Here is a 229,322-nt window from a genome sequence, read left to right on the forward strand (position 1 = left end):
CGGGAGGAGCAAGGGGTGTCAATCAGCAGCTTTTTCCCGGGGTTTAGGGTCCATAAAACGAACAGTGTCAGCCAACACTTCTGTTACATACACGTTAACGCCTTCCGCGTTTTCATAGCTTCTTGTCTGAATCCGTCCGCTTACGCCGACGAGAGAACCTTTTTGGCAATACAACGCCGTGTTTTCAGCTGTTTTTCTCCAAAGTGTGCAATTGACGTAATCAGCTTCGATTTCACCTGAAGCATTCTTGAAGCTGCGGTTCACCGCGAGCGTAACATGTGCAACTGCCGCACCGGCGGAAGTGTAGCGAAGATCAGGATCTTTTGTAAGACGTCCGACAAGCATGACCTGATTGAACATGCGATTCCTCCTCTCCTTGCGGTTGTATGTATTGTAAATGATGCAACAAGAAAAGAAAAACGCTTAAAAATGGCTTTCAGCCTCTGTTTTTATCTTTCGTTTTCATTTTTCCTTCAGCTAAAAACATCTTTTGCTTTTTTCCTTTGAAGAAATATGTACTTTTTAAAAAACGGAAAAAGATTTGCTTTGTCAGCCAGTTTTGCGTATTCATGCGCACATAGGAAGAGCCATCCCACGCAAACCACTGAAAGCTCAATTTTTTTTCCGGCATTGACAGCTTGATTTTATACTGCTCCATGCCATCTTGTGTTTCGTATAAAAAACTTATTCTTCCTTTTTTGTTCAGATGAACCTCAAACACTTCTTTACGGCTTAACATATATGTTACTTCCTTTTGAATCAAATGGCTTTCAGAAGGAGCGCCGTCAATATAAATTTCTTTTAAACGAAATTGATTCATACCACATCTCTCCGTAATCCATAGTCAGTTACAGTATAATGAAAAAATAGAAATTATTAAATGTTTCGCTCATACAAAATTCTTTAGCCCCAGCATTGCAGGATTTTTTCCTCGAAAACGTTTATGTTATAATGGAAGGCAAGAAAACTTTGGAAGTAATCGGGGTGAGAAGAAATGAAAACCTTTAAACTGGTTGACCTGAATGTGGAACGAGTGGACAAGGAAGAACAATCAATCGAACAGTTTCCCCTTATTGACGGACTGATTATAAATAAAGAAGACGGTGAAAATCACTGGCTGATTGAGGCGCTTGTACAGAAAGAACATCTGTCTTTTTTTGAACAGCTTCAAAACAGCCAATCTGAAGCCAAAGTATTTGTAACGATCACGAAAAAAAGCAATCGCCCCGCCCAGCTGACAGCAGCAGTGAAAAATATCGTCAAGCTGGAAGAAAGCATCCAGGTTTTACTCTATGGACAAATGGTCACAAGAAAACAGCAGGGCACTGAAACCATTCTCGAGTCCCTTGTAAAAGAGGGCTATACAGGAACAAAACTCATTGAAGCATTTAAGCAAAAGTTATAAATATGAGGGGGCATGTTCCCCAAAACAGACACAGAACCGAAGAGCATCACAATAGACATTTAGAATAGATATGTTCTGCATGAGAAAAGCTGCCGTTTTGAACGGCAGCTTTTCTCTTCGTGCTTTCACTCTTGCATATTTAATTTGTATGGCCAAAAGAATCAACCAATTTCCCTTTCACAACAAGGCGCCCTTCAGTTTTGACAGCCTTGTCACATGTGATTAACGTAATCTCTTTTTTGTTTGTCTCTTCAACTACATCTGCATCCATTTCCGATATGATGTCTTTAGATGTTACAGAATAGATATAATCCTTTTTAAAATCCGTGATGACAATTTGGGCACCTGTTTTTATGTTTTCCAGAGGTCCGAACAGAAGATTCTTTTGCTTCAAATGATGGCCCGCCAACGGATAATTTCCCTCACCCATTTTTTGATCCGGGCGCATTGTTGCCGCCCCTATCAAAAGATTTTCATTGGTTGTGCCTTTTACGATCGGAAGCTCCAGATCGACACTTTTAATTGTTATCCGCCGCCTTGATTGTGAAGTAAAAATAAGTATATTTCACATGCTTTCGACGTTCTCCACTTGATTGGAATGCTTTAATGGCGATCCCGGCATCTGTAGCTTCAGGCTTTCCTTCAGAGGAATCAGAAATCTCAAACTCTATTTTCTCAGTGTTCAGCACCTAACCGGCTGGCGCTTTCGTTTCAACAAAAGCGTATTGTCCCGGTGCAAGACCTGAAGCTGTGACTTGATGATGCCGGATATGACTGGTTTCGAAGTCTGTATGAAAATTCGCGAACGATTCAGCATGGTTGATCTTCCGGTTCTGATCATTACAGCTGCCATTATCGGCCATGACAAATACAAGGCTTTTCATGCCGGAGCGAATGACATTTTGCAAAAACCTTATCATTACTCTGAATTTATGGCGCGTATTCAAAACCTGATCATGATGAAACATACAGCAAATCAAGCCACAAGAATGGAAATGGCGTTTCTCCAGTCGCAAATCAAGCCTCATTTTCTTTATAATGTATTAAACACGATTATTTCTCTCACTCATTTGGATATTGAAAAGGCCCGGGAGGTAACAGAGGAATTTACCAACTATTTAAGAATGAGTTTTGACTTTCAAAATACATCAGCCATCAGTTCCTTCAGACATGAGCTTTCAATTATCAATTCCTATCTTTCTATAGAAAAGACGCGATTCGGTAATCGGCTTGAGGTTCTTTTCGATATAGATGAAGACATTGACTTTATCCTTCCGCCTTTAATGATTCAGCCCTTGGTGGAAAATGCCGTTCTTCATGGTGTCAGCAAGAAAAGAGGCGGAGGATGGATCAAACTGACAGCTAAAAAACAAAGCAAAAATGAGTATCACATCAAAGTAGAGGATAACGGTCCCGGGATAACTCCGGAAAAACAAATAGATCTCTTATCAACGGATTTTGATCGCAGCGTCGGATTGAAAAATATCAATCAGCGGCTGAAACATTTTTGCGGAAGCGAGTTGATGATCAGCAGCACTCCGGATGCAGGCACCTCTGTCTCAATGCTCATTCATCTCGCTGAAACAACAGAAAGCCCCGCGGGACTGAAGGACACAGAACGAACCTAAACGAAAATTGAGATAAAAAAAGACGCCGTTTCTAACGGCATCTTTTTTATTCCGGCGACTTTGCTTGCTGCTTCAGCAGGTCTCTGATTTCTTTCAGCAGCTCCTCCTGCGCATCCACCGCTTCCTCCGCAGCCTCTTCTTCTGCTGCTTCTTTTTTGCGCCTTAACCCATTCAAAGTCCGAATGACGATAAAAATGGAGAACGATATAATTAAGAAGTTCACAATCGTCTGTATAAAGCTGCCATACTTCACTACAGCATCGCCAAACGTAAACGACAGGCCTGAAAAGTCAAGCCCTCCCAGCAGCAAACCGACCAAAGGCATAATGATATCATTTACTAGAGATGTGACGATCTTTCCGAAAGCGCCGCCTATCACAACACCAATCGCAAGGTCTACGATATTCCCCCGCATGGCAAAGGCTTTAAATTCATTCCACATACAATCACCTGCTTTTCTATATTTGTAAAGAAAAAAAGACAAATGTGCCGCTGGCCATCTGCCTTTTTTCAATTATTCTCCGAGGGCAAAAGTCAGTTCTACTTCGCAAACGACTTCGCCATCAACTGTGGCAACGCCTTTTCCGCGCCCGATTGTGCCGCGGGCACGAATGATTTCAACCTCAAGGTGAAGCTGGTCACCAGGCTTGACTTGTTTTTTAAAGCGGCAGTTATCAATGCCTGCAAAAAAAGCCAGTCTGCCGCGGTTTTCTTCTTTAATCAACATCGCAACAGCTCCGACTTGAGCGAGTGCTTCTACGATTAATACGCCGGGCATAACTGGGTACTGAGGAAAATGTCCGTTAAAGAACTCTTCATTAGCGGTTACATTTTTATAGCCTTTTGCCCGTTTGCCCTCTTCAACTTCCGTAATCCGATCCACAAGCAAAAACGGATAACGGTGAGGAATAATTTCTTTAATTTGCTGAGTATCAAGCATTGTCTTGACATCTCCTTCATCTGCATTAGTATGTATAGCAATCATCAAAGATCCAATCTGTACATTTGAAAAGTATATTATGAATTAATCTCTTTTTCAACCGCGCTAAAATGTAACCAACTGTCAATGAGAGCCGTCAAAAGTTATGATATGATAATTATAGATTTTACCAATAGCAAAGAGGTAGGAAAATGATTTCGAAGTTTATTGAAAAAAGAATGCTAAACATGTTAGACGAGTGGTATTCCGCAATGAGCAAACGCAAAATGAATCACGTTTGCACACTGAAAGAGAAAATTGACCAGCACCTTCCGAAGATCAAAAAGAACACAAAACTTTGGATGCGTTATCAATTGTTTCAGGCCCGCCATCAGCTGCTTTTTGAAAACCAGAACGGACTCGATTCATTGTTCGATGACCTATATGGCCTGGAAGACAAAATGGATGATGAATTGAAATATTATCTGTATTTTTTCTCTGGGTTATATGAGATGGTAAAAACAGCTCCGAAACATGCAGTACATCATTTTAAAAAAGCTGAACAGTACCTGGCCGCCATTCACAATACGTTTGAAGCCGCTGATTTATATTATCAAACCGCCGGCGCCTATTACTTGATGAAATCACCGCCGCTTTCCATCCAATACGTCAAAAAAGCATTACACATCTATTTACACCAATTCGGCTATATCAAAAAGGTAATCACCTGTAAACTTTTGCTCGCCGTGAATTATATTGATCAAGAACGCTATGAAAAAGCTGAACAGCTTTTCAAAGAAATCATTAAAAAAACCCAGCAACTACATGACGAAAACCTGCTATGCCATGCTTATTATAACCTTGGCTTTTTAAAAGCGACCGAGAAAAAAGACCAGGAAGCGCTTCTTTACTTTAGAAAAGTATTAAAGAATCAAGAATTTGAAATGAATTCACCAGTCTCATATCTTCATTGTGTGTACGAGTCTGTCAGAGCGCTTTTTAAAACAGGGAACATCACAGAAGCTAAAGCCGTCCTTCAAAAAGGAAAAGAATTATCTGAAAAGGTAGACATTCAAACCATTTATTTAAAATTAAAAACGCTTGAAGCCCTCTACACATCAGCCGAAGACCCTTATGAGCAGCTGCTCGAATATGTGCTTGAATTAGAAAAAATCGAGGCGTGGGTGGATTTAGAAGTGCTGTTAGAAGATATTACGGAATACTACAAAAAAAAGGACGATTTCGAAAAAGCCGCTTTTTTTATCATGCGCGGCTGATTGAAAAACGCCCATTTTCTTATTATCTGACTGAATTGATTAAACCGAGCATTTGATCTCCCATTGTGATCGTTCTGCTGTTCAGCTGATATGAACGCTGGGACGTGATCAAATCTGTCATTTGTTCTGAAATATCGACATTGGACATCTCAAGTGAGCCCTGCTGCATGCCGATGTTTTGTCTATTAGCGCCGTTTAGCTCTTCAAAAGCTGCCGCATTATCAATAGAGAAAAGGTTATTCCCTTCGGATTTCAGCTCTTGAGGGTTATTCACTTGGACAACGCCAAGATTAAACCGCTGAACCGCGTTTCCGTCAGATGCGGTTAAGGTGCCGTTCTTATTGATGGTGATATTCTTCATTGAGCTGTCGATGTTCACTGTATTGCCGTTCTCATCAAGTACGGGATACCCATTTCCAGTGACGAGCTGCAGCTGGTTGGCATTCGCAGCAGACGGCGTTACATACAGCGCCCCGTCCCTCGTATACTGGCGGTTTCCATTTACATTTACCTGAAGATACTGGTATGGAGACGTAAATGCGATATCCAGATCGCGATCGGTCTTCTGAATGCTTCCTTGATCAGAGACCAGGCGTGAATTCATCATCGCTCCGACGCCAAGGCGTAAGCCGGGCGGCGTTTTTCGGGCTTTTGCCACTTCCTCGTTTTTTTCATCAACCTGATCGAATTGCTGTCTGACAAGCTCAGAAAAATTCGTATCTTTTGCCTTATAGCCGGTTGTGTTGCTGTTTGAAAGGTTGCTGCTGATTGTGTCAATCTGCTGCTGCAGCTGGTTTAAGGTTGTTGATGCCGTTAGCATTGACCTGAGCATAGTTGATGTCCCCCGTTTTTTCTTCCGTTATCTTAAATTTTTCCAATTTCATTTGCTGCTTTATCCATACTTTTATCGTAAGCCTGAATAACCTTCTGATTCGCCTCAAACGATCTGTACGCTTCAGTCATTTCTGTATAGGCGCTTGTCACATCCACGTTTGAAAGCTCTGAGACGCCTTGTTTTAATGAATAGGATACCTGATTGTTTCCGGCTGCGCTTGGCAGATCATTACCGTCCGCCGTGCTGTACAAATCATTTCCGTCCCGTTTGAGATTGCGGACATCTTCCGCCATTCTGACATCAATCTGGCCGGCTGTGCGTCCGTTCGTTGTCACAGTACCGTTTTCAGACACAGTGAAATTCTCATTATCAACAGTGATTGGCTGGCGATCCGTCGATAAAATAGGGCGTCCGTTGATCGTCAGCTGATTGTTCTCATTTAGTGAAAATGTGCTGCTTTTTGAATAACGGATTCCATCCGCTGTTTGAACCGGATAAAACAGAGCAGCTTTTTCATTGGTTTCCGCATTCATCGGAACTTGATTTTCGATCAATGCAATGTCTGTAGGCTGGTCTGTGGACTTCAGGCTTCCCTGTGTAAAGAGAGGCTTGAGCTCCTGCATATATACTCCGGTATTCACGGAACCGATTTCCGTCCTTGATGTCCCGGCCGGAGATTTTGATTCTATTCTGCTGAGCAGCATCTCAGGGAACGCGCGCATAGAGCCTTGATCAGCTTTATATCCTGATGTATTTGCGTTAGCAATATTATTTGAAAGCATTTCCGTTCTTCGCTGCTGGGCAATCATTGCGGATGTTGCTGTATATAATCCTTTTAACAAATTTCCCACCTCTAAAAATGGCATTTTTTCCAGTTGTCATATAGGAACGTTCGTTCTATAATAAAAACTCAGTATTTTATCCTATTATCGTCATTTAACATCTTTTCGTGAAGGCTTTTTCATAAAAAAACCTCATTCTTTTTCAGAATGAGGTTTGTGAAATCAGCTTAGTTTGCGTTTAGGAAGCTTGTCCATATTATCAAGCATGACACCTGTGCCGATGGCTACGCAATCCATAGGATTTTCAGCAACAAGGACCGGTACCTTCAGCTCTTCAGCAAGCAGCTGGTCAAGGCCGTTTAAGAGCGCGCCTCCGCCGGTAATAATAACGCCGCGGTCAATAATATCAGCAGAAAGTTCAGGCGGTGTTCTTTCGAGTACTTGTTTCGCAGCCTGAACAATAACAGCGACAGATTCACGAAGGGCTTCTTCAACTTCTTTACTGTTTACTGTAATTGTTCTTGGAAGACCGGAAACCATGTCCCGTCCGCGAATGGAAATTTCCTCGTGACGTGCGTCTGGGAAAACAGTTGCGACTTTAATCTTAATATCCTCCGCAGTACGTTCACCGATCAGCAGCTTGTACTCGCGTTTGATATAATTTAAGATTTCCATGTCAAACTTGTCCCCAGCCATTTTAATAGAAGAGGAGGTGACAATATCGCCCATTGAAATAACCGCGATATCCGTCGTCCCGCCTCCGATGTCTACAACCATGTTACCGCTTGGCTGGAATATTTCCATACCCGCGCCGATAGCGGCAACTTTAGGTTCTTCTTCAAGGTACACATGTTTCCCGCCGCTTTTTTCTGCAGCTTCTTTAATTGCTTTTTGCTCAACGGATGTAATATTCGTCGGGCAGCAAATGAGCATGCGCGGCTTTGAGAACAGGCCTTTTACATTCAGCTTGTTAATAAAATGTTTCAGCATGGCTTCTGTTACTTCAAAGTCAGCAATAACTCCGTCTTTCAGCGGGCGAATCGCAACAATATTCCCAGGTGTACGTCCAACCATTCGTCTTGCCTCTTCGCCAACCGCCAGCACTTTGCCGCTGTTTTTATCAAGTGCAACAACGGAAGGTTCATTCAGAACAATTCCTTTACCTTTAACATGGATCAGTACATTTGCAGTACCGAGGTCAATACCAATATCCCTTGCAAACATCTATTTATATCCTCCTTGAAAATCTGTTTCACAGTAAATATCCACATTGTGCCCTAATTATATATATTATCATAAAATATAGAAAAAAAGTTGGAAGCACAATAAGTTCTTTACAAATTTTTGCGGATGTTTTATGAACGATTTCAAGAAGGCAATGCCAGGTGATTACGATTGCTGAACAGGCTCTCCTTCGAGAATTTCATCTTTTTTATATTTGAGCTTTGTCGCTTCTCCTCCTCTTAAATGCCTGATGGATTTATGATAATCGAGTATTTCTTTCACTTCGTTTGCCAAGTCGGGGTTAATTTCAGGCAGACGCTCTGTTAAATCCTTGTGTACTGTACTTTTGGAAACACCAAATTCCTTCGCAATGACACGAACGGTTTTCTTTGTCTCCACGATGTACTTCCCTATCTTGATTGTTCGCTCTTTGATGTAATCGTGCACACCACTCGACCTCCCTAAAATGGATGTGAGAAGTGTGAAATGAGATCCGTATTCTGTAAAGAGTCGTTCATTATGCCGCTTCTTCGTTGTATGGTTTTAAAAGTAAGTTTGTGAAATATGCCCACGATCCCTCACCTCAAACACTCTCTTTGTTAGGTTTGTAACAGTGTATTAGCATTCTTTTGGGAATATGCTAAAAACTCAATAAGGACAAGGGGTGAAACAAACTTTTTCAGATTCAGCAAACTATTTCGCGTCACTAAATTTTCATCTTTACAACTATTGATCGCTCCTGTAAAATGAAATAAGCAATTAGTTACTTAGGTAAGTTTTTTAGAAGGAGACCGACATGTCCTACGTCAACAGACACCTCATTCATCAAATCAACCAAAGCGCCCGCCTGATTGCCAAGAAAGCCAATGAACAGCTAGAGCCATTCGGCCTTTATTCATCTCAATGGTCAGTTTTATATTGTTTGCGTACGATCGGACCAATGACTCAAAAAGAGATTTGGTCCTATTTAAATGTGGAAGCGCCGACTGTGACTCGGACGATCAAACGCCTGGAGGAGAACGGCTGGGTTCAGAGACGGCAAGGTGAAGACAAACGGGAAAAACTTGTTGTCCTCACAAAAGAAGCCGAGAAAAAATACGAAGAAATCAATGTGAAAATGCTGAAATTCGAGGAAGAGCTGCTTGCTGATTTCCGGGATGAAGATAAAGAAGCTTTTTCTCATTTATTCCGCATGTTTTTACAACAATGAAAATAAGGAAGTGACATACATTTGAAAAAAGCGGATGCGATATGGACCAAGGATTTTATTATGGTCCTGCTTGTCAATTTATTTGTGTTTGTGTTCTTTTATACATTTTTAACTGTATTGCCGATCTATACGCTGCAAGAGCTTGGCGGCACAGAATCACAAGGCGGGCTTTTAATCAGCCTGTTCCTTCTGTCTGCGATCATTACACGGCCTTTCTCCGGAGCCATCGTTGAGCGTTTCGGGAAGAAAAGAATGGCGATTGTATCAATGGCGCTCTTCGCCCTATCATCTTTTCTGTATATGCCGATTCATAACTTTTCCCTGCTGCTCGGATTGCGGTTCTTCCAAGGAATTTGGTTCAGCATTTTAACGACTGTTACAGGTGCAATTGCCGCTGATATTATTCCAGCCAAACGGCGCGGTGAAGGGCTTGGATACTTTGCCATGTCTATGAACCTCGCTATGGCGATCGGACCTTTCCTTGGTCTGAATTTGATGAGAGTGGTAAGCTTTCCTGTATTCTTTACAGCCTTTGCGCTGTTTATGGTTGCGGGCTTACTTGTTTCGTTCTTGATAAAAGTGCCGCAAAGTAAGGACAGCGGTACGACTGTATTCCGTTTTGCGTTCTCGGATATGTTTGAAAAGGGCGCACTCAAAATTGCGACGGTCGGTTTGTTTATTTCTTTCTGTTATTCAACAGTCACATCATATCTGTCTGTATTCGCCAAATCAGTTGACCTTTCGGATATCAGCGGATATTTCTTTGTTTGTTTTGCGGTGACAATGATGATTGCACGCCCGTTCACAGGGAAATTGTTCGACAAAGTCGGACCGGGCATTGTCATTTATCCATCAATCCTGATTTTCTCTGTTGGACTCTGCATGCTGTCCTTCACACATAGCGGCTTAATGCTTCTGCTTTCAGGGGCGGTTATCGGTCTTGGCTACGGATCAATCGTTCCTTGCATGCAAACATTGGCGATTCAGAAATCTCCGGCTCACCGCTCCGGTTTTGCAACGGCAACGTTCTTTACCTTCTTTGACAGCGGAATTGCTGTAGGATCGTATGTATTCGGATTGTTTGTAGCATCTGCCGGCTTCTCTGCCATTTATTTAACAGCGGGGCTGTTCGTTTTAATTGCTCTGCTTCTCTATACGTGGAGCCAGAAAAAACCTGCAGAGGCTGAAGGAAAAGTGTCTATTGCAGAATAAATTTCAGGCTGCCGGGAAATCCCGGCAGTCTTTTTTGCATATAAAAAACGGCGTCCCTCTCGGTTGAACGAGAGAACGCCGCTTATAGCAATTATTCAATGACAGGCCGCGCAGGTGAATCAGGATCTAACGAAAAATCATAGGACGCTTCATCACGAAACATCGGATCGGCATAAATGGATTGCTGATCGTTTTTTGTTGCTTTTCGATACGAAGAGAATGAATCATATTCTTTCTTTTTCCACATCCATATGCCGTCTTGATCCGCTTCCTTGTGGTACACGTTATGATTGACCGTATTTCCTTCATTTTCTGTAAAATCGTTTCCGATAAATAATCTGGAATCACCGGCGGTCAATATATTCTTTTCAATTGTGTTGTTTTTCGTATCGTACTGCAGCAGCAGCTGTCCGCCGTACAGTCCCTTTGTGTCATTCCGGTACATAATATTGCGGGCAATCAGAGAATTGCTGGTGCCGCCCCGCTTTTTGTCATATCCTCCGATTGAAATACCGGTGTACGCATTGTTGTACACTTTGTTGTCTGTGATCTGAATGGCATTTGCATACTTTCCTTTGTGTTCAGACGTTGCTTCAATCCCAATATCGTTATCGTAAACTGTGTTGTTCTTAATGTCGATATCGTGTCCTCCATCGACATAAATCCCGCCCGCTGAGTATTCATCTCCATAAGCAGGATTGCCGTAAGTCGAGTTTTGATAAACTGTATTGTTTTCTACGACTCCGTTTCGCACGTAATCGTTTTTATCCGCGGTTCCCTCATAACCAATTAGATCAATCCCGATGTTATTATTGTTGCGGACCACATTGCCTGCAACTGTGAAGCCGTCGATATTACCGTTCAGCACAACTGCTTCACTCGCTCCAAGCGTCAGTTTCTCAACTGTATTGTCCTCGATTCGGATGTCTTTCATGCTGCCAGTCCCATAAACTGCGATTCCGTGAGCATTTCCTTCATCCGCTGTTGTCTTAATCCCCCGGATGTGATTATCCTTAATGGCGATATGACTGCTGGACCCTGATACATAAATCCCTATAGCAGTTGCTTCCTCAGATGAAACAGAAAGATCTTGAATTGTTAAACCGCTGATGGCAATGTCATGTTTATCGTGAATACGAATAAGCGGTGTTTCATATTCAGCGTCCGCAACGGATTCACCGCTAATCACGACGTTTTCATTTTCATAGTTTCGGAATGTGATAGGCTTTCCGTCCGTACCGCTGTGCTTTACATCAAGGGTCTCATGATACGTGCCCTCCCGAATCATGACAGTTGTGCCGGCAGCAGCCTTCTCAGATGCGTGTGCCAATGTACGAAACGGCTTTTCTTTTGTTCCTTCATTTTGATCACTGCCATTTGGCGAAACATACAGATAATCCCCAGATCCTTCCTCATTCGCTTTTGTCTTATCATAAACGAAAGCGAGGATGACAGACGTTAAAACACCCGCCAAAAGAATAAAATACCATTTTCTCATTTTCGATTCCCATTTCGTTTTAGAATAGATTTCTAAAACCATTATAAATGTTCTATTTATGGAAAACCATTTCAAAAATATGAAAATATACCGTCTAAATAGATCTTATTCAGCCTGGCGGACCTGCGCATGTTCAACTGTTTCAATTGCCAATGATGCAGGCGGGTGAACACGCATCAGAACAATGTAGAAAAGAAAGGAAATCAGCACACCTACAAACCAAGAAATATCGTATAAGCTCTTCAATACAGGAACATACATGCCAATCAGCGAAATCAGCGCTCCTAACATTGTGGCTGCAAACGCACGGTAATTGTAGCCCTTCCAATACACATACCGTCCTGTTTCGGAATACAGGTCATCTACCGAGAGCTCACGTTTGCGAATGATAAAATAGTCGGCCATCATCACGCCTGCCACCGGTCCAAGCATGCCGCCTATTAATCCAAGAAACGCATACACGCTTGTCGCGCTCTCCATCAGCTTCCATGGAACCGTAAATAAAGCGAGCAACGCTGTGATAAAGCTGCCACGTTTGAAATTGATATATTTCGGCAGGGCATTCGCTATATCATAAGCGGGCGATACGATGTTCGCCGCAACATTTACAGAGATCGTGGCGATGCAGAGCGTGATCACGGACAAGACGATGACATAAGGGTTATCAAACCGCGCCAAAATATCGACAACATCCCAAATCGGCTCTCCGAACGCGACCTGCGAGCCGGAGGTCACCGTAATACTAGCGAATGCGAACAGCGCAAATGTTCCCGGCAAACCGTAAAATTGTCCTTTGATTTGCTCTTTTTGTGTTTCAGCAAACCGTGTAAAATCAGGTATATTTAAGATCAATGTCGCCCAGATGCCGATGATGCCAGTAACTCCGGCAGCAAACGGCCAGAATGTTTCTGAAAACGTATGAAACTTTCCTGGTTGAGAGTATATCGGGCCCAATCCTCCGGCAATATCAACGGCCCACCATACCATGCCGCCAAATACCAGATACACTAAAGGCCCTGCCCACACCTCAAAACGTTTAATCGACTCCATGCCGTGATGCAATACGAGTAAATGAATGGCCCAAAAGAATACAAAGGAAAGCAAACCGGACAAGTGAATGCCGAGAATGTTCCACTCGCCGCCAATTTCTCCCCAGCCTGGCCACATATTCAAAAGCAAAATGTTCAGTGCCGTGCTGCCCGCAAAGGTCTGGATGCCAAGCCACATGATAGCTGTAAACGCCCTTAGAAGCGCGGGGATATTCGCGCCGTATATCCCGTAAGAAGCCCGAATGATCACGGGAAACGGCAGCCCGTATTTTGTCCCCGCATGGCCGTTTAAGGCAAGAGCGCCAAATAGGATAAGTGATGCCGTAATAATGATCGCCAGCACCTGCCAAGGCGAAAGGCCGATCGCAATTAATCCCCCCACCGTCGCGTAGGTCGGTATGTTATGTATACATCCCATCCAAATGGAGGCAAAGTTCATTGCTTTCCACGTCCGTTTTTCCTGTCCCAAAGGCACCAGATCTTCATTGCTCAGCCTGTTGGATTGCTGCTGACTCTCTTTTAATTTCATAGCCGGCTCCCCTTTCCATATTGTCTATATGTCATCACGTTATGTTTTTTGACATCAGATGTCACTTAATATAACTGAAGAGTCAGACAATAACACTGGCTATGATATACAATTTTCCCATTTGTATTTGAACAGCTTAAACAAGAAAAAGAGACAGACCTCAGAGCCCGTCTCTTTCTTAAGATGCAGTTTTCATTAATGCAGCAAATCTCACAGCCATTAACAGGCTCGCTCCGCCCGCTATGGTCATAATGATTCCCATCATATCAAAATGGGCTGCCGTGATTTCTTTACCAAAAAGAATGCCAAGGATCACCGAAGACAAAATCGATCCTAGGTAACGGCAGGTTTGAAACAGGCCTGAAGTCGTTCCTACCATGTTGGAAGGACTCGTTTTCAGCATCGCTGCCTGAAGCGCGACATTGCCCAGTCCGTAGCCTATACCCAGGAGCGACAGAATGAGCCCTTTACCGATGGTCTGGACATTGATAAAAAAGATGGTTAAGAGCACGGCTCCAGCCGTCATCAAAAGCGCTCCCGCAAAGATCGGCTTGACGACACCAGATCGGTCGATCCATTTGCCAGTTAGAGGTGACACAACGATGCTCATTCCAGACATAAACAGCATAAACAGGCCGCTCGTTTGAACAGAAAGATGCATTTCATCCTGAAAGTAACTTGGCAGACCAAAAAATAAACAATAGAAGAAAACATTCAATAAAATAAACTGAACATACACGGCTGACAGGTTTCGCTGTGTTTTAAACAGACGGACATCAATAAACGGCTTATCCGTTTTCAGCTCGCGCCAGACAAACGCACAGAGCAGAAGCAAGCCAAGCACACCTTCAACCGCATGCGGCGACGTGCTGAACGACAGCAAAAAGGATAGAAGGAAAATGATTCCCCCGGCAAATAAAACAATTCCAAGAATGTCGAGCTGCTGAATAATGGTTTTGATTCCCGCCCCTTTTTTCTGATCTTTCGGGAACATATACAGGCCCAATAAGAAGCTGGGGATTATAAACGGCAAATTAACGATAAAGATCGCCGGCCAGCCTCCCCATACAATCAAAAACCCGCCGACTGTCGGCCCCAGCGCCGTCATGGCGGACGCAAAAATAGAGAGTACAGCCAAGGCTGAAGCTTGGCGCTCATGAATATGATTCCGAATCAAGCCGACACCTGACGGATAAATCGCACTGCTCCCCACCGATTGAAACAGCCGCATGACCAATAATGTCATAAACGTCGGCGCAAACGGCGCCCCGATGGCAGAAACCGCAACAAGAATAAGCCCGAATAAAAACAAGCGTTTCCGCCCAATCAAATCACCGAGCTTCCCCGTTACGGGCTGTGCCACGGCACTCGCCAAGTAAAACGAGGAAATCAGCCAGGAAACCGTTGTAAACGAGAGGTGAAACTCATGCTGGATGCTATGGAGCGCAAGAGAGATCATAGACGAGTTCAGCGGATTCAGCATTGTTCCCGAAGCCACCGCTGTTAAAAAAACAGCCCGGCTTTTTTTCGATAACATCATTTCACTTGTTCCAGAAACTCTTCCGTTGTCCGCGATTTACCGATTCTCGGGAAAATAAAGCGCAGTGTGGCTTCATGCTCTTCATCGCTAAATGTGGACATGGCATCTGTAATAAAAATCTGCTGATAGCCAAGCTGAAATGCCTCCCGTGCTGTGCTTTCCACCCCGATATTCGTTGCGATGCCGCACAATACAATCGTATCAATGCCGCGGCGTCTGAGCTGCAAGTCTAAATCTGTGCCAAAAAAAGCACCCCATTGCCGTTTTGTCACAGTATAATCGCCATCCTGCACACCGATTTCCGGAACAAATTCGGCCCAGTCCGCCGGCATTTTCCCTGAACCTCCCTGCGCAGGCTCATCCGTTTGCGGCTTCAGGGCGTCCGCTCCATCATGAAAGGCTACATTTACAAAGCTGATGAACCCGTTATGTTTCCGAAATTCATCTACGAGCTTTTTCGCGTTCGGGACAACCTGGCCGCTTTGATCAATCGGCACAATCCCCTTTTGTAAATCAATGATAACCAATGCTGTTTTCTGAAAATCAATGTTGAGTGTATTCATCATACGTCTCCTCCTGATACTGTTAGTGTTTCTCACATTGCATATTTTACTCTTCACACTGCCTAAGTTCTTTTATGATGCTTGTGAAATTCTCAGAAGGAACGTTGTCTCATGATTTTTCTTTTATGTAGTAGTAACAGGTTGTGCATACGAACAAACCGGCAAGCACTGTAATCATAAGGGGCGTCATCGCTTCATCACCTGCCTGCTGTCTATCGGTTCCTGCCTGAAAATGCCTGTGAATTTGCGGCGGTCCATCCAAAGCAGGATGAGACACATAACCATTAATATCGTGCTAAGATCCTGCACGCCAATATCAAAACAATAGTTAATCAAGACGATGTTCACAATAATGGGCATAAAAATAACCGCCCCTAATGCAGCCGTTCGCGGAATTACTAATAAAACAGCTGCCAGGATTTCACCAAAACCTATAAACAGTTCATAGATATGAGAATAACCGAAAAATGTCCACGCGATCGTAAACCCCTTCCCGGCAGCCGCCTCGATTTCAGGCGTCACCTCGCCAAACTGGCCAATTACCACTTTCGCCAGACCGTACACGAAAAAATTAAAGGCTAAAAACAATCGGAACGTCGCGGGAATCGACTTGCGTACCGCTTTCCTCAGTCTGCCGCCTTTCTTCATCATACATCCCCCTCGGTGTATTATTTGATATAGTACAATTAATACAGTATATAGTATTCTAATTAATGTAAATTCCCTTTTCAGCTCATATGAATAGCTTCTTTTATAGATACAAAGTCTTATATCGTAAAAAATGTCGTTCTCCTTTCTTTCCGTCCCTCGATAACATTTCTTAAAAACCATGTTAGGAAATCTTACATGAAAATGTTTTATCATTCTTTTTTCTCTATAATGAAGAAATATAATAATTGCTTTTTATTCTGAAAGATACGGAGGAATGAGACATGCAAATGGGCGATACAGTTTTTATGTTCTTTTGCGCTTTACTCGTGTGGCTGATGACCCCGGGATTAGCGTTATTTTATGGAGGAATGGTAAAGAGCAAAAATGTGCTGAGCACTGCCATGCACAGTTTCTCTTCCATTGCCATCGTTTCCATCGTTTGGGTGCTGTTCGGATATACACTTGCCTTCGCACCAGGCAATTCAATCATCGGCGGGCTGGAGTGGGCCGGCCTCAAAGGGGTCGGATTTGATCCGGGAGATTACAGCGATACCATCCCCCACTCGTTATTTATGATGTTCCAAATGACGTTTGCCGTTCTGACTACAGCGATTATTTCCGGGGCCTTCGCAGAGCGGATGCGATTCGGCGCTTTTCTTTTATTCTCGGTTTTATGGGCCTCTTTGGTTTACACACCCGTAGCGCACTGGGTATGGGGCGGCGGCTGGATCGGCCAGCTTGGAGCGCTCGATTTTGCTGGCGGCAATGTTGTTCATATTTCCTCCGGTGTGGCAGGACTTGTTCTTGCCATTGTGCTCGGCAAACGGAAAGACGGTACAGCGTCTTCTCCGCATAACCTCATTTACACCTTCTTAGGAGGAGCTTTGATTTGGTTCGGCTGGTTCGGCTTTAACGTCGGCAGCGCTTTGACTTTAGATGGTGTAGCCATGTACGCGTTCATCAACACAAACACCGCGGCTGCAGCCGGGATCGCCGGCTGGATCTTAGTAGAATGGATCATTAACAAAAAACCGACAATGCTCGGAGCGGTATCTGGCGCAATCGCCGGGCTTGTCGCCATTACGCCGGCTGCCGGATTTGTCACACCGTTCGCTTCCATTATTATCGGCATCATCGGCGGAGCTGTTTGTTTCTGGGGAGTATTCTCGCTTAAAAAGAAATTCGGATACGACGACGCGCTTGACGCCTTTGGCCTGCACGGGATCGGCGGCACATGGGGCGGAATCGCAACAGGATTATTCGCAACAACCTCTGTTAACTCAGCGGGCGCAGATGGGTTATTTTACGGTGATGCAAGCTTAATCTGGAAACAAATCGTCGCCATCGCCGCCACTTATGTTTTTGTATTTATTGTCACTTTCGTTATTATTAAATTGGTAAGCCTCTTCCTTCCCCTTCGCGCAACTGAAGAAGAAGAGTCACTTGGGCTTGACTTAACGATGCACGGGGAAAAAGCATATCAAGATTCTATGTGAGGAGTGACGCTATGAGCGGTCAAATGTTCAAGGTAGAAATTGTAACGCGTCCGGCAAATTTTGAAAAGCTGAAGCAGGAACTCGGAAAAATCGGAGTGACCTCTCTGACTTTCTCCAATGTACACGGCTGCGGCCTTCAAAAAGCACATACGGAGCTCTATCGAGGGGTAAAAATAGAAAGCAATGTATACGAGCGTTTAAAAATAGAAATTGTGGTCAGCAAGGTTCCTGTTGATCAAGTGACTGAGACCGCTAAAAGGGTGCTGAAAACGGGATCACCGGGTGACGGTAAAATATTTGTCTATGAAATCAGCAATACGATCAACATCCGCACAGGCGAAGAAGGACCTGAAGCACTTTAATATCGGTACGAGATTCGGACACTCCGGATCTCTTTTTTTGTGCACAGAATCCCCCCCAGAAACCGCGATTCCTCTTCGAATTCTCTTCAAGCGCCGTTATTTCAGACAATCTCTATTTTTATTTGAAACTTTTCATGAGTAAGATTAGTCTACTAAATATAAAAATGTAAAAGGTGATTATTTGAACTACGAAATTTTTAAAGCAATCCATGGACTATCTCATCACAATTCAGTTCTCGATTCCATTATGGTCTTCATCACGGAATATGCCATTGTCGCCTATGCCCTTATCCTATTGGCAATCTGGCTGTTTGGGAACACACAAAGCAGAAAACATGTGCTATACGCAGGCATCACAGGAATTGCAGGCCTTGTGATCAACTATTTGATTACGCTTGTTTATTTCGAACCGCGCCCGTTCGTTGCGCATACAGTGCATACACTGATTCCGCATGCTGCGGATGCTTCATTTCCAAGTGACCACACGACAGGTGCATTAGCGATTTCTATTGCGATGCTTTTCAGAAACCGCAAAATCGGCTGGCCGCTTGTCATTTTTGGGCTTTTGACAGGCTTTTCGAGAATTTGGGTGGGACATCACTATCCGGTAGATGTATTGGGCAGCCTCGTTGTCGCCATCATTATCGGGTTCCTTTTCTTTAGATTTTCAGATCTGCTTCGCCCGTTCGTCGATTTGGTCGTGAGGATTTATGAAACCATTATCAATAAACTGACGAAAAAACCAACCGATCAAAATTTCTAAGAAAGACAAAAGCCGGCGTCTTTAACCAAGACAGCCGGCTTTAATATTTCTCATACATCTCTTGTTTTCTTCGCTTCGCCAACACATATAAACCATAAAACAATCCAATACCAACAGCATCGATAAGCACATCCCGGATACAACCGTTCCTGCTGAAGAAGAGCTGAAGAACTTCTGTAAAAAAAGCAAACGCAAATGAGCCGGCTGAAGCTGATCTTATGCTGCCCCGCTGTTTCCACAGCAAATATGTCAGCACAAAGAAGGAAAACGCATGTCCGATTTTTTGAATAAACGCTTCAGGTATAGCAAGCTCTGTAAAATCCATGTCTAAAAAACGAGACATATCAGGGTGCGGCTGAAAATGAAAAGCCACCGTTTGTGACACGACCATGCCGCTGAAGCTTTCCGTACAGACAGAGAGCAGAATAAACAGGGTCCATCCCGCAAGCAATAGACGATTCACAGCATAACCTCCTTTATAGCAAACGTGCCTATGTGTAACTACATAGACGATGACATTATGCAAAAAGTAACAGAAAAAAAACGTCCATCACAAGGATAGACGCTGTCTTCATTAAGACTGCTCAGTGTCTTCTGTTGTGCTGCTTTCTTTAGAACCAGATTTGTCAGTCGAATCATCCTTTTTCTCACCGGATTTTTCTTCTGTTCCTTTTTCAGTTGATCCGTCCTTTTTCTCGGAAGATTGCTGAATGGATTCTTCTGTTTCTTGGGTGGCAGCTTTTTCTTCAGCAGCTGCTGCTTTTTCAATAGAAGAAACTGGTTTGTCCATAAAGTTTAACGGATTCATTGCGACCCCATCTTTACGGATTTCAAAGTGCACGTGGTTTCCGCTGTCTTCACTGTAAAGGTTCTTGCCAGATTTTCCGATCACTTGATTTTGTTTTACTTTGTCACCTTGCTCAACGCTTACTTCGGAAAGAGATTGATACACAGTCGATAAACCGTCGGCATGTTCTACTTCCACAACATATCCCAGCACTGGATCTTTTTCAGCTTTAACAACCGTACCGCTCAGAGAAGCAGAGACATCGAAATCTTTTCCGTCTTTCTCAGCTAAGTCAATTCCTTTGCTTAGGCTGTACGTGTTATTATAGGTAACGAGTGCTGCTTCTTTCTCTTCTTTTGCGGCATCGGTTTCATAGAACTTTTTCACAACAGAAACGTTTTCAGAATCAACAACCGGCATTGCGACATTTTCCATTGACTTTCCTACTTCAACTGCATCGTCGTTGTTGTCATATGCGGAGTTTCCGCCGTTATCAGCCAACTGATCCTTTACCTCATCATTTGATACTGATTGATACCAAAGGACAGCTGTTAAAATGACGGCCGCACTGACTAAGTAAATTGCAGGGAACACCCAGCGTTTACGAAAAAACTGCTGAAGTTTTTTGACTTGAGAAGTTTTCTTTTCTTCCTCTCTCATTGTTTCATCACCTCAGCAACATTCTGAACACTTTTCTGAAAATATATACAACCTATCCAAAAAAACTTTTTTAGATGTAGTTTGCACAGACTGAACGAAAATATGTATTTTTTTGAGAGGAGTGCCAAAAACGTATGAACATGACATTGCGCCTTGCTGAAAATAAAGATCTGGAGGCTGTTGTTGCGATTTATAATTCAACGATTGCTTCTCGAATGGTAACAGCCGATACCGAACCGGTAACTCCTGAAGACCGGATGGAATGGTTTTCGGGACATACAGAGGCACGTCCGCTCTATGTGGCCGAGGATGAAAACGGAAACGTCGCTGCCTGGATCAGCTTTGAAACATTTTATGGAAGGCCAGCCTATAATAAAACAGCGGAAGTCAGCATATACATTGACGAAGCATGCCGCGGCAAAGGTGTTGGATCATATTTGCTTCAAGAAGCGCTCCGCATTGCCCCGAATCTTGGCATCCGCTCACTTATGGCCTTCATTTTCGGGCATAATAAACCAAGCCTGAAGCTGTTTGAAAAGCACGGGTTTGCAGAATGGGGACTATTCCCCGGCATCGCCGAAATGGACGGGAAAAGATACGATTTAAAAATTTTAGGGAGAGAGCTTTCATGATTAGTCTGGATAAAGATGAAAACGAAATTGAAAATCATAATGAAGAAAATAGCCTTGTTAAACAGGAGACTGCACCTGTTGAGCAGGAGACCCGCCAGCTGAGTGCCTCTGCTGTCAAGTCGCTATCCGACATTGCCAAGTGGGGCAAAATTTCTGGCATCTTGTTAATCATTATGGGATCGCTTGTCACTCTTTCTGTTTTGATGACAGTGATTGGCGCCATTCCGGGCGTACTGCTCATTATTTCAGGCGTATTTTTGATGCGCTCAGCAAAAGCAGCCGCGGAAGCCGAAGGAAATCTAACCGGCAGCGCTGGCGAAAGCATGCTTGAAAATTACGGGACATTTATAAAAATGCAGCTGTTTTATGCAGCATCCAGTATCGTTACTGTCCTGATCGGGATCATTGTAGCCATTTTCGTGCTGGTGGTAATCGGCATTGCTGCTTTTGAGAACACGCCTTCGTATGATGATCCGGATTCTTATTATTATGAGGATGATCCGGTGTTTGAATAATGATGAGACAGGACAGGGCATGAGTTCCATATAAACGGAACCATGCCTATTTTATTTGACTATTCAAAGCAGGCCGGCGTAAACACCAAATCCTGAAGCAAGCATACAATAGACATCTCTAGTAGAGGAAATCAACAAAGCAACGCTGTTACCCAGAAATGAATATCAAAAAAACGGATGAAGTCGGAATCAATCCGAAACCGCACTTTTTATTTCGGGTGTCTGCATGCAAAAAAACACACCCGGATCGTCTGGAAAATCTCAACAATCCGGGTGCAGATCTTCTTTAATACATTTTTTTGCGTCTGTCTTCCTCAGTCAAAAATTCAACAAAACTCCGCATCGCAAAAGGCTCTTCCTTTATTTGTCGTGCGTAGGAGCTTTTCCGCTCTTCTGAAAGGATTTCGCTCTTTTTGATCCTGTTCAGCATATAGATGTGAACCGTTTTTTGGATTTGTTTATGCTGATAGCCTGCCTCTTTAAAAAATGCGAGCCCGAGCGCCGCCAAAAGGGCGAATATGCCTGCGCTGATCAGGGACTCCCTGTCAGCTGAAGCATGAAATAGAAAAGCAGCTAAATTAAAGAGAGAGAATGCAGCAAGCGGAATAGCAAGAAAACGGTAAATGACGGTTTTTTTCATGAAAGGCTGTACGGCCTTTTGAATTTTTTGCATTTCTGTTTTGATGAACCCCGGCATTTGTTCGACTCTGTAAAAGTTCATGTAATCCTCCCCCTTTATTTGGTGTTTCAAGCTTCACGAACGTTATCATATGTGTTTATTTTAACGCAGGTGCAAGCTGGTTTTAAAGAAATCTGCCCGTATTTTTCACGAAGAATCTGGATCGCCGCTCTTTATTCTTTTAAAATGTGAGTGTTATAATTTGTAATGGGAATCAGATCACTGTTATTCATGGAATACTAATGGCAATCTTCTTGATAAATATGAATGAGCGGGGTTACAAAGTGAGTATTTCTTCCATCCTTTTATCACTTTTTTTCATTTTAAATATTCTTTTGGCCATCATTGTCATCTTCAAAGAACGGCGCGATGCCAGTGCATCTTGGGCGTGGCTGCTTGTTCTTTTCTTTATTCCCGTTTTAGGCTTTATTTTATACTTATTATTCGGCCATAATCTCAGACGCAAGCATTTGTTTCAATGGGAAGACCGGAAAAAGATTGGAATTGAAAGGCTGCTGAAGCATCAGCTTGAAGATTTAGAAACCAAGCAATTTCAGTTTAACAACCGGGCAACCTTTGATAACAAAGATTTAATTTATATGCTGATTATGAATAACCATGCTGTGTTTACAGAGGATAATTCAGTTGAAGTCATTACAGATGGACGGGATAAATTTCAGCGGCTGCTGAGTGACATTTCAAAGGCTAAGGATCATATCCATTTACAGTATTATATTTATAAAGGCGATGAATTAGGCAAAAAATTGCGGGACGCTCTCATCCAAAAGGCGAAGGAAGGTGTTCAGGTCAGAGTGCTTTATGATGAACTCGGGTCCAGAACGCTGAGAAAAAAGTTTTTTAAAGAGCTTCGCGAGGCTGGCGGGCATGTGGAGGTCTTTTTCCCGTCAAAGCTCAGGCCGATTAACCTGCGGCTGAATTACCGAAACCATCGAAAGCTTGTGATCATAGACGGAATGACCGGTTATGTCGGAGGCTTTAACGTCGGAGATGAGTATCTAGGGCTTAATCCGAAATTCGGTTATTGGCGGGATACGCATATCCGGCTGCAAGGAACGGCCGTGCACGCCATCCAAACACGGTTCATCCTTGACTGGAACCAAGCTTCTCATCACCATACGCTGACATATATTCCAAATCACTTTCCTGATTACGGCCCAAAAGGCAACGTCGGGATGCAGATTGTCACAAGCGGCCCTGATTCGGAATGGGAACAAATTAAAAATGGCTACATCAAAATGATTTCGAACGCCAAGCGTTCCATTTTGATACAAACACCTTATTTTATCCCAGATGCAAGCCTGCTGGATGCTTTAAGGATCGCTTGCCTTTCGGGCATTGACGTTAACATTATGATTCCGAACAAGCCCGATCACGCCTTTGTATACTGGGCGACACTTTCGTATATCGGCGATCTGCTGAAAGCCGGAGCCACTGTCTATATTTACGATAACGGCTTTATTCACGCGAAAACCATCGTGGTGGATGACGAAATCGCTTCAGTCGGCACAGCGAACATTGATGTCCGAAGCTTCAGGCTGAATTTTGAGGTTAATGCATTTATTTACGATATCACCATTGCTAAAAAACTGGTTTCAACTTTTAAAGAAGATTTGCTAGTATCCAGAAAATTCACCTATGAGGAGTATCTGCAGCGCCCGTTGTGGATTCGAATAAAAGAATCCGTCTCCCGGCTGTTGTCGCCGATCTTATAAGATGCGAAAACCCCCAGCCTTTACGGCCGGGGGTTTTCCTGATGGTCACAGTAAATGATGATCGCCTCCCGCAAAAAAGCGGCAAGACCTTCTCCATATTGATTGATTGAATCGGTAAATCGCTCGTCAGTGATATACACTTCCCCGAGTCCTCTGAAAATGTCGAGTGTGCAATCGTAATGATATTGGCAAATATGATCGCGAAATGCCCCCACTGCGGCCTGAACCTCTGCATCATCGGGCCCATGCTTCATTCGCGCCGCAATTCGTCTGTAAATCGAATCAAATTCAGCCATGATTGTGCGCCAATCATCTGCCGAGTATGCAGATGTCCTTTTCTCTGTTTCTTCTGCGATTTCCTTACCATACAGCTTTCTGACTTCATCAGCGTATGTCTGCTGATGCTCTTCAATGTCTTTCATGCTTAATCCGGCAAATAAATCCCTCTTATTCATCGTTTCCCCTCCATCAACGGACAAAAGCGTCCTGTCAATTGTTTGAATCATCTCATCCATTCTTTGTTTTTTCTTCATCAATATCTCCTTTTGCGACTGAAGTGCCGCTTTCCGGTCAAAATTCGGATGATCCAGCATCTCTTTAATCTCATCCAGACGAAACCCGATTTCCTTGAAAAATAAAATCTGCTGCAGTCTTTCCAGGTCTGCGTCACTGTACAAACGATACCCAGCATCAGTAAGCGCTGAAGGATTCAGAAGCTCAATATTGTCATAGTGATGAAGCGTCCGAATGCTAACACCTGATATCTCCGCCACTTGTTTAACTTGATATTTCATACATAACACCTCCTCTTTTTTATCGTAAACAATCACGCAACGTTAGGGTCAATCCCCAAAATGTTATTTTCTATACAAAACTTCTCACAAATAGTGTATAAAAGAAAAGTGAGTATTTTTTTGTAAAGGGGAGCCAGTATACATGAATCCTGAAACAATGAACAAAACCCTCATCAGCATTTCGAAATGGGGAAAAGCTACAGGCATTTTATTTATTATTATGGGCGCAATCACCGCGCTTTCAGGCGCGTTCATTTTTCTAATCGGTGCCGTGCCAGGCGTACTGCAAATTATTTCCGGTATCTTTTTGATGAGGTCAGCTAGGGAAGCAGGCCAAATGGCTGAACACAATAGCGGACAGTCTGGAGACTTAATGCTGGAGAATTACGCGAAATTCGTAAAGATGCAAGGGATTTATTTGATCGTAAGCATTGCTGTATCCATTCTTGCGATTATCGCCTTCTTCATCTTTTTAATGCTTGGGATTGCTGACGGCCTTTTCAGCGATACGTACAGCACTTATTAATGAGAAAAACCCGGAGCTGGCTCCGGGTTTTTTATTATTCCGCTTCGCTTACCACTGTGAAGCGTTCATTTTTGTGTTCGGGATGTTCAAGCTCGTCCAGTACAGCAATGGCATAATCTGCATAGCTGATATAGCTGTCGCCTTTTGCATTTACGATGACATTGTCTTTTCCTTTTTGGTAAGACCCAGTCCGTTTTCCTGCCGGATCAAAAAATGCCGCAGGACTGAGGAACGTCCAGGAAATGGAGTCTGTCTGCTGCAAATCTTTCAGGTTCTCGCCTTGATTTGATGCAGTTGGCAAATATTCTTTCGGAAATTCCGGCGTATCCATTAAACGGGTTGTTTTGGCTTCATCAACAAACAGGCTTCCCGCTCCGCCAACAACAAGCAATCTTGTGTGCTTCGCGTCCTTTAAGATGTTGATGAGTGCTCTTCCTGCTTCAACATGAAGATGTTCTTGGCCGGGTGCTGCTCCAAAAGCGTTTACGACTGCGTCGAAAGGCTTGATGTCTTCCGCAGTCAGTTCAAACACATCTTTTTCCAAAACCGCTACGTCCTGCCCCTGCACTTTTGAAGCGTTTCTGACGATGGCTGTCACTTCATGGCCTCTTGTTTTCGCTTCTTTCAAAATCTCGTTTCCCGCTTTCCCGCTTGCGCCTATAATACCAATTTTCATTTTTCATTTCCTCCTTATTTGTAACAATTTCAGTTACATGTTAGCGGTGAGAAGTCATCCCTTTTGATTAAAAGAGATGATTCATAACATCTTTTAATGACTTGCTCGCCAGTTCATTTTCCATCGCTCTTTGCACACTTTCAAACGTTTCATCCAGAGCGTTCTGAATTTTTTTCCCTACCGGACATTTCGGATTCGGGTTTTCATGAACCGCAAAGAGTTCTTCTTGCTTTTGGACAGCCCGGTACACTTCTAAAAGAGAAATATCAGCAGGATCTTTTTTGAGGCTTGCACCCGGCACCCCGGCGCGTGATGTGAGAATATCAGCTTTTTTCAGCAGGCTGATCATTCTTCGCACGACTACTGGATTCGTGTTGACACTGTCAGCAATGATTTCTGAAGATGTTTTTTCATCCATCGAGATGAGGGATAAAATATGAATGGCAACAGCAAGACGGCTGTTAATCATGTTTTTTCACCACCGTTGTAACTATAATAGTTACATTTGATTCGTTTGTCAACATCTAATATACACTAAATACACGGGTTTTGTGCACCGTTTTTAGTCAATAGAACGGCCGGATGCACTCCGGCCGCTTCTTATCAGAATAAGAAATATCTTTGTCCAAGGGGGACATAATCGACAGGCTGGCAAGACAATTCCTCCCCGTCAGCAAAGACCTGATAGGTTTTTGGATCAATCTCAATCTTCGGCAAAGCCGAATTCAGCTTCATATCCAGCTTGCTCAGCTTTCTGATATTTTTGACTGGAGAAATCCTTTTTTCCAGCCCTAAGCTTTCCGCCACACCACGCTCTATGCTTGCCTGAGACATAAATGTAATCGAGGTTGAGCGGTTGGCTTTTCCGTAAGACGCATACATTTGGCGCATGAAAACCGGTTCAGGAGTCGGGATGGACGCGTTCGGATCTCCCATTTGCGCACGTGCAATCATGCCGCCCTTTAAGACCAGTTCCGGTTTTACGCCGAAAAATACCGGGTCCCACAGAACGAGATCAGCAAGCTTCCCTTTTTCCACCGAGCCGACTTCATGGCTGAGCCCGTGCGTAATTGCCGGATTAATCGTGTATTTGGCAATGTACCGTTTTGCGCGCACATTGTCATTACCGTTTTCACCGGCAAGAGCGCCGCGTTGTTTTTTCATTTTATCGGCTACCTGCCATGTTCGGATGATCACTTCACCGACCCGCCCCATCGCTTGGGAATCCGATGATGTCATGCTGATCGCACCGATATCATGGAGAATATCCTCCGCGGCAATTGTCGCAGCCCTGATTCTGGAATGGCTGAACGCCACATCTTCAGGCACTTTCGCATCTAAATGGTGGCAGACCATCATCATGTCAAGATGCTCATCCATCGTATTAACGGTATAAGGAATGGTTGGCGTTGTAGATGACGGCAGAATGTTCGCGTAAGAGGCGAGCTTCATAATATCCGGAGCGTGGCCGCCGCCTGCTCCTTCAATGTGATAAGTATGAATGACCCGGTCCCCGATCGCGTCGAGCGTGTTTTCCAAAAAGCCCGCTTCGTTAATCGTATCGGTATGGATGGCAACTTGAATATCAGCCTCGTCCACGACTTCCATACACGTTTTAATGGCGCTTGGCGTCGTGCCCCAGTCTTCATGAAGCTTAAGGCCGATGGCGCCTGCTTCCACCTGCTCGATCAGCGGCGCTTTATCGGATGCATTCCCTTTTCCTAAGAAGCCGACATTGATCGGAAACTCCTCGGCCGCTTCCAGCATCCTCGCCATATACCACGCCCCGGACGTACATGTTGTCGCTTTGCTTCCTGTAGCGGGTCCTGTTCCGCCTCCCAAAAGGGTCGTCACACCTGAAGAAAGCGCAACTTCCATCTGCTGAGGACAAATAAAATGAATGTGCGTGTCCACTCCCCCGGCTGTTAAAATTTTGCCTTCACCGGAAATCACCTCTGTCCCCGCTCCGATGACCATGTGCGGATCGACTCCATCCATGATATCAGGATTTCCGCTTTTTCCGACACCGACAATCCGGCCGTCTTTCACACCGACATCCGCTTTGACAATGCCTGTGTAATCCAATAGCACGACGTTGGTGATAACCAAATCCAAAGCGCCATCCTTCCCTGTGATTCTGCCGTTTTGGCCCATGCCGTCGCGGATTGTTTTTCCGCCGCCAAAGATCATTTCTTCACCATATACTGTGAAATCCTTTTCGACTTCGATCCATAAATCCGTGTCGCCCAATCTGATTTTATCGCCCGTTGTCGGGCCAAACAGTTCCGCATATTCCTCCCGTGACATTTTCATCGGATTACACCCTCCATCCAGCCGGCTTGTTTTAAGTTGGCCAACGTTTTTTCTTTGCCGCGTTCATCGATAAACGTGTCGGCCATTCCGTTCAGCCCTTTAATTGTCTTGCGTCCTCTGATTTCCACTAGTGAGACCGTTTTCTGCTCTCCCGGCTCAAAACGGACCGACGTGCCTGATGGAACATCAAGACGCATGCCGATCGCCAGCTCACGGTCAAATAATAAAGCCCCGTTGGCCTCCGCAAAATGAAAATGCGAACCGACTTGAATGGAGCGTGATCCGGTGTTTTTTACCGTTACCTCCCGTATCTCACGGCCTTCATTAATCGTAATGGTTCCCTCAGCAATTTGAAATGCTCCCGGCTTCATGACTTCACCTCCGCAGAAATTGGCTGATGTACCGTAACAAGCTTTACTCCATCCGGAAATGTGGCCTCCACCTGAATGCTGTCAAGCATCTCAGGCACTCCTTCCATCACATCTTTTTCCGTTAATACATGGCGGCCGGCTTCCATCAGCTCTGCTACTCCCTTCCCATCACGTGCGCCTTCCATAATAAAGCAGGTGATATAAGCAGCAGCCTCAGGATAGTTCAGCAGAACGCCCCGCGCCTTTCGCTGTTTGGCTAATTCCCCCGCTGCAAAAATGAGCAATTTCTCTTGTTCAACCGGTGTCAGTTTCATCTGTAGTCCTCCTTCTTTTGTCATATAAAGCAGATGCGGCTACTACGAATTTGCGGAACAGTCAGGCGGGACATCACCTCCCTTTCTTCGAGAATGGGGGTCATACGGTAAGATGCCTTTCAAAGCGGCATGCCGTTTCTTCATCAGCCTTGCCATGGTCAACAACCGTTCCCCTGTCGATCACAGAAAGATAGTCAGCACAGATTAACGCGTTTTCCAGACTGCGCTCGACTAAGATAACAAATGTCTTTTTTTTTGGAAATTTCTATAATAACTTGTCTGACTAGTTCGACAATTAAAATCTGAATTCCTTCCAATTGTTTATTAAGTAAAATATTTTTCAGATTTACCATCAGCGCTCTGACGATTGCAAGCTGTTGCTGTTGACGCCTTTTCGTTTTGAACAAACGTTTGATTAAAACAAATAGCCCCCTCTGTTTAGCCGGAGTCGGCCTAATACAGCGACAATCTGCCCCGGGCGAAGCTAAGGCTGTGCAAAACCATCGATTGATCATAACCAGACGTTACATTCCTGATGGCAGCCCGTTGTTTTGCTCCGCAACCGGAAGCATGGCATGCAGGCCAGTCTGAGGCGCCGCCCTCCACGATACCGAGAACCCGACTATTGCCATTAACTCCGCATCATGGACGGTCACTTCGCTGATCGCCACCGTTCCTCTTAACGAGTGAAGAATTCCGGCCTTCACTGAATCCCCGCTTGTGTCGATATCAACTGTTTTTTCGCACTCCCGTGGCTTCCGACACTTTCTTCGGTGCAGTACATTCCGTCATCAAAACCCCTTTGTTTGATTTCTCAAATGATGTAATAAAAGTTTACAACTTATGTCATTATTATATAGAAGAGGTCTATTAATTCAAAGAATATTTAAAAAATTTAGTTACCTTGACCAAATCAGCTTCTTTTTTTGTTATATTTATTTACATCAGAAAAATCGAACAAAAAAAGACAAGAAACATTTCGTTTCCTGCCTCTTCCGTACGATTAATCTTTATCTGAAAATTTATCCTTGGCTTTCCCGATATCCTTTTGGATTTCGCCTTTCGCCTTATCTTTTTTGCCTTCAGCCTGCATGTCCGTTCTGTCAGCCATATCTCCGACTTTATCCTTCACTTCTCCTTTGGCTTTATTAAAGCCGCCCTTCATTTTGTCTTTTACACTATCGTTACCCATGTTAATTCTCCCCTCTCAATTATGTGTGTACTTGTTATCTTCCCGATCTGAGAGACAATAAACATTCTAATGTTATTTATCGATTTCGTAGCGCTCTCCGTAACGGAGCACCTTGTATATTGCCAGCCCGTCTGATGACTTTTTCTCCGAATACCGGACCGGCAGCAGGGCAAAAAACACATAATACGTAGAAAAATAGACAAACTGATAGAAAAACACATTCGGCTTTAATACACTGTGTATAATCAGCAGATTGATTGCAAAAATCGTGATGAGGTTAAACAAGCAGCCCCCTGCATACACGAGTGCATTTGAGAATCGATTGTCAATTTTCAACTCCCCGTACCGGCAAAAAGAATCGATAAAATAAATCGTTCTGAACCGTATGGGTCCAATTTTAAGCAGCGTTTTTCCCATGCCTATATCCAACGATCCTTTTCCGCCAAAAATAAAAGCCATAAAACTGTGCCCAGAAACATGTATAATCTGTACAAGCGGCAGAACAATGAGGAAAGACCACAGAAACTTCACCATATCATTAAAACCAAACATTGAATTCCCCCTCACATGCATATCTGCATCCCAAAACGGCTTTTGTTCAAAAAACAGTGCTGTAGCGATTTTTCCTGTTCTCCCCGGAAATAAACGTTCCGATGCTCCCCTTTTTTTGCATAAAAAAAAACCATCTGCCAGCAGATGGTTTTGTCTCATACTTCATATAAACAATCGTTCCTTTGAATCATCTCTCTCATGCTGACCGCTTTTTCATAAAAATACACCGCTTCTTTATATTGTTCGCGATGACTGAAATAAGAGGCAGCATCTAAAGCAAATTCTTCAATATATACATACAGGCCCTTTTCTTCCATATAATCAAATACTTCTTGAATCATATTCAAATTGACAGATTCCACATATAATGCCTGCAGAAATTTATATTTTGCCAGACTGAAGAAGTCGTTTCGTTTTTGGGCAATGGCAATCCCTTTTTCATAGTACCGTATCGCGGCTTCGCTATCTTGTTTTTTGAAAAGAACGCGAGTCAGGCTGAAGAGCGCTTTTGGAAGCTGTTCCAGCTGATAATCCTCGAAGACAGGAAGCGCTTTTTCAAAGTATTCGGCGGCCTGATCCAGCTCCCCCTTGTCATCATAGCAATTACCAATATTATAAAGGGCTGATCCGATCAAACGGGGCTGTCCTTCCAATAAAGCAAGGCGATACGCGTCATCTAAATGTTCAAGCGCTTTTTCATAATTTCTGTAGTCAATGTAGTTTCCTGATATGACGAAATGGCATTGAATTCTTCTGACTCTGTAAAAATCGTGAGCCTTATACGTCTCCAGCGCCTGTACGGCATGGTTCATGGAAAAGTGCGTCTGCTTCATAATATAAAAGACTTCCGCCACTTTAAAATGAAATTCCGCTCTTTCAATTTCATCTTCTACAAACGCAAGCATCTTCTCAGCTTTCCGATAAAAGGATATAGCCGAGATGTAATTGTTCTGTTCAAATTCGTACATTCCTCTAAACAAGTGAAAATAATACTCAGATAATCCGGAGATGCTGTCCTGATTGCTTTCCAGCGTTTTGATCAATTCACGATATTGAAGCTGAGATTCCTCGTGCAGGTCAGGCTTTACATAATCCAGCATAATTTGGTGCCGGTAGCTGATCAGCTGATAATACAGGAGAAGCAGCTGATCCTCTTCCATCTGTTCGATATCTAGATCAATTTCTTCTTTCAGTTTTACGGCATCAGCCACTTGAAATGCTAAAATGTGCTTATACCACTTATTGATTTTCACTCCTACTTGAGATGACGGGATCTCGTACGCGGCCATGCCCCTCCAACCCTTTCTATTTTCTAATTGGTTATATTTTATCATAATGTATGGCTTTGGAATTAAATTTTCTTACAATGATTCCTTCTTTATGCCTATCCTTATATATTTCGGTTTTTCTACGTATTTTTTGCACTCGGATTCTAATAAAAAAGCTTACCGGACAGTGCCGATAAGCTTTTGACTTCAAATTAACCGCCAATATAAGACATTTCCACTTTCTTTTTGCCAGATGCTTTTGATAGCGTACGATCGACTGAATACTGATCGATCCGATTTTTCCATACTGTCCCGATCATTTCTGATAGTTCGTCATCACTTAATTCCTGGCGAACCGGAGCTCTGAGGTCAAATCCGCTTGAAGCGAATAAGCAGGTAAACAGCTCTCCTCTCGCAGAAAGACGGGCTCTGTTGCAAGATCCGCAGAATGCATCAGATACAGATGATATGACGCCAATTTCTCCGGAGCCGTCCAAGTAGCGGAATCTGGAAGCCACTTCGCCTATATAATTAGGCGCTATCGGCTCAACCGGCATGTGTTTATTGATCAAATCTATGATTTCCGCCTTTGTCATGACGTCTTTCTTTTCCCATTGGTTGGTGTTGCCTACGTCCATAAATTCAATGAATCTCAGGATATGCCCTTTTTCTTTAAAATAACGGGCCATAGGCAGTATATCTTTTTCATTGACGCCCTTTTGAACGACCATATTGATTTTAACACCGAGCCCCGCTTGCTTCGCCGCTTCAATGCCTTCCAGCACCTTGCTGACAGAAACACCGCGCCCGTTTATCTTCTTAAAACGCTCGTCTTCTAAAGAATCAAGGCTGATCGTAACCCTTTTCAGCCCAGCCTCCTTGAGCCTCTTAGCATAAACAGGCAGCAGTGATCCGTTTGTCGTCATCGCGATGTCACGAATACCCGGTATGCGGGCCAGTTTTTTGATTAATTCCGGCATATCCTTTCTCATGAGGGGCTCTCCGCCGGTCAAGCGGATTTTTTCAACGCCAAATCTTGTGACAAACAATGTCGCAAGCCGTTCCAGCTCCTCAAATGAAAGCAGCTCCTCTTTCTTTAAAAAAGGATAATCCGGGCCGAATAATTCGGCGGGCATACAGTACGTGCATCGGAAGTTGCAGCGGTCTGTAACAGAAATGCGAAGGTCTCTCAGCGGTCTGTTTCTTTTATCCAACATCTGACGCGACTCTGTAATCATAGCTACAGCCCCTTCCTACTCCCTGATTCTCTCAGGGTGTGTATATACATTAAATGATCCGTTTCTGACAAATCCAATCGCTGTGATATTCAATTCTTCAGCCATTTGAATCGCAAGCTCCGTCGGGGCCGATTTGGAAATGACAATCGACACGCCGATTTTGGCCGCTTTTAACAGGACCTCTGATGAGATTCTGCCGCTGAACACAATCAGTTTGTCGCGTACGGACATCCCGTTTAGAAGGCAGTGTCCGTATAGTTTATCAAGTGCGTTGTGCCGACCGATATCTGTGCGCATCAACAGAAGCTTCTCTGTGTCGCAAAGCGCCGCATTATGGACGCCTCCCGTATCCTGAAACGTCCCGCTCCCTTGCTGCATGTCTTTCATAAGCGCCAGACATGTCTCAGGCGATATCTTGATTTGGCTGACAGCCGTCTTGGCTGTTTTGACATCCTGCTGAAAATAAAAATGACGGCCCTTTCCGCAGCATGAGCCGATCACCCGTTTCGTATAATCCTTTTGATCCAATGTCTCAGGGTGAACGAGGTCGACATATACAAAACCGAGACTTTCATCTATTGTAAACCTTTTAATTTCTTTTTGAAATCGTATAACACCCTCTGATGCGAGAAATCCGATGACAAGCTCTTCGATATGCTCAGGCGTACAAACGAGCGTCACAAATTCACTGCCATTCAGTATCACTGTCAAAGGGAATTCCGTCACCATCCGGTCCTCTACTTTGCTTATTTCCCCTTGTTCATAGCGCCATACATCCCTGACCGCAGTTACTTTATCGTTCAATGTCTCTTCCCCTCCGCAATGTTCCTGCCTTTATATTTTTTCACACTCCTCGGATTTTGTCGAATTCTGAGACACAAAAAGAGCCCTCTATATAAAGGGCTTTCACAGGATGTGATGACGGCGGTGTTTAGGCAGGACGCCTAAGCATTTAGCCGCCGTTCCTTTTACCAATGTGCATTGACAACGAACGCGGGGTTTGTTGACACGCTGAGACACCTCTGTATAAAGGACTCTATGTTTGATTATGCTGATTCTTTTTCAGAACTGTAAACAGCACAATAGCTGCGATCAAGGTGAGAATGCTGACAAAAAAGAAGGCTGCCAGTTTTAGAAGAACACCAAGCAATATGAATGCAACGGTGGCTATAAGAAAAATCATTCCGAATAATTTCATATGTTCAACCCCTTTTTAGGGTATCATTCCCGCCCAAATTGTTTTTAAACCAATAAAATAAGGCGCCTTGGGGAGCGCCTGATCTTTAGGTTCCTTACTCAGTAAATTTTTGTGCTTCTTTTTCCCAAGCCTGTTCGAACTCATCCGCACTGTTCGCTGAAATATATTCTCCGCCGCCAGCGACAGCTGCTTGTTTCATCTCTTCATTACCCTTGACATCAAAGTTGAAGCCAATGATGTTTACAATCGTATCCACATTTGATGCACGGAGCTTTTCGATTTCTGCCGCAGGGTCTCCGCCGCACGTTTCTTCACCGTCAGTGATTAAATACACCACGTTTTTCCCGTCTGCGTCAAATGCTTCAAATTCTTTTCTTGTGTCTGCAAGTGCTTTGGCAATCGGTGTCCATCCAGTCGGCTTGAGCTCACTCAATGAATTGTCAAACAGGGATCCTTCATATGGATGAAGGCCGTAAATAGTTTCCGTCGTACTGCACGAAAGGGCTTTACCGGACAGTTTATTATTCCCTGCATGCCCGAAAACGCGAAGCATAAGATTTGTATCCTTCGGAAGAAGTTCGGCAAAAGATTTTACTGATTTTTTGGCAATGTCTATTTTGCGCTCTCCTCCTGTTTTTTGAACCATACTTCCGCTTCCGTCAAACAAAACAGCTACATTTGTATCAGCCTGTTTCTCAGCGGCAAAAGACGGGGAGGCAATGGAAACAGTCAACAATCCAATGATACCGGCAGCCAGCAATTTTTTCATATGATTACTTCCTTTCTTTTTCATATTTTCCAACTATATGTTGGATTCTTCTTTATGCTAGAATACGAAAATGCAAAAAGATATAGGACATGCTGCCTTTTGTGCTGCTTTCACGATCTGTCCAAAATCGCTTGAAATGCCGTTCATTTTTAGCCATTTCCGCCCAGAAAGCATAAACAGCTTGTGTGATCATTCATTCTTTTTTCGCCTTGATTATGACAGAAAAACGGAAATCTGCTACTATGCTACAGGCAGACAGCTAATTAGTTTTGAAGTTTTTGTTACATACAAAAAGAGGCTGACCATCACCAGCCTCTTTTTTCTTATTTAGATAACATTAGTGATTGCTGAGTGAAAATTTTCTCAACATCTTTTTGGGTATAAGCCGGGAAGTATTCACCGCCGCCTACTTTCGCAATTGCGTTCAGCTGGCCTTTGTATCCCTCTTTATAATCAAAGCCGATCACATTAACAGTGATATTGTCTTTTTGCAGTTCCTTTGCTGTTTTAATCGGGTTTCCTCCGCACGTTTCCTCACCGTCTGTCAACAGATACACCACTTTTTCCCCTTTTGCATCAAGCTGGTCAAAAGAAGATTTCGCCTCGTTCAGCGCTTTGGCAATTGGCGTCCAGCCAGTCGGCCCAATTGTATTGAGAGAATTGAGGAAGCTTTGCTCGTTAAAGCTTTGGAAGCCGTATACGTTGCGAATGGCTTCACATGACTGAACTTTTCCGGAATTTTTATTGTTTCCTTCAGAGCCAAACACGCTCATTTTCACCTGAGTTCCTTCTGGCAGTGAGCTCGCAAACTTTGAAATTTCTTTTTTGGCTGAATTAAATTTAGATACACCGTCTATTCTTTTCGCCATACTTCCGCTGGCATCAAGCAAGACCGCCACGTTCGCAGGAGCTTTAGCCTCCGTTTCTTTCTTTTCAGCTGCAAAAGCAGGTGAAGTTAATCCAAAAAGCAATCCTGTCATCATGATCAGTGAAAATCTTTTCTTCATGTTCGTACCCCTTTACCAATTTGTTTCTGCGTGCAGATGTTCAACGCTGAACATAATCTATCGTAATCAACAAAAACCGAGAAATAAATAGGGCGGGCTTCCCCATTGCTGTTGTTTACTTTTGCATAGAAACCTATGTTTTTATTAGTGATTTCCACCTAACGCCCCTATGAAAAGAGAAGATTGTCCGCCTTTCGGCTTTCGTTATATGAGTCTGTCGAAGTCTGTCGACAAATGTGGATGACTTTACCACAATCTCAAAGCCTGAAATCAGGAAAAAAGGACTGATCCTTAAAGACGGTCAGAAGCTCCTCTAAACCGTTTCAGCTGCTCTTAGATAAAAGACATTCAGGAACAGAAAAAGACGCCCAATGGGCGTCTTTTTCTACTTTTTCGCCATATATTTATTCAAAAACGCATCTGCCTCAGAAATTTGTGTACCTTGGTAATAGTACTTTACAATGTCATCAACCGTTTTGCCTTCTTTGGCCATAAAATTCGCTCCGTATTGGCTCATCCCCACACCGTGGCCAAATCCTCTCGTCGTGACTGTAATTGTGTCTCCATTTCGCTTCCATTCAAAATCGGCGGAGTTGAGACCCAACTTTTCACGTATGTCTCTTCCTTTCAGCGTCTTGCCGTTAATGACGGCAGTTGCGACCTGGTGGCCCGGTGTCTCGCCGGTAATCTTCCCTACTGCGCTAGATCCATCCAGCTTGACGCCAAGCTTTTGCTGAAATTCTGCCGCTGTAAAGGTTTTCGTTGCCTTATATTTCGGAGACCTTTTATCCCATGGGCTTTTGACGCTTTTTAAATATGGGATAGCACTTGTCCAATAAGCTTCTGCATTCTCTGTGTAGCCGTTGCTTGTGGAGAAAAAGGAGGCTTCAATCGGCTGGTTGTTGTACGTTAAGATTTTGCCTTGTGTACTGGCTACCGCAGCTGTGATTTTCTTCAGTTTTGTCTCATAGCTTGTGCCCCACTGTTTTTTCAGCTCCGCTTTGTTTTTATACACCTGGAACATCTGTGTATCATCCACCAGTGAGCCTTTAGGAGCCTCAACAGCTGAATTTGACACCATCAGTCTGACAATAAATGTTCTGGCGGCGAGGGCCTGGGCTTTCAGTGCTTCAGATTCAAAGGTTGCCGGCATTTCGGAGGCGACGACTCCAATCACATACTCTTCAAGCGGAATGTCTTCTACGGATTGATTTGCGGTTCGATAGACGGGAATAGAAACAGGTGATGCTTTCAATGTTTCTGCTCCTTTCGATGCTGGTTTCGTGCTGACTGCTGTCTTTTCTGATTCTACGCTGGCCCCCGCTTCCTTATTATGCTGGAATGGTATAACCAAGAGTGTGGGAACCAAGAGAATCAATGCACATAGTACGGATAGTGTGATTGCGAATTGTTTCATATTCAGCTGCCTCCTGCTCGGGATTCGACTCTAGTCTAGTCTATGGGCAGGGACAAGCTAATATGACTCTCGTTTTGGACAGAAACTTTATTTGTCATTTACGTATTCTTTTTTGCTATTTTGCGCATAATGATGATAATACACAAAAAATAAAAAACCAGTATGCCAGAGTGACATACTGATTTTCAAGTAAGTTTATGCATTTAAGTCAGAAACGACTTCTTTATTCTCTTGCTCAGAAGCAGACTCATCATTTACACGTTCGATGTCTGCGCCCAGAGCGGCAAGCTTCTGATGGAAATCAACGTAACCGCGGTCTAAGTGCTTCAATTCAGTAACACGTGTGTGACCTTCAGCCACTAACCCCGCAAGAATCAGCGCTGCACCTGCACGCAAATCAGTCGCTGCAACTTCAGCTCCCTGAAGCTGTACAGGACCGTTAATGATGACAGAACGTCCTTCAATCTTGATATCACCATTCATACGGCGGAATTCTTCCGCATGCATAAAACGGTTTTCAAAAACGGTTTCTGTAATCATGCTTGTGCCGCTTGCACGAAGCAGAAGCGCCATCATTTGTGACTGCATATCAGTCGGGAAGCCCGGGTGAGGCATTGTTTTGATGTCAATCGGTTTAAGTTCTTTCGGGCCGATGACACGCAGACCTTCACCTTCATCCTTAATTGTTACACCCATCTCTTCCATTTTTGCAATTAAAGAGGTGAGGTGCTCAGGAACCGCTCCTTTTACTAATACGTTTCCTTCAGTGATTGCAGCAGCAACCATAAATGTGCCCGCTTCAATACGGTCAGGAATAATATGGTGTTTTACGCCGTGAAGCTTTTCGACTCCTTCAATTTTGATGGTGCCGGTGCCAGCTCCGCGGATTTTTCCGCCCATGCCGTTGATATAGTTTGCTAAATCAACGATTTCGGGTTCTTTTGCCACGTTTTCCAGCGTTGTTGTTCCTTCAGCTAGAGCGGCTGCCATAATCAGGTTCTCTGTAGCTCCTACACTTGGGAAGTCCAGATAAATTTTTGCGCCTTGCAGTCGGCCTTTTACTTCAGCTTCAATGAAGCCATTACCGACTTTGATTTTTGCGCCCATTGCTTCAAAACCTTTTAAATGCTGATCAATCGGTCTGGAACCAATTGCGCATCCGCCCGGAAGTGCAACTCTTGCATGACCTGTACGCGCAAGAAGCGGCCCCATGACAAGCACAGACGCACGCATTTTACGAACATATTCAAAAGGTGCTTCAGTTTGCAAAGCGTATGAAGCATTTACAGTCACTTCATTATTTTCAAAATGCACATCTGCTCCTAAATGACGCAACACTTCGTTAATTGTATATACATCGGAGAGCGTAGGTACATCACAAATTACGCTTTTTTCTTCACTTGCTAATAAAGATGCAGCGATAACAGGTAAAACGGCATTTTTAGCGCCTTCAACTTTGACTGTGCCGTTTAACTTCTGACCGCCGCGGACGATGATTTTTTCCAAGGTATTCCCCTCCGCGTCCCTAAATTCTCTATATTAATATTCAGTCGTAACGATTGGTGTGCCAACCGTAACGGTATGTTTTCCGCCCATTCCTGCACTTCTAAGTGCAATTTGCAAATTCATTTTATGTTTCGAGGTCATAATGTACTCTTCCCACTCATCTGTAAACGCAGAAATAGAAACGAAATTTGGCTCAACTACATGTTCTACTGATCTTGCTTGAAATTCATTTAATAACTGATTTGCTTTTTTTTGCAAAACAATATTCATATTATCATCTAAGTGACCATTTAGACAAGTAAAAATAACTACTTTTTCTTGGAATATCCCAAGTGTCTCCCGTTCAAACTGTTCATATGTATCATTCCAGCTATCCGGTGTCTCTAGACTCATTTGCTCATATAATAAATACGAAGTTGGATTGTGTTTTTTGAGGGTTGTGACAAGCTGCAGTCTAAAAGAAGTACGATTTTTTTTGTCAGTATATGTGCCAATTGCCTTTATCATTTTATCTTCCCGTGCAATCACCCAATCATATTGACGATACTCTGATTTTAAACGTTGCACTTTTTGATAAAATTCTTTTTCGGTCAGTGACATGTTTTGTTTTGCATGCAATGTCCACTTATCTATTGACACATCTTGGCGTTCCATCCCCTCTGCCATTTTTGCTAGCGGCGTTAATTCACTCGCATGAATGGTATGGAAAACAGCAATGACGAAGCTTAACATGACGGAAATGATAATAGCGTGGCTTACTTGTTTTTTCTTCATGTTCATCTCTCCCCCTTATCCCCAGTTTTACCGGAGGCAAGAGGCGCCATACGTAAAAATCTTCGTCAAAACTCGAGCTATTCGCCTCAACCCGCTTCTCCCAACCATTTAATAATGTTCAAAACCTATTAAAATAGATAGGGAAGCTGCTGTGAATAATTGAGGTAATCTAAAAAGAAATTGGCAACGGCCGTTCCAATGGCGATTGTCAGCAAAATCATCAGGAGTCTTGCCTGCACGACTTTGCCTTTTTTGATTAACGGATCTATATTGACGGCTTGCAACGCCCACCAAGTCACTGCTATAAAAATCAGGTGAACGACAATGCCGATTGCAGCCTGCTGTCCCAATACACTCATCTATTACACTCCTTTCTCTGCGTTCATACCCTTTCTTATTATATAAGAAGCACAGATAAAGATGATACATTTTATACAGAACGGAATAATCAGCCAAATCTAGGGCTAATCCCCGCTTAAAGTGCGATTCTTTTACATGGTATACTTTATTGGAAAGGAGCTGGCAAATGTGAATCATTCTTTTTTTCAGCCTGAAAAGCAATATGGTGAGGACCTGCCAATTTTTGATCAGGAATGGGAAGCAATTGCATTCTATTATGATTATAGACAGTCACAGATTGAAGAACTGAATGAATTGTGTCAGTTTTTTAACATTTCTCTTACCTATACGAGAGAAAGCCTTGAAGAGCTTGAAAACCTCTATTTTCAAAGTATACAAGAACTTTTGCTTGCTGATTGGAATCTTCCTATTGAAGAATTCGAGAAAATGATCAGTGTTTATCTTATAGATTGCGTGATTGCCCGCCATGAAGATGCTGAATGGGTTGTAAAACCTTATCCCTATAAAGACGGCGCTTATACACTTGGCTTTAGAAGACATCGTAAATCGTGGCATACAATGAATGCCTGTGATGGTTTATACCTGCGTCCAAAAGAGGATCGCCCGCTGCTGTCGCTGTTTGATTCTCTTGTGCGTTCATAAAAAAATCCTTCTCTTTATGAGAAGGATTTTTTCTTATTTCCCTGCTACATCCAATCTGTTCAAAGCCCGCTGTAACGCAAGCTCAGCCCGACGAATGTCAGTATCATCTGATTGAGAATTCAAACGCTCCTGCGCCCGCTGGCGTGCAGCTTCAGCGCGCTCTTTATCGATGCCTTCTGCTGTCTCGGCAGCCTGGGCAAGGATGGTGACCTGATCAGGACGGACTTCGACAAATCCGCCGCTGACGGCAACCATTTCAGTCTGCCCGTCTTTTTTCAGACGGACAGCGCCGATTTTAAGAGGAGCCACGGTTGGAATATGGCCTGGCAAAATACCGAGATCGCCGCTTTCGGCTCTCACACTCACCATTTCGATATCCGCATCGTATACTGGGCCGTCGGGAGTAACGATATTGACTTTAACGGTCTTCATGCTTTTACCCTCCTAGGACCAGATTAAACTTCTACACCCATTTCTTTTGCTTTCTCAACAACTTCTTCGATACGGCCTACAAGACGGAACGCATCTTCTGGAAGATGGTCGTATTTACCGGCTAAGATTTCTTTGAAGCCTTGTACCGTCTCTTTTACAGGCACGTAAGAACCTTTTTGTCCAGTGAACTGTTCAGCCACGTGGAAGTTCTGAGAAAGGAAGAACTGGATACGGCGTGCGCGGTGAACGACAAGTTTGTCTTCCTCGCCTAGTTCATCCATACCGAGAATCGCAATGATATCTTGAAGCTCTTTGTAACGCTGAAGCGTTGACTGTACTTCACGCGCAACTGCATAATGCTCTTCTCCGACAATTTCAGGAGCAAGGGCGCGTGATGTAGATGCCAACGGATCAACCGCAGGGTAAATACCCATTTCAGTTAATTTACGCTCAAGGTTTGTTGTCGCATCCAAGTGAGCGAACGTTGTCGCCGGCGCCGGATCAGTGTAGTCATCGGCAGGCACGTAGATCGCCTGGATAGATGTAACTGATCCAACGTTCGTAGACGTGATACGCTCTTGGAGCTGACCCATCTCAGTTGCAAGCGTCGGCTGATAACCAACCGCTGAAGGCATACGGCCAAGAAGGGCTGAAACCTCTGAACCCGCTTGTGTGAAACGGAAAATGTTATCGATGAAGAACAGTACGTCCTGTCCTTGTACATCACGGAAGTGCTCAGCCATTGTAAGGCCTGTCAAAGCAACACGCATACGTGCGCCCGGCGGCTCGTTCATTTGTCCGAATACCATGGCTGTTTTGTTGATTACGCCAGAGTCACTCATTTCGTAGAAAAGGTCGTTCCCTTCACGAGTACGCTCTCCTACGCCGGCGAATACAGAGATACCGCCGTGCTCTTGCGCGATGTTGTTGATTAATTCCTGGATTAATACGGTTTTACCTACACCGGCACCACCGAACAATCCGATTTTACCGCCCTTAATGTAAGGAGCAAGCAAATCAACAACTTTAATACCTGTTTCAAGAATTTCAACTTCTGTTGAAAGCTGATCGAATGAAGGCGCCTGTCTGTGAATCGGATCCTTTTTCGCATCCGCAGGAACCGGCTCATTCAAATCAATATTTTCTCCGAGAACGTTAAATACACGTCCAAGTGTTACATCACCAACCGGTACTGAGATTGGCGCTCCTGTATCTACAGCTTCCATACCGCGCTGAACACCATCCGTAGATGCCATTGCGATTGTACGGACTGTATCATCACCTAAATGAAGAGCGACCTCAAGCGTTAAATCAATACCTACTTCGTTTTCACTTGCAGCTGGCTGTGAAATTTTAATCGCATTATAAATTTCAGGCAAGTGACCGTCTTCAAAACGCACGTCGACGACCGGTCCTAATACCTGGCTAACGCGTCCTTTCTTCATCGCTATCCCTCCTGACAAAATCTTTCTATTCTAAAGCGGCTGCTCCGCCGACAATTTCCGTAATTTCTTGTGTGATGGCTGCTTGGCGAGCGCGGTTGTAAGAAAGCGAAAGTGAATCGATAAGTTCCTTCGCGTTGTCTGTCGCGTTTTTCATCGCCGTCATTCTTGCAGCGTGCTCACTTGCTTTACTGTCAAGAAGCGCACCGAAGATTAAGCTTTCTGCATATTGAGGAAGCAAAACCTCCAGAACCTCCTCTTCAGATGGTTCAAATTCATAAGACGCCGTTCTTTTTCCGCCGCCGCTGCCCAAATCAGATAACGGCAGAAGTTTTTTCTCCGTTACTTCTTGAGTAATGGCGCTGACAAAATGGTTATAAACAAGGTGCAATTCATCAAACGCACCGTCTATAAACATTTGGATCGTTTGACGGGCAAGATCTTTAATTTCTGTAAACGTTACTTCATCCCCAAGTCCTGTTAACTCGGAAATGATCGGAATCTCCCGTTTCTTAAAGAAATCACGGCCCACTCTTCCGATGGCAATCACCGCATACTCATCCTTAGACTGATGACGTTCTTGCATGGCCTGATAAGCACTCCGTAAAACCGAACTGTTAAAAGCGCCGGCAAGACCGCGGTCAGACGTAATGACAAGGTATGCCGTTTTTTTCACTTCTCTGCTGAGAAGCATCGGGTGCTTCACGTTGCCGGAAACTCTTCCGACGTTTGACACAACCTCTTGGATTTTATCCATATATGGCACAAATGATTTTGCATTGTTTTCAGCACGATTCAGCTTAGCCGCAGATACCATCTGCATGGCTTTTGTAATCTGACTTGTTTTTTTCGTTGACGTGATCCTTGACTTAATATCGCGTAATGAGGCCAAAGATTTCACCACCTTTTCTCTTCATCTGCGTAAAAAGAGAGAAAAAGAGAACCTTTTTCTCTCATCAGCATTCGAGTTAGTTGCTTGGTGCAAATGTGCGTTTGAAGCCTTCGATTGCAGCTTTGAAGTCTTCATCAGCAGGAAGGTTTCCTGTTTTCGCAATTCCGTCAAGCAGGTCTTTATGGTTTTGGTCAAGGTACATGTAGTACTCTTCTTCAAAACGTCTGATATCCGCCACAGGAATATCATCGAGATATCCTTTTGTCAGCGCATAAAGAATGGCTACTTGCTTTTCAACCGGAAGCGGCTTGTTCAGATCCTGCTTCAGCACTTCAACTGTACGCGCACCGCGGTTCAGTTTTGCCTGAGTCGCTTGGTCGAGGTCAGAACCGAATTGAGCGAATGCTTCCAGCTCACGGTATGACGCAAGGTCAAGACGCAAAGTACCTGATACTTTTTTCATCGCTTTGATTTGCGCTGAGCCGCCGACACGGGATACAGACAATCCGGCATTGATCGCTGGACGTACGCCTGAGAAGAACAAATCAGATTGCAGGAAGATCTGTCCGTCGGTGATGGAAATGACGTTCGTCGGAATATAAGCAGAGATATCTCCGGCTTGTGTTTCTACGAACGGCAGAGCTGTAATTGATCCTGCGCCTTTCGCGTCGCTAAGCTTTGCTGCACGCTCAAGCAGACGGGAATGAAGATAGAATACATCCCCAGGGAACGCTTCACGGCCTGGCGGACGGCGAAGAAGCAAGGACAGCTCACGGTAAGCGGCCGCTTGTTTAGAAAGATCATCGTATACAACAAGAACGTGCTTGCCGTTGTACATAAATTCTTCTGCCATTGTAACCCCAGCATACGGTGCCAGGTACAGAAGCGGTGCCGGCTGTGAGGCAGACGCCGTTACAACAATTGTATAATCAAGCGCGCCGTGTTTACGCAATGTTTCTACTACGCCGCGGACTGTTGATTCTTTTTGGCCGATCGCAACATATACGCAGATCATGTCTTGGTCTTTTTGGTTCAGGATCGCATCGATCGCAACAGATGTTTTACCTGTTTGACGGTCACCGATGATCAGCTCACGCTGGCCGCGGCCGATTGGAATCAGTGCATCGATCGCTTTGATACCGGTTTGAAGCGGTTCATGAACGGATTTACGGTCCATAACGCCTGGTGCAGGGCTCTCAATCGGACGAGTTTTGCTTGTCAGGATCGGACCAAGTCCGTCTACCGGCTGGCCTAACGGATTTACAATACGGCCGATTAACTCTTCACCAACAGGAACCTCCATGATGCGGCCTGTTCTTTTTACTTCGTCTCCCTCACGGATCTCACTGAAAGGTCCTAAGATGACGATACCTACGTTTGATTCTTCAAGGTTTTGAGCCATACCCAAAACACCGTTTGAAAATTCGACAAGTTCACCGGCCATACAGTTGTCAAGGCCGTGCACACGAGCAATACCGTCACCGACTTGGATGACTGTACCTACGTCTTGAACTTCAATATCAGATTGATAATTTTGTATTTGCTGTTTTATCAGCGTGCTAATCTCTTCAGCTTTGATGCTCACTTAGGTTTCACCCCTTCTATCGATTTTCCCCGGCTAATTGACGTTCAATGCGCTGAAGCTTCCCGCTTACGCTGCCGTCATAAATCCGGTTTCCAATGCGGACTTTAATGCCGCCTATTAAATCCGTCTGCACTTCATTTCTGATTCTCAGTGAAGCGACTCCGGCTTTTTTTGCAAACACTTGTGATAATGGTAAAATTTCAGCATCCGTCATCGGTTTCACTGAATATACGATTGCGTCTTCTGTTTGACGGGCCTCATTTGCGAGTTTGATAAACTCATCTGTGAGCTCAGGCACAATCGCGGCACGATGGCGGTCAATCAAAAGAAAAATCGTATTAAGCACGGACTGTGACAAAGAGCCAAATGCATTTTGGATCAGCTCTTTTTTCTTCGCAGCCGGCACCTTCGGATGGTTCAACACATCATTAAGCGCTTTTTCATTTTGAAATACTTGTTTTACAACAGTTAGCTCTTCTTCTACTTGATTCAGCTGAGCGGACTCATTGGCTATATCAAAAAGAGCTGATGCATATCGTTTAGAGACAGCTGATCCACTCATCGGCTTTCTCCTACCTCTTTAAGATAGTCCTGGATCAATTTCTCTTGCGCTTGTTCATCCAGTTCTTTTTCGATCACTTTCGACGCAATCATGACAGAAAGAGACGCTACTTGCTCACGGAGAGCAGAAACCGCCTGTTCTTTTTCCTTCACGATTTCAGTTCTTGCTGCTTCTTTCAGACGTTCAGATTCTGCACGTGCAGCCTGAATAATCTCTTCTTTTTGCTTCTCTCCCAGTTTCTTTGCGTTTTCGATAAGAGTTTGGGATTCCTGTCTTGCTTCTTTTAAAAGAACGCGCTGCTCTTCAATCAGCTGCTGCGCTTCTTTATTTTTTTCTTCAGCAGACGTAATTTCTCCAGCGATGTGGTCTTCACGCTGTTTCATTATGTTTAATAGCGGCCCTAAAGCGTATTTCTTCAGAAGCGCTAATAAGATTAACATAGCTAACAGTTGGAACAGGATATCTCCGCCGTTAAACGACAATCCTAGTTCAAGTGGTAATTGAGACATCTACTACGGCAACTCCCTTCTGCAGGTTTTTCTTTGCTGATCCAGCAGCCGCACTTGTCTCTTTTCAGCCGGCAAGGCGGGATGCTTATCAGACATAAAGCAATGGCGAAGGTTCTCTTGGAATGATCTTCGCCATTTTTAGTTCATATAAGGCTTTTATGCTTAGCCAAAGAACGCTAAGAATGCGATAACGACAGCGATAATAGGAAGGGCTTCAACTAATGCGATACCCATGAACATAAGAGTTCTCAGTTCTTTACCTGCTTCCGGCTGACGGGCAATCCCCTCTACCGTACGTGAAACAATCAAACCGTTACCAATACCTGCACCAAGTGCGCCTAAACCAATTGCAATCGCAGCTGCTATTAAATTCATGAAAAAGTTCCTCCTTTAAAATGTTATCCGTTTGGATATAATGTTTTAATGATCATGACTGATTTTATGAGACATGTACACCATCGTCAGCATTGTAAAGATAAATGCCTGGATAGCACCAATAAATAAACTGAATGCTTGCCATGCCAGCATCGGCAGAATGGCACCGATTGTACCGACAAGACCGAGAGCCACGCTTTGCGAATAATGGCTTGTTGCTAATCCCGCAAGCAGGCCGAGAAGAATCTCACCGGCGAAGATGTTACCATACAGCCGCAAACCTAGAGTCAGCGTATTCGCAAACTCTTCGATGATTTTCATCGGGAGCATGAATGGAACAGGTCTTAAATAGTCTTTGGAATATTCCTTGAGCCCTTTCATCTTCACACCATAGTAGTGGGTTAAAGCAACAACCATCACGGCTAGCGTTAATGTAATGGCAGGATCGGCTGTCGGAGACTTCCACCAGAGCTCATGTCCGATTGTAATAGAGAACGGCAGCCCCAGCATATTCGACACAAATATGTACATCAGCAATGTGACACCAAGTGCCAAGAAGTTAGCCCCTGTTTTTAAATCCATTGTACTGCCAATAATATTGCGGACGAAATCAACAATCCATTCCATAAAGTTCTGGGCTTTTCCGGGACGGATCGAAAGCGTTCTTGTCGTCAATATAGCAATCAATAAAACAATCACACTCGCCACAGTAATCATCAGAATGTTTGTCAGATTAAAAGTAAGACCTAGAAATTCTATAGTTCTGTAACCATGATTCAAAGGGTTTTCACCTCTCTTCCATTGATGAACGTTTAAGCTGGATAAAGGAATCTATCATAATGACAGGGTATATTGTCATTAATCCAATAACTGTACTTGCCATATGAAAGTATTCGGGATTTTTATAGGCAACAGCCACAGCAAGAATCGCATTGCACCACCGCGCTGCGCTCCCGAGAGATCGTATGGACTTTCCTTTCTCAACAGCTCTGTCAAAAGCATTCATTCTTCTGACGAGCAGTAAAAAATTAAACAAACTGAAAACAGTTCCCAGAATAAGGCCTAAAAAAACGGTTTTATACGCTGTTAAACCATAACCCAGTACATACACTGCCAAAATGAACAATAAATATTTGCGTTGTCTGCTAAATGTAAGCTTGGGATCGTCCATCAATTATCTGTCTCCTGATGAAAAAATAATGTATAGCTTGGATACGGCAAAAATCAGCGGTTAACCCTTAGTAGAAGACCTTTTTTGACCGGCAAAACGGGCCTGTTCGAAAAAATCATTCATCCGCAAGCCTTGCAGGGATGCTGTTTCATTCGCTTAAATAAATCCTCATAATACGGGTTTGCTGAGAGGATTTACATTGAGGATGAGGACTATAATGAAAGCTATGAAAACCTTCTCATAATACCCTCGTTTAGCATACAATAGCCCCTAACATGTGTCAATCTGTTTAAAGTTAAAAAACTTTTTATACTTTACGTCTCCACAGAATGTTCACATTTTCACCTATAATTGTATACAGATTCACCGAATAGCAAAAAACTGGATAAAAAAAATGAAACCCCCTTTTGGGGATTTCATTTTTTATTTTGTTCCAAACATGCGGTCACCCGCATCTCCGAGACCTGGAACAATATAACCTTTTTCATTTAATTTTTCATCTAGCGCCGCAATGTAAATATCAACGTCCGAATGATGCTTCTGCAATTCTTCCACACCCTCCGGCGCTGCTACAAGACACATGAAACGGATATTTTTCGCACCGCGTTTTTTAAGGCTGTGAATGGCTTCAACTGCGGAACCGCCTGTAGCGAGCATCGGGTCAACCACGATGAATTCACGTTCTTCCACATCAGAAGGAAGCTTGACATAGTATTCCACGGGTTTTAAGGTTTCTGGATCACGGTAAAGGCCGACATGTCCCACTTTTGCCGCAGGAATCAGCTTTAAAATGCCGTCAACCATTCCCAATCCTGCTCTGAGGATAGGAACCACTCCGAGTTTTTTCCCTGAGATGACTTTCGATTTCGCAGCCTGAACCGGTGTATTGATATCCACTTCTTCCAGAGGAAGATCGCGGGTAATTTCAAATGCCATGAGTGTAGCCACTTCATCTACTAACTCTCTAAAATCCTTCGTACCTGTATTTTCATTCCGTATATATGTCAGCTTGTGCTGAATTAAAGGATGATCAAATACATAAACCTTTCCCATACTGTGTTTCAGCTCCTTTTTTATTGTCCCATCAACAATTACACACTTCTATTGATTCTACAAAAAAAGACATTGAGTTTCAAGAACATCGTCAAAAAACCCGCCGGGCATAAGCCCAAGCGGGTTTTAGGATCTTAATAATCTAATTCTTTATATAAAGGAAATTTATCAGTCAGAGCAGCTACACGCTGTCTTGCTTCTTCAAGTTTTCCTTCGTCTTCGTGGTTTTTCAATGCAAGCGCAATGATAGCACCGACTTCTTCTAATGCGTCTCCGTCAAAACCGCGGCTGGTTACAGCAGCTGTACCAAGACGGATGCCGCTTGTTACGAAAGGTTTTTCAGGATCATATGGAATCGCGTTTTTGTTAGACGTAATACCGATTTCATCAAGTACATGCTCCGCAACCTTACCAGTCAGTCCGAGCGAACGAAGGTCAACAAGGATAAGGTGGTTGTCAGTTCCGCCTGAAACGAGCTGGACGCCCTCTTTCGTTAAGGCTTCAGCCAGACGTTTCGCGTTTGAAATGACGTTTTGTGCATATGTTTTGAAATCGTCCTGCAATACTTCACCGAATGAAACAGCTTTTGCGGCAATAACGTGCATCAGCGGGCCGCCTTGAATTCCAGGGAAGATCGATTTATCAATTTTCTTGCCAAACTCTTCACGGCAAAGGATCATACCGCCTCGAGGACCGCGAAGTGTTTTATGTGTTGTTGTTGTAACGAAATCAGCGTAAGGAACCGGGTTTGGATGAAGGCCTGCCGCAACAAGTCCTGCGATATGTGCCATATCCACCATGAAGTAAGCGCCGACTTCATCAGCAATTTCACGGAATTTCTTAAAGTCGATTGTACGAGGATACGCACTTGCTCCTGCTACGATAAGCTTCGGTTTATGAGCGAGGGCTTTTTCACGCACGTCATCGTAATCAATATATTGAGTTTCTTTATCTACGCCGTACTCAACAAAGTTATATTGAACACCGCTGAAGTTGACTGGGCTTCCGTGTGTTAAATGGCCGCCGTGGGAGAGGTTCATCCCAAGTACAGTATCGCCTTGCTCCAAAATCGTGAAGTACACTGCCATGTTTGCTTGTGCGCCTGAATGAGGCTGAACGTTTACATGCTCCGCTCCAAAGATTTCCTTCGCGCGGTCACGGGCGATATCTTCAACGACATCGACGTGCTCGCATCCGCCGTAGTAGCGTTTGCCCGGATATCCTTCTGCGTACTTATTTGTCAAAACAGATCCTTGTGCTTCCATAACTGCTTCACTTACAAAGTTCTCAGAAGCAATCAATTCGATCTTAGTCTGTTGGCGTTCACGCTCATTTTTAATGGCGTTAAACACTTGTTCGTCTTGCGCAGGTAAATGTTTCATCAGCGAGATCCTCTCCTATCCGTATCCTGTTCTTTGTTTTTACCATCACTATTGTACATGGTTTTTAAGGCCGATGTAAAAGATTATTTTTAAAAAATCTAAATTTTTATCGGTAAAAACGAATATTAATAACTTAAATTTAATTTAAAGTTCGGAATTTATTTCACTGTCTTAAAATAAAAGAAAAGACTGGCTATGCAGTCCTTTCATTCGCACTCATAAACCGCCCGCACTCCGCCGATTAGTTTCGGCCGTGTACGCGCCAATGTCACATGAGCTGAACCGAGGCTGTTTTGAGAGACACGCATAGGGACAGCCACCGGCTTCAGATGCATGCCGATAAACGTATCGCCTATATCAATTCCGGCGTCAGCCTGAATGGTTTCAACAAGAACAGGAGACTTCATCTGCTTAAACGCATAAGACGCCATCGCTCCGCCCGCTTTTGGAACGGGCACGGCAGAAACGGTTGGAAGCCTGAACAGCTTGGCTGTTTCTGCTTCGACGACAAGCGCTCTGTTTAAATGCTCGCAGCATTGAAACGCCAGATGGATTCCCGTTTTTTCCCGGAGCTCAGCAAGTCCGCTGTAGATGCTTTCAGCGATATCTACACTGCCCGATGTGCCGATCCGGCTGCCGGCCACTTCGCTCGTGCTGCATCCAAGGACGAAGAGCTGATCTTGTTTCAATTCCGCTTGGTCCTGAAACTCAGAAAGCATCGTCTTCCACGTTTGTTTCAACTCATTCATTAAACAGCACCCCTACAGGTTTTTCTCTTCATAATCTGAGATTTTTCCAATACGCGTTTGGTGTCTTCCCCCGGTAAACTCAGTAGTCAGCCAGATTTTTGCGATTTCCCGAGCCAAACCAGGTCCGATCACCCGTTCACCCATCGCAAGGATGTTTGTGTCATTATGCTCCCTCGTCGCCTTCGCGCTGAAGGTATCGTGCGCCAGCGCGCAGCGAATCCCTTTTACTTTATTAGCGGAAATGCTCATGCCGATGCCTGTCCCGCAAATTAAAATGCCTCTGTCAACTTCGCCGCTAACCACTTTTTCGGCCACCGGAAAAGCATAATCCGGATAATCGACAGAGCCGCTGCCGCAGTCACAGCCCATATCAATATATTCAATTTGCAATTCGTCCATTAACTCTTTGATTTCATTTCGAATGTGAACGCCGCCATGATCCGATGCAATGGCTACTTTCATCTGCTTTTCCTCCCAGCGTGTGTGATGCGGCCCGCCCGCTTTATTGACCGCGCAGCCTGTCCGCTCTTTGATTCACACCATATGATGTGCTTTTCACTATATTCTACTCCTTCACGCAGGATTTGCAAATGACCTGTTTACAGATTTTCTGACAACTTATCTGCGGTCTTTTTTCAGCTGTTTTGCCAGCTGCCGAAGAAGCTCTTCAAGCTCATCTCGCGTTTGTTTATAGATGTCAATTGAGCCGCCGAACGGATCGATGACATCACCATGGCTGCCTGTGACATATTCTTTTAAAGTAAACACTTTATCACGATAACGTCCAAATTGGCTGGCAATGATCTGTTTGTGCTGATGGGTCATAGCCAGAACCAAATCAGCCGATTCCATAAGTTCTTCCGTTAATGGAGAAGACACATGATTAAGGGCAATGTGTTTTTCAAACAGCGCTTCGACTGCATGAGGCGTCGCTTTCCCATTAGGTGAAGCAAACACGCCTGCCGAGCGGACATTGACATTCAGCCCTTCCATTTCTGCAATTGATTTAAAAAGCGCCTCAGCCATTGGGCTGCGGCACGTATTTCCAGTACAGACAAAAATAATATCCATGTCAGTCACCCCTTATTTTTCTCTATTATATATGAAGAAAAAAGAAACGGCGACTTCGTTTCTTTTATTGGTATATTAAATTGGCAAAAGCAGCTTTAATCCAAACACGATTAATATGATGCCCCCGAGCGCTTCGCTGTATGTGCCAAGCCATGACTGCACTTGTTTTCCGACCAGCAGGCCCAGCCATGTCAACATCATGCTGAACAGCCCGAACAGGGTAATTGTGAGGAGCGGATGCGAGCCGTATATCCCCAAGCTCAAGCCGACGGAAAAGCTGTCAAGGCTGACGCCGATGGCAAACAGCAATAAGCCCGGCCCTGCCGGTGACATGAATCGTTCTTCTGACTGTTTAAAAGAGGCCATAAGCATTTGAACCCCAAGAACAAAAAGCAGCGCCCCACCGATATAAACCGCTAACACGCCGAGGAGCCCTGACAGCATGTTACCGGCCGCCATCCCTGCGAGAGGCATGATGACGTGAAAGAGGCCGATGATGAAACCAATATAGAATATCTGCTTCTTTCTAAGTTTGACCATGCCCATTCCAAGGCCGACAGAAAAAGCATCCATCCCTAAAGCAAACGCCATGATGCTTAATGTAATCAGTTCGCCTATAAACAAATCCGACATACATAAATAACCCCCTTGGACACGCCCCGCTTTTTTAGCCTATGCGTGTCCAAAAAGGGTTAGAACATCTGACTGCTTTCAGCGAATCACTCTTCCTCCGGCGGCTTTCATCAGCCTGTTCATAATAGCAAGACCGACACCTGTGTCCGGAAAGGATTCCGCTATAATGAAATCCACCTTATTCTCATCAAAGCTGCGCAAAGCATCATACAGCCCTGCCGCAACAGTCTCAAGCTGAGCCCGTCTTCCGCAGCTCTTCACATAATCAGCGGAATAAACGCCCGCGTTTTCTTCTGTCGTCAGGACACCGACCCGTCTTCCGCCCTGTTGATATTCTTGAATGAGGTGCTGAATGCGCTCTGGGCTGCCTTCGCAAATGGCAAGAGGCGCTGTCGGCGCATAATGTGTATATTTCATCCCTGGAGAAATCGGCTTCTCGTTTTGGTCGCTGAGCCCTTTATCCACATGAATCGGCCCGATCACCGCTTCAATTTGTTCCTTCGTAATGCCGCCCGGACGCAGGAGAACAGGGATGTCGTCCGCACATGAAAGCACGGTTGATTCGACCCCGATTCCGGTAGGGCCTCCATCCATAATACCGGCTATGCGGCCATCCAAGTCGTGTGCCACATGCTCCGCTTTTGTGGGACTTGGCTTGCCTGATAGATTGGCGCTCGGTGCTGCAATCGGCAGTCCCGATTCGCGAATCAATGCAAGGGCAAGCGGATGATCCGGCATTCTAATGGCAACCGTTTCAAGACCTGCCGTTACACGAGGTGAAAGCGCATCAGGTTTGCAAGGCAGAATGAGCGTAAGTGCTCCCGGCCAAAACCGTTTCATCAATGTTTTCGCCTTTTCCGGCGCCGGGCCCGTTAAATCCTCAAGCTGGCTGATATCCGCAATGTGGACAATCAGGGGATTATCGCTCGGCCGCCCTTTCGCCTCATATATTTTTTTGACGGCATCCGTATTTTTTGCGTTTGCGCCTAGGCCATATACTGTTTCTGTCGGAAAGGCAACGACCTCATTTTCTCGGAACAAAGCGGCTGCTTGTGCAATTTGTGGATCATTTGTGGATAACTCGTCAGTTACATCCACAAACCATCTTTTCGTTTTCATTTCTGACCAAACTCCTTATTCACAACAATAAAACAATTGTTTTACGCGTGTAATCCTTTTGAAAGTATAAAAGATGTCCTGTAATAAAACAAGCGTTATCCACAAATTGTGGACAACGCTAATAAAGAAGTGGATAAGTATGTGTATAAACTGCACTTATCCAGACGCTTTTTTCATCAAAACGGCTCCTTCTGTTTGCCGCGATTCACAGAAGTGATCAGAAGAAAACAGCTCCTCCGGTACACTCTCAGCTCTTTCAAAACCCATGGCCGTCAGAAAGTCCGCAGAGGAATGCTGATTTGCTACTAGGTACACGGTTTTGATCTGATGCTTTTCGCACAGCACCTCCATGCTTTGAAAAAGCGTGACAATGTGGCCTTGGTGAAGCTTGTCCGATATGACAAGTGATCGCAGCAGCCCCTGGTCACAGCTTATTTTTTCAATACCGAGGCATCCGGCAATGTTTTTCTCACTGTCCTCCAGCATAAGAAATTGAGTGAAGCCTTCTTTCACGCCTTCATAGTTGGTTTTTGCCTGTTTTAAAAATGCCTCGAGCACATCTCCGTCTTTTTCCCTTGCCACCCGCAGTTGATAAAACATCCGTTCACCCCGTTTTTGCGTTCTTTCTTCCAATCTATGAGGCAAATCTATTTTTAGACCAGATGATTAGGAAAAAAGGTCGGAAATCCATTCGACTAAAAAGAATTTCACTTCTGTGCCGTCTTCTTTTTCTTCGTTCTCTTCTTTTTTGGCTTTTTCCGCTTTAGCGGTTACGTCCTCAAGCACTTTTTCAGTCTGCTTTTTTGAGGCTTCTTTATCTTCTTGTTCTTTGACGGCTTCCCCGTTAGAAAAATCGAGAAAGCAGAGGGGCGGGAACAGCACACACCACCAGTTGGCGCCGTCTCCGTTTCCAAGCGTAATCAAAATCGCTTCATACTCACCGGCAGGATATACCATGTTGCCGTAAAGCTTTGTCGGAAACGAGATTTTGTCAAAATCAACGGATATCGACTGATTCGCTCCTTCTTTCTCCATTGTTTCCTTTGCAATTGCTTTGATTTCAGGCAGCTTTGAACGAATCACGCGACGCGCTTCTTCAATAGAAGTAATATCCTTTACCCAAGTTGTGATTTCTTTATTCACCGCGTCTCTTATATGACGTTTTAATTGCTGGTCTTGATCACTATCGCTGTTTGCCAATATTCTCAAACGAATCGCCTGATCCGGTATGACCACCGGCTGATTTTCCGATTTCTGTGCCGTCTCTTCTTTTGCCAGCCCTACGAGCGCTCCAGATAATAAAAGAAAGATATATATACAAATGATTACTGTTTTTTTCATCGGTCCCCACCGTTCCTCTCCGTGCTTTGTTTCTAGCCCTATTATGGACAAGGAGAGCCGGGGGTAAACGTGCAGGGTGAAAAAAATCTAGCAAGCTGTTAATCTTATTTATGGTACGATAGTGTTTTAGGAGGTTTAAGATGAAATACAATTATACAGTGCTGTTATCAGCATTCACGATGTCCGTTCTTTATTCAGTAATTTATATTCATTCATTTATCATTGCCGCTCTCATCACAATGGCATTTTATTTTCTGTTTCCTTATTTGATCTTCGCACTGCCGCTTCAAATCATGATGAATAAAAAGCCGAAACGGTTCAGCCCTTTGTATCTGCTGTATTACCTTGCCGCTGCTTTTATTGCCAACGCGATCATTTTCGGCGTGCTTCAGCCTTCGGGACAATCTTTGTTTCAAAATACAGCCTTCTATCTTTTCGCTGTATTAACAGCTCTTATCTATTGGATATGGGATTCTGTTTTACTGCAAAAAAAGGAAGCCTAAGAGGCTTCCTTTTTTATTAAAACAAAATCGTCAGCAAATAACATAGAATGGAAGGTATCGCCGCAACAAAGAAAGCGGCCGCCATTTTCATGCGAGATGTACGGCCTTCTTTGGTTTCTGAATGGTAGTTTGCCCGCTGATCGCTTCCGCTTACAGCCAAACCCGATGTAATGATCGCGAGCCCCACTAAAGCGAGAGACGCAACGCCAAAAATCGCTTCATATGAAAGAGCCTGCGGAAAAATAGTGCCAATCATGCTCTCAATCGCAATGAGCAGGATTCCTGCTGTCAGGGCCTTTTTCATGTTTACATCCCCTTTGCTGGTGTTAAACAGCTTGATCCATTCACTCGCCAGCAAGCTGCTTATTTATTTTTATGAATCAGAGCGCATATGGTTCTGTCTTTTCCATTAATATCTTTCAGCACTTCCACTTCCGCTCCCTTAAACGCCTTGAGGATCAGGTCTTTGACCGCCGCTCCCTGGTTCCATCCGATTTCAAAAACGACAAATACTTTATCCTTCATGACAAGCGGAATGTCTTCCATAAACCGCTTATAAAATTTCAGCCCGTCTCCGCCATCGGTGAGAGCGTGCAGCGGCTCATGAAAACGGACAATTTCCGATAGATCAGCCATTTCTTCCTCTGAAATATATGGCGGGTTTGAGACAATGATATCCGCTTTTTTTCCCGCCTTAATAAAAGGCTCAAGCAGATCGCCCTGATAAAAGCGCACATTTGCTCCGAGTTTTTCTGCATTGGCAGAGGCGACTTGCAGCGCCTCTTTCGAAATATCGACCGCCGACACAGAAAAGTTTTGGTTTTCAAGCGCAAGCGTGACGGCTATTGCGCCGCTCCCTGTACCAACGTCAACAACTTCGAGCTTGCCGTCTTCAGAAAAGACACTCCGATATTTTTCAAGCAAATGAAAGACAACTTCTTCAGTTTCCGGCCGCGGGATCAGCACATCATCATTCACCATAAATTCCCGTCCATAAAAAAACTCTTTTCCTATAATGTATTGAACCGGCACGCCCTCTTTATGCATCTCAACGTGACGCTTAAAGCGATACAGCTCGTCTTCACCAATCGGTTCCTGTAAGCTTGCGAGCAGTTTGCTTCTCTCCATTCCGGTATCATAAAGCAATAGGAGCTCGGCAGCATTTTCTTCTCTTCCCGCTTCGGTTAAATAAGAAGAAGCCCATTTCAGGGCTTCGAATATCGTCTTCATCTTAACCTTCCGACTGCTGAAGCTTGCTTGCCTGATCTTCAACAATCAGCGCTTCAACCACTTCGTCAAGTTTTCCTTCAAGAATCTGATCAAGCTTTTGAATCGTCAAACCGATTCTGTGATCCGTCACACGGTTTTGCGGGAAGTTGTATGTGCGGATACGTTCAGAGCGGTCACCAGATCCGACTGCTGATTTCCGTGTTTGATCATATTCAGCCTGGGCTTCCTGCTGAAATTTATCATAGATTCTGGCACGGAGAACCTTCATTGCTTTTTCTTTGTTCTTAATTTGAGATTTTTCGTCTTGGCATGATACAACAACACCTGTCGGCAAATGAGTCAGACGAACCGCAGACATTGTTGTGTTAACGCTTTGTCCGCCCGGTCCGCTTGAAGCAAACGTATCGACACGGATATCCTTCTCATGAATGTCAACCTCTACCTCTTCTGCCTCAGGAAGACATGCTACTGTTGCAGTGGATGTATGGATACGGCCGCCGGATTCTGTTTCCGGAACACGCTGCACGCGGTGGGCGCCGTTTTCATATTTGAGTTTAGAATACGCGCCGCTTCCTGTAATCATAAAGATGATCTCTTTGTAGCCGCCCGTTCCGGTTACATTCGCTTCCATGACCTCTGTTTTCCAGCCTTGAAGCTCAGCATAACGGGAATACATTCTGTACAGGTTGCCCGCGAATAAAGCGGCTTCCTCGCCTCCCGCAGCCCCGCGGATCTCCATAATAACGTTTTTGTCGTCATTAGGATCTTTCGGGATCAGGAGCACCTTCAGGCGTTCGGACAGTGTTTCCGTTTCCTTCTGAAGTTCAGAAATCTCTTCCTTCACCATGTCGCGCATCTCAGCATCCAGCTTCTCTTCAAGCATCGCTTTTGCATCAGCCAGCTGTTCTGACGCATCTCTGTATTGTCTATATACGTCAACTGTTTCTTGTATATCAGATTGCTCTTTTGAATATTCTCTTAGCTTTTTCGGATCGTTGACTACTTCTGGATCGCTCAAAAGCTCATTTAATTTCTCGTATCGTTCTTCAATTGATTTTAAACGGTCTAACACGGTCTTCACCTCTGTTTTCCTGTGCGTAACATTCTCATTATAGTATAGTGATTAACCCCAGTCAAAAGCATTTCAATCCCATCTGGAAAAGCTCCCTCTGCTATACTGGAATTCGAGGAGGGATGATGTTGCTGAAATCCATACATCATATTGCAATCATATGTTCAGATTACGAAAAGTCGAAAGCTTTCTACGTACATAAGCTTGGTTTTCAGGTGATTCAAGAAACGTACCGCGAAGAGCGCGGCTCCTATAAGCTTGATTTGTCGCTTAACGGCTCGTATGTCATTGAGCTGTTCTCGTTTCCCGATCCGCCCGAACGACAAACCCGGCCTGAAGCCGCAGGCCTGCGTCACCTCGCCTTTACAGTCGTCAGCTTGGATAAGGCGGTTCAGGAGCTTCATGAAAAAGGAATCGAAACAGAGCCAATCAGAACAGATCCGCTGACCGGCAAGCGTTTCACCTTCTTTTTTGATCCTGACCAGCTTCCATTAGAACTGTATGAACAATAACAGTTTTTGAAGAAAAAAAGGAGATACCCACTTTCTTTGCCGAATCTTTTCTTGTTTTGTCTAACGGGAAGGGAACCGCATTCTATGGTCGAATACCTAGCTTAAAAGGAGGTATGGGATCATGAATACAAATATGGTAGCAAGTGAACTCGGCGTCTCCGCAAAAACGGTGCAGCGGTGGGTGAAGCAGCTGAATCTTCCGGCCGAACGCAATGAGCTCGGACACTATTCGTTCACGGCAGAAGACGTGAAGGTTCTAAAATCCGTTCAAAAACAAATCTCTGAAGGCACGGCGATTCAGGATATTCATCTGCCGAAAAGCGCTAAAAAGCGCACAGGCTTCCTTGTCCAAAAAACAAGTAGCGACACAGAACGAAGAATCGAGCAGCTTGAACAAAAGCTGGACACCCTTTTACAGCAAAGGCAGGACGAAAGCGAATTGATGGCAAGGATGTCGGAACTGGAACGCCAGCTGAAACAAAAAGCCGATGAAGGTGTATCTTACCAGCTGCTTCAGCACCGCAGAGAAATCGATGATATTCTTGCAGATCTGCAATCACTGACCTCACAAATGAAAGAATTCACCGCTCAGCCGATCCCCGAGACTGCTGCTGCTTCTGAAAAAACCAAAACGAGAAAAAAACCGCTGCTGTCACTGTTCAAATTTCAAACCTAAAGCAAAAAGCTCCCCGTAAAGGGAGCTTTTTTTGTTACGCAGTAAGCGCGATAATGATTGGAAGTGAAATCAATGACAGAATCGCACTGACCACAAACGCAGTTGCAGTTTCTTCTTCTTGTTTCTCGAAACGAGTCGCAATCATGGCTGCAACGGCAGAACCAGGGAATGCAACAAGAAGGATTGCTTTTGTTGTTTGGTCAGCCGGAAGTCCGATAGCAAGAGCAATTAAGAACATTAAAGCAGGCTGAACCGCAACTTTTAGTAACGCAATACCGATAGCCGGCATACTGAGTTTAATTTTACGAATACCAACGGTAACACCGACAGCAAAGAGAGCAACACCAGATGTTGTGCTTCCAAGCTGATCAAGCATTTTAACACCCAGCTCAGGAAGAGTGAAATTGAAAACCAGCACCAAGATCATACTGATTAACGGAGCAGCTGCAAGCGGCTCACAAAGACCATGCAGGATTGATTTTCCTGTCATCTTCCAGAAGCTGTCGCCACTCTCTTCGTTTTTCTTAGAAGACTCACCAACAGTAGCGATAATGATCGCGAGCGGATCAAGAATCGCGTTAACCACGATACCTGTGACCGCGATCGGAATCGCAACTTCATTCGCTCCGAATAAGCTTCCCAATACCGGGATACCCATAAATGCGAATGTCGGCTGTGCAGAGTTCAAAGAAAATACAGATGAGTTCGTTAAATCATACTTGAAAATAAATCTGCAAACCAAAAGAATGATGATATAGAAACCAACAATCCCAATAATTAAAGAAATCATTAAAGGTACTTGTGATAAAAATTCACTTCTGGAAGTTGTCAAAATACCAGCGATAAAGTGAGCTGGAAGTGCGTATTTCGTTACTAACGTACTTACCCCTTTTGCCGACTTGGCATCATAACTTCCAAAATGTCCTGCAAACCAACCCAGCACGATAACAAAGAAGATCGGCGCCAGGAGGATTAAGATATCTAAGATGCTCAAAATATTCTCCTCCAAATCCTATGTCCGTATACTTTAGCTTTACAAAAAGCTTTCCCTCGGACAGAAAAATTTACTCGCTAATTATTTCGCGATGACTTTTTTGTATTCAGGTGTCCACATTGCATCAAGTACCGCTTGTTTCACATCTTCAGGCTGACGATTTGCCACGCCGTCTTTAATTGCTGCTTCAGCAACGGCAATCGCAACTTGGATAGAAACCTCTTGAAGCTTATCAATGCTTGGAAGCAATCCTGCTCCAGGTGTTTCAAGATCAACCATTTCAGCAATCGCATCAGCAGTTGCAGCAAACATAGCAGGTGTAATGATACGCGCTTCAGCTACAATTGAACCAAGTCCAAGACCAGGGAACGCGAATGCGTTGTTAGATTGTCCGATTTCATAAGAAACACCGTTGTATTCTACATTGTCAAATGGGCTTCCTGTTGCAATAAGCACTTTTCCGTCAGTCCATTTGAACAGATCTTCAGGAACAGCTTCAGCAAGGTGAGTCGGGTTAGACATCGGCATGATAACCGGACGGTCTACGTGAGATGCCATTTCTTTTACAATTTCCTCTGTGAATGCACCTGAAACCCCAGAAGTACCAATCAAGATCGTTGGTTTCGCTTGACGAACCACTTCATCGAATGGAATTTGACCTTTTTCATCGCGCTTCCAGTCTTTCACTTCATCCGCATTGCGAAGGTAAGGTTTTTGGAAATCAAGGATGCCTTCGATGTCTTCAGTCAGCAAGCCTCTGTAATCAAGTGTGTAGAAACGTTTGTTAGCTTCTTCTTCAGATAATCCGGCAAGCACCATTGTGTCACGGATTTGGTCAGCAATACCGATACCAGCAGAACCAGCACCGAAGATAACAACACGCTGATCTTTAATAGAAGCGCCGGTTTTCTTCATAGCGGCAAGCACACCTGCAAGTGTAATCGCGCCAGTACCTTGAATATCATCATTAAATGTCAGGATTTCATGATTGTATTTTTTCATGATGTTGCGTGCATTTTTGTTGCCAAGGTCTTCCCAGTGAAGAAGCGCTTTAGGGAAGAATTTCAATGCAGCTTTTACATAAGCGTCAATGAAAGCTTCGTAGCGTTCACCTTGAACACGTTCATGCTTGTTACCAATATATAAAGGATCGTTTAGAAGTTTTTCGTTATTCGTACCGACATCAAGCACAACCGGGATAACACGGCTAGGGTCAATACCAGCTGCAGCAGTATAAACAGCCAATTTACCGATTGCGATATTAATACCGCCTACACCCCAGTCACCGATACCGAGAATGCTTTCGGAGTCAGTAGCAACGATAAGATCAATATCGCCTGCTGTCGCATGAAGGTTTTCAAACGCTTTTTCAATACCGTCAATGTTGTCGATTGACAAGTAGATTCCTTGAGGTCTTCTATATTCATGGCTGTATTCCTGAATCGCTTCACCAACTGTTGGCGTGTACACAACAGGAAGCATTTCGCGAAGATGGTTTTTCAGCAATTTATAGAAAAGAACTTCGTTACGGTTTGCAAGATCACTTAAGTAAACATTTTGACGAAGGCGGTCAGGCTGCGCTTGGAATTGCTCGTACGCGCGTTGTGCTTGTTGATCAAGAGAAAGTACAGTTGGCGGCAGAAGCCCTTCTAAGCCGAGTTCTTGTCTTTCTTCTAGTGAAAAAGCAACGCCTTTATTTAAAGTAGGAATAGATAAAACTTCTTTTCCTCTAAGAGTTGTTTCTAAGTGGCCTTCTTTCGTTTTTTTTATGTTATTCAAGCAAATCTCCTTCTTTCTTGAAATAGTTAACCAAGTTAAGTAATAACCCATCTAAAATATGACCGATCATGATCTTTATGCGACTTTGTGACAATTATTCGAACAATGTCTCAAAACTATTTACATTACGTAAGCTATTGTATGCCTGTCAAAATCAAAATTCAAGGGAAGAAAATTACTTAATTTTTTAATATACTTATTTAAATTTTTTAATTGCATATTATCAGAATATAAAAAAAACACCGGTGTTTTTAGCCGGTGCATTCTATCTTTATACCCATGTTTTGGACTATTTTTTAGATTTACCTGGGACTTCGTGATGATGTCTGCATCTTGCTTCATATGATTCAGATGCACCAACCAAAATGACCGGATCATCGTAAGAAGCAGGTTTGCCGTCAATGAGGCGCTGTGTTCTGCTCGCCGGTGATCCGCAAACAGAACAGACAGCTTGCAGCTTTGTCACACTTTCCGCAATCGCCATGATATTCGGGACGACACCGAACGGCTCTCCCCTAAAATCCATATCAAGGCCTGCTGCTATCACACGGTAGCCTTTATCGGCAAGAGATGATAAAACCTCAACAATTTCCTGATCAAAAAACTGCACTTCATCAACCGCAATCACATCTGTACTTTCACTGATGTGATCCCAAATGTCCGCAGCAGACGAAATGGCATAGCTCGTCATCGATGTTCCATTATGGGAGACAACAGCAGCTTCGCTGTATCGGTTATCAATTACAGGCTTAAATACCCTGACTTCCTGCTTGGCATAAGTTGCTCTCTTCACTCTTCTGATCAGCTCTTCAGATTTCCCCGAGAACATGCTGCCGCAAATCAGCTCAAGCCACCCGCTTTGTTTCATTATGTACATAGGCTTCGCTCCCCTCTCTCTGCCAGCTGTGTTTTAGACAATATAAAAAACAGGCAAGACTGCTGCTTGCCTGTTGAGAAATCTATTATTACTTAAGACCGTATTTTTTGTTAAAGCGATCAACACGACCATCAGCAGAAGCGAATTTTTGACGGCCAGTGTAGAATGGGTGGCATTCAGAGCAAATCTCAACGCGTACCTCTTCTTTTACTGAGCCTGTTTCAAATTCATTTCCGCAAGCGCATTTAACTGTTGCTTTTTTGAAATTAGGATGAATTCCTGCTTTCATTGTATCCATCTCCTTCCGCCCTGAATCCCGTGTGGAAACAGAGTTATTATTTCGGAGCATTTGTCCGAAACGCATATGAGAAAATTATATCAGTGATTTACTTCTTTTGCAAATACAATTTACCTTCTTGCAGATGATAGATTTGCCTGTTTCCATTCTTGATTGAGAATATCGAAAAATTCCTGGTTTGTTTTGGTTTTTTTCATTTTTCTCATGAACTTTTCTGCGAAATCAGGTGAATCAGACATCGTTTTGCGGATAGACCATAAACGATCAAGATGCTCTTTAGGCACAAGCAGCTCTTCTTTGCGCGTTCCTGAACGGCGGATATCGATGGCAGGGAAGATGCGGCGCTCGGCAAGAGAGCGGTCAAGATGGAGTTCCATGTTGCCTGTTCCCTTGAATTCTTCATAAATGACATCATCCATACGTGAACCTGTATCAACCAGAGCCGTAGCAAGAATGGTTAAGCTGCCGCCCTCTTCGATATTTCTCGCAGCCCCAAAGAAGCGTTTCGGACGGTGGAACGCCGCTGGGTCAATCCCCCCGGAAAGCGTTCTTCCACTTGGCGGAATCACTAAATTGTAGGCGCGGGCAAGCCGTGTGATGCTGTCCATCAGGATAATGACGTCTTTTTTGTGTTCCACGAGACGCATCGCACGTTCAAGCACAAGCTCGGCCACTTTGATATGGTTTTCCGGCACTTCATCAAACGTTGAGCTGACGACATCCCCAGCTACAGAGCGCTCGATATCGGTTACTTCCTCAGGTCTTTCGTCAATTAAAAGCACGATCAGCTCTGCTTCAGGCTGGTTCGCTGTAATGCTGTTGGCAATTTCCTTCAGCAGCATCGTTTTTCCGGCTTTCGGCGGCGCAACAATCAATCCGCGCTGCCCAAATCCAACCGGCGCCATCATGTCCATAATTCTTGTAGACAAGAAGTTCGGCTTTGTTTCAAGCACCATTTGACGATCCGGATAAAGTGGCGTAAGAGCCGGGAAATGCACACGCTCTTTTGCAGATTCGGGATCATCCCCATTTACTGCTTCAACGTGCAAAAGTCCATAGTAACGCTCATTTTCTTTTGGCGGGCGAACCTTGCCAGATACTTTGTCTCCGTTCCGCAAATCGAAACGGCGGATTTGTGAAGCTGAGATGTAAATGTCTTCTGAGCTTGGAGAGTAGTTGATCGGTCTCAGGAAGCCGAAACCTTCAGACTGGATGATCTCAAGAACGCCTTCCATAAACAGCAGATCTTCCTGTTCTGCATTCGCTTTCAGAATGGCGAAAATGAGTTCTTTTTTTGTCAGTTTGCTGTAATAGGAGATTTTATAATGTCTTGCAAGTTCATAAAGCTCTTTCAATTTCATATTTTCCAAAGAGGAAATAGATACGTCTTTCATAAAAACACCACGCTTTTCATAGTCAATATCTTACTCTGAACATGTCATCTGCTGCTTTTGCACAACATCCGCCAAAGCACATTCTTTTTTTAACATAAAGGAACTTCTATCGGTAACACTTCCACCCATGATCGGCGCTTTTGTTAAAAGGATTGTCTTAATGAGTTTTGAAGGAAGCGAGGACAAAAACATGAGAAGATCAATACTTATATCGTCTGTATGCGGTAGAAATTGAAACTTTCCTAGTGCTTAAAAGAAGGTATTACGCAGTAAAATTCGCAGCACTCTTTATTTTTACCTTATTTCAAAAAATTATTCAACTGAAATAAGGTTTTGACACGGAATTGATAGAGTTGACGCTTTTCTGCAAAAGTTAAAGCGGGCTCACACCCGCTTTTTCTGTTTGTTATGGACGGATTACAAGATTTGGTTTCTTTTTCAAGCTGTGTCTGCCGTCAACGAAACGAACAGTGCCCGATTTTGCACGGATAACTAAGCTTTCAGTTGTACCGACAGAGCCTTTGAATTGAACTCCTTTTAACAGCTCGCCGTCAGTAACCCCTGTAGCTGCAAAAATCGCGTCATCACCCTTCACAAGGTCTTCCATGCGAAGGACTTTGCTTAAATCAAGGCCCATTTTGTGACAGCGAGTGATTTCTTCTTCGCTTTGCGGAAGAAGTTTACCAATGATTTCTCCGCCGAGTGCTTTTAGCGCAACAGCGGAAAGCACACCCTCAGGAGCGCCGCCTGATCCGAACAGGATATCAACGCCCGTGTGGTCGAAAGCCGTGTTGATGGCGCCTGCGACATCGCCGTCATTGATCAATTTGATTCTGGCGCCGGCCTCACGAAGCTCGGAAATGATTTTTGCGTGTCTTTCACGGTTTAAAATTGTGGCAACGACGTCCTCAACGTCCTTGTTTTTCGCTTTTGCCACCGCTTTAAGATTGTCAATGACAGGTGCTTCGATGTCAATGCAGCCCACCGCTTCCGGACCGACTGCGATTTTTTGCATATACATGTCAGGAGCATTCAGAAGCGTGCCATGGTCTGCGACCGCGATAACCGTCAGCGCATTCCAGCCGCCGCTTGCTAAGATGTTTGTGCCTTCAAGAGGGTCAACTGCGACATCCACGCGCGGGCCGTACCCGTTTCCGAGTTTTTCCCCGATATACAGCATTGGCGCTTCGTCCATTTCCCCTTCACCGATTACAACAGTCCCTTTCATCGGCACTGTATCAAAAACGTCTCTCATTGCACTTGTTGCCGCTTCATCAGCCTCATCTTTTTTTCCCCGGCCCATCCATCTTGCTGATGCCAATGCCGCAGCTTCGGTCACACGTACCAATTCCATTGATAAACTTCTTTCCATTTCAACACGATCTCCTCTCACAAGAAACCATTATGAATTTTGAAGCTGTTCTATTTCTTCGTCAGTCATTCTTTCACGCCAAATTGTCGCTCCAAGCCCCTCAAGCTTCTTCTCAAGGCTGCTGTATCCGCGGTCAATATGCTCCAGTCCCGTAATTTCCGTGACGCCATCAGCCATCAGTCCGGCTACCACCAAGCAGGCTCCGGCACGCAGATCACTCGCCTTCACTTTTGCGCCTTGAAGCTCGACAGGACCTGTGATGATGGCAGATCTGCCTTCTACTTTCATATTGGCACCCATTCGTCTCAGCTCATCAATGTGCTTGAATCTTGCCGAGTAGATGGTGTCTGTGACGACACTCGTCCCTTTCGCCCTTGTCAGTAGCGCCGTCATCGGCTGCTGTAAATCAGTCGGAAACCCCGGGTATACGAGGGTTTTAACGTCAACCGGCTTTAAGTTCTTCTGCCCGCCGACAATGAGGAGCTGGTCGTCGCTTGTTTCGATATGATAGCCCATTTCTCTCAACTTTGCCGTTAACGACTCAAGATGAGTGGGGATGACGTTATCGATAATGACTTCCTTGCCCATTGCAGCCCCTGCAATCATAAATGTCCCGGCTTCAATTCTGTCCGGAATGATCGTATGCTTGCAGCCGTGCAGTTCCTTCACGCCGTCGATTCGAATCACATTGGTGCCCGCACCTTTGATTTTGGCGCCCATGCTGGTAAGCAATGTCGCGACGTCAATGATCTCAGGCTCCTTGGCAGCGTTTTCGATGATCGTTTTCCCTTCTGCCAAAACAGCGGCGAGCATAATGTTAATCGTTGCCCCAACGCTTACGACATCTAAATAAATCCGTGCGCCTCTCAGCCTTTCAGCTCGCAAATAAATGGCGCCTTGTTCATTGGTTACTTCAGCTCCGAGTGCTTCAAAGCCTTTGATATGCTGATCAATCGGACGGGGCCCTAAGTGACAGCCGCCAGGCAATCCAATGACCGCCTGCTTGAAGCGGCCGAGCATCGCCCCCATTAAATAATATGACGCGCGAAGCTTTTTTACTTTCCCGTTAGGAAGCGGCATGCTGATCATCGACGTAGGGTCAACAACCATTTCCCCATTCTCAAAATGCACGTTGCCGCCGATTTCCTTTAACAGGTCACGCAGCGTTTCAATATCTGAAATCTCTGGAAGCCCTTCAATTGTCACCTCGGAATTTGCCAAAATGGTTGCAGGTATTAACGCAACAGCGCTGTTTTTAGCGCCGCTGATATGTACTGTACCGTTTAACGAGTCACCGCCGGCAATATTCAACTTTTCCATGATAGTCTCCTTCCATAAGAAGATAGCTGCGGAGCTAAATAAAATGTCATTTTATTCTGTCTCTGCAAATAAAGCTCATGTCCAAAATCTAGCCAATTCGAAGAGAAAGAATACAACACATTGTAAAATATCAGGAAGAAAATAGCGAAGCTTTGGGGGGTACAGGTTTCAAAAGATGCACAGAGACCCGCCGGCTCGAGAGACATCGTCGTCATCCGGCAAAAGCAGTACGCATACCCTTCATTCCGATATCAGCTTCTGCAGCCCAATGATTCCTTCTCTGTAAAGCGGCGTCAGCATCTGAAGATCCGCTGTATCAGGTCGGTGAAATACAAAGGCCGCGGCAAACAGGCATAAAGCTGTTTGCCGCCCCTTTCATTATTTGTTCCAGTCTGCCAGGAATTGTTCGATTCCTTTGTCTGTTAACGGGTGTTTAGTGAGCGCATGAATGACTTTCAGCGGCATTGTGCCGATATGAGCCCCTCTAAGAGCAGCTTCTGTCACGTGCTGCGGATGGCGGATTGACGCTGCAATGATTTGCGTGTCAAGGCCGTGAATATCAAAAATCTGTTTAACTTCTGAAATCAGGTCAAGCCCGTTGTGGCCGATGTCATCTAAACGTCCCAGGAATGGAGATACATATGTTGCCCCCGCTCTGGCAGCAAGAAGCGCCTGGTTGGCATTGAAGATCAATGTAACGTTTGTTTTGATGCCTAAGTCAGTAAGTGCTCTTACCGCTTTTAAACCGTCAGACGTCATTGGGATTTTCACCGTAATGTTCGGAGCGATTTTCGCCAGTTCTTTTCCTTCCTCGATCATTTCCTCAGCTTTCAAAGAAATAACCTCTGCGCTTACAGACCCTTTCACGACGTCTGTGATCTCGCGAAGACGGTCGTGGAATGATACGTTAGCTTCCTTTGCTACTAAACTAGGATTCGTCGTTACACCGGCGAGAATTCCTAATTCATTCGCTTCTCTAATTTCATCGATATTGGCTGTATCAACAAAGAATAACATTTTCAAAAAGCCTCCCTGATTAAGAAATTTTCTGAACTGCGAATATGATTGCGCTTTCTAAAGATAGACGGAAAACCGCCTGTCAAGCTGTCAGGCGGCTATAAAAAGTTCCAATTGAATTAAGCTTGGTTTGAAGAACCAAATTCACGCATTTTACCGATAACTGTTTCTTTGATCGCTTCACGAGCTGGTCCAAGGTATTTACGTGGATCGTACTCGTCAGGCTTAGCTGCCAATGTTTCGCGAACAGCTTTTGCAGAAGAAATTTGGTTTTCAGTATTCACGTTGATTTTAGCTGTACCAAGTGAAATTGATTTTTTGATGTCAGCAGTCGGAATTCCAGTACCGCCGTGAAGAACTAGCGGAAGACCAGTTGATTTTCCGATCTCTTCCATTTCTTTGAAGCCAAGGTTTGGCTCACCTTTGTAAGGGCCGTGAACAGAACCTAATGCAGGTGCAAGGCAGTCGATGCCAGTGCGCTCAACAAGCTCTTGGCACTCTTTAGGATCAGCGTAGATTACGCCTTCAGCGATAACGTCATCTTCTTGTCCGCCTACTGTTCCAAGCTCAGCTTCTACAGATACTCCGTGGAAATGAGCAAGCTCAACAACTTTAGCAGTTGTTGCTACGTTTTCTTCAAATGGATGGTGAGAAGCGTCGATCATTACAGATGTGAAACCTGCATGAATCGCTTTCGCACAAGATTCAAAGCTTGAACCGTGGTCTAAGTGAATCGCAACAGGAACTGTCACTTTGTACTCTTCCATAAGTGCTTTTACCATAGCAACGACTGTTTTGAAGCCGCCCATGTAGCGTCCCGCACCTTCGGAAACACCAAGGATCACTGGAGATTTTTCTTCTTCAGCTGCTTGTAAAATCGCTTGAGTAAACTCAAGGTTGTTTAAGTTAAATTGTCCTACAGCGTACCCTTTTTCTTTAGCTGTATTCAACATTTCCGTCATAGAAACTAAAGGCATGTCGAATGTCCTCCTTATGTAGCCTGATTGTCTTCTAGCGAAAAAAGCTTTCCACCCTAGCATGACCCATATATTGCTGTCATATGTAAATACTCAGATCGCTTTTTCTCCATAACTAGGATACCAACTTTTCGACAAATCGGCAACATAATGACATGATTCATTTGTTTCTTCTTTTTGTCAGTTAGACTTCAGGGGCAGATATTTTTTGACGGCGTCTCTGATTTCGTCGATGTCAAACGGCTTGGCAAAGTGCGTCAGAGCGCCCAATTCCTTCGATTCTTGGATCATGTCGAGCTCTCCGTATGCCGTCATGATAATGACCCGGATGTTTTCGTCAATGACCTTCATCCGTTTTAAGATTTCGATTCCGTCCATGCCGGGAATTTTCATGTCCAAAAGCACAAGGTCGGGCCGTTCTTTTGTCACAATGTCAAGCGCCTGCAAGCCGTTCGCAGCCTGAAACGTCTGGTAGCCTTCTTTATTGAACACTTCATTTAGCAAAATACGAATGCCGTATTGATCATCAACGATTAAAATTTTTTCATTCATCATTTTACACCCCAATATTATGATTTTCGTCAAAAGTAAGCAGTATTGTATGTATTCTGTTTGATTTTCCTATTTCCTTTAATTATAATAGTCTACTTTACGACATTTTCTGAGCATTTTCTCTTTTGTTGTATACTGATATTGTACGTTATAAAGGAGGATTCACTTATGTTGAAAATATTCACGACGCAGTTAACAGGTATTTTTTCCCGCATTCAGGATAAGGAATCTGACGCGATTGAAGATGGGGCGCGGCTGCTTGCTCAAGCGGTGATCAGCGGGCATTCCATTTATTTATACGGAGCGAATGAGCTTCAGGGCGTCTTTTTTGAGGCCACCGAAAGCAAAGAACCCTTCCCATCTGTCAAAGCCTTTCCAGAAAGCGCTGAGGAAGTGACAGAAAGCGACAGGGTGCTGATGTTTTGCTCAGGGACGGGCACAGCCGAAGAACAGGCGCTCGCAAAAGAGCTTTATGAAAAAGGTGCGGGAGTCGTATGCGTATCGCCCGCAGCCAAAGACAGTGCGGGAATAGAACAGTATTGTGATGTGCATATTGATTCTAAATTAAAAATGCCGCTTGTTCCCGATGAAGACGGCACCCGTTACGGGTTTCCCTCATTAATGACAGCACTGTATGTCTATCACGCTTTATCGTTTACACTAAAAGAAATTCTGCAAGAGTATGCATAATATCTTATTGTACATGCTGGAACTTGCCGGAAACAAATAAAAAAGACTTGCCCGCTTTTGACAAACGGCAAGTCTTTTTTATTACTTCTGATTTGCAGCTTCGACAGACGCTCCGATAAAGCCTTTGAATAGAGGCTGAGGTCTTGTCGGTCTTGACTTGAACTCTGGGTGGAACTGAGAAGCCACGAACCAAGGGTGGTCTTTCAGCTCGATGATTTCAACAAGGCGTCCATCAGGGCTTGTGCCTGAGAATACGAAGCCTTGCTCTTCCATTTGCTGTCTGAATTCATTGTTAAACTCATAGCGGTGGCGGTGGCGCTCGTACACCACTTCATCCTGATACACTTCAAAGGCTTTCGTGCCTTCTTCAAGCTTACAAGGGTAAAGGCCGAGACGAAGCGTTCCCCCAAGATCCTCAACATCCTTTTGTTCAGGAAGAAGATCAATGATCGGGTATTGAGTTGACGGATCAATTTCCGCTGAGTGAGCGCCTTTTAAGCCCAATACGTTTCGTGCGTATTCAATAGACGCCACCTGCATGCCCAAGCAAATGCCCAAGAACGGAATGTTGTTTTCGCGCGCGTATTTTGTCGCGACGATTTTTCCTTCAACACCGCGGTCTCCGAATCCGCCCGGCACAATGATGCCGTCTGTTCCGCTTGTGAGTTCTGCGATATTGTTTTCTGTCACTTCTTCCGCGTTGATCCACTTCACTTTTACATCTGTGTCAAACGCATAGCCCGCATGGCGGAGAGACTCGACAACAGAAATGTATGCGTCAGGAAGCTCAACGTATTTGCCGACAAGGCCGATTGTAATCGTTTGAGACAGGTTGCTGACTTTGTTAACAAGCTCTTTCCACTCGGACATTTCCGCTTCTTTGCATGCCAATTTCATGTGCTCGCAAACAAGCTTATCAAGCCCTTGTTTTTGAAGCTCCAGCGGAATGGAGTAAAGGTTGTCCGCATCTTCACATTCAATAACCGCTTTTGTATCGATGTCGCAGAAAAGCGCGATTTTATCTTTCATATCTTGAGAAATCGGCATTTCTGTACGAACGACGATGATGTTTGGCTGAATGCCCAAGCTGCGCAATTCTTTTACGCTGTGCTGTGTCGGTTTTGTTTTTAATTCGCCAGCAGCTTTAATGTAAGGCACGAGCGTACAGTGGATGTACATTACGTTTTCACGGCCGATGTCGCTCTTCATTTGGCGGATCGCTTCAAGGAATGGCAGTGATTCGATGTCTCCGACAGTACCGCCGATTTCTGTAATGACAACATCTGCGTTTGTCTCTTTCCCTGCGCGGTAAACACGGTCTTTCAATTCGTTTGTGATGTGCGGAATGACCTGTACGGTTCCGCCAAGGTAATCCCCGCGGCGTTCTTTTTTAAGAACTGTTGAATAGATTTTACCTGTTGTCACGTTGCTGAATTTATTCAGGTTAATGTCGATAAAACGCTCATAGTGACCAAGGTCCAAGTCTGTTTCAGCGCCGTCATCCGTTACGAATACTTCACCGTGCTGGTACGGGCTCATTGTTCCCGGGTCAACGTTGATGTATGGATCGAATTTCTGAATCGTCACGTTCAGTCCGCGGTTTTTCAGCAAACGCCCTAATGAAGCTGCTACAATACCCTTTCCAAGTGAGGATACAACTCCCCCGGTTACAAAAATATATTTCGTCATTTCGTTTGCTCCTCTCTTCGCTCTTAGCTACATTTTTAAAATGTACTATTTTATAAAAAATCATTTAGCCTTTTAAATGATTTATAAGAAAAATGAGGGGTGAAAATAAGAAAGCTCCCTTTCAATTTCTTGAAAGGGAGCATAACGTACTATGTTCTCTCTTCGTTTTTGAAGAGCCCAAAATACATACTACATAGTTCGACTATGAAAGTCAAGATCGTTTTGAAGATGAAATCTGATACTATTTAATTTCCTCTTCTTCATCATCATAGTCTTCATCATCTTCATCAACAATATCTTCTTCGATCTCAAGATCGTCGTCGTCTTCGTCAAGATCTTCATCGTCAAAATCGTCGGCTTCAAGATCGAGTTCTTCCTCAACTTCATCCAAATCAAGGTCGTCTTCGTCGATCTCTTCAAACTCGTCAAGATCAAGATCTTCTTCGACTGCTTTCTTCGCTTTTTTCTTTTTCGCCTTGACTGTCGGCTGAGTTTCTTCATCAAGCTGATCATACGGATACCAGCTGCGAAGCCCCCACGTCTGGTCAGAAAGCGCCAGGAAGCGGCCGTCAATGTTTAAATCTGTATAAAATTGAGCGATGCGGTCTCCAAGCTCTTCTTTTTTCACGCCGAGCAAAGATGCGATTTCATTTAAAAGCTCCTGAAAAGGAACTGGTTTTTTATGTTCTTCAAATAATTCGTGAGCGATTTCAACTAAAGCCATTTCCTTTAGCTCTTCCTGTGAATATTGTTTGATACCCAAGGTCGGACACTCCCTTTCTATTACTTATATGTATCTGTTTTATCAATAATGAAAGCGATTTTGTATCGTTCTTATACAAACCATACCTCTCATTATAAACAAAATAAAACAGAATATGCTACCCTTAACAGCGTTAATTTAAATAATTTTACAAGAGTGATCCGACTGAGAGATGTTTTCCGTTAATCCGCGAGCATTCTGGAGATGACCAGTCTTTGAATTTCTTGGGTGCCTTCATAGATTTGCGTGATTTTTGCATCACGCATATAGCGTTCTACCGGATAATCTTTTGTATAGCCGTAGCCGCCGAAAATCTGCACTGCTTCGGTCGTTACCTTCATCGCCGTATCTCCAGCCATCAGTTTGGACATGGCGGAAGCTTTTCCATATGGAAGACCCGATGATTCTAACCACGCAGCCTGATAGGTCAATAGCCTTGAAGCTTCTATCATTGTCGCCATATCCGCGAGTTTAAAAGCGATGCCCTGCTGCTCGCCAATCGATTTTCCGAATTGCTTTCGCTCTTTTGCATATAGAAGCGCCGCATCAAGCGCTCCTTGGGCGATGCCTACGGCTTGTGCAGCTATGCCGTTTCTGCCTCCGTCAAGCGTCTTCATCGCGATTTTGAAGCCTTCTCCTTCTTCTCCGAGACGCTTTGATGCGGGCACTACACAATCTTCGAACATGATTTCCGTTGTCGGTGAAGAACGGATGCCCAGCTTCTTTTCTTTCTTGCCTGTAAAAAATCCTTCAAAATCCTTTTCTACTATAAAAGCGGTAATGCCTTTTTTCTTTTTCTCGGGATCGGTGACGGCAAAAACAATGTAAATATCAGCAACGCCGCCGTTTGTGATAAACACTTTGGAACCATTTAACACATAGTCATCGCCGATTCGTTCAGCAGTTGTTTTCATGCTGCCGGCGTCAGAGCCAGACCCTGCTTCGGTCAAAGCGAATGCGCCGATTTTCTCTCCGAGGGCCAGCTGTGTTAAGTACTCTGTCTTCTGTTCCTCTGTCCCAAAGGCAAACAGCGGCCAGCTGCAAAGAGAGATATGGGCGGAAAGCGTCACACCGGTGGATGCGCACACTTTTGACAGCTCCTCCACCGCGATAACGTAGGCTAAATAGTCACTTCCGATTCCGCCGTAATCTTCAGGCCACGGAATTCCCGTCAGCCCCAGATTTGCCATTTCCCGAAACAACTCGCGATCGAAGCGTTCTTGTTCGTCCCGTTCTGCCGCTGTCGGGGCCACCTCATGCTTCGCAAAATCGCGCACCAATTTTCGTATCATCTCATGTTCTTCTGATAATGAAAAATTCATTGCTTCTCCCCCATTTTCAGATCAGCGCCTAAAACGGATTGAGCCAGAAGCTCGACGACATCGTACGTTTTGACTTGGTCTTCGGCTTCCTTCGCCTTTGTGCCGTCCCCAAGCATCGTGAGACAATACGGACAGCCAGAACTGATCACCGATGGGTTGACTGCGAGCGCTTGCTCTGTCCTGGCGACGTTAATCCTGTTGCCTGTTTCTTCCTCCATCCACATTAATCCCCCGCCGGCTCCGCAGCACATGCCGGTTTCCCGGTTTCTCTCCATTTCAACAAGCTGCACGCCCGGAATGGCTTTCAAAATCTCTCTCGGCGGATCATAGACTTCATTGTACCGGCCCAAATAGCACGAATCATGGAAGGTAATCGTCTCATGAAGCGGGTGTTGCGGCTTTAATTTTCCGTTTTTCACAAGCTCGGCCAGCACTTCTGTATGATGATAAACCTCGCCTTCAAATCCGAAATCCGGATATTCATTTTTAAATAAATTGTATGCATGGGGATCGATCGTAACGATTTTTTTGACATCATTTTTTTCAAATTCAGAAATATTCTTCTCAGCCAGCTCTTGGAACAAAAATTCATTTCCGAGGCGGCGCGGCGTGTCTCCTGAATTTTTTTCTTTATTGCCGAGGATCGCGAAGGACACGCCCGCGTGATTAAGCAGCTTAGCAAAGGAAATTGCGATTTTCTGGCTTCTGTTGTCGTAAGACCCCATGGAGCCTACCCAGAAAAGGTACTCAAATTCTTTTCCTTCTTTTTTCATTTCTTTTACAGTCGGAATCTCAACATCCGGCGCCTCGTCACGCCAATTTTCACGTTCCTTGCGGTTGAGTCCCCACGGATTCCCTTGCCGCTCAATACTTGTCATTGCGCGCTGGGCGTCACTGTCCATTTTTCCTTCTGTCAGTACGAGGTAGCGGCGGAGATCGATGATTTTATCCACGTGCTCATTCATGACCGGGCATTGATCCTCACAGTTTCGGCAAGTGGTGCATGCCCAAATTTCTTCCTCTGTGATGACGTCGCCGATCAAGCTTGGATTGTAATCAAGCGCCGCTGCGGCTTCCTGCGATCCGCTGCCCGCTGACGAAGCAGCCAGCTGATTGCCTCTCGTATGCCGAAATGCTGCTGCGGGCACCCATGGGGAGCGCGAGGTGACGGCAGCGCCTTTTTCCGTGAGATGGTCTCTGAGACGCAAAATCAAGTCCATCGGAGAAAGCATTTTTCCGGTGCCTGTTGCAGGACACATATTTGTACAGCGGCCGCACTCGACACACGCGTACAGATCAAGCAGCTGAGACCGTCTGAAATCCTCAATTTTTCCCGCTCCGTAGCTTTCTTTCGTTTCGTCGGTAAAATCAATTTTTTCAAGTTTTCCGGCAGATTCCATTCGATTGAAAAAGACGTTTGCCGGGCCGGCGATTAAATGGGCATGCTTCGACTGAGGCACGTACACTAAAAAGCTAAGCAAGAACAGAAGATGGATCCACCATGCGATATAGAAAATCACCGCCGCGCCTGTTTTCCCGACACCGCTAAGCATAAACGCAATACCTGAGGCAATTGGCTCGCTCCAAGAAAGCCCATGCTCATGCCAAATCAGATTCATCCCGTTCCCAAGCAGAACGGTCAGCATTAATCCTCCGATAAAAATGAGAACGAGTCCGGCTTTGAAACCGCGTTTCAGCCTCACGAGCTTTTCGATATAACGTCTGTAGAATGCCCACCCAACAGCAATTAAAATGAGAAACGTAACAATTTCCTGAAAAAAGGTGAAGGCGGGATAGACAGGGCCAAGCGGCAGATTCCGGCCGGGAGCCAGTCCTTTGATGATAAAGTCAATTGCTCCGAACTGAACCAATATAAATCCGTAGAAAAACATGACGTGAATGATTCCGCTTTTCTTGTCCTTGAGCAGTTTTTTCTGTCCGAATACATTCACCCATATGGCGTGAAGCCGTTCCTTGAACCGTTGATCAAATTGTTCTTTCTGGCCGAGCTTGATGTAGGCCAGTCTCGTTTTGACCAAGTACACAAACAAATAGACAGCGTAAGCGGTTACAATCAGAAATAATAATGCATTTGCGATGAGAAAGCCGCTCATTCCAATTCCCCCTTTTTACTGATAAAGACCGCGATCCCCTACCCCCGAATCTGTATAAGATTATCTTTATGATAAATAATGAATGAGTGTTCAGTCAATAATTAAATTCCTGCTGTTCGGGCACACTACCTTTACTACGGAAAGGAGTGCCGGTATGAAGGTATTTATCGTGATTATGATCATTGTCGTTATTTTCTTTGCCTTGATTCTGCTTGATATCTTCATGGGCCGTACCGGATACAGAAAAAAGGCGTACGAGCCTGTTTTTTCAAAAAAGAAGAGTGACATCGAATTGATCCACTGCGGCGCTGATCTCGTTGAGCGGATGATGAATGATATTCGCCAGGCCGCCTCTTCTGTTCACATGATGTTTTTTATTATGAAAAATGATGAAGTCAGCCACAATATGTATACCTTGCTGAAAACAAAAGCTCAAGCTGGCGTCTCCGTTTATTTGCTTCTGGATTGGGCGGGCTGCCGGGCAATTAAAAAAACGGCGCTGCAGACGATGAAAAATGCCGGCGTACATGTCCATGTGATGAATCGTCCCCGTTTTCCTTTTTTCTTTTTTCACATGCAAAAACGGAATCACCGGAAGATTACGGTGATAGACGGAAAAATCGGTTATATCGGCGGGTTTAATATCGCCGAAGAATATCTTGGAAAGAAAGCGAAGTTCGGCAATTGGGAGGATTATCATCTGCGCATGATCGGAGAAGGCGTACATGATCTTCAAACGCTTTTTGCTTCTGATCTAAAACGTAATACCGGAATCGTTCTGGGTTCGGATGTTTGGCCAAAGCTTCAGCAAGGGACTATTTCTCACAAGATATATGCGACCGACGGTTATTCCCTTGAAAACATATACTTGGCCAACATTGCCCAAGCGAAGAATCGCCTTACGGTTTGCACGCCTTATTACATTCCATCAAAACCGCTTCAAGAGGCCCTTATTAACGCAAGAAAAAACGGCGTATCCGTGAGAATCATTGTACCGATGAAATCAGACCATCCGCTGGTACGAGAAGCAGCTTTTACGTATTATTCGGAGCTCTTGGATGCCGGCTGCCTTATTTATCGTTATTATCAAGGGTTTTATCATGTAAAAGCCCTCATCATAGACGACCATCTCAGCATTATCGGAACAGCCAACTTCGATAAACGAAGCCTGTTCTTAAATGAAGAGGTGAATGTTGAAATTGATGACGAAGCGTTTACAAGTGAAGTCTATGCCACGATTGAGGAGGATATGAAAAAGTCGGAGCTGCTGACGATGGACGATTTCAGCAAGCGCACATTCAGGCAGCGCCCGGCGGAATGGCTCGGCAGGGCATTATCTTATTTCTTATAAAGGAGAGTTCCTATGATTTTCAGATTCGGGTTCGTTTCAAATGCGATGAGCCTTTGGGATGCGTCTCCCGCTAAAACATTGACATTCGCGCGTTATTCAAAGCTTTCAAAGACTGAAAGAAAAGAAGCGCTTCTGACTGTGACAAAAGCCAATTTGCGCAATACGATGAGAACCCTTCACTATATCATCGGCCACGGCATTCCTTTGTACCGTTTTTCCAGTTCGATTGTGCCGCTGGCTACGCATCCCGACGTGATGTGGGATTTTGTAACACCGTTTCAAAAAGAGTTTCGGGAGATTGGAGAGCTTGTTAAAACACATCAACTGCGAACAAGCTTTCATCCAAATCAATTCACTCTGTTTACGAGCCCGAAGGAATCCCTCACAAAAAATGCGGTAACCGATATGGCGTATCACTACCGCATGCTTGAGGCCATGGGCATTGCTGATCGCTCCGTTATCAACATTCATATTGGCGGCGCTTACGGAAATAAAGACACCGCCACTGCACAATTTCATCAAAATATAAAACAGCTGCCGCAGGAGATCAAAGAGCGGATGACACTTGAAAATGATGATAAAACATATACAACAGAAGAAACGCTTCAGGTCTGTGAGCAGGAGGATGTTCCGTTTGTCTTTGACTTTCATCATTTTTACGCCAATCCAGACGATCACGCCGACCTGAATGTAGCACTGCCCCGCATGATCAAAACGTGGGAGCGGATCGGCCTTCAGCCAAAGGTTCACTTGTCTTCCCCAAAATCGGAGCAAGCGATACGCAGCCATGCCGATTATGTTGACGCCAACTTTTTGCTGCCGCTGTTGGAACGCTTTAGGCAATGGGGAACGAATATTGATTTCATGATTGAAGCAAAGCAGAAAGACAAGGCGCTTCTCCGCTTGATGGATGAATTAAGCTCCATCCGCGGTGTCAAACGCATCGGGGGCGGTGCGCTGCAATGGAAGTCATAAATGTGCAAAAATAGGTTTACGACTTGTCAGCTTTGGGAACTTAGGCTATATAAGACAACAATCGATGGAGGAGAAAGATCATGAAAAATATCAAGTCTCTGAAAGTAGCCGCACAGGCCTTTACTTTAAGAAATTTGATTCATCTTTATAAAATGTGCCATTCCGGAAGCCACGAGGTTTATATTTATTCAAAGAAAACGATGTGCAAAATCAAAAGCTTAATTGAGCTTGAAACGTTCCGCATGGCTCATAATGAAAAGGAATATCTAATCGTAGTTGAAGGAACAAAAGCATCACAGCTCATTGAAAAATTCCAAAATCTCATCGAGCCTGCTGAGAGAGAAGCGCTCTAACTTACATACAAAAAAGGATAGACATCTGTCTATCCTTTTTCTTATGCTCTTACATAATGGAGCTGAACCGCTTGTCCAAATTGTTTTGTCCCATTTAACCGCAGTTTTGTTTCATTTGTTAGTTCGTGAAACAGCGGGATGCCGCTTCCTAAAACGACGGGAAAACAGTGATGATGAATTCGTCGATGGCATCTTCTTTCATAAAGGCATTCACCAGCTCTGCCCCGCCAGCTATCCAGATGTTTGGGCCTTTTTCCTGTTTCAAACGGGCAGTGAAGGCTCTGGCTCCCTCATTGATAAACGTCACATGTTCATCTTGATAACTGTCGGGCGATCCTGTAAAAACATAGCAGGTTTTATCCTGATACGGGAAAACCGGTGTTAGCACTTTAACGTGCTCATATGTGCTCCGCCCTAAAATGACTGTATCAACAGTCTGATAAAAATCACTGTAGCCGTTGTCACCTTCACCTTCAAATTCATCCAGCCAATCGATGCTTCCATCTTCTTTTGCGATCATCCCGTCCAATGAAACAGCAATGTACAGCACAGTTTTTCTTTCCATGTTCTCCTCCTATCGATGCACCATTTGCCCGAATTGCGCTTGATGCAGCCTGCTGTATAGGCCTCCGGCTTCGATCAGGTCTTGATGACGGCCTTGTTCTTCAATACCGTTGTTTGTGACGACTACAATTCTGTCCGCGTCTTTGATCGTTGCCAGCCTGTGGGCGATGACAAGCGTCGTGCGCCCCTCAGACAACTCTTGAAGCGCCTTTTGGATCGCCGCTTCCGTCTCTGTATCAAGGGCTGAGGTGGCTTCATCGAGAATCAAGATCGACGGATTTTTCAAGAACATCCTTGCAATTGACAGACGCTGTTTTTGCCCGCCGGAAAGCTTCACGCCGCGTTCGCCAATCATAGTATCCAACCCATCGGGCATGTTATGGACGAGCTCTTCCAGATGCGCCTGCTTCACAGCTTGCCAAATGTCTTCTTCTGATGCGCCTAGTCGGCCGTAGGCGATATTTTCTCTAAGCGTGCCCGAGAATAAGAAAACGTCCTGCTGCACGACCCCAATCTGCCCGCGCAACGAAGAAAGCGTCATGTCTTTTATACTGATGCCGTCAATCGTAATGTCGCCCTCCGACGCTTCATAAAAACGCGGAAGCAGACTGCAAAGCGTTGATTTCCCCGCACCTGACGGACCGACGAACGCCACCGTTTCCCCCGCTTGAATGGATAGGTTGATGTCATTGAGGACATTGTGATGGTCATCATAGCCAAACGAAACATGTTTATAGTTGATATTGCCCTTCAGGCCGGAAACATCTCTCGCATCAGGTGAATCCTGAATGTCCGGCTCTGTCTCCATGAGCTCTATATAGCTTTTGAAACCCGCGATCCCCCTCGGATACATTTCGATAATGGCATTAATTTTGTCAATAGGCCTGAACAGCACATTTGTCAGGAGCACAAACGCCACAAATTCCCCGTACGATAAGGAGCCGCGAATGACAAACCACGTCCCGCACAAAAGGACAAACAGCGTGACAAACCGGGTCAGCATATAGCTGATTGAACCGTTTTTCGCCATGATTTTGTAGGAAGAAAGCTTTGTGGCACGGAAACGCTGGTTGTTGACGGCGAAGCGTTCTTTTTCAAATGCTTCATTTCCGAACGCCTGCACAAGCCGGATGCCGCCGATGTTATTTTCTACACGCGCGCTGAAGTCTCCGATATCCTTGTTCAGCGTGGTAAATGCTTTGGTCATTTTTTTGTTGAAATAAAGCGCTAGCCAAATGACGATCGGCATAATGATAAACGTTAATAAAGCAAGCTGCCAGTTAATAAACAGCATCACTCCGAACGCCCCGAGAATGGTCATGACCGCAATGAATAAGTCTTCCGGACCGTGATGGGCGACTTCACCGATATACATTAAATCGTTCGTGAGCTTCGACATCAGCGTTCCCGTCTTGTTGTTGTCGTAAAATTTGAACGAGAGCTTTTGCAAATGGTCAAAAAGCGACTTTCTCATATCAGTCTCAATATTGATACCAAGCATGTGTCCCCAGTAGGTCACGATATACTGAAGAGCCGAGCTGAGCGCGTACACCGCAAATAACCCGATTGAGGTCGCGATGATCAGTCCCCAGTCCCTGCCCGGCAGCAAGGTATCAATAAAATAATTGACGATCAAAGGAAAACTCAGCTCCATTAAACCTCCCGCGATCGCTGAGAAAAAGTCGAGAAAGAACAACGTTTTATATGGTTTATAATATGAAAAAAATTGCCGCAGCACCCTATCTTCCCCCAATGTATAAATAACTGATAATATTTCTCAATTATACTATACACGGGCTGTTTTGAAAGATCAGATTTCTTTTTTCTTACAGAACACCTGAAAACAGGCGGGCAAACGACTCTTTTGTCCGGTCAGCCACACCTCTTTTATAAAAGCCGACAGGGCTGAGCTTTTCACTTTCCTGCATATCCTCTTCAAAATGGGCCTCAAGGGTTCGGATCGCTTCGGCATCCGTGAAGAACACATTCACTTCAAAGTTGAGCTGAAAGCTGCGCATGTCCATATTCGCGGTGCCGACGGAGGCGAGATCACCATCAATGATCATGACTTTTTGATGCATGAAGCCTTTTTGGTAGGAGTACACTTCAATGCCCTCAAGAAGCAGCTCCGGGAAATAGGACCTCGACGCGTATTGGGTCAAAAAGCTGTCGTTCTTCTCCGGCACCATAACCCTTACCTCTACCCCCTTTGTCGCCGCTGCTTTTAGCGCCGTGCGAATGGATTCATTGGGTACAAAATAGGGCGTGGCGATCCATATTGATTTCTGCGCTGAAGAAATCATTTCATAATAAAGATCGCTCATGCTTTCCTTCATGTCAGGGCCTGTCGCGACAATTTGATAAATGCCTCCTCCTTCCACGGGAACCGGGGTATTGTACTCCTCTTGATCAATTAACACTTCATTGGAGACGTATTCCCAATCCAGCATAAAGATAGCGTGGAGCGTTTGCACAATTTCCCCCTCAAGCCGCAGGTGTGTATCTCTCCAAAATCCGATGTACGGATCTCTGCTGATATATTCCTTCCCAACATTTAGTCCACCCACAAAACCGGTTTTCCCATCGATGATCACGATTTTCCGGTGATTTCTGAAATTCAGCTTCTGGTTGAAAAACCCGTATTTCAGCGGAGAAAACGGGACGATGTCCACCCCCGCTTGTTTCATTCTCATAATATCTCTTCTTGCCAGCTTTATGCTTCCTGCCGCATCGTATAAAAACCTCACCTCGACACCCTGGCGCGCTTTCTCCATCATAATGTCCATCATGCCGCGTCCGAGCATGTCTGATTTAAACATGTAGTATTCAATATGTATGTAAGATTCCGCTTTTCTCATTGCTTTGAAAATGTCCGGGAAGGTTTCTTCGCCGTTTTTCAGCACTTTGATGTTGCTTTTCGTATTGATATTCATATGGGCAGCCCTGATGGAATATGTAAAGAACCTCTCTTGATTGTCCTTCAGCCCTGTCACTTCGGGCGTTTCCTCCTTGTCAAACAGCTTCCTGAGCTTTTCCCTGTTGTACATTCGTTTTGTCTTAAACAGCTTTCCCTTTACATAAAGCTGTCCCGAAAACAGATAAAACACGTAGCCGACGATTGGAAAAAAGACAAGAATATGGATCCATAGCAGCGTGTGCTGCGAGGTGCGGTTTTCAAGAATTAATGAATAGATGCTGAACAAAATAATGCTTATATAGCAAAGCAATCCTCCGTAAAACTCAAGCCTGGAAACCGGAAAAAACCAAATGACATATGCCCCGATGAGCATCATATATAAAAAGAAAAATTCCAGTCTCCTTTTCAGCATCCTGATTCTCTCCAATCTGATTCAATTACCTCTGTATTACCTCTTTTTTCTAATCGATAAACCTTGTAAGTAAAAAACCTCTCCGCCAAAAGAGGAGAGGTTTAGAGAAAACTAACTGTCACGGAATTCATCCGCATCGTTTCTGCAGAAATAAAGCAAGACTATTGGCAACGCCGAGTGACAACATGAACGGCAGGCCGAACCCGCTCAGCACTCCGGCAAGCGCCGAAAAAGAGGCGGCGCTGTGACTGCAAATACGGTGGATAGAGTGAATTTGATACCCATTCTGATGAGAGAAAATATATAAAACGGGAAATTGATCAGAAAGATATAAGGAGTTAGTCAGGCTGAATCATAATCTGGCTGTTCCGCCGGTTTAAAATGAGTAAAATCCTTGATGTTATTTCCATATACAAACATAACAGGATTCCCGGCCGCCCAGCCATTACCTTGGCAGAAAAAACCCCCTCTTGCAAGGGGGATTTTCACGAGCGTTTCCGATATACAACGTAGCTGCGGGTCAGATACTTGAGCGGCAGACTGAACACATGAACCAATCTTGTAAACGGCCACAGGATAAAAACGACGTAGCCTATCACAATATGAAACTTAAACCATAGCGGGACACTCTCCATCAAAGAGGCGTCAGGCCTGAACAAAACGATTTCCCTGAACCACGGCCCGACTGTGGTCCGGTAATCAAATCCTTTCGAATCAATGTTGAGAAACGTGGCCGCAACGCCCGACAGCATCATGAACAGCAGCAGGAGCAGCGTAAGGATATCGGATGGCGAGCTCGTTTTGCGGATTCTTTTGTCAAACAGCCTTCTGTACGTCAGGATGACAAGTCCGGTACATGCCGCAATGCCCGCCGTCAAGCCAGCGCCAATCGCCATTTTGTGATACATATGCTCTGAAATGCCAAGGGAAGCATACACGCCTTCCGGGATCAGAATCCCCATGACATGCCCGCCGACAACGCACAGCAGTCCCCAGTGAAAAAGTGTGCTGCCCGCCGCAAGTTTTTTCTTTTCTAACATCTCGCTTGATTTCGCCGTCCAGCCAAATTGGTCATGCTGGTAGCGGTAAATATGGCCGCCGATAAAGATTGTCAATACAATGTATGGCATAATACCCCAGAGGATCTGCCCGCTCATGCCTGAACAGCCCCTTCAACGCTTTCACGTACGCCAATGTTTTCAAGCGCGGCCAGCAGCACGTGCAGCAGTTCAGCGTATATACTGTCATTTTTTTCGAGACGGGATGCCAGCTCCCTCACATTGGACAGATATTTCTCAAACACGCTTCTCGCTGCTTCAATTTCTGCAGCCGCAGCAAATTCCAGCATCAGCGGCAGATAATCAGGCAGCTCTTTCTCTGTCGGCAGAAAACCGGATTGCTCGTATGTGTTTTTTAAATGCAGCAATTCAATGCCGCGTTCCCTTTGCTCGCCCGAGTTAAAGTAGGTGACATACATATTTGTTTTTTTTCCAAAGTCGAACGTATAGACATAGTGTTCAATCAGCGCTTCCGGTGAAAAGCTGGCTGACGCCTCGAAAAAGTGCAGCAGCTTCTCTCGGATTTGCCGGTTGCCGATTTCATGGATAAGAGCCTTCCATTCGGGAATCTCGGCTCTCCACTCTTCATCCGGATAAGAGAGAAGAGAGGAAAGAGCGGAGAACGTCATTTGCCGGTCTGTGGTGTTCATCTTGTTACACCTCATTTATCAAAAGTTAGAAACAGGAGCCGGGGCCGCCTGAAAATGATAAGCCGCAGCTCCCTTGTTCAGCATATAAATCTGAAACTTCTTCTCGATGACTGCTCGGTATCACAAAGCGGTCATCATACTTGGCAATCGCAAGCAGCCGATACATATCTTCAATTTGCTGTTCTGTTAAGCCGACACTGGAGATCAGTTCCGGGTCGATTGATTTATTTGTCTGGATCGCTCTCATATACTGGCGCATGACAGACATTTTCTTTAACGTTGACCGAATATGATCCGTATCACCGGCTGTTAACAGCTGCGCCAAATAATCTATCGGGATTCTCATTTGGTCGATAGCCGGAAAAATATCTTCTGCGGATTGCCGGCTGCCTTTTCCTTCAAAGAGATTCATAATTGGGCTGAGCGGCGGAATGTACCACACCATTGGCAGCGTGCGGTACTCAGGATGAAGCGGCAGCGCAATCTTCCAGTCAATGATCATTTTATAGATCGGCGATTGCTGCGCAGCCTCTATCCATTCAGCCGGAATGCCTTGTTCTTTTGCCAGCTTGGCAACCTCAGGATCATTTGGATCAAGAAAAACGTCCAATTGGGAATGGTAGAGATCCTTTTCATTTTCAACAGATGCCGCTTCCTCCACTTTGTCCGCGTCATACAGCATGACGCCGAGGTAGCGGATTCTGCCAACACACGTCTCAGAGCAGATGGTTGGCAGTCCCGCCTCCAAACGCGGAAAGCAGAGTGTGCATTTTTCCGCTTTGTTCGTTTGCCAGTTAAAATAGACTTTTTTATAAGGACAGGATGAGACGCAATATCTCCATGAACGGCATGCGTTTTGATCCACAAGCACAATGCCGTCCTCCTCGCGTTTGTACATGGCGCCGGATGGACAGGATGAGACGCACGCCGGGTTGATGCAGTGCTCGCAAATACGGGGCAAATACATCATAAAGACCTCATCGAATTCTGTTTTGATCGATTCCTCCATCTTTTGTACGTTGGGATCTTCAAGTCCCGTTATGTGGCCGCCCGCGAGATCATCCTCCCAGTTCGGTCCCCATTCGATATTCATAAAATCCCCCGTTAAGGACGATTTCGGGCGTGCTACCGGCTGGTGTTTTTTCTGCGGGCTGTTCGTTAATGTTTCATAATCATAGTTCCAGGGCTCATAGTAATCATCAATCGACGGCTGATTCGGATTATAGAAAAGGCCTGCAAGCCGATTGGTTTTCGAGCCCGATTTCAGCTCGAGCTTTCCTTTTTTCAATGTCCAGCCGCCTTTATATTTGTCCTGGTCCTCCCATTGCTTCGGGTAGCCGATGCCCGGCTTTGTTTCTACATTATTGAAGTACATATATTCCGCACCGGAACGGTTTGTCCACGTGTTTTTGCAGGTGACGCTGCACGTGTGGCAGCCGATGCATTTATCCAAGTTCATGACCATACCGATTTGCGCTTTAATCTTCAAGCCAATCGACCTCCTTCAGCTTGCGGATGACGACGTTCAGGTCGCGCTGATTCCCCGTTGGACCGTAATAATTAAAGCCGTAGCTGAGCTGGGCGTAGCCACCGATCATCTGTGTCGGCTTGACGTGAATCCTTGTCGGGCTGTTATGGGTGCCTCCGCGGTTATTCGTCAGCTTTGTGCCGGGCACGTTGATGTGGCGGTCCTGGGCATGGTGCATAAACGCCATTCCTTTAGGAATCCGATGAGACAAAACGGCTCTCGCGACGACAACGCCGTTTCGGTTGAAGCATTCAATCCAATCGTTGTCTTTGATATCCGTGTCCTCTGCATCATCTTTATTCATCCACACGGTCGGCCCGCCGCGGAACAGCGTCAGCATCGGCAGAGAATCAAAATACATGCTGTGGACAGACCATTTATTATGCGGCGTCAAATAATTGAGGACGATTTCTTTTCCCTCTTGATCAGGCCGCTTGCTCAGAAACGGGCGATGCTGGAGGATCGGTTTGAATGTCGCCATCGTTTCACCGAATTCCATCATCAGTTCATGATCGACATAATAGGATTGTCTGCCTGTCAGCGTCCGCCACGGAATTAATTTTTCAACATTCGTTGTAAACGGCGAATACCTGCGCCCTCCTTTTTCAGAGCCGGAAAACGCCGGAGACGTGATCACCGTTTTCGGCTGGGCTGTAATTTGTTCGAACGTAAAGCATTCTTCCTCGCGTTCTTCCGCCAGGTCTTTCAGCTTCAGGTTCGTGATGTTTTCAAGTGATTCCCATGCTTTGACGGCGACCTTTCCATTCGAAGTGGATGATAGGGTTAAAATCGCTTCTGCTGCCTGCTTTGCTTCACTTATATTCGGACATCCCTTTGCGACACTGTCCGAGGTGATTTCTCCCAATCTCTGTTTGAGTGATTCATATTCATCGGCTATTGACCAGCTCATCCCTTTTGTTCCGCTCGGCTTTAAAGCAACGTTCGGACCAAGTGCAGTCATTTTATGAAAAATGTGTTTGTAATCCCGTTCAACGACTTGGATGTTCGGCATCGTTTTTCCCGGAATGGCTTCACATTCGCCTTTGCTCCAGTCATTGATTTTGCCGAATGGCTGGGCCAATTCCTGCATGGTGTCGTGGAGGAGCGGTGTCGCAACCACTTCTTTCACGGGCTCCATATCGACTTCTTCTGCCAGATCGGAAACGGCTTTTGACAGCGCCTTGAAAATATCCCAGTCTGACTTCGATTCCCACGGAGCCGAGATCGCCGGAGCAAATGGATGAATGAACGGGTGCATATCTGTGCTGCTGAGATCGTGTTTTTCATACCATGTCGCCGCCGGCAGCACGATATCGGAATACAGCGCCGTACCGGCCATTCGGAAGTCAAGATTGATTAACAAGTCGAGCTTTCCTTCCGGCGCCTGCTCCCGCCATTTGATTTCTTCAGGGCGGATGCTGTCGCTGTAGTCATTCATCAAGCCGTTCGTCGTCCCCAGCAAATGCTTGAGAAAATATTCATGCCCTTTTCCTGAGCTTGAGATCAGATTTGCCCGCCATACGAAGAGATTTCTTGGAAAATTCACTTCATTATCAGGATCTTCAATCGCGAATTTCAGTTTTTTCTCTTGGAGCTGTGAGGCCACGTACGCACCAACGTCTTCAGGTGTTGCTGCCCCTGCTTTTTCAGCTTCTTTATACAGATCGATGCCATTTTGATTGAAAGTCGGGTAAGACGGAAGCCACCCCAGCCGCGCGGCCAGCACATTGTAATCAGCGTGGTGCTTGTAGCGGGATGACGCAGCAATCGGTGATGCCAAATCACTGATCGGCTGGTCCTCATAACGCCACTGATCTGTCGCAAAGTAGAAAAATGAGGTGCCGTTTTGCAGCTTAGGCACGCCCTCCCAGTCCTTTGCAGTTGCAATCGTCTGCCACCCTTCAGCAGGTCGGAGCTTTTCCTGCCCCACGTAATGGGCCCAGCCTCCGCCGTTTACGCCTTGGGCGCCTACAAGTAAAACAAGATTTAACACCGCTCGGTAGATCGTGTCGGAGTTGAACCAGTGGTTAATGCCGGCCCCTACGATAATCATGGACCGGCCGTCTGTATCGATCGCATTTTGGGCAAACTCTCTGGCAATCTTAACGACAGCTTCTTTTTTGATTCCTGTCATTTGTTCCTGCCAGGCAGGCGTAAACGGCTCAGGATCATCATAGGAGACAGCCGATCGTTCGCCGATGCCCCGGTTCACGCCGTAGTTAGCCAGTATCAAGTCAAACACGGTCGTGATGTACGTTTCTTCACCGTTCAGGTTCATTTTTTTAATAGGAAGATCCCGCTCGAGCACTTTGTTTCCGTCATTTGAAAAATACGGGATGCGCACCGTGCCGATTTCGTCCTCTATTCCCAGCACAGAGAGACGGGGTTCAATCGGTTCCCCGGTTTCTTCATCAATCATGTGCAGGTTCCATTTCTGCTGCCCGTCCCAGCGCGAGCCCATTGTCCCTTGGGGTATGGCAAATGAACTTGTCTGTTCATCCCAAACCGCAGGCTTCCACTGATCATGCTTTGTCTGCCGCCCGATGTCCTTCGCATGCAGAAACCGTCCCGCTGTGTATACGCCATTTTCTTTTGACAGGGTGACGAGAAATGGAAAATCAGTGTATTGCTTCGCGTACTCAATAAAACGTTCAGTTTCTTGGTTCACGTAAAATTCCTGCAAAATGACGTGACCCATCGCCATCGCAAGCGCCCCGTCAGTCCCTTGGCGAATACTCAGCCAGTCATCCGCGAACTTTGAGGATTCCGCAAAATCCGGACTGATCGAAATGACCTTAGCGCCTTTATAGCGGGCCTCCGCCAAAAAATGCGCGTCAGGCGTTCTCGTTAACGGAACGTTGGAGCCCCATGTGATAATATAGCCGGAATTGTACCAATCACTGCTTTCCGGAACGTCCGTCTGGTCACCCCAAATTTGCGGGGATGCTGGAGGAAGATCCGCATACCAGTCATAAAAACTGAGCATAGGGCCTCCGATTAACGACATAAACCGGGAGCCTGATGCATGGCTGATCATGGACATGGCCGGAATCGGAGAAAAACCGACGTTTCGGTCAGGCCCGTATTTCATCACTGTATACAGCAGAGAGGCTGAAATCAGCTTCAGCACCTCCGGCCATTCAGCGCGCACAAAACCGCCTTTCCCTCTCGCCTGTTTATAGGACTTCGCTTTTTCAGGGTTTTCGACGATCGATTTCCAGGCTTCCAATGGATTTTTATGCGTCTGCAATGCCTCCCGCCACAAATTGATCAGCACACCGCGCACGTATGGATATTTCACACGGAGCGGGCTGTAGATATACCATGAAAAACTGGCCCCCCGCGGGCAGCCTCTCGGTTCAAAATCAGGCATATCCGGGCCTGTTGATGGATAATTCAAATTTTGCCCTTCCCACGTGACAATTCCGTTTTTCACATAAATATTCCAGCTGCAAGACCCTGTACAGTTGACGCCGTGGGTGGAGCGAACGACCTTGTCGTACTGCCATCTGTTTCTGTATACATTCTCCCAATCGCGATCTTCGCGGGTGGTTTGGCTATGTTTATTTGAATGGTGTTCGATAGGAGAGAAATAATTCAATCTCCTAAACAACGGACTCCTTTTCTTTTTCTTCATGAGAGTTCACTCCTTCCGAGTCAGGTGATGCTAAGTTCACTATAAACAGAGACAGCGCGTTTCCTTGTGAACTATGTCACACACTCTGCTTTTTTCACAAAACGTTCACACAAAGGAGAAGGAAGGCTGCGTTCAGGCAGGACGCTTGGGTCATTAGCCGCCTTTCATTCAAAGATCAAAAAAACCGGCTCTATTTAAGAACCGGGCTCAGCGTTTTCATCCTGTGATGTATGCAGATACCGCAAAAATAATTGATAGGAACAAAAAACATTTTGCTGAAGCATAGCCAAAAAGTTCATTTGCAGCTGCGGATGGTAAGACATCATTTTCTTAAATATGTAATATGGGATATTGAGAATCAGAATGTCTGAAGTGGCATTGACTGAGATAAAGGGCGATAAATAAAGCCCGCCTTTTTCATCAATCGGAAACACATCGCCTTTTTCCCACAGCGCAACGGTTTTCGACCCTTCAGGGAGCCTCGTGTCCATGAAACGGACACTGCCTTTTAATACAATATAAACAGATTGAGAATGAAGAAAAGATGGAGACTGATCACATGAGCCGCGGATAAACGTGCCGTTTTTCAGCAAGGTTTCGACAATGGATAGAGGCACTTCATTAAACATAGGAAGTTGTTTCAGAAATAATAAATAGTCACACTGATTCATAGGAAAACCTCCTGTGCTAAGGATAGCTTTAGTGTAGCTCGACTGAGCCTGTACAGCAGTGATGTATTTCACAGCCTGTATGATGAATGTCACTTATCAGGAGGGTGACTGCATTTATAATGAAAGAAAAAGGAGGATGTCGATGAAGGCGCTGATTCCGAAGCAGCACGGCGCGTGGGCGATGCTGCTGATCCCATTTTTACTCGGCATGGCCAAGGGAGGCCCCGTTATTTGGCATATTCCGCTCTTCCTAGGCTGGCTTTTCCTATACTTAGCGGTTTATCCCGTTACGCTTGCCTTAAAAAAGAAACAAAGCAAACCATATCAAAAGTGGATGTGTTATTACGGTTTTCCCGCCTGCTGCTTTTTGATGATCTCGGTCTTTCATAAGCCGCCTCTCATCTGGGTGGGCGTTTCTTTACTGCCGCTGTTTCTCATACATATGTATTTTGCCCGCCGAAAAAACGAACGAGCCCTATTGAATGATGTTGCAGGTGTCTTGTTCTTTTGTTCGGGCGGGTTTGCGAGCTGCTGGCTGGGGATGGGAACCCTCGACGGCTGGGCTTGGTTTATTTTCTTGCAGTCTGCTTTATTTTTTATCGGGAGTTCCTTTTATGTGAAATCGGTGATTCGTGAAAGAAAAAACAGGACATTTGCATACTGGTCATGGGGATATCACCTGCTGCTCCCCTTTTTATCCGCTCTTTTCGCAGCAGGATGGGCGTTTCTCGCTTTTATCCCGAGCAGCTTGCGGGCATGGTTTTTTCATGGAAGGGATTGGCCCGTAAAAACGATTGGCATTCTAGAAATCGTGAATGCCTGCTTCTTTCTTGCCGTCATGTGCCTGTTTATCACAAGGTAAAAAAAACAAGGACACCGCGGTCCTTGTTTTTTTCAGTCAATATTGCAAATCTCCATCGGGCAATTTTCACACTCAATCTCACATCGTAAATAGTCCCGCTTGTGTAAAATAATTTTTCCGGATTCGTCTATCGAAATAACCCCTTTTTTGCGGAGATCTCCGAGCATACGATTGACGCTTTCACGTGCAGCCGCGCAAAACTTTGCCAAATCCTGATTTGTCAGGACAATGTTAATCAGAATGCCGTCGCTTCGCTCCACTCCGTAGCTGTTTGATAAACGGATAAGGGTGGAATAGAGCGCCCCCTTTTTGCCATGAAGAAGCAGATCCCTGATTTTGGACTGAATCTTCCGGAGGTGCGTGCTCATCCATTTCATGAACTCAAATGTCAAAGCGCCGTTTTGGATTAATTCTTTTTCCAGCTTATTTTTATTAATGACGAGCACCTCGCCATCCTCTAGCACTTTTGCACTGAGCATATACCTCGGTTCTTCAGTGAAAAGTGTTAATTCTCCGACGATATCATGCTTTTGGCAGATTCTAAGCGTCAAGTCTTTTCCATCAGATGTCAGCTTGCCGATTTCAATGAGTCCTGATTGTATCAGATAAAGCTCTTCTGCATCCATTCCTTCTCGAAACAAATACGTGTGTTTTTCCATTTTTCTTTTCGTGCTGATCGATTCCAGCAATTCATGCAGATCGCTGGATATAAGATCACTATCAGATGGTCGAACAGAGAGAAAATTCATGAGCTCACCTCGAAGAAAGTCACGTTGTGTGTTTATTGTAACGTGAATTGATTTGTACCCATCGAGAAAAAACTAACAATCTTGTGAATGCCCCAGTGTTAGTTGATGCTCTGGCTGTTTCTCTCCGTGTGTGTTTTCATTCTTTCCTGCCAATACATCCATATGACAAGGACAAAACTGGCTAACGCCACCTCTGAAAGCGCCATAAACCCGATCGCGTACTGGCCTGTTGCCTGAAATACACTCGCCAATATGAGCGGAGGAAAAAAGCCGCCTAATCCGCCCATGGCAGACACAATCCCATTGGCAATCCCCGCTTGCTTCGAAAAATAGAAAGGCACCAGTTTAAAAACAGTCCCGTTTCCTACGCCTGAGCAGACAGCCACGGTTAATGATCCAAACGTATAAAGGCCAATCGTCGGCGAGAACGATAGGATAATGCCTGATAATGTAAGCCCGGCAAAAACAAACATCAAGATGCGGAGCGGACTCATTTTATCAGCCAGGAATCCGCCCGCAGGCCTGAGCAGCGTAGAAACCGCAATAAAGCCAGCCGTCCGCAAGCCGGCATCTGCAGGATTCAGCCCAAAATGCTCCACCAGAAAGTTCGGCAGATAGATAGTGAAGGCGACAAAGGCACCGAACGTAATAAAATAAAACAGGCTCAGAAACCATAGCACATGATTTCGGTAAACAGCTTTGATTTGAGTCTTAACAGAAACTTTGACCTTCTTCTCATGCCTGTCGCCAAACAATACGTGCAGTAAGACAAAGACAGCCAGCAAAATCAGATACATTTGCACGGTTGATTTCCACCCGACGGCTTGAGCGATAACCGGCGCTGCAAATGTCGTAACGGCTGTCCCGATATTTCCTGCACCGTAAATCCCATTGACGACACCGTGCTTTTCTTTCGGATAATATTTCGGGAGGGAGGTCACCCCAATGGAAAACACCGCTCCCCCGATCCCTAAGAAAAAGCCGCCTGCGATTAAATCAAACAGAGAATCCGCGATACTGATCCAAAATACAGGAAATAAAAGCAAGATGAAGCTGACCATAAACATGAGCCGCGCGCCAAACCTGTTCGTTAAATACCCTAAAGGAATGCGGAGAAGCGACCCGAGGATCACAGGAATTGCCGTCACCAAAGAAATCTCACCCTTGCTTAAATGAATATCTAATGTGATTTGGGAAATGAGTGATGAAATCAGCACCCAAACCATAAACCCTGCCACCAAGCTTAATGACTGTAACGATAATTGAATGTGTTGACGGTTGATCATTTGGCTTGCCCCTTTCAATGATTCAATAATCAGTCTTATCATACAAAAACTCGGCAAACAGGATTGTGAATTACATCACACGTTTTTCTCATAAAAAAAGGACAAAGCCCGAAGACTTTGTCCTTTTGATCGTGATTACATTTTTTCCGGAGCCGATACGCCGATCAGCTGAAGCGCATTGTTCAGCGTAATTTGCGTTGCCTTCATTAAAGCCAGGCGCGCGCGGCTCTTCTCTTCATTTTCAGGGTCGATGACTTTCTCTGCGTTGTAGAAGCTGTGCAGAGCAGAAGCCAGATCATAAATATAGTTTGTGACACGGTGCGGAATTCGTTTTTCCGCTGCTTCCGCCACTGCCTCTGGGAAGCCGCCGATCGTTTTCAGCAGATCATATTCTTTTTCTGATTGAATATGGCTGAAATCAAGATCTGCCGCCGGTTTAAGTCCCTGCTCTTCCCCTTGGCGAAGCATGCTGCAAATACGGGCATGCGCGTATTGTGCATAATACACAGGGTTTTCGTTAGATGTTGATACAGCAAGATCTAAGTCAAAATCCATATGGGTGTCTGCACTTCGCATTGCAAAGAAGTAACGCACGGCATCCAAGCCGACTTCTTCAATCAGGTCACGCATCGTTACGGCTTTACCGGTCCGTTTGCTCATTTTCATTTTCTCGCCGTTTTTGTAAAGGTGAACGAGCTGAATGATTTCTACTTCAAGCGTTCCTTTTTCATAGCCCAGCGCTTCGATTGCCGCTTTCATACGCGGGATGTAGCCGTGGTGATCGGCGCCCCAAACGTTGATCAGCTTATCAAAGCCGCGGTCAAGCTTGTCCTTATGATACGCGATATCAGGAAGAAGGTACGTGTACGTGCCGTCCTTCTTGATCAATACGCGGTCTTTATCATCGCCGAAAGTCGTGGAACGGAACCAAGTCGCGCCGTCTTCTTCATAGACATGGCCTTTTTCGCGGAGCGCTTCAAGCGCCTTGTCGATTTTTCCATTTTGGTACAGTGAAGTTTCTGAATACCACACATCAAACGGCACACGGAAGTTTTCCAAGTCCTTGCGAAGCTTTTCCAGCTCGTATTTCAGGCCGTATTCACGGAAAAACGCGAGGCGTTCACTTTCCTCTTCGTTAACGAAACGATCACCGTATTCCTCAGCGAGACGCTTTCCGATCGCAATGATATCCTCACCGCGGTAGCCATCCTCCGGCATCGGTTTTTCCAATCCGAGTGCTTCAAAGTAACGGACTTCAACAGAAAGCGCCAGATTGTTGATTTGGTTTCCCGCATCGTTAATGTAGTATTCGCGGCTTACATCGTAACCCGCTTTTGAAAGCACGTTGCACAAGGAATCGCCGACAGCCGCCCCGCGCGCATGCCCGAGGTGAAGGTCTCCCGTCGGATTCGCTGATACGAATTCTACCTGAACTCGTTCACCGTTTCCGATGTTCGTTTCCCCGTATGCTTCCCCTGCTTCCAGTACAGACGGAATCAGCTTTGTTAAATATTGATTGTTCATATAGAAATTGATAAAACCCGGGCCGGCGATATCCAGTTTTTCAATCGAAGCCTTTCCTTTATCAAAATGAGCGACAATCTCTTCAGCGATTTGACGCGGCGCTTTTTTTGCCACTCTTGCCAACTGCATCGCCATATTCGTTGAGTAGTCGCCGTGTGTTTTATCTTTCGGTGTTTCTAAAACAACATTGGGAATCTGGCTTTCTTCAGCCAGTCCCGCTTTCAGAACGGCCGCTTTGATTTCTTCTTTCAGCACGTCCTTCATTTGTTCCGCAATGTTCATGCGTGAGTTCCTCCCTCATACGTGATCGTCATATTATGTAAATGCTCCTGCTCGTCTCCGACATGCATGTCATATGCGATGCTGATACGGCCTTTTTCTTCATCGAGATCAGATTGAATCGATTTTGTGCTTGTTTTCAGCTCAAGCTCACCAAATGACATTTTATATTTAGCAATTGTGGAAGCTCCCGTTACGAAACGCTGATTCATTTTGACAGCGCCTGACCTCATGACCAGGACTTCGCCTTCGCTTACTTTCACAATCGTTTTGACTTTGCCTAAGTCGTGTTCTTCATAATAAGATAGATACACTTTATTTTGTTTTACATAGTAAAATCCGGTGGTGCGGAATTCGATGACTTCTTGGTTTCCGTCATCCTCGATCACAGACTTCACATGGAGTGTTATCGGTGTCTCTTGCTTCATTCTGACACGTCCTTTTCATCATTCCACTTTGACTTGAATAGTATAATCATTCGGTTTGTAAACTTCAACTGCTTCTATCTTACCATCATTGCTCATCAGATTTGAAGATAAACCTCATAAAAAGCATTTCCTTATATAGAAGAGAAAATCATATCACTAATTACCTTTAGGAAATGTTACATTTTTCCGAAATCTATCATTTCCTTTTCACATTTTTTTCAAAATATATGTATTGAATTAGTAATTTGATAGTTTTAAGATAAAAGTACAACATAGATCTGCTAGAAAAACAAAAAAAGGGAGGATTCAATTATGAAAAAAGCTGTCATTGTAGAAAACAAAGGTTGTGCAACATGCTCGATCGGAGCCGCTTGTCTAGTGGACGGTCCTATCCCTGATTTTGAAATTGCCGGTGCAACAGGTCTATTCGGTCTATGGGGGTAAGGATCTCCCAAAAGGGCATAGTCATTCTACTATGCCCTTTTTAAGTAAATTACAATTTTTAACTAAAATCTACCTCTTGGATATACATACACAACCGTTTTTCATTTGAATCATATGTATAGGGGATGGTATTTTGTTTATAGAGCAGATGTTTCCATTTATTAATGAAAGTGTAAGGGTTCACCAGCTTCCTGAGGGTGGCGTGTTAGAAATCGACTACTTGCGCGATAATGTCTCCATTTCTGACTTTGAGTATTTGGATCTCAACAAAACGGCTTACGAGCTCTGCATGCGCATGGATGGCCAAAAAACAGCTGAGCAGATTTTAGCTGAGCAATGTGCAGTGTATGATGAATCACCGGAAGACCATAAAGATTGGTATTACGACATGCTCAACATGCTCCAGAACAAGCAGGTGATCCAGCTTGGAAACCGGGCCAGCCGCCATACAATCACCACGAGCGGAAGCAATGAATTTCCGATGCCCCTGCACGCCACCTTTGAACTGACGCACCGCTGTAATTTGAAATGCGCCCACTGTTATTTGGAAAGCTCACCTGAAGCGCTCGGCACCGTGTCGATTGAGCAATTCAAAAAAACGGCTGATATGCTGTTTGATAACGGTGTATTGACATGCGAAATCACGGGTGGGGAAATTTTTGTCCATCCAAATGCCAATGAGATTCTTGACTATGTGTGTAAAAAGTTCAAAAAAGTCGCTGTCTTAACAAACGGAACACTCATGCGAAAAGAGAGTTTGGAGCTTTTGAAGGCTTACAAGCAAAAAATCATCGTCGGCATTTCTCTTGATAGTGTCAATTCCGAGGTCCATGACTCCTTTAGAGGGAGAAAAGGCTCTTTTGCCCAAACTTGTAAAACGATAAAATTGTTGAGTGACCACGGTATATTTGTCAGAGTCGCCATGTCTGTCTTCGAAAAAAACATGTGGGAAATCCACGATATGGCCCAAAAGGTTCGGGATCTCGGGGCGAAGGCGTTTTCTTACAATTGGGTTGATGATTTCGGAAGAGGCAGAGATATTGTCCATCCAACGAAAGACGCCGAGCAGCACCGCAAGTTTATGGAATACGAGCAAAATGTGATTGATGAGTTTAAAGATCTGATTCCGATTATTCCCTATGAGAGAAAACGCGCGGCAAATTGCGGCGCTGGCTGGAAGTCCATTGTGATCAGCCCGTTCGGCGAAGTACGTCCTTGCGCCCTCTTTCCAAAGGAATTTTCATTGGGAAATATTTTTCATGATTCCTATGTAAGCATCTTTAACTCCCCTCTCGTCCATAAACTGTGGCAAGCGCAAGCGCCGCGGTTCAGCGAACATTGCATGAAAGACAAATGCCCGTTCAGCGGCTATTGCGGAGGCTGTTACTTAAAAGGGCTGAACTCTAACAAATATCACCGGAAAAACATTTGCTCTTGGGCGAAAAATGAACAATTAGAAGACGTGGTCCAGCTTATTTAGGAGGGAAACGATTTGTCACCAGCACAAAGAAGAATTTTACTGTATATCCTTTCATTTATCTTTGTCATCGGCGCAGTCGTCTATTTTGTCAAAAGCGACTATCTGTTTACGCTGATTTTCATTGCCATTGCCATTCTGTTCGGAATGCGCGCGCGGAAGGCTGACTCGCGATGAGCATTTTGGATATACACGATGTATCCGTTTGGTATGAACGGGACAACGTCATCTTAGAACAAGTGGATTTACATTTAGAAAAAGGCGCCGTTTACGGGTTGCTTGGGGTAAACGGCGCCGGAAAAACGACACTGATTAATACGCTGACAGGCGTGAACCGCAATTTCAGCGGGCGCTTTACACTGTGCGGAATTGAAGCGGAGGCCGGCATGCCGCAGAAAACATCAGATCAGCTGAAGACTCACCGTTACTTCGCCGCCGATTATCCGCTGCTATTTACAGAAATTACGGCGAAGGACTATATGTCTTTCGTCCATTCGCTTTATCAAAAGGATTTTTCAGAGCAGCAGTTTGCCAGTTTGGCCGAGGCCTTTCATTTTTCAAAATACATCAACAGGAGAATTTCGGAGCTGTCCTTGGGGAACAGGCAAAAAGTTGTATTGATGACAGGCTTATTGCTGCGCGCTCCCCTGTTTATTTTGGATGAGCCGCTCGTCGGTTTGGATGTGGAATCGATAGAGGTTTTTTATCAGAAAATGCGCGAGTACTGTGAAGCAGGCGGGACCATTTTGTTTTCTTCTCATCTGCTCGATGTCGTGCAAAGATTTTGTGATTACGCGGCTATTCTTCACAACAAACAGATCCAAAAGGTCATTCCGATTGGAGAGGAGACCGATCTGCGGCGGGAATTTTTCGAGGTGATCGGCCATGAATAACATAATCCCCATCATGTCTTTGCTGTTCAAACAGCTTTACAGCCGGCAAGGGAAAAAGGACGCCATCCGCATTGCCGCAGGCCTTGTCATTCTGGCCGTGTTTGAAATCGGGCTGATTCGCCAGGCCGGCATTGATGAATCGGTGTTGCGCAAAACGTATATCATACTCGCGCTTCTCTTAATGAACGCATATATGGTGTTTCTTTCTGTGACATCTCAATGGAAGGAATCTTATATGAAACTGAGCTGCCTGCTGCCGATTTCTTCACGGAGCTTTTGGCTCGCCCAGAGTGTCGTTTTGTTTGTCGATACCTGTTTGAGAAGAACTTTATTCTTTTTTATTTTACCGCTGTTCTTATTTGGAAACGGAACGCTGTCAGGGGCGCAAACATTGTTTTGGCTCGGCAGGTTTTCGTTTTTTACCGTTTACTCCATTATTTTCGGAGTTGTGCTAAGCAACCACTTCGTCAAAAAGAAGAACTTGATGTTTCTGCTGCATGCGGCGATATTCGCCTGTGTATGTATCAGCGCCGCTTTGATGCCGGCCGCCACGCTTCCGCTTTGCGCGGTGCATATGCTGTGGGCGGTGATCATTGACTTTCCTGTCTTTCTGCAGGCGCCTCCGCAGCAGAGCAAGATGCATTCATTTATGCGGCGATCTGAATTTTCGTTTTACAAAAGAGAATGGAACCGATTTATCTCTTCTAAAGCGATGCTGTTAAATTACGCGGTAATGGCGGCGTTCAGCGGCTTCTTTTCGTTCCAGATGATGAATACCGGCATCTTCAATCAGCAAGTGGTTTATATCGTGATTTCCGCGCTTTTGCTCATCTGCTCGCCGATCGCCCTTTTGTATTCGATTGAAAAAAATGACCGGATGCTGCTTATCACGCTTCCGATCAAGCGGAAAACGATGTTTTGGGCGAAATATCGCTTTTATTCAGGCCTATTGGCAGGCGGATTTCTCCTTGTCGTGATGATTGTGGGTTTCATCAGCGGCCGTCCGATTTCAGTTCTCACTTTTTTGCAGTGCATTGAGTTGCTGCTGGCGGGAGCTTTTATCAGGTTAACTGCGGATGAAAAAAGGCCCTCCTTCAGCTGGCAGACGGAGCAGCAGCTATGGAGCGGTTTCTCAAAATATCGGTCTTATCTGTTTTGTCTTCCCCTATTCTTAGCCACATTAGCCGGCACCGCTGTATCCTTGGCGGTCATTCCGATAGCCGGTCTGGTCATAGTCTATTACCTGCAAAAACAGGATGGTGGTTTCTTTGATACAAGCAAAAGAGAACGGCTTGGAAGTTAACCTGCTGAAGACTCATCAATTTTCAACTATTTCAATCGCCGCGAGCTTTCTGAAACCGATCGAAAGCGCGGCGGAACCTGAGGAAGAAACGATTTATTTTTACGGCGCCGCCGCATACCTGAAGGAGCAAATTATTGACGCTTTCGGTTGTGCTGCCGGCAGCCGTTTCATGTACTCAGCGAATCTCTTTTTTGATCAGCAGCTGAAAACCTGCGGGACCCGTTTGATTCACCCATTATATAACGGGAATCTTCATGTTGACGCCCTGCTGAAAACTTTTGCAGACTTGTCTTTCCCTTCTTCTCTTTCATTCGAAGCAGTTGAAAAGGCCAGGAATGAGCTGCTGCTGAGAATCGAAAAGAAATTCACTGATCCTTTCTCCTACTCGGCGGCGCGCTTGGCTGAGGAGGTCTTCGGAAACCCGATGTACGGCACAGGCATGTTTGGCCGGAAAGACAGGATAAAGGCGATTCATCCTAAACGGTTTCTCGACGCAACGGACTTTATCGTTGATTTAGTGTCCCAGCAAAAACAGCTGAACATATTGGGACAAGTACAAGCATGTGATGTTCGGGGACATGCCCCGCAAACGTCCGCTGTAACGTCCGAAAGAATACCCGTAAACCGGCATGTGTTTGAAACAGAGACACGCAGCGCTGCAGGTCCTTCCGTCTTGACACTCGGATTTGACTGCGGAGAGATGAAAGATGCCAGCGATTATATCAAAATACAGCTAATAGACGGATTACTGGGAAAGTACGGCCATTCCGCTTTATTCAAGCACTTCAGAGAGAAGGATCTGGCAGTCTATCACGTTATCACCCGTTACGATGTCATGAACAATTTGCTGCTTGTTTCAATATGTACAGATCAGCTTCATGAGATAGACATTCCCCCGCGCGTTTTGGAAGCTGTCTCAGCTTTTCATACAGATGAGCGGGAACTAGAACAGGCAAAGCAGTTTTTACGCAATGAATTGCTGCTGCAATTCGATTCTCCCGAAGGTCTATTGGCCTATATGGGGATCCTGCGCCGCTTCTCCTGCACGAAAGAAGCCTTGCTGGATGGCATCTCAGCGGTTACATGCCGTGATGTATTGCAATTCATAGCGACCATCAATTATATCGGAGCTCATGTAGTAAGGGGATGAAGAGATGGAAAAGAAAGCCTTTTTTCAACAACTGGATGAACGAACCGATATCAGATACACAGACAGCGGACTAAAAATATTCAGATTGAAATTCCCCCGCGCCCACCTGCGGCTGTGCAATGTAAAAATTGATTTTGGAAGCCGGGATGTATGTATACGGGCAGAATCCGGTGATACACTGCTTCCGTATGGCACAGCGCATTTTTTAGAGCATCTTCTCTTCTGGCATAACGGCCGCAATCTGTACAGTGATTTTTTTGCGCATGGCGCGCTTTTAAACGCATTCACTACCTACACCGATACCAATTTCATGTTTACCTCATTACCGGATCGGCTCAGACAAACGATCCCCATCCTGCTTGATGCTTTATGGAACCACTCATTTGACAAGAAGATTGTCGCTCAGGAAAAAGCTGTGATTACAAGCGAAATTCAAACAGCACACCTTAACCATCAGCTCTCATATCATTATCAGCTGATCAGCATGCTTTCTCCCTCCTCACCAGCTGCCGTTTTCCCCGCAGGCAGAATCGAAGATATTGAGGCGCTGGACATCAGTGATTTACAAAAAGCCTATAAGGCTGCCTACCAAGCCCATCGGATGACGCTGTTTTTGATTGGGGGCTCAGAAAATACAGAAACGCTTTTGCCTCCTCACCTCCAGCTGGAAAAACGTCCGGATTATCATGCTGAAAGAAAAATCATCCCGGCATGCCCTCCAGCCCTCTCACAAAAAATGGTGCTGGGTGATGAGGAGCGGATGGAAGATACATGGACCGGATTACAGATCGGCGCACTTCCCGGGCAAAACGATCTGTTGGCGATAAAGCTTTATTGGGATATCGCGGCTCGTATTCTATTTCAATTAGATTCACCGTTTTTTCAAGAGATTCAGCAAACGTACCGCCTAGAAATCGATCGTTTGTCAGCCGAGACTTATATCTATGAGGATGGCGGTTTCTTGATCCTTCACAGTCAAGGGACCCATTCTTCAGCTTATATCGATGTGGCTTCATACTATGTCACACAGAAGAAAGAACAGGTTGCCGCCTGGCTTCAATACGGCAAGGACTCTTTGACAGACGCGATCATTTATGACAGCGATTATGTGCGTAAATGCTTCGAGTGGGCAGCCGAGTGTGACAGGTGCGATTGCTCGTTTCTTGACATGTACCACATCATTCAAGATATGGATGCGCAGGTTTTCTTGTCTCTCATTGATGCAATGGCATCTTCTAACAAAGCGATCATTCACATTTCTCAGAAAGAGGCGATCAGACAATGAAAAAAAACACTGTCTTTACCCTTTTATTGCTGCTTATAGGTATGGCGGCTTATTCCTTCGGCTGGGTTCAGGCCGTTGCCGAAGCCGCCGCCCAATATGTACAGATGATCAACAATGATGCTGTGCGGCTCGGGCTGCTGGCTTGTACCGCTGCCCTCCTGATGCTGCCTGCTTTTCTCTATCTTCATTATGTCACCCAATCCGTGAAAAACATGACAGCAGCTTTTCAGAAACTCACACAGTCTCATCAAAGCTGCTGTGACTTTCAGCAACACAACTTGTGCAGCCGATATGCAGAAGACGTCAAATCGCTGCGTGACAGCTATAAAAACGTCCGCCAAACATACGTGATGGCTGCCGTGTTGTGCCAAGTCATCATATTCGGCTGCATGTTCGAAATCGTTAAAGCCGTCCCTTTCCGCCTTCACACGCCCCCTGCCCTTTCAATGGGACTTGCGATGCTACTGATTCTGTATTTATTGTTTTGCATGCGAACGTATATGCGGCAGCTTTTCCGGCACGGCAGCCTGTTCAGAAAAGTGTTTGCGGGAGTGCTGGCAGCAGCCGGGATTTGGTGGATGCTCAGTTTCTCTATAAGTGAACTTCTGTTTCTGATTATCCTGGCTGCCATCCAACAAATCGGATCATTTATTTATAAACGATTCTCTTATCGCAGCACCGCTTCTCTTGATCTATAAAATAGCTACATCGCAATCGCAGACGGACCCGCGCCAACCGGAATCACCGTCACGGCTGTATAATCACTTGTGCGGTACACGGTCACAGCATTGTCGTTGGGCTGTGCCGCATAAATATACTGTTTGTCCGGCGTTACGGCGAGGTCAAAGGCGCCGGGGAGAGACACGTTTGCAATGATCCTCTGTCTGGCCGTATTAACTACATATAAGTTATTAATGAGAAACGGTTCACTATATGGCTCTAGAAAATAAGCTCTAGTACTATCGAGAGAAAATACAATCGTCATCAGCGTTTCAAATAAACGGCTGAAGTCCCCTCCCCTGCTTAATGGAGACAAACTAATCTCCGTTACACCTTTCGGCCACAACTCACCATTCAACACGTACGCAAAATTTCCAGCGTAAGGAGTTGCAATTAAACTGGGAAATTCAAATGAATCTATGATACTTTCTACCAACTGCCCAGTATTTACATCATATTTATCAACCGACCAACTGCTTCCATTAGCGGTATAGACATACTGTCCATTCGGATCAAGAGCAAAGTCTAAAGAGCCGGGTATCGGAATGACATCAATGACCGATTGAGAGGCCGTGTTAATCACATATATAGATCCGGCGGCCATCACGTATGCGAACTCATCTGTTGGATCAAATTCGATCTTTCTCGGCCCTCCTCCAACAGTAATGGTATTTATGATAGTTAATGTTTTATTATCAATCACTGAGACAAGGTTGGTATTTCCATGGAGGACATACGTGAATGCTTTATCGAAAGTAACGCCTAGATTAGTTGGCACGTCAGAAAAAGGGATTGTTTTTACAACAGTGTTTAAATCTGCATCAATAACCGAAACCGTGCTGTCTCCAGTATTGGCAGTAAACACATACGATTGAGGGTCTGGTGATGGCGGTAAAACAAGTGTCCCGGTCACCGTAAGCGGACTGCCGTAGAACGGTACAATGAGCAGATCTTCCACTGTTATTTGACTGAAATCAGGACAGCGGCCAGACTGTGCTGCATAATAAACAACTTGATCAATCTCTTCGGTATGAATCACAGAAACCGCCCCATTGCCTTGTCCATATTGATTTCGTACAGGCGACACACTGACAAGAAGCGTAATGGTCCCTTGTACTCTCACAGCATATCGAACACCGATATCTTCTGGTTCCGGCCCAGTCTGGATTAAGCAAGGCTCACTGATACAGGACAAATTGTCTGTACTCCATGTAACAGCCGCTGACGCTTCGGCCGTATCAACCTTGAAGCCCTCAGGGAAATCTATCGGCACTTGAAACGGCGCTTCCCGGCTAATTTCCTCATCACAAAAACAGAAACAATTTTCCTGTAAAGCAGAAAGATCATTCTTTTTCATGATTTCACGTCCTTTTAGAAATGCACAACATGCAGCGGTTAAATCGTAATGGCACCCGGTGAAACCCCAAGAGATATCACAGTTTCCTCAGAATAATCATCTGTGTTGTAAACAATGATGCTCTGCTCTATAAAACGAGTTGCATACAGAAAATCGCCATTCGGGGTAAACGCATAGTCTGTTGCTGATTGCGGAAGATTTCCAATTACACCTGCTCCATTCGGACTGACAGAATATAAATTGCCAGTGAAGCTGTCATGTAAATACACCTCTGATCCACTCGTAAACATTACATATAGCCCGTCAGGCTCCAGCTCTTGGGTATCCCTGATCGTAAACGTATTTAAATCAATAACCGTCAAATAATTGAATAAGAATTCTTGTTCTAATACATACGCATACCGCTCCGTAGAATCTGTTTCTATGGATGATACGATAAGCTCTCGTTCAATCGTTCCTAAGACTTCACCGGTAGATAAGTCCACTTTTTGCACTAACCCAAAATTAAGAACATAGGCGAACAACCCATTGGGGTCAATTGCAATATCAAAACCTTCTACAGGAATAGACCTCTCAACAGTCAACGTATCAATTCCAATCACATAAATGGCAGTACCGGTGAAAACATAAGCAAACTCATGATTAGGGATAAATCTAATCAATCGAGGCGGCTGATCCAGCAATATAGTTGCTGTCACTGTTAATGTGTCATAATCGATGACAGAAATCACATTATTGTTGGGATGTAAGACAAACACAGCGCTTTTATCTGGCGTAATTTCAATACCTGCCGGATTGTACGGAAGAGCAATCGTTGTCACAACAGTATGGGTGTTTGTATCAATCACAGAAACTGATTGATCATTTGGATTCGCTGTAAACGCGTAGACGGGTTCCGGCTCCGGTACAAGCACAATCGTCCCCGTCACCGATAAAGGACTGCCGTAAAACGGCGGAACAACAACAAGGTTCTCAATCGTGATGTCACTGATATCCGGGCAATCATCCGGTTCATCGGAATAATAGACGACTTGATCGATTTCTGCATTGTGAATGACGGAAACAGCCCCGTCCCCTTGTCCATATTGATTTCGCACAGGTGAGACACTGACGAGTAGCGTAACGGTTCCCTGCAGGCGCACTGCAAATTGAACACCGACCTCATCAGGCTCTGGCCCCGTTTGAATTAAGCAACGGTCACTGACACAAGAAAGGCTGTCTGCATTCCACGTCACGTTTGCAACAGCTTCAGCCGGATCAACGACAAACCCTTCAGGTAATTCAATCGGCGCTTGAAACATGGCTTCTCGGCTTGCTTCTCCCTCACAAAAACATAAGCATTCTTCTTGTTCTGCTCCTGCTTTTTCTTTAAAGGAAAGCTTGTTTTTTCTCATTCCTTCACTTCCTTTTCAGACATACACTGCTCACGCAGATATAACAGAATATGGAAGGTTAACGTGTTTGCTTGTACAAATTGCTGAGGGTAAACGCTTCTTTTTGAAAATATATCTCCAAACATGCGGTGTAACGAAAGAAAAAATTGCGGTTTTTTTGCGCTTCTCACAAGAATGTTGATGATAAAATATGACATATATAGAATTATGAAGGGAGGGATTTGCAAACGTGACAGGTGTCATATCTTCTTCTTCCATCGGAGAAAAGATTAACGAATGGTATATGTACATACGCCGATTCAGCATACCCGATGCAGAATATTTGCGACGAGAAATCAAGCAAGAACTGGATCAAATGGAAGAAGATCAAGACCTTCATTTGTACTATTCACTGATGGAGTTTCGGCACAACCTGATGCTTGAGTACCTTGAACCGTTAGAAAAAATGAGGATTGAGGAACAGCCGAGACTGTCTGATCTGCTGCTTGAGATTGATAAAAAACAGGCTCGTTTAACTGGTCTGCTTGAGTACTATTTTAATTTCTTCAGAGGCATGTATGAGCTGGATCAGCGGGAATATGTATTAGCCATTCAATTCTTTAAAAAAGCTGAGAGCAAGCTGGTTTTTGTGAAAGATAAAATCGATAAAGCTGAATTCTTTTTCAAAATGTCAGAAGTCTATTATTATATGAAACAAACTTATGTCTCCATGGACTATGCACGTCAAGCATTTGAAATATACAGTGAACAGACTACATATGATATCAGAATGATTCAATGCCAGTCCTTATTCGGAGCCAACTTTTTGGATTTAAAACAATACGAAAAAGCAATTGCCCATTTTCAAAAAGCCTTTACACTTGCAAAAACAGAGCAACAGCCCCAATTAATGGGAAGAACACTTTATAACATAGCACTCTGCAAGCAAAACCAAAACAGTTTTGAATCAGCGATAGAGTATGTAAAAAAATCTATTCAAGTATTTGAAGGATCTAAAATGCTCCCTTCACTGCCACAAGCTTTTTTCCTAATTACACAAATTTATTTTAAATTAGGTAAGATTGATAACGCCTGTGAATATCATAAAAAAGGAAAAGAGTATTCTGCAGCTGCGGGAGATACCGTGTATCTAACGGAGTTTGAATTTTTGGAATCTTTATACTTGTCTGGACCGGATGAGGAACGGATAGAAAAATGTTTTGTTTTTCTTGAAAGTAAAATGATGTATGCAGATATTGAGGACTTCGCACTTGATGTTGCTAAATATTATCATCAACAGGAAAATTACAAAAAAGCATCTCATTACTTTTTAAAGGTTGAAGAAGCAAGACAGCACATTCAAGGGGGGGTGAATTTATATGAAATGGAAGTATAAATTATTACTCGCTTGTTTAGCTGTGAGTGCTGTATTTATCACAGTCGAAGTATCAAATTCATCAACAGAACATTTTGATGTTGCACAACGCGCCATGATCTAAACCGCCGTCCATCGGCGGTTTTTTTGTCCCCTCTTTACCCAATCTCCCAGTTCATGCTATGATTTTTTTCAATAATCTTGAAGAGAGTGGAAATGCAGCATGTCTCTGTAAAGTGTGAGAACCCACTTTACACAGTGGAATCGAGAAAATGATGTGACGGAGTTCGAAACGTCGAGCGCGACAGTGTTGAACAGACAGCTGAGACGATCGGCGTAAGCCCGACTAGAATCGCCAAGACCCTGTCCTTCAGAGGGGAAGGAGATCAGGCGATTCTGATTGTGGCAGCCGGCGATGCCAAGATTAATAACAAAAAGTTCAGGCAAACATTTGGCTTTAAAGCAAGAATGCTCTCTCCTAATGAGGTACTGGAGCAGACAGGCCATGAAATTGGAGGTGTTTGCCCATTTGGGTTGGCTCATGATCTTGAGGTTTATCTAGATGTATCGCTGAAACGGTTTGAGACTGTTTTCTTCGCATGCGGCAGCAGAAACTCCGCTATTGAGGAGAATTATCCGAATTTTCTTTCTCAAAAGCATGGATTGATGTTTGTAAAGACTGGGAATAAAAAAACATCCAGACATCGTCTGGATGTTTACTTATTTCACAAACCCAAGCAGCATTTCACGGATGATTTTGCTGGCTGTGTTTGCCGTTTGCTCTGAGTGGTCGTATACCGGCGCGACTTCCACTAAATCAGCGCCCTTTACGTTTACCTCTGAACGCGCAATTTCATGGACGGATGCAAGCAGTTCTTTAGACGTGATGCCGCCGGCGTCAACCGTTCCTGTACCCGGTGCGTGTGCAGGGTCTAATACGTCAATGTCAATTGTGACATAAACCGGACGGCCCGCCAGCTTCGGAAGCACCTCTTTCAGCGGTTCAAGCACTTCAAATTTTGAGATGTGCATGCCGTTTTCCTTCGCCCATTCAAACTCTTCTTTCATGCCGGAACGGATTCCGAATGAATACACATTGTGCGGTCCGATCAATTCTGCCGCCTTACGGATCGGCGTGGAGTGAGAAAGCGGTTCCCCCTCATAATCAACACGAAGATCTGTATGTGCGTCAAAATGGATAATCGCAAGGTCTGGGTATTTCTTGTACATCGCTTTAATGACAGGCCATGACACGAGGTGCTCCCCGCCCATACCCATTGGGAACTTCCCTTTTTCTAAAATGCTGTCCACGTACTCTTCAATCATATCCAGGCTTCGCTGCGGATTTCCGAACGGCAGCGGAATGTCGCCGGCGTCAAAGAAGTTCAAGTCAGCCAGATCGCGGTCTAAATATGGGCTGTATTCCTCAAGGCCGATTGACACCTCACGGATTCTGCTTGGACCAAAGCGTGAGCCCGGGCGATAGCTGACTGTCCAGTCCATCGGCATGCCGTAAAGAATGGCGTCCGCCTCTTCCCACTCGGGACGGCTCGCGATAAATACTTTTCCTGAATAAGCTTCATCAAATCTCATCTATAATACCCTCGCTTTCCTGTAAAAAAGCGCAAGATTCGCTCCTGCGCCATACCTTCATTATTTAATCAGGTCACTCACAAATTTCGGCAGAACAAATGCCGCTTTATGAATATCTTTTGTGTAATATTTCGTCTCAATATCGAAGAAACGGCTGTCTTCCACTGCAAGCGGATCATATTTTTTCGAGCCAATTGTAAATGTCCACAAACCGCTCGGATATGTCGGAATGTTCGCCGTATACAGCTTCGTAATCGGGAAGATTTCCTTCACGTCGCGCTGTACATTTGTGATTAATTCCGGTGTAAACCATGGGTTGTCCGTCTGTGCGACAAAAATGCCGTCTTCTTTCAGCGCTTTAGCGATTCCTGCGTAGAATCCTTTTGTAAACAGGTTTACAGCCGGTCCGACTGGTTCAGTCGAATCTACCATGATGACGTCATATTGATTTTCAGATTTTGCAATGTGCATAAATCCGTCATCTACCTGCACGTCAACGCGCGGATCATCCAGTTTGCCTGCGATAGAAGGAAGGAACTTTTTAGAGTATTCGATCACCTTGCCGTCAATATCTACAAGTGTCGCTTTTTTCACGCTTGGGTGCTTCAGGATTTCTCTGATAACGCCGCCGTCACCGCCGCCGACTACCAGAACGTGCTCCGGATTTGGGTGCGTAAATAATGGCACATGCGCCACCATTTCGTGATAAACGAATTCGTCTTTTTCAGATGTCATCACCATGCCGTCTAAAAACAGCATGTTGCCGAACTCTTCTGTTTCCACCATTTCTAAATGCTGAAACTCCGTTTGTTCTGTATGTAACGTCTTGTTAACCTTCATCGTAATGCCAAAGTTTTTCGTCTGCTTCTCTGTGTACCAAAGTTCGCTCAATTGTCATCTCCCTTTCGAGGCTGTATTCATTTATTGTAAGCGTCTTATCAGCTTTTATTCTCGGTTGAAATCTCATTTTCACCTAAGGAAAAAGTATAGAGGATGGCGGGGAAAAAGTAAAGATGCGTCCTATTCTGCGATGTTTAAAAACGATCTTTTTTTCTCATAATAGTAGAAACATAAAAAAAGGGGGAACCCGTTGTGGATGCAATGACAAATAAACGGCTGAGACTGACGCTGAAAACCGTTCGCGCCTTTATCTTTTTAGGGGCTTTTGCGGCCTTGGCGGCAGCTGCCGTGTTTATGACTGTCATTTTGATAGCCAAATACCAGGGCGCTCCCTCGGTGCAAGTGCCGCAATCCACGATTTTGTATGCGAGTGACGGCTCAAAGCTCGGGGAAACGAACTACGGCGAAAAGCGCTATTGGGTCCCCTTAAAGGACATGAATCCGACAATCGTAAAAGCGACAGTGGCGATTGAAGACCAGAATTTCTACGATCATCACGGCTTTGATTATAAACGCATGGCCGGCGCGGCGCTTGCCGACCTGAAAGCATTTGCCAAGGTTCAGGGTGCAAGCACCATCACCCAGCAATATGCGAGAAACTTATACCTTGAACACGACAAAACGTGGAAACGGAAATGGAATGAGGCGTTCTACACGATCCGTCTGGAACAAAACTATTCTAAGGACGAGATATTAGAAGGCTATTTAAATACGATTTACTACGGCCACGGCGCCTACGGCATTGAAGCAGCTTCCCGCCTGTATTTCGGCAAGCATGCCAAAAACCTGACGGATGCGGAGGCGGCGCTTTTGGCAGGAATCCCGAAAGGCCCTTCCGGCTATTCACCGTATGTCAATGAGACGAAGGCCAAGGAACGCCAGAAAACGATTGTGCGGATGATGGAAAAGCAGCAGATGATCAGCCAGAAGAAAGCGGATGAACTGATCAAGGAACCTCTTTCCTATCAGCCTTTGAATAAACAAGTTTCCAAGAGAAAGGCTCCTTACTTCTATGACAATGCCATGAGAGAACTGGAGAAAAAGCTCGGCATGACACGGGAGCAAATTGAAACGAGCGGGTTAAACGTCTATACAACGGTAGATAAACGGATGCAGCGCATCGCCGAGGAGACCATTACCGAAACGGTTAACGCGGGATCTGACATTCAAGTCGGGTTTTCAGCCATTGATCCCCGCACCGGAAACGTTCTCGCCCTTGTCGGCGGCAGGGATTATCAAAAAAGCCCGTTTGACCGGACGACACAGGCGAAGCGCCAGCCTGCTTCGACGATCAAGCCGTTGCTGTACTATAAAGCGATTCAGAGCGGATTTACGCCAGTCACTTTGATGAAAAGCGAAGAAACCGAGTTTCAAATTGATGCAAAGGGAGAAACCTATTCTCCAAGCAACTATAACGGATACTATGCCAACAAGCCGATTACGCTTCTGCAGGCGCTGGCGCTTTCCGACAATATTTACGCTGTGAAAACGCATCTTTTTCTCGGCACGAACAAACTTGTAAAGACGGCAAAGGAATTCGGCATTACCGCCCCTCTTCAAGCACTGCCGTCTCTGGCACTCGGCACCGAACCCGTGCGTCCGATTGAGATGGTCAACGCCTATGCCATGCTCGCAAATGGCGGAAAGAAAATCGAACCGACTTTTATTTCAAGGGTAACGGACGCAGCCGGCCACGTGCTGTACGAAAACCCGAATCAGCATAAACAGGTGCTTGATGAAAAAGCCGCTTTTGTCACAGCGAGTATGATGACAGGCATGTTTGATACCGATTTAAATGGATATACGTCGGTTACGGGGCGAACGATAGCCAACCGCCTGACAAGAACGTATGCCGGAAAATCAGGAACCACCAGCGCAGACAGCTGGATGATCGGCTTCAATCCGAAGCTGGCCGCAGGTGTTTGGACTGGCTATGACAAAAACAGCACCATCGACTCGGTCGAAGAAAAAAGCTATGCTAAAACCATTTGGGCGGACTTCATGGAGGACGCGCTCAAAGGCGAACCAGAAACGGCGTTCAAGCCGCCAAAAGGCGTAACCGGTGTGTACATTGATCCAGAAACAGGCTACTCATCAGGTCCCGGCTGCGCCGCTAAGCATTACACATATTTTGTGAAAGGCACAGAACCAGCAAACGTGTGCTACGGGGCAGAACCAGCAAAACAAACAAAAGACCGGCTTCCATCCAAAGAAAAGCCCGCTTCCGAGAAAAAGTGGTGGGACAAATGGCTGGGGCGACATCATTGAAAATAACCCGGCTCCTCGGAGGCCGGGTTATTCGTATGGTTGGTCAATGACCCATGGAAGAAGCGTAACACAATCGAGCTGAATAATTGGTTTTGGAAAACCCTTAGGAATGTAAATTTGGTGTTGCGGCACTGAAAATGAAATATGCCACGAGAAATCAATCTTTTTCGGATTCCATTCTTGTTTTCCTTCAACAATACGGCCTACTATAAAATAACTCGCTATATAAAAGTGCAGATGATTTTTTACCCCATGATAATTTATATCTGTGCATTTGGACGGAATGAGGCCGAAACTTTCTAATACTTGTGCTTTTTGGACTGGCAGTTCATTCACTGCCTCGTAATAGTTAAGACAGTTACCGCATTCACACATATCCTCTATTTCTTTCTCATATTGCTTTCTCGTTTCTTCCACGTCGGCTTTTATCAACCAATCGCCGACTCGAATGGTTTCGTACATCATATCCCCCTAAAAATGAAAAACCCCGAGTCTTGTTTCGGCTCGGGATTTTCCATGTCCTATTTCTGTATCACCAGTTTACTCAATGTTTACGAAAAATATCTCAAATACTTTAAAAGTTCACAGAAAATTCACAAATTAATCATCTTCTGGAAGCAGGCTTGTTTTTAATTCATCTGAGGAACGGTCCCATAGGCCCTGATCATGCTTTTTCAGAAATTCGCCTAGTACACGCTTCGAGCTGTCGTCCATTTTATCAACGATGATTTTCCGTTTCATGGATTTATCCATCAAATTCACATGCTCAGGCAGCGACTTGTAGCCTCTTCTGATGCTTCTGTCGACCGTCATTTCACAGGCTGTCACACCAGCGTAATAAGGCCCCTCTTCTTTTCTGTCAATCGTTACCCACACAAGCCAGTATGGTTTTCCGTTCGGAACTTCTTCTTTATTCGGGAGAAATTTAATTCCTTTTTCGACGGTGCTGCGGGCATGCATGGCGCCGATGTCTACGAACGCTTCTTTTTCCTCTACATCAACGAATACGGGAGAAATGTTATCAAGGCTGAGTGCCCCTACGCCAAAACCGCCGTGTCCGTCTGTCGGATCACTTTTGATAATATTAAACCCGATTGATTTTTTCTTTTTTTCTTCCATGAAGTTCTACCTCCTACAAAAGCGGTTGAAATATCGCTGAAAACAGCTTTAAAATCGAATCTCTTCCTGCATTGAGCATCGGCCACAGCACGTAAGATCCTAGCGGTGTCACAAACAGCACCAAAAATACGATAAAGCCGTAGCTCTCCGCCTGCGTCATTTTGGCACGCACGCCCGGCGGAACGAGATCTTCTATAATTCGATAGCCATCGAGCGGAGGAAGCGGCAGCAGATTAAATAAAAACAAGACAAGATTCAGCTGTATCCAAATGGAAAAAAACTGATCCAGCCCCGTGCTGAACGCCGCAAGCATTTCCATTCCGTACGCATGCATCAACACTAACAAAAAGAAACCGATAAACGCAAGAATCAGGTTACTGACGGGCCCGGCTATAGATACGAGCACACCAGCAAGCCGGGGTTTCTTAAAGAAGCGGCGATTCACGGGAATGGGGCGCGCCCACCCGAATCCGGCCACCAAAATCAAAATGGTTCCGAACGGATCAAGGTGTTTAATGGGATTCAGCGTCAGTCTTCCTTGTTTTTTCGCCGTATCGTCACCGAATTTGTATGCGACATAAGCGTGGGCAAGCTCGTGCATCGTAAACGACACAATTAGCGTGATGACGAGGTATGGCATTAAAGATAACGGATAATATAAAAAACGGTCCAAGTGAGATATCCCTCTTTCTCAAAATGCAAGAATTTACTTTATTCAGTATACTATAAGAAGCCTCTTTTTCTAAAGAGAGGAAACGAGATAAAGGAGGATTCAGCACCCATGCCATACGTAACTGTCAAAATGCTCGAAGGCCGTACAGACGAGCAAAAACGCAATCTTGTCGAGAAAGTAACAGAAGCCGTAAAGGAAACAACCGGTGCTTCTGAAGAAAAAATTGTTGTCTTTATAGAAGAAATGAGAAAAGACCATTATGCCGTCGCAGGCAAACGCCTGAGCGATATGGAATAATCTCTATAAAGCCGGCGCTTCGCGCACCGGCTTTTATTATCCCTATTGAGCCAGCTTCGCAATAATCGCCAAGAACGTCTCTTTCTCTTCGGCTGTTAAACGTTCAAACATGCCGTCAATCAGCTGCTGGCGGTTTTCAATCATTTGTTCAGCCGCTCCCCGGCCCGATTCAGAAAGCGTAATCCATACAGTGCGGCGGTCATTATTATTTCTGGATCTCTCAATAAACCCTTCCTGCTCTAAATGATTCAGAGCTGTGGTCGTGGCAGAGGGAGACAGTGTGACCTCCTTCAAAATATCCTTTATGGTGCAGCTCCCATGTCTGTATATGATCCGCAGAATAAACCCTCTTACATTATTCACGTGTTTCGGAACGGTGGCTTCATCTAATTGCTTCGTGCTTTTCAAATATTTTGTAAGTGCGTGATCCAGCAAATTTGCTTCCAGTTTGTCATGGTCCATGTCAATTTCCCCATTTCGAGATGCATTCATAACATACGAACGATATGATTTACTTATTATTTTACTGATTCCGAATAGGGAAAGTCAAAAAAGCAAAATATGAATTCACAGCTTTTATCCTACATGCCTCGATTTTCCACCTGTTTCACAAGCTCATCTTTAAATGTCTGAAAAGGAACTTGTTCATTCTGCTGATATCCGAATTGGCGGACGTTTACCGCATCCTCCTGCTCCTCATGATCTCCAAGCACCAGCACGTACGGAATTTTTTGCACCTGCGATTCTCTGATTTTATAGCCCAGCTTCTCATTGCGCTCATCAATGCCGGCTCTTATCCCCGCCTGCTTCAGCTCCGCCTGCACCTTTCTGCAATAGTCTAAGTGAACGTGCGAAACCGGTATGATTTGAACCTGGATCGGTGCGAGCCAGACTGGAAAAGCCCCGCCGTAATGCTCGATCAAAATGCCGAAGAAACGGTCGATTGAGCCGAAAACCGCTCTGTGGATGACAACGGGACGAACCTTCTCATTGAGTTCGTTGATATATGTTAAATCAAATTTTTCCGGCATTTGAAAATCAAGCTGAATTGTCGCGCATTGGTGGCTCCGTTTCAGGGCATCTTTTATGTGGAAATCAATTTTCGGCCCGTAAAACGCCCCATCGCCTTCATTGATCTCATAAGAGAGGCCAAGCTCCTCAAGGACGCGTGCTAAGGCACGTTCCGACGCTTCCCAAAGGCTGTCATCGCCTAATGAATCCTCCGGGCGAGTCGAAAGCTCAACAGAATACTCGAAACCAAATGTCCGATATACCTCATCAATCAGCCGAATCGCTTCTTTGATCTCACTCTCAATCTGATCCTCCCGAACGAAAATATGGGCGTCATCCTGACAGAACGTCCGAACGCGAAGCATTCCGTTTAAAGCGCCGCTGTATTCATGGCGATGCACCTGTCCGAATTCCGCCATGCGAATCGGCAGATCCCGATAAGAATACAGGCTGTTTTTAAAGATGAGCATGTGGCCGGGACAATTCATCGGCTTCATTGCGAATCTTGTATCATCCACTTCTGAAAAGTACATATTGTCGCGATAATGGTCCCAATGGCCTGACTGCTCCCATAACCGCTGATTCATCATAAACGGCGTACGTACCTCATCGTAGCCGGCATTTGTTTGCAGCTCACGCGAGAAGCGCTCCAGCTCATTGCGGACAATCTGCCCTTTCGGCAAATAAAACGGCATCCCCGGCGCTTCTTCAGAAAACATAAACAGCCCTAACTGTTTGCCGAGCTTGCGATGGTCTCGTTTTGCCGCTTCTTCCAGCATATGCAGGTGCGCATCCAAATCCTTTTTCTTTTGAAACGCAACCCCGTACACCCGCTGCAGGACTTCATTTTTGCTGTCTCCGCGCCAATAAGCGCCTGATACTCTTGTCAGTTTGAACGCCTTGATCATCCCTGTAGAAGGAAGATGCGGCCCGCGGCACAGGTCAACGAATTCCCCTTGCTGGTACAGTGTGATATCCTTCCCGCGCGGAATATCCTTTAAAATCTCAAGCTTAAGCCGCTCGCCTTTTTGTGCAAACAGCTCTTCAGCCTCTTCGTAAGAAACCTCCATACGTTTGATTTCAAGGTTCTCATTTATTATGTGTTCCATTTCTTTTTCGATGGCCTCTAAGTCTCCTGATGCCAAGCTTTTCCCCAGCTTCATGTCATAGTAGAAGCCGTCTTCAATCACAGGCCCTACCCCCAATGACACTTCGCCGTACAGCCGTTTTACTGCTTGGGCCAGCACATGCGCTGATGTGTGGCGAAGCACCTGCAAGCCTTCTTGTGAATCGAGTGTAACAATCGAAAGCTCAGCATCCTCCTCCAGCTTGAAACTGAGATCAACAAGCTTGCCATTGACCTGACCTGCAGCCGCCTTCTTTTGCAGACTGGAACTGATAGAACCAGCCGCTTCTTTGATTGTGATGCCTTTCGGATATTCCTGGATCTGTCCGTCCGGAAGCTGAATGTGTACATGTTTACTCATTTTAGAACACTCCTTATTCATTGTTGTATATAAAAAAACACACCCGTCCCGCAGATAGGGACGAGTGTGTGATTAACCCGTGGTTCCACCCAAGTTCCCGACAAATACGATATTGTCAGCTCGGTGCTGTAACGCAGCATAGACGGCATTGGTTACTTCAGTTCCCCAATGCTGCTCCAAGGCGGTAAATGATATTCCTAAGCTGGGAAGCTCTCACCCTTCCTTCCCTCTCTGAAAACCGTAACTATCATTCATGTCCTTTTCATCGCATGTATTCAATTCATAAAAAAACACACCCGTCCCACAGATAGGGACGAGTGTGTGATTAACCCGTGGTTCCACCCAAGTTCCCGACAAATACTATGTTGTCGGCTCGGTGCTGTAACGCAGCATAGACGGCATTGGTTACTTCAGTTCCCCAATGCTGCTCCAAGGCGGTAAATGATATTCCTAAGCTGGGAAGCTCTCACCTTTCCTTCCCTCTCTGAAAACCGTAACTATCATTCGTGTCCTTTTCAACGCATTTATGTAGTTCATATAAAAAAACACACCCATCCCTCTAAAAGGGACGAATGTGTTGATCATCCGTGGTTCCACCCAAATTCCCGATCAATTACACATGGTGATCGGCTTAAAGATGCTGTAACGCAGCATGACGGTATCAGATACTTGTTTTCCCCGATACGGCTCAAAGGCGGTAAGCTGCTTTCCCTGCGTTAGGAAGATCTCAGCTGTCCTTCCCTCTCTGGAAACCGTAAAAAGCATCTCGTGTCCTTATCAGTGCCTGTTGTTTCAATAATTTTTTACATCTTACTATATATTCCCACAAAGTGCAATCAGTGATTTACATTTTTTCTGACGCGGCAGTCCCGTTATGGGCAGCCAGAAACAGCCATACAAGCAATGCAGCGAGGCTGTATGCCGCCCCCATCATCAAAAATGTAAACCCGGCACCGGCATACCAAGTGGCGGACAGATGAATGATCACCCCGGTTATCGCTACGCCGACCAAGGCTCCGATTTGCCGGTTTGCATTTAACGCCGCACCGGCGATATTCGCATGTCTTTGCCCGGCAGCCTGCATGATCACAGTTGTCATGGCAGGAACTGTAATACCGGTACAGAGGTTCATAACAGACATCAACACCGCCAGCTGCCAATAAGGAAAATCCGGAGAAATCAGCACAAACAACAGCAATGCAATGATACAGCTGACCGCCATTGATACAAACATAAGCTGACCGGCTTCAAACCGATTCGCCAGACGGGCAAACAGCAGATTGCCGATCACGAAGACCGCCATCATCGGCAGCAGCTCCACTCCAGCCATAAAGGAACTTGCCCCTCCTGCTTCCTGCAAAAAAAGGCTGAGCATAAACATGCCGCCAAAAAGGGCGAAATTCAGCAAAAACCCGATAAATTGGGCAGCTGAGAAGCGGCCGTTTTTGTATAAGGACGCCGGCAGGATGGGTGCTTTTGCAGAAATTTCCCGCAGCAAAAACAGCACAAATGCCAAAATCGCTGCAGTAAATGCTACAAGAATCACTGGCGAGCGCCAGCCCGCTGAAGGCCCCTGTATCAAAGCATAGGAAAGAAACCCGAGAGCCATCATGCCAAGCAGATGCCCGGTGATGTTCACGCGGCCGTTTTTTCCCGGGACGCGGCTTAGGATTCGGTAAGCTGAAATGAGCGCAGCAGCCCCTATTGGCACATTGATCAGAAAAACACTCTGCCAGCCCGCCAACTGTACCAGCACTCCCCCGATAAAGGGCCCAAGGCCTGAAGCGGCGGAAACAAGCGCGGCCCACAGTCCAAACATTCTCGCCCGCGCCCGCTCATCAGGGTAAGAGGCAGCCAAAAGGCTGAGTGAGCTTGGCATAAACAGTGCTGCCCCAATTCCCTGTATGAGACGTCCGGCAATCAGCATCTGCCCATTTATAGATGCAGCGCATAGACAGGAGGCCAGAACAAAAACGGCTAGACCCAAGATATAGATCGTCTTCGAGCCGAAACGGTCAGCCAAGGCTCCGCCCGCCAGCAGAAGCGACGCAAAAGTAAGAATGTACCCGTCCACAACCCACGTTACACCTGAAAGTGACATTGAAAGAGTGTTTTTCATATCAGCCATCGCCACATTCACAACGGTCACATCAAGAGTTGCCATGAGGAAACCAAGTGCGAGCACGATCAGCACGGATATGCCTGTTGATGATGTTGATTCTTGTATAGACCCGCTATTTTTCATTACAATTGCCCTTTCACTTGCTTGATTACCCAATCATCTATTCTTTCAAGATCATACAATTCCCCGACTCTGTCCATGACATGCTGCAAGGATTCTTCTCTCATAAGATTGGACCATTTATCCTCGATTTCCCCCATGACTGTCTCCAGCACACAGTGACTTTCACCCTCAAATACAGATTGCAGCAGGCCTTTCCCCTGATACATCGAACCTCTGCCTTCGACCGCTTGATAAACATCATAAAGCGTAATGTCAGCCAAAGGCTTCGTCAGGGTAAAACCGCCCTTCGTCCCTGGCAAGGATTCTGCCAAACCTGCTTGAACCAATGTTCTCATCAGCTTCTTCAAATAAGACGGAGACACGCGCAATCGCTGGCTTATTGCCTCTGACGTCAAAGAAGCCTGTACAGGCAGCCGTGACAGTAAAAGCAGCACAGAAACCGCCTGCTCCATTCCTGATTTCATTTTCATCCTATTCACTCCTGATTCATTATGGATAACTATTATCCATAATGAATCTCTTAGCAGCTTTTGTCAATAAAAAAAGCAAAAGAAACGATTCATTTCTTTTGCTTGGTATGGTTAACAAATCTGCTTCAGTTCCTCTATGTATTGAAGCGCTTCGTCATATTCTTCATTTGTATATTTTTGCTTGCTTTTGATGGTAAAGACTTTTTCTTTCTTTTCCTCATCCTCAAGCCCGTCAAAGTAAAGGATCGTGGAAACCAGCTCTAAAAACCGTGATGAACGGCTGTTTACACTATCGATATAGCCTTTCATATCCGGCATGTCCAGATCAGCATGGTCTAAAAATGCGGAGCCTGTCTCAGTCAGCGAATACCGGTATTGAAAGTAGCCGCCCTTTTTTTCCTTCACCTCATGCAGAAATCCAAGGTTGCACAGCTCTTCAATCTGGAGCGTCAGTTCCTCCGAATACGGTCCATAAAAGTGAAAATCATATTTCTCATAGAAAGGAAACTGCATTTTCTTGGCGATATAAATCATTTTCTGCAGCTTCTTTCGCCCGATGATTTCTCCAGAATCCGAGAACACCTTCATCAGTTTTGCATGTTCTTTCAACAAATTCCCGACATCTCCTTTTTCCTTCTTTCCAATTTCTATGTCAGTCCCAGCAGCTGCCGGATTTTCATTTTCGCTTCCGGATGTTCAGAGCCGTCACAAATCAAGTCCTTTGGATAGTACAGCTTGTGGTCCGTCCGCCGTTTACCTGAGATGGATTCCACAATAGCCGACTGCCTGGACAGCTCTTTAATTTGGCCGTTTTGCGTCAAGAGATGGATCGGCAGACGCTCCTCTTCCTCTCCCGGTCGGTAAAAATCGTATGGCAGATCTGATGAAGAATCAACGACCAAATAATAGCTCGGATCGATTCCCGCCTCTTTGAACAATGAAGTCAGCTCAAAATAAGCCGACATTTCTTCATTCGGATTGAATTCAACGTATTGGAACAGCTGGCGGTTAATGAATCTGCGGCACAAGTCGGATAAAATCGCGTCTTCTTCATCCTCCCAGGCCTGGAAGTAATACAAAATAATAGATTCATCCAGCTTTACATAATCCTCCAGTGTCAATTTCCCTTCAAAAATAGAATAGAAATGAACCGGAGCGTGAGTGAAGACATAGCCTTCATCGTGCAGCTGCTTCGCCCTGTGAAGAATCTTCGTTAAAATGACCTCTGCACTTCTGGTCACAGGATGGAAGTAGACCTGCCAGTACATTTGGTAACGGCTCATGATATAGTCTTCGACAGCGTGCATTCCGCTTTCTTTAATGACGATCTGATCCTCGCGCGGCCGCATCACCCGAAGAATCCGCTCCATATCAAAATGGCCGTAGCTGACGCCCGTATAATATGCGTCGCGCTGGAGGTAATCCATGCGGTCTGCGTCAATCTGACTCGAAATCAGGCTGACCACTTGCTTGTTTTTATATGTTTTGGCAATGACTTCAGCAACATCCTGAGGGAAACCCGGGCTCACCTTTCTGAGCACCTGATTAACCTCCGTGTCTCCCAAAATGATACCTCTTGTAAAATCCTCGTGGTCAAGGTGAAAGACCTTTTCAAATGAATGCGAGAACGGCCCGTGCCCGAGGTCATGAAGCAGCGCCGCGGCCAAACAGAGTTCGCGCTCACTGTCATCCCATTCAGGGCGGCCTTTAAAGACGTCATCAACCATTCTTCTGACAATTTCATAGACACCGAGAGAATGGTTGAACCGGCTGTGCTCAGCCCCATGGAACGTCAAATAGGTCGTGCCGAGCTGCTTAATTCTGCGGAGACGCTGAAATTCACGGGTTCCGATTAAATCCCATATCAGCTTGTCCCGAACATGAACATAGCGGTGCACCGGATCTTTAAACACTTTTTCTTCTGATAATTTTCCATTTGGATACGCCATCGTCATTCCCTCTTTTTTTTAGCCGTGTTTCTATTATATCGACTCTATTCTTTGAAAACATCCTTGAATTTGCCCGGCGATTTGTTCCATCTTCATGAAAAACACATCTTGTGAAGCAAAAAAGCCTGACCTGAGGGCCGAGGCTAAGAAAAAATATGTTTTTACTTTTTTATCTTCTTTTTTACTTTGTCAATCAGCTCATCCTCTGTCGGAGCTGACAGCGGGCGATTGTTCACAAAAGCAAATGATTTTTTCCGTCCGGGCCCGCAATAAGATTGGCATCCTACCTCAACCTTTGCGTCCGGGTCCACTTCTTTCAAACGCGGCAGCAATGTTTTGATATTAGTGGCTTGGCAATCATCACACACTCGAAATTCATTAGCCATGACGTACGCTTCCCTTCATTTCTATGTTCATCTATGTGAATAACCTAAAATCACGTTTCAAAAAAATCACATCACTCTTCATTTTACAAGGATTCGACTGTTCCTGCAAGCCGCTCCATCCTTCGTATCTCCTATTCTTTCAGCCAATTTGTATAAATATTTTCCAACCTGGACATTCTAATACCATGAAAAGAAAAATGGGAGTTGAGATAAATGACAAAACAGCGACAAGACGCTTGGTCAGAGGAAAACGATCTGCTTTTAGCCGAAACAGTGCTTCGGCATGTGAGGGAGGGCAGCACTCAGCTGAACGCCTTTGAAGAAGTCGGCGATAAATTAAACCGGACATCCGCAGCCTGCGGATTCAGATGGAACGCAGTGGTCCGCCATCAATATGAAAAAGCGCTTCAGCTTGCGAAGAAACAACGAAAACAGCGGATGAGAGCGCTCGGAAACGGGCAGCCCGCGAAAAAAAGATTATTATATCAGCCTCCTGCCGTTGATCCTGAAATCATTCAAGAAACCGCTGCAGAAGAGCCGGTTAAAACGGAAACACCTTCTGTCGAAAATGAGCAACCTTTAATGTCTGGCGAACATATGCCTTTTGTTGATGAAAGCTTTAAGGAAGAGTTAGCTAGTCTATCACACTTATTGTCTCCTCAAACACCTGCAGCTGCGCCTGAGATGACGATGAATGATGTGATCCGCTTCCTGCAGAATTACGAAGGCAATCACGAGCAATCATCAGCATTAAAAATGGAAAACGAGCGTTTAAAGAAAGAAAATCAGGAATTGCAAAACAAAACAGAGCAGCTAGAGGCAGAAGTTCAAAAGCTTGAAAAAGACCAAAAAACGATCCAAGAAGATTATGAAACCTTGGTGAAAATTATGAACAGAGCCAGAAAGCTAGTTTTATTTGAAGAAGATGAACATGCCTCTCCGTCCTTCAAAATGGACCGGAACGGCAATTTAGAAAAATTAGCGGAATGACATAGAAAAATCCCAAAACGGGCAGCTGTTTTGGGATTTTCGCCATGTACAAAATCCTCTTTTCTATTGAGAAAAGAGAATTTCCTCATTTTGCAGCCGGATCAGCTATTCTTGTAAAATGAGGCCAAGCTTATGTGAATCTATTAAGACATGTGAGCTGCCTCGGCCGTTTTTTGTTTCCGAGGCGCAGCAGAAATGACCAAAAGCCCCAGCATCATAAGCGCAATGCCCAGCCACGAGGAAGGCGAAAGCATTTCCCCTATGAAAAACACGCCAAGCAATGAAGCCGTCAGCGGTTCCGCTAAAGACAGCGTGACCGCCGCCGAGGCCGGAACCCCGGTAAGCCCTTTCGCAAACAAAAAGTATGCGGCACATGTTGCAATTAACCCGATGTAAAGGCTTGTTCCCAGTCCTCTAGGGGTCCATATCCACGAGATATCTGACTGCCGTAATAGCGGCGTCAGCAAGATGGCGCTGATCATGAATACAACGGCGGAGGTCGCTCGCGGAGGCTGGGTTTTCATCATCGCTTTACTGATGAGCGTATAGCCTGCAAAAGAAGCACCCGCTCCAAGCGCCATAAGAACACCAGCCACATCAATCCGAACATTGGAACTGTCGGAAAACAGAAGCCAGCAACCCGCTAAAGCCAGCACAGTCGCAATCCACCAAGAGTTTCGCGGGCGTTTCTTCAATACGGCCCATTCGAGGGTCCCGGCAATGATAGGCGCACTGCCGATGGCAATCACAGTTCCCACTGCAATTCCCGTTTCTTTAACCGCTGTGAAAAACAGCGGCTGGTAACACGCCATACAAACAGCGGCTAAAAATACGAGCGGCCATGCCCAATTTTTCACGTGAAGCTCCCGGCTGACCCAAACCGCAAGCAGCATGGCGCTTCCTCCTATTAATAACCTGAACGCCCCAAATGCCAGCGGTGTGGCGCTTTCTGGAGCCAATGCCTGAACGGTTCCCGTGGTCCCCCAGAAAAAAGCCGCAATCAATACAAAAAGGCTGTAAATATTCCCTTTCATCTGCCTCTCCCCTTTAATATGGATGCTGATGTCATTTTATCGTTTTTCTTTTTGCCGTGGTTATCTGTATGTAAGAAGGATTTATCTGAAAATAAGATTATTGGGGTAAAATGCCGCTTGAGATAAAAAATGCATGCCGGCATATACAGCCGGCATGCGAAGAACGTTCACCCAAATACCTTTGCATTCCGCTCAGCCATCCGGACGAGGTTTTTCTCAAATTCCATTTCCTCATCAGTGGACAGTCCAGCTGAATAAAGATGAGTGGTTAACGCTTTTAATTCCGTCAATAAAGCGAACATTAAGTCTTGTACGGAGATGTCTTTTTGCAGAAGCTCACTTAAGGACGCCATCGTTTCCGGACGTATTTCCGGATAGACGCCTTTTTTATCGTTTTGTTTGTCTTTCAGCGCCGCTTGATAGAATCGTCTGATCAAGTCGGCCCTTTCACTGCCGCTTTTATCCACACAGAGATAAATTTGAACAGCGACTCCGCCGCGAACGCGTCTCTGAGAGATGCCGGCGAACTTTTTGCCATTTATACTGAGGTCATAGCTGCCGGGACAATAAGACCCTTCAATTTCATAGGCTTCGATCTTTGCATTGTACGGTCTCAGCATTCGTCTCATCAGCTCGACCATCGCTTCATATCCTTTGTCTATATCGATGCCTTTCTTTTCGTCCTCGAATATGAGAGAGATATTTAAAACACCGTCATCCAATACGACGGCAAGACCGCCGGAATTGCGTACGATCACACGGTATCCTTCACTCTCCAGCAAGGAGATGCCATCCTGCAAAAACGGGAGGCGTGTATCCTGTATTCCAAGGACAATTGTATCGTGGTGCACCCATGAGCGCGCTGTCGCCGGCGACACGCCTTTTCCGACGGACATGCACAGCGTATCATCCATTGCGAAGGATTGCTTCGCATCAAATAAAGGGCCGAGACTGGATTGGTCAATAACTCTCCATTTCGGCTGCATCAGTAAATCAATCGGTTGGTTTGCCATCTATGTAAAACCCTTTCATGTTAGGCTTATTGAACGAAAACTATTATATCATTTCAGCAGCTGTGATTGATAATTGCTTTTCAGCATCGTAATAAAAATTTCTTTATTTTTTGTATTCTCCATGAGAGGAGAATGAATGTAAGACAGCTTGCGCTTTAACGAGAAATCTTTAATATGCAGAATTGAGATTTCGCGGTGGATCAAATCCTTATGCAGTACGCTTCTGGATAGAACCGAAAGTCCCATGCCGTTAATCACCGCTTCCTTTACACCTTGATTGCTGCTGATGGTGAACATTGATTTCGGCCGAAGTCCATTTGAACTGAGTACATGATCGAGATATTCTCTCGTCCCGGAGCCTTTCTCTCTTGTCACCCACGCTTCGTTCTGCAAATCGCTGATCGAAATCTCTTTCCGCCCGGCGAGCGGATGCTGATTTGGAGCGGCAATGCACATTTCATCCTCCATGAACGGTTCAATTTCCAGCTCATTCTCGTTTGTATGTCCTTCAATCAGCCCGATATCAGCCTGAAGCATACGCACACGCTCGCTGACCTCCTCTGTATTGCCAATCATGACATCGAGGTTCAGCTCTGGATACAGCTTTTGCAGCTGGGCCAATAGCGGCGGAAGAATATACTCACCGATTGTAAAGCTTGCAGCTATTTTCAATTCGCCCTTCACATAGTGATGATGCGCATAGATTTCAGCCTTGGCTTGTTCGTAGAGAAACACCATTTGCTTTGCTCTTTGATATAAAATGTCTCCTGTCGGCGTTGTCGTAAAGTGTTTTGGCGACCTGTTCAGAAGAGCCGTTTGAAATTCTTTCTCAAGATTTTTGATATGCAGACTGACGCTGGGCTGGGAGATCATCAGCTTTTCCGCCGCTTTTGTGAAGTTTTTTTCTTCTACCACCGCTATAAACGTTTTCAGCACGTCGTAATACAAAAACCCCACCCCTGTCATTAATGAAATATATGGTTATGATTAGTTTTCTTTATTGTACTCATATCATCCATCTTGGTAAAGAAGGCTATACGGAAGCGCAAAAAAGGCAGCCCTCGGTCGAGAGCTGCCATCGTCTTCATTTTTATTACAGTGCTTGCGCCGCTGTAATTAATGCGAGATTGTAAACATCTTCAGCGTTACATCCTCTTGAAAGGTCGTTTACAGGCATATTTAAACCTTGCAGGATTGGTCCTACAGCTTCAAAGTTGCCCAAACGCTGAGCGATTTTATAGCCGATGTTTCCTGCTTCAAGGCTTGGGAATACGAATACGTTAGCGTCCCCTTTGATCTCGGAATCCGGCGCTTTTTTCTCAGCTACAGATGGAACAAATGCAGCATCGAATTGGAATTCGCCGTCAAGTGTCAGTTCAGGCGCTTTTTCTTTCGCGATTTTCACTGCATCCGCTACTTTTTCTGTTTCATCAGATTTTGCTGAGCCTTTTGTAGAGAAGCTGAGCATTGCCACGCGAGGCTCAATGTCGAACATTTTTGCCGTATTGGCACTTTCGATCGCAATCTCGGCAAGGTCTTGGCTGTCAGGCGCAATGTTGATCGCACAATCTGCGAATACGTATTGCTCTTCTCCGCGAGCCATGATGAACACGCCTGAAGTCTTTTTCACGCCTTCTTTTGTTTTGATGATTTGAAGAGCCGGGCGGACAGTGTCAGCTGTCGAGTGAGCAGCTCCGCTTACAAGTCCGTCTGCAAGGCCTTTATACACCAGCATTGTACCGAAGTAGTTCTCGTCTAATAATGCTTTGCGAGCCTGTTCTTCTGTCGCTTTGCCTTTGCGGCGTTCTACGAATGCTTGTACAAGGTCTTCCATGCCTTCATATGTATGAGGATCATAAATCTTAACGCCGTCCAGCGTAAGGTTCAATTCTTTTGCTTTTGCTTGGATCTCATTTTCATTGCCGATCACAATCGGATTCAGCACTTTGTTTCCTGCAAGCTTGCTGACCGCTTCTAAAATACGCTCGTCTAAGCCTTCAGGAAATACAATTTTAACGTCTTTTCCAGCTACTTTTTCTTGCACTGTTGAAAATAAATCTGCCACAATAAAACCTCCTCAAAAAGTTACAAAAACGCTTTCTTTTACTAGCATACTCTTCTTCCAATCAAATTCAAACAGCCAACTTTCATTATAGCGCTTTCATAAAAAAATCTTATTTTTCTAACTAATTTAAGTGACTCAATCTTCCCTTATAGGTTCTTCTATTTTGATGGAATTATACGGAAGGGATGTTCAAGGTTTCTCCACAGTAGAATCGGATAAACTATGGTATAGTGAAGGCAATCATGAAAAGATAATGGGAGTGAAGATAAATGAGTGAACAGCAAATGACGAATGAAGCTGCAAAAACGCTTGACGGCTGGTATGCGCTTCATGATTTCCGCACAATGGATTGGACTTCCTGGAAGCTGCTGTCCAGTGATGAGCGCCAATCTATCATACATGAATTCACCGGGTTGCTTGAAAAATGGGGCGTAGCCCAAAAAGAAGGAAAAGGATCGCAAACTCTTTACAGCATCGTCGGCCAAAAAGCTGATTTTATGCTGATGATCCTTCGTCCTACAATGGAAGAATTAAATCAAATTGAGCTTGAATTCAACAAATCAAGACTTGCTGAGTTCACCATTCCGGCATACTCCTACGTATCAGTGGTAGAGCTGAGCAACTACTTGGCAAGCGGTGACGGCGATCCTTATGAAAATCCGCATGTGCGCGCTCGCCTTTACCCTGAACTGCCGGAATCAAAATATGTATGCTTCTATCCAATGGATAAAAGAAGATCCGGCAATGACAACTGGTATATGCTTTCAATGGAAGAACGCAGAAACTTGATGAGAAGCCATGGTTTAATCGGCCGCAGCTATGCGGGCAAAGTCAAACAGATCATCACCGGCTCTGTCGGCTTTGACGATTACGAGTGGGGCGTTACATTATTCAGCGATGATGTCCTTCAATTCAAGAAGCTAGTGTACGAAATGCGTTTTGACGAAGTCAGCGCTCGCTATGGCGAATTTGGTTCATTCTTTGTCGGCAATCACCTTTCGCTTGATACACTTCCTCAATTCCTATATGTATAATATCCCCTCCCGCCCTATCCGGCGGGAGTTTTTTTCAATTCTCCTTTATCAGAATTTAAATAAAATTTGCTATTTTCTTCGTTTTTTCTTACGATGTAGATAATAATCCAATTTTTTCAAAGGGGTGCAGTTATTTGTCAAAACGAACCGCATTTGTTATGGGAGCCAGTCAAGGGATCGGGAAAGCAATCGCTCTGAAATTAGCAGACCAGCATTTTTCCCTCGTCATTAATTCGCGAAATTTGGATAATATTGAATCTGTCAAAGAAGACATTTTGGCCAAGCATCCTGAGGCGAGCGTCATTGTCCTTGCGGGGGATATGTCTGACCGGCGTACGAGAGCGGGCATTTTTCAGGAAATCGAATCTCAATGCGGACGGCTTGATGTTCTGATTAATAATATCCCGGGCGGCGCGCCTGATACATTTGATAACTGCAATATAGACGATATGACGGCCACGTTCACTCAAAAGACCGTTGCCTATATTGACGCTATCAAGCGTGCTTCCTCACTGATGAAACAAAACGAGTTTGGCAGAATCATCAACATTGTCGGAAATCTGTGGAAAGAACCCGGCGCCAACATGTTCACAAACAGTATGATGAATGCCGCTTTAATTAACGCCAGTAAAAATATCTCCATCCAGCTTGCTCCTCACAACATTACTGTCAACTGTCTGAATCCTGGTTTTATCGCTACAGACCGTTATCATCAATTTGTGGAAAATGTGATGAAAAAGAACAGCATATCCAAACAGAAAGCAGAGGAACAGATTGCTTTCGGGATTCCGATGAAACGGGTCGGATCAGCAGAAGAAACCGCAGCGCTCGCCGCGTTTCTTGCCTCTGAGGAAGCCTCCTACATCACGGGACAGCAAATTTCCGCTGATGGCGGCAGCATGAAAAGCATATAAAAACATCCCGCTTTTTAGCGGGATGTTTCTTGTAATGACCCGAACGGCAGGTTCAGCTTTTGAATCCGCATGACAAATTCCCTCAGATCCTCCTGCTTCGACACCATTGAGATTCTGACATGCCTTTTTCCGTTGCTTCCAAAAATTTCGCCCGGTGTGACTACGACATGGGCATGCTCCAGCAAGTAATCGGAAAATTGGTGAGATGTCTCAAACGTATTCGGAATTTCAGCCCATACGTAAAAGGTTCCTTTTGGCTTTTCCATCTTCCAGCCCAGTTCCTTTTCACAAAGCGCCGTAAAAAAGTCAATTCGTTCCTTATAAATTCGTTTCAACGATTCCGTATGCTCCGGATCTCCAGAAAGCGCCGCACTCGCTGCCTGCTGCAGCCCGCCGAACATGCCGACAAATACATGATCCTGAAATTCATTGACGGCCTGAATGATCCTTTCGTTCCCAACCGCAAACGCCATTCTCCAGCCGGCCATGTTAAATGTTTTTGAAAATGAATAAAGCTCTGCTCCGACAATTTTGGCATCCTCTGCCTCAAGAAAGCTGGCCGGTTTTTGATCGAATTCAAACGCTCCGTATGCAAAATCATGAATCAAATGGATATGATGCTCTTTTGCAAAAGCAGCAGCTCTTGCATAAAAAGCCGCATCAGCCACAGCTCCAGTGGGGTTGTTCGGATAGTTTAAAAACATAAGCTTCGCTTTTTCCAGCACGGCTGGATCAATCTTTTCAAAATCCGGCAGATAGCCATTTTCTTCATACAGCGGCATTTCGTAAAGCTCAGCTCGCGCCATCGTAATCCCTGATAAATATTCAGGATAGCCTGGATTCGGGACTAAAGCGATGTCTCCCGGATTGAGCAGGCATTGTGTCAGCACATACAATCCGGCTTTCCCGCCTCCGAAAAGCGCGACTTCCGTTTCAGGATTGATTGTCACTCCGTATTCCCTTTTATAGAAAGCAGCGATCGCTTCCTTTAAAAAAGGATAGCCCCTGAAAGGGCCGTATCCATGAAACGAAGGATTCAGAGAAGCCTCCCGCAAAGCCTCCACAATATGCGGCGGAGTGGGAAGGTCAGGGTTCCCCTGTCCGAGATTAATGATATGGGGTCCCGTTTTTTCCATTTCCTTTACCTTTTGAAAAACGAGAGAAAACTCCTGCCTTGGAAGTGTCTTGATGACATCGGACGGTGTTATTTCCATCTAAAAGACTCCTTTTTGCTCCGTTTTGTTATCCCGTTCCAAAAACGATTTGTTGACGAGCTTCGTATGCAGAAACAAACCGCATACGATCACGACAATCAGCCCCATAATGACCGGAGCGCTTAGGATGTTAATGAACATTGAACCAATAGAAATGCATAATCCGATAGACGCTTCGGCCACTGAAAAAATGCGCCCTTGAATCTGGTTTGCCGCATTTTCCTGAACCTTCACTTTTGCAAGCACTTCCCCGTATTCCATCGCGATGAAAAAGAGGATCGCCGCGATGACAGAAACAGCGAATATCGGCGTGAATAAAAACAGCGCCAGCGAGACAAGGGATAAAACGGTAAAGTACGTCAGGCCTCTATTGTTGTTAAAGCCCCATTTGCTGACAAGCGCCGCTCCGATAAAGCCGCCGAAGCCGATGCAGAACGTGAGAATAAAGTTGCCGATTTCCCCGTCACCCAGAAAGCGGCTGACAATCGGAAAATAGCTGTACACAACTCCCCACAGCAAAGCCATTGTAATCATCGTAAACATGGCGTTTAATACAAAAGCATTGGTTTTGATTTCCTTGAGCCCTTCCTTAAAAGACTGAAAGGCCTCTTTTATGTTTTCAGATTGAATCGGCACAAATTGCAGCTTGATACGGCTGATAAAAAATGCCGAAACCAGGTATGTCACACCGTTAAAGGCAACAGCCAGCTCTACAGATCCGCCTAACAGAAAGAGCCCTCCGGCAGCCGCCCCGACGATAATGGAAATGGTTGTCGCTTTTGCAAATAACGTGTTGATGCTTTTAATATCTGATTCCAAGGACGACATGACAGCGAGACGGGCGGGATTAAAAAACACGCCGCTTCCATAAGAAATAAACAGCAGGGCCAGAAAAATCAGCGGATACTCGCCTTTTGGAAGAAATGTGAGCCCCAAAAAGATGATGCCTCTGATGATATCCGTCCACAGCATGATCTTAATTCTGTCTAACCGGTCGACCAGAACCCCCAAAAACGGCTGAAACACCATCGGAATGCTTCTGACCACGATGACCCCGGACGTCACCCAATAATCGTGATAATATGTAGACAAAATGAGCAGGGCAGGGAGAACACAATAGTCTCCCATGAACGATAGCGCCTGCCCGTAAAGCAAGTATTTAGAGTTGGGTTTCAGCTGTTTCATACTGGCAGCACATACTTTGCCGTCAGCTTCGCATGCTGCTGAATTTGTCTGATTGATTCAGCCACATCCTGTGAATTACTGCCTTTCAGTTCAAATGCTGCAATGGAATTGAAAGCTTCAAACAATGTCAAATCAACTGAAGTGCCTGGTGCTGCGGCCGAAAAAGAAACGATTTCAGTATCCCCTTTTAAAAGCCCGTCCGGAATATCGATCGCTTCAATGACCAAATCCTCAGCAGTTTCTGGAATTTGGCCATTTTGTTTGAAATGCTGCGGGTACAAATGGCAGTCGGCAACATAATAAGGCTCTTGATCCAATAATCCGTCCGGCAGATCGGCGTCTTTTCCGAAACAAAGGACATCTAATAATAATTGCGCCATATCAAGGCCAAAGACCTTTTTAATATTGGGGATCATATTCCAGCCGGCGAATCTGGCTGCCGATTCAATTAAACCCGGTTCTCTGTTTTTCATTAGCTTGATCTCTGTATGTGTTGCGCAATTTTGCAGGCCAAGCCCTTCATTTGCCTTTTTGGCAGCTTCGACAATTTTCTTTTTTGCCTCTTCATCCAGAATGGACGGCGTAATGTGGGATGTCTCTGTAAACCCGATTTGCGGCGTTTTATCATGAATGGCGATCGGGAAATACTCACCGTCAGCCATGATGCCTTCTATACTGATATAGTCGGAGTACCCTTCTGTTTGATACCAGTCTCCGTACTCACCCTGTAAAAATTCTTCAGCGATAAACGGCGCTTCAAACGTAACCGCCTTTGGCACGTTAATTGATTTCAGATAGTCATTGACTCTGTTAAATTCAGCTTCTGCCGTCTCAGTGTCCGTAATCAGCGTTACACCGATTGAACTCGCTAAGTATGTAGGCTTTAAGATAAGAGGTGTGCCGATCTCTTCAAGAGCAGCACGGAAATCTTCAAGAGTTGTGACTCGTTTGTTTTTGATCGATTTGACTCCGGCCTTATTAAAAGCGTCCCTCATTTTATTTTTATCTCTGGCATTTTCGGCTGCCTGCACGCCGGCACCTCTCAGGCCCAGACGTTCACAGGCTTTCGCCATCGGAGCAATGAATAATTCATTGTTTGTTGTGATGGCATCCGCCCCAAACATTTCGGCAACCTTGACGATTTGCTCGACGACCTCTTCCTCAGGCTTGTTATGATCCTCATGCGCCCAATAAATGGAATCAGGATGCTCAAAATCAGCTAAACTCTTAAAATAGTCTTTATCTTTTATGACCGCGACCGAGTATTTTTCAATCAATGCTGCATGGGAGGCTGTAATTGCAAAAGGTCTTGGAATAAAGCTGACCAGGTTATATTTTTCAGCAGCGCTTTTATAAAACATGTGCGGCGGGCAGCCTCCAAGATCAGCGATGACCAATACTGTTTTTCTCTCCATATGTAAAACACTCCTTCTCTATTGTGCGGTGTATCCTCCGTCTGCGGTGATGGCGCTTCCGGTCATATAGCTTGATAAATCCGAGGCTAAAAACAGCATCACGTTTGCGATTTCTTCAGGTTTCCCAAGCCTCAGCAGCGGATTTACCTTCGCCTTTTCTTTTTTGATCTCTTCAAGTGTGCCTTCATTATTTTCAAGGAATGATTTTTCATTCAGCGGTGTGTCGATGATCCCCGGGCATACGCAGTTCACGCGAATGTGATGCTTCGCATAATCAACGGCCATTGATTTAGTCAGCTGCAAAACCCCGCCTTTGCTGGCGTTATAAGCAGGAATATCAGGCCATGCCACGAGTCCGCCGACAGAGCACGTATTAATGATGTTGCCCTTGCCGGCGGCCAGCATATGCTTGAGTGCATGTTTGCTCATTAAAAACATGCCGGTCAAATTGACTTGCAGCACCTTGTTCCAATCGCTGAGCTCCATCTCGTGAATAGGCGCCACGATTTCGATGCCTGCATTATTAATCAAGACATCGAGCCCGCCAAATGTATGAACCGCCGATGCAACAGCGTGCTGGCAGGCAGCTTCGTCTGTGATGTCCGTTTGCACAAAGTGCAGCCTGTCATTATTTTCTTTTCGTACCATTGCTTCTCCCTGCGCTTCATCAATATCCGCCACAACCACATTGGCCTGCTGGCCCAAAAAAGCCTGAACCGCAGCATAACCAATGCCTGATGCGCCTCCTGTTATGAGGACGGTTTTATCGGTGAGGTTCATGATCATTCATCCGCCTTCATTTTTTTTGCTTTTGCTCTGTTGTAGCGCGGCGGGAAGAAGATATTAATCGATTTTGATTCTTTTTCAGAACGGTTGATGGCACCGTGATCTTCACGAGGCTCACAGAAATAGGCTGTGCCGAATTTCATCTCGACTGTGCAGCCTTCGACCGTCATGTCATAGCCGCCGCCGATGCAGATGCCGATTTGTTCATTCCGATGTTTATGGAAAGGCATTTCTCCGCCATTTCCAGGGATTTTGGCAAGCATAATTTCTACCCAATCCTCAACAAAGAACGTAACTTCCATGCCCGGCAGCAGGTCTCTTGTTTTGAAAATATCCAAAAAGTAGTCCTCAGGACTTGTATATGTTTCATCAGCTTTCAGCCGCTTGATATCAATAGCAATCACTTCTTGGTCTGTGTCGTTTCTTGCCCCGTGAGGCACATGCGGCGGCGCGATATAGGCAGATTCCAAGGCTGTCATTTTTCTTGTCACATCTCCGACAGTCATCATCAGCTCGCCAGAAACGACCATGCCGATTTGGACCTCCTTATGCTGATGGGGTTCAACATTGGTATGCGGCGGGACGTAAGACATTAATACTTCAGTATCCCCTCGTACGGTTGAATACTGCCTCACTCCGTTTTCCCATTCAATTAATTTCGGTGTCGGGAAATAAAGCTCCTGCATATCTTCTTTAGTTTTCATCATCAACGTCTCCTTTTCCAAATAATGACCAGCTCATTGGAATGCTTTTGAATGTTTTTACAAAGGTTAGCCCGTACTTTTGCCGTGCAAGCTCATTGGTTAAGGCAATGTCATACAAACCTTCTTTTACTTTTCTTGCGGCTTGACTGGTTGAATTGACTAGTTTGAAACGAACATCTTTGCGGGTAAAATATTTTATTAAATTAATAGGTGAAGGATGTGAAACAATAACAGATGTATCAAGCATATCGTCTCTGAATTCAAAATCAGGACGAACAGCCAGGCCGTACATCGGTGTATCGCACCTGAAGATCTGCAATAGCTGCAAATCCGGCCTCATGTAGAAATGCTTAATGCCATCGTAAGCATGTGGGACGATGGTATATTCCAGCGGGCTTTGGAGCGTCCTTTCGATGCATGATTCAAAAGTATCATGCAAGGACAATTTACTGTTCAGCCCTTGTAGAAGAGTAAAATTGGAAATGAAATGCTTTGCTGCGTACTCACTGCTTGTCCCCTCAGGGCCGAGCGTGTTGACTGTAATGAGTTTGGATAGTGAATCAGTTCTTTTTTTTGTCTGAATGCTATTATCCAATATAATCATGAGCACCAACCAATCTTTTAAAATTTTAAGTAAATTTTATCCAGCAGAAATTGAACTGTCAATGTTTTTTGAAAATATTGATAATTATTCCCATACAAACAAAAAAACCCTTTAAAAAGGGTTTTTAATTATAGGAATTTAGAAACTTTGTTTATTGAGATAAGGACTGATCGGCCTTCTGCTCAAGTTTGCCGTACTTTTTATATGCGAATACACTGAGCACAAATCCGAGGACTGTGATGGCGGCGCAAATCAATCCGACAGCTGCATAGCCGTATGCCACATATACGGGTCCCATTAAAGCAGAACCTAATGTCACGGCCAGATTCGAGGCGAGGCTGTAAAACACCATGACTTTTCCGCGATGACGTTCTGAGCAGTCACTCAAAATGGTGCTGAGCAGCGTCACCGTCAAGCTTTGCATTAATCCCCAAATAAATAGGCTGACGATTAACAGAAACATTGATACCGGCGCATATGGTAAACACGCCAGCAAAACGCTGATGACCCCTAGCGCAATCAAAAGGGAGCGCATTTTTCCGATGCGGTCGGCTATCTTTCCTGTAATCACACTCATGGAAAACCCGATTCCATAAATCATGATAAATAAGCCCGCAGCCGTGTTTCCTCCGGTAAAAACGTCCTGAAGATAGGTGCCTAAAAAGGAATACATACCGTAAAAACCAATCATATTACAGAAGGTTATCGTGATATAAACAGGTACACGAGGGACTTTCAGCGCATCCCGGAATGTTCCTGCCGGCTCTTCTATTTCTTTCTTGCCGCTGTTTTTATGTTGGGCATGGCGGCGCATTTCAAGGAGAATCAGCAGGACAACTAAAACGCCCATCAAGGCGAAAATCCAAAACGTCCATCTCCAATGCAGGACGCCGCCGATAAATGATCCGAGCGGCACTCCGAAAATCAGCGCCAGCGACCAGCTTGAAACGATCAGTCCCATCACCTTGCCCCGGTATGTATAAGGAACACGATCACCGACAACTGCGTATGCGGTCGGAACAAACGCTCCCGCAGCCAATCCCGAAAGCGCCCGGCCTAAAAAGAAGAAAAAAATATTTTGAGCCAAAGCGCATATCACCGTTCCTATGATAAAAATCATAAGCCCGGCCAATAAGCTCAGTTCTCTGGAGTATTTATCGCCTAATGGAACCAAAAGCGGCGCACCGATAAAAATCATAATGCCGTAAATACTGATAGATAATGCAAGGACACTGACATCTGAGCTGAAGGCTTTTGCTAAATCCGGCAGCAGCGGTGAGATCACAAGCTCTTCAGATCCGGCCGCAAATACCCCCATCGTTAAAGCCAGTGCCAACAATAACGGAAAATGATGTTTTGTTTTGATGTCATTGTTTTGATTGCTGTTCATTCTTTCTCAAACACCTCTTCCATAATCTTCTTATCATAAAGTTGTATTATAGTTTAGCATTGTTTTTTCCTTATTTACAATTCGAACGAAATCTTTATAACTTTTATTATTTTCATTTAAATCACAATATATATTTATATATTTCATTCTAAAAAAACACAGGGATGTAACGCGTAAAAAAGCTCTCCGGCCTCCCGGAGAGCTTTTTCTATTGCGCCTCTGTCTGCTTTTTTTCAATCGGTTCATGATTTATACGCTTTTTGATGCTTAGATGATAGTATGCATAACAGAAAATAATGATCGGCACACCGCAGTATAAGCCAATTCTTTGATCCGGAATGAAAATAAGGCTGATCAACACGCAGCCATATAAACAAAATCCGAGAATCGGGACTAGCGGATAAAGCGGCGTTCTGAACTCCAGATCATTCACATTTCCGCCTTCTGCCAGGAAACGTCTGCGAAAGAAAAATTGCGACGCACAAATGGACATCCATGCGACAACTGTGACCATGCCCGAGATTGAGATACACCATAAATACACTGTTTCTGCGGCCATGACACTTGTCAGCAGCGAACAGCCTGAAATGCCTAGCGTAATCAGCAGGGCATTCATCGGCACGCCTTTTTTTGTCAGTCTGGTGAGAAAGGATGGACCCATTTGATTTGATGAAAGTGACCACATCATACGCGACGCCGCATACAACCCCGAATTAGCAACAGATAAAATGGCTGTTAAGATGACAAAGTTCATGATATCTGCCGAAAATGGGATGCCGATTTGATCGAGTACCGCTACAAATGGGCTTTCAATCACCCCCGCCGTTTTGTACGGAAGGATGGCAACCAAGACGAACATAGCGAGCACAAAGAAAAACAGCGTGCGCCAAATGACATTTCGAATGGACTTTGGCAGTGTTTTTTCCGGGCTTTCACTTTCCCCTGCCGCAATGCCGACAAGCTCCGTTCCCTGGAACGAGAAGTTCACCATGACCAGCGTAAACATAACGGCCAGCACCCCATTAGGGAAAAGTCCTCTATCAGTCATAAAGTTAGACAAAAAGGGTGTCTCCTGTCCGCCTTTAAAGTCAATCAAGCCAAACACAGCGGCTCCGCCAATCACAATAAATAATATGATCGCCGCCACTTTGATGCTTGAAAACCAAAATTCCATTTCTGCAAAGCTTCTGACAGAGAGCGCATTAATCAAAAAGATGACGATGCCGAACACGAGGCACCATATCCAGATCGGAACGGAGGGCAGCCACCTTTGCATCAAAATGCCTGCTGACGTCAGCTCTAACCCCACTGTATTCGCCCAGCTGAACCAATACAGCCAGCCAATCATAAAGCCTGTCGACGGTCCCAGAAATTTAGTGGCGTAGGCCTGAAACGATCCGGCCACCGGCATGGCAACAGCCAATTCTCCTAAACAAAGCATGACGAGATACATTAAAAATCCGCCGATGATATACGCGGCAATGGCGCCGAGCGGTCCCGCCTGGCTAATGGTAAAGCCAGAGCCTAGAAACAGCCCAGTGCCAATCACCCCTCCCAAAGCAATCATAAACAAATGCCTGCTTTTCATGCTGCGCTGCAATTCATTTTTATGATTCTGCATCATCCTTCCCCCTTTGGTTCTTTTGCCGTGATGGTCATCCGGTAGCTTTGCAAAAGATGAACGGTGGTTTGCTGTATGAGGAGAGGCAATACATGAAATGTGTACGGTTTATAGACTCGTTCTGTCCATTTATGGCCGTCTTTTCCGTACACGCCCATATTAATGGATGGAATATTCAGCTTGCGTATGTCTTTGAACGGAATGGTCCCAATCATATTCCACCCAGGGAAGTTCCTGATAAAAGAATCAATTTCGCCATCGGTTTCGTGCAGTGATAAAAAACTGCCGTCTGCCAAGTAGGGGAAAAACTTTTTGAAGACAAATGTTTCGCCTGTCGATTCAGCGGTTTTGTCAGCCGCTTCTTTTATCACATGCTGCAAAAGCTGATCTCTTGCGCTATCTTCTTTCAAATAGTTATGCGGCAGGTAAGGAGGTGCGTAAAATAGAATGACTTTTGCGCCTTGATCGGGGTCAAGCTTTTGAAGCTCTTCGATTGCCTGAAAGCATCTCATGCGAAGTTCAAGGTGCTCGTTGGCTTTGAATGTCTGCTCGATACACTGCTCGGGATCTATCCCCCGGTTTCTCAGCTTTTCTAAGTATTGCTCCAGGCTATACACTTGAATGCCCCATGATAAATGTTTCTTTGGCAGGTTGGCTCTTTTTGCATATTCTTCATAATAATCTGATAATTTTTGTTCTGTCTCCCGGCATGCTTCCTCAGTGACTTCAATAAGCAAATCCATCATTTCTTTTGCTGTTCTTTCATAAATAAAACAATTGAAGTACAAGCTGGTGCTGACAGCCGTTTGCACATTATAGGATTCCTTGTTATCACGCTGATACAAACAGGATGGGGGCAGAACCAACTCCCCTTCAACCTTTTCTGCCAGATGGATGTTATTGTGGAGACGGCTTGTGATTTCAGATGAAATGAAATTTGGGTCAATTCCTGCCAGTGTATCGCCAACATGGACTTCACGCCCGTAAATGTAAAAGCAAGGCAGCAGTTTTCCCGCGGCTCCGGTATAGATATATCTTGTCTGATCACCATCGTAAAGCGGGGTAATAAAATCCGTATTAATAGCAGCCAAATAGTGAAGCTGTTTTTCTTTTTTTAACCGGTTCAGCTCTGAAATGCTGGCGAGAATGCCCGAATGCTGGCTCTCCTCATCGGGATTGACCATAAACAATACATTTCCCGGCAACGTCTCAAGGTTCTCCGAAAAATGCAGGAGATTGGCTAAATGCACGGCGATGCCGCTTTGCATATCAACAGATCCTCTTCCGAACATCCAATCGCCTGATTTGGCATCCCGCTGAACATCCTGATCGAACTCATAGCGGCTGAAATACTCGGCCAATTTCTCACAATCAAAAGCGATATCCTTTAAAGGGCCGAAATCTTCAATTCCAACTGTATCCAGATGGGCATGGTAAATGACTGTATTTCGGCTTTCTCCATGTCCTTTAATAAACGCAAAAATATTTTTGCGATTGTATGGGTCATTGGGAATGGCCTGTTCCCACACATGACTGGGGTTTTCCTGAAAATAAGGATAGCTCGTGATCACTTCTTTGATGAAATCTGCTTTTGTCCCTTCTCCAACGGTGCCGTTCACACTGCTGAGGCTGACCAGAGATGCTGTCAGCGCCTCCACTCTTTCAGCCGGATTCATGTGACTGATTTTTGTATACTGCATAAATTGTCCTCCTGATCAAAAAGTTGAAATCGTGCGATCCGCTAAAGAATCGCACGATTTTATTTCTCTCAAATCAAAAAGCTTCGGACGTTGTTTTGGCTTGCATATGAAGAATTAAGTAATCGGGACCGCCTGCTTTTGAGTCTGTTCCTGACATATTAAAACCGCCGAACGGCTGATAGCCGACAATTGCTCCGGTACATCCTCTGTTAAAATATAGGTTTCCGACATGGAAATCCTCGCGCGCCCGTTCAATGTGCGCACGGTTTTTCGTCAGAAGCGCACCTGTTAATCCGTATTCCGTGTTATTGGCAATCTCCAGCATATGATCGAAATCACGCGCTTTGCAAATCGCAACAACCGGGCCGAAAATTTCTTCCTGCATCAAGCGGGCGTTTTCATCAACATCTGCAAAGATCGTCGGCTGAATAAAGTAGCCTTTTGAATCATCGCCTTCTCCGCCGGCCAATAGCTTGCCTTCAGATTTGCCGATTTCAATGTATTTCATCACTTTGTTGTAGGATGCTTCATGAATCACGGGACCCATATACGTATCAGGATCTTCTGGATTGCCGACAGTCAGCGTTTTGGTCAGCGCCACAGCTTTTTCCACCACTTCATCATACACATCCTGATGAATGACCGCGCGGGAGCCCGCAGAACACTTCTGTCCTGAATATCCAAATGCTGAATACACGATAGAGGATGCAGCAAGGTCAAGATCAGCGTCCTTGTCGACAAGCACTGTGTCTTTTCCGCCCATTTCTGCAATTACCCGTTTGAGCCATTTTTGGCCCGGCTGCACTTTGGCAGCTCGCTCATAAATCCGGCAGCCGACTGCACGGGAACCTGTAAATGAGACAAACCGTGTCTTCGGATGCTCAACTAAGAAATCACCGATCTCCGCACCATCTCCCGGAATGTAATTCAGAACGCCGTTTGGCAGACCCGCTTCCTCCATGACCTCGACAAATTTTGCTGCCACTACCGGGGCTGCGTCAGCCGGTTTTAAGAGAATCGTATTTCCTGTCACAATCGCTGCCGCCGCTGTTCCCGCCATAATCGCAAGCGGGAAATTAAATGGAGAAATGACGATGCCCACGCCAAGCGCTTCGTAATGATATTGATTGAACTCGCCAGCACGGCTCTTCACCGGAGCCCCTTCCTTGAGCTTTAACATTTGGCGCGCGTAGAACTCTAAAAAGTCTATCGCTTCAGCCGTGTCCGCATCTGCTTCCTTCCACGGTTTTCCCGCTTCCTTCACAAGATAGCTTGAAAATTCATGCTTTCTTCTGCGCAAAATAGCCGCTGCCTTAAAGAGAATATTCGCGCGGTGCTCCGGTCTTTGTTTTTTCCAGGAATCAAATGCCTGCAATGCGGCTTGCATCGCTTTTTCAGCAAGCTCTTGATCCGCTGTAGACGCGTACCCAATGATCTCTTCTTTATTTGCCGGGTTAATAGAAATGATTTTGCGGTCCGTTTCAATTTTTTCTCCATTTATGACAAGCGGATAATGCTTGCCGAGCTGAGTGTTTACAAAGGCCAATGACTTCCCAAATGCAGTTTTATTCTTTGCTTCCGTAAAATCGGTAAATGGTTCGTGCGCGTATGTGACTGTCATATGTAGTCCCCCTCGTGTTATGAAATATATCTTCGCATATGAATAAAAATGCAAGAATCATGCCATTTTCTTGTCTTTTGCTGAAAAAACTTGTTGAATCGAACAGAAATTTGTCTAACAGGTGATCACCTTTCTCTTTTTCCGATCTTGAACGCAAATTTATTTTGCGATTTTTGCTCTTTACGCAAAAAACAAATGCAAAATTATTTTGCGGAGGCTTCTCAAATTATACCCATCCGCGGAATCGCGATGCTTCTGCCGATTTTCTGATGCCCGTCATGTAAGCCGCCAAACGCATATCCACTTTATGTGTTGCCGCTGTCTGATAAATTGTTTCGAACGAGCTGACCATGACGTTTCTCAGTTTTTCTGCAACCTCTTCTTCTGACCAATAATATCCTTGGTTGTTTTGCACCCATTCAAAATAAGAAACCGTGACGCCGCCGGCACTCGCCAGGATATCCGGCACAAGCAGCACGCCTCTTTCATTCAGGATCTTAGTGGCATCAATGGTTGTCGGTCCGTTCGCCGCTTCAACGACGATTGACGCCTGAATGTTATGTGCGTTTTTGGCTGTGATTTGATTGGAGATCGCGGCAGGCACTAAAATATCGCAATCCTTTTCAAGCAGCTCCTCATTTGTGATGACGTCAGTAAATAAATTGGTGACCATACCGAAGCTGTCCCGTTTATCGAGCAAATAAGGGATATCAAGGCCGTCCGGATTGTAGAGCCCGCCATTGGCATCAGAAATCCCAATCACCTTCGCGCCCGCATCGTGCATGAATTTGGCCAGGAAGCTACCCGCGTTTCCAAAGCCCTGTATGATGATGCGCGCGTTTTGCAGCTTGATCCCTTTTTTCTTCACCGCCTCTTCAATACAAATCGTGACGCCCTGTGCAGTCGCCGTTTCCCGTCCTTGCGATCCTCCCAAAACAAGCGGTTTACCTGTAATAAAGCCCGGAGAATCGAATTCCCGCAGCCGGCTGTACTCATCCATCATCCACGCCATAATCTGCGAATTGGTGTACACATCGGGAGCTGGAATATCCTTTGTCGGACCGACGATCTGGCTGATGGCACGGACATACCCCCTGCTCAGCCTTTCCAGTTCTCCAAATGACATTGTCCGCGGATCACAAATAATACCGCCCTTCCCGCCGCCGTAAGGAAGATTGGCAATCCCGCATTTGAGCGTCATCCAAATGGATAATGCCTTTACTTCCTCTTCATTAACTTCTGGATGGAAGCGAACGCCCCCCTTTGTCGGACCGACAGCATCATTGTGCTGTGACCGGTAGCCTGTGAACACTTTGACGCTCCCATTGTCCATTTTGACCGGAATGCGGACAGTGAGCATTCTCTGCGGCTCTTTCATGAGTTCATACATATCTCCCGGATAACCCAGCTTCCGAAGGGCTTCCTTAATGATTGTTTGGGTAGACAGAAATAAGTTAAGAGCTTCTTTTTCTTCATCTTTCGAGACTTGCTTTGCTGACATCTTTTTTCACCTCATTGTTTTTTTGGCCGGCTGTAATGTAAGCGCTTTAAAAAATCAGCCCGCCAATTCCTTTCTGCATTGGATTCACCCTTATCATCATGCAAGATCCGTACCAGCTTTTGAATCCACAAAAAAAGAGACTGAAAACATCTCAGTCTCTGACTACAAATCTATCGATTAACGGGGATCAATCACCAGCTGCGTTTCAGCATAAAAACTGCCGATTCCCAAACCGTTTACTACATCGCCTTTAATCGTGTAAGTGCCTGCGCGAGGAAGAGTTTTGCGCACCATGACGAGGTCAAATTCGGATGCGCCTAACAAATCAAGCGTAAGCGGGAGTCTGACTGTTTTTCCATCGTTTAAAATCTGTGTTTCTTTTAGTGTTCTTCCATTCACTGAATCTCTTGTCGTAGCATGAAACCCGTCAGGAAATTGAAATTCTACCGCTCCAAGAGAAAGCACCGCATTTGGTTTATATGTCACTTCAATATCAGAAGTGGTCCACTCTTTCGTGCTGTTAATTGTTTTTGCCTCGATTGATGCAGACTGTGCATGAGCTTGGCCCGAAGGAAGTAAGATTGATAGTAAAACAGCTGAACTGATGAATAATGAAGATACGAATGAAGTTCTTTTTAGCATGACATTTCCCCCTAAATGATTGTTGAAATTTGGCCAGAGCGTCCTCTGCAGAAAAAGCGCTTTTTCATAATTCGCGAATTACCAGTTCTTTTTCTTAAAAATTAATCTATCATCATTTTCCATGGAAGTAAATGTTTTTTAAGGAATATTAACACTTGGAATTCAATGAGAATTCCTTCCTGTTTATACAAGGTTCAAATGGACGATTTCTCTCTCTTTTTCTAGTAACATCTACCTGACATTTCCTATCTTTTATCCTATTTTAAAAAAGGGCAAAAAAAGTCGAAGATGCCTCTGCTCTTCGATTGATCACGTTCCTATTTTTATCTGAATTCAGTGTTCCAGTTAAAACCGATCGTCTCATCATTCCACGGAATTCTTTTTTCATCAGGCTGATCCGGGTTATACGACATGGTGGTAAAATAGATAATTGTCAGCGGCGTCTCTCCCAGCACTCTATATCCGTGAGCCACCCCTTTTGGGATTAATAACAGCATCGGGTTGTCTTCGCCCATATAATAGACGTCCGTTTCTCCTTTTGTCTTTGAATCCTCTCGAAGATCGTATAGGACAACCTGAGCGTGGCCGGTTGGGAAGAACCAGAGATCATCCTGCTTCTCATGATAATGAAATGCCTTAATCACACCCGGATAGCTTTTCGACCAAGAGGCCTGCCCAAAATGCTCAAGGAGATTCTCATCGTCCCGGACCAGCTCAGCAAAAAAGCCTCTGTCATCGCTATGCTTCATCAATTTTTTCACCTTGACTCCATCAATCACACGTACTGCTCCTTTCCTGCAAATACTCTCGTAACGCTTCCCGCCAGTGGCGGGGGCGGATGCCGGCTTCTTCAATAGCCCGATGGCTCAGCACAGAGTATGCCGGGCGGGGCGTTTTGTTCCCGTATTCCTCTGTCGTTACAGGCAAAATGGCTGTTTCCAGCCCGCTTTCTTCCATAATTGCCGTCGCAAACTCATACCAGCTGCATATGCCTGAATTGCTGACATGATAGATGCCCGGCGGATGGCTGAACAGCTTGATGACCGCTTCTGCTAAATCCTTCGTATAAGTCGGCGAACCAATTTGATCGCTGACAACCCGAAGCTCTTGTTTCGTTTCAGCAAGCTTCAGCATGGTTTCAACGAAATTACTGCCGCCATGTCCGTACACCCACGATGTTCTGATGATCGTGCTGTCTTTTGTCGTTAATCGTATCAGTTCTTCTCCGAGCCTTTTGCTTTTGCCATAAATGGTTTTCGGATCGAGGGGATCGTCTTCCCTATATGGCTGGGTTCCTTTCCCATTGAATACATAGTCCGTGCTGATATGAACATATTGAGCTCCGATGCGGGTTGACTCAAGCGCTGTATAATAAGCGCCGATTCCGTTAATCAAGTACGCTTTATCAAGCTCTTTCTCGCATTGATCAACCGACGTAAACGCGGCGCTATTGACCACGATATCCGGCTGATAATGGCCAAACGAATGCCGTACTGAGCGCTGGTCAGCAATGTTCATCATCTTCTTTGTTAACGCAATGACCTCATATCCGGCTTGCTTCAGCTGGCGGCATAGTTCCAAGCCAAGCTGTCCTCCCGCCCCAGTCACCAATACCTTTGTCAATCAGATCACCTTCTCATCGGTCATTGTCTGTATACCACTGAATCGTACGCGCAATGCCTTCTTCAAACGTCACTTCCTGCCGCCAGCCCAGTTCGTTTTTCAGCTTTGATGCATTGATCGCATAGCGCCGGTCATGCCCTTTTCGGTCTTCCACGTGGGCGAACAATTCCTCACAGCCCAGATGCTTCAAAATGACACTCGCCAGCTCTTTATTCGTGCGTTCATTTCCGCCGCCGATGTTATACACCTCGCCGTCGGTCCCTTTTTCTAAAATCAGCTTGATCGCGCGGCAATGATCCTCCGCAAACAGCCAGTCTCGGATCTGGAGTCCATCGCCATACAGCGGAACAGGCAGGCCCTGCTTCGCATGACGGATAATCGTCGGAATCATTTTTTCGCTGTGCTGATAAGGTCCGTAATTGTTGCTGCATCGTGTAATGATGGCCGGAAGCTTGTGGGTTTTCACATAAGACAACACGAGCAAATCTGAGCTTGCTTTGCTGGCTGAGTATGGGTTATTAGGAGAAAGCGGCGTCGTTTCTGTAAACGCGGGATCATCCGCTTTTAAATCCCCGTATACCTCATCTGTTGAAATATGAATCAGCTTCTTGGCTTTTCCTTTCAAGACCGCTTCCGCCAATCGGTATGTCCCCATGACATTTGTGGTGATAAACGGCTCCGCTTGGGAAATGCTTCTGTCCACATGCGATTCTGCTGCGAAGTGAATGACGCCATCGTAGGTCTCATCAAACGCGCGGTCGATATCCTCCTGAACGCTGATGTCCCCTTTTACAAAGCGAAAACGGCTGTTTTGCTTTAATTTTTCCATTTCCTCCGGGTGGCTGGCGTACGTCAGTTTATCTAAAACGGTAATGCGCGCATCCGTTTCCCTCAGCATGAGCTTTGTAAACGTGAGCCCGATGAAGCCGGCCCCGCCTGTAATTAAATATGATTTTGCCATCACTTTTCGTCCTGTCCTTTCCGTAAAGCCTGGTGTACAAGCTGGGAAGCGAGATAAAGCGATTCGTGAGTTCCGGCATCTACCCACCAGCCTGATAACACATCATACGTAAGCTGGCTGTTTTCGATGTATAGATTATTCACATCGGTGATTTCCAGCTCGCCGCGCTTTGATGGTGATATTTGTTCAATATACGAAAACACCTCTGCATCATACATATAAATGCCGGTAACACAAAGGTTGGTCGGTGGCTGTTCGGGCTTTTCGATGATGGAACGAATCCGCTTGTTTTTCTCATCAATCTCAGCAATCCCGAAGCGTTCCGGGTCATCAACTTCTTTCAGAAGCACTTTTGCTCCTTTCCCCTGCTGTTCAAAGCGTTCTGTATAAGGCTTTAATGAATCTTCAAATATATTATCACCTAATAATAAAATGAAAGACTCTTTTTTCGTAAAGCGCTTTGCATAAGACAGCCCATCCGAAATGCCCGATGCTGCCGGCTGTACTTGATAAGTGATAGTAACGCCAAGCTCTTCCCCGTTCCCAAGCAGTTTGTAAAATTGCGGCATATGCTCCTTTTGGCTGATGAGTAAAATGTCTTTTATTCCGGCTTCTTCCAGCTTCATAATCGACCAGTATATCATCGGATACGGGCCTACAGGAAGCAAATGCTTGTTGACGGCTTTCGTTAAGGGCATAAGGCGTGAGCCGTTTCCTCCGGCTAAAATAACACCTTTCACATTAACACTTCCTTACATGCATTTTTATATCTCTTGTTCATATAAATCTTGAAGAATAGCTGTTACCCGTATAATGCCTTTGCCATCCACGAGCGGCCTTCCTCCCTTGTGCAAAGAAAGGCGAAGAGGATAGCTGCTCATAATGCGTGACATCTGATAGATGAGTGTTTCATCCGGTACAAGCTCACCCAAACCAAGATCAAGAGCGGCGCCTTGGCCAGCAATTGTTTTTGCTGTTGCCGTTTGATGCTCAACCTGAGAAAGAACAAGGCACGGCACGCCGATGCAAATGGCTTCATATAGAGAGATGCCGCCGGCGACAATGGCTGCGTCCGCTTGTTTCATCAAACCTGCCATATCATTTGTCTGTTCGGTCATCTTGTACTGCGGCTTCTTTTCGATCCGCCTTCGGACTGCCTCTTGATGCGGTGAAGCGCTCCCCATCACAAACATTATGTTTTTGTCTTTTATGTCGGGGACTTGATCAGCGGCAGCCAGCACTTTAAAAATAAGCTGCTTCGGATCACTTCCTCCTAATGCAACAAGGATATTGCGGCAGTCTTTCTTAAGTGTGTAATCCTCTCTTGCGGCCTGAAAGGCGGGGTGAAGAATAAGATAGTCCGGGCCTTCATAGATGCGTGTGTTTCCCTGAATGTACACCCTGCCTCTGATGTCACCGTAAATTCCGTTAATGACTGCGTCACTATATTGAATCGATTTACCGTTTTTCTCTTCAAAAAGAACAATTTTCGCATCTGTCTCCGTCTTTATTTTCTTTAACAGCTCTGCAGGCGCGCCTAGAATATCAAACAAAAGCAAATCAAGCTTCTTGCTTTTTATTTCCCGGAGAATAAATTCGTGCTGCTGCAGCTCCGGCTTTACGATGACACGCCAATGCTCTTCATGAAGAAACGCTTCAGACTCCTGATTCGTGTAAAACGTAATCAAGCAGCTCTGTTTGAGTTCTTCCGCAAGTCTCTTCATCCGGACAACATGGCCCATTCCCTTTTCATAGCCGCCGTCTGCGAAGATCCCAACATGCATGGCTAGTCAGCCTCTCGTTCGATTGCCGCATCGGGATTCCGGTTCAGAAGGGTGATAAGCTCTGAGGCGGATACATCGGGGCGCTCGCCTGCTTTTTGATAGAGGGCCTTTATCGATTCATAGTCTTCCTTTGTATCAATAGTCAGCCGATATTGAGGGGCGCGAAATCGTTCCGGCGCCTCTAAAAACTGAACACGATAAAGAGCTGGATGATTCCTTATATATAACGTGACATGCTCCTGATATTGATCCTCCAAATCCTGAATACGGCTGATGTCAATTAACAGGTTGGCGTTGACCACTTCGCCGCAAATCCCTAATGGGGCATTCAGGATATACGTATAATCCGACCCTTGATCAAAATGCGCCTTAATCATTACATCGAGCAGCTCCGGATCGACAAACGGATTATCACCCGTTAACCGGATGATGACTGACGGTTTAACAGCTTCTATGACCTTCACAAACCTATCGAGGACACGTTCTTCGCTCCCGCGGAAAACACGAAAGCCTTGTTTGATACAGTGCGCCTCTAATATGTCGTCAGTTTCTTTGTCAGACGTGGCGATGACAAGATTATCCCGATCCTTTTGGTAAAACGCGCTTTTCCGGACACGGTGAACGAGAATGTCAAGTAAACGATTCGATCCGAGCGGCCGAAGCACTTTTCCCGGAAGCCTTGTTGAACCCATTCTTGCCTGAATGATAAAGAGAATATCATTCATGAAACGGGCTGTCCTTCAGTAAAATGTCATCCCAGATAATGCCTGTGTCGGCCGGAATGTCTCTTACAGCCCGAACACCGCTGGTCAGCAGTTCAAAAAATCTCGGGTGCAGCCCCTGCGGCTTTTGTCCGGGCCGAAGCACTGCGATATTGTCTTCACTAAAGGCTTCACCTTTTTGAATCGGAGCTGTTGTAAAAATGCCTCTATATGCAAAATTTCTGATTTCTCCTTCGATGGCGGTCGTTGTTTTGTATGAACTGCCAAGCAGTTTTTCAGAGACCGGCTTTGTGATCCCCTGTTTCAGCTCAGCTTCCGTTTTCCTGATACCATCGACCATTTCTTTCAATTCATCCGGATTTAATGCAAACGAGTGGTCGGCACCCGGCAGATCTTTATCGATCGTAAAATGCTTTTCTATCAGTTTTGCTCCGAGCCGAACCGCGGCACATGGCGCTTCTGTCGGATGCTCGCTATGATCGGAGAAGCCGATTACCGCCTCAGGAAAAGCGGCGGCAAGCATCGGAATGACGCTGAGGTTGCTGTACTCCGGCGGTGCTGGGTATTTCGCCACACAATGCATTATGGCAATTTGATTGTTTCCCTCTGCCCTGATGGTGCGCCAAGCTTCGTGAACATCAGAGATTTCAGCTCCGGCTGTCGAGAAAATCATCGGCCTGTTCAGCCGGGCGACATATTTGAGCAGCGGGAGATGGTTAATTTCATAGGATGCGATTTTAAAAGCGCTCGGCGAGGTAGACTGAAGCAGATCAGCTGACCCCTCGTCACATACCGTACTTAAAAAGATCACCTGCTTTTCGCGGCAGTAATCCAATAGCGGTAAAATCCACTCAGCAGGCATTTCCATAGATTGAACCAAAGAAAAAATAGAGACGTCCTTGCCCGCTGCCGTCTTGTACAAACCAGGATCTTTCTGGTACATCCTATCAGCTTGGAACATTTGAAATTTCACGGCATCCGCTCCCGCTTCCGCCGCGGCGTCTATCAGCGCAAAAGCCTGATCAAGCTTCCCGTCATGATTAATCCCCGCCTCAGCAATAATAAAAACAGGAGCGTCTTTGCCTACAGTTTTATTCGCGATCTGAAACGCTGCCATTATCTCGCCTCCTTGCCCGGCCAAATATGATAATAGTAATACGATTGTTCAGCGGTGAAGCCCATTCGTTCATAAAGGCGGATCGCCCTTACATTGTGAAGCTGCGTCCCCGCTGTTACCGTTCTATGCTTCTGGGTCTCCGGTTGTTCTATGAGATTCGCCAATAAATGAAACGCAATACGTTTCCCTTCAAATCCCGGCTTTACAGCCATCAAATCGAGAATGCACTCATCATCTCTTGATAAGCCCTGAAGATAGCCGATGACCTCGCCATTGTGTTTAGCGACAATATTGACCGCCGCCCTTCCATTCAGATTGTTTCGTGTCCACTCCTGAAATATTTTGTTTGCTGCATCGCGGCTGAGATGAGGATCCTGAAAATATCTGCTTTTTGTAAACGAGTCTCGGGCCAGCTCACATATCGCTTCTGTGTCTCCGGGCTCAGGCGGTCCCAGTTCAAAAAATGGCGGTGTTTTGTCATAAAAAGACGGAGGCATCGCCAGCTTCAGCAAACTCCCGACAAAGTAAGAGGATGGCTGCTGCTGTATCACATGCGCGGCTCCGATATCTTCAGCCGGAACACGGACAAAGATAAAATCCGTTTCATCCATTTGGCGTACAGTATAAAAAGCTTCAAACAGCCTCTTTAGCTGCCCGGTACTATTTGCCGCAAGAAGTTTGACGTTGATGACTTTCTTCTGAAGCACCTTGCTTTCCCACAAAGAATCTTCGTAAAGCAATACACCTTGGAGCCTGCTGTTTTCAAAAAGGCCGAGGGAAAATTGATACGGAACATCCAGTGTAAGCTTTCTGCTTTGGAGAAATTCCTCAATTGCCTCTTTGGAGACATTTTCTTTTACCGTATACACTTAATCAGCCCCTTTTACGATATCCCGCACAGCTTTAATGACATCATCTACATCGTCGTCAGACATTGATGGATAGAGCGGGAGAGAAAGGGTTCGTTTATAGTAATTCATGGCATTCGGAAAGTCCGCTTCCTTATATCCAAATTGCTTTTGATAATACGGATGAATGTGTACTGGAATAAAATGAACGCTAGTGCCGATATTGTATTCATCCTTTAAAGCCGTAATCATTTCGCTGCGCGTAACCCCGGCCTTTTTTTCATCTACTTGCAGAACATATAGATGCCAGGCGTGCCTGCCGTCATCATGGACAAACGGCGTGATCAGTCCCGGAATCTGCTGAAAAGCGGTTTGATAGCGGCCGGCAATCTCTTCTCTCCGTTTCTGCATATCATCCAGCCGTTTCAGCTGATGAAGTCCGAGGGCCGCCTGCAAATCAAACATATTCATCTTATAGCCGGGCGATTCGACTTCATAGTACCAGCTGCCATTTGAAGAATAACGGTTCCATGCGGCTTTACTCATGCCGTGAAGGCTTAGCACCCGGATCTTATCGGCAAGCTCCTCATCATCAGTCGTCAGCATGCCGCCTTCCCCTGTCGCGAGGTTTTTGGTGGCGTAAAAGCTGAATGCCGTTGCATCCCCGATAGAACCGATCATTCTTTGCTTATAAGTCGTATATACCGCATGTGCCGCATCCTCCAGCACGAATAAACCATGATTTTGGGCAATAGCCAATATTGCATCCATATCGCAGGACTGCCCGCCAAAGTGGACGGGCACAACTGCTTTCGTTCGCGGTGTGACGGCCGCCTCAAGCTTTACCGGGTCAATATTGAGCGTGTTTTCGTCAATATCCGCAAACACAGGCGTCGCTCCCGTATGAATAATCGTATTGGCAGTCGAGCTGAACGTAAGCGGAGAGGTAATGACCTCGTCCCCGGGCCCGATCCCTTTTGCTTTCAAAGCCAAAAATAAAGCTGCGGTACATGAATTTACCGCCACGGCGTGCTTCGCCCCGACAAACGCGGCAAACTCTTTTTCAAACTGCTGAACCTTCGGGCCTTTAGAGAGCCATCCCGATTCAAGCGTTTCTGTAACCTCCTGAATTTCTTCCTTACCGATTAACGGCAATGAGTAAGGGAGAAAATGATTTCTCTTTTGCACCATTTCTTTGCGCTCCTATCATTTTATTCAGTATCTTCCCGCCTGTAATCAACCCCTGTTTTGGCTTTCAGTTCCGCAAATAAAGCATTTGTTGATTCTGCCACCGGATAATTAGCCGCTATGAATGCCAGGCGCGCCTCTTCTGCTTTTTGATGCACGTCGGGACTTCGAAGAACCTCAACCAAGGTGTGCACCAGTTCATCCGGCTGGTCAAACATAAAATCGCCAAGAGACTCATAATACGGATACGAGCGATTTCCGGACGATTTTCCGATCAGCACAGGCTTTTGAAACAGCATGGCTTCAAGACCGACTGTCGAGGTCTGCGTCACTGCGGCATCAGCATACGGCAGCAAATCATAAAGCTCCAGCTCCTTTTTGATGACTCTGCATGCTTTATGTTTTTTCGCCGCCTCGTGATACAGATCAAGCTTGTTTTTTCCGATTTCCCACGGGTGGGGTTTGATAATGATCTGCAGCTGCTTCTGATCAGAAAGCCCCTGCAGCACACCGGAATAAAAGTCTTCTGAAAAGGGCTGAGTGGCAATGAGCACAATTTTTTTAGTCGGCTGAAAAGCAAGTTTTCGATAGAATATGGACATATCCATAGGCGTTCTGTTAAAAATCTGATCGAAGCGGGGATGTCCCGTTACGAGAATCTGCTCGGGTTTACAGCCTTTTCGTATGAACCACTCTGCTTCATACGCACCAAAAACAGCTTGATAGGTTGTAAAAACAGGAATGAAGGCTTCATCTCCCATCAATGCGCCATGCTGAAGACAAATGCTGACGGCCCCTTTTCTTTGACACATGAGAGCGAGCACCCTGCTGTAAATGTCTTCTGCCGTTCCGACAATAACAGCTGAAATCTTTTCCTGTTCAAACAGCGCATCAACTGTATCAATGGCCTCTATAAATAAAGGAATATCTTTGAAAAGCCGGTCGCGAAACGCTTGATCACCAAATGCCGGGTGATCATCATAAGGGGCGAGAAGCGAACAGGCTGTTTCGAGATACTGCTTCGAATCGCCTTTTTGGCATGAATCCGCTATCTCCCGCTTGCTAATTACAGGCAGATCACAATAATGCGGCAAACTCCATCTGGCCAAAACAGCCGTTTTTTCAGGATCAAATTGATAGTAATTTCCGTTTGAAAAACGCAGGTAATCAAAGTGCAAAATGACTTTCCCTTTAACAGGTTTGTCATTTGTTTTAACGATGTTTTGGATTCTTTCTTCAAAAAACGGCTGAATCTGTCCCTCATCGATATGCTGATCCACCGATCCGAATAATTCCGGTTCTTCTTCCATCATCACCCTCAGCTCAGGGCTGATGTATTGATAAAAATTACTGATAAGCCCAAGCGGAATCCCTTTGTAGCGAAGTTTGTCAAAAAGCTCCACGTACTTCCGGTACAGCACCCAATAATTGCTTAAATAGGCCGACAAGCTCTCACCCCATTCCAAGCTTTTTTAATGATTCACGCAGCTCTCGGCAATTTCGCTGAGGAGGAAGGTTTCTGACAAATTCATTTTTTTCTGATTCAAACAGCTGAAAGTGAATTGATTGGTCGGTAATATAATTCAGGTCCAGCTCCTCATCCAGCGGGTAAAACGGATAAAAATGATTGACTCTCCAAAAGAACCGGGCATCTCCTATACGGTAAAACGCCGGGCTTTCATCCCAATAGGAGCCAAACTTCTCCTTTACCTTCTCAAGCACCGAATACCTGTGCATCACCGAGCAATGATCAATTGCGCACGGTGCGTTCCATGTCACTTGAGCGGCAGGCCTGACAGTTTCTTTTACAATGTCGCGATTCTCGTTTAAATGATAGGTTTTGGAGGCTGAGTAAATCACAGCCTTTTCAGGATGGGTATCGAGCTCCCGCACCATTTTCAGGAGGCGGTCCGGCATATAGATGTTGTCATCCGTCGCATAGGTGATATATTCACCCTCCGCCATCTCAATCGCCTGATTGATCAGTGCCGCGTATCTCGTTTTTTCTGTTCTTTCCTTCACTCCAGATATATCGCTTTGATAAAAACGCACTCGGTTATCATTCAAAAAAGGACGGATTACATTCAGCGTCTCTTCATTGGAGTTGTCATCCATAATAAACAATTCAAAATCTGAAAACGTTTGTGAGAGTATGCTAGAAATGGACTTTGCCACATAATCGCTTTTGTTATAGCTCGTCATAATGACTGATACTTTAGGCAAATCCTACACCTCCTTCTTGGAACTTCACACCTGAAACTATCGTTATCTTATGTTGCTTATGCTCAAGTTGCGCTAGGGATACAAACCAATATGCGAAAAGTTTGTGTATGTCTCTGAAAAACAGCGGCTGCCCAGAGCGAAATCTGATCGGTCCGCTGTTCTTTTTCAGCATAATCCAAGCATCAGCCTCATAAGGTGAAAGAGATAAAAATCGCACCAGCGACTAAGATCGTTTTCCATCGGAGGTGAGTCATCGCGGAGCGTTCACCTATACATCCAGAACATGTTTTGAATGGTTTTCATAAAAAGGAGGAACGATATGAAACCGAAAAAAAATCAATATCAGCAAATGCAGGCATTTGATAATATGCAGGGGTATCAGCCTCAGTTTGGCGCCAACCCGTACCCGCAGCAAGGCCAAGGCTCACAAATGCAGCCAATGGGGATGCAGCCAATGATGCCAATGCAGCAGGGACAGCAAGGACAACAAGGACAGCAGGGATTTGGATTCCCGGGCCAGCAGCAGGGCGGCGGTTTTCAAATTCCATCGGGGCCTACACCGTCAGGACCGGGCCAAAGCGTTCCCGGCATGCTGCCTGTTGAGGAATCTTACATCGAGAATATTTTGCGCCTGAATCGGGGAAAAACGGCCACCATTTATATGACATTTGAAAACAGCAAGGAATGGGGCTCGAAGATTTTTCGCGGCGTCATCGAAGCTGCGGGCCGGGATCACATTATTATCAGCGACCCGAAATCAGGAACACGCTACCTGCTCCTGACAATCTACCTCGATTACATTACATTTGATGAAGAAATTGCTTATACGTATCCATATTCCATGGCGTCCTATTCGCCAAGATAAGAAAAAAGCCAATCACTCATATGATGAGGATTGGCTTTTTTGTTTATAGATATTTGACGGCTGCGACAACGATCATAATCCAAGAAATAATAAACGCCACACCGCCGAGCGGGGTGATCGCTCCAAGAATGGAGATTTGCGTCACACTTAGAATATATAAGCTTCCGGAAAACAGTACAATTCCCGCAAACATCAGCCATCCGGCTGTCGTGACACTGCCTATGCCGGATAATTTATCAGCCAGAAACGCGACAACGAATAACCCAAGGGCGTGATACATATGATACTGCACGCCTGTGTGCCAAACCTGAAGATATTTATCAGGTATTTTCCCTTCTAATCCGTGAGCGCCGAATGCTCCGAGTCCCACGGCAAGCAGGGCGTTAATAGCCCCTAATATGATAAAAACTTTCATCTATCTCTCCCGCCTTTTCGTTAAACTCATATCATTTATCTTATCGCACCTGCACCAAAATTCAATGTTTGTTCTCCGTTGACACGAGATTGTCGGATTTTCTCCTGCGCCAAAGCTGGAACTGGTCAGCTGCTATTGCAGCAAGCGTCCCTAATACGAGCCCGTTGCTTAATAGAGAAATAAATACCGGATGCAATCCCTTTAACGCAGTTTCAGGAACAAACATGATACCGACCCCTGTCAGCAGTGAGATGCCGATGATAGACCGCACCCTTTTTGATTCTTCTTTCTCATACGAATCAAATTCGGCAAAGGCCAGACCGCCCATTGCGGAGAACACAACAAAATTCACCGCAAATCCAACGGGTGACGGCAGGCTCGCAAACGTATTCATAAAAAACGGGATTACGCTGATCACGATAACCAAAATACTGCCGAGCATAAACGGTTTTTTAGAAGGCATTTTGGTCGTTTCAATAAAACCCGCGGCTCCCGAAATCGGAACAGGCGCAATAGCTCCCGTCAAACCGCTAAGCAGATGGCTGAATGAAGCGGCAAAACCGGCATGGCGTTCATGATGCTTTCCATCAGGCTGTTTGCTGAATTTTTTCACGGCGATGTCCACAACCTTCATGCTCGCCAGCATATTCACAATCAGCAAGATGGTAATAAAAATAGAAGTGATGATCAGGCCGCTGTTAAATAACGGTGTCCCAAAAGGAAACAGGGAAGGCAGCTGAAACAGCCGGTCCGGCATTTCAATCGGCTTTGCCGCTCCGGCAGCCGCAAACAGCACCCACCCGCCGAACAAGGCTAATAAAATAGAATATTGCTTAAAAAACATGATGTTCGAATTTGTCATTATAAAAGCGGCAGCGATCACAACAAGCGCCAGGCCAAATACAAGACCGTCCACCCCGTCCTGTCGATAACCGATTCCGAGAATACCTTTTATAATGGGCTGACTCAGCTGCATGACAAGAAGTAATAAATAGACGCCCGTTACAACCGGAGTAAACAATTTTGCAAGTCTGTCAATGACCTTGAAAACACTTAACAAAAAGAAACATACAGCGCTTACAAGAAGAGCTCCCTGCAAACCCCGCAGTGTGTCTCCATATGTCGCAAACACAGTTCCCGTCAGCCCTGCGTAGATCGTATACACTCCCCACCACAAGCCGGCTGGGCTTTCATTGATCGGCAGTCTGTGGCCTTTCAAACACTGAATGACGGCGGCAATTCCCAGTACAAAAAAAGTGCTTTGAATCAATCTTGCAGAATCTGAGTGATCCAGATGAAACGACTGGGCAACCGCCACCGGAACAACAATCGCCGCAGCAATAATAAACGCTGTCCATTGCAGCGCGCCAAGAACCAATTTCACGTAAGCTCAACCTCTCTCTTTAAAAATCAAATAAAGACTCTCCGTTTCCATCCTCTTCCTGCTTCTCTTTTTCTTGCTTTCGATATTTGTTTAATCCCGCGCTCCCCATCATTTTTTCCATCATCAGCTGGTCTGTCGATGGCGGCGCGGCGGGACTTGGCGTAACGCTCGGCTGTATGCGGGGCGCGCTCGCGTTCTCCGGCTGATCAAGCACGACATCACACAGAGAACGGACAACCGCTACACAACGCTTCAGCTCCTCATCCCGTTCAGCTGTTTTTGCTTTTTTCAGCTCCTCTTCCATCTTTTGAATTAATGCAGATATATGAATGTTCATGAAGCACCCTCCAAAAAAATAAATGTTGTCTTCCTGCATTTTATCAAATTCCTGCTGTAAACGCAGATATGAGTTTGTTATTTTTTCTGACAAACCTTGCGCGATTGACAAGCAGAAGAGATTTTTCACATAATAAATCACCATACCTTACAAAAAGGAGAAACGGAATGAACAGCATCCCCTCTATCATCAGCAAGCATAAAGCCTATTTTGCGGCGGGACATACGAGACCGCTTGAATCGAGACTGAACATTTTGCGGAAGCTGAAACAAGCCGTCAGAACTCATGAAGCCGATCTCATAGCCGCTCTCTACCAGGATCTCCATAAATCCGAGCAAGAAGCATACTCAACAGAAATCGGAATCGTCTTGGAGGAAATCAGCTTTGTCATGAAACGGCTGAGAAAATGGTCCAAGCCGAAACGAGTCAAAACGCCGTTGACTCATCTAGGCTCCAAAAGCATCATCATCCCTGAGCCGTATGGAACCGTTTTGGTGATTGCGCCTTGGAACTATCCCTTGCAGCTGGCGCTTTCTCCGTTGATTGGAGCCATTGCGGCGGGGAACACGGCCGTTCTCAAGCCATCGGAATATACGCCGGCTGTTTCTGCTATTCTTTCCAAACTCATCAGCAGCGTTTTTCCTACTGATTATGTCGCTATGGCAGAAGGCGGGCCCGATGTCAGCACAGCATTATTACAGCAGCCCTTTGACTACATTTTCTTTACAGGCAGTGTAGCTGTAGGAAAAATCGTCATGGAGGCCGCCGCCAAACAATTAATTCCCGTAACCTTGGAGCTCGGCGGCAAAAGTCCCTGCATCGTCCATAAAGATGCTGACATTCAGCTTGCCGCCAAACGCATCGTCTTCGGGAAATTTACAAATGCGGGACAAACCTGCATCGCACCGGATTATTTATTTGTCCACGAGGACATCAAAACGAAGCTGGCAGAAGAAATGAAGCGTGCGATCAGAGAATTTTACGGCCCTCAGCCGGAACGGAATCCACAGTACGGCAAAATCGTCAGTGAGCGCCACTATCAGCGGCTGCTCAGCTTTCTGAATGATGGCATCCCGCTCACAGGCGGACAATCTGATCCTGATCACCACAAAATTGCGCCGACCATTCTCGAACAAGTGAGAGATGACTCTCCAGTGATGCAGGAGGAAATTTTCGGGCCGATTCTTCCGCTCTTTACATACCGCGATATCGGGGAAGTCATTGAAAAAGTCCAATCGCGCCCTAAGCCGCTCGCCCTGTATCTCTTCACCACAAACAAAGAAACTGAGCGCGCTGTTTTAGGAAATCTGTCGTTTGGCGGGGGCTGTGTCAATGATACGTTAATGCATGTTGCGACGCCGTATTTGCCATTCGGCGGCGTCGGGGAAAGCGGCATCGGCAGCTATCACGGCTTTGACAGTTTTAACACATTCACGCACAAAAAAAGCGTCGTCAAACAAACGAACCGCTTCGACTTCGCATTTCGTTATCCTTCCTCCAAAAACGGGCTGCGAATGATTCGAAAAATACTCAAATAAAAAAGCGCAGATCACCTGCGCTTTTTACAAATCCTTAATACACCAATCAATCGGCGCCTCTCCCATTTTCTCCAAATAGGCATTCGCCCGGGAAAACGGTCTGCTCCCGAAAAATCCGTTTCTCGCAGAAAACGGGCTGGGATGCGTCGATTCAATGATAAAATGCTTGGACGTGTCGATCCGTTCTTTTTTCATTTGAGCATGCCGTCCCCACAAAATAAAGATAACCGGCCGCTCCCTTTCATTCAGCACGTCAATAATTCGGTCCGTCAGTCGCTCCCAGCCTTTCCCCTTATGGGAATTCGCCTGTCCGCGCCTTACTGTCAGCACAGTATTCAGCAAAAGAACGCCTTGCTTTGCCCAGCTCACTAGCGATCCGTGATTTGGGATGCTGCACCCGATGTCCTGCTGCAGCTCAAGAAAGATATTTTTTAACGAAGGCGGCTGCTTTACACCGGGCTTGACAGAGAAGCTTAAACCTTGAGCCTGTCCCGGCCCGTGATACGGATCTTGACCCAAAATGACGACCTTGACATCATCATATGATGTATAATGCAGCGCGTTGAAAATATCCCGGCTGTCCGGATAAATCGTTTGCTCCGCGTATTCCCTCTTCAGCATCTCTCTGAGCTCTTGATAATACGGTTTCTCAAACTCTTCCTTTAGCTGATTCCACCAGCTGTCTTGTAAAAGCTGTTTCAAGATTCAGGCCTCCTTACGAACGATGAAGTCTGGAATAGACAGGCTCGCCATCCCAAACCATTTCACTTTTTGCTTCCCGCCTCTTCATCTCAGGCTCTTCAAGCAGGACGGCAAAGTTTTTCGTCGGCAGCTCCCCGAGTCCGTGCTTTTCACTTAACCGATCCAAATATTGCTTCCGCTTGGCGCCAAGGTCCGCAGACTGATTGTCTCCCGCGTCACTGAAGGCATAAATCACACTGGCGCAAGGGACACGCTTCACCCGGTAATCCTTGGCTGCGCGCAGATAAAAATCCCAATCCCAGTAATTGTGCACATCAGCATCGAAATACCCGATTTCATCATGCAGAAAACGTCTGTACATGCTGCCCGACGGCACGTATGTAGAAAACACTCTCATATCCTCATAGTCAGCGGTATAAGCAAACAATTTCCGTGACACTGGATACCTTGTTCCGTTTTTCTCTTCAAACGAAACTATTTCCGCATCAGAATGAACGAAGTCTGCCGTTTCTATTTCCTTTGCCATTTTCTCGATATGCCCTGGCGTAAAGAAATCATCGTCATCACACAGCATAATGCAATCGCCAGACGCCTCTTTTACACCGGCATTTCTCGCAGCCACATGCCCCGAGTTCTTTTCTAAATTGATGACAGCAATCGGCAGCTCCGGATACAGTGCTTTGACCGGCACGACCGATTCACCGGCATCATTCACAATAATAATTTCATACGGCTTCAAGGTCTGGCGGGAAATCGACTCCAAAAGCTCACACAGAGCCGGAATCCGATTATAGGTCACAATTACGATAGAAATCTTCATGATGCTCTCCTTCTCATTTTCATAGTCATGTACTATTAAAACATATATTGGACGGGAGATCAGTGGGAATATCCTACTGAAACGGCATACTAGAATGATAGAAACAGCAAAGTGGCTCCGATGAGAAGCACCATGATCAGCATCAGATCTCCAAAGACATGAAAGAGATCTTTCAGGCGGACGCCATTCGGAAGGATAAGACGCCACAGCTTAGATTGATAGACCGGCAGCAGCACCAGTGCATAAGAAAGACACAAGAATGTAAAAGCCGGCGGCACAAAAGCACAGCCTGCATCGTCCCAATTCATCATGATGTCTTTCATACTAGATCCATCCAATAAAAACAAAGATATCATGAGGGCTAGCAACACAAAGGACCCCAATTGAACCTCAAACAGGCGCATTTTCTGGTTATATGCAAATCGGACCGCCCAAAACCAGACATAAGCATATGAACATAGCAGCGTAAGAATGGCACCTGCTGTAAAGACGACATCAGGCAGCCGATCAAGCAGAAAAACAAAAGGCAAGCTGGCTGCCATAGCCAAGAGCATGCAGCCACCAGTAAACAAAAATACTGCCCCATGAGCTACAAAACCATATAAACAAGAGCTAATCCTCACGACATACACCTCCTTTACATAGAAATTCTATGTATATACCTAAAAAATCAGACAAGCTGACGCCTGCCAATATAACAGCCCATTCGGCCAAATAACGGAAATAACAGCGTTGCAAAAGCACAAGTTCCAACAAACCAAGGTGTCAACAAGGATTGAAACAGCGCAGCAGGAATTACATTGAATAGAAAAACAAGCATAAAAATGACGTTTGGCACCATTGAGATCAGAATCGTATGTAGAACAAGCTTTTCTCCGCGTTTTCCAAACTCCTTCACGCCTTGATACCCAATCAGCACCCAGTAGATCATATATGCAGCTAAGATCAGCCAAACAGAAACAGAAATGCCTTTCCATACTGCTTGAACAAACGGTGATTCAAGCCATACATGCATTATTGTAATCGTAATGCCGACAGCGAATAGGGCACTGTTACAAAAAAGATGGAACATCAAAAACGCACGGAACGTTACTGGCTGTATTTTCTTAAACGAAGAAACAATGTCAGTTGGTGTTCCAAACGCCTGCAATAAAGTCTGCATAGCTTCCTCCTCACTCTTTCCTTCCTGAAAAGAGCGAAACAGATGATGTTCAATATGGCTCTCAATCTCTTCTATCATCGCCTCACCCTCAGGAAGCCCTTTAAGCCCGCTTTTGATTTCGGATACATATGTTTCTTTATCCATTTTGTCCGCTCCACTTCAGTATTCGGTCCATCATGGCTGAAAATACGCTCCATTCCTTCGTGCGTTCCGCCAGCACTTCTTTGCCCTCGTCTGTAATCCGGTAATATTTGCGGTCCGGTCCTTTCTCCTGCTTCTCCCAGTAGGAAGAAATATACCCTTGGCGTTCAAGCTTGTGAAGAGAAGGATACAAGGTCCCTTCTTTCATCTGCAGTTCATTTCCGCTGCGGCTTCCCATTTCTTTTACAAGCTCATAGCCGTACATCGGCCGCTCGTTCAGAAGCGTCAATACCAATATAACCGTGCTTCCCTTAACCAGCTCACGATTTAACATCTCAAAACCCCTACCTAGTTTTCTTATGTAGCATTTTACGAAAGCCCGTTGAGATTGTCAAATGATTCCTATAGATCTTCTATATTGTGATACAGAGAAAATCTAACTATAATGAAAGACAAAACATGATGGAGGTTCAAGACATGTCTATGCATAAAGCACTCACCATTGCCGGCTCAGATTCCAGCGGCGGTGCTGGGATTCAAGCTGATTTAAAAACATTTCAAGAAAAAAACGTATACGGGATGACCGCCTTAACGGTGATCGTTGCGATGGACCCAAACAACAGCTGGGACCATCAGGTATTCCCGATCGATACTGATACAATCCGCGCCCAGCTTGCAACAATTACGGACGGCATCGGTGTGGACGCCATGAAAACAGGAATGCTGCCAACCGTTGATACTATCGAGCTTGCGGCAAAAACGATCAAAGAAAAACAATTAAAAAATGTGGTAATTGACCCGGTTATGGTTTGCAAAGGTGCTAATGAAGTCCTTTATCCGGAGCACGCCCAAGCCCTGCGTGAGCAATTGGCTCCGCTAGCCACTGTCATTACGCCAAACTTGTTTGAAGCCGGCCAGCTCAGCGGCATGGATGAACTAAAAACAGTTGACGATATGATCGAAGCCGCGAAAAAAATTCACGCACTCGGCGCTCAATATGTCGTCATTACAGGCGGAGGCAAACTCAAACACGAGAAAGCCGTTGATGTTCTCTATGACGGAGAAACAGCGGAAGTCCTTGAAAGCGAAATGATCGATACGCCTTATACACATGGCGCAGGCTGTACATTCTCAGCAGCCGTGACAGCGGAGCTTGCCAAAGGTGCGGAAGTCAAAGAAGCCATTTACGCAGCGAAAGAATTCATCACAGCGGCCATTAAAGAATCCTTCCCGCTAAACCAGTATGTTGGTCCTACGAAGCATTCTGCACTGCGCCTGAATCAACAATCATAAACAAAAGGGGCTGCCTTACAGAGAGGCAGCCCTTTTTATCACCGAAGATTTTTCACAGAAAAAACTGCCGATCCCATCGGCAGCCCGTTTATTTGATTTTTAAATTGTTTGCAGATTTCCTCAAAAATGTTTCTATCGACTGAACAAAAAGTGCATATTCCTTCATTTGTTCATATGCCCGCGTGAGAATTTCCGCCGTTTCACTGTGCGGCGTTGTTCCGCCAAGCATTTTTTTCAGCTGAAGCAGCACATCCTTATATTCTTCCCGCTTATCTTCAACTTGGTTAGCAGCCTTTTCCAAACATTCCGGTGTTATCTTCTGTTCATGTATATTCAAGAAAACAACTCCTTTTACAGAAAAAAATAGTAGGTTATCGTTGAAGAATAGCACAGATGGCTCAGATTTCACATAAGAAAATAGAAGGATTTTCTACATAAGTGTCCAAATTCCGACATTCATTTCAGATTTCCCGGTCGAACTGGCTGTTACTTCATGATTTCCCGGGAAAGGAAAATATCTCGCACTAAAGACCTCTTCTCCGTTATTGATAAAGATTTCAACAGAGGATGCGTCGATAAACATGTGCACGGTATGCAAATCCTTGATGCGGCAATGTCTCGACTCTTTTCTTTTTCCGTCGAAGCTCGTCCGTTCCAGCGTAACAATCCCCTCGCCTTTATGGAAGGAAAACGAAGCCGTTCCGCGGATACTGATTGAAAAACCGGACTCCGTATGAATGTCTTCCAGCAAGATCTCAGCTCTTTCAGCGTTTTCCACTGGAAGTGTGCCAGATGATTCGTGCATGTGGATTTGTAATTTCTTCTCGTTTCTGCGCATGGCTTTCAGCTCAGGCAGCGGCTGCTGAATCAGCTTCTCGCCTGATATTGTCAGCTGTCTCGGCAGCGTCATGCAGTGAATCCAGTGATAGTCAATCGTCGGATGAGATCCTTCATCCTGGTCAGGCACAGCCATCCATGCAAACAAAATTCGTCTGCCCTGATCGTCTTCAAGTGTTTGCGGCGCGTAAAAATCAAAACCTTGATCAAGCTCCATAAATTCACCATGCTTCAGTTCAGGCTTGTTATAATCAAGACGGCCGACAAAATAACCTGATTGATATACGTTCTGATAACGGAAACCGTCAGCCTCAAGCCCTTGAGGCGAAACAATCAGCACATCCGATCCTTGAAGGGAAAACAAATCAGGGCATTCCCACATGTATCCAAAATCGTCCAGCCCGTTGAAGCCTGCGCCGGTTATCGGGCCAAGAAATCTCCACTCTATCAGGTTATCAGAAGCAAACAATACAGCCTGCCCTTTCAAATTCTCTGTTTGCGCACCAATCACCATATACCATGTGCCTTCATGCTCCCATACCTTCGGATCGCGAAAATGCGCCGTATATCCTTCCGGAAGGCGGGCGACGACACCCTTTTTCTCAAAGGACAGCCCGTCGTCAGAAACAGCAAGGCATTGATACGTTTCCCGATTTCCATCCTGATCCCTGACATTTCCTGTGTAAAACAGATAAAGCCGATCGTCTTTCGTGACAGCGCTGCCCGAGTAGCAGCCGTTTTTATCAAACCAATCACTCGGAGCCAGCGCAATCTCTTCCCGCTTCCAATTCACAACATCCTGTGTCGTATAATGCCCCCAAAATTTTGCGCCGTGCCCCGTCTGAAACGGCTGCCACTGAAAGAATACATGATAGCTGCCCTTCCAATAAATCACGCCATTCGGGTCATTCAGCAGCCCAACCGGCGGCATGATGTGAAAATGCTGGCGGTGCGGATCGCTGTTAGCGATGGGCTCTTTTTTCTCCACTTCTTCATAAGCCCGGCGACGAAGCTCCTGGTCATGTGCTGTCATTTTTTCCTCACCTCATCCTCATTAATCTTCATGACAAATGCTGCAATGAACGCTGACACTGCCGCAATCGCCATGCCAATCAGATAGTTGATCAAGTTGCCCATGCCAAACGGCGCAGCAATGGCGATCATCGGAATTCCCGTTAACCCGTAAGCGTTTGCAGCTACATGTGTAAAGACGACATATGCCCCACCCAATGCGCCTCCGATCATCGCGGCGATAAACGGTTTTCGGTAGCGAAGATTGACTCCGAATATGACGGGCTCAGTAATGCCGAGAAAAGCGGAAAGTGCTGCTGGAAGTGCGATTTCTTTTGTCTTTGCCTTTTTCGCCATAAAGAAGACGGCAAGACCTGCCCCGCCTTGTGCGACATTCGCCATTGACCAGATCGGCAGCAAGTAGTTTTTGCCTATATCTGCAATAAGCCCCGCCTCAATCGCATGGAAGCTATGATGAACACCTGTCAGCACGATGAGTGAATACGTGCCCCCGAAAATCAGACCCGCAACAAAACCGGCATGGTCATACACATAAGTTAAAGCAACCGTAATGCCGGAGCCAAGCGCTCTGCCCAGAGGGCCAATCGCGATAAAAGCAACAAAACCGGTGACAATTACAGTAACAAAAGGTGTAACAAGCAAGTCTACCGCATGCGGAACCACTTTTCTTGTCCATTTCTCTACCTTGCTCATTACATAAACCGCCAGCAGAACAGGGATGACAGTTCCCTGATAGCCTAGAAGCGCGATATCAAATCCGAAAAGATGCATATAATCAGGTGTGGCTTCCGCCAATCCCCATGGATTTAAAAGAGACGGATGAATCATGATTCCCCCGATGACCGCTCCCAAGTATGGATTGCTGCCAAACTCTTTTGAAGCGCTGACCCCGATTAGAATCGGCAAGAAAATGAATGCTGCACTTGAAAACATATCAAGCAGCTGCAACAGCGCAGAATCCTTGCTCATCCAATGAAACGCATTGATCATACCCAGCAATCCCATTAACAGGCCGCTGGCCACAATAGCCGGGATAATTGGGACAAAAATATTAGAAAGCGTTTTCGCAAATCTCGCAGCGGGATTCAGCTTTTCTTTTGCCGCATCCTGATGATTGACGTGTTCCTCACGCTCAATATCAGCTTCTTTAGAAAAAGCATCGAATACTTTATTCACAAGGCCTGTTCCGAAAATGATCTGGTACTGGCCAGAGCTGCTGAAAGCCCCTTTAACGCCATCAAGCTCTTCTACTTGTGCTTGATCTATCTTTGATTCATCTTTCATCACTAAACGCAGTCTTGTTGCACAATGAGCCGCGCTGATGATATTTTCTTTCCCTCCGAGAAGCTCAATGAGGCGTTTTGCAGTCTCTTTGTAATCCATCTATTTCTCCCCCTTTTATTTAAACAAAAAAGACCTAAAATTCGCCAACGAATAAAGGACACAGCGATCCTTTTTCATTTACGCAAATTTTAGGTCTTGCCTGCTTTACCAGTCACAATCCCGCTTATTCAGATTAAGAATACGCTTTCATCATAAATCATGACAGCGTTTTCGTCAACTATTTTTTTAGTTAAATAGTTTGATAAAACATGTAGACAAAACTTCGTAAAAATTAATTGTGAAATACTTCACAATATCGTGCTATACTATGCTCAATCATGAAAGAAAGCAGGAAAAGACAATGGAAACTCAAGCATTGCAAAAGGTTGAACAGTATGCTTTGAAAAAACAAAACATATTCGCTTCAAGCAAAATCCGTTATGTGCTTCGGTCCATTTTGGCCAGTATGTTTATTGGTTTTGGCATTACAGCCGCAAGCAAAACAGGAAGCTATTTCTTTATGGCTGATTCTCCGTTTGCCTTTCCGGCAGCCGCTGTCACTTTCGGGGCCGCTATTCTGCTGATTGCTTACGGAGGCGGAGATTTATTTACCGGCAACACCTTTTATTTCACCTATACCGCGCTCCGGAAAAAACTCAGCTGGCGCGACACCCTGTACTTGTGGATGTCAAGCTATGCCGGCAATTTAATCGGCGCCATTCTGTTTGCCATCCTGATCAGCGCGACGGGACTTTTTGAGGAGCCTTCTGTTCATTCTTTTTTGATTCATTTGTCAGAGCACAAAATGGAGCCGCCGGCTTCCGAATTGTTTTTCAGAGGAATGCTGTGCAATTGGCTTGTGTGCCTCGCCTTTTTCATTCCAATGTCTCTCAAAGGGGAAGGAGCAAAGCTTTTTACCATGATGCTATTCGTTTTCTGCTTCTTTATTTCCGGCTTTGAACACAGCATTGCCAATATGTGCACATTCGCCATCTCGCTTTTGATCGAGCACCCTGATACAGTGACACTGATGGGAGCAGTCAGAAACTTAATTCCCGTTACGCTCGGCAATCTGACCGCGGGAATAGTCATGATGGGCTGGATGTACTACACACTGAATCCTGATCAATAAAAAAACTTCCAGAGATCACTCCCTGCAAGTCAAATCGGTTATTCCGAGAGATCTTGAAGACGCTGGACATGCAGCGTGATATAGCCGGCCTCGGTTTCCGGCAAATGTAATTGATATTCATTTTTCAAAAACTCCGCCAGCTCCAGCGCACATTGATAGGCGAATGAATACTTTTTTTGGATGAAATAAAGCATCTCCTCGTCCATACGATGGAGCGCTTCATTTGATTCCAACCGGCTGACCGCGTATCGCAAATGCGTGACAAGGCGTTGATAGGAAATGCTGTTTTCATCCACCTTTCGATTAAAGTATTGTTCTATTTTCTCTATCATTTCTTTGATCATGGTCGTATGCTTCAGCGCCGAATACATGCTCTCCGCATCCATCTTCGCCGTATGGATGTGAAGGGCAATATAACCCGCTTCATCTTCAGGCAGAGACACGCCCAATGTCTCTTTTACATGTCCGATCGCCCACAGGCCGATCTCGTATTCTTTTTTATAGAGCGCCTTTATCTCATGCAGCAATTTATTCTGCACAAGCAGCCCATTTTGAATCCTTTCGATCGCAAAGGACAAATGGTCGGAAAGCGCAATATGAATGTGATCGCTCAGCGGCGCCGCGAGCTCTCCTTCCGCATAGCTGATGATATCCTCAGCTATTTCTATATGCTCCTCCGGCAGTGTTTGCAGGATTTGTTTGAATTTTTCATTCTCGTCGCGCACGACAAAGATTTTTTCCACTTTATTCATAGGGATGAGATCATTTTTCTTTTTTTGAAAAGCGATTCCCGGTCCCATCACGATTTTTTCCTGATCATCCTCTTTTATTAAAGCCGCATTGTTGTTTAATACTTTATAGATTTTCAAGAGGTTATCTCTCCCGCCAATTTGCTTTTGACTGGGATTTTACCTCCTTTTGACCGCCATGTAAAGATGCGGGCCCGCTCTCTCCTGCTTTGGCGATTCCTTGAAGGCTTGCAAACATCTTCTTTTATAAAGCGCGGCGGCTTTCGCTTTCTGCTTTTCTTCCTCATTCACAGCCATCCGCCACTCATAAAACGAAACGAGTCCTGCGGCCTGCACAGCCGCCTTTCTTTGGTATGTACGCTGAGCCGAATAGACCGCGGCAGCCGCAGTTTTTCTGTCCGGCGTCACCCAGTTCATCAAAAAGACCATCCACACCCGTAAAGATACAAGCAAACGTTTCATAGAAAAACATCCCTCCGCTTCTTTTTGGCAGGCAGCCTTTTTAGCAGCCCGTTTTCTCAGCCGCAGCCCGCAAGAAAAGACGGCCGATTTCTTTTCTCGCAAACTAGCAGCTCTAGCAAAACTCATGACTCTATGATAGACCGTGGAAAGAGAATTCTTTGTCACAATATGAGTGAAAAAACCAACTAGTTTTTAGAAGTTTTGTTGAAAGCTGAAAGAATTGAAATGAAAATTGGAGAACCGCTTTAAAAACTTTATACACAAGTTATCCCAAAGATAAGAACAACTTAATCACAAGAGATATCCACATGTCCACAAACTCTATCTATATTTTGTATACGAACGTATATTCCTAACTATATATATACACAGGTTTATTCACTTATACACAGGGTTCTGTGTATAACTCCTTCGTTATACACAAACGAAATCCAATAAATGGTCCAAATGACACAAGGATTTTTTTGAATTTTCAAGAAATATATACTAGATCTTTCACATTTTTTCTAAATACAAAGGGGGAAACACATTGAAAAAGGGGATCATTCGCTTTCTGCTTGTAAGTTTCGTCTTATTTTTTGCGTTATCCACAGGTATTACGGGCGTCCAGGCAGCTCCGGCTTCTTCAAAAACGTCGGCTGATCTGGAAAAAGCCGAGGTATTCGGTGATATCGATATGACGACAAGCAAAAAAACAACCGTTATAGTGGAATTAAAAGAAAAATCCTTGGCAGAAGCGAAGGAAGCGGGAGAAAGCCAATCGAAAAGCAAGCTGAAAACCGCTCGCACCAAAGCAAAAAATAAAGCAATCAAAGCGGTGAAAAACGGAAAAGTAAACCGGGAATATGAGCAGGTATTTTCAGGCTTCTCTATGAAGCTCCCAGCTAATGAGATTCCAAAACTTCTCGCGGTAAAAGACGTTAAGGCAGTGTACCCGAACGTCACATATAAAACAGACAATATGAAGGATAAAGACGTCACAATCTCCGAAGACGCCGTATCTCCGCAAATGGATGACAGTGCGCCTTATATCGGAGCAAACGATGCATGGGATTTAGGCTACACAGGAAAAGGCATTAAGGTGGCGATAATTGACACTGGGGTTGAATACAATCACCCAGATCTGAAGAAAAACTTTGGACAATATAAAGGATACGATTTTGTAGACAATGATTACGATCCAAAAGAAACACCAACAGGCGATCCAAGGGGCGGAGCGACTGACCACGGCACACACGTAGCCGGAACTGTGGCTGCAAACGGAACAATTAAAGGCGTAGCGCCTGATGCCACACTTCTTGCTTATCGTGTGTTAGGGCCTGGCGGAAGCGGCACAACGGAAAACGTCATCGCCGGTGTGGAACGTGCAGTGCAGGACGGGGCAGATGTGATGAACCTGTCTCTCGGAAACTCTTTAAACAACCCGGACTGGGCGACAAGCACAGCGCTTGACTGGGCCATGTCAGAAGGCGTTGTCGCTGTTACCTCAAACGGCAACAGCGGACCGAACGGCTGGACAGTCGGATCGCCGGGCACATCCAGAGAAGCGATTTCTGTCGGTGCGACTCAGCTGCCGCTCAATGAATACGCCGTCACTTTCGGCTCCTATTCTTCAGCAAAAGTGATGGGCTATAACAAAGAGGACGACGTCAAAGCGCTCAATAACAAAGAAGTTGAGCTTGTCGAAGCGGGAATCGGCGAAGAAAAGGATTTTGAAGGGAAAGACCTGACAGGCAAAGTCGCCGTTGTCAAACGAGGCAGCATTGCATTTGTGGATAAAGCGGATAACGCTAAAAAAGCCGGTGCCATCGGCATGGTTGTGTATAACAATCTCTCTGGAGAAATTGAAGCCAATGTGCCAGGCATGTCTGTCCCAACGATTAAGCTTTCATTAGAAGACGGCGAAAAACTCGTCAGCGCCCTGAAAGCTGGTGAGACAAAAACAACATTCAAGTTGACGGTCTCAAAAGCGCTCGGTGAACAAGTCGCTGATTTCTCATCACGCGGTCCTGTTATGGATACGTGGATGATTAAGCCTGATATTTCCGCGCCAGGGGTCAATATCGTGAGCACGATCCCAACACACGATCCTGACCATCCATACGGCTACGGATCAAAACAAGGAACAAGCATGGCATCGCCTCATATTGCCGGAGCGGTTGCCGTTATTAAACAAGCCAAACCAAAGTGGAGCGTTGAACAGATTAAAGCCATCATCATGAATACCGCTGTCACTTTAAAGGATAGCGATGGGGAAGTATATCCGCATAACGCTCAAGGCGCAGGCAGCGCAAGAATCATGAACGCAATCAAAGCCGATTCGCTCGTCTCACCTGGAAGCTATTCATACGGCACGTTCTTGAAGGAAAACGGAAACGAAACAAAAAATGAAACGTTTACGATTGAAAATCAATCTTCCATTAGAAAGTCATACACACTTGAATACTCATTTAATGGCAGCGGCATTTCCACATCCGGCACAAGCCGTGTTGTGATTCCGGCACATCAAACCGGGAAAGCCACTGCAAAAGTAAAGGTCAATACGAAGAAAACAAAAGCTGGCACCTATGAAGGAACGGTTATCGTCAGAGAAGGCGGAAAAACGGTCGCTAAGGTACCTACATTGCTGATTGTGAAAGAGCCCGATTATCCGAGAGTCACATCTGTCTCTGTCAGCGAAGGGTCTGTACAAGGTACCTATCAAATTGAAACCTACCTTCCTGCGGGAGCGGAAGAGCTGGCGTTCCTCGTCTATGACAGCAACCTTGATTTCGCCGGCCAAGCCGGCATTTATAAAAACCAAGATAAAGGTTACCAGTACTTTGACTGGGATGGCACGATTAATGGCGGAACCAAACTTCCGGCCGGAGAGTATTACTTGCTCGCATATGCCGCGAACAAAGGCAAGTCAAGCCAGGTTTTGACCGAAGAACCTTTCACTGTTGAATAAGAAAAAGCCCTGCCCAATCGGCAGGGCTTTTTAAAGATCAGTCAGCAAACGCCTCCTGCAATAATCGATACGATCGGAGCTTATCTTCAAAATGATGCGTGATGGTCACCACCATGATTTCCTCTGTTTCATACGCTTTACTCAAAGCTAACAGCCGCTCCTTAACCTGTTCTTTCGTACCAACAATCATTCGATTTCGATTATCAGCAATTCGTCTCTGTTCATAAGGAGAATACGTATTTTTCCGAACAGCTTCATACGAAGGAACTCCCTCTAAAGGAATACCCTGCTCTCCCGCCAAAAGTGTAAAATCAAGCACAGCCTCAAGCTCCTCTGCCTTCTCCTCCGTGTCAGCACAAAGAACAAAAACAGCAACTGCCGCTCGAGGCGTATCTCCTAACACAGACGGTTTGAATCGTCTCTTATACTGTCTGACAGTACCCTCTCCGCCCTCTCCATTGATAAAATGGGCAAACATATAGCCAGCGCCAGATTCAGCTGCGAGCAGCGCGCTTTCTCCAGATGAGCCGAGCAGCCACACATCCGGAGCCGTTGAAATATGCGGCGCAGCGGTCAGATTCGGAAAACGGTGTTTGTCATCCGCCAAATCATGCAAATACATGGTCAGCTCCTTAATTTGCTGCGGATACTGATCAGCATTGCGCTTACCGCCGTCATTAAGCGCCCATGATGCAATCGGCATTCCCCCCGGTGCTCTGCCAAGCCCCAGGTCAATTCTTCCTGGTGTCAGCCCCTCCAGAACACGAAAGTTTTCAGCTACTTTATAAGCACTGTAATGCGGCAGCATGACTCCTCCTGATCCAACACGGATTCGCTTTGTTTTCGCCGCTATATGACTGATTAGCACCTCAGGACTGGACCCTGCCAGCCGTTTTGAAAAGTGATGCTCAGAAACCCAAAATCTCTTATATCCAAGGTCCTCAGCAGCTTGGGCAAGCGCAACGGTTTGCTGTAAGGCCGTTTCTGCATTGCTGCCCTCTGATACTGGAGATTGATCTAATATACTTAATGAAACCATCCCTACCACCTCATCCTCATCGTATCACTGATCCCCTATTTTTTCTCCAAAGCCGCTCACACTGCTTATCAGTGTCCCCTATCATTCGCCATTTATTTGTGAAAGCATGATCCTATTTGTCGGAATATGTTACACGTGAAACATAAAAACCCCTCCAGACGGAGAGGTTTGCTTTAGTTTTTATTAAAGCCCTTTTCTTTCACGTAGTCATTTAAATACGTACGCGGCTTTTGCTTCATAAAGTTCAGTATTTGATCGGACCACGTTTCTTCCCGCTGCCCGTTTGTTCTTTCTCTATAGTAATCAGAAATGGTTTTGTCATACGTATTCATAGTATGACGGAAATCGTCTGTGTTCACATTATACGTATTCTCATGATAAACGGCCTGCTTTGGCAATCTTGGTTTTTTGCCAGAAAGGTTCGCAGGATGGCCTACTGCCAGTCCGAAAAGCGGGAGCACATGATCAGGCGTTTGCAGCACCTCTGTCACCTTGTCCAGTTCATTCCGAATGCCACCGATATAGCAAATGCCAAGCCCCATGGATTCAGCGGCAATGCTCATATTTTGCGCTGCCAGCGCCGCATCAATCAAGCTAACCATAAACATTTCTGTATTCTCGAGCAGCTCAGAAATATGTTCACCTTTTTCCTCAGCCAGTTTTTGATGGCGGTACAAATCCGCACAAAATACAAAAAAGTGTCCGTTCTTCTCAACGTAAGGCTGATTCCCAGCAAGCACGGACAGCTCACGTTTTTTCTCAGGATCAGAAACCCCGATAATCGAATATGCCTGCACATAGCTGGATGTAGACGCAGCCTGCGCACTTTTCACTAATGTATCAATTTCTTCAGCTGTCAAAAGCTGATCAGTAAAAGACCGGATTGACCGATGATTCAAAATGGTTTCGATTGTGTTATTCATCACAAAAACCTCCTTATCACTTTTTATCATATCCGAAAAAAAGTGATCTCAAAAGCGAAATGCTCTGAACAAAAAAAGACAGCCTCTGTAAAGGCTGTCTGCATATTAAGAATTAAAAAGATAACTTCTGTATTTCGTCAGCTGCACACTTGCATTATATACAATTCCAAATCCGATTAACGTGGAAAGTGTCGAGCTTCCCCCATAGCTGACAAACAGCAGCGGAATCCCGGTAACAGGCATAATGCCGATGTTCATTCCGATATTCTGGAATGTGTGGATCACAATTAACGCCGTATAGCCAACGCAAAAGAAAGAAGCGAAACGGTTAAACGGATGTATTTTGTCTATCAGAACGACAAGCCTGTAGATTAAAAAGAAGAACATGATGACAACAATTGCACAGCCTATAAAGCCAAATGACTCACCTAAAATGGCGAAGATAAAATCGGTCTGTCCTTCTGGTACATACACCTTTAAATTGTGAACTCCATTTCCCACAATGCCGCCTGAGCCGATGGCCATAACGGCCTGATCAACCTGCCAGCTGCTATTTGCGTCTTCCTGAGTTGTTCCATTTGTATCAGAAACCCAGGATGTTACCCTTTTTATTTGATATTCTTGTATCCCCACTGATTTAGCAGCATCAGGAAAATTAATCATCACTAACAAGATAAGAGAAATAAATAAGATACCTGAACCACCAATGATTGCGATCAGCTTCCAGTTTACTCCTGACATAAAGATCATGACAATCACAATAAACATACATATTCCAGCTGTACCAGCATCCTGAAGAAGGATAAGTCCAATCGGCACTACCGATACACCTGCAATCTTAAGCAAAAGATGCACATCATCTCTGAGCGTTCGGATTTTTTTAGGGCTTGCTTTTGAAATCACTGAGGCTACCATCATCATGAGCCCGATTTTCATAAATTCAGAGGGCTGTAACGTTACAGAACCAAACTGAAACCAGCTTTTTGCGCCGTTTTTCACTGGTGCAATAGACTCAGGACTGACTCTCAATATCAAGAGAAGCAAAATCCCAAATAAAAATACATATAAACTAAGTTTTTCAAGCTGCTCCAAATCAAAATACAGCAGCACCGAAATAGCGATAGCCCCCAAAGCATAATAAATAATTTGTTTCGTCCAGGCATTATCTCCATACTGCCCAAACTGACCGGCAGCATAAATCGCCAATACGCTTATAATAAAAAACACACCAAATATAAAAATCAAATCCCCCTGGTAAAAGGGGCTTTGCTGTTTCTTATATCGACTCATTCTATCCCGCCTTACATTTTCATCGGAAAATCACTAATGTTTATTATACATGAACCACGTTCAAGATGACACGTGAAGCTCGCTTCCTTTTAAGTTTTTTCCGCACTTGTGGCGCTTTTCAGCTACACGAAATATGACGTATGATAAACCGAAATGTTTCGATTGACACAAAACTTTTCAAATAAAAAAACCCCTTTTAAATAAGGGGTTAAAAGAAATCCATAAGAAATGGAGGTTTTAGTTGAAAGTCGTCATCAAGCCGTTTGATTTCCGATACCGGCCCTTTTATCATGCCTGCTTCAAAAAGGAAACGGGCACTTCTGGCGCCTAGGAAGAAAGCGGTTAAAGAAGATATGCTGCATTCTATTAGATGGTCAGATGACTCTTCTGGAACGATCTGCACCTGCTGCGAATCGACGCGGAAAGTCTGTTGATTCCACGGTGCCCATTGATCCGTTACCTTAAAGTCAAAGGGAGCTGTTACCCGAGATTTTGGATATTCCCGTAAAAAACCTTCAACGTCAACGATGCGCGTCATACTATAAGGATATATCTCTTGTTTGACCCGGGGTTCGGCAGTTAAAAAATCAAGATCTTCCTCCATCCGTACAGTCAGTTCCGCTTCATTTAGCATCGAATCATGCTGGCAAATAAAATTCCACAAGCCCCTCTGTGCCTCTCTGTTCAAATAAACAAATTCCTCAACTCTCATCGTTTTATTTTTGATGTCATACACAAGATATCCACAGGGCACCCCATCTTCAGAGATGTACATAGCTTTCATTCCATGGATCTTCTCTGTCCAATGCTCCTTTGAACGCTTCATCAGCCCATTATGCTTCGTTCTGTACTGATTATAGATGGCATTCACTGCATCTGTTTCATCCTTTTGAAGCCTCCTCACGTCCCCGGGGGCATCGCCTAGTTTTTGAAACTGTTCTTTAAGGTAAGTCAGGCGTTTTTGATAGAAACAGAGTTCCCAGCCAAATTTGCGGTAAAAGGAGATCAGGAACGGATGCAAAAAGCTGATGGTTTGGTTTCTTTTCTTCATAACCGTTAGAGCGTCTAGAATAAGTTCCTTTACTGTTCCTTTTCTTCTGTATTCAGGCCAGGTTGCTACCCCGGCAATACCTCCCATCTTCATCTCCTGCTCTTCCAGCATGACAGAAAAGGGAATGATGTGAAGCTTAGAAAGGAGCTTCTCTTGTTCTTTGATTCCGATGATGTAATGGTTCTCTAAAGCTTTTACTTTCTCTTCTCGTTCCTCAACACTAAGTTCTTTCTGAAAAGCATATTCAGACATACTGATTACTTCCCGCCAGTCTTCTTTTTCAAGCTTTATTACCTGATACATCTACATTCCCCCTGTTCTAAAAGAAAGCTCCGTACAATCTCCTATCTTATAAAGCATAAAAATAAGACAATAGGTCTAACTCATTTTAACGAAAATGTGTATCAATTTCTGGAAAACATGGTATAATAATTGTAACAGAATGTTCACAAAACAACCACAAAACAGACACAACTCAGTTCCTCTATTTCATTTTTGTAAACGTTATCACAAAATGAAAGGAGACGGGTATGATGGACATGTTTTTTGCTTACTTATTGGTTGCCAGCGCAACGCCTCTCTTTATTTGGCTTGATAACAAAAAAGTCGCACTTTCAGCTATTCCGCCAATCATCTTAATGTGGGTATTCTTCTTCTTTTACGCAACAGAAAGCCTTTCTCCACTTGGACACACTCTCATGATTATCTTGTTTGCCGTCAACGTCATTGTCGCTCATATCGCTGCATTTATCATTTACGGCCTTCCGTATCTTCGCAGAAAGCGAAGCAGCTGAAGACAGCAAAAAACCCTCTTCCAATGAAGAGGGTTTTTGTATTATTCGTTATGGCCTGAATGCTCTGAGTGTTCAGCGCCTCCAGGAGGATTTCCGTCCATATGGTCACCATGGTGATAGTGAGCCGCGAAAATCCAGATGGATCCAAGTACGATAACGATCGCGCCAAAGAATCCGAACAGCGTGTTTCCGACTTGGATCGTGCCGTTTTCGCTCTCTGTCATATGCATGAACATGAGAAGCTGCAGCGCCGCCTGAATGAAGGCGAAGCCGAAGATAATCCAAAGTTTTGCTGATGGACTCAATTCAGTATAAACTGCAACCCATAGAGCCAGCAGGGTCAAAACGATAGACAGGATAAAACCTACAATGTGTTTCCATGGAAAGTGACTGTGTTCAGCAGATTTGTTTGCCATTTTACAGACCCCCCAATCCCATGAGATAGACACCTGTAAAGATGAAAATCCATACAACATCTAAGAAGTGCCAGTACAAGCTTGAGATAAAGATTTTAGATGAAGTTTGCGGAGTTAAGCCGCGTTTCTTCAACTGAATCAGAATTCCTGTGATCCAGAAAATCCCGATTGTTACGTGAGTTCCGTGAGTTCCAAGTAAAACAAAGAATCCAGACCAGAACGCACTTGTACTGAGAGCCGCTCCTTCATGTACATAGTGAACAAACTCGTTGATCTCGCATCCGACGAAGCCGGCACCGAGAAGAAGAGTGATAATTGTCCAAATGACTACGCCTTTTAAACTTCCGCGGCGCATTTCATGAACAGCGATCCCGCAGGTAAAGCTGCTGATCAGCAGCAAGAACGTCATAATCATTACCAGATTGACTTCAAATAGTTCGTCTGGCAAGACACCTCCAGCTGTTCTGTTTTTAAGAACGAAGAAGGTTGCAAATAGTGTTGAGAACAACACAATTTCTGCCCCTAAAAAGATCCAAAACCCGAGAATATTAAGTCTGCCGGTTTCAGATTGATATTCCATAGGCGCGTTAGAATTGCCGTGTTCTGCATGTTCCATAACTCACGCCTCCTTATTCGGAAATCTTTCTTTCCGTCTCTTTTATTTCATCAACACTAATGTAGTAGCCGTTGTCGTATTCGAATGAACGCAGAACCATGCAGAGCAGGACTCCGATCAATCCGACTACGCCCATCCAGTACCATTCAAAGACAAGTCCAAAGCCTGCAAGACCGAAGGCAACAGACATAAAGAACGGTCTGCCTGAGTTGCTTGGCATATGGATTTTCTTGAATTTACTTTCAGGGTATAATTCAGTTTTTTCTTCTTTCATATGCAGGAATGCATCTTGAGATTTGACTTCAGGAAGCACCGCAAAGTTGTAATGCGGCGGAATCGCAGAAGAAGTCGCCCAATCAAGCGTACGTCCCACACCCCATGAATCTCCGCTGATTTCACGAGTAGAGTAACGGAAGCTGTAGTAGATGTTATAGCAAAGGATTAAGAATCCTACGCCCATCATGAAAGCTCCGACTGTTGAGATAAAGTTCAATGTTGTCCAGCCGTCATTCGGTCCGTATGTGTAAATACGGCGAGGCATGCCTTGAAGCCCCAAGAAATATTGCGGGAAGAAACAAATATTGAACCCGATCATAAAGATCCAGAAGAACCATTTTCCGATTCTTTCGTTCAGCTTGTGGCCGAACATTTTTGGATACCAGAAAATAAATCCGGCGAAACAAGCAAATACAGTACCTGCGATCAGCACATAGTGGAAGTGAGATACAAGGAAGTACGTATTATGGTATTGATAATCCGCTGCTGCCATCGCAAGCATAACCCCTGTAACCCCGCCGATAACGAAGTTAGGAATGAACGCAAGCGCCCACAGCATAGGTGTTGTAAAGCTGATTCGGCCTTTATACATTGTAAAGAGCCAGTTAAAGATTTTAACCCCGGTTGGGATTGAGATTGCCATTGTCGTAATTGAGAAGAATGAGTTAACGGACGCACTGTTCCCCATTGTGAAGAAGTGGTGAGTCCAAACTAAGAAACTCAATACAGAGATGGCGATAATAGAACCAACCATCGCTTTGTAACCAAACAATTGTTTTCTTGCAAAGCTTGAGATGATTTCTGAGAAAATACCAAACGCCGGAAGAATAACGATATATACTTCAGGATGTCCCCAAATCCAGAACAAGTTAGCCCAAAGCATCGGCATACCGCCTGCTTCCAATGTGAAAAAGTGAGCGCCGAACAAACGATCAAATGATAAAAGTGCTAATGCTACTGTAAGTACAGGGAAAGCAAACACGATAATAACCATTGTGATCAGTGTTGTCCATGTGAACATTGGCATACGCATTAATGTCATGCCTTTTGTTCTCATTTTTAAGATTGTTACCATAAAGTTGATCCCTGTCATCAGGGTACCGATACCGGCAATCTGAAGTCCGAGGAGGTAGTAGTTCTCACCCGGCCCAGGGCTCATGTCGTTACTTGCAAGCGGCATATAACTCGTCCAGCCTGCGTTCGGAGAACCTCCGATAACGAAAGAAATATTGAAAAGCATCGCCCCTACAAAGAACGTCCAGAAGCTCAGGTTGTTCAAGTAAGGGAACGCAACGTCGCGGGCACCGATTTGAAGAGGCACAACAACGTTAATAAGACCGATTAAGAACGGCATCGCCATGAAGATGATCATGATTGTACCGTGAGTTGTAAAAATTTCATTATAGTGGTTTGAGTCTAAAAAACTGTTATTCGGAAGCGCTAGCTGGGCACGCATCATCAGACCGTCGACACCGCCGCGGAATAACATTATTACAGCAGATATAATGTACATGATTCCGAGTTTTTTATGGTCAACAGTAGTTATCCATTCAGACCACAGCCATTTCCACTTTTTGAAGTAAGTCAGTACAAAAATAATGGCAATGGTTGAAAGCGCAATGGAAACTTGTGCGCCCAGAATTAATGGGTCACCAGTTACGAAAAATTCGTCCCATTTGAATTTCATGCAGGCTTCCTCCTTTCCTGATCAATATCATTCTTCTGTATCATCAGACTTCTTAAATTCGTTTTTCTTTACGTTTTCAAACGGATCTGTTTTAGAGTGCGGTGAAACGGCTTGATAGCCAAGGCGTTTGCGCGCCTCCATCGCGTACTCAGCGTCTTGTCCGTGATCAACGTATTTCAAGTGAGTAGAAGAGAACGTTAATTCGTCCACATTTTCAGGAAGCATCAATTCATCATACTTCTCTTTTGTCAGCTTAGGAGCCTCGTTCTGAGTCTTTTTCACCCAGCTGTTAAAGTCTTTTTCTGTGACTGCATTCACATCAAACTCTTGGTCTGCAAAATGTTCACCTGTGAAGTTCGCGTTGCGGCCTTCGTAAGTACCCACTTTGTCAGCCTGTAAGTATTGATCCATCAGCATTCCTGCCATCGCATATTTTTGCCCTCCAAGCTGAGGAATCCATAGCGAAGCCATTGAATCTGCAGATGAGATTTTGAACAAGATCGGGCGGTCGACAGGAATGTTTAAGTAGTTGACCGTTTCAATATCCTGTTCAGGGTAGCTAAATACCCATTTCCAGTCTACCGAAGTAGCATAAACAACAAGAGGCTCTTTGTCTTTTGTTGCTTCAGGAGCTTTTTCTAACGAATATATCGTCTGTACTGTTGGCACAGAAAGTGCAATGACGATTAAAATTGGGATCACTGTCCAGACTACTTCTAAAAACGTGTTACCGTGAATTTCTGGGTTATAAGATCCATTATCTTTGCCTTTACGGTCGCGGTATTTTACTAAAATAATGGTAAATAGAACAAAGACGACCCCGACGATAAACAGCATAAATCCGATAGATAACAGGATTAAATCACTTTGCTGTTCAGCTACAGGTCCTTTCGGATCTAGTACTGAAGCATTGCTGCATCCCCCAAGGACGAAAACCACAGTTAACAGCGCTAATACAAGCAACGGTTTTAATGCTCTGAACAAGAAGATCACCATCCTTCCTATTGATGTAATAAATCTGAAGTGCATACTTCCTCAAAATCTTTTCTCTACTTTGTTATGCTATCAAAAACTTCACTTATTAGCTTTATTTTTTTATAAACTTCATCCCATTTTCGCTTAAATGTCATAAAATCGACAAAAATTGCTCCAACTTTATTCACATCTATCGCTTAAGATGAAAAGTTTCTAGTTATTTCCGCATATAAAGTAAAGAAAGATGATGAAGAACTAATTCTGACAAATTAAGGTTTACCACAATAAAAAACTTAGGTCAATCAAAAATTTCATTTTGTTAAACTTTCTAGATAGGAATTATTTTTTCCTTGTCTAGCATCTTTTCACACGGTTACCATTTTAACGCATCAAATATTGAAAGAAAAGGCGCAATGAAGAGCCAATATGCTCTGAATTGTCCGTATTTTTTTATGAGAGCATCCAGTTGTTTATCTTATACAAAAAAGAGGAATGATATAAGCAAATAAATAAAAAATAGGATGTGTTGCATGATGAGTTTTCTTATTTCACTTATCGTCGCTATTATTATCGGATGGCTTGGAAGCCTGTTTGTAAAAGGAGATATGCCCGGAGGAATTATCGGGTCTATGATCGCAGGTCTTATTGGCGCCTGGATCGGACACGGGCTGCTTGGAACATGGGGGCCGCACCTAGCGGGATTTGCCATTATTCCAGCGGTAATTGGCGCAGCCATTGTTGTCTTTCTAGTAAGCCTGTTAACCAGAAAAAGAGGATAAAAGCAGCAGCACCCGAAGCGTCAGCGCTTTGGGTGTTTGTTTTGCCATAAAAATCGAAAAAGCCTCAACCCTAGCGGTTGAGGCTTTTGACTGGTTTGGCGCCCAACTGGTCGATAAACCTTCTGAAGGCTTGTTTTCCTTCTGTTGTCTGTTTAAACACACCGGCGTGTTCAAGAATGCGAGCGAATACATGTCCCAGCTCTTCTTTTATGACTAGATCTGCATTCTCTTTTGTTATGGTTCTTTTTTCCATCATCCGAATAGCCCACTCACTATGTTTTGCCGTGAGCGGATTTTGTTCTAAAGCTGTTTTCGGATCAGCAGAGCATAGCGCCGCTGCCGTTTCTTTCATTTCCTCCTGTAAGCGGCCCGGCAATATCGCCAATCCCATGACCTCAATCAGGCCGATATTTTCTTTTTTAATATGGTGAACTTCCTTATGGGGATGAAATATCCCTAATGGATGCTCCTCATCCGTCCGGTTGTTCCTCAGTACGATATCGAGTTCGTACAAGCCTCCCCTGCGCCGTGCAATCGGTGTGACCGTATTATGGGGCGTATCGCCTGTATAGGCGGCAATGCCGGCTTTTTCATCGGAATACGTCTGCCACGTGCGGAAGATATGGTCAGCAGCTTCGGCGACATGACCCGGTTCGTCTCCTTGGAGCCTGAGCACAGACATCGGCCACTTCACTAAGCCCAGCGACACGCCGGGATAATCGTTTAATTCATAAACGTCTTCCGCTTCTGCACGTGCCATTGGAAAATCATGCGCGCCGCCTTGGAAATGATCATGGCTTAGGATGCTGCCGCCGACAATCGGCAGATCCGCGTTTGAACCGATAAAATAATGCGGATATTGGCCAAGAAATGACAGCAGCCTTTCAAATGTTTTTTTGCTGATCTCCATCGGTTCATGTTCACCTTTTAAGACAATGCAGTGCTCCGGATAATAGACATATGGCGAGAATTGCAGGAACCATTGTTCGTCCTCAAGGATGACCGGAATGATTCTGTGATTTTGCCGGGCTGGATGATTCACGCTTCCCTCGAAGCCGACATTTTCTTTACACAGCAAACACATCGGATAATTTGTCTGTTCCTGCTCTTTTGCAGCCGCAATCGCTTTCGGGTCCTTTTCAGGCTTTGATAGGTTAATGGTCATTTCCAGCTCGCCATATTCGGTCGGCACCGTCCAATGAACATTTTTGGCGATTCTGTCAGTCCGTATATAATAGACATCCTCTGAATATTGATAGAATTCCTTTGTCGCCTGTTTTGGGCCGTATAATGCTTTTGTCTCTTCAAATTTGCGAATGACCTCGGACGGGGCAGGCACAAAACAGCCCATCAGCTTTGCGCTGAGCAGGTCACGGTACGTATCTGTATCCGCTTCCATTCGGCCGGTTTCGGCAGCCCATTTATAGATGGGAGCTAGCAAGTCCGGCAGGCTTTGTGACTGCTTGATGCTGGTGCTGGAGTTCGGCTCGGGATGTGTGATGCCCAGCGCTTCATAAAGACGGTTTCTCGTATATTCCCGATCCCAGATCGAAATCAATTTTCGTTCCAGGCCATACTCAAGCAGCTGTTCCAGATGTTCAATAATACTCATATGTCACTCCCCCTTTAGTTCTCTCGCTCCCTCTCCGATATCCGCGACATAAAAGTCCGCTCGGAGCCCTGTTTTTTCTTGATATCTGTCTCCAACCTTCTGAATAAAATCATCAACGAACTCATCTTTTACAATGCTGATGGTGCAGCCGCCAAAGCCTGCTCCCGTCATTCTTGATCCAATTACACCTTCGTGATCCCATGCCGCAAACACAAGCTCATCAAGTTCAGGGCATGTTACTTCATAGTCATCCTTCAATGAAAGGTGGGATTCCTTCATTAACTGCCCGATTTCATCTATATTGTTCTCTTTGAACATATGGGCCGTCTTAATAGCACGATGATTTTCGTATACAGCGTGCTTTGCCCGGCGTCTGTTCGTTTCATTTTGGATCAGGCTGGAATGCGCATCGAAATCAGAAGGCTTGATGTCGCCCAGTGCGGCAATATCGAGGCCTTTTTTCAGATCAAGCAATGCATTATTGCATTCTTGGCGTCTCGTATTATAGCTGGAGTCAGCCAATGTCCTTTTTTTGTTCGTGTTCGCGATAACCAGCGCGAGGCCTGAGACATTGAGTTTGCTATATTCATAGTCAAGCGTGTCACAGTTCAGCAGCATCGCATGATGTTTTTTCCCCATTCCAATTGCAAATTGGTCCATAATTCCGCAATTGACGCCGATAAAATGGTTTTCCGCATGCTGCGCCATTTTCACAAGCTCAAGCGCATCTACTTCAGGATGAAAATAGCTTTGGAGCACGACCCCCATCAGCAGTTCAATAGAAGCGGAAGACGACAGCCCCGCCCCGTTTGGAATATTCCCTGAAAATACAATGTCAAAGCCATGGGGAACTGCATATCCCCTCTGTTGAAATTCATAAATAACGCCTTTTGGGTAGTTCGCCCAGTCTTCTTCTTTTTGATAGCGAATGTCGTCAAGGCTGCATTCCTTGATCCCCGCGTCTTTAAAGTTGTCTGAATACATCCGGACAACCCCGTCTTTTCTTTCTGCAACAGCAGCATATGTACCCATTGTCAGCGCGCACGGAAAGACATGCCCGCCGTTATAGTCTGTATGTTCTCCAATCAGATTCACTCTTCCAGGTGCGAAAAAAAACCGTAACCCCTCTTTTTCTCCGAATACACTTGCAAATATCCCCTTTAGCTCTTCCCGCATGTGCAATCACCTTTCTGGTTTTTATTTTTTATTCCCCTTATTTCTCCATAGAAAACGGCAGATCATATGCTGCAGTCCTCTCATACACCTTCTTCCTTTGTTTTTTTAAAGACGAGCCATTTGCTCGCAACATAGTTGACGACAACAATGACCGCGTTGTCGAGTATTTTGGCCAAGGTTTCATTTGTATTGAACTGGCCGACAAGAATGATCATCATGCCTAAATCTATGCCGAGAGACAGGACCCGTACGCTGAAAAAAGCAGTGAGCTCTTTCAGCAGGCTCTGCAGATCATGTGTTTTTTGCTGAAACACATATAATTTATTTGTTATGTAAGCAAACAGCACGGACAAAATCCAAGCGGCGACAGTGGCGGCTTTGTAATCCACATTCATGATCTCTACCAATATATAAAAGCTGGCGATATTCACAATGGTTGTGAAAACCCCCATAATGATATACATAATTATTTCTCTATACTTCACTGATGTTCCTCGCTTTCTGAAAAACTTTTCAAAATTCTTGGCCTCTCGTGCTCTCTGTCTAAAGTAAAAAATACCGAAAGTGCGTCTAAAAAGCTGCGGAAGGTGGCTGGCTGGCCCAATACATATGATTGTTTGATGATTCCGTCGAGGACTGCACATATTATTTTAGCCGTATATTCAGGATCAATACAGGCGTCAATCAGCTTTCTCTCCTTCAGCCACTTAATATATAACACATTTTCTTCCACCCACAATTCGTACAGCCGGACATAGGCCTTGCATTTCTTTAAGACTTTATATGTCGGCATGTTCATGGCAAACGAGGTGATGTCCCACGACGGCTTATTTATGTAATAGGAATAAAGCAGTTCTGCAGCGTGTTTTGCAGCCTCGTCCAATGTCAGCGATTTCACTGACTCCCGCTCCATTTGATCAAGATACCCTATAATGATCTTTTTTTTCATCTGACGTTTTTCGAGAAGGTACAGCAGAAAATCGTCCTTGCTGACAAAATGAACATAAAATGCTCCTTTGCTGTACCCGGCGGCTCTGCTGATATCTTCTACAGAAACCGGATCATACGCTCGGTCAATCAACAAATTCACGCCAGCGTCTATAAAACTTTCAAATGTTGCTTCTCTTTTAATTTGAAATTTGTTTTTTTTCATATTTTTCTCCTGGCGGTAATGATTACCCTTATCTTACACCGGATCAATCTTTAGCGGTATTTATTTCTTTGAACAGTTATGCTATTCGGTTTCCCAGGGGTCATTTTTAATAGGCTAAATGATTTATTTTCATTTACATACTATCCAGTCAGTATTTAATTGTTTATTATTATAAATAAGGTCCATTGGTTATATTAGTCATTTTTTTAGGGAATAGGTAGGTGGTTTTTCCTTCAGTTTGTGAACACCGAGCAACTATGTGTGAAATTTGTTGTACTCGCCTCATCATCGCGCTGGCTTGTCTTTTATTGCCCGCATGTTGCAGGAAAACATTTTATACAATTGGAGGTTACTATGAAAACTCATGTTAAAAAAGATTTGGACAAAGGTTGGCATATGTTAATTCAAGAAGCTAGATCCATTGGATTAGGCATTCATGATGTGAGGCAGTTTTTAGAATCTGAGACAGCATCGAGAAAGAAAAACCACAAAAAAACCGTCCGGCAAGACTAGTCCGAACAGGCGGATCTATTTACCTCTGGCTTTTCTATCACCTGATCTGAGTTTTCACCATATCCTCTATTCAAAAGCAAATCGCTGCGCTGAGCTTGAGGACAAACGGTGTGTCAGCTAACTACGACAGACAGCCGGTGATGCGATCACCTCTTGGCACATGCATTGTCATAAAGAGGTGATGCGAACATGATAACCGTGCTCTGGTAAACAGCAGCTTTGCTGAGAACAAGCTGCATTCGGTGAGGTTTTGAAAGCAAACTCGTTTATACACGGCCGAGCTTGAAAACCTTCGCCTGTCTTTAGACCACTGTGTTCACCTCTTCACGACTTCCTTCTTTTTTCATCCTCCAGATATTGTTCAACGCATAAATCGGACTTTCAGTACATACCTATTGGTGTACCTTTTTGCTTACGTTTAGCGAATAAAAGGAGGAAAGCCATGTACAAAGCTGATTATAAACAGATTGCTGCAACGCCGTCTTTTCAAGCTTTTTTAAAGCAGAAACGCGCTTTTATTGTTCCTTCTGCGATTTTCTTTTTTGTTTTTTATTTTTCACTCCCTGTTTTGACATCTTATTTCACCTTTTTGAATGCACCGGCCATTGGAGCTGTTTCATGGGCTTGGCTGTTCGCCATCGCCCAATTCGCTATGACCTGGATACTGAGTACTGTGTATTCCCGGAGAGCCGCCCATTTCGATAAGTATGTAAGCGCTTTAAAAGAGGATCTGAAGGGTGAACAGACATGAATATGACTGCTTTTTTATTATTTTTGGCGATTGTTGGCCTGACGCTTATTATCACGTATTTTGCCGCGAAGCGGACGAAAACGACGAGTGAGTTTTATACGGCGGGCGGCGGGCTCACCGGCGTTCAGAATGGACTGGCAATTGCCGGTGACTACATGTCTGCCGCCTCGTTTCTCGGGATTGCCGGAATGATTGCGTTATATGGATTTGATGGCTTCTTTTACAGCATCGGTTTTCTGGTGGCTTATCTCGTTGTCTTGTACATCGTGGCGGAGCCGCTTCGGAATCTTGGAAAGTACACGATGGCAGACATGATTGCCGCTCGCTTTAAAGAAAAGAAAATCCGCGGTGTCGCGGCTCTCAATACCATTGCCATCTCTACTTTTTATATGATCGCCCAGCTCGTGGGGGCGGGCGCGCTGATCAAACTGCTTCTAGGGCTGGATTATACCGCGGCTGTCCTCATCGTCGGAGTGCTGATGACCATTTATGTCGTGTTTGGCGGCATGATCGCGACAAGCTGGGTTCAAATTATTAAAGCCGTTTTGCTGATGGCCGGGACACTCGTGATTTCGATTATCGTGTTTTCGAAATTCGGCTTTAGCCTTAATACCATGTTTGAACAGATGAAAACGGCTACTCCGCTGGGCGCTGATTTTTTGAACCCCGGAAATAAATACAAGGTACCGCTTGAGACCTTGTCGTTAAACTTGGCACTCGTGCTGGGAACCGCCGGGCTTCCGCATATATTGATCCGGTTTTATACCGTTAAGGATGCCAAGACGGCCCGTACATCCGTTGTGTCAGCGACATGGATTATCGGTGTGTTTTACATTATGACGGTATTTCTCGGCTTTGGTGCCGCGGCATTTGTCGGTTTTGACGCGATTACGGCGGCTGATCAAGCGGGAAATATGGCGGCTCCGCTTTTAGCAAAAGCACTCGGAGGAGACTTTCTGTTCGCGTTTGTGTCAGCCATCGCCTTTGCCACCATTTTGGCTGTCGTGACAGGGTTGGTGCTGTCTGCCGCCTCAGCATTTGCCCATGATATTTACAGCCAGATCATCAGAAAGGGAGAAGCAACTGAAAAAGAACAGATGAAAGCGGCCAGATGGGCTTCTGTCGCCGTGTCAGTGCTCTCGATTCTCCTTGCGATTTTTGCACAATCCTTAAATGTGGCGTTCCTTGTTGCACTCGCGTTTGCGGTAGCCGCCAGCGCAAACCTTCCGCTGATTGTGTTTACAGTCTTCTGGAAACGATTCAATCCCTCAGGCGCTTTATGGGGCAGCCTGACAGGCCTGATCAGCGCGCTTGTGCTGGTGTCGATGAGCCCTAGTGTGTGGGACCCGGCCGGAGGTGCTATTTTTACCGGTGATCCGCTCATTCCGCTGTCTAATCCAGGGATTATTTCCATCCCGCTCGGCTTCCTCGGCGCGTGGCTCGGAACGGTGCTGTCGTCTGATAAAACAATTGATGAAGATACGTTTGCGGAAATACAGGTGAAGGCGCATACTGGCGTCCATATGGAACAGGAATAAAAAAAGCTCTCTTTATCGAGAGCTTTTTCCTTACTTTTTCTTCTGCTCGTCAGAAATCGCTTTTTCAAATACATCCTTGCCGGCAGCACCCGGAATTACAGTGTCACCGATAATAAAGGTTGGAACGGCTGTGATGTCAGCCTCTTCATAGGCGTGCTTCAAGGCTTGGCGCTGCACGTCCTGATATGTTCTTATTTCCAGTGCTGATTTGAATGATGCACCGTCTAATCCCACTTCCTCGGCGAGCTTCGTCAAGATGTCAATGTCGCCGATATTTTGGCCCTCTTGGAAAAATGCCTGAAAGACACGGGTGTTGTATTCATGTCCTTTATTGTATTCCTTCGCAAAATGGAAGCCTTCAAACGCGAGGTCTGTATACGGATGGGGCGAGACGTTTGGAAAATTGATCTCGACTCCTAATTTCTCCGCCATTGGCTGAATTGATGTCTGCCACATGTACTGTTTGGAAGGATCATTGACCGGATCAAGCTGAGGAGATGGGCTTGGGCGCAGTTCAAACGGCATCCACTCGACTTCAACATCCTTTCCTTTTATCGCTTCTTCAAAAGCGGCTTTTCCAACAAAACAAAATGGGCAGACGTAATCTGAATAAACTTTAATGTGTACTGTCATGATAATCTCCTTTCGTATAAATTGATTTTAAACTGTAACAATTAAAGTTACAACTGTTTTTTAAATAAAGAAGCCGATAAGGCTTCTTTCAGATTGTTGACAAAATCCTAAAAAGTTTTAGGATTTTGTCATCCTTTCAGCGTGATTGAAAACCCTTGAAGTCTAGGAAAGCCGAGCATTGGAGCGGAGCGAATGCTCTAATTCGTGAGCATCAACGCACAGGCTTGACAACGAATGCGAGGGTTTGTCGACACGCTGAAAGAAGCCTGTAAAGGCTTCTTTTATGATTCCAGCAAACGCTGGGCAATATATTCTCCTTTTTTGCAGCCGCCTGGGCATGCGTATAAAGCAGAACCGATTGTTTGTGTATATTCGTTTAACGCATCCTTTGCTGAAAGAGCCTTCAGCATCGGGATAAACTGATTGTCGGGATTTTTTTGAAAACTGATAAACAGAAGACCTGCATCCATATAGCCGGTTTTCGGATCAAGCCCTTCTGTGTAAGAGAAAGCTCTTCTCAAAATTTGTTTTCCCGTAGATTTCGCTAGACTGACGTGTGAATTAGACGGAATTTGATTCAACTTAACGGGATCTGTTTCCTTTTTCTGCCCAAAAGGCGCCCCCGAGCTTTTTCTGCGGCCGAAGGTATCCTCTTGGTCCTTGAGGGAAGAGCGGTCCCATATCTCAAGGAACATTTTGATTTTCCGAAAAGCCATATAGGTGCCGCCCGTCATCCAGTCAGGCTCACCAGACTGAATCCACACGATCGAGTTCATCAACGTGTCATCCTTCGTGCTCTGGTTGCCTGTTCCATCTTTAAACCCGAAGAGATTGCGCGGTGTTTCGCCATTTTTTCCTCCGCTTAAAAAGCCTTTGTTCACAAAGCGGACCTCACAAGTGCCGACCGCTTGATTTAGCAGGTTACGCAGCGCGTGAAACGCCACTTGCTCGTCGTCTGCACATACTTGAATGCAGATGTCCCCGCCTCCCTGCTTTTCATCCAGGTTGTCATTGGGCATCGCTGGAAGAGCGGCTAGGTGCTTCGGCTTTTTGCTTTTCAGCCCGAAGCGGTCCTTTCCGTCTTTTTCAAAAAAGCCAGGCCCAAATCCGAATGTGACCGTTAAGTTGGAAGGGGATAAATCAGCAGACTCACCTGTATCCTGCGGCGGCAGATACTGATTTCTCTGCTCAGCTGACATTTTCTTGCCAGACGTCAGCATCTGTGTGAGACTTGTCCAGTTTCTAAATAACGTAATGATGTCGCTTTTGTCTTTTGCTGTTACATCCAGTGCAGCAAAATAGACATACGTCTGATGGGCAGTTGTGATTCCGGCCTGATGCTTTCCGTAAAACGGAACGACCTGATCATCCTCTTTTTCATCCTTTTTCGATGACTTGGCCGCGGTCTGCACAAGCGGAGCGAGTCCGCCGAGTCCGCTGGCACCGATCGCAACGGCTGCCCCCGCCATCGCTCCCCATTTTAAAATGTCCCGTCTGTGAATTTGTTCTGGCTTTTTTTGTTCATCACTCATGCTGTTACAAAACTCCTTTTATAGCACATTCGCAATCTTCGACATGGTTTCAGAAAGAGTCGTCAGCTTTGTGCTCAGCTCTCTGATTTGCTTTTCACTTAATTTATCATAAGACGTATAGGACTGATCATTTGTTTTGTATTTTGCCATTAAAACTTCAAATTCGCTGAACTCCGTATCCAGTTTTTCCGTCAAGTCGGAGTGATCTTTTACAAGCGCGCTTTTCACTGTTTGATAAACGGCTTCGGAGCCTTTCACATTTGCCATAAGGTCAACTAAATCAATCCGTGAGTAGCGCTCTTCTTCTCCCGTGATTTTCGAAATTCCGGCTTCGTTCAGAAGCTCCATCGCGCCTGCTACAATTTGTTCAGGGGTTAATTTCAGTGATTGAATTGAACCGTCAAGCTCTTTTACATCTTTGAGAAGCTGGTCAGCTGTTGCCTTTTCCCCGGAAATATCTTGATCCTTCCAAATGGCCTTCTCAAGCTTATGGAAGCCTGTCCATTTGTCTCCTTCTTCAACATCGTTTTCTCGTGCATCAATTTTCGGGTCAAGATCTCCAAGGCTTTCAGCGATCGGTTCGATACGCTCGTAATAAACACGCGCTTTCGCATATAACGTTTTAGATTTTTCGATATCGCCGGATTTTACAGCGCTTGTAAATGCTTCAGTCGCTTTGACAAGCTGGCCACTCTGCTTTTTGACATAGCCTTTATACTCATCCGCTGCTTTTGCCAGCTGATCGCTAGCCTTTTGGCCGCTCTTCTTCGCTTCTGTCAGGTCTTCTAAGGACGCTTTCAGTGACTCGGATTCTGTCTTGATTTTTGCTGTATCCGGTTTGTCTTTTTGCGCTTCTGTGTAGATTGGCTGAAGATGCTTTTCGATTTCTGTATATTCGAATGGATAGTCGCTGCGAATATCATTTTCAAAGGAAAGCCAGTAGCTGTTTAACTCTTTCCCCTTCTTTTCAATCTCTTTTTGGTCTCCTTTTTCCGCTGAGTCATTCAGCTTAGAAATGATGGTTTCCATTTTATTTACGGATGCGGTGATTTCTTTAGTGACCCCGCTTTTTTCAGATGAAGCTTTTTCTTTAGTTGAAGATGTGTCATTGGCTCCGCAGCCTGCGCACAGCGCAAGGATGCATCCGGCTGATACAGCGATTTTTGTGAAATTCATTTCGTCAGTTCCTTTCCGTTTGTAAAATGTTTTGCCGCTTCTGAAACAAGCGCAATCAGTAAAAAGAGTAAAATCAACATTTGCGGAATCGTGCTGTACACAGACGGATAAATGCCTAGCACCGATACAGACGGCAGCCAGCTTTCTGCATCAGACGGAAGAATGCCCGCCAGTTGAAGGCTGTGAACGCCGGTTCCGAGAAATTTCACGCACATATACAGGACAACCGCCATTGATAGAAGAAAAAACGGCTTCAATGGAATGCGCATTCCGAGCTTGATCATCAGAACACCGACGATGACGAGAACGATAAGCCCTGCGGCAGTTCCGCCGATCAGTTCAGTGAGCGGAAGCTTCCCGACAAGCCCGATGAAAAAGATGACCGTTTCGAGACCTTCTCTTACAACTGCCAGAAATGCAATGAGCGCAAAGGAAAGCAGGCTTCGTTTTTTTAGTGCCTGTGACTTCTGGATATTGATTTTTTCTCTCCATTTATCCATTGAGGCGTTTCTGTGCAGCCACACCCCGACATACAAAAGCATGACAGCGGACAGTACGCCGGTAACGCCGCCAAGCAAGAAATTGTTTTCTCCGAATACACTGGAAGAGAACAGAACCGTGACACCGATGCCGGCTGCTAAGGAAACAGCCATGCCGGCGGACGCCCCACCCCAGATCCATGTCGAGGAACGCGTAACCCGCGCTTTTTTTGTCATGGTTAATAGCGCTCCGATGACAAGGAGGGCCTCCATTCCTTCACGAATCGGGATCAGCGCCGCATCCCACCAGCTGTAGCTGCTTGAAGCGATCGGCTCGAGCAATTGAATCATTTCGTCAATTTGCTTTGATACCTTTTCAGGATGGCTGCCGATCTCCGCCTTCATCAGTGCCAGATTTTCCTCCGATGTCGTATAGGCTTCTTTCGATTGGGACACGACGTCTCCCTCAACGGCGAGCCAGGATGTAACTAAATTGTCGATTGCGGATGACGCTTCATCCAATTGTTTTTTTTCTATGAACTGTTTTGTGTCTTTCAAGCTTTGTATATAGGCTGTTAAGGACGCCCTTGATTGACCTGAGGTTGTCTTTTTCAGCACGACAGCCTGCTGATAGGTTTCTAAATGAGACGAAAGCTCTTCAAGCTGTGTTTTGAGCTTGCCTGCGTCTTTATTGATAAAAGAAAGAGAAATCATTGCGATATTCGCGTCCATTTCGCTGTGAGAAGAAAGGTTTTCCTTCTTAATAGAAGGTTCTTCTTTTTTCCACTTCGCCTTGAAGGTTTCAAACGTTTGTTGTGCCGAGTCTATATCTCCGTCTTGTACGGATTTGATCATTTGCTTGTTTAATTGAATTAATGCGGCGATCGGATCATCTTCCGCATGTGCCGCAGAACCGAAAACCATCAACAAGCTGAATAAAATAAGTGCCAGCCCCCGAGCCATCATGTTCCTCCTATAATTGAAAATGATTATCATTGTATAACATAATCATAGCCAGTTCCTGTCCTTTGTCAATTAAAATTTGAAGGTCTGAAAACCTTGATGGACAGCAAAAAAGCTGTCCTTTTACAGAACAGCCTTTTGAAGGAAGATGAACGATTATCTTTCTGTTTTATATGTTTGAATTTCCTCACGAAACTTGCGTGCAGCACTCTCAGGATCTTCCGCCTGACTGATGGCGCTGATCATACTGACGCCATCGGCCCCCGCTTGGATAACAGGTGCGGCATTTTCTATTGTGATGCCGCCGATGCCGACAATTGGAATGCTGATGCCTTGGCGGCGCACTGCTTCGATAAGAGATACACCCTGTACCGCTCTTGTATCCTTTTTCGTTTCAGTCGGATAGATCGGCCCAAGCCCGACATAATCGGCTCCGTCTTCTTCAGCTTGCTTCACCTCAGACATCGTATGGGCAGAAACGCCGAGAATCATATCACCTATGGCAGCTCTTACCTCTTTCGCATTTGCGTCTTCCTGGCCGATGTGGATACCGTCAGCTTTCAGCTTCAGAGCCAATTCCACATCATCATTGACAATGAACGGAATACCAGCTTCACGGCAAGCTGCCTGCGCTTTTTCAGCAAATTCAATCCGAGCCTCTCCTGTCAGCGCATCCCCGCCTTTTTCACGGAACTGGTACAGGGTGGCACCGCCTTTTAACGCTTTTTGTACAACTGTAACAGGGTCGGCTTTCGTATTGTTTGACCCCATAATGAAGTATACAGATAATAACTCTTTCATCATTTCCCGAGAAATACGAGTCATGAGACAGTCACCCTTTCTATAGTCGCCCATTCTTGGACGTCTTGTTCAGTAACAGTTGAAAGCTTGTTCAGCAATTCAATCTGAAAGCTTCCAGGGCCTTGGTCAGCCGTCTGCTGTGCGGCAAGCTGAGCGGCGACCCCATACGAAGAAATGGCCGCAATAGCAGCAAACAATGGATTTTCTTCCACAGCGCAAAACGCACCGACGACGGAAGTCAGCAGGCAACCGGCACCTGTCACTTTTGTCAGCAGCTTGTGGCCGTTATGAAGGGTGTATACATGTGACGTGTCGGCTATGACATCAACTTCACCAGTTATCGCAATGACCGTTTTTAGCTTTTGTGCCGCCTGCTGAGCCAGCCGGATGATGTCGCCTCCGCCTTCACCCGCATCAACACCTTTGATCAGCCAATCGGTCACGCCGACGGTATGGGCAATTTCCGCCGCATTTCCTCTGATTGCAGCAAGGCACACCTCACGAATGATGTCACGTGCCGATTCAGTGCGGAACGGTGTTGCTCCGGCACCGACAGGATCAAGAATGACGGGAACGCCATGTTCATTGGCTGATTTTCCCGCGATGATCATCGCTTCGACTGACTCCTTGCTCAGCGTCCCGATATTTAAAACGAGTGCACCCGCAATCTTCGCCATATCGGCGACCTCTTCTTTTGCGTACGCCATTACGGGCGATGCGCCGAGCGCGAGCAGGCCGTTTGCTGTGAAATTCGTTACGACATTGTTGGTTATGCTATGCACCAGTGGGCTGTGCCGGCGGACAGCAGTAAGACATTTTGCTGCTGATTGTGCATCCATGTTTGCATCATCCTTTACTATCTTTTTTCGGGTCCCATAAATACGATTTCGTATGTTCGAGCCAAGCTCTGGCGGCAAACGACAAGTACCGGTCCTTTCTCCAAATAATGGCGAGGTGCCAAGGGATGACCGGATCGACAAGCGGAATGACTTTCACTTTTTCCGGGTCAAGGCCGCGGCAGATCCGTTCCGGCAAAAGCCCGATCCCAAGGTTTGCTGATACCATCTCACTGATAAAATCCCATTGTGATGTTTCATAAATGATATGGGGCCGGAACCCAGCCTTGATACATTCCGTCATAATTCGGTTGTGCAGGACAAAATCCTCTCTGAAGAAAATAAAAGGCTCGTCCTTCAACTCACGCAGCTGACATTCTTTCTCATCAGCCAGCCGGTGGGAAGGGTGAACGACAAGCATTAAGGTTTCTTTTACGATTGTAAACGAATGAAAGATATCTTCGTTTGCGGGAAGGACCACAACGCCGATATCAAGAGAGCCGTCCCCGACACCTTCTTGGACTTTTATAGAACCGTCTTCGACTAGCTGAAAGGTGACATTCGGATAGTTTTCACGGAAATCGCCGAGCACTCTGGGGAAAAACCCCGATCCGATCATCGGCGGCAGTCCAATCCGTACGTGCCCTTTCTTGACTTCCATAATATCATTTAATTCTGACGTCAGGTTTTGAAATGATTTAATGATTTCCTGCGCCTGCACATACATGCTATGACCGGCATCAGTCAGTTCCACCTGCCTGCCGTTTCGGTAAAACAGTTCAATTCCGAGCTCTTCTTCTAAATTTTTGATCATTTTTGATATCGTCGGCTGAGATACATAAAGGGATTGGGAAGCCTTCGTAAAACTTTTTAAACGGGCGACTTCCAAGAAATATGTTAAATGGCGGATATCCATGTGCTTCACCCTTTCTATAGACAAAAGGAATACTTCTTATTCTTAATATATATTTTACCTATAGCGAGACCTTATGTACAATAAGTATATAAGGGAGGCATCAATATGAAAAAACTGTTGCTAACCGTTATTCAAATCGCTCTGTTATTTATATTTGCTCGGCTGATTAATTGGGTGACAGCCCTTCTTCATATAAATATTCCCGGCAGTATAATAGGGATTGTGATTCTTTTCACATTATTGCACTTTAACATTATCAAGCTTGAATGGATCGAGCTTGGTGCAGCGTGGCTTCTCGGGGAGCTGCTTTTATTTTTTATCCCGTCTGCCGTCGGAGTGATTGAATACGGAGACATTATGTCGAAATTTGGTGTCAGCATTCTGCTTGTTGTCATCATCAGCACGTTTGTCGTGATGGTGTCTACAGGAACGCTTACACAACTCATTGCAAAGAGAAAGGAGAAAAAGCATACGTGTTCATCGGAATTGTAAGTTTGTTTTTAACGGTTTTGGTGTATTTAGGAGCAAAAAAGGTATATCAACGCTTTCCGCGTGTTTATACGTCGCCGCTATTGGTGACGCCCGCTGTGTTAGTCGGTCTGCTGCTGCTGGTGAATGTCCCGTACGAGTCCTATAATCTCGGCGGCGGATTGCTGACCGATATGCTACAGCCGGCCACCGTGGCATTCGCGATCCCGCTATATAAATATTTCCCTGTTTTAAAGAAATACGCAGTGGAAATTATTTTGAATGTGGCCGTCGGTTCATGCATCGCGATTATTTCTACCGCTCTTATTGCGAAATGGCTTCACCTCGGCACCGGCTTAATTGACAGCCTCGTCCCGAGATCAGTGACAACGCCGATCGCGATGAACGTATCTGAAATGATCGGCGGAATGCCTGCCGTCACAGCCGTGTTTGTGATTTTAACCGCTTTGCTCGGCACAGTGATCGGCCCGATGGTCATCCGCTATTTCCGTATTGATAACGAAATCGCGCGGGGCGTGCTGCTCGGCACAAGCGCACACGGAGCGGGAACGTCAAAGGCATTTGAGCTCAGCTCTGTGTCCGGCACGATTTCAAGCGTATCGATGATCTTAGCTGCGATTATGACGCTTTGCGCGGCGCCGTTTTTACTTTCATTTATGTAAAAAACTGTCCTCTCGAGGGCAGTTTTTTTATGTGCTTCCCCTTATTGAAAAGCTCGCAAATTACAATATAATGTAATTTGTGGATACCAAAGGAGGCACCTTGATGCACAACTTGCAGGTGAGACGGCATTATGCCGCGTTAAAAGGATTTTATTTGTTTGCTTTTCTCGGTACGGGCAGCATGATTCCCTTACTCAGTATGTATTTAACGAAGGAACAGCATTTAAGCGGATCACAGGTCGGCTTGATCATGTCGCTGGGCCCGATTGTGATGATTTTCTTTCAGCCGTTTTGGGGCATGCTCAGCGACTATACGCAAAAAACGAAAGGCCTGCTGGCGGTTTGCACATCAATCACAGGCATCATTGGATTAGCCTATATTGCATTTGACAGTTTCCCTCTGTTTATTTTGATTGCGGCCTGTTTTGCAGCCTTTCAAAGCACGATTATTCCACTTTCGGACAGCATTTCACTAAGGTACACACAAGAAACAAACGGCAATTATGGCGGAATCCGCCTGTTTGGTTCTCTCGGCTTCGGTGTCGCGGTGTTTGCCATGGGACAGGTGACGAACCAGCTGTACCCCATTCACGTGATCTTTATCTTTGGCTGTGCCTTTCTGTGCATTGCCGCCATATTGGCTTCACAAATGCCCGGCCAGCAGAAAACAAAAACAAAGGTCAATATCCGCAAAGGATTCCGGGAGCTTATCAGCAACAAAACTTTCCTCATCTTTATGATCATCACCTTTACGACATTTGCTCCAAACTTAGCGAACAATACGTATTTCAGTCTTTTTCTGGACAAAAGCGGCGCGTCTCTTTCCGCTATCGGCATTTTATTTTTCATCGGCGTGATTTCAGAAATACCATTTATGCGGTTTGCCCAAACATTTATAGATAAAATGGGGCTGCTCAACGTCATTATGCTGTCAGGCGGAGTCTCATTATTCAGGTGGGCGCTCTATTTCACGGCGCCTTCACTATGGATCATATATGCGACGGTCTTTCTTCAGGGAGTGGCCATCGGTTTATTTATCCCGGCGGCGCTTCAATATGTGAAAAAGATTACCCCAAGACACGTTGAAGCGACGGCGCTGACCATGTACGCCGCCATTGGCAACGGGTTCGGCAACTGGTTCTGCACATTTGCAGGCGGGTACATTTTTGACTACGTGTCGATTTTCGCAGTCTACTTGCTTTTTGGCATTCTGAGCATAGCAGGCTTTGGCCTGACATTATATTTAATGAAGGCTGAAAAAAACAAACATACACTTCATCAGCCGGCTGTTACTTTTAAACCATAATGACTATAATGAACAAAAGAAAGGATGTGCGTTATGAACGGGCAAGAGCGAAACAGCATTTCGAAAGGGTTGCAGGTTGATATTGTATTGAAAGCAGATCAAAAAACAGGAAAACTGACGAGAGGGACAGTGAAGGATATTTTGACGAAATCAAACTTTCATCCGCATGGCATTAAAGTCCGTCTTGAAGATGGCCGCATTGGCCGCGTCCAGCAGATCATTTCTACATAAAAAAAGCTGCCCCTGAACAGGGCAGCTTTTTCATTATTTTTTCTGCAGAAGGACCACTTTCAGGTAGTTGCCTTCCGGAAATGCCGAAATCGTTTTGAAATCCTCCGGCAGCGTAAATTCCTCAATGATGGTGTAGCGTTCGTTTGTTTCTTTAAATGCGGCATCGATAAAGCCTTTGAATTTCTTCATGCCAAAGGCGCTGCTGTTTGTAGAGGCAACAATGACACCCTTGTCAGCAGTGATGGCGATCGTTTCCTTCAGCAGGTTTTTATAATCCTTGGCCGCGCTGAAGGTGCGTTTTTTTGTACGCGCAAAGGAAGGCGGATCGAGAATAATCAGATCAAAGCGCAAATCCTTTTTTGCAGCATATGAAAAATAGTTAAACACGTCCATCACTTTAATGTCGTGCGCTTCGTAATCCAGCTTGTTCACGCTGAATTGCTCGATCGTTTTGGCCAAACTTCGGTTTGCCACGTCGACGCTTGTTGTTTTCTCCGCTCCGCCAAGCGCCGCTGCCACGGAGAATGCACCCGTATAAGAAAATGTATTTAAAACGGTTTTCCCTTTTGCATAGCGGTCTCTGATCGCCTTGCGCACATGTCTCTGATCCAAAAAGATGCCCGTCATGGCGCCTTCATTCAGATCCACCGCGTATTGAATGCCATTCTCTTGGATGATGATCGGGAACTCGCCCCTTCTCCCTTTCACGAAGTCATCATCTTCAACGTATTGTCCAGCCGTGTCGAAGCGTTTCTTCTCGTAAATCGCTTTATAATCAAGATCCATCTCATCCAATGCCGAAATCAGCATGTCTTTAAAGGTGTAAATTCCCTTGCTGTACCATTGAATCAGCAGGTAGCCGTCATAATAGTCGATGGTGACGCCGCCGACACCGTCGCCCTCACCGTTGAACAGGCGGAAAGCTGTTGTATCTTGAGCCTCAAATAGTTTGGCGCGCGCTTGGGCCGCTTTTGTTAATTTGGTGAGAAAAAATGCCTGGTCAACCTGTTCATGTTTATTGCGGGTAAGCGTCCAGCCGACCCCTTTGTTTTGCAGGCCATAATAGCCCCGCGCGAGAAACTCGCCGCTCTCAGACACGATATCAACGAGGTCTCCTTCTTTCATGTGCCCCGCACTCCCTGCGAGAGCTTCTTTTTCGATAAGGGGATAGCCTTTTTTGATTTTGGCAGCGTGTGCTTTCTTTAGGGTGAGTAGCTTCATATATGTCGTCCTCTTTCTGTTTGCTTTCTCTTATCGTACCACAAAACGCCAAGATGTCTGCATTGACAGAAAGGAAAGGTTTTTCTACGATAGACAAAAAGAGTTTCGAGGAGGAGCAGCATGCCAAAACGAATTGACCATACAGGCATCATGGTAAGAGATATTAACGCGTCCATCACATTTTATGAAGAGGTACTCGGCATGAAATTGAAGGATCGCATCACACACACGAACGGTGTAATCGAGCTTGCATTTCTTGGCTTTGAAGACGGCCCGGAAACAGAAATTGAACTGATTCAAGGCTACAGCAGCGAGCTTCCCGCTGAAGGAAAAGTGCACCACATTGCCCTGCTGACTGATGACATCGCGGCTGAATATACAAAAGCGGAAAAAATGAACGCAAAATTTATCGACGAAGAGATTACAACTCTACCAAACGGGTACCGTTACTTTTATATCGAAGGTCCTGATGGTGAGTGGATTGAGTTCTTTCAGCGATAAAAATAAAGAACGTACATTTTGTGATGTACGTTCTTTTTTATCTATACCAACTGATATACGTTGACTCATCGCAAACCATCGCTTCCCAGCCCATACGCTGAACCAGGTCATTGATGTTTTTATCTTTTGCTAAGAAGACATTAATGAATGAGTCATATACACTCATAAACACAAAGTCCATTTTCTCATCAGTCAAAACGAGCTCTGCTGCGGCTTCATCAAGAACCGTCCGCAAGTTGGCCTCAGTTATGTCCAAAACGCCACGATTTTCCACAATCGGTTCTGCGTAATAAAACCGATTGGATCCGTTCGCACCTAACACCTTTACCAAACTCGGAATATGAAAATTTGAAATATGATCCTCACTGGGATAATAGAGGTCTCCATTTATGTTTTCATGTAACACCTCAGCCAAATCCTCTCTCGCGAACTCGTCCCTTAAAGCGCCTATCGACGTCATTAAAGCCAGCGCCAGCTCAGCATGTGTTTGAAAGCCGCAAGAAGACATAACCTTCTTCCAGGAAACAGCCTTGCCTATTCCTCTTATTTCATCATCGTTTGGATAAATATGCTCGTAATCATTTTTTCTTTTTGCATTCTCCCATCCTTCAGGCATTTGGATAAAAGGAGAAAAGATAAGTGCAGCAGATGAGTATTCAACTGGTACTTGTTGTAAGATTGGTGATTCGTCATCTAACCATATATAATCTAGCATGCGCACCTCCTTTACATATTCTAACATTCTCTTTCGTTTAAAAGGAGATGATCAGCCCTATGACAGGCCGATCATCTATCACATCACATTTTTATCCGCCAGATTCAACCGCACTCTCTTCCCGCCATTTTTGATGATCCCATATTCTGAAAAACGGATAGTAGATAACACAGGTGATCAGCAGGTTTACCAGCTGCATAACGGCGCCCGACACCTTTCCGCCTGTCGCCAGGTAGCCTGATATGAGCGGCGGCATCGTCCACGGCACCGCGATTCCGGCCGGTCTTGCCACCAGCCCGGTGCTCATGCCGATATAAGTCGCCGTAATCGTGAGGAGCGGTGCGATGATAAATGGGACAATAAGGAGCGGATTCATGACAATCGGCATGCCGAAAATGATCGGCTCGTTGATATTAAATAACGCAGGGCCGATTCCTAATCGTCCAAGCTGCTTCATTTGTTTGCTCCGGGAGCGCACAAGCATCGTCAGGACAAGCGCCAGCGTCGCCCCGCTCCCGCCGACATTGATCCAAATTTGAAAGAACTGAGTCGTAAAAATACTCGGCAGCGCCTCGCCCGCTTGGAAGGCAAGACGGTTGGCATCCATCGCGCCGTACCAAATCGGCGCCATGATTCCACCAATGATGGAAGCCCCGTGAATCCCGCACGACCAAAGCAGCATCTGCACAAATTCAGCGATCAGGCTTCCGCCGAGACTGCCGCCAAGGATGGAAAGCGGTGTCCCAAGCAGGTCTCCTACGACATTGTGCAGACTCTGAAAAGGTGTCATTTCAATCAAAAGGCGCGCCAGCCACACGAGAAACACAATGATAAAGCCGGGAATCAGCGCGACAAACGATTTGCTTACCGCAGGCGGCACACCGTCTGGCATTTTGAAGACGATATTTTTTTGAATAATGTACCGATAGATTTCGGTTGAAAACAAGGCGATCAGCATGGCGACAAATAAGCCCTTGCTGCCGAGCAGCGTGATCGGAATTCCGCCCCCTACCATGATGGGTTCCGTTGAGCCATCCGGTGTAAACGGCACCTCAAACGGCGTCGCCAGCAGAAATGCGGCAATTGAAATCGCTCCGGCAGAAAGGGCATCGACACCATAGCTTTCTGCCAACCGATAGGCGATCCCAAAAGCGGCAATCATCGCCATAATATCAAACGAAGCGTTAACAGGATATCCGAGCTTATCGGCCCACTCGTTCCCAAACACACTCGCCATGAAATCAGCATACCCCGGAATCGGCAGGCTCGTTAAAATCAAGAAGACAGACCCGATAATAATCAGCGGCATGGTCAGGATAATTCCGTCACGCAAAGCGCTGAGATGCCGCTGCCCGGCAATTTTCCCGGCGACAGGCATTATTTTTTCCTCCATCACCCGAGTGAATGTGCTCATCTTAAAAGCCCCCTTTTCTCATTGCTTTGTGAACAACCTCCGCAATGTTTTCTTTATCTTATTTTGAAAACGCTTACAAATTCATTTGGAAAATTTCCTCTTCATGCGGAAAAAATCTGCATTTTGCTAAACAACCCTGCCCATGAAAAATTTTTTCCTTCTTACTATTAATCTCTCTTTTTTTCTCCGATATATATATCAAACATCATAGAAAAAGGAGATGAATCATGAAAAACATATCTTGCAAACTTGTTGTATCAGTCACTCTGTTTTTCAGCTTTCTCACCATAGGCCCTCTCGCTCATGCGCAAAACAGCAACGAGAAAGAGGTTATTGTGGTTTATAATAACAAGGCCGGTAAGGAAACCATCCTGGACAGTGATGCTGATGTTGAACAGCAGTATAAGCATCTTCCCGCGGTAGCGGTCACAGCAGACCAGGAGACAGTAAAAGAATTAAAGCAGGATCCTGATATTTTGTATGTAGAAAACAACGTATCATTTACCGCAGCAGACAGCACGGATTTCAAAGTGCTGTCAGACGGCACTGACACCTCTGACAACTTTGAGCAATGGAACCTTGAGCCCATTCAGGTGAGACAGGCTTGGAAGGCAGGACTGACAGGAAAAAATATCAAAATTGCCGTCATTGACAGCGGGATCTCCCCCCACGATGACCTGTCGATTGCCGGCGGGTATTCAGCTGTCAGTTATACCTCTTCTTACAAAGATGATAACGGCCACGGAACACATGTCGCAGGGATTATCGGAGCCAAGCATAACGGCTACGGAATTGACGGCATCGCACCGGAAGCACAAATATACGCGGTTAAAGCGCTTGATCAGAACGGCTCGGGGGATCTTCAAAGTCTTCTCCAAGGAATTGACTGGTCGATCGCAAACGGGATGGACATCGTCAATATGAGCCTTGGCACGACGTCAGACAGCAAAATCCTTCATGACGCCGTGGACAAAGCATATGAACAAGGCGTTCTGCTTGTTGCCGCAAGCGGTAACGACGGAAACGGCAAGCCAGTGAATTATCCGGCGGCATACAGCAGTGTCGTTGCGGTTTCAGCAACAAACGAAAAGAATCAGCTTGCCTCCTTCTCAACAACTGGAGATGAAGTTGAATTTTCAGCACCGGGGACAAACATCACAAGCACTTACTTAAACCAGTATTATGCAACAGGAAGCGGAACATCCCAAGCGACACCGCACGCCGCAGCCATGTTTGCCTTGTTAAAACAGCGTGATCCTGCCGAGACGAACGTCCAGCTTCGCGAGGAAATGCGGAGAAATATCGTTGATCTTGGTACCGCAGGCCGCGATCAGCAATTTGGCTACGGCTTAATCCAGTATAAAGCACAGGCAACAGATTCAGCGTACGCGGCAGCAGAGCAAGCGGTGAAAAAAGCGGAACAAACAAAAGCACAAATCGATATCAACAAAGCGCGAGAACTCATCAGCCAGCTGCCGGGCTCCGACGCCAAAACTGCCCTGCAAAAAAGATTGGATAAAGTACAGTCATACAGAAATGTAAAAGATGCGAAAGACAAAGTCGCAAAGGCAGAAAAATATAAAACACAGCAAACCGTTGACACAGCACAAACTGCCATCAACAAGCTGCCAAACGGAACAGACAAAAAGAACCTGCAAAAACGCTTAGACCAAGTAAAACGCTACATCGCGTCAAAGCAAGCGAAAGACAAAGTTGCGAAAGCGGAAAAAAGCAAAAAGAAAACAGATGTGGACAGCGCACAATCAGCAATTGGCAAGCTGCCTGCAAGTTCAGAAAAAACGTCCCTGCAGAAACGCCTTAACAAAGTGAAGAGCACCAATTTGAAGACGGCACAGCAATCCGTATCTGCGGCTGAAAAGAAATCAACTGATGCAAATGCGGCAAAAGCACAATCAGCCGTCAATCAGCTTCAAGCAGGCAAGGACAAAACGGCATTGCAAAAACGGTTAGACAAAGTGAAGAAAAAGGTGGCGGCTGCTGAAGCAAAAAAAGTCGAAACTGCCAAGGCAAAAGTGAAGAAAGCGGAAAAAGACAAAACAAAGAAATCAAAGACATCCGCTCAGTCTGCAGTGAATCAATTAAAAGCATCCAATGAAAAAACAAAGCTGCAAAAACGGCTGAACGCCGTCAAACCGAAAAAGTAACCAAAAACCTTTAAGATTTGCATTCCAAGTCTTAAAGGTTTTTTACATTCTAAGAACACCACACACAACCTTTTTCCCATCCATTGTACAGGCTTTTCATACTATTGCTATACAGCCATGAACAGCATAAAATGAACGTTATTACAGTTATCACCACATATGGCGGGATTGTGACTGGGCAGGCAGGCAAGACCCAATGATGCAAAGGGAGTATTAATGCCTAAAAAGCAGGGCATTTTAACTCTTCTTTTCGTGTTGGGCTCATAACGGCGCCTTGGACAACCCCCTATTCTCATGCTCCGTCGTCGCGTCGACGCGGGCATTTTTGTCATTTTCAGCCGATATTTCTCACTTTTTTCATTTTGATTGTCAACTTTTCATTTGATACGATGAACAAGCCGACTTTTCTTCAGCAAAGGAGGTTTTGATTGCTTGCATAAAGAGATTGCAAAAGAATTACTGCTGCTCGCAGGAGGAAAAAACAATATTATCAGCATCAGCCATTGTACGACCCGTCTTCGTTTTGATGTAAAGGACGAGACGAAAATTGATATACATGCCATTGAGAACCTGCAAGGTGTGCAGGGCACCTTTTTCCGTTATGGGCTTTTCCAGATTATCTTCGGAGCAGGCGTCGTCAACAAAATATATAAAGAAGTCGTTCATGTATGGGAGAACGCGCCTTCTGAAGAACCTGTCCACCAGAAAAAAGCCAGCCGGAAGCTGAACCCTGCCGCAGCTTTTGCGAAAACACTGTCCGATATTTTTGTGCCGATTATTCCGGCAATAACAGCAAGCGGCCTGCTCATGGGGCTGATCGGCATGATTAAGGTGTTTCACTGGTTCGCTGCCGGCAGCCCATGGATTAAAATGCTCGACCTCGTGTCCAGCACAGCCTTTATTTTACTGCCGATTTTAGTCGGCTTCAGTGCCGCACGGCAATTTGGCAGCAACCCATACCTAGGGGCAGTGATCGCGGGGCTTTTGACGCATCCTGATCTGCTGGACCCGTCTATGCTCGGCAGCAAAACCCCGTCTTCTTTAGACATATGGGGGCTTCATATCCCAATGATGGGCTATCAGGGTTCCATGATACCGATTCTTCTTTCCGTTTTTGTCATGAGCAAAATTGAGAAGCTATTAAAATCGATTGTGCCGAAGTCGCTTGATGTCGTGATCATTCCCTTTATTACGGTCATGGTGACAGGATGCCTCGCGCTGATTGTGATGAATCCCGCCGCGTCCATCATCGGCCAGATCATGACACAATCGATCGTCTATATTTATGATCACGCCGGCATTGCCGCCGGAGCTCTTTTCGGCGGCATCTACTCCACCATCGTCCTATCTGGATTGCATCATAGCTTTTATGCAATTGAGGCAACGCTGCTTGCTAATCCGCATGTCGGTGTCAACTTTTTAGTGCCGATATGGTCGATGGCGAATGTGGCCCAAGGCGGAGCGGGGCTTGCGGTATTCCTCAAAACGAAACAATCAAGCCTGAAAAAAATTGCGCTCCCCGCTTCTCTGACCGCGTTTTTAGGCATTGTTGAGCCGATTGTATTCGGGGTAAATCTCAAATTGATCCGTCCCTTTATCGGAGCAGCCATCGGCGGTGCTATTGGCGGAGCATACGTGGTTGCGGTACAAGTTGTGGCAAATTCCTACGGGCTGACAGGCATTCCGATGATTTCAATCGTGCTGCCGTTTGGCGCCGCTAATTTTGTTCATTATATGATCGGTTTCTTGATCGCAGCCGTCTCTGCTTTTATAGCTACATTGTTTCTCGGGTTTAAAGAAGAGACAGAATAACTGGATTTATTCGTTTTCATTCATAAAACGGGGGATGAAAGGACAAAAAAGCTATGAAAATTAAAAGAATCTTAAATCATAATGCTATCGTCGTAAAGGATCAAAATGAAGAGAAGATTCTCTTGGGTGCAGGAATTGCGTTTAACAAAAAGAAGAATGATATTGTCGATCCGTCAAAAATAGAAAAAACCTTTATCAGAAAAGATACACCTGACTATAAGCAGTTCGAAGAGATTTTAGAAACATTGCCTGAAGACCACATTCAGATTTCTGAGCAAATTATCTCTCATGCCGAAAAAGAGCTGAACATCAAAATCAACGAGCGCATTCATGTCGCTTTTTCAGACCATCTTTCTTTTGCAATTGAACGCCTGAGCAATGGGATGGTTATCAAAAATCCGCTGCTGAATGAAATCAAAGTCCTTTATCCAAAGGAGTTCCAGATCGGCTTATGGGCCAGAACACTGATTAAAGATAAACTGGGGATTCACATTCCTGATGATGAAATCGGCAATATCGCCATGCATATCCACACAGCAAGAAACAATGCCGGCGATATGACACAAACGCTTGATATTACAACAATGATCCGTGATATTATCGAGATTATCGAAATTCAACTGTCTATTAATATCGTTGAAGATACCATCTCTTATGAACGGCTTGTGACCCATCTCCGCTTTGCCATTCAGCATATCAAAGCAGGCGAATCCATTTACGAGCTGGACGCAGAAATGATCGACATCATTAAAGAGAAGTTTAAGGATGCCTTCCTGTGTGCCCTAAGCATCGGCACCTTTGTGAAGAAGGAATACGGCTTTGAATTTCCTGAAAAAGAATTGTGCTACATCGCCATGCATATTCAGCGGTTCTACCAACGGTCAGTCGCACGCTGAGACAAACAAAAAACGCTTTTGATCATCTCAAAAGCGTTTTTTTATATCTGTATTATTGGTTGATCGCCGGATTCCCAATCGTATTCCACTTCGTATAGGACATGTAATGGAAATACTCATCGCGATACGGATGTTTTGTATTGGAGTTCCAAGGCTTTTCTCCGCCGCAGAAGTGCACGATTGCCGGGTTTTCTCTTGTTTCATTATATTGCTTCCGCCCTAACAGAGTCGATGGGGTTTTCAGCTTTAACATGATATAGGTTTGAGCGTTCCAGCGCGGATGAAGTTCATACCACTGATCATACAAGATCGCATTCAGTGCATCTTGGTCATGCAGCACAAGAAAGTCTTCGTCTGGGTGTTCATTGATAAAGTTGATGACTTTTTCTGTGATGTTTTGCTTTCTCCAAGACTCAAAATCAATAATCATGATACCTGAGTTAAAATACTTCCCTGTATCAGTGACGTTCATTTCTTTCAGGCGTTCATGCTGCCCCGCATCCTCAACAGCGGCTACGGTGTATGGCGCAATGTCTAAGTCCCATAGCTTAGAAATATCCTCTAGGACAAGCGCATCACAATCGATGTAAATCATTCGTTTGATGCTTTCATCCTTAATTAAGTCGGGAATCGAAATGCGGTAATACGCGGCTTTTGTAATATGGCTGCTCTCTACCGCATGTTCATACATTTTGGTATCCACTTCTAAAAACTCAATCGGCACTCCGAATTTCAAAGTGGTTTCTTCCAGTCTTTTTTTGTTATCAGGCTTAATTCCGCCATCAATGACGTATAATTTTACCTCTCTCTCCTGATCCATGTTAGTCAATAAAGAAACGAACATCCCACCTAAATGACGAGCATAATTATCATCTGCGCATGATACGATATGCATGATTTCATCTTTCCTCAATGGTATTCATCTCCCTTTTTGTTGTACAAGTTACATACCCTTTTTCAAAAAAATAAACACGTTCTCCGACATTTTTTTAAACAGAATGTGTGATACAACAAAAAAGGTGTCATTTTTTGAAGATGCGATAAAGCCAATAAAGAATGAAAAAGCTTGCGATTGTGATGGCTTCAGCCGAGACGATATACCACGGCCATGGTCCGAGAACATCTAAGAGAGAGGATCCGCCCGGTTTTTTCGTCAAATACATATAATTTGCGCCAAGCCAGCGATCAATCAGGAAAATACAGACGCCGTACACATTAACAAGCAGGACTGTCACCCATAATGAGCGCTGGCCCATTCTGTAGGTGCCAATCACAGCCATCAGCAGACAGGATAAAAACACAGATCCGTGAGAAATAAAAAAGAGGATATATCGTATATGCGGAAATGAAAACATACCGAGGTCAGGAGTGGCAAGAGCCTGAATCGAACTGCCGACGCCGACAAAAAACAAAAATACAAACAGCTTTCTGCTTTTTGTCACTAACATAATAGCTGACAAATACACCGACAGGTCACTAAGCTGGAGAGGCAATGAAGTGCGCACCGACCACCTGCCCGTGGCGACCATCCATATTTGATAGCCGATTTGCGAACCAAGCAAAAGAAACACAAACAGAGAACGCAAAAACCGGCTGGCCCTCGGCAGCTTGACCCTCTCTTGGAACAAAAACAACAGAATGGCCAAAAGGGCGATAATCGCTAACGTCACTACATGCTCTGTCGAAAATAGATGAAACGGATCATGTTTATAGACGGATTGAACATATTTTTGCAAAACTGCACCCCCGTTTGCGGTTTTTTGTTTATTTTGGCGTTGTTTGGGCTTTTTTTATTCAACCGATATATGGGCTTGAAGTTCACACCAGACTCTGCTACAATTCGTTTCATAGCTAATGATTCTGATAATTTAAGGCAGGCCTAAAAAATGGAACGTTCACATCAACATCAGCAGCTTCGGAAGGAAGAACACGATACACTTTCTAAGCTCAAACAAATGCCCGTCGAGTCACTTAACCTGGAAGCCATTTCGATCGCTACGAATCTGTATCGGTCTGCACAAAGGCTCCGTGTCAAAATGGAGACTGAGGTTCTTTCTTCCTATAACCTTTCTTGGACCGCTTTCTCCATTCTTTATGATCTATGGGTATGGGGAGCGCTCGAAACGAGAAAAATCGCTGAGCTGTCAGGGATATCTACAGCTACAGCAAGCAACGTGATCAAAACGCTCGAAAAAAAGAATTTTTGCCGTAAAAGCATCGACACAAGAGATCGGCGACTCGTGTTTGTCTCTATCACCGATTCCGGCAAACAAGCAATCGAAGAACTCTACCCGGAGTTTCACAAAGGGGAAACAGAGCTCATTGCGGGAATGACGAAGGACGAACAGAAAATATTGACAGGGCTGCTTAGAAAGGTAGCTGACAATCTTCATACAACATAAGCTTTGACGGGAATCCAGTAGCGGTTTGTCTCCCTGTTTCAGAGAGCCGGCGGAAGGTGCGAGCCGGCACACAGCAAACGTGAATTACCTCCCCGAGCTTTCTTTGTGAACCTTAAAAGTAGCAAAGAACGGGAAACCGTTATTCGAATGAGCGGAAGACAATGTCTTCAACCAGGGTGGTACCGCGTGCATTGAGCCACGTCCCTTATCGGGATGGGCTCTTTTTTGTGTTTGTAAAAAAGGAGGAAAAATGATGAGAACATTTGAGCAGCTCACAGCGTCACAGCAAAAAGAGGTAGAAAGACAGCTTCAGCTATACATGACAGGCGCCCACGAAGTCATACCGCCGGAGGAATTAAAGGCAAAGCTCGTGAAATCAATTTCCACGGGCACGCCGCTTAAAATTAAGCTCGGATTAGATCCGTCTGCACCGGATGTACATTTGGGCCATACGGTTGTGTTAAATAAGCTTCGCCAATTTCAAGAAAACGGCCACATTGTCCAGCTGTTAATTGGGGATTTCACAGGAAAAATTGGTGATCCGACGGGAAAATCGGCAGCCAGAAAGCAACTGACTGATGAAGAAGTTCAGCACAATGCCAAAACCTACTTTGAGCAATTCGGAAAAGTGCTTGATCCAGAAAAAGTCGAGCTTCACTATAACTCAAAATGGCTGAAAACATTGAATCTGGAAGATGTCATTGAATTAGCAGGGAAAATAACGGTAGCCCGCCTGATGGAGCGCGACGACTTTGAAGAACGCATCGCCATGCAAAAACCAATCTCACTGCATGAATTCTTTTACCCATTGATGCAGGGATATGATTCTGTCGTTCTCGAAAGTGATATTGAATTAGGCGGAACGGATCAGCATTTCAATGTCCTCATGGGACGGCATTTCCAAGAACGATACAACAAAGAAAAACAAGTCGTCATCCTTATGCCGCTCTTGGAAGGCTTGGATGGCGTCGAAAAAATGTCAAAGTCGAAACACAACTACATCGGCATTAACGAACATCCAAACGACATGTACGGAAAAACGATGTCACTGCCCGACAGCCTGATGAAAAAATACATCCACTTGGCAACAGACTTAGAGCTTGAAGAGAAAAAACAGCTCGTGAAAGACTTAGAAACCGGCGCCGTTCATCCGCGTGATGCCAAAATGCTTTTAGCCAAAACAATCGTCCGAATGTATCACGGAGAGAAAGCAGCAGAAGCTGCCGAACACTCGTTTAAAACAGTCTTTCAGGAAAACAGCCTTCCTGATGATATTCCGTCTGTCCAATGGGAAGGCGAGAAAACAATCGCGATTGTCGATCTGCTCGTTACATTGAAGCTCCTCTCTTCGAAGAGCGAGGCGCGCCGCATGATTCAAAACGGCGGTGTACGCATCGACGGAGAGAAAATAACAGATGTTCACGCCAAAGCAGAGATAAGAGAGAATATGATCATCCAAGTCGGCAAACGCAAGTTTTTAAAGCTCCAATAGTCTGATATTCCGAAACGCTTATGACCCTTCATTCATAAGCGTTTTTTGCAGGTATAAAGCACTGTCTTTTCAAAAACGCTCTTCATCTTGCAGGAAACTCCTTTAGCATCCCGAAATATTCCCCAACCATACATTTAGGGGAGGTTTATTTTTGATGAAAAAGCTTTTGACTGTCATGACGATGGCTGTTTTAACTGCCGGCACACTGCTCTTGCCGGCACAGAGTGTCACCCCTGCCGCGCACGCTGTACAAATATCAAATAGCGAGCGTGAGCTTCCATTCAAAGCAAAGCATGCGTACTCTACCATTTCTCAGCTAAGTGAAGCAATCAGCCCCAGAATAGCCGGAACTGCAGCTGAAAAAAAGAGTGCCCTATTGATCGCCTCATCAATGAGAAAATTAAAGCTTGATGTGAAGGTTCAACGATTCAACATTCCTGACCGGCTTGAGGGAACACTGTTTTCAGCAGGACGCGATATTCTTCTCCAAGCGGCGTCCGGCTCAGCTCCGACTGAGGAACAAGGGCTGACGGCCCCGCTTTACAATGCGGGATTGGGCTATCAAAAGGACTTTACCGCTGACGCCAAGGGCAAAATCGCCTTAATTTCCAGAGGAGACCTGACTTATTACGAGAAAGCCAAAAATGCCGAAGCCGCCGGAGCAAAAGCTGTCATCATTTATAACAACAAAGAAAGCCTCGTGCCTATGACGCCAAACCTGTCGGGAAATAAAGTCGGCATTCCGGTCGTCGGCATTAAGAAAGAAGACGGTGAAGCACTTACCCAGCAAAAAGAAGCCACCTTAAAACTAAAAGCATTCACAAACCAAACCTCTCAGAACATCATCGGAATCAAAAAACCAAAGAACATCAAACATCCAGACATTGTGTACGTGACGGCCCATTACGACAGTGTTCCTTTTTCACCCGGAGCAAATGACAACGGCTCAGGAACCTCTGTTATGCTGGAGATGGCGCGTGTCTTAAAAAGCGTTCCATCTGATAAAGAAATCCGCTTTATCGCTTTCGGCGCCGAAGAGCTCGGCCTGCTCGGCTCCTCCCACTATGTAGATCATCTATCAGAAAAAGAGCTGAAACGAAGCGAAGTGAACTTCAACTTAGATATGGTAGGCACAAGCTGGGAAAAAGCGTCTGAGCTGTATGTCAACACATTGGACGGCCAATCTAACTATGTTTGGGAATCCAGCCGTACGGCTGCTGAAAAAATTGGATTTGACAGCCTGTCTCTGACACAGGGAGGATCATCTGATCATGTGCCATTCCACGAAGCCGGCATTGATTCCGCCAACTTTATTTGGGGAGACCCGGAAACAGAAGAAGTTGAGCCGTGGTATCATACCCCTGAAGACTCGATCGAACATATCAGCAAAGAACGCCTCCAGCAAGCAGGCGATCTTGTGACAGCCGCAGTCTATGAGGCTGTGAAAAAAGAGAAGAAACCGAAAACCATTAAGAAACAAATGAAGGCGAAAGCATCTGACATTTTTGAAGATATCAAATAAAAAAAGACGGCACTTGGGTGCCGTCTTTTTTATAATGATCAGCTGTTTAGCCGTCTATAAGTAAAGCTTTCAGTTTATCAACTGTATTTTCTTTTTCTAACGGGCGATAAATGGTCAGTTTCAAATCAGGAGAGTCATATATTTGTAATGTCATATGCTCCATCACCATTTTTCCGGCTGCCGGGTGATGAAGTACTTTTTCTCCTGCGTGTGTGCCTAATACTTCGTGGTGGTTCCACCACTTTTTAAATTCCGGGCTTCTTTCAGTTAACTCATCGATCAGCTCTTTTATCCATGCTTCCCCAAGAAACCGGCTGGCTGTCGATCGAAACTGTGCGATAAGTTTTTTGGCGTGGCTTTCCCAGTCGTCAAGCAGATCCCGATACTCCTTCGAGGTGAAACATCGCCATATGGCGTTCCTTTCCTTACTGCCCATATGGCCAAAATTGCCGAACACAGCACAAGCTGCTGTGTTCCAAGCAATAACGTCCCACTTTTCGTCAGTCACATAAACAGGGCAATTGGTTAAATGATCAATAAAGTGCCGCACAGCCAGAGGAAGGCTCTTATTATCTTCATCCTGATCATCTAAAGGAACATGATGGCCAGCCAACAGAAAGACATGACGTTTTTCCTCATAATTCAATTTGAGCACTCTCGATATGCTTTCCAGTACCTGTGTCGATACCCGAATATCCCTTCCCTGCTCCAGCCATGTGTACCATGTGACACCTATACCAGACAGCTGGGCCAATTCCTCTCTTCTCAAGCCTGTTGTTTTCCTTCTGGTGCCCATAGGCAATCCAAACTCTTGCGGAGAAAGCTGTGCCCTTTTCAGTTTTAAAAACTCCCCTAGCTCTTTCCGTTTTTCTGCCATACTGTCCACATACACACTCTCCTTCTGCATAGAATTTCCTATTAGTATTCTACATAAAAAGGAGAAGGTTTTTATATTATTTGTTTCGTTCTGCAAATACTTCCGCGGCCACAGGAAGAATGGTATTCAGTGCATTCGGGAAACCTGAGTAAATAATCATCTGCATCATGACTTCTATGAGTTCTTCTTGTGTCCATCCGACATTCAGGGCTCCGTTAATATAGAATTTTAGCTGCTGGGTATTGCCCAATGCAGTCAATCCAGCAACGGTTGCTAATAATCTGGATTTCAGATCAAGACCTGGTCTTGAAAAAATCTGACCGTAGTTAAACTCCACGGCAAGCACACCAAGGTCCGGAGCGATGGAATGTTTAAAATTGCCCACGATCGCTTCATAGTTCTCCTCATCAATTTGTTTCAGAATATCTAACCCTTTTTTATAATGTTCACTTGTTCGCACCAGCTTCTATCTCCCTTCCAATATCGCTTTTTTAGTAGTACGATTTATGGTAATCCTTGAACTGAAGGCAATACCGACCATGATCATCCCCAGAATACAAACACCGTTCCAATGAAACAGCATCCAGACTGCACCTCCTGCATACGATCCCAAGGCGCCGCCTAAAAACGTGCTGACCATAAAGAGGCCATTCAATCTGCTTCTCATTTCAGCCGACAATTGGAAAATCTCCGCCTGACACGCCACCTGATTCGCCTGAATGCCCATGGTGATGAATAAAGCGCCCAATACAATCACAATCAATGAAGTCTGGCCTGCCATTAATAAAACAAATGACAATAAGGTAAAAGACATACAAAGCTTGTTGGAAAAAGCAGCTCCTTTTTGATCAATAATCCGGCCGATCAGCGGAGTTGCAAAAGCCCCGCCAATTCCCACCAAACCGATTGTTCCGGCAGTCTGGCTGCCAAACGAGAATGGAGGTTCACTCACCATAAACACTAACGTCGTCCAAAATAAACTGAAGGCGCCGAACATGAAGCCTTGGTTTACACATGCTTTTCTTAACACTTTCTCCTTGATCAAAAGCGGAAATAATGAAGAAATGAGTTTTCCGTAATGAAATGCATGTGTCCCTTTGCTTTTCGGAAAGCAGAAGTGAATGATCAACATAATGATGACGGCTGCTGCGCAGGCAATCCAATACATCACGCGCCAGCCATAATGGGCATCTATCGCCCCGCTGACCACTCTCGCCCCTAAAATTCCGCAAACCAAGCCGATGGCTACGTTTCCGAGTACTTTTCCTCTGTTCCTGTCATTTGCTAAACCTGCCGCAAACGGCACAAGGATTTGAGGAATAATCGTGAAGAATCCCAATAATAAATTTGTGATGACTAGCCATGGAAAGCTTACAGCTAACGCTGAAGCGGCCGAACAAACCCCCACTAAGAATAGCAGGCTCACAATTAAGCGGCGGCGTTCAAAAAGATCTCCCAATGGAACAAGCAGAAGGTTCCCCGCCGCATAGCCAATCTGCGCCAATGTAGCAATCATCCCAGCTTGTGCCGGCGTCACATGAAACGTGCCTGCCATGCTGACAAGCAATGTTTGATTGATATAGACATTAGCTACCGTAAACCCGCTAGTCACCGCTATAAGAAAAATCAAACCTCTCGATAATGAAATGGAATGGTTCATGTTTACCTCCTTTCCCATGCATGATAAAGCAGGTTCAATCATGGAAACAGAAGTGAGTTTATACTGGTATAAAAAGTACTAGCAAGCAAAGCAAAAAAGCGAAACCCTGTCAGGCTTCGCTTTTGTTATCAATCCACTTCTTTCTTAATCCCCAGCATTTTCTCATCTAGGTAATGGGCAATCTCCGCGGCTTCTTTCAGCTCATCTGTTAATTGCTTAGGAACGTCATTGTTCAATTTATAATAAATTTTATGTTCAAGGCTCGCCCAGAAATCCATCGCGATTGTCCGGATTTGAATTTCTGCTTTGACGTATTCCACACGGTTCGTTAAATTCACAGGCATCTCAATGATCAAATGCAGGCTTCGATAGCCATTCGGTTTGGGTGTCTGGATATAATCCTTTACCTTTACGATTCTCAAATCTTCATGCTGCTTCAACACATTCACGACGTTATAAATGTCAGAAATAAAGGAACAGATGATGCGCACGCCGGCAATGTCGTGAATATGCTCCTTCATTTCCTTCGTCGTAATCTCACAGCCCTTTCTCATTAACTTATTCACGATGCTTTCAAAGCTTTTGACACGGGATTTTGTATGTTCAATCGGGTTGTGACCGTGAATGAGGTTATATTCCTGGCTGATAATTGAGAACTTTGTATCGAGCGCATCTAGCGCAAATTTATAAACTAATAATTCATTTTTCCAATCTTCCATTACTGTTTTTAAATCGTCCATATGTGTTACAGATAAATCCATGTTCGTCATCTCCTTTAACGGAACTTTATCCGCTGTCCATGTACTAGACGTCCCTGTCTGCTGCAAGGTTCTATGAATTTTTTTACAAAATGCGGTCGATTGTAACAAAAAAAGACCGCACGAAACGAGCGGTCTTTTTTATTATCGGAAATAGCTGATCAATAATCCGATCGAGAGCAGGAATCCGAAAAATGTATTTGTTTGGGCTGTTGATTTCATTGCGACAATCATATTCATCGGCATTTCTTTTTGGACGAAGCCCTTCACTGCTTGAACCGGCTTAGGCACGCTTAAAAAGACGACAAACAGCCATGGGCTTGCGGCACCGGTAATAACCAAGCCGACAACCCAGATATAAGCGACGGCAAACGACGCAGCTAACAGAGTAACAGCTCCCTTATGCCCCATCAAAATCGCCAATGTTTTGCGTCCGCCTTTTTTGTCCTCTTCAATATCACGAATGTTGTTCGACAGGTTAATCGCGCCGACAAGAATCGCAATCGGGATGGAAATCAAAATGCTTTGCGTGTTGATCATATCTGTCTGAATGAAAAACGAAATCAGCACAAACACCGAACCCATGCAAATGCCTGAGAATAATTCACCGAACGGCGTGTACGCAATCGGCAGCGGCCCGCCTGTATACAGGTAGCCGATCGCCATGCCGACAAGGCCGATCAGCGCAAGCCACCAGCTGCTGCTCGCACAAATATAGACACCGAGCAAAATGGCAATCCCGTATGAGGCGAGAGCTAATTGCAAAATCGTTTTAGGCTTCATTCCGTGGCGTACAATTGCCCCTCCGATTCCGACTGATTCTGCTGTATCTAACCCGCGTTTAAAATCATAATATTCATTAAATAAGTTCGTCGCGATCTGGATCCATAGGCAAGAAAACAGCATAGCCAAAAACAGCAGCAGATCAACCTTCACATAAAACATCGCCAAAACGGTTCCGAGCAGCACAGGCACAAACGATGCGGTTAACGTATGAGGACGGGTTAACTGCCAAAGGATCTGCCCCATGCTTTCTTTTTGCGGCGCTGTCTGACCCTCACCCTTATTTGTTTGGTTCATCTTCCTCTTCCTTTCTATTAAAAGGCTTACTTTTTTTCAGCCGGCAGCTTAATAAAAAACTCCTTTTGCTTCCTTATCTATCATAATGACTTCTCCCTTATTTCACAAGATACCGCAAGAAGGCGTTTTCTTTCTTATTATACGCTTCTCGCCCTGATTTCATTAGGTTTCTGCTTTCACTTGAACGAACAGGTACAGAAAAATTTTTTTAAGTACATTACGCTTTTTAAAAGTTAAAAAGATCTTTTGACTCCAGGTATCTTTTCCTTTATTATGAATCAGCTCGAAACATTCCATTCTTGCCCTTGCAGGTATAAAGATTCATTTTCAAAAACATACGCCGATATATTAATTTGAGGGAGATTAGGGAAAAAATGAAACTTTTTGAGCATCTGATCGTCAAATAATCATGTGATTGTCGAAAAAAACGGGAAGGGAATTTTTGATATGCTGCAATTAATGAAACAGCTGTATGAAAAACCCGCTGTCAAGTGGACATGTCATACAGGCTTTTATTTGATGATACTGCTTGTTTTGTTTTTTATGTATGGTTTTCACACCGCGAATACCGGTTCATATATTTATAACGATTTCTAATTGGAGAGAGAATAACTATGAAACTTTTACATGCTATTCAAACACATGCGGAAACTTATCCGCAAACCGATGCCTTCCGCTCTCAAGGCCAGTCGCTCACGTATCAGGAATTATGGGAGCAGTCTGACCGCGCGGCTGCCGCGATCCAAAAACGCATTTCTGGGGAAAAGAAATCTCCTATCCTTGTGTACGGCCACATGGAGCCGCACATGCTTGTTTCCTTCTTGGGAAGTGTCAAAGCGGGACATCCTTATATTCCGGTTGACCTGTCTATTCCGTCCGAACGGATTGCGAAAATTATCGAAAGCTCTGGAGCAGAATTGCTGATCCATGCAGCAGGACTCTCAATTGATGCAGTCGGCCAGCAGATTCAGGCAGTTTCTGCGGAAGAACTGCTGGAAAACGAAGGCGGCTCTGTCAACCAAGATCAATGGGTCAAAGAACACGAAACGTTTTATATCATTTACACTTCCGGAAGCACAGGAAATCCGAAAGGCGTGCAGATTTCCGCTGCGAACCTTCAAAGCTTCACAGACTGGATTTGTGCAGACTTTCCAGTCAGCGGAGGAAAAATATTTTTAAACCAAGCGCCGTTCTCATTTGATTTGTCTGTCATGGACCTATATCCGTGCCTTCAATCAGGCGGGACTTTACATTGCGTGACAAAGGATGCTGTGAACAAGCCGAAAGTCTTATTTGAAGAGCTGAAGAAGTCCGGACTGAATGTGTGGACATCAACACCTTCCTTTGTGCAAATGTGCCTGATGGATCCGGGTTTTTCACAGGATCTGCTGCCTCATGCGGACACATTTATGTTTTGCGGAGAGGTTCTTCCGGTTTCTGTGGCCAAAGCGCTGCTTGAGCGTTTCCCGAAAGCGAAGATTTTTAATACGTACGGCCCGACTGAAGCGACAGTGGCTGTCACATCGGTTGAAATTACGGATGACGTCATCAGCCGCAGCGAATCGCTTCCAGTGGGCTTCGCCAAACCAGATATGAACATTTTCATTATGGATGAAGAGGGACAACCGCTTCCTGATGGAGAAAAAGGAGAAATCGTCATTGCAGGGCCGAGTGTAAGCCGAGGCTACCTTGGTGAGCCAGAGCTGACGGAAAAAGCGTTTTTCTCTCATGAAGGCCAGTGGGCATACCGAACTGGCGATGCCGGCTTTATTCAAGACGGTCAGATTTTCTGCCAAGGACGTTTGGATTTTCAGATTAAACTTCACGGCTATCGAATGGAGCTGGAGGAAATCGAGTTCCATGTCAGACAGTCACAGTACGTTCGCTCTGCTGTCGTGATTCCTTATCAGCCAAACGGAACAGTTGAGTACTTGATCGCTGCTATTGTGCCTGAGGAGCATGAGTTCGAGAAGGAATTCCAGCTGACAAGCGCTATTAAAAAAGAGCTTGCCGCTTCCCTTCCGGCATATATGATCCCGAGAAAATTTATCTATCAGGATCACATTCAAATGACGGCTAACGGCAAAATTGACCGAAAACGCATTGGCGAAGAGGTTCTTGTATGACGCCTTACAGCTCGTTTTTATTCTTTATACTGCTTGGCATTCTTCTTCTGCCGACGATCATTCTCGGCTTAAACGGAAAAAGATTTCAAGCATACAACATGTTCATATCTATCATTATATTGGCTTTAATTTTTTCGCACGACTTACACGGGGTCATCGCGCTGTGCCTGTTTACAATATGGCAGGTGCTCCTGATCAGCGGCTATCTGGCATACCGGCAGAAAGCGAACAGCGGCTTTGTCTTTTGCGGGGCTGTTATCGCGTCGATTCTGCCTTTATTTCTGTCAAAAATATGGCCGTTTCTGTCGCACCCGCAGCCGCATCATGCGCCGCATAACCTGATCAGCTTTTTAGGGATTTCATATTTAACCTTTAAAGGCGTTCAGCTAATTATGGAAGCAAGAGACGGACTGCTGAAAGAACAGCTGCCATTGCACCGCCTGCTGTATTTCATCCTGTTTTTCCCGACGATTTCCTCCGGCCCGATCGACAGATACCGTCGGTTCGTAAAGGATGAACAGAAGGCTTGGACGAAAGAAGAATACGCCGACCTGCTGTATACGGGAATCCATAAAATCTTCATCGGTTTCCTGTATAAATTTATTATCGGCTACGCGATCAATACGTACTTCATCATGAATCTTCCCGCAATCACGCACAATAAGATTCTTGGGAACCTGCTGTACATGTACGGCTACAGCATGTATTTATTCTTTGATTTCGCCGGCTACACGATGTTTGCCGTCGGGGTCAGCTACATTATGGGCATTAAATCACCAGAAAACTTTAATAAACCGTTTATCAGTAAAAACATTAAAGATTTCTGGAATCGCTGGCATATGTCTCTGTCATTTTGGTTCAGAGATTATGTGTTTATGAGATTCGTATTTTGGATGACTAAGAAAAAGTGGATCAAAAACCGTATGGCCGTCTCAAACATCGGGTATTTCCTGCTGTTTATGCTGATGGGGGTTTGGCACGGGCTCGCGCCGCAATATATCATTTACGGCCTCTATCATGCCGTTCTAATGGCATGTTACAACTTTTTCGAGAAGTGGAATAAGAAATATAAATGGCTGCCGTCCAACCGCTGGACAACCATTCTCGCGATTGTGATCACATTCCATTTCGTTTGCTTCGGGTTTTATATTTTCTCAGGAAAACCATTTCATCACCACCATTAAAGGAGATTAGAAAGCTATGGATTTTAAACAAGAGGTATTAGACGTTTTAGCAGAGGTTTGCCAGGATGACATCGTAAAGGAAAATCCTGATATTGAAATTTTTGAAGAAGGTTTGCTTGATTCTTTTGGAACAGTAGAATTGCTGCTTGCGATTGAAAACCGTTTTGATATTTTAGTGCCGATCACTGAATTTGACCGGGACGTTTGGAATACACCTAACAACATTGTAAATCAGCTGTCTGAGTTGAAATAATGAAAAAGCGTTTTTTCGGTCCAATTATTTTGGCGTTTATTCTATTCGCAGGCGCCATCGCAATTCCATCTTCATGGCTGACAGGCTTCATCACCGATAAGCGTGTGAAAGAGTCAGCAACAGCCTTGAATCCGAGTATGTTTCAAGGGCTATATTTACAAGATCAGATGCTCAAAGATCCGACATATCTTCCGATTTACGGGTCTTCTGAGCTTTCTCGGCTGGACGAGTTCCACCCATCTAATTATTTTCAGGTAAACAATGAGGGATTCACGCCATACCTTGTCGGCAAAGGCGGATCCCAGTCATTGATTCATTCTTTAAACTTCGCTGCCCACATGGATCAGCTGAAGGGCAAAAAAATCGTATTCATCGTGTCTCCGCAATGGTTTATTAAGCGCGGGTCTGATGAACAGCATTTCGCGCCGAACTATTCTGCGCTGCAAGGGCTTGATTTGGCATTTAACGATCAGATCGATCCTGAAATTAAAAAGAAAATGATGAAACGCATGCTGCGCTTCAAGGCTGTGCAAAACGATGCCATTCTTTCTGAACTGTACAAAGCAATGGTAAACGGCCAGACGTGGAAAGTGAATGCGCTGAAGCCGGCGGCCAAAGTGTATTACAGCATGCTGGAAAAGAAAGATCTGTATTATTCAACGACAGAATCATCCGGGCCAAAGCGCTATATCTCGCAGTCAGTAAAGGATAAGTCATGGTCTGAATTGAATAAACTGGCGGATCAATCAGGCAAACGCCACTCCGGTTCTAACGATTTTCACATCGACAACCCTGTCTATAAAAAGCTGAAGCCGAAAGTGCCTAAGCTGAAAGGGAAAAACAAAGGAAGATCGTATGCGGTGTCACCGGAATATGGCGACTTTGAAATGATGCTCGATATCCTGAAGGATGCGGGCGCAGAGCCTATGTTTGTCACCATTCCTGTTAACGGGAAATGGTACGATTACACGGGCTTCCCGAAAAAAGGACGCACTGACTATTACAAAAAGGTAAATAAACAAATCAGAGCGAAGGGCTTCCAGGTTGCTGATTTCTCAGGGCATGAATATGACCCGTATTTCATGAAAGACACCATTCACATCGGCTGGAAAGGCTGGGTGTATGTCGATAAAGCAATTGACGAATTTTATAAAACCGGAAAAGTCACTTCATCCTGAGCATCTCATAGGACGCGGCTGCATATTTCCTGCTAAGATTTGAAATAGTAAAGGAATCACAGCCAACTTAATTAAGAGGTGTTACATCCAATGAAGATGACAGGCAATACGGTTTTAATCACAGGGGGTTCTGCTGGCATCGGGCTTGAACTTGCCAAGCGCCTGCTGGAGCTCGGCAATGAAGTTATCATTTGTGGACGCAGCGAAGCACGTCTTGCAGAAGCGAAGCAGCAGCTCCCAAACATCCATACAAAGCAATGTGATGTTGCAGACCGTTCGCAGCGGGAAGCATTGTATGAATGGGCTTTAAAGGAATATCCGAACTTGAATGTTCTCGTCAACAACGCCGGTATTCAAAAGGAAATTGACTTTAAAAAAGGGACAGAGGATCTTTTTGTGGACGGTGATGAAATTGAACTTAATTTCCAAGCGCCTGTCCATTTATCCGCCCTTTTCACACCTCATTTGATGAAGCAGCCTGAAGCGGCAATCGTTCAGGTCACATCCGGGCTTGCGTTTAACCCGTTAGCTGTTTATCCGGTGTACTGCGCAACAAAAGCAGCACTTCACTCGTTCTCGCTTACGCTCAGACACCAGCTCCGCGACACGAGCGTGGAAGTGATTGAAATGGCACCGCCTATGGTGGACACGGGCTTAAACCAAAAATCACGCGATAAACAAGGCCTGACGTACCGGGGCATTTCATCTGAAGAATATGTTCAATATTTCTTGGACGGCTTGAAGGAAGGCAAACAGGAGATTACAAATGAACGTGTTGAAGGTCTTCGGGATGCCACTCGCGCCGATTATGACAGGTTATTCGAGCATATGAACACGCAGGAGAATTAATTTCTCCTGCTTTTTTCATATGAATTTCTTACAAATTTGAGCAAACCTATTGCGATTATTTGTTGAAGGTATACAATAGAATATAATTATTTTCAAATAAGTTTGATAATATAAACAATTTAACAGCAGGGAGATTGACCATGACTAAACAAACGATTCGCGTTGAATTGACATCAACAAAAAAACCGAAACCAGACCCAAATCAGCTTTCGTTCGGAAGAGTGTTTACAGACCACATGTTTGTAATGGACTATGCGGCAGATAAAGGTTGGTACGATCCAAGAATCATTCCTTATCAGCCCTTATCAATGGATCCGGCCGCAATGGTCTATCACTACGGCCAAACCGTGTTTGAAGGGTTAAAGGCTTACGTGTCAGAGGATGACCATGTTCTGCTTTTCAGACCGGAAAAAAATATGGAACGCTTGAATCAATCAAACGACCGCCTCTGCATCCCGCAAATTGATGAAGAACAGGTTCTTGAAGGCTTAAAGCAGCTTGTCGCAATTGATAAAGACTGGATTCCAAATGCGGAGGGCACGTCCCTATACATCCGTCCGTTCATCATCGCAACCGAGCCTTTCCTTGGTGTTGCGGCATCTCATACGTATAAGCTCTTGATCATTCTTTCTCCGGTCGGCTCTTATTACAAAGAAGGCATTAAGCCGGTCAAAATCGCTGTTGAAAGTGAATTTGTCCGTGCGGTAAAAGGCGGAACAGGAAATGCCAAAACCGCAGGAAACTATGCTTCAAGCTTAAAAGCGCAGCAGGTCGCCGAAGAGAAAGGATTTTCCCAAGTGCTTTGGCTGGACGGCATTGAGAAGAAATACATCGAAGAAGTTGGAAGCATGAACATCTTCTTCAAAATCAACGGTGAAATCGTAACGCCGATGCTGAACGGAAGCATCCTGGAAGGCATTACGCGCAATTCAGTCATCGCCTTGCTTAAGCATTGGGGCCTTCAAGTTTCAGAACGAAAAATTGCGATCGATGAGGTCATCCAAGCCCATAAAGACGGCATCCTGGAAGAAGCCTTCGGAACTGGTACAGCAGCTGTTATTTCCCCAGTCGGCGAGCTGATCTGGCAGGATGAAACACTTTCGATCAACAACGGTGAAACAGGGGAAATCGCAAAAAAACTATATGACACGATTACAGGCATTCAAAAAGGCGCTGTCGCAGACGAATTCGGATGGACGACCGAAGTCGCAGCGCTGACTGAAAGCAAATAAGAAAAAAGCCGGCCCATTACAGGCCGGCTTTTTTTACGCTTCAATTTTGTTGAAAAACTGCGGCAGATACGCTTTGTGCGCCTCCAGCATTTCGTCTAAAATCTGTTTGGCCACAGTATCGGACGGGACAAGCGGGTTAATCGTCATGGCAAGGAGTGCAGTTTGGTAGTCACCTGTAACTGCCGCTTCTGCCGCGACACGTTCAAAGGATTTGATTTGCTGGACGAGGCCGCGGACAGACACCGGCAAGTCGCCGACAGCAATTGGCTTAGGGCCGGTTTTCGTCATCACACAGTTCACTTCAACTGCGGAATCGTCTGGAATACTCGCTATTGCACCATTATTGATCGTGTTCACCGGCTGAATGTCATGTTTATCATTATAAATGGAGCTGATTAAGTTACATGCTGCATCACTGTAGTAAGCTCCGCCCCGTTTTTCCAACTGCGGCGGTTTGATCGCAAGGTTCGGATCTTTATAAAGCTCGAACAGCTCTTTTTCGACCTTCTGTACGACTTCAGCGCGGGTGCCCTCCGTTTGTGATGCTTCAAGTTCGTGCTCCAGCATCTCTTTTGTTTTGAAATAGTAACGGTGATAGCCGCAAGGGATGACATTGAGCGCTTTTAAGAAATCCGGTTCCCATTCGGCGCCTGAGATATTTTTCATCGTCATCGCGTTTTTCGGGTCGCCCATCGCCTCGATGACTTGCTCCTTCACACTTACGCCGTCCAAGAAAACATCCAGCCCAAATACCATATGGTTCAGTCCGGCGAATTGGACTTCTACGCGGTCCACATCTACATCAAGCGCTTTGGCTACGCCCATTTTGATGCCGATTGGAACATTACAGAGACCGACGACTTTCTTCAGGTTGGAGTAGCGAAGCAAGGCTTCTGTTACCATGCCGGCAGGGTTTGTGAAGTTAACAAGCCAAGCGTTCGGGCAAAGCTCTTCTATGTCCTTTGCGATCTCAAGGATGACCGGAATTGTGCGCAATCCTTTAAACAGGCCTCCCGGGCCGTTTGTTTCCTGGCCTATTACACCGTATTTTAGCGGAATTCGCTCATCCTTTGCTCTTGCCTGCAAAAGTCCGACGCGAAATTGAGTCGTGACAAAGTCTGCGTCTTTCAGCGCCTTTCTCCGGTCGAGCGTAAGATGAATGTCAATCGGGACGCCAGCTTTTTCAACCATCCGTTTGGCGAGTGTGCCGACAATATTCAGCTTTTCTTCGCCCTCGGGGATATCGACAAGCCATAATTCTCGGACAGGCAGCTCATCATACCGTTTAATGAACCCCTCCACTAGCTCGGGCGTATAGCTTGAACCTCCGCCAATCGTTACAATCTTCAATCCTTTTGTCATATGCTTGCTCCCCTTTGCTCGGTGATTTTTTCATATAACTCAATGATCTCTGCAGCCATATCCTTCACTGTCATTGCATTCATTAAATGATCCTGTGCATGAACCATCAGAAGCGTCATTTCCGTCTTTTCTCCGCCCGCTTCATTTTGGATCAGCTCTGTCTGATAATGATGGGCTTTTGACAATTCTTCAGCAGCGTCTTGAAGCTTTTTCCGCGCTTCTTCTGCGTCACCGCTTTTCGCAGCGGCAATGGCCTCCATTGCGGAGCTCCTACCGTTTCCTCCGTGAAGGATGATTTGAAAAATGATTTGTTCCATTTCCTCATTCACGCGATTCACTTCCTTTCTCTACAGGGCCGCTTCTTTGTCATCTGATGCTGCAGGCGTTTGGACCAGCTCCAGATCGTTTTCTTCTTTCAGCTTCTGCTTATCCCACATTCTGAAGAATGGATAGTAGACAACAAAGGACACGACAATATTAATGGCTTGCATGACCGCGCCTGAGACTTTTCCTCCTGTCGCCAAGTAGCCTGAAAAGATCGGCGGCATGGTCCACGGCACTGCGATACCCGCCGGTTTTGCGACAAGGCCGGTGCTCATTCCGATGTACGTAAGTGTCACTGTGACAAGCGGTGTGATGATAAACGGAAGTAAGAGCATTGGGTTCATGACGATCGGCATTCCGAATATAATCGGTTCGTTAATATTGAAGATGGCCGGGCCGACCGCAAGCTTCCCGAGCTGCTTCATTTGTTTGCTTCGGGCGCGCAGAAACATCGTGACAACCAGTGCCAATGTGGCGCCGCTTCCGCCGATATTGACCCAGATATCGAAAAATTGCTGGGTGAAAATCTTAGGAAGCTCCTCACCGGCTTGGAATGCGATCCGGTTGGCATCCATTGCGCCGTACCAAATTGGTGCCATGACGCCTCCGACAATGTTTGCACCGTGAAGGCCGCAGGCCCATAAAAGCATTTTGACGGCTTCGGCGACAAGGCTTCCTCCAAGGCTTCCTCCCAGAATGGAAAGCGGAGTCCCCAATAAAACGCTTACAATATTATGAAGGCTGTCAAACGGTGTCGCTTCAACAATCAGCCGAGCTGCCCAAATTAGGAAGATGACGGCAAAGCCGGGGATTAACGCGACAAATGACTTGCTTACCGCCGGCGGAACACCGTCCGGCATTTTGAAGACTAAATTGCGCTGGATAATGAGGCGGTAAATCTCTGTGGACACCATTGCGATAATCATGGCGACAAACAGGCCTTTGCTCCCCATGAGCGAAAGCGGAATCCCGCCGCCAACCATGATTTCTTTCGTCGCGCCATCCGGCATAAACGGCACTTGATAAGGTGTTGCTAATAAAAATGCCGCAAGGGAAATGGCTCCGGCCGACAAGGCATCAACGCCGTATTTCTCGGCGAGCCGGTAGGCGATGCCGAACGCGGCGACAAGACCCATAATTTCAAAGGTCGCGTCGACTGGGTAGGCCAGTTTTTCAGACCAGGAGCTGCCAAACGTTTTCGCCATAAACTCAGCGTATCCCGGGATCGGGAGGTTGCCAATGATGAGGAAAAAGGAACCGATGATAATCAGGGGCATCGTGAGGATGATACCATCACGCAGCGCCTGCAAATGACGCTGTCCCGCAATTCTTCCCGCTATAGGCATGACCTTTTCTTCTAAGATCTGATTGACTTTATTCACATAGCCCGCCCCTCTCTATGACACATGTCCAAGCTGTTCAGCTGATTTCAGCACTTCCGCCCCATTGCACGTGCCATAATGGACGGTATTAATGACGTCTACCGGAACCCCCTTTGACTCTCCTAATTTTTTGAGCTGTGGAAGCATGTAACGGACTTGCGGACCGAGAAGCAATACATCCGCTTTATCGATATGATTTTGTACAGAATCGCCTGAAACTGCCCAAATGGTATAGTCTTTTCCCTGTTCCTGCGCACTTTTTTCCATCTTGCTCACCAGTAAACTAGTAGACATGCCTGCTGCACAAACGAGTAATATATTCATGTAAAAAACCCCCTAAAGTTTGATCAATTTTGTAATGTCCTGCTGTTGCTATCATCATATTATGAAATCGCTTTCATAAACACTCAGGGTTTTTCCGCAGGCAACGGAAAAAAGGTATATACAGGCTGTCAGCTCAGCATTTTTTGGTCAAACACCTCCGAAAGCTCTTGATATGAACGGCATTTGACCAGCTGGTTCACCGCCGCCGGGTCATCCAAAATGCTTCCAAGCAGCTTATACATGCTTTGCAAATCCGCTTTGTTCTCCTTTTCGACACAAAGCAGACAGACAAATTGAACTCGCTGACTCTCCCAATCGATCGGTTTTTTGAGCGTACAAACGGCCCAAAACGTTGTTTTCGTCTGCGGAACAAGCGGGTGCGGGATGGCAACAAGATTGCCAAAACACGTTGGCGACATGTCTTCTCTTTCAAAAATGGAATCTATGATTTCTTCATCGGCAAAGCCGCATTCGACCACTTTCTGCCCTAAAAATTGAATCACTTCTTCTTTTGAGCGCAGATCCTCCTGAAAAAAAACGAGTTCTTTTTTTAGGTAGCGATTGGCTTTTTCCTTTTCATCACTCAGAATAGATTCTATTTTTGTAAAGTCAGTTCCGCCTAAGATGGTGTTAACCTTCAGTACTGGTACAGGGAGCTCTTTTTTAATCGGAATGGTGCTGATGACAAAATCAATTGATTCGTAGGACATTTGATCAAGACTATAATACTCAGCCGTTCCAAGAATATCGAGCCGCTTGCCGAAATGGGAACGCAGTTTTTCGCGCAGAAGCTGGGCGCTTCCGGCTCCCGATGCGCATACAATGATACAGCGTTTCGGCGGGCTTTCTGTTTTTTTTCGTTCAATCGCGGCGCCAAAGTGGAGAGCCAAATATCCAATTTCGTTTTCATGAATCTCAATACCCGTTTGTTCCTTTATCACGATTCCGGCAATGATCCCGGCTTCAAAAGCGAGTGGATAATGTTCCTTGATCGCTGCCAGCATCGGATTTCGAAGATTCATGCCGTATCGGTTGCGGCTGATCGCCGGCTTCATATGCAGTGCCAAGCCGATTTTCAGCTCTTTGTCATGCAGGATGCCAAGCTTCAGTTCACGATCAACAGCTTTGATCATGGCAAGTGTCAGCTGATCGGTTTCCTCTTCTATTGAAAATGTGTCCTCTCCGCATTGTGATTGTGTCATTCGTTTTGTGCCAAGGAGATGCATGGTGATGTAGGCCGTCTCGTCTTTCGGAAACGTAACGGAAAGCTTTGATTCCAGCTCTTTTACGATGGCTTCTGCAGCCTGGTACTCCTTTTGATGCAGGATATGATCCATATCTTTCGGGAAAAGAGAAACATAGTTTTCCGTTCTGATCCGTTTACAGGCGATAGCGATATGGATAATGAGGTTATTCAGTCCCATGTTGGACAGAGGGATGCGGTCGTTTTTCATTTTTTTCAAGATGGCGGAACGGATGATCTCAATTTCTTCTTTTGGCAAAATATCAGCCTTTTCATTTAAAACATCTATCTCCGTTTCTCTTTCATCGACAATGTACTCCGCCATGCAGTACCTCATCTGCACCTCGTCCCCGCGCAGCTTGAAGCCGTAATTCGGACGTGTTTCCATGACGATGCGGTAAGGCAGCAGACGTTTCTTTACTTCCTTTAAATCCGTTTGGAGTGTAGATTTTGAGATAAATAGTTCTTCAGCAAGTTCATCGAGCTTGAGATAATGGTCCGCCAGCAGCAGACGTTTCATAAGATAGGCCATTCTCTCCTCCGGCAATACCGGCAGGCCCTTTTTTTGCTGAAATTCATCTTGCAGCAGTGTTCTGAATACTTGCTCGTCATCAATGCGGAGCTTGTAGCCGGAGCCTCTTACAGATTGTACAAAGGCACCGTGACCGCTTAGCACACCTTGAAGTTCCTTTATATCATTGCGGACTGTCCGCGTCGTTACGTTTAATTGCGCGGCAAAAAACGAACTTGTCACCGGGGCTTCAGCCGCCATCAGCAAGCGCAGAATATCACGTAGTCGCCCATGAAGCATGAGAAAAACCTCCTAACTAGTAGATGCAGGGATTCAGTGAATAGGCAGAAAGGATGATGAAGGGATGCGAAATGTATATAAATTCTATAATGGAGAGAATGGCAAGTCAATGAACATCCGGAGGACTAGAGGGAAAACTGACCTATAAAAAAACAGCCGGGATCAGCCGGCTGTTCTAGATGCGGACATATTCTTTTGTTTAGACGCCTTGCGGTCCTTCATGATTTTTCGAACAATCGGGTAAATGACCGGCGCCCATTTGATAACGGTTTTGATCATCTTTTTCAAAGCTCCGATTCTCCCTTCTTTTTTCTCAACCATTCCCCTGATTGCCTCTTCCTTAAACATGCTAACGCGACACGTACCTGTTTCCCGTCACCCAGAAACGCCATGGATAATCGCGTGCCTCCCCGCTGTTGTCAATGCCGATGCGCGGGCCGGTTGAAATTGCTTCCGGTGTGTACCCGCTTTCGATGTAAAGCGGCTGTTCCGTGATCCAGCGTCCGTAGTCATTCATCGTGACGCCAAGCGCTTTCGTCAGCTTTCCTGGTCCGTTTGTCCATTCCCTCGGACTCCTGCCCGGCCTTCTCTCCTCCATTAACAGCTGGCCTTCATGCGGCTCAATCGCCCTGATTAATACCGCTTGCGGGACATCCTCTTCCGCGGCAACGACATTCAGCAATGTATGGGTGTGCATCACGTATGTATATACCCGCCCAGCTTCTGCAAACATGATCTCAGTCCGCTTCGTCCGGCGGTTGTTAAAGCTGTGTGCCGCTCTGTCTCCAGCACCCATATAGGCCTCTGTTTCCACAATATAGCCTGACGCTGTGCCTTCGTCTGTTTCTTTTACAAGAAGGCAGCCCAGAAGCGATGGGGCAAGCTCAAGAGCGGTTTTTTGATAAAACGTGATGGGCAGCGGATTTTTTTCTCTCGTCACGAATCGACCTCTCCTTTTACCGATTTTTGTACATTGTACCATTCCCGAAGCAGATCAAAAAAAACGGCTGTTTTAAAATCTTTCCATTCAGGGAATATTGTTACCGTTCAAAAAAGGAGGGCCAACCATTGAAAGATGATCATCAAAACAAGCAGCACCAATCAAATGCCCAAGGGAGCGAGGAAGCGCTTTCCCATAAGACATCCGGGAAAAACGAGTCAGAGGATACCCTAACGAATAGGCAGGGGCATCCTGTTACTGACAACCAGAATGTGAGAACCGTCGGGAATAGAGGGCCTACAACACTTGAGAACTATGATTTTCTCGAAAAGATCAGCCACTTCGACCGGGAACGCATCCCTGAGCGGGTTGTTCATGCCAGGGGAGCAGGTGCACACGGGTATTTTGAAGCGTACGGAAGCTTCGGAGACGAACCGATTTCAACATACACACGGGCCAAGCTCTTTCAGGAAAAAGGCAAGAAAACACCGGCATTTGTCCGTTTTTCAACTGTGAATCATGGAAAACACTCGCCTGAAACATTGAGAGACCCGCGCGGTTTTGCTGTAAAGCTATATACAGAAGACGGAAAC

The 229,322-nt window shown here is 45.2% G+C and carries 242 protein-coding genes, 6 pseudogenes and 4 other annotated features (1 of these 252 running past the window's edge); of the genes and pseudogenes, 68 read left to right on the forward strand and 180 right to left on the reverse strand.

Translation table 11 applies throughout. The features are described from left to right. Positions 1 to 18: 18 nt before the first annotated feature. The gene (gene ssbB, locus NSQ16_RS18930) at positions 19 to 360 is read right to left on the reverse strand and encodes a single-stranded DNA-binding protein SsbB (RefSeq protein ID WP_014478203.1); all 342 of its coding nucleotides are present in this window, start codon (positions 358 to 360) and stop codon (positions 19 to 21) included. Positions 361 to 436: 76 nt separating this feature from the next. Beyond that, positions 437 to 820 carry a DynA interaction protein YwpG gene (gene ywpG, locus NSQ16_RS18935; RefSeq protein WP_014478204.1) on the reverse strand — a complete coding sequence of 128 codons (384 nt, stop codon included), beginning with the start codon at positions 818 to 820 and terminating at the stop codon, positions 437 to 439. Positions 821 to 994: 174 nt separating this feature from the next. Here ywpG and NSQ16_RS18940 point away from each other — a divergent pair, with 174 nt between their 5' ends. Next, entirely contained in the window at positions 995 to 1,405 is a 411-nt protein-coding gene (locus tag NSQ16_RS18940; RefSeq protein WP_003227794.1) for a YwpF-like family protein, read from the forward strand. Positions 1,406 to 1,544: 139 nt separating this feature from the next. On the opposite strand, the pseudogene NSQ16_RS18945 reads toward NSQ16_RS18940, so the two are convergent. Beyond that, positions 1,545 to 1,937, reverse strand: a pseudogene (locus tag NSQ16_RS18945) (class A sortase); the annotation flags it as partial. A gap of 259 nt (positions 1,938 to 2,196) precedes the next feature. Between NSQ16_RS18945 and NSQ16_RS18950 the strand changes: the two are divergent. Beyond that, positions 2,197 to 3,033 carry a histidine kinase gene (locus NSQ16_RS18950; protein ID WP_230488683.1) on the forward strand — a complete coding sequence of 279 codons (837 nt, stop codon included), beginning with the start codon at positions 2,197 to 2,199 and terminating at the stop codon, positions 3,031 to 3,033. Between the two features lie 46 nt (positions 3,034 to 3,079). Here NSQ16_RS18950 and mscL read toward each other — a convergent pair whose 3' ends face one another. Both mscL and fabZ read right to left on the reverse strand, forming a co-directional pair. After that, positions 3,080 to 3,475, reverse strand: coding sequence for a large conductance mechanosensitive channel protein MscL (mscL, locus tag NSQ16_RS18955; protein WP_021445844.1), 396 nt, complete (start codon positions 3,473 to 3,475; stop codon positions 3,080 to 3,082). 72 nt (positions 3,476 to 3,547) lie between these two features. After that, positions 3,548 to 3,973, reverse strand: coding sequence for a 3-hydroxyacyl-ACP dehydratase FabZ (gene fabZ / locus NSQ16_RS18960; RefSeq protein ID WP_003221796.1), 426 nt, complete (start codon positions 3,971 to 3,973; stop codon positions 3,548 to 3,550). A 191-nt stretch (positions 3,974 to 4,164) separates the two neighbouring features. Here fabZ and rapD point away from each other — a divergent pair, with 191 nt between their 5' ends. Beyond that, positions 4,165 to 5,229, forward strand: a complete 1,065-nt coding sequence (rapD, locus tag NSQ16_RS18965) for an aspartate phosphatase RapD (protein ID WP_048654784.1) — start codon at positions 4,165 to 4,167, stop codon at positions 5,227 to 5,229. Positions 5,230 to 5,251: 22 nt separating this feature from the next. Here rapD and flhP read toward each other — a convergent pair whose 3' ends face one another. The 5 genes from flhP to NSQ16_RS18990 form a co-directional block, all read right to left on the reverse strand. Next, complete coding sequence (gene flhP / locus NSQ16_RS18970) at positions 5,252 to 6,061, reverse strand: flagellar hook-basal body complex protein FlhP (RefSeq protein ID WP_014478212.1); 810 nt, start codon at positions 6,059 to 6,061, stop codon at positions 5,252 to 5,254. A gap of 32 nt (positions 6,062 to 6,093) precedes the next feature. Continuing rightward, the gene (gene flhO / locus NSQ16_RS18975; RefSeq protein ID WP_015251036.1) at positions 6,094 to 6,906 is read right to left on the reverse strand and encodes a flagellar hook-basal body complex protein FlhO; all 813 of its coding nucleotides are present in this window, start codon (positions 6,904 to 6,906) and stop codon (positions 6,094 to 6,096) included. A 162-nt stretch (positions 6,907 to 7,068) separates the two neighbouring features. Continuing rightward, positions 7,069 to 8,070, reverse strand: coding sequence for a cell shape-determining protein Mbl (mbl, locus tag NSQ16_RS18980; protein WP_003227776.1), 1,002 nt, complete (start codon positions 8,068 to 8,070; stop codon positions 7,069 to 7,071). Between the two features lie 165 nt (positions 8,071 to 8,235). Next, positions 8,236 to 8,517: a sporulation transcriptional regulator SpoIIID gene (gene spoIIID / locus NSQ16_RS18985; RefSeq protein WP_003221804.1), complete on the reverse strand. Its 282-nt coding sequence runs from the start codon at positions 8,515 to 8,517 to the stop codon at positions 8,236 to 8,238. A gap of 14 nt (positions 8,518 to 8,531) precedes the next feature. Then, entirely contained in the window at positions 8,532 to 8,642 is a 111-nt protein-coding gene (locus tag NSQ16_RS18990; RefSeq protein ID WP_010886628.1) for a protein usd, read from the reverse strand. A 224-nt stretch (positions 8,643 to 8,866) separates the two neighbouring features. Here NSQ16_RS18990 and NSQ16_RS18995 point away from each other — a divergent pair, with 224 nt between their 5' ends. Continuing rightward, positions 8,867 to 9,280 (forward strand): MarR family transcriptional regulator, encoded by a 414-nt coding sequence (locus NSQ16_RS18995; RefSeq protein ID WP_003227771.1) that lies wholly within the window; start codon positions 8,867 to 8,869, stop codon positions 9,278 to 9,280. 21 nt (positions 9,281 to 9,301) lie between these two features. Next, a complete protein-coding gene (locus NSQ16_RS19000; protein WP_003227769.1) occupies positions 9,302 to 10,492 on the forward strand; it encodes an MFS transporter in 1,191 nt (396 codons plus the stop codon). A gap of 91 nt (positions 10,493 to 10,583) precedes the next feature. Here the strand turns inward: NSQ16_RS19000 and NSQ16_RS19005 are convergent, their stop codons facing one another. The 5 genes from NSQ16_RS19005 to NSQ16_RS19025 form a co-directional block, all read right to left on the reverse strand. Continuing rightward, on the reverse strand, positions 10,584 to 11,990 hold the full coding sequence (locus NSQ16_RS19005; protein ID WP_230488594.1) for a right-handed parallel beta-helix repeat-containing protein: 1,407 nt from the start codon (positions 11,988 to 11,990) through the stop codon (positions 10,584 to 10,586). A gap of 105 nt (positions 11,991 to 12,095) precedes the next feature. Beyond that, positions 12,096 to 13,568, reverse strand: a complete 1,473-nt coding sequence (gene pucI, locus NSQ16_RS19010; RefSeq protein WP_003243156.1) for an allantoin permease — start codon at positions 13,566 to 13,568, stop codon at positions 12,096 to 12,098. 178 nt (positions 13,569 to 13,746) lie between these two features. Continuing rightward, positions 13,747 to 15,105, reverse strand: coding sequence for an MFS transporter (locus NSQ16_RS19015; RefSeq protein WP_230488682.1), 1,359 nt, complete (start codon positions 15,103 to 15,105; stop codon positions 13,747 to 13,749). Continuing rightward, positions 15,105 to 15,674 carry a hydrolase gene (locus NSQ16_RS19020; protein WP_015251033.1) on the reverse strand — a complete coding sequence of 190 codons (570 nt, stop codon included), beginning with the start codon at positions 15,672 to 15,674 and terminating at the stop codon, positions 15,105 to 15,107. The genes NSQ16_RS19015 and NSQ16_RS19020 overlap by 1 nt, the downstream gene beginning before the upstream one ends. A gap of 183 nt (positions 15,675 to 15,857) precedes the next feature. Then, positions 15,858 to 16,322 carry a hypothetical protein gene (locus NSQ16_RS19025; RefSeq protein WP_080475152.1) on the reverse strand — a complete coding sequence of 155 codons (465 nt, stop codon included), beginning with the start codon at positions 16,320 to 16,322 and terminating at the stop codon, positions 15,858 to 15,860. A 281-nt stretch (positions 16,323 to 16,603) separates the two neighbouring features. Between NSQ16_RS19025 and amtB the strand changes: the two genes are divergently transcribed. The 3 genes from amtB to bcrC all read left to right on the forward strand — a co-directional run bounded on the left by amtB (position 16,604) and on the right by bcrC (position 18,943). Next, positions 16,604 to 17,818 carry an ammonium transporter AmtB gene (gene amtB, locus NSQ16_RS19030; protein ID WP_015714853.1) on the forward strand — a complete coding sequence of 405 codons (1,215 nt, stop codon included), beginning with the start codon at positions 16,604 to 16,606 and terminating at the stop codon, positions 17,816 to 17,818. Positions 17,819 to 17,829: 11 nt separating this feature from the next. Next, positions 17,830 to 18,180 (forward strand): P-II family nitrogen regulator, encoded by a 351-nt coding sequence (locus NSQ16_RS19035; protein ID WP_003221829.1) that lies wholly within the window; start codon positions 17,830 to 17,832, stop codon positions 18,178 to 18,180. Positions 18,181 to 18,361: 181 nt separating this feature from the next. Further along, entirely contained in the window at positions 18,362 to 18,943 is a 582-nt protein-coding gene (gene bcrC, locus NSQ16_RS19040) for an undecaprenyl-diphosphate phosphatase BcrC (protein ID WP_024573494.1), read from the forward strand. Positions 18,944 to 18,983: 40 nt separating this feature from the next. Here the strand turns inward: bcrC and NSQ16_RS19045 are convergent, their stop codons facing one another. Together NSQ16_RS19045 and spoIIQ are read right to left on the reverse strand one after the other, a co-directional pair. Further along, on the reverse strand, positions 18,984 to 19,406 hold the full coding sequence (locus NSQ16_RS19045) for a VanZ family protein (protein ID WP_339232396.1): 423 nt from the start codon (positions 19,404 to 19,406) through the stop codon (positions 18,984 to 18,986). Positions 19,407 to 19,517: 111 nt separating this feature from the next. Continuing rightward, the gene (gene spoIIQ / locus NSQ16_RS19050; RefSeq protein ID WP_014481160.1) at positions 19,518 to 20,390 is read right to left on the reverse strand and encodes a stage II sporulation protein spoIIQ; all 873 of its coding nucleotides are present in this window, start codon (positions 20,388 to 20,390) and stop codon (positions 19,518 to 19,520) included. A gap of 140 nt (positions 20,391 to 20,530) precedes the next feature. Here spoIIQ and NSQ16_RS19055 point away from each other — a divergent pair, with 140 nt between their 5' ends. The 3 genes from NSQ16_RS19055 to NSQ16_RS19065 all read left to right on the forward strand — a co-directional run bounded on the left by NSQ16_RS19055 (position 20,531) and on the right by NSQ16_RS19065 (position 21,827). Continuing rightward, positions 20,531 to 21,022, forward strand: a complete 492-nt coding sequence (locus tag NSQ16_RS19055) for a GNAT family N-acetyltransferase (protein ID WP_072173812.1) — start codon at positions 20,531 to 20,533, stop codon at positions 21,020 to 21,022. Next, entirely contained in the window at positions 21,019 to 21,537 is a 519-nt protein-coding gene (locus NSQ16_RS19060) for a DUF5362 family protein (protein ID WP_015714857.1), read from the forward strand. Before NSQ16_RS19055 ends, NSQ16_RS19060 begins: the two co-directional genes overlap by 4 nt. A gap of 158 nt (positions 21,538 to 21,695) precedes the next feature. Further along, a complete protein-coding gene (locus NSQ16_RS19065; protein WP_003227748.1) occupies positions 21,696 to 21,827 on the forward strand; it encodes a hypothetical protein in 132 nt (43 codons plus the stop codon). Here the strand turns inward: NSQ16_RS19065 and NSQ16_RS19070 are convergent. Continuing rightward, the gene (locus NSQ16_RS19070; RefSeq protein WP_003244359.1) at positions 21,824 to 22,258 is read right to left on the reverse strand and encodes a DUF5392 family protein; all 435 of its coding nucleotides are present in this window, start codon (positions 22,256 to 22,258) and stop codon (positions 21,824 to 21,826) included. The two genes, NSQ16_RS19065 and NSQ16_RS19070, sit on opposite strands and share 4 nt — an antisense overlap. 242 nt (positions 22,259 to 22,500) lie before the next feature. Between NSQ16_RS19070 and cls (NSQ16_RS19075) the strand changes: the two genes are divergently transcribed. Then, on the forward strand, positions 22,501 to 23,949 hold the full coding sequence (gene cls / locus NSQ16_RS19075; RefSeq protein WP_015714858.1) for a cardiolipin synthase: 1,449 nt from the start codon (positions 22,501 to 22,503) through the stop codon (positions 23,947 to 23,949). Between the two features lie 20 nt (positions 23,950 to 23,969). Here the strand turns inward: cls (NSQ16_RS19075) and mta are convergent, their stop codons facing one another. After that, the gene (mta, locus tag NSQ16_RS19080; protein WP_015483809.1) at positions 23,970 to 24,743 is read right to left on the reverse strand and encodes a transcriptional activator Mta; all 774 of its coding nucleotides are present in this window, start codon (positions 24,741 to 24,743) and stop codon (positions 23,970 to 23,972) included. A gap of 142 nt (positions 24,744 to 24,885) precedes the next feature. On the opposite strand from mta, the gene NSQ16_RS19085 reads away from it, so the two are divergent. Continuing rightward, the gene (locus NSQ16_RS19085; protein WP_033884918.1) at positions 24,886 to 25,269 is read left to right on the forward strand and encodes a DUF5362 family protein; all 384 of its coding nucleotides are present in this window, start codon (positions 24,886 to 24,888) and stop codon (positions 25,267 to 25,269) included. 34 nt (positions 25,270 to 25,303) lie between these two features. On the opposite strand, the gene NSQ16_RS19090 is transcribed toward NSQ16_RS19085, so the two are convergent. From NSQ16_RS19090 to NSQ16_RS19185, 20 genes and pseudogenes are all read right to left on the reverse strand, one after another. Beyond that, complete coding sequence (locus tag NSQ16_RS19090; protein WP_029726052.1) at positions 25,304 to 25,945, reverse strand: NAD(P)-dependent oxidoreductase; 642 nt, start codon at positions 25,943 to 25,945, stop codon at positions 25,304 to 25,306. A 67-nt stretch (positions 25,946 to 26,012) separates the two neighbouring features. Beyond that, positions 26,013 to 26,414: an Rrf2 family transcriptional regulator gene (locus NSQ16_RS19095; RefSeq protein ID WP_003227734.1), complete on the reverse strand. Its 402-nt coding sequence runs from the start codon at positions 26,412 to 26,414 to the stop codon at positions 26,013 to 26,015. A gap of 134 nt (positions 26,415 to 26,548) precedes the next feature. Next, complete coding sequence (ureC, locus tag NSQ16_RS19100; protein ID WP_003243090.1) at positions 26,549 to 28,258, reverse strand: urease subunit alpha; 1,710 nt, start codon at positions 28,256 to 28,258, stop codon at positions 26,549 to 26,551. Next, positions 28,255 to 28,629: an urease subunit beta gene (ureB, locus tag NSQ16_RS19105; protein WP_015251023.1), complete on the reverse strand. Its 375-nt coding sequence runs from the start codon at positions 28,627 to 28,629 to the stop codon at positions 28,255 to 28,257. The genes ureC and ureB overlap by 4 nt, the downstream gene beginning before the upstream one ends. Next, positions 28,626 to 28,943 (reverse strand): urease subunit gamma, encoded by a 318-nt coding sequence (ureA, locus tag NSQ16_RS19110; RefSeq protein WP_003227724.1) that lies wholly within the window; start codon positions 28,941 to 28,943, stop codon positions 28,626 to 28,628. Before ureA ends, ureB begins: the two co-directional genes overlap by 4 nt. A 194-nt stretch (positions 28,944 to 29,137) precedes the next feature. Next, on the reverse strand, positions 29,138 to 29,296 hold the full coding sequence (locus tag NSQ16_RS19115; RefSeq protein ID WP_142395482.1) for a hypothetical protein: 159 nt from the start codon (positions 29,294 to 29,296) through the stop codon (positions 29,138 to 29,140). A gap of 270 nt (positions 29,297 to 29,566) precedes the next feature. Further along, positions 29,567 to 29,735: pseudogene (locus NSQ16_RS19120) on the reverse strand (urea ABC transporter substrate-binding protein); the annotation flags it as partial. Between the two features lie 211 nt (positions 29,736 to 29,946). Continuing rightward, positions 29,947 to 30,135 carry a stress response protein CsbD gene (csbD, locus tag NSQ16_RS19125; protein WP_003227718.1) on the reverse strand — a complete coding sequence of 63 codons (189 nt, stop codon included), beginning with the start codon at positions 30,133 to 30,135 and terminating at the stop codon, positions 29,947 to 29,949. 72 nt (positions 30,136 to 30,207) lie between these two features. Further along, entirely contained in the window at positions 30,208 to 30,687 is a 480-nt protein-coding gene (locus NSQ16_RS19130; protein WP_003244390.1) for a hypothetical protein, read from the reverse strand. Between the two features lie 155 nt (positions 30,688 to 30,842). After that, positions 30,843 to 31,976, reverse strand: a complete 1,134-nt coding sequence (gene rapB / locus NSQ16_RS19135) for a response regulator aspartate phosphatase RapB (RefSeq protein WP_003227715.1) — start codon at positions 31,974 to 31,976, stop codon at positions 30,843 to 30,845. 191 nt (positions 31,977 to 32,167) lie between these two features. Next, positions 32,168 to 33,193, reverse strand: coding sequence for a GTP 3',8-cyclase MoaA (gene moaA, locus NSQ16_RS19140; RefSeq protein WP_003243488.1), 1,026 nt, complete (start codon positions 33,191 to 33,193; stop codon positions 32,168 to 32,170). A 15-nt stretch (positions 33,194 to 33,208) separates the two neighbouring features. Further along, complete coding sequence (fdhD, locus tag NSQ16_RS19145) at positions 33,209 to 33,997, reverse strand: formate dehydrogenase accessory sulfurtransferase FdhD (protein ID WP_153257081.1); 789 nt, start codon at positions 33,995 to 33,997, stop codon at positions 33,209 to 33,211. Between the two features lie 232 nt (positions 33,998 to 34,229). After that, the gene (locus NSQ16_RS19150) at positions 34,230 to 34,391 is read right to left on the reverse strand and encodes a hypothetical protein (protein WP_003227706.1); all 162 of its coding nucleotides are present in this window, start codon (positions 34,389 to 34,391) and stop codon (positions 34,230 to 34,232) included. A gap of 94 nt (positions 34,392 to 34,485) precedes the next feature. Continuing rightward, positions 34,486 to 35,160, reverse strand: a complete 675-nt coding sequence (locus NSQ16_RS19155; protein ID WP_003243553.1) for a VWA domain-containing protein — start codon at positions 35,158 to 35,160, stop codon at positions 34,486 to 34,488. Positions 35,161 to 35,212: 52 nt separating this feature from the next. After that, entirely contained in the window at positions 35,213 to 35,353 is a 141-nt protein-coding gene (locus tag NSQ16_RS19160; protein ID WP_003227702.1) for a hypothetical protein, read from the reverse strand. 130 nt (positions 35,354 to 35,483) lie between these two features. Beyond that, on the reverse strand, positions 35,484 to 36,167 hold the full coding sequence (locus NSQ16_RS19165) for a VWA domain-containing protein (RefSeq protein ID WP_024571497.1): 684 nt from the start codon (positions 36,165 to 36,167) through the stop codon (positions 35,484 to 35,486). A 385-nt stretch (positions 36,168 to 36,552) separates the two neighbouring features. Continuing rightward, positions 36,553 to 37,584 carry a stage II sporulation protein D gene (gene spoIID / locus NSQ16_RS19170; RefSeq protein WP_076457473.1) on the reverse strand — a complete coding sequence of 344 codons (1,032 nt, stop codon included), beginning with the start codon at positions 37,582 to 37,584 and terminating at the stop codon, positions 36,553 to 36,555. A gap of 195 nt (positions 37,585 to 37,779) precedes the next feature. After that, the gene (gene murA / locus NSQ16_RS19175) at positions 37,780 to 39,090 is read right to left on the reverse strand and encodes a UDP-N-acetylglucosamine 1-carboxyvinyltransferase (protein ID WP_029726057.1); all 1,311 of its coding nucleotides are present in this window, start codon (positions 39,088 to 39,090) and stop codon (positions 37,780 to 37,782) included. A 33-nt stretch (positions 39,091 to 39,123) separates the two neighbouring features. Next, complete coding sequence (locus NSQ16_RS19180) at positions 39,124 to 39,864, reverse strand: YwmB family TATA-box binding protein (RefSeq protein ID WP_032727046.1); 741 nt, start codon at positions 39,862 to 39,864, stop codon at positions 39,124 to 39,126. Positions 39,865 to 39,992: 128 nt separating this feature from the next. Beyond that, positions 39,993 to 40,223 (reverse strand): DUF1146 family protein, encoded by a 231-nt coding sequence (locus tag NSQ16_RS19185; RefSeq protein ID WP_003227691.1) that lies wholly within the window; start codon positions 40,221 to 40,223, stop codon positions 39,993 to 39,995. Between the two features lie 169 nt (positions 40,224 to 40,392). Here NSQ16_RS19185 and NSQ16_RS19190 point away from each other — a divergent pair, with 169 nt between their 5' ends. Next, positions 40,393 to 40,866: a hypothetical protein gene (locus tag NSQ16_RS19190; protein WP_003243900.1), complete on the forward strand. Its 474-nt coding sequence runs from the start codon at positions 40,393 to 40,395 to the stop codon at positions 40,864 to 40,866. 33 nt (positions 40,867 to 40,899) lie between these two features. Here the strand turns inward: NSQ16_RS19190 and NSQ16_RS19195 are convergent, their stop codons facing one another. The 18 genes from NSQ16_RS19195 to spoIIR all read right to left on the reverse strand — a co-directional run bounded on the left by NSQ16_RS19195 (position 40,900) and on the right by spoIIR (position 55,182). Next, positions 40,900 to 41,298, reverse strand: a complete 399-nt coding sequence (locus NSQ16_RS19195; RefSeq protein WP_014478254.1) for a F0F1 ATP synthase subunit epsilon — start codon at positions 41,296 to 41,298, stop codon at positions 40,900 to 40,902. A 23-nt stretch (positions 41,299 to 41,321) separates the two neighbouring features. Continuing rightward, on the reverse strand, positions 41,322 to 42,743 hold the full coding sequence (atpD, locus tag NSQ16_RS19200; protein WP_003227686.1) for a F0F1 ATP synthase subunit beta: 1,422 nt from the start codon (positions 42,741 to 42,743) through the stop codon (positions 41,322 to 41,324). 25 nt (positions 42,744 to 42,768) lie between these two features. Further along, positions 42,769 to 43,632, reverse strand: a complete 864-nt coding sequence (gene atpG, locus NSQ16_RS19205; protein WP_003244388.1) for an ATP synthase F1 subunit gamma — start codon at positions 43,630 to 43,632, stop codon at positions 42,769 to 42,771. Between the two features lie 76 nt (positions 43,633 to 43,708). Beyond that, on the reverse strand, positions 43,709 to 45,217 hold the full coding sequence (gene atpA, locus NSQ16_RS19210) for a F0F1 ATP synthase subunit alpha (RefSeq protein WP_003243657.1): 1,509 nt from the start codon (positions 45,215 to 45,217) through the stop codon (positions 43,709 to 43,711). Between the two features lie 16 nt (positions 45,218 to 45,233). Then, the gene (locus tag NSQ16_RS19215) at positions 45,234 to 45,779 is read right to left on the reverse strand and encodes a F0F1 ATP synthase subunit delta (protein WP_339232398.1); all 546 of its coding nucleotides are present in this window, start codon (positions 45,777 to 45,779) and stop codon (positions 45,234 to 45,236) included. After that, positions 45,776 to 46,288: a F0F1 ATP synthase subunit B gene (gene atpF, locus NSQ16_RS19220; RefSeq protein ID WP_003244051.1), complete on the reverse strand. Its 513-nt coding sequence runs from the start codon at positions 46,286 to 46,288 to the stop codon at positions 45,776 to 45,778. The genes NSQ16_RS19215 and atpF overlap by 4 nt, the downstream gene beginning before the upstream one ends. A gap of 162 nt (positions 46,289 to 46,450) precedes the next feature. Continuing rightward, positions 46,451 to 46,663: a F0F1 ATP synthase subunit C gene (gene atpE / locus NSQ16_RS19225; protein WP_003151167.1), complete on the reverse strand. Its 213-nt coding sequence runs from the start codon at positions 46,661 to 46,663 to the stop codon at positions 46,451 to 46,453. A 45-nt stretch (positions 46,664 to 46,708) separates the two neighbouring features. Then, positions 46,709 to 47,443, reverse strand: coding sequence for a F0F1 ATP synthase subunit A (gene atpB / locus NSQ16_RS19230; protein ID WP_003242621.1), 735 nt, complete (start codon positions 47,441 to 47,443; stop codon positions 46,709 to 46,711). Between the two features lie 7 nt (positions 47,444 to 47,450). Beyond that, positions 47,451 to 47,834, reverse strand: coding sequence for an ATP synthase subunit I (gene atpI, locus NSQ16_RS19235; RefSeq protein WP_003243159.1), 384 nt, complete (start codon positions 47,832 to 47,834; stop codon positions 47,451 to 47,453). Positions 47,835 to 48,257: 423 nt separating this feature from the next. After that, on the reverse strand, positions 48,258 to 48,887 hold the full coding sequence (upp, locus tag NSQ16_RS19240) for a uracil phosphoribosyltransferase (RefSeq protein ID WP_003227670.1): 630 nt from the start codon (positions 48,885 to 48,887) through the stop codon (positions 48,258 to 48,260). A gap of 134 nt (positions 48,888 to 49,021) precedes the next feature. Continuing rightward, on the reverse strand, positions 49,022 to 50,269 hold the full coding sequence (gene glyA / locus NSQ16_RS19245; RefSeq protein ID WP_327836365.1) for a serine hydroxymethyltransferase: 1,248 nt from the start codon (positions 50,267 to 50,269) through the stop codon (positions 49,022 to 49,024). A gap of 206 nt (positions 50,270 to 50,475) precedes the next feature. After that, on the reverse strand, positions 50,476 to 51,018 hold the full coding sequence (locus NSQ16_RS19250; protein ID WP_017696008.1) for a TIGR01440 family protein: 543 nt from the start codon (positions 51,016 to 51,018) through the stop codon (positions 50,476 to 50,478). 12 nt (positions 51,019 to 51,030) lie between these two features. Continuing rightward, complete coding sequence (rpiB, locus tag NSQ16_RS19255) at positions 51,031 to 51,480, reverse strand: ribose 5-phosphate isomerase B (protein WP_003221910.1); 450 nt, start codon at positions 51,478 to 51,480, stop codon at positions 51,031 to 51,033. Positions 51,481 to 51,636: 156 nt separating this feature from the next. Next, complete coding sequence (gene prpB / locus NSQ16_RS19260) at positions 51,637 to 52,089, reverse strand: protein arginine phosphatase PrpB (protein WP_014481190.1); 453 nt, start codon at positions 52,087 to 52,089, stop codon at positions 51,637 to 51,639. Positions 52,090 to 52,164: 75 nt separating this feature from the next. Beyond that, entirely contained in the window at positions 52,165 to 52,722 is a 558-nt protein-coding gene (locus NSQ16_RS19265) for a manganese efflux pump MntP family protein (RefSeq protein ID WP_003227661.1), read from the reverse strand. A gap of 78 nt (positions 52,723 to 52,800) precedes the next feature. Beyond that, complete coding sequence (locus tag NSQ16_RS19270) at positions 52,801 to 53,841, reverse strand: L-threonylcarbamoyladenylate synthase (RefSeq protein ID WP_327836361.1); 1,041 nt, start codon at positions 53,839 to 53,841, stop codon at positions 52,801 to 52,803. Between the two features lie 156 nt (positions 53,842 to 53,997). Beyond that, the gene (locus tag NSQ16_RS19275; RefSeq protein WP_042975493.1) at positions 53,998 to 54,441 is read right to left on the reverse strand and encodes a hypothetical protein; all 444 of its coding nucleotides are present in this window, start codon (positions 54,439 to 54,441) and stop codon (positions 53,998 to 54,000) included. Positions 54,442 to 54,507: 66 nt separating this feature from the next. Further along, on the reverse strand, positions 54,508 to 55,182 hold the full coding sequence (spoIIR, locus tag NSQ16_RS19280) for a stage II sporulation protein R (RefSeq protein WP_003227654.1): 675 nt from the start codon (positions 55,180 to 55,182) through the stop codon (positions 54,508 to 54,510). A 140-nt stretch (positions 55,183 to 55,322) separates the two neighbouring features. Between spoIIR and NSQ16_RS19285 the strand changes: the two genes are divergently transcribed. Then, on the forward strand, positions 55,323 to 55,685 hold the full coding sequence (locus tag NSQ16_RS19285; protein WP_014478265.1) for a UPF0715 family protein: 363 nt from the start codon (positions 55,323 to 55,325) through the stop codon (positions 55,683 to 55,685). Between the two features lie 16 nt (positions 55,686 to 55,701). On the opposite strand, the gene NSQ16_RS19290 is transcribed toward NSQ16_RS19285, so the two are convergent. The 3 genes from NSQ16_RS19290 to prfA are packed head-to-tail and all read right to left on the reverse strand — an operon-like array spanning position 55,702 to position 57,987. Next, complete coding sequence (locus NSQ16_RS19290; protein ID WP_038429779.1) at positions 55,702 to 55,989, reverse strand: DUF5316 family protein; 288 nt, start codon at positions 55,987 to 55,989, stop codon at positions 55,702 to 55,704. Between the two features lie 59 nt (positions 55,990 to 56,048). Further along, a complete protein-coding gene (prmC, locus tag NSQ16_RS19295) occupies positions 56,049 to 56,915 on the reverse strand; it encodes a peptide chain release factor N(5)-glutamine methyltransferase (RefSeq protein WP_015251009.1) in 867 nt (288 codons plus the stop codon). Position 56,916: 1 nt separating this feature from the next. Then, positions 56,917 to 57,987 (reverse strand): peptide chain release factor 1, encoded by a 1,071-nt coding sequence (gene prfA / locus NSQ16_RS19300; protein WP_003227645.1) that lies wholly within the window; start codon positions 57,985 to 57,987, stop codon positions 56,917 to 56,919. Between the two features lie 125 nt (positions 57,988 to 58,112). Here prfA and NSQ16_RS19305 point away from each other — a divergent pair, with 125 nt between their 5' ends. Then, positions 58,113 to 58,499, forward strand: a complete 387-nt coding sequence (locus NSQ16_RS19305; protein ID WP_015251008.1) for a VOC family protein — start codon at positions 58,113 to 58,115, stop codon at positions 58,497 to 58,499. A gap of 121 nt (positions 58,500 to 58,620) precedes the next feature. Then, complete coding sequence (gene racA / locus NSQ16_RS19310; protein ID WP_015251007.1) at positions 58,621 to 59,175, forward strand: chromosome-anchoring protein RacA; 555 nt, start codon at positions 58,621 to 58,623, stop codon at positions 59,173 to 59,175. A gap of 34 nt (positions 59,176 to 59,209) precedes the next feature. Here racA and NSQ16_RS19315 read toward each other — a convergent pair whose 3' ends face one another. The 11 genes from NSQ16_RS19315 to spo0F all read right to left on the reverse strand — a co-directional run bounded on the left by NSQ16_RS19315 (position 59,210) and on the right by spo0F (position 69,758). Further along, the gene (locus NSQ16_RS19315; protein WP_003242497.1) at positions 59,210 to 60,169 is read right to left on the reverse strand and encodes an AEC family transporter; all 960 of its coding nucleotides are present in this window, start codon (positions 60,167 to 60,169) and stop codon (positions 59,210 to 59,212) included. A gap of 81 nt (positions 60,170 to 60,250) precedes the next feature. Next, on the reverse strand, positions 60,251 to 61,948 hold the full coding sequence (malS, locus tag NSQ16_RS19320) for an oxaloacetate-decarboxylating malate dehydrogenase (RefSeq protein ID WP_003244309.1): 1,698 nt from the start codon (positions 61,946 to 61,948) through the stop codon (positions 60,251 to 60,253). Between the two features lie 289 nt (positions 61,949 to 62,237). Further along, positions 62,238 to 62,825 carry a thymidine kinase gene (locus NSQ16_RS19325; protein ID WP_014478269.1) on the reverse strand — a complete coding sequence of 196 codons (588 nt, stop codon included), beginning with the start codon at positions 62,823 to 62,825 and terminating at the stop codon, positions 62,238 to 62,240. 88 nt (positions 62,826 to 62,913) lie between these two features. After that, positions 62,914 to 63,114, reverse strand: a complete 201-nt coding sequence (gene rpmE / locus NSQ16_RS19330; RefSeq protein ID WP_003151132.1) for a 50S ribosomal protein L31 — start codon at positions 63,112 to 63,114, stop codon at positions 62,914 to 62,916. Positions 63,115 to 63,233: 119 nt separating this feature from the next. Beyond that, positions 63,234 to 64,517 (reverse strand): transcription termination factor Rho, encoded by a 1,284-nt coding sequence (rho, locus tag NSQ16_RS19335; RefSeq protein ID WP_003221939.1) that lies wholly within the window; start codon positions 64,515 to 64,517, stop codon positions 63,234 to 63,236. A 30-nt stretch (positions 64,518 to 64,547) separates the two neighbouring features. Further along, complete coding sequence (locus NSQ16_RS19340; protein ID WP_003227632.1) at positions 64,548 to 64,709, reverse strand: hypothetical protein; 162 nt, start codon at positions 64,707 to 64,709, stop codon at positions 64,548 to 64,550. Positions 64,710 to 64,923: 214 nt separating this feature from the next. Next, on the reverse strand, positions 64,924 to 65,889 hold the full coding sequence (gene glpX, locus NSQ16_RS19345; RefSeq protein WP_003242962.1) for a class II fructose-bisphosphatase: 966 nt from the start codon (positions 65,887 to 65,889) through the stop codon (positions 64,924 to 64,926). Between the two features lie 30 nt (positions 65,890 to 65,919). Then, on the reverse strand, positions 65,920 to 67,209 hold the full coding sequence (locus tag NSQ16_RS19350; protein ID WP_003227628.1) for a UDP-N-acetylglucosamine 1-carboxyvinyltransferase: 1,290 nt from the start codon (positions 67,207 to 67,209) through the stop codon (positions 65,920 to 65,922). 378 nt (positions 67,210 to 67,587) lie between these two features. Beyond that, on the reverse strand, positions 67,588 to 68,226 hold the full coding sequence (gene fsa, locus NSQ16_RS19355) for a fructose-6-phosphate aldolase (protein WP_003227626.1): 639 nt from the start codon (positions 68,224 to 68,226) through the stop codon (positions 67,588 to 67,590). 119 nt (positions 68,227 to 68,345) lie between these two features. After that, positions 68,346 to 69,203: a class II fructose-bisphosphate aldolase gene (locus NSQ16_RS19360; RefSeq protein ID WP_003243339.1), complete on the reverse strand. Its 858-nt coding sequence runs from the start codon at positions 69,201 to 69,203 to the stop codon at positions 68,346 to 68,348. Between the two features lie 180 nt (positions 69,204 to 69,383). After that, complete coding sequence (gene spo0F / locus NSQ16_RS19365; RefSeq protein WP_003227621.1) at positions 69,384 to 69,758, reverse strand: sporulation initiation phosphotransferase Spo0F; 375 nt, start codon at positions 69,756 to 69,758, stop codon at positions 69,384 to 69,386. A 165-nt stretch (positions 69,759 to 69,923) separates the two neighbouring features. Here spo0F and NSQ16_RS19370 point away from each other — a divergent pair, with 165 nt between their 5' ends. Continuing rightward, positions 69,924 to 70,445, forward strand: coding sequence for a DUF2529 domain-containing protein (locus NSQ16_RS19370; protein ID WP_014481199.1), 522 nt, complete (start codon positions 69,924 to 69,926; stop codon positions 70,443 to 70,445). An 81-nt stretch (positions 70,446 to 70,526) separates the two neighbouring features. On the opposite strand, the gene pyrG is transcribed toward NSQ16_RS19370, so the two are convergent. From pyrG to NSQ16_RS19390, 4 genes are all read right to left on the reverse strand, one after another. Beyond that, positions 70,527 to 72,134, reverse strand: a complete 1,608-nt coding sequence (gene pyrG / locus NSQ16_RS19375; RefSeq protein ID WP_003227612.1) for a CTP synthase (glutamine hydrolyzing) — start codon at positions 72,132 to 72,134, stop codon at positions 70,527 to 70,529. A gap of 241 nt (positions 72,135 to 72,375) precedes the next feature. Next, a complete protein-coding gene (gene rpoE, locus NSQ16_RS19380; RefSeq protein WP_014665742.1) occupies positions 72,376 to 72,897 on the reverse strand; it encodes a DNA-directed RNA polymerase subunit delta in 522 nt (173 codons plus the stop codon). Positions 72,898 to 73,079: 182 nt separating this feature from the next. Next, positions 73,080 to 74,219, reverse strand: a complete 1,140-nt coding sequence (gene acdA, locus NSQ16_RS19385; RefSeq protein ID WP_327836357.1) for an acyl-CoA dehydrogenase AcdA — start codon at positions 74,217 to 74,219, stop codon at positions 73,080 to 73,082. Continuing rightward, the gene (locus NSQ16_RS19390; protein ID WP_161476637.1) at positions 74,216 to 76,333 is read right to left on the reverse strand and encodes a heterodisulfide reductase-related iron-sulfur binding cluster; all 2,118 of its coding nucleotides are present in this window, start codon (positions 76,331 to 76,333) and stop codon (positions 74,216 to 74,218) included. Before NSQ16_RS19390 ends, acdA begins: the two co-directional genes overlap by 4 nt. Positions 76,334 to 76,487: 154 nt before the next feature. Here NSQ16_RS19390 and cls (NSQ16_RS19395) point away from each other — a divergent pair, with 154 nt between their 5' ends. From cls (NSQ16_RS19395) to NSQ16_RS19405, 3 genes are all read left to right on the forward strand, one after another. Continuing rightward, positions 76,488 to 77,684: a cardiolipin synthase gene (gene cls / locus NSQ16_RS19395; protein WP_327836355.1), complete on the forward strand. Its 1,197-nt coding sequence runs from the start codon at positions 76,488 to 76,490 to the stop codon at positions 77,682 to 77,684. Positions 77,685 to 77,696: 12 nt separating this feature from the next. After that, on the forward strand, positions 77,697 to 78,659 hold the full coding sequence (uvsE, locus tag NSQ16_RS19400) for a UV DNA damage repair endonuclease UvsE (RefSeq protein ID WP_038829825.1): 963 nt from the start codon (positions 77,697 to 77,699) through the stop codon (positions 78,657 to 78,659). 80 nt (positions 78,660 to 78,739) lie between these two features. Then, positions 78,740 to 79,012: a hypothetical protein gene (locus NSQ16_RS19405; protein WP_003227597.1), complete on the forward strand. Its 273-nt coding sequence runs from the start codon at positions 78,740 to 78,742 to the stop codon at positions 79,010 to 79,012. A gap of 41 nt (positions 79,013 to 79,053) precedes the next feature. On the opposite strand, the pseudogene NSQ16_RS19410 reads toward NSQ16_RS19405, so the two are convergent. From NSQ16_RS19410 to arfM, 9 genes and pseudogenes are all read right to left on the reverse strand, one after another. Further along, positions 79,054 to 79,577: pseudogene (locus NSQ16_RS19410) on the reverse strand (dihydrofolate reductase family protein). Between the two features lie 9 nt (positions 79,578 to 79,586). Continuing rightward, entirely contained in the window at positions 79,587 to 81,314 is a 1,728-nt protein-coding gene (locus NSQ16_RS19415) for an ABC transporter ATP-binding protein (RefSeq protein ID WP_327836353.1), read from the reverse strand. 88 nt (positions 81,315 to 81,402) lie between these two features. After that, a complete protein-coding gene (gene cls / locus NSQ16_RS19420; RefSeq protein WP_063334816.1) occupies positions 81,403 to 82,905 on the reverse strand; it encodes a cardiolipin synthase in 1,503 nt (500 codons plus the stop codon). Between the two features lie 130 nt (positions 82,906 to 83,035). Continuing rightward, positions 83,036 to 83,232 (reverse strand): annotated as a pseudogene (locus NSQ16_RS19425) (YitT family protein); the annotation flags it as partial. A gap of 158 nt (positions 83,233 to 83,390) precedes the next feature. Then, positions 83,391 to 84,062 carry a respiratory nitrate reductase subunit gamma gene (narI, locus tag NSQ16_RS19430; RefSeq protein ID WP_046663996.1) on the reverse strand — a complete coding sequence of 224 codons (672 nt, stop codon included), beginning with the start codon at positions 84,060 to 84,062 and terminating at the stop codon, positions 83,391 to 83,393. Continuing rightward, complete coding sequence (narJ, locus tag NSQ16_RS19435) at positions 84,059 to 84,613, reverse strand: nitrate reductase molybdenum cofactor assembly chaperone (protein WP_119899884.1); 555 nt, start codon at positions 84,611 to 84,613, stop codon at positions 84,059 to 84,061. Before narJ ends, narI begins: the two co-directional genes overlap by 4 nt. A 25-nt stretch (positions 84,614 to 84,638) precedes the next feature. Then, on the reverse strand, positions 84,639 to 86,102 hold the full coding sequence (gene narH, locus NSQ16_RS19440; RefSeq protein ID WP_014481212.1) for a nitrate reductase subunit beta: 1,464 nt from the start codon (positions 86,100 to 86,102) through the stop codon (positions 84,639 to 84,641). Continuing rightward, entirely contained in the window at positions 86,092 to 89,778 is a 3,687-nt protein-coding gene (locus NSQ16_RS19445; protein WP_106610791.1) for a nitrate reductase subunit alpha, read from the reverse strand. Before NSQ16_RS19445 ends, narH begins: the two co-directional genes overlap by 11 nt. A gap of 194 nt (positions 89,779 to 89,972) precedes the next feature. Then, positions 89,973 to 90,449: a Crp/Fnr family transcriptional regulator ArfM gene (gene arfM, locus NSQ16_RS19450; RefSeq protein WP_003243032.1), complete on the reverse strand. Its 477-nt coding sequence runs from the start codon at positions 90,447 to 90,449 to the stop codon at positions 89,973 to 89,975. 142 nt (positions 90,450 to 90,591) lie between these two features. Here arfM and NSQ16_RS19455 point away from each other — a divergent pair, with 142 nt between their 5' ends. Next, a complete protein-coding gene (locus NSQ16_RS19455; protein WP_327836348.1) occupies positions 90,592 to 91,311 on the forward strand; it encodes a YwiC-like family protein in 720 nt (239 codons plus the stop codon). 32 nt (positions 91,312 to 91,343) lie between these two features. Here the strand turns inward: NSQ16_RS19455 and fnr are convergent, their stop codons facing one another. The 4 genes from fnr to NSQ16_RS19475 all read right to left on the reverse strand — a co-directional run bounded on the left by fnr (position 91,344) and on the right by NSQ16_RS19475 (position 95,577). Continuing rightward, positions 91,344 to 92,060, reverse strand: coding sequence for a fumarate/nitrate reduction transcriptional regulator Fnr (gene fnr / locus NSQ16_RS19460; protein ID WP_327836346.1), 717 nt, complete (start codon positions 92,058 to 92,060; stop codon positions 91,344 to 91,346). Positions 92,061 to 92,158: 98 nt separating this feature from the next. Then, positions 92,159 to 93,346 (reverse strand): nitrate transporter NarK, encoded by a 1,188-nt coding sequence (gene narK / locus NSQ16_RS19465; protein WP_327836344.1) that lies wholly within the window; start codon positions 93,344 to 93,346, stop codon positions 92,159 to 92,161. 135 nt (positions 93,347 to 93,481) lie between these two features. Further along, positions 93,482 to 95,152 carry an arginine--tRNA ligase gene (argS, locus tag NSQ16_RS19470; RefSeq protein ID WP_003227570.1) on the reverse strand — a complete coding sequence of 557 codons (1,671 nt, stop codon included), beginning with the start codon at positions 95,150 to 95,152 and terminating at the stop codon, positions 93,482 to 93,484. Continuing rightward, complete coding sequence (locus NSQ16_RS19475) at positions 95,149 to 95,577, reverse strand: DUF1934 domain-containing protein (protein ID WP_003243604.1); 429 nt, start codon at positions 95,575 to 95,577, stop codon at positions 95,149 to 95,151. Before NSQ16_RS19475 ends, argS begins: the two co-directional genes overlap by 4 nt. A 312-nt stretch (positions 95,578 to 95,889) precedes the next feature. On the opposite strand from NSQ16_RS19475, the gene sboA reads away from it, so the two are divergent. Genes sboA through albG form a run of 9 tightly spaced genes read left to right on the forward strand, consistent with a single transcriptional unit; the run spans position 95,890 to position 102,827 of the window. Next, positions 95,890 to 96,021 carry a subtilosin A gene (gene sboA, locus NSQ16_RS19480; RefSeq protein WP_003222002.1) on the forward strand — a complete coding sequence of 44 codons (132 nt, stop codon included), beginning with the start codon at positions 95,890 to 95,892 and terminating at the stop codon, positions 96,019 to 96,021. Next, entirely contained in the window at positions 95,978 to 96,130 is a 153-nt protein-coding gene (gene sboX, locus NSQ16_RS19485; RefSeq protein WP_010886632.1) for a bacteriocin-like protein SboX, read from the forward strand. Before sboA ends, sboX begins: the two co-directional genes overlap by 44 nt. 24 nt (positions 96,131 to 96,154) lie before the next feature. Next, positions 96,155 to 97,501, forward strand: a complete 1,347-nt coding sequence (gene albA / locus NSQ16_RS19490) for a subtilosin maturase AlbA (protein ID WP_038427989.1) — start codon at positions 96,155 to 96,157, stop codon at positions 97,499 to 97,501. Positions 97,502 to 97,513: 12 nt separating this feature from the next. Continuing rightward, positions 97,514 to 97,675 (forward strand): antilisterial bacteriocin subtilosin biosynthesis protein AlbB, encoded by a 162-nt coding sequence (gene albB, locus NSQ16_RS19495; protein ID WP_003222006.1) that lies wholly within the window; start codon positions 97,514 to 97,516, stop codon positions 97,673 to 97,675. Further along, positions 97,672 to 98,391: an ABC transporter ATP-binding protein gene (locus NSQ16_RS19500; protein WP_029726076.1), complete on the forward strand. Its 720-nt coding sequence runs from the start codon at positions 97,672 to 97,674 to the stop codon at positions 98,389 to 98,391. Before albB ends, NSQ16_RS19500 begins: the two co-directional genes overlap by 4 nt. Next, entirely contained in the window at positions 98,384 to 99,694 is a 1,311-nt protein-coding gene (gene albD, locus NSQ16_RS19505; protein ID WP_038829818.1) for an antilisterial bacteriocin subtilosin biosynthesis protein AlbD, read from the forward strand. Before NSQ16_RS19500 ends, albD begins: the two co-directional genes overlap by 8 nt. Continuing rightward, positions 99,684 to 100,844, forward strand: coding sequence for an antilisterial bacteriocin subtilosin biosynthesis protein AlbE (gene albE, locus NSQ16_RS19510; protein WP_080015532.1), 1,161 nt, complete (start codon positions 99,684 to 99,686; stop codon positions 100,842 to 100,844). Before albD ends, albE begins: the two co-directional genes overlap by 11 nt. Before the next feature lie 4 nt (positions 100,845 to 100,848). Next, positions 100,849 to 102,129, forward strand: a complete 1,281-nt coding sequence (locus NSQ16_RS19515) for a pitrilysin family protein (protein ID WP_032722698.1) — start codon at positions 100,849 to 100,851, stop codon at positions 102,127 to 102,129. Next, entirely contained in the window at positions 102,126 to 102,827 is a 702-nt protein-coding gene (gene albG, locus NSQ16_RS19520) for an antilisterial bacteriocin subtilosin biosynthesis protein AlbG (protein WP_327836339.1), read from the forward strand. Before NSQ16_RS19515 ends, albG begins: the two co-directional genes overlap by 4 nt. Before the next feature lie 5 nt (positions 102,828 to 102,832). Here the strand turns inward: albG and NSQ16_RS19525 are convergent, their stop codons facing one another. Genes NSQ16_RS19525 through NSQ16_RS19535 form a run of 3 tightly spaced genes read right to left on the reverse strand, consistent with a single transcriptional unit; the run spans position 102,833 to position 105,827 of the window. Continuing rightward, on the reverse strand, positions 102,833 to 104,206 hold the full coding sequence (locus NSQ16_RS19525) for a YncE family protein (protein ID WP_230488586.1): 1,374 nt from the start codon (positions 104,204 to 104,206) through the stop codon (positions 102,833 to 102,835). A 38-nt stretch (positions 104,207 to 104,244) separates the two neighbouring features. Further along, complete coding sequence (locus NSQ16_RS19530) at positions 104,245 to 105,600, reverse strand: YncE family protein (protein ID WP_015250986.1); 1,356 nt, start codon at positions 105,598 to 105,600, stop codon at positions 104,245 to 104,247. Next, positions 105,597 to 105,827, reverse strand: a complete 231-nt coding sequence (locus tag NSQ16_RS19535; protein ID WP_069703618.1) for a hypothetical protein — start codon at positions 105,825 to 105,827, stop codon at positions 105,597 to 105,599. Before NSQ16_RS19535 ends, NSQ16_RS19530 begins: the two co-directional genes overlap by 4 nt. 2 nt (positions 105,828 to 105,829) lie before the next feature. Between NSQ16_RS19535 and NSQ16_RS19540 the strand changes: the two genes are divergently transcribed. The 3 genes and pseudogenes from NSQ16_RS19540 to NSQ16_RS19550 all read left to right on the forward strand — a co-directional run bounded on the left by NSQ16_RS19540 (position 105,830) and on the right by NSQ16_RS19550 (position 107,643). Continuing rightward, complete coding sequence (locus tag NSQ16_RS19540; RefSeq protein ID WP_080529921.1) at positions 105,830 to 106,975, forward strand: tetratricopeptide repeat protein; 1,146 nt, start codon at positions 105,830 to 105,832, stop codon at positions 106,973 to 106,975. Next, a complete protein-coding gene (locus NSQ16_RS19545; protein ID WP_014665774.1) occupies positions 106,959 to 107,078 on the forward strand; it encodes a PhrC/PhrF family phosphatase-inhibitory pheromone in 120 nt (39 codons plus the stop codon). Before NSQ16_RS19540 ends, NSQ16_RS19545 begins: the two co-directional genes overlap by 17 nt. Positions 107,079 to 107,192: 114 nt before the next feature. Next, positions 107,193 to 107,643: pseudogene (locus NSQ16_RS19550) on the forward strand (YbaK/EbsC family protein). 31 nt (positions 107,644 to 107,674) lie between these two features. On the opposite strand, the gene speB reads toward NSQ16_RS19550, so the two are convergent. Both speB and speE read right to left on the reverse strand, forming a co-directional pair. Further along, positions 107,675 to 108,547 (reverse strand): agmatinase, encoded by an 873-nt coding sequence (speB, locus tag NSQ16_RS19555; protein ID WP_003227545.1) that lies wholly within the window; start codon positions 108,545 to 108,547, stop codon positions 107,675 to 107,677. A gap of 60 nt (positions 108,548 to 108,607) precedes the next feature. Then, the gene (speE, locus tag NSQ16_RS19560) at positions 108,608 to 109,438 is read right to left on the reverse strand and encodes a spermidine synthase (RefSeq protein WP_003227543.1); all 831 of its coding nucleotides are present in this window, start codon (positions 109,436 to 109,438) and stop codon (positions 108,608 to 108,610) included. A gap of 201 nt (positions 109,439 to 109,639) precedes the next feature. Here speE and NSQ16_RS19565 point away from each other — a divergent pair, with 201 nt between their 5' ends. Continuing rightward, positions 109,640 to 111,715 carry a transglycosylase domain-containing protein gene (locus tag NSQ16_RS19565; RefSeq protein ID WP_043858873.1) on the forward strand — a complete coding sequence of 692 codons (2,076 nt, stop codon included), beginning with the start codon at positions 109,640 to 109,642 and terminating at the stop codon, positions 111,713 to 111,715. Between the two features lie 27 nt (positions 111,716 to 111,742). Here NSQ16_RS19565 and NSQ16_RS19570 read toward each other — a convergent pair whose 3' ends face one another. The 3 genes from NSQ16_RS19570 to NSQ16_RS19580 form a co-directional block, all read right to left on the reverse strand. After that, a complete protein-coding gene (locus tag NSQ16_RS19570; protein WP_106610793.1) occupies positions 111,743 to 112,177 on the reverse strand; it encodes a hypothetical protein in 435 nt (144 codons plus the stop codon). 138 nt (positions 112,178 to 112,315) lie between these two features. Beyond that, a complete protein-coding gene (locus tag NSQ16_RS19575; RefSeq protein ID WP_014478300.1) occupies positions 112,316 to 112,834 on the reverse strand; it encodes a YwhD family protein in 519 nt (172 codons plus the stop codon). A 13-nt stretch (positions 112,835 to 112,847) separates the two neighbouring features. Continuing rightward, positions 112,848 to 113,507 (reverse strand): site-2 protease family protein, encoded by a 660-nt coding sequence (locus NSQ16_RS19580; RefSeq protein ID WP_003243167.1) that lies wholly within the window; start codon positions 113,505 to 113,507, stop codon positions 112,848 to 112,850. 108 nt (positions 113,508 to 113,615) lie between these two features. Here NSQ16_RS19580 and NSQ16_RS19585 point away from each other — a divergent pair, with 108 nt between their 5' ends. After that, positions 113,616 to 113,804, forward strand: coding sequence for a 2-hydroxymuconate tautomerase (locus NSQ16_RS19585; RefSeq protein WP_003222038.1), 189 nt, complete (start codon positions 113,616 to 113,618; stop codon positions 113,802 to 113,804). Between the two features lie 42 nt (positions 113,805 to 113,846). On the opposite strand, the gene NSQ16_RS19590 is transcribed toward NSQ16_RS19585, so the two are convergent. The 7 genes from NSQ16_RS19590 to NSQ16_RS19620 form a co-directional block, all read right to left on the reverse strand. Then, entirely contained in the window at positions 113,847 to 114,266 is a 420-nt protein-coding gene (locus tag NSQ16_RS19590; RefSeq protein ID WP_003227535.1) for a MarR family transcriptional regulator, read from the reverse strand. 119 nt (positions 114,267 to 114,385) lie between these two features. After that, positions 114,386 to 116,302: a threonine--tRNA ligase gene (thrS, locus tag NSQ16_RS19595; protein WP_106610794.1), complete on the reverse strand. Its 1,917-nt coding sequence runs from the start codon at positions 116,300 to 116,302 to the stop codon at positions 114,386 to 114,388. Positions 116,303 to 116,355: 53 nt separating this feature from the next. Beyond that, positions 116,356 to 116,577, reverse strand: a binding site (T-box leader). 31 nt (positions 116,578 to 116,608) lie between these two features. Next, positions 116,609 to 116,830, reverse strand: a binding site (T-box leader). A gap of 33 nt (positions 116,831 to 116,863) precedes the next feature. Beyond that, positions 116,864 to 117,092 (reverse strand) — a binding site (T-box leader). Between the two features lie 54 nt (positions 117,093 to 117,146). Continuing rightward, positions 117,147 to 118,547, reverse strand: coding sequence for an MFS transporter (locus tag NSQ16_RS19600; protein WP_106610795.1), 1,401 nt, complete (start codon positions 118,545 to 118,547; stop codon positions 117,147 to 117,149). Continuing rightward, complete coding sequence (locus tag NSQ16_RS19605) at positions 118,547 to 119,017, reverse strand: Rrf2 family transcriptional regulator (protein WP_046664005.1); 471 nt, start codon at positions 119,015 to 119,017, stop codon at positions 118,547 to 118,549. The genes NSQ16_RS19600 and NSQ16_RS19605 overlap by 1 nt, the downstream gene beginning before the upstream one ends. Before the next feature lie 111 nt (positions 119,018 to 119,128). After that, entirely contained in the window at positions 119,129 to 119,629 is a 501-nt protein-coding gene (locus NSQ16_RS19610; protein WP_003227524.1) for a YwgA family protein, read from the reverse strand. Positions 119,630 to 119,664: 35 nt separating this feature from the next. Beyond that, positions 119,665 to 120,966 (reverse strand): HD domain-containing protein, encoded by a 1,302-nt coding sequence (locus NSQ16_RS19615; protein WP_024571616.1) that lies wholly within the window; start codon positions 120,964 to 120,966, stop codon positions 119,665 to 119,667. 161 nt (positions 120,967 to 121,127) lie between these two features. Next, entirely contained in the window at positions 121,128 to 121,352 is a 225-nt protein-coding gene (locus tag NSQ16_RS19620) for a DUF1450 domain-containing protein (protein WP_003222050.1), read from the reverse strand. Between the two features lie 213 nt (positions 121,353 to 121,565). Between NSQ16_RS19620 and rsfA the strand changes: the two genes are divergently transcribed. Next, complete coding sequence (gene rsfA, locus NSQ16_RS19625) at positions 121,566 to 122,342, forward strand: prespore-specific transcription regulator RsfA (RefSeq protein WP_003243464.1); 777 nt, start codon at positions 121,566 to 121,568, stop codon at positions 122,340 to 122,342. A gap of 143 nt (positions 122,343 to 122,485) precedes the next feature. On the opposite strand, the gene NSQ16_RS19630 is transcribed toward rsfA, so the two are convergent. From NSQ16_RS19630 to pta, 4 genes are all read right to left on the reverse strand, one after another. After that, a complete protein-coding gene (locus tag NSQ16_RS19630; RefSeq protein WP_038429804.1) occupies positions 122,486 to 123,376 on the reverse strand; it encodes a carboxylate/amino acid/amine transporter in 891 nt (296 codons plus the stop codon). Between the two features lie 167 nt (positions 123,377 to 123,543). Further along, complete coding sequence (gene ywfL / locus NSQ16_RS19635; protein ID WP_339232408.1) at positions 123,544 to 124,389, reverse strand: octanoyl-[GcvH]:protein N-octanoyltransferase; 846 nt, start codon at positions 124,387 to 124,389, stop codon at positions 123,544 to 123,546. Between the two features lie 48 nt (positions 124,390 to 124,437). Next, positions 124,438 to 125,337 (reverse strand): cysJI operon transcriptional regulator CysL, encoded by a 900-nt coding sequence (cysL, locus tag NSQ16_RS19640; RefSeq protein ID WP_014481233.1) that lies wholly within the window; start codon positions 125,335 to 125,337, stop codon positions 124,438 to 124,440. 145 nt (positions 125,338 to 125,482) lie between these two features. After that, positions 125,483 to 126,454, reverse strand: a complete 972-nt coding sequence (gene pta / locus NSQ16_RS19645) for a phosphate acetyltransferase (protein ID WP_003235941.1) — start codon at positions 126,452 to 126,454, stop codon at positions 125,483 to 125,485. A 269-nt stretch (positions 126,455 to 126,723) separates the two neighbouring features. Between pta and hemQ the strand changes: the two genes are divergently transcribed. Then, positions 126,724 to 127,488: a hydrogen peroxide-dependent heme synthase gene (gene hemQ, locus NSQ16_RS19650; protein WP_003227507.1), complete on the forward strand. Its 765-nt coding sequence runs from the start codon at positions 126,724 to 126,726 to the stop codon at positions 127,486 to 127,488. 134 nt (positions 127,489 to 127,622) lie between these two features. Beyond that, the gene (gene bacG, locus NSQ16_RS19655; protein WP_339232409.1) at positions 127,623 to 128,402 is read left to right on the forward strand and encodes an NADPH-dependent reductase BacG; all 780 of its coding nucleotides are present in this window, start codon (positions 127,623 to 127,625) and stop codon (positions 128,400 to 128,402) included. Between the two features lie 14 nt (positions 128,403 to 128,416). On the opposite strand, the gene bacF is transcribed toward bacG, so the two are convergent. The 23 genes from bacF to spsA form a co-directional block, all read right to left on the reverse strand. Beyond that, positions 128,417 to 129,616 (reverse strand): transaminase BacF, encoded by a 1,200-nt coding sequence (bacF, locus tag NSQ16_RS19660; RefSeq protein ID WP_339232410.1) that lies wholly within the window; start codon positions 129,614 to 129,616, stop codon positions 128,417 to 128,419. Next, on the reverse strand, positions 129,617 to 130,801 hold the full coding sequence (bacE, locus tag NSQ16_RS19665; RefSeq protein ID WP_339232412.1) for a bacilysin exporter BacE: 1,185 nt from the start codon (positions 130,799 to 130,801) through the stop codon (positions 129,617 to 129,619). After that, positions 130,798 to 132,216, reverse strand: coding sequence for an alanine--anticapsin ligase (gene bacD, locus NSQ16_RS19670; protein WP_339232415.1), 1,419 nt, complete (start codon positions 132,214 to 132,216; stop codon positions 130,798 to 130,800). Before bacD ends, bacE begins: the two co-directional genes overlap by 4 nt. An 18-nt stretch (positions 132,217 to 132,234) precedes the next feature. Beyond that, positions 132,235 to 132,996, reverse strand: coding sequence for a dihydroanticapsin 7-dehydrogenase (bacC, locus tag NSQ16_RS19675; protein ID WP_033883424.1), 762 nt, complete (start codon positions 132,994 to 132,996; stop codon positions 132,235 to 132,237). Between the two features lie 2 nt (positions 132,997 to 132,998). Then, positions 132,999 to 133,706 (reverse strand): 3-((4R)-4-hydroxycyclohexa-1,5-dien-1-yl)-2-oxopropanoate isomerase, encoded by a 708-nt coding sequence (gene bacB / locus NSQ16_RS19680; RefSeq protein WP_003244300.1) that lies wholly within the window; start codon positions 133,704 to 133,706, stop codon positions 132,999 to 133,001. Then, on the reverse strand, positions 133,696 to 134,310 hold the full coding sequence (bacA, locus tag NSQ16_RS19685; protein ID WP_009968341.1) for a prephenate decarboxylase: 615 nt from the start codon (positions 134,308 to 134,310) through the stop codon (positions 133,696 to 133,698). The genes bacB and bacA overlap by 11 nt, the downstream gene beginning before the upstream one ends. Before the next feature lie 151 nt (positions 134,311 to 134,461). Next, positions 134,462 to 135,700, reverse strand: a complete 1,239-nt coding sequence (locus NSQ16_RS19690) for an MFS transporter (RefSeq protein WP_339232417.1) — start codon at positions 135,698 to 135,700, stop codon at positions 134,462 to 134,464. Between the two features lie 208 nt (positions 135,701 to 135,908). Continuing rightward, the gene (locus NSQ16_RS19695) at positions 135,909 to 137,321 is read right to left on the reverse strand and encodes an amino acid permease (RefSeq protein WP_015250969.1); all 1,413 of its coding nucleotides are present in this window, start codon (positions 137,319 to 137,321) and stop codon (positions 135,909 to 135,911) included. Continuing rightward, on the reverse strand, positions 137,321 to 139,021 hold the full coding sequence (locus NSQ16_RS19700) for a M20/M25/M40 family metallo-hydrolase (RefSeq protein WP_153952157.1): 1,701 nt from the start codon (positions 139,019 to 139,021) through the stop codon (positions 137,321 to 137,323). The genes NSQ16_RS19695 and NSQ16_RS19700 overlap by 1 nt, the downstream gene beginning before the upstream one ends. Positions 139,022 to 139,094: 73 nt before the next feature. Continuing rightward, the gene (gene pruA, locus NSQ16_RS19705) at positions 139,095 to 140,642 is read right to left on the reverse strand and encodes an L-glutamate gamma-semialdehyde dehydrogenase (RefSeq protein WP_327836327.1); all 1,548 of its coding nucleotides are present in this window, start codon (positions 140,640 to 140,642) and stop codon (positions 139,095 to 139,097) included. A 226-nt stretch (positions 140,643 to 140,868) separates the two neighbouring features. Further along, the gene (rocG, locus tag NSQ16_RS19710) at positions 140,869 to 142,143 is read right to left on the reverse strand and encodes a glutamate dehydrogenase (protein ID WP_015250966.1); all 1,275 of its coding nucleotides are present in this window, start codon (positions 142,141 to 142,143) and stop codon (positions 140,869 to 140,871) included. A gap of 177 nt (positions 142,144 to 142,320) precedes the next feature. Beyond that, the gene (bslB, locus tag NSQ16_RS19715; protein WP_003227472.1) at positions 142,321 to 142,785 is read right to left on the reverse strand and encodes a biofilm surface layer hydrophobin BslB; all 465 of its coding nucleotides are present in this window, start codon (positions 142,783 to 142,785) and stop codon (positions 142,321 to 142,323) included. A gap of 323 nt (positions 142,786 to 143,108) precedes the next feature. After that, positions 143,109 to 143,564 (reverse strand): dTDP-4-dehydrorhamnose 3,5-epimerase family protein, encoded by a 456-nt coding sequence (locus NSQ16_RS19720; RefSeq protein ID WP_014481242.1) that lies wholly within the window; start codon positions 143,562 to 143,564, stop codon positions 143,109 to 143,111. Beyond that, the gene (gene rfbD, locus NSQ16_RS19725; protein WP_128993524.1) at positions 143,557 to 144,408 is read right to left on the reverse strand and encodes a dTDP-4-dehydrorhamnose reductase; all 852 of its coding nucleotides are present in this window, start codon (positions 144,406 to 144,408) and stop codon (positions 143,557 to 143,559) included. Before rfbD ends, NSQ16_RS19720 begins: the two co-directional genes overlap by 8 nt. A 13-nt stretch (positions 144,409 to 144,421) precedes the next feature. Continuing rightward, entirely contained in the window at positions 144,422 to 145,369 is a 948-nt protein-coding gene (gene rfbB / locus NSQ16_RS19730) for a dTDP-glucose 4,6-dehydratase (protein ID WP_003244201.1), read from the reverse strand. After that, complete coding sequence (locus NSQ16_RS19735; RefSeq protein ID WP_014478328.1) at positions 145,369 to 146,109, reverse strand: sugar phosphate nucleotidyltransferase; 741 nt, start codon at positions 146,107 to 146,109, stop codon at positions 145,369 to 145,371. The genes rfbB and NSQ16_RS19735 overlap by 1 nt, the downstream gene beginning before the upstream one ends. A 24-nt stretch (positions 146,110 to 146,133) precedes the next feature. Then, positions 146,134 to 147,153, reverse strand: a complete 1,020-nt coding sequence (locus NSQ16_RS19740; RefSeq protein WP_080529936.1) for a PseG/SpsG family protein — start codon at positions 147,151 to 147,153, stop codon at positions 146,134 to 146,136. Between the two features lie 2 nt (positions 147,154 to 147,155). Next, positions 147,156 to 147,878, reverse strand: a complete 723-nt coding sequence (locus NSQ16_RS19745; RefSeq protein WP_029726216.1) for a spore coat protein — start codon at positions 147,876 to 147,878, stop codon at positions 147,156 to 147,158. Beyond that, entirely contained in the window at positions 147,871 to 148,992 is a 1,122-nt protein-coding gene (locus NSQ16_RS19750; protein WP_029726215.1) for an N-acetylneuraminate synthase family protein, read from the reverse strand. Before NSQ16_RS19750 ends, NSQ16_RS19745 begins: the two co-directional genes overlap by 8 nt. Next, positions 148,992 to 149,861, reverse strand: a complete 870-nt coding sequence (locus NSQ16_RS19755) for a GNAT family N-acetyltransferase (protein ID WP_230488746.1) — start codon at positions 149,859 to 149,861, stop codon at positions 148,992 to 148,994. The genes NSQ16_RS19750 and NSQ16_RS19755 overlap by 1 nt, the downstream gene beginning before the upstream one ends. After that, positions 149,862 to 151,031 (reverse strand): DegT/DnrJ/EryC1/StrS family aminotransferase, encoded by a 1,170-nt coding sequence (locus tag NSQ16_RS19760; protein ID WP_230488745.1) that lies wholly within the window; start codon positions 151,029 to 151,031, stop codon positions 149,862 to 149,864. Between the two features lie 20 nt (positions 151,032 to 151,051). After that, positions 151,052 to 152,476 carry a CDP-glycerol glycerophosphotransferase family protein gene (locus NSQ16_RS19765; RefSeq protein ID WP_230488744.1) on the reverse strand — a complete coding sequence of 475 codons (1,425 nt, stop codon included), beginning with the start codon at positions 152,474 to 152,476 and terminating at the stop codon, positions 151,052 to 151,054. Between the two features lie 4 nt (positions 152,477 to 152,480). After that, entirely contained in the window at positions 152,481 to 153,251 is a 771-nt protein-coding gene (gene spsA / locus NSQ16_RS19770) for a spore coat dTDP-glycosyltransferase SpsA (protein ID WP_015250957.1), read from the reverse strand. Between the two features lie 319 nt (positions 153,252 to 153,570). Here spsA and gerQ point away from each other — a divergent pair, with 319 nt between their 5' ends. Further along, a complete protein-coding gene (gene gerQ / locus NSQ16_RS19775) occupies positions 153,571 to 154,116 on the forward strand; it encodes a spore coat protein GerQ (RefSeq protein ID WP_014481253.1) in 546 nt (181 codons plus the stop codon). Between the two features lie 43 nt (positions 154,117 to 154,159). On the opposite strand, the gene NSQ16_RS19780 is transcribed toward gerQ, so the two are convergent. The 3 genes from NSQ16_RS19780 to NSQ16_RS19790 all read right to left on the reverse strand — a co-directional run bounded on the left by NSQ16_RS19780 (position 154,160) and on the right by NSQ16_RS19790 (position 156,252). After that, the gene (locus tag NSQ16_RS19780) at positions 154,160 to 154,531 is read right to left on the reverse strand and encodes a DUF423 domain-containing protein (RefSeq protein WP_003227446.1); all 372 of its coding nucleotides are present in this window, start codon (positions 154,529 to 154,531) and stop codon (positions 154,160 to 154,162) included. Positions 154,532 to 154,592: 61 nt separating this feature from the next. Then, a complete protein-coding gene (locus NSQ16_RS19785; RefSeq protein WP_015384975.1) occupies positions 154,593 to 155,915 on the reverse strand; it encodes a purine/pyrimidine permease in 1,323 nt (440 codons plus the stop codon). A gap of 19 nt (positions 155,916 to 155,934) precedes the next feature. Beyond that, complete coding sequence (locus NSQ16_RS19790; protein ID WP_230488743.1) at positions 155,935 to 156,252, reverse strand: YwdI family protein; 318 nt, start codon at positions 156,250 to 156,252, stop codon at positions 155,935 to 155,937. 167 nt (positions 156,253 to 156,419) lie between these two features. On the opposite strand from NSQ16_RS19790, the gene NSQ16_RS19795 reads away from it, so the two are divergent. Continuing rightward, positions 156,420 to 157,790, forward strand: coding sequence for an aldehyde dehydrogenase (locus NSQ16_RS19795; RefSeq protein ID WP_230488742.1), 1,371 nt, complete (start codon positions 156,420 to 156,422; stop codon positions 157,788 to 157,790). Between the two features lie 24 nt (positions 157,791 to 157,814). On the opposite strand, the gene NSQ16_RS19800 is transcribed toward NSQ16_RS19795, so the two are convergent. The 5 genes from NSQ16_RS19800 to NSQ16_RS19820 form a co-directional block, all read right to left on the reverse strand. Then, on the reverse strand, positions 157,815 to 158,492 hold the full coding sequence (locus NSQ16_RS19800; RefSeq protein WP_014478341.1) for a uracil-DNA glycosylase: 678 nt from the start codon (positions 158,490 to 158,492) through the stop codon (positions 157,815 to 157,817). Between the two features lie 13 nt (positions 158,493 to 158,505). Further along, a complete protein-coding gene (locus NSQ16_RS19805; RefSeq protein ID WP_015250953.1) occupies positions 158,506 to 159,312 on the reverse strand; it encodes a glycosyltransferase family 2 protein in 807 nt (268 codons plus the stop codon). A gap of 89 nt (positions 159,313 to 159,401) precedes the next feature. Beyond that, the gene (locus NSQ16_RS19810; protein ID WP_230488740.1) at positions 159,402 to 159,935 is read right to left on the reverse strand and encodes a hypothetical protein; all 534 of its coding nucleotides are present in this window, start codon (positions 159,933 to 159,935) and stop codon (positions 159,402 to 159,404) included. A 47-nt stretch (positions 159,936 to 159,982) separates the two neighbouring features. Continuing rightward, positions 159,983 to 160,618 (reverse strand): permease prefix domain 1-containing protein, encoded by a 636-nt coding sequence (locus tag NSQ16_RS19815; protein WP_129138017.1) that lies wholly within the window; start codon positions 160,616 to 160,618, stop codon positions 159,983 to 159,985. Further along, positions 160,611 to 160,949: a PadR family transcriptional regulator gene (locus tag NSQ16_RS19820; protein ID WP_003227432.1), complete on the reverse strand. Its 339-nt coding sequence runs from the start codon at positions 160,947 to 160,949 to the stop codon at positions 160,611 to 160,613. The genes NSQ16_RS19815 and NSQ16_RS19820 overlap by 8 nt, the downstream gene beginning before the upstream one ends. Before the next feature lie 143 nt (positions 160,950 to 161,092). Here NSQ16_RS19820 and NSQ16_RS19825 point away from each other — a divergent pair, with 143 nt between their 5' ends. Further along, the gene (locus tag NSQ16_RS19825) at positions 161,093 to 161,908 is read left to right on the forward strand and encodes a bifunctional hydroxymethylpyrimidine kinase/phosphomethylpyrimidine kinase (protein WP_230488739.1); all 816 of its coding nucleotides are present in this window, start codon (positions 161,093 to 161,095) and stop codon (positions 161,906 to 161,908) included. 88 nt (positions 161,909 to 161,996) lie between these two features. Here NSQ16_RS19825 and NSQ16_RS19830 read toward each other — a convergent pair whose 3' ends face one another. From NSQ16_RS19830 to scrA, 3 genes are all read right to left on the reverse strand, one after another. Further along, positions 161,997 to 162,245 (reverse strand): hypothetical protein, encoded by a 249-nt coding sequence (locus tag NSQ16_RS19830; RefSeq protein WP_003243437.1) that lies wholly within the window; start codon positions 162,243 to 162,245, stop codon positions 161,997 to 161,999. 93 nt (positions 162,246 to 162,338) lie between these two features. After that, a complete protein-coding gene (gene sacA / locus NSQ16_RS19835) occupies positions 162,339 to 163,778 on the reverse strand; it encodes a sucrose-6-phosphate hydrolase (protein WP_230488738.1) in 1,440 nt (479 codons plus the stop codon). Next, positions 163,775 to 165,160, reverse strand: coding sequence for a PTS system sucrose transporter subunit IIBC (gene scrA / locus NSQ16_RS19840; RefSeq protein WP_080529946.1), 1,386 nt, complete (start codon positions 165,158 to 165,160; stop codon positions 163,775 to 163,777). Before scrA ends, sacA begins: the two co-directional genes overlap by 4 nt. Before the next feature lie 301 nt (positions 165,161 to 165,461). Between scrA and NSQ16_RS19845 the strand changes: the two genes are divergently transcribed. Next, on the forward strand, positions 165,462 to 166,232 hold the full coding sequence (locus tag NSQ16_RS19845; protein WP_088327219.1) for a formate/nitrite transporter family protein: 771 nt from the start codon (positions 165,462 to 165,464) through the stop codon (positions 166,230 to 166,232). Positions 166,233 to 166,270: 38 nt separating this feature from the next. On the opposite strand, the gene sacT is transcribed toward NSQ16_RS19845, so the two are convergent. Together sacT and NSQ16_RS19855 are read right to left on the reverse strand one after the other, a co-directional pair. Beyond that, a complete protein-coding gene (gene sacT, locus NSQ16_RS19850) occupies positions 166,271 to 167,101 on the reverse strand; it encodes a sac operon transcriptional antiterminator SacT (protein WP_033883423.1) in 831 nt (276 codons plus the stop codon). A gap of 39 nt (positions 167,102 to 167,140) precedes the next feature. Continuing rightward, positions 167,141 to 167,443: a hypothetical protein gene (locus NSQ16_RS19855; RefSeq protein WP_003222155.1), complete on the reverse strand. Its 303-nt coding sequence runs from the start codon at positions 167,441 to 167,443 to the stop codon at positions 167,141 to 167,143. 529 nt (positions 167,444 to 167,972) lie between these two features. Between NSQ16_RS19855 and vpr the strand changes: the two genes are divergently transcribed. Beyond that, positions 167,973 to 170,393: a serine protease Vpr gene (vpr, locus tag NSQ16_RS19860; protein WP_128480849.1), complete on the forward strand. Its 2,421-nt coding sequence runs from the start codon at positions 167,973 to 167,975 to the stop codon at positions 170,391 to 170,393. 37 nt (positions 170,394 to 170,430) lie between these two features. Here the strand turns inward: vpr and NSQ16_RS19865 are convergent, their stop codons facing one another. The 4 genes from NSQ16_RS19865 to NSQ16_RS19880 form a co-directional block, all read right to left on the reverse strand. Continuing rightward, positions 170,431 to 171,432, reverse strand: a complete 1,002-nt coding sequence (locus tag NSQ16_RS19865; protein ID WP_198878414.1) for an LLM class flavin-dependent oxidoreductase — start codon at positions 171,430 to 171,432, stop codon at positions 170,431 to 170,433. Between the two features lie 173 nt (positions 171,433 to 171,605). Next, a complete protein-coding gene (gene nfsA / locus NSQ16_RS19870; protein ID WP_017696211.1) occupies positions 171,606 to 172,355 on the reverse strand; it encodes an oxygen-insensitive NADPH nitroreductase in 750 nt (249 codons plus the stop codon). 105 nt (positions 172,356 to 172,460) lie between these two features. Next, complete coding sequence (locus NSQ16_RS19875) at positions 172,461 to 173,645, reverse strand: FtsW/RodA/SpoVE family cell cycle protein (RefSeq protein WP_230488737.1); 1,185 nt, start codon at positions 173,643 to 173,645, stop codon at positions 172,461 to 172,463. A 208-nt stretch (positions 173,646 to 173,853) separates the two neighbouring features. Beyond that, complete coding sequence (locus NSQ16_RS19880) at positions 173,854 to 174,999, reverse strand: GNAT family N-acetyltransferase (RefSeq protein ID WP_327836298.1); 1,146 nt, start codon at positions 174,997 to 174,999, stop codon at positions 173,854 to 173,856. A 227-nt stretch (positions 175,000 to 175,226) separates the two neighbouring features. Here NSQ16_RS19880 and ywcE point away from each other — a divergent pair, with 227 nt between their 5' ends. Beyond that, the gene (gene ywcE, locus NSQ16_RS19885; protein WP_003227411.1) at positions 175,227 to 175,490 is read left to right on the forward strand and encodes a spore morphogenesis/germination protein YwcE; all 264 of its coding nucleotides are present in this window, start codon (positions 175,227 to 175,229) and stop codon (positions 175,488 to 175,490) included. Between the two features lie 41 nt (positions 175,491 to 175,531). Here ywcE and qoxD read toward each other — a convergent pair whose 3' ends face one another. The 4 genes from qoxD to qoxA are packed head-to-tail and all read right to left on the reverse strand — an operon-like array spanning position 175,532 to position 179,478. Then, positions 175,532 to 175,906 carry a cytochrome aa3 quinol oxidase subunit IV gene (qoxD, locus tag NSQ16_RS19890; RefSeq protein WP_069837848.1) on the reverse strand — a complete coding sequence of 125 codons (375 nt, stop codon included), beginning with the start codon at positions 175,904 to 175,906 and terminating at the stop codon, positions 175,532 to 175,534. Between the two features lies 1 nt (position 175,907). Beyond that, positions 175,908 to 176,522, reverse strand: coding sequence for a cytochrome aa3 quinol oxidase subunit III (qoxC, locus tag NSQ16_RS19895; RefSeq protein WP_003227409.1), 615 nt, complete (start codon positions 176,520 to 176,522; stop codon positions 175,908 to 175,910). 13 nt (positions 176,523 to 176,535) lie between these two features. Then, positions 176,536 to 178,485: a cytochrome aa3 quinol oxidase subunit I gene (qoxB, locus tag NSQ16_RS19900; protein WP_003227407.1), complete on the reverse strand. Its 1,950-nt coding sequence runs from the start codon at positions 178,483 to 178,485 to the stop codon at positions 176,536 to 176,538. A 27-nt stretch (positions 178,486 to 178,512) separates the two neighbouring features. Then, positions 178,513 to 179,478: a cytochrome aa3 quinol oxidase subunit II gene (qoxA, locus tag NSQ16_RS19905; protein WP_010886637.1), complete on the reverse strand. Its 966-nt coding sequence runs from the start codon at positions 179,476 to 179,478 to the stop codon at positions 178,513 to 178,515. A 515-nt stretch (positions 179,479 to 179,993) separates the two neighbouring features. On the opposite strand from qoxA, the gene NSQ16_RS19910 reads away from it, so the two are divergent. After that, positions 179,994 to 180,239 carry a GlsB/YeaQ/YmgE family stress response membrane protein gene (locus tag NSQ16_RS19910; RefSeq protein WP_009968363.1) on the forward strand — a complete coding sequence of 82 codons (246 nt, stop codon included), beginning with the start codon at positions 179,994 to 179,996 and terminating at the stop codon, positions 180,237 to 180,239. Positions 180,240 to 180,309: 70 nt separating this feature from the next. Here NSQ16_RS19910 and galT read toward each other — a convergent pair whose 3' ends face one another. From galT to slrC, 4 genes are all read right to left on the reverse strand, one after another. Continuing rightward, positions 180,310 to 181,851 carry a UDP-glucose--hexose-1-phosphate uridylyltransferase gene (gene galT / locus NSQ16_RS19915; protein ID WP_087614791.1) on the reverse strand — a complete coding sequence of 514 codons (1,542 nt, stop codon included), beginning with the start codon at positions 181,849 to 181,851 and terminating at the stop codon, positions 180,310 to 180,312. 3 nt (positions 181,852 to 181,854) lie between these two features. Beyond that, the gene (locus NSQ16_RS19920) at positions 181,855 to 183,027 is read right to left on the reverse strand and encodes a galactokinase (protein WP_110109521.1); all 1,173 of its coding nucleotides are present in this window, start codon (positions 183,025 to 183,027) and stop codon (positions 181,855 to 181,857) included. 80 nt (positions 183,028 to 183,107) lie between these two features. Next, positions 183,108 to 183,491: a GtrA family protein gene (locus tag NSQ16_RS19925; protein WP_003227398.1), complete on the reverse strand. Its 384-nt coding sequence runs from the start codon at positions 183,489 to 183,491 to the stop codon at positions 183,108 to 183,110. Positions 183,492 to 183,508: 17 nt separating this feature from the next. Further along, positions 183,509 to 184,180, reverse strand: a complete 672-nt coding sequence (slrC, locus tag NSQ16_RS19930; protein WP_003227396.1) for a transcriptional regulator SlrC — start codon at positions 184,178 to 184,180, stop codon at positions 183,509 to 183,511. A 354-nt stretch (positions 184,181 to 184,534) separates the two neighbouring features. On the opposite strand from slrC, the gene slrA reads away from it, so the two are divergent. From slrA to NSQ16_RS19945, 3 genes are all read left to right on the forward strand, one after another. Beyond that, positions 184,535 to 184,693 (forward strand): transcriptional regulator SlrA, encoded by a 159-nt coding sequence (gene slrA, locus NSQ16_RS19935; protein ID WP_003243648.1) that lies wholly within the window; start codon positions 184,535 to 184,537, stop codon positions 184,691 to 184,693. Positions 184,694 to 185,135: 442 nt separating this feature from the next. After that, positions 185,136 to 185,444, forward strand: a complete 309-nt coding sequence (locus NSQ16_RS19940) for a DUF485 domain-containing protein (protein ID WP_003227392.1) — start codon at positions 185,136 to 185,138, stop codon at positions 185,442 to 185,444. Continuing rightward, a complete protein-coding gene (locus NSQ16_RS19945) occupies positions 185,441 to 186,982 on the forward strand; it encodes a cation acetate symporter (RefSeq protein WP_029726201.1) in 1,542 nt (513 codons plus the stop codon). Before NSQ16_RS19940 ends, NSQ16_RS19945 begins: the two co-directional genes overlap by 4 nt. Positions 186,983 to 187,012: 30 nt before the next feature. Here NSQ16_RS19945 and NSQ16_RS19950 read toward each other — a convergent pair whose 3' ends face one another. From NSQ16_RS19950 to NSQ16_RS19980, 7 genes are all read right to left on the reverse strand, one after another. Further along, positions 187,013 to 187,615, reverse strand: coding sequence for a DsbA family protein (locus NSQ16_RS19950; RefSeq protein ID WP_124059396.1), 603 nt, complete (start codon positions 187,613 to 187,615; stop codon positions 187,013 to 187,015). A 281-nt stretch (positions 187,616 to 187,896) separates the two neighbouring features. Then, positions 187,897 to 189,147, reverse strand: coding sequence for an iron uptake transporter deferrochelatase/peroxidase subunit (gene efeB / locus NSQ16_RS19955; RefSeq protein ID WP_230488735.1), 1,251 nt, complete (start codon positions 189,145 to 189,147; stop codon positions 187,897 to 187,899). A gap of 18 nt (positions 189,148 to 189,165) precedes the next feature. Further along, positions 189,166 to 190,323 carry an iron uptake system protein EfeO gene (efeM, locus tag NSQ16_RS19960; protein WP_230488734.1) on the reverse strand — a complete coding sequence of 386 codons (1,158 nt, stop codon included), beginning with the start codon at positions 190,321 to 190,323 and terminating at the stop codon, positions 189,166 to 189,168. Further along, positions 190,320 to 191,765, reverse strand: a complete 1,446-nt coding sequence (gene efeU, locus NSQ16_RS19965; RefSeq protein WP_327836292.1) for a ferrous ion permease EfeU — start codon at positions 191,763 to 191,765, stop codon at positions 190,320 to 190,322. Before efeU ends, efeM begins: the two co-directional genes overlap by 4 nt. 156 nt (positions 191,766 to 191,921) lie before the next feature. Next, complete coding sequence (gene thiE / locus NSQ16_RS19970) at positions 191,922 to 192,590, reverse strand: thiamine phosphate synthase (protein WP_174222806.1); 669 nt, start codon at positions 192,588 to 192,590, stop codon at positions 191,922 to 191,924. Next, entirely contained in the window at positions 192,587 to 193,405 is an 819-nt protein-coding gene (thiM, locus tag NSQ16_RS19975) for a hydroxyethylthiazole kinase (RefSeq protein WP_230488732.1), read from the reverse strand. The genes thiE and thiM overlap by 4 nt, the downstream gene beginning before the upstream one ends. Positions 193,406 to 193,412: 7 nt before the next feature. Further along, a complete protein-coding gene (locus NSQ16_RS19980; protein WP_003227377.1) occupies positions 193,413 to 194,318 on the reverse strand; it encodes a LysR family transcriptional regulator in 906 nt (301 codons plus the stop codon). A 105-nt stretch (positions 194,319 to 194,423) separates the two neighbouring features. Here NSQ16_RS19980 and NSQ16_RS19985 point away from each other — a divergent pair, with 105 nt between their 5' ends. The 4 genes from NSQ16_RS19985 to NSQ16_RS20000 all read left to right on the forward strand — a co-directional run bounded on the left by NSQ16_RS19985 (position 194,424) and on the right by NSQ16_RS20000 (position 197,006). Beyond that, on the forward strand, positions 194,424 to 194,810 hold the full coding sequence (locus NSQ16_RS19985; protein WP_003227375.1) for a CidA/LrgA family holin-like protein: 387 nt from the start codon (positions 194,424 to 194,426) through the stop codon (positions 194,808 to 194,810). Beyond that, a complete protein-coding gene (locus NSQ16_RS19990) occupies positions 194,792 to 195,469 on the forward strand; it encodes a CidB/LrgB family autolysis modulator (RefSeq protein WP_003227371.1) in 678 nt (225 codons plus the stop codon). The genes NSQ16_RS19985 and NSQ16_RS19990 overlap by 19 nt, the downstream gene beginning before the upstream one ends. 103 nt (positions 195,470 to 195,572) lie before the next feature. Continuing rightward, on the forward strand, positions 195,573 to 196,775 hold the full coding sequence (locus NSQ16_RS19995; protein ID WP_015250930.1) for a major facilitator superfamily domain-containing protein 6: 1,203 nt from the start codon (positions 195,573 to 195,575) through the stop codon (positions 196,773 to 196,775). A gap of 33 nt (positions 196,776 to 196,808) precedes the next feature. Continuing rightward, a complete protein-coding gene (locus tag NSQ16_RS20000) occupies positions 196,809 to 197,006 on the forward strand; it encodes a YwbE family protein (protein WP_003227367.1) in 198 nt (65 codons plus the stop codon). 33 nt (positions 197,007 to 197,039) lie between these two features. Here NSQ16_RS20000 and NSQ16_RS20005 read toward each other — a convergent pair whose 3' ends face one another. Beyond that, the gene (locus NSQ16_RS20005; RefSeq protein ID WP_015385005.1) at positions 197,040 to 198,227 is read right to left on the reverse strand and encodes a class I SAM-dependent rRNA methyltransferase; all 1,188 of its coding nucleotides are present in this window, start codon (positions 198,225 to 198,227) and stop codon (positions 197,040 to 197,042) included. 120 nt (positions 198,228 to 198,347) lie between these two features. Here NSQ16_RS20005 and glxA point away from each other — a divergent pair, with 120 nt between their 5' ends. Further along, a complete protein-coding gene (glxA, locus tag NSQ16_RS20010; RefSeq protein ID WP_003227362.1) occupies positions 198,348 to 198,728 on the forward strand; it encodes a glyoxalase GlxA in 381 nt (126 codons plus the stop codon). Positions 198,729 to 198,765: 37 nt separating this feature from the next. On the opposite strand, the gene NSQ16_RS20015 is transcribed toward glxA, so the two are convergent. Together NSQ16_RS20015 and celB are read right to left on the reverse strand one after the other, a co-directional pair. Then, the gene (locus NSQ16_RS20015) at positions 198,766 to 199,443 is read right to left on the reverse strand and encodes a DUF2711 domain-containing protein (RefSeq protein ID WP_085185454.1); all 678 of its coding nucleotides are present in this window, start codon (positions 199,441 to 199,443) and stop codon (positions 198,766 to 198,768) included. Positions 199,444 to 199,521: 78 nt separating this feature from the next. Further along, positions 199,522 to 200,857, reverse strand: a pseudogene (celB, locus tag NSQ16_RS20020) (PTS cellobiose transporter subunit IIC). 227 nt (positions 200,858 to 201,084) lie between these two features. Between celB and epr the strand changes: the two are divergent. The 3 genes from epr to sacY all read left to right on the forward strand — a co-directional run bounded on the left by epr (position 201,085) and on the right by sacY (position 205,730). After that, positions 201,085 to 203,022 carry a minor protease Epr gene (epr, locus tag NSQ16_RS20025; RefSeq protein WP_128441945.1) on the forward strand — a complete coding sequence of 646 codons (1,938 nt, stop codon included), beginning with the start codon at positions 201,085 to 201,087 and terminating at the stop codon, positions 203,020 to 203,022. 432 nt (positions 203,023 to 203,454) lie between these two features. Beyond that, on the forward strand, positions 203,455 to 204,834 hold the full coding sequence (sacX, locus tag NSQ16_RS20030) for a SacY negative regulator SacX (RefSeq protein ID WP_024572918.1): 1,380 nt from the start codon (positions 203,455 to 203,457) through the stop codon (positions 204,832 to 204,834). Positions 204,835 to 204,887: 53 nt separating this feature from the next. Then, positions 204,888 to 205,730 (forward strand): transcription antiterminator SacY, encoded by an 843-nt coding sequence (gene sacY / locus NSQ16_RS20035; protein WP_003227349.1) that lies wholly within the window; start codon positions 204,888 to 204,890, stop codon positions 205,728 to 205,730. A gap of 52 nt (positions 205,731 to 205,782) precedes the next feature. Here the strand turns inward: sacY and NSQ16_RS20040 are convergent, their stop codons facing one another. Then, a complete protein-coding gene (locus NSQ16_RS20040) occupies positions 205,783 to 206,643 on the reverse strand; it encodes a glycosyltransferase family 8 protein (protein ID WP_015714932.1) in 861 nt (286 codons plus the stop codon). Between the two features lie 109 nt (positions 206,644 to 206,752). Beyond that, on the reverse strand, positions 206,753 to 207,466 hold the full coding sequence (locus tag NSQ16_RS20045) for a TIGR02206 family membrane protein (RefSeq protein ID WP_128441947.1): 714 nt from the start codon (positions 207,464 to 207,466) through the stop codon (positions 206,753 to 206,755). A 150-nt stretch (positions 207,467 to 207,616) separates the two neighbouring features. Between NSQ16_RS20045 and ywaE the strand changes: the two genes are divergently transcribed. The 3 genes from ywaE (at position 207,617) to ywaD (ending at position 211,146) form a co-directional block, all read left to right on the forward strand. After that, on the forward strand, positions 207,617 to 208,132 hold the full coding sequence (gene ywaE / locus NSQ16_RS20050) for a tyrZ transcriptional regulator YwaE (RefSeq protein WP_019712840.1): 516 nt from the start codon (positions 207,617 to 207,619) through the stop codon (positions 208,130 to 208,132). Then, positions 208,127 to 208,341, forward strand: a binding site (T-box leader). It overlaps the preceding gene by 6 nt. 41 nt (positions 208,342 to 208,382) lie before the next feature. Beyond that, entirely contained in the window at positions 208,383 to 209,624 is a 1,242-nt protein-coding gene (gene tyrS / locus NSQ16_RS20055) for a tyrosine--tRNA ligase (RefSeq protein WP_080265409.1), read from the forward strand. Between the two features lie 154 nt (positions 209,625 to 209,778). Continuing rightward, entirely contained in the window at positions 209,779 to 211,146 is a 1,368-nt protein-coding gene (gene ywaD / locus NSQ16_RS20060; protein WP_128441949.1) for an aminopeptidase YwaD, read from the forward strand. Between the two features lie 46 nt (positions 211,147 to 211,192). Here ywaD and NSQ16_RS20065 read toward each other — a convergent pair whose 3' ends face one another. From NSQ16_RS20065 to NSQ16_RS20090, 6 genes are all read right to left on the reverse strand, one after another. Then, on the reverse strand, positions 211,193 to 212,032 hold the full coding sequence (locus NSQ16_RS20065; protein ID WP_128441951.1) for a helix-turn-helix transcriptional regulator: 840 nt from the start codon (positions 212,030 to 212,032) through the stop codon (positions 211,193 to 211,195). 67 nt (positions 212,033 to 212,099) lie between these two features. After that, the gene (locus tag NSQ16_RS20070) at positions 212,100 to 212,483 is read right to left on the reverse strand and encodes a carboxymuconolactone decarboxylase family protein (protein ID WP_033882888.1); all 384 of its coding nucleotides are present in this window, start codon (positions 212,481 to 212,483) and stop codon (positions 212,100 to 212,102) included. Positions 212,484 to 212,489: 6 nt separating this feature from the next. After that, positions 212,490 to 213,683: an MFS transporter gene (locus NSQ16_RS20075; protein ID WP_015714936.1), complete on the reverse strand. Its 1,194-nt coding sequence runs from the start codon at positions 213,681 to 213,683 to the stop codon at positions 212,490 to 212,492. Positions 213,684 to 213,811: 128 nt separating this feature from the next. Further along, positions 213,812 to 214,444 (reverse strand): GTP pyrophosphokinase YwaC, encoded by a 633-nt coding sequence (gene ywaC, locus NSQ16_RS20080; RefSeq protein WP_003244564.1) that lies wholly within the window; start codon positions 214,442 to 214,444, stop codon positions 213,812 to 213,814. 141 nt (positions 214,445 to 214,585) lie between these two features. After that, positions 214,586 to 215,521 (reverse strand): 1,4-dihydroxy-2-naphthoate polyprenyltransferase, encoded by a 936-nt coding sequence (locus tag NSQ16_RS20085; protein WP_015250916.1) that lies wholly within the window; start codon positions 215,519 to 215,521, stop codon positions 214,586 to 214,588. Positions 215,522 to 215,683: 162 nt separating this feature from the next. Further along, complete coding sequence (locus NSQ16_RS20090) at positions 215,684 to 215,818, reverse strand: hypothetical protein (protein ID WP_161986633.1); 135 nt, start codon at positions 215,816 to 215,818, stop codon at positions 215,684 to 215,686. Between the two features lie 150 nt (positions 215,819 to 215,968). Here NSQ16_RS20090 and NSQ16_RS20095 point away from each other — a divergent pair, with 150 nt between their 5' ends. From NSQ16_RS20095 to NSQ16_RS20125, 7 genes are all read left to right on the forward strand, one after another. Further along, positions 215,969 to 216,118 carry a teichoic acid D-Ala incorporation-associated protein DltX gene (locus NSQ16_RS20095; protein WP_003227330.1) on the forward strand — a complete coding sequence of 50 codons (150 nt, stop codon included), beginning with the start codon at positions 215,969 to 215,971 and terminating at the stop codon, positions 216,116 to 216,118. A gap of 17 nt (positions 216,119 to 216,135) precedes the next feature. Continuing rightward, positions 216,136 to 217,647 carry a D-alanine--poly(phosphoribitol) ligase subunit DltA gene (gene dltA / locus NSQ16_RS20100; protein ID WP_230488730.1) on the forward strand — a complete coding sequence of 504 codons (1,512 nt, stop codon included), beginning with the start codon at positions 216,136 to 216,138 and terminating at the stop codon, positions 217,645 to 217,647. Continuing rightward, positions 217,644 to 218,831, forward strand: a complete 1,188-nt coding sequence (dltB, locus tag NSQ16_RS20105; protein WP_230488729.1) for a D-alanyl-lipoteichoic acid biosynthesis protein DltB — start codon at positions 217,644 to 217,646, stop codon at positions 218,829 to 218,831. Before dltA ends, dltB begins: the two co-directional genes overlap by 4 nt. 16 nt (positions 218,832 to 218,847) lie before the next feature. After that, on the forward strand, positions 218,848 to 219,084 hold the full coding sequence (dltC, locus tag NSQ16_RS20110) for a D-alanine--poly(phosphoribitol) ligase subunit DltC (protein WP_003227325.1): 237 nt from the start codon (positions 218,848 to 218,850) through the stop codon (positions 219,082 to 219,084). Beyond that, positions 219,084 to 220,262 carry a D-alanyl-lipoteichoic acid biosynthesis protein DltD gene (dltD, locus tag NSQ16_RS20115; RefSeq protein WP_003227323.1) on the forward strand — a complete coding sequence of 393 codons (1,179 nt, stop codon included), beginning with the start codon at positions 219,084 to 219,086 and terminating at the stop codon, positions 220,260 to 220,262. The genes dltC and dltD overlap by 1 nt, the downstream gene beginning before the upstream one ends. 90 nt (positions 220,263 to 220,352) lie before the next feature. Then, positions 220,353 to 221,111, forward strand: coding sequence for an SDR family oxidoreductase (locus NSQ16_RS20120; protein WP_015714939.1), 759 nt, complete (start codon positions 220,353 to 220,355; stop codon positions 221,109 to 221,111). A 140-nt stretch (positions 221,112 to 221,251) separates the two neighbouring features. Then, the gene (locus NSQ16_RS20125; protein ID WP_003244231.1) at positions 221,252 to 222,343 is read left to right on the forward strand and encodes a branched-chain amino acid aminotransferase; all 1,092 of its coding nucleotides are present in this window, start codon (positions 221,252 to 221,254) and stop codon (positions 222,341 to 222,343) included. 33 nt (positions 222,344 to 222,376) lie between these two features. Here NSQ16_RS20125 and licH read toward each other — a convergent pair whose 3' ends face one another. The 7 genes from licH to NSQ16_RS20160 all read right to left on the reverse strand — a co-directional run bounded on the left by licH (position 222,377) and on the right by NSQ16_RS20160 (position 228,729). Next, the gene (gene licH / locus NSQ16_RS20130) at positions 222,377 to 223,705 is read right to left on the reverse strand and encodes a 6-phospho-beta-glucosidase LicH (RefSeq protein WP_003244285.1); all 1,329 of its coding nucleotides are present in this window, start codon (positions 223,703 to 223,705) and stop codon (positions 222,377 to 222,379) included. Continuing rightward, positions 223,702 to 224,034 (reverse strand): PTS lichenan transporter subunit IIA, encoded by a 333-nt coding sequence (licA, locus tag NSQ16_RS20135; RefSeq protein WP_003227313.1) that lies wholly within the window; start codon positions 224,032 to 224,034, stop codon positions 223,702 to 223,704. The genes licH and licA overlap by 4 nt, the downstream gene beginning before the upstream one ends. Before the next feature lie 18 nt (positions 224,035 to 224,052). Continuing rightward, on the reverse strand, positions 224,053 to 225,411 hold the full coding sequence (licC, locus tag NSQ16_RS20140) for a PTS lichenan transporter subunit IIC (protein WP_339232430.1): 1,359 nt from the start codon (positions 225,409 to 225,411) through the stop codon (positions 224,053 to 224,055). A gap of 15 nt (positions 225,412 to 225,426) precedes the next feature. Continuing rightward, the gene (gene licB, locus NSQ16_RS20145; RefSeq protein WP_003218755.1) at positions 225,427 to 225,735 is read right to left on the reverse strand and encodes a PTS lichenan transporter subunit IIB; all 309 of its coding nucleotides are present in this window, start codon (positions 225,733 to 225,735) and stop codon (positions 225,427 to 225,429) included. Positions 225,736 to 225,863: 128 nt separating this feature from the next. Beyond that, complete coding sequence (gene licR / locus NSQ16_RS20150; protein WP_230488728.1) at positions 225,864 to 227,789, reverse strand: transcriptional regulator LicR; 1,926 nt, start codon at positions 227,787 to 227,789, stop codon at positions 225,864 to 225,866. Positions 227,790 to 227,951: 162 nt separating this feature from the next. Continuing rightward, the gene (locus NSQ16_RS20155; protein WP_009968374.1) at positions 227,952 to 228,110 is read right to left on the reverse strand and encodes a hypothetical protein; all 159 of its coding nucleotides are present in this window, start codon (positions 228,108 to 228,110) and stop codon (positions 227,952 to 227,954) included. A 28-nt stretch (positions 228,111 to 228,138) separates the two neighbouring features. Next, positions 228,139 to 228,729, reverse strand: a complete 591-nt coding sequence (locus tag NSQ16_RS20160) for a DNA-3-methyladenine glycosylase (protein ID WP_003227303.1) — start codon at positions 228,727 to 228,729, stop codon at positions 228,139 to 228,141. 128 nt (positions 228,730 to 228,857) lie between these two features. Here NSQ16_RS20160 and katX point away from each other — a divergent pair, with 128 nt between their 5' ends. Then, on the forward strand, positions 228,858 to 229,322 hold the 5' end (the start) of the coding sequence (katX, locus tag NSQ16_RS20165; protein WP_015385023.1) for a catalase KatX. Its footprint extends 1,179 nt past the window's final position; the window shows 465 of its 1,644 coding nt (coding positions 1–465); its start codon is at positions 228,858 to 228,860; its stop codon lies off the right edge, out of view.

The organism is Bacillus sp. PS108, assembly GCF_037963335.1.
GTDB classification, from domain to species: Bacteria; Bacillota; Bacilli; order Bacillales; family Bacillaceae; genus Bacillus; species Bacillus subtilis.

Bases quoted from the DNA above. Each gene is read 5' to 3' on its own strand.
- ssbB (WP_014478203.1), bottom strand. From the start codon at position 360: ATGTTCAATCAGGTCATGCTTGTCGGACGTCTTACAAAAGATCCTGAT.
- ywpG (WP_014478204.1), bottom strand. From the start codon at position 820: ATGAATCAATTTCGTTTAAAAGAAATTTATATTGACGGCGCTCCTTCT.
- NSQ16_RS18940 (WP_003227794.1), top strand. From the start codon at position 995: ATGAAAACCTTTAAACTGGTTGACCTGAATGTGGAACGAGTGGACAAG.
- NSQ16_RS18950 (WP_230488683.1), top strand. From the start codon at position 2,197: ATGAAAATTCGCGAACGATTCAGCATGGTTGATCTTCCGGTTCTGATC.
- mscL (WP_021445844.1), bottom strand. From the start codon at position 3,475: ATGTGGAATGAATTTAAAGCCTTTGCCATGCGGGGGAATATCGTAGAC.
- fabZ (WP_003221796.1), bottom strand. From the start codon at position 3,973: ATGCTTGATACTCAGCAAATTAAAGAAATTATTCCTCACCGTTATCCG.
- rapD (WP_048654784.1), top strand. From the start codon at position 4,165: ATGATTTCGAAGTTTATTGAAAAAAGAATGCTAAACATGTTAGACGAG.
- flhP (WP_014478212.1), bottom strand. From the start codon at position 6,061: ATGCTCAGGTCAATGCTAACGGCATCAACAACCTTAAACCAGCTGCAG.
- mbl (WP_003227776.1), bottom strand. From the start codon at position 8,070: ATGTTTGCAAGGGATATTGGTATTGACCTCGGTACTGCAAATGTACTG.
- NSQ16_RS18995 (WP_003227771.1), top strand. From the start codon at position 8,867: ATGTCCTACGTCAACAGACACCTCATTCATCAAATCAACCAAAGCGCC.
- NSQ16_RS19005 (WP_230488594.1), bottom strand. From the start codon at position 11,990: ATGAGAAAATGGTATTTTATTCTTTTGGCGGGTGTTTTAACGTCTGTC.
- pucI (WP_003243156.1), bottom strand. From the start codon at position 13,568: ATGAAATTAAAAGAGAGTCAGCAGCAATCCAACAGGCTGAGCAATGAA.
- NSQ16_RS19015 (WP_230488682.1), bottom strand. From the start codon at position 15,105: ATGTTATCGAAAAAAAGCCGGGCTGTTTTTTTAACAGCGGTGGCTTCG.
- NSQ16_RS19020 (WP_015251033.1), bottom strand. From the start codon at position 15,674: ATGATGAATACACTCAACATTGATTTTCAGAAAACAGCATTGGTTATC.
- NSQ16_RS19025 (WP_080475152.1), bottom strand. From the start codon at position 16,322: ATGATGAAGAAAGGCGGCAGACTGAGGAAAGCGGTACGCAAGTCGATT.
- amtB (WP_015714853.1), top strand. From the start codon at position 16,604: ATGCAAATGGGCGATACAGTTTTTATGTTCTTTTGCGCTTTACTCGTG.
- NSQ16_RS19035 (WP_003221829.1), top strand. From the start codon at position 17,830: ATGAGCGGTCAAATGTTCAAGGTAGAAATTGTAACGCGTCCGGCAAAT.
- spoIIQ (WP_014481160.1), bottom strand. From the start codon at position 20,390: ATGAGAGAGGAAGAAAAGAAAACTTCTCAAGTCAAAAAACTTCAGCAG.
- NSQ16_RS19055 (WP_072173812.1), top strand. From the start codon at position 20,531: ATGACATTGCGCCTTGCTGAAAATAAAGATCTGGAGGCTGTTGTTGCG.
- NSQ16_RS19060 (WP_015714857.1), top strand. From the start codon at position 21,019: ATGATTAGTCTGGATAAAGATGAAAACGAAATTGAAAATCATAATGAA.
- NSQ16_RS19065 (WP_003227748.1), top strand. From the start codon at position 21,696: ATGAATATCAAAAAAACGGATGAAGTCGGAATCAATCCGAAACCGCAC.
- NSQ16_RS19070 (WP_003244359.1), bottom strand. From the start codon at position 22,258: ATGAACTTTTACAGAGTCGAACAAATGCCGGGGTTCATCAAAACAGAA.
- mta (WP_015483809.1), bottom strand. From the start codon at position 24,743: ATGAAATATCAAGTTAAACAAGTGGCGGAGATATCAGGTGTTAGCATT.
- NSQ16_RS19085 (WP_033884918.1), top strand. From the start codon at position 24,886: ATGAATCCTGAAACAATGAACAAAACCCTCATCAGCATTTCGAAATGG.
- NSQ16_RS19090 (WP_029726052.1), bottom strand. From the start codon at position 25,945: ATGAAAATTGGTATTATAGGCGCAAGCGGGAAAGCGGGAAACGAGATT.
- NSQ16_RS19095 (WP_003227734.1), bottom strand. From the start codon at position 26,414: ATGATTAACAGCCGTCTTGCTGTTGCCATTCATATTTTATCCCTCATC.
- ureC (WP_003243090.1), bottom strand. From the start codon at position 28,258: ATGAAAATGTCACGGGAGGAATATGCGGAACTGTTTGGCCCGACAACG.
- ureB (WP_015251023.1), bottom strand. From the start codon at position 28,629: ATGAAGCCGGGAGCATTTCAAATTGCTGAGGGAACCATTACGATTAAT.
- ureA (WP_003227724.1), bottom strand. From the start codon at position 28,943: ATGAAACTGACACCGGTTGAACAAGAGAAATTGCTCATTTTTGCAGCG.
- NSQ16_RS19115 (WP_142395482.1), bottom strand. From the start codon at position 29,296: ATGGTAAATCTGAAAAATATTTTACTTAATAAACAATTGGAAGGAATT.
- csbD (WP_003227718.1), bottom strand. From the start codon at position 30,135: ATGGGTAACGATAGTGTAAAAGACAAAATGAAGGGCGGCTTTAATAAA.
- NSQ16_RS19130 (WP_003244390.1), bottom strand. From the start codon at position 30,687: ATGTTTGGTTTTAATGATATGGTGAAGTTTCTGTGGTCTTTCCTCATT.
- rapB (WP_003227715.1), bottom strand. From the start codon at position 31,976: ATGGCCGCGTACGAGATCCCGTCATCTCAAGTAGGAGTGAAAATCAAT.
- moaA (WP_003243488.1), bottom strand. From the start codon at position 33,193: ATGATTACAGAGTCGCGTCAGATGTTGGATAAAAGAAACAGACCGCTG.
- NSQ16_RS19150 (WP_003227706.1), bottom strand. From the start codon at position 34,391: ATGAAATTATTCGGAATGATTTTTCTTATAGCCACCGTTGCATTCATA.
- NSQ16_RS19155 (WP_003243553.1), bottom strand. From the start codon at position 35,160: ATGAAAAAATTGCTGGCTGCCGGTATCATTGGATTGTTGACTGTTTCC.
- NSQ16_RS19160 (WP_003227702.1), bottom strand. From the start codon at position 35,353: ATGATCACACAAGCTGTTTATGCTTTCTGGGCGGAAATGGCTAAAAAT.
- NSQ16_RS19165 (WP_024571497.1), bottom strand. From the start codon at position 36,167: ATGAAGAAAAGATTTTCACTGATCATGATGACAGGATTGCTTTTTGGA.
- spoIID (WP_076457473.1), bottom strand. From the start codon at position 37,584: ATGAAACAATTCGCAATCACACTATCCGTACTATGTGCATTGATTCTC.
- NSQ16_RS19180 (WP_032727046.1), bottom strand. From the start codon at position 39,864: ATGAAGAAAAAACAAGTAAGCCACGCTATTATCATTTCCGTCATGTTA.
- NSQ16_RS19185 (WP_003227691.1), bottom strand. From the start codon at position 40,223: ATGAGTGTATTGGGACAGCAGGCTGCAATCGGCATTGTCGTTCACCTG.
- NSQ16_RS19195 (WP_014478254.1), bottom strand. From the start codon at position 41,298: ATGAAGACCGTTAAAGTCAATATCGTTACTCCCGACGGCCCAGTATAC.
- atpD (WP_003227686.1), bottom strand. From the start codon at position 42,743: ATGAAGAAAGGACGCGTTAGCCAGGTATTAGGACCGGTCGTCGACGTG.
- NSQ16_RS19215 (WP_339232398.1), bottom strand. From the start codon at position 45,779: ATGAGTGGATCAGCTGTCTCTAAACGATATGCATCAGCTCTTTTTGAT.
- atpF (WP_003244051.1), bottom strand. From the start codon at position 46,288: ATGTCTCAATTACCACTTGAACTAGGATTGTCGTTTAACGGCGGAGAT.
- atpE (WP_003151167.1), bottom strand. From the start codon at position 46,663: ATGAATTTAATAGCAGCTGCGATTGCAATTGGTTTAGGCGCACTTGGT.
- atpI (WP_003243159.1), bottom strand. From the start codon at position 47,834: ATGGACGATCCCAAGCTTACATTTAGCAGACAACGCAAATATTTATTG.
- upp (WP_003227670.1), bottom strand. From the start codon at position 48,887: ATGGGAAAGGTTTATGTATTTGATCATCCTTTAATTCAGCACAAGCTG.
- glyA (WP_327836365.1), bottom strand. From the start codon at position 50,269: ATGAAACATTTACCTGCGCAAGACGAACAAGTGTTTAACGCCATTAAA.
- NSQ16_RS19250 (WP_017696008.1), bottom strand. From the start codon at position 51,018: ATGAATGAGTTGAAACAAACGTGGAAGACGATGCTTTCTGAGTTTCAG.
- rpiB (WP_003221910.1), bottom strand. From the start codon at position 51,480: ATGAAAGTAGCCATTGCATCGGATCATGGCGGCGTTCACATTCGAAAT.
- prpB (WP_014481190.1), bottom strand. From the start codon at position 52,089: ATGGATATTATTTTTGTCTGTACTGGAAATACGTGCCGCAGCCCAATG.
- NSQ16_RS19265 (WP_003227661.1), bottom strand. From the start codon at position 52,722: ATGTCGGATTTGTTTATAGGCGAACTGATTACATTAAGCATCATGGCG.
- NSQ16_RS19270 (WP_327836361.1), bottom strand. From the start codon at position 53,841: ATGAAAACGAAAAGATGGTTTGTGGATGTAACTGACGAGTTATCCACA.
- NSQ16_RS19275 (WP_042975493.1), bottom strand. From the start codon at position 54,441: ATGTTTTATCAACTGCGGGTGGCAAGGGAAAAAGACGGAGATGTGCTC.
- spoIIR (WP_003227654.1), bottom strand. From the start codon at position 55,182: ATGAAAAAAACAGTAATCATTTGTATATATATCTTTCTTTTATTATCT.
- NSQ16_RS19285 (WP_014478265.1), top strand. From the start codon at position 55,323: ATGAAATACAATTATACAGTGCTGTTATCAGCATTCACGATGTCCGTT.
- NSQ16_RS19290 (WP_038429779.1), bottom strand. From the start codon at position 55,989: ATGAAAAAGGCCCTGACAGCAGGAATCCTGCTCATTGCGATTGAGAGC.
- prmC (WP_015251009.1), bottom strand. From the start codon at position 56,915: ATGAAGACGATATTCGAAGCCCTGAAATGGGCTTCTTCTTATTTAACC.
- NSQ16_RS19305 (WP_015251008.1), top strand. From the start codon at position 58,113: ATGTTGCTGAAATCCATACATCATATTGCAATCATATGTTCAGATTAC.
- racA (WP_015251007.1), top strand. From the start codon at position 58,621: ATGAATACAAATATGGTAGCAAGTGAACTCGGCGTCTCCGCAAAAACG.
- NSQ16_RS19325 (WP_014478269.1), bottom strand. From the start codon at position 62,825: ATGTACATAATGAAACAAAGCGGGTGGCTTGAGCTGATTTGCGGCAGC.
- rpmE (WP_003151132.1), bottom strand. From the start codon at position 63,114: ATGAAAGCAGGAATTCATCCTAATTTCAAAAAAGCAACAGTTAAATGC.
- rho (WP_003221939.1), bottom strand. From the start codon at position 64,517: ATGAAAGACGTATCTATTTCCTCTTTGGAAAATATGAAATTGAAAGAG.
- NSQ16_RS19340 (WP_003227632.1), bottom strand. From the start codon at position 64,709: ATGTTTTTGTCCTCGCTTCCTTCAAAACTCATTAAGACAATCCTTTTA.
- glpX (WP_003242962.1), bottom strand. From the start codon at position 65,889: ATGGAAAGAAGTTTATCAATGGAATTGGTACGTGTGACCGAAGCTGCG.
- NSQ16_RS19350 (WP_003227628.1), bottom strand. From the start codon at position 67,209: ATGGAAAAGTTGAATATTGCCGGCGGTGACTCGTTAAACGGTACAGTA.
- fsa (WP_003227626.1), bottom strand. From the start codon at position 68,226: ATGTTATTCTTTGTTGATACAGCCAATATCGATGAAATTAGAGAAGCG.
- NSQ16_RS19360 (WP_003243339.1), bottom strand. From the start codon at position 69,203: ATGCCTTTAGTTTCTATGACGGAAATGTTGAATACAGCTAAAGAAAAA.
- spo0F (WP_003227621.1), bottom strand. From the start codon at position 69,758: ATGATGAATGAAAAAATTTTAATCGTTGATGATCAATACGGCATTCGT.
- NSQ16_RS19370 (WP_014481199.1), top strand. From the start codon at position 69,924: ATGTTGAAAATATTCACGACGCAGTTAACAGGTATTTTTTCCCGCATT.
- pyrG (WP_003227612.1), bottom strand. From the start codon at position 72,134: ATGACGAAATATATTTTTGTAACCGGGGGAGTTGTATCCTCACTTGGA.
- acdA (WP_327836357.1), bottom strand. From the start codon at position 74,219: ATGAATTTTTCATTATCAGAAGAACATGAGATGATACGAAAATTGGTG.
- NSQ16_RS19390 (WP_161476637.1), bottom strand. From the start codon at position 76,333: ATGAGCGGCTTTCTCATCGCAAATGCATTATTATTTCTGATTGTAACC.
- cls (WP_327836355.1), top strand. From the start codon at position 76,488: ATGAAGGTATTTATCGTGATTATGATCATTGTCGTTATTTTCTTTGCC.
- uvsE (WP_038829825.1), top strand. From the start codon at position 77,697: ATGATTTTCAGATTCGGGTTCGTTTCAAATGCGATGAGCCTTTGGGAT.
- NSQ16_RS19405 (WP_003227597.1), top strand. From the start codon at position 78,740: ATGAAAAATATCAAGTCTCTGAAAGTAGCCGCACAGGCCTTTACTTTA.
- cls (WP_063334816.1), bottom strand. From the start codon at position 82,905: ATGCTGAAAAGGAGACTGGAATTTTTCTTTTTATATATGATGCTCATC.
- narI (WP_046663996.1), bottom strand. From the start codon at position 84,062: ATGAGCGGGCAGATCCTCTGGGGTATTATGCCATACATTGTATTGACA.
- narJ (WP_119899884.1), bottom strand. From the start codon at position 84,613: ATGAACACCACAGACCGGCAAATGACGTTCTCCGCTCTTTCCTCTCTT.
- NSQ16_RS19445 (WP_106610791.1), bottom strand. From the start codon at position 89,778: ATGAAGAAAAAGAAAAGGAGTCCGTTGTTTAGGAGATTGAATTATTTC.
- arfM (WP_003243032.1), bottom strand. From the start codon at position 90,449: ATGAATCAGTGTGACTATTTATTATTTCTGAAACAACTTCCTATGTTT.
- NSQ16_RS19455 (WP_327836348.1), top strand. From the start codon at position 90,592: ATGAAGGCGCTGATTCCGAAGCAGCACGGCGCGTGGGCGATGCTGCTG.
- fnr (WP_327836346.1), bottom strand. From the start codon at position 92,060: ATGAATTTTCTCTCTGTTCGACCATCTGATAGTGATCTTATATCCAGC.
- narK (WP_327836344.1), bottom strand. From the start codon at position 93,346: ATGATCAACCGTCAACACATTCAATTATCGTTACAGTCATTAAGCTTG.
- argS (WP_003227570.1), bottom strand. From the start codon at position 95,152: ATGAACATTGCGGAACAAATGAAGGACGTGCTGAAAGAAGAAATCAAA.
- NSQ16_RS19475 (WP_003243604.1), bottom strand. From the start codon at position 95,577: ATGAAGCAAGAGACACCGATAACACTCCATGTGAAGTCTGTGATCGAG.
- sboA (WP_003222002.1), top strand. From the start codon at position 95,890: ATGAAAAAAGCTGTCATTGTAGAAAACAAAGGTTGTGCAACATGCTCG.
- NSQ16_RS19500 (WP_029726076.1), top strand. From the start codon at position 97,672: ATGAGCATTTTGGATATACACGATGTATCCGTTTGGTATGAACGGGAC.
- albD (WP_038829818.1), top strand. From the start codon at position 98,384: ATGAATAACATAATCCCCATCATGTCTTTGCTGTTCAAACAGCTTTAC.
- NSQ16_RS19515 (WP_032722698.1), top strand. From the start codon at position 100,849: ATGGAAAAGAAAGCCTTTTTTCAACAACTGGATGAACGAACCGATATC.
- albG (WP_327836339.1), top strand. From the start codon at position 102,126: ATGAAAAAAAACACTGTCTTTACCCTTTTATTGCTGCTTATAGGTATG.
- NSQ16_RS19525 (WP_230488586.1), bottom strand. From the start codon at position 104,206: ATGAAAAAGAATGATCTTTCTGCTTTACAGGAAAATTGTTTCTGTTTT.
- NSQ16_RS19530 (WP_015250986.1), bottom strand. From the start codon at position 105,600: ATGAGAAAAAACAAGCTTTCCTTTAAAGAAAAAGCAGGAGCAGAACAA.
- NSQ16_RS19545 (WP_014665774.1), top strand. From the start codon at position 106,959: ATGAAATGGAAGTATAAATTATTACTCGCTTGTTTAGCTGTGAGTGCT.
- speB (WP_003227545.1), bottom strand. From the start codon at position 108,547: ATGAGATTTGATGAAGCTTATTCAGGAAAAGTATTTATCGCGAGCCGT.
- NSQ16_RS19570 (WP_106610793.1), bottom strand. From the start codon at position 112,177: ATGTACGAAACCATTCGAGTCGGCGATTGGTTGATAAAAGCCGACGTG.
- NSQ16_RS19575 (WP_014478300.1), bottom strand. From the start codon at position 112,834: ATGGAAGAAAAAAAGAAAAAATCAATCGGGTTTAATATTATCAAAAGT.
- NSQ16_RS19585 (WP_003222038.1), top strand. From the start codon at position 113,616: ATGCCATACGTAACTGTCAAAATGCTCGAAGGCCGTACAGACGAGCAA.
- NSQ16_RS19590 (WP_003227535.1), bottom strand. From the start codon at position 114,266: ATGGACCATGACAAACTGGAAGCAAATTTGCTGGATCACGCACTTACA.
- thrS (WP_106610794.1), bottom strand. From the start codon at position 116,302: ATGAGTAAACATGTACACATTCAGCTTCCGGACGGACAGATCCAGGAA.
- NSQ16_RS19600 (WP_106610795.1), bottom strand. From the start codon at position 118,547: ATGAAAAATAGCGGGTCTATACAAGAATCAACATCATCAACAGGCATA.
- NSQ16_RS19605 (WP_046664005.1), bottom strand. From the start codon at position 119,017: ATGAAAATGAAATCAGGAATGGAGCAGGCGGTTTCTGTGCTGCTTTTA.
- NSQ16_RS19615 (WP_024571616.1), bottom strand. From the start codon at position 120,966: ATGGCGTATCCAAATGGAAAATTATCAGAAGAAAAAGTGTTTAAAGAT.
- NSQ16_RS19620 (WP_003222050.1), bottom strand. From the start codon at position 121,352: ATGGCTAATGAATTTCGAGTGTGTGATGATTGCCAAGCCACTAATATC.
- rsfA (WP_003243464.1), top strand. From the start codon at position 121,566: ATGACAAAACAGCGACAAGACGCTTGGTCAGAGGAAAACGATCTGCTT.
- NSQ16_RS19630 (WP_038429804.1), bottom strand. From the start codon at position 123,376: ATGAAAGGGAATATTTACAGCCTTTTTGTATTGATTGCGGCTTTTTTC.
- ywfL (WP_339232408.1), bottom strand. From the start codon at position 124,389: ATGGCAAACCAACCGATTGATTTACTGATGCAGCCGAAATGGAGAGTT.
- hemQ (WP_003227507.1), top strand. From the start codon at position 126,724: ATGAGTGAACAGCAAATGACGAATGAAGCTGCAAAAACGCTTGACGGC.
- bacF (WP_339232410.1), bottom strand. From the start codon at position 129,616: ATGGAAATAACACCGTCCGATGTCATCAAGACACTTCCAAGGCAGGAG.
- bacE (WP_339232412.1), bottom strand. From the start codon at position 130,801: ATGAAACAGCTGAAACCCAACTCTAAATACTTGCTTTACGGGCAGGCG.
- bacD (WP_339232415.1), bottom strand. From the start codon at position 132,216: ATGGAGAGAAAAACAGTATTGGTCATCGCTGATCTTGGAGGCTGCCCG.
- bacC (WP_033883424.1), bottom strand. From the start codon at position 132,996: ATGAACCTCACCGATAAAACCGTCCTCATAACAGGAGGCGCATCAGGC.
- bacB (WP_003244300.1), bottom strand. From the start codon at position 133,706: ATGAAAACTAAAGAAGATATGCAGGAGCTTTATTTCCCGACACCGAAA.
- bacA (WP_009968341.1), bottom strand. From the start codon at position 134,310: ATGATTATATTGGATAATAGCATTCAGACAAAAAAAAGAACTGATTCA.
- NSQ16_RS19690 (WP_339232417.1), bottom strand. From the start codon at position 135,700: ATGAACAGCAATCAAAACAATGACATCAAAACAAAACATCATTTTCCG.
- NSQ16_RS19695 (WP_015250969.1), bottom strand. From the start codon at position 137,321: ATGCAGAATCATAAAAATGAATTGCAGCGCAGCATGAAAAGCAGGCAT.
- NSQ16_RS19700 (WP_153952157.1), bottom strand. From the start codon at position 139,021: ATGCAGTATACAAAAATCAGTCACATGAATCCGGCTGAAAGAGTGGAG.
- pruA (WP_327836327.1), bottom strand. From the start codon at position 140,642: ATGACAGTCACATACGCGCACGAACCATTTACCGATTTTACGGAAGCA.
- rocG (WP_015250966.1), bottom strand. From the start codon at position 142,143: ATGTCAGCAAAGCAAGTCTCGAAAGATGAAGAAAAAGAAGCTCTTAAC.
- bslB (WP_003227472.1), bottom strand. From the start codon at position 142,785: ATGCTAAAAAGAACTTCATTCGTATCTTCATTATTCATCAGTTCAGCT.
- rfbB (WP_003244201.1), bottom strand. From the start codon at position 145,369: ATGGCAAAATCATATTTAATTACAGGCGGGGCCGGCTTCATCGGGCTC.
- NSQ16_RS19740 (WP_080529936.1), bottom strand. From the start codon at position 147,153: ATGCATGTTGGGATCTTCGCAGACGGCGGCTATGAAAAGGGAATGGGC.
- NSQ16_RS19745 (WP_029726216.1), bottom strand. From the start codon at position 147,878: ATGAATGATATTCTCTTTATCATTCAGGCAAGAATGGGTTCAACAAGG.
- NSQ16_RS19750 (WP_029726215.1), bottom strand. From the start codon at position 148,992: ATGGCAGCGTTTCAGATCGCGAATAAAACTGTAGGCAAAGACGCTCCT.
- NSQ16_RS19760 (WP_230488745.1), bottom strand. From the start codon at position 151,031: ATGGTGCAAAAGAGAAATCATTTTCTCCCTTACTCATTGCCGTTAATC.
- gerQ (WP_014481253.1), top strand. From the start codon at position 153,571: ATGAAACCGAAAAAAAATCAATATCAGCAAATGCAGGCATTTGATAAT.
- NSQ16_RS19780 (WP_003227446.1), bottom strand. From the start codon at position 154,531: ATGAAAGTTTTTATCATATTAGGGGCTATTAACGCCCTGCTTGCCGTG.
- NSQ16_RS19790 (WP_230488743.1), bottom strand. From the start codon at position 156,252: ATGAACATTCATATATCTGCATTAATTCAAAAGATGGAAGAGGAGCTG.
- NSQ16_RS19795 (WP_230488742.1), top strand. From the start codon at position 156,420: ATGAACAGCATCCCCTCTATCATCAGCAAGCATAAAGCCTATTTTGCG.
- NSQ16_RS19805 (WP_015250953.1), bottom strand. From the start codon at position 159,312: ATGAAGATTTCTATCGTAATTGTGACCTATAATCGGATTCCGGCTCTG.
- NSQ16_RS19815 (WP_129138017.1), bottom strand. From the start codon at position 160,618: ATGGATAAAGAAACATATGTATCCGAAATCAAAAGCGGGCTTAAAGGG.
- NSQ16_RS19820 (WP_003227432.1), bottom strand. From the start codon at position 160,949: ATGTTAAATCGTGAGCTGGTTAAGGGAAGCACGGTTATATTGGTATTG.
- NSQ16_RS19825 (WP_230488739.1), top strand. From the start codon at position 161,093: ATGTCTATGCATAAAGCACTCACCATTGCCGGCTCAGATTCCAGCGGC.
- sacA (WP_230488738.1), bottom strand. From the start codon at position 163,778: ATGACAGCACATGACCAGGAGCTTCGTCGCCGGGCTTATGAAGAAGTG.
- scrA (WP_080529946.1), bottom strand. From the start codon at position 165,160: ATGGATTACAAAGAGACTGCAAAACGCCTCATTGAGCTTCTCGGAGGG.
- NSQ16_RS19845 (WP_088327219.1), top strand. From the start codon at position 165,462: ATGGAAACTCAAGCATTGCAAAAGGTTGAACAGTATGCTTTGAAAAAA.
- NSQ16_RS19855 (WP_003222155.1), bottom strand. From the start codon at position 167,443: ATGAAACGTTTGCTTGTATCTTTACGGGTGTGGATGGTCTTTTTGATG.
- NSQ16_RS19865 (WP_198878414.1), bottom strand. From the start codon at position 171,432: ATGGTTTCATTAAGTATATTAGATCAATCTCCAGTATCAGAGGGCAGC.
- nfsA (WP_017696211.1), bottom strand. From the start codon at position 172,355: ATGAATAACACAATCGAAACCATTTTGAATCATCGGTCAATCCGGTCT.
- NSQ16_RS19875 (WP_230488737.1), bottom strand. From the start codon at position 173,645: ATGAGTCGATATAAGAAACAGCAAAGCCCCTTTTACCAGGGGGATTTG.
- NSQ16_RS19880 (WP_327836298.1), bottom strand. From the start codon at position 174,999: ATGTATCAGGTAATAAAGCTTGAAAAAGAAGACTGGCGGGAAGTAATC.
- ywcE (WP_003227411.1), top strand. From the start codon at position 175,227: ATGATGGACATGTTTTTTGCTTACTTATTGGTTGCCAGCGCAACGCCT.
- qoxD (WP_069837848.1), bottom strand. From the start codon at position 175,906: ATGGCAAACAAATCTGCTGAACACAGTCACTTTCCATGGAAACACATT.
- qoxC (WP_003227409.1), bottom strand. From the start codon at position 176,522: ATGGAACATGCAGAACACGGCAATTCTAACGCGCCTATGGAATATCAA.
- qoxB (WP_003227407.1), bottom strand. From the start codon at position 178,485: ATGAAATTCAAATGGGACGAATTTTTCGTAACTGGTGACCCATTAATT.
- NSQ16_RS19910 (WP_009968363.1), top strand. From the start codon at position 179,994: ATGAGTTTTCTTATTTCACTTATCGTCGCTATTATTATCGGATGGCTT.
- galT (WP_087614791.1), bottom strand. From the start codon at position 181,851: ATGAGTATTATTGAACATCTGGAACAGCTGCTTGAGTATGGCCTGGAA.
- NSQ16_RS19920 (WP_110109521.1), bottom strand. From the start codon at position 183,027: ATGCGGGAAGAGCTAAAGGGGATATTTGCAAGTGTATTCGGAGAAAAA.
- NSQ16_RS19925 (WP_003227398.1), bottom strand. From the start codon at position 183,491: ATGTATATCATTATGGGGGTTTTCACAACCATTGTGAATATCGCCAGC.
- slrC (WP_003227396.1), bottom strand. From the start codon at position 184,180: ATGAAAAAAAACAAATTTCAAATTAAAAGAGAAGCAACATTTGAAAGT.
- slrA (WP_003243648.1), top strand. From the start codon at position 184,535: ATGAAAACTCATGTTAAAAAAGATTTGGACAAAGGTTGGCATATGTTA.
- NSQ16_RS19940 (WP_003227392.1), top strand. From the start codon at position 185,136: ATGTACAAAGCTGATTATAAACAGATTGCTGCAACGCCGTCTTTTCAA.
- NSQ16_RS19945 (WP_029726201.1), top strand. From the start codon at position 185,441: ATGAATATGACTGCTTTTTTATTATTTTTGGCGATTGTTGGCCTGACG.
- NSQ16_RS19950 (WP_124059396.1), bottom strand. From the start codon at position 187,615: ATGACAGTACACATTAAAGTTTATTCAGATTACGTCTGCCCATTTTGT.
- efeB (WP_230488735.1), bottom strand. From the start codon at position 189,147: ATGAGTGATGAACAAAAAAAGCCAGAACAAATTCACAGACGGGACATT.
- efeM (WP_230488734.1), bottom strand. From the start codon at position 190,323: ATGAATTTCACAAAAATCGCTGTATCAGCCGGATGCATCCTTGCGCTG.
- efeU (WP_327836292.1), bottom strand. From the start codon at position 191,765: ATGGCTCGGGGGCTGGCACTTATTTTATTCAGCTTGTTGATGGTTTTC.
- thiE (WP_174222806.1), bottom strand. From the start codon at position 192,590: ATGACTCGTATTTCTCGGGAAATGATGAAAGAGTTATTATCTGTATAC.
- thiM (WP_230488732.1), bottom strand. From the start codon at position 193,405: ATGGATGCACAATCAGCAGCAAAATGTCTTACTGCTGTCCGCCGGCAC.
- NSQ16_RS19980 (WP_003227377.1), bottom strand. From the start codon at position 194,318: ATGGATATCCGCCATTTAACATATTTCTTGGAAGTCGCCCGTTTAAAA.
- NSQ16_RS19985 (WP_003227375.1), top strand. From the start codon at position 194,424: ATGAAAAAACTGTTGCTAACCGTTATTCAAATCGCTCTGTTATTTATA.
- NSQ16_RS19995 (WP_015250930.1), top strand. From the start codon at position 195,573: ATGCACAACTTGCAGGTGAGACGGCATTATGCCGCGTTAAAAGGATTT.
- NSQ16_RS20000 (WP_003227367.1), top strand. From the start codon at position 196,809: ATGAACGGGCAAGAGCGAAACAGCATTTCGAAAGGGTTGCAGGTTGAT.
- NSQ16_RS20005 (WP_015385005.1), bottom strand. From the start codon at position 198,227: ATGAAGCTACTCACCCTAAAGAAAGCACACGCTGCCAAAATCAAAAAA.
- glxA (WP_003227362.1), top strand. From the start codon at position 198,348: ATGCCAAAACGAATTGACCATACAGGCATCATGGTAAGAGATATTAAC.
- NSQ16_RS20015 (WP_085185454.1), bottom strand. From the start codon at position 199,443: ATGCTAGATTATATATGGTTAGATGACGAATCACCAATCTTACAACAA.
- epr (WP_128441945.1), top strand. From the start codon at position 201,085: ATGAAAAACATATCTTGCAAACTTGTTGTATCAGTCACTCTGTTTTTC.
- sacY (WP_003227349.1), top strand. From the start codon at position 204,888: ATGAAAATTAAAAGAATCTTAAATCATAATGCTATCGTCGTAAAGGAT.
- ywaE (WP_019712840.1), top strand. From the start codon at position 207,617: ATGGAACGTTCACATCAACATCAGCAGCTTCGGAAGGAAGAACACGAT.
- tyrS (WP_080265409.1), top strand. From the start codon at position 208,383: ATGATGAGAACATTTGAGCAGCTCACAGCGTCACAGCAAAAAGAGGTA.
- ywaD (WP_128441949.1), top strand. From the start codon at position 209,779: ATGAAAAAGCTTTTGACTGTCATGACGATGGCTGTTTTAACTGCCGGC.
- NSQ16_RS20075 (WP_015714936.1), bottom strand. From the start codon at position 213,683: ATGAACCATTCCATTTCATTATCGAGAGGTTTGATTTTTCTTATAGCG.
- ywaC (WP_003244564.1), bottom strand. From the start codon at position 214,444: ATGGATTTATCTGTAACACATATGGACGATTTAAAAACAGTAATGGAA.
- NSQ16_RS20085 (WP_015250916.1), bottom strand. From the start codon at position 215,521: ATGAACCAAACAAATAAGGGTGAGGGTCAGACAGCGCCGCAAAAAGAA.
- NSQ16_RS20090 (WP_161986633.1), bottom strand. From the start codon at position 215,818: ATGGAATGTTTCGAGCTGATTCATAATAAAGGAAAAGATACCTGGAGT.
- NSQ16_RS20095 (WP_003227330.1), top strand. From the start codon at position 215,969: ATGCTGCAATTAATGAAACAGCTGTATGAAAAACCCGCTGTCAAGTGG.
- dltA (WP_230488730.1), top strand. From the start codon at position 216,136: ATGAAACTTTTACATGCTATTCAAACACATGCGGAAACTTATCCGCAA.
- dltB (WP_230488729.1), top strand. From the start codon at position 217,644: ATGACGCCTTACAGCTCGTTTTTATTCTTTATACTGCTTGGCATTCTT.
- dltC (WP_003227325.1), top strand. From the start codon at position 218,848: ATGGATTTTAAACAAGAGGTATTAGACGTTTTAGCAGAGGTTTGCCAG.
- dltD (WP_003227323.1), top strand. From the start codon at position 219,084: ATGAAAAAGCGTTTTTTCGGTCCAATTATTTTGGCGTTTATTCTATTC.
- NSQ16_RS20120 (WP_015714939.1), top strand. From the start codon at position 220,353: ATGAAGATGACAGGCAATACGGTTTTAATCACAGGGGGTTCTGCTGGC.
- NSQ16_RS20125 (WP_003244231.1), top strand. From the start codon at position 221,252: ATGACTAAACAAACGATTCGCGTTGAATTGACATCAACAAAAAAACCG.
- licH (WP_003244285.1), bottom strand. From the start codon at position 223,705: ATGACAAAAGGATTGAAGATTGTAACGATTGGCGGAGGTTCAAGCTAT.
- licB (WP_003218755.1), bottom strand. From the start codon at position 225,735: ATGAATATATTACTCGTTTGTGCAGCAGGCATGTCTACTAGTTTACTG.
- licR (WP_230488728.1), bottom strand. From the start codon at position 227,789: ATGCTTCATGGGCGACTACGTGATATTCTGCGCTTGCTGATGGCGGCT.
- NSQ16_RS20155 (WP_009968374.1), bottom strand. From the start codon at position 228,110: ATGGTTGAGAAAAAAGAAGGGAGAATCGGAGCTTTGAAAAAGATGATC.